This window comes from Plantactinospora sp. CNZ321, from assembly GCF_004217235.1.
The window spans coordinates 350,008-580,693 of sequence record NZ_SHKQ01000001.1 but is presented as its reverse complement, the minus strand read 5'-3'; the positions used below and the strand labels follow the sequence as shown (position 1 = coordinate 580,693).

At 72.1% G+C, this 230,686-nt stretch carries 200 protein-coding genes, 7 tRNA genes and 2 pseudogenes (2 of these 209 running past the window's edge); 117 read left to right on the top strand and 92 right to left on the bottom strand.

Annotation, left to right across the window (positions count from 1 at the left end; all coding sequences use genetic code 11):
* The 3 genes from EV371_RS02525 to EV371_RS02515 all read right to left on the bottom strand — a co-directional run.
* Positions 1–1,053, bottom strand: partial view of a glycoside hydrolase family 3 C-terminal domain-containing protein gene (locus EV371_RS02525; RefSeq protein WP_130460617.1) — the start only. Its footprint begins 1,122 nt before the window's first position; the window shows 1,053 of its 2,175 coding nt (coding positions 1–1,053); it begins with the start codon at positions 1,051–1,053; the stop codon falls past the left edge of the window.
* A gap of 72 nt (positions 1,054–1,125) precedes the next feature.
* On the bottom strand, positions 1,126–1,977 hold the full coding sequence (locus tag EV371_RS02520; RefSeq protein WP_130460616.1) for an MOSC N-terminal beta barrel domain-containing protein: 852 nt from the start codon (positions 1,975–1,977) through the stop codon (positions 1,126–1,128).
* Between the two features lie 55 nt (positions 1,978–2,032).
* Entirely contained in the window at positions 2,033–2,431 is a 399-nt protein-coding gene (locus tag EV371_RS02515; protein ID WP_130460615.1) for a DUF4267 domain-containing protein, read from the bottom strand.
* 107 nt (positions 2,432–2,538) lie between these two features.
* Between EV371_RS02515 and EV371_RS02510 the strand changes: the two genes are divergently transcribed.
* The 4 genes from EV371_RS02510 to EV371_RS02495 all read left to right on the top strand — a co-directional run bounded on the left by EV371_RS02510 (position 2,539) and on the right by EV371_RS02495 (position 6,480).
* Positions 2,539–3,117, top strand: coding sequence for a WHG domain-containing protein (locus EV371_RS02510; RefSeq protein ID WP_130460614.1), 579 nt, complete (start codon positions 2,539–2,541; stop codon positions 3,115–3,117).
* Positions 3,118–3,195: 78 nt separating this feature from the next.
* Positions 3,196–3,918, top strand: a complete 723-nt coding sequence (locus EV371_RS02505; protein ID WP_165436585.1) for a TetR family transcriptional regulator — start codon at positions 3,196–3,198, stop codon at positions 3,916–3,918.
* Positions 3,911–4,840 (top strand): ABC transporter ATP-binding protein, encoded by a 930-nt coding sequence (locus EV371_RS02500; protein ID WP_130460612.1) that lies wholly within the window; start codon positions 3,911–3,913, stop codon positions 4,838–4,840. Before EV371_RS02505 ends, EV371_RS02500 begins: the two co-directional genes overlap by 8 nt.
* A complete protein-coding gene (locus EV371_RS02495) occupies positions 4,837–6,480 on the top strand; it encodes an ABC-2 transporter permease (protein WP_130460611.1) in 1,644 nt (547 codons plus the stop codon). The genes EV371_RS02500 and EV371_RS02495 overlap by 4 nt, the downstream gene beginning before the upstream one ends.
* A 23-nt stretch (positions 6,481–6,503) precedes the next feature.
* On the opposite strand, the gene EV371_RS02490 is transcribed toward EV371_RS02495, so the two are convergent.
* Positions 6,504–8,219 (bottom strand): ABC transporter ATP-binding protein, encoded by a 1,716-nt coding sequence (locus EV371_RS02490; RefSeq protein WP_130460610.1) that lies wholly within the window; start codon positions 8,217–8,219, stop codon positions 6,504–6,506.
* A complete protein-coding gene (locus EV371_RS02485; protein ID WP_130460609.1) occupies positions 8,216–10,096 on the bottom strand; it encodes an ABC transporter ATP-binding protein in 1,881 nt (626 codons plus the stop codon). Before EV371_RS02485 ends, EV371_RS02490 begins: the two co-directional genes overlap by 4 nt.
* A gap of 106 nt (positions 10,097–10,202) precedes the next feature.
* Between EV371_RS02485 and EV371_RS02480 the strand changes: the two genes are divergently transcribed.
* From EV371_RS02480 to EV371_RS02460, 5 genes are all read left to right on the top strand, one after another.
* The gene (locus EV371_RS02480) at positions 10,203–10,757 is read left to right on the top strand and encodes a TetR family transcriptional regulator (RefSeq protein WP_130460608.1); all 555 of its coding nucleotides are present in this window, start codon (positions 10,203–10,205) and stop codon (positions 10,755–10,757) included.
* A 284-nt stretch (positions 10,758–11,041) separates the two neighbouring features.
* Positions 11,042–12,493 carry a pyruvate kinase gene (pyk, locus tag EV371_RS02475; RefSeq protein WP_130460607.1) on the top strand — a complete coding sequence of 484 codons (1,452 nt, stop codon included), beginning with the start codon at positions 11,042–11,044 and terminating at the stop codon, positions 12,491–12,493.
* Between the two features lie 62 nt (positions 12,494–12,555).
* Positions 12,556–13,425 carry an acyl-CoA thioesterase domain-containing protein gene (locus EV371_RS02470; RefSeq protein ID WP_130465600.1) on the top strand — a complete coding sequence of 290 codons (870 nt, stop codon included), beginning with the start codon at positions 12,556–12,558 and terminating at the stop codon, positions 13,423–13,425.
* 23 nt (positions 13,426–13,448) lie between these two features.
* Positions 13,449–13,994: an Rrf2 family transcriptional regulator gene (locus tag EV371_RS02465; RefSeq protein ID WP_130460606.1), complete on the top strand. Its 546-nt coding sequence runs from the start codon at positions 13,449–13,451 to the stop codon at positions 13,992–13,994.
* 93 nt (positions 13,995–14,087) lie between these two features.
* Positions 14,088–14,999 carry a MerR family transcriptional regulator gene (locus EV371_RS02460; RefSeq protein WP_130460605.1) on the top strand — a complete coding sequence of 304 codons (912 nt, stop codon included), beginning with the start codon at positions 14,088–14,090 and terminating at the stop codon, positions 14,997–14,999.
* Positions 15,000–15,051: 52 nt separating this feature from the next.
* Here the strand turns inward: EV371_RS02460 and EV371_RS02455 are convergent, their stop codons facing one another.
* The 4 genes from EV371_RS02455 to EV371_RS02440 all read right to left on the bottom strand — a co-directional run bounded on the left by EV371_RS02455 (position 15,052) and on the right by EV371_RS02440 (position 22,433).
* Positions 15,052–16,503, bottom strand: coding sequence for a PLP-dependent aminotransferase family protein (locus EV371_RS02455; protein ID WP_486484447.1), 1,452 nt, complete (start codon positions 16,501–16,503; stop codon positions 15,052–15,054).
* 147 nt (positions 16,504–16,650) lie between these two features.
* Positions 16,651–17,694, bottom strand: a complete 1,044-nt coding sequence (locus tag EV371_RS02450; RefSeq protein WP_130460604.1) for a substrate-binding domain-containing protein — start codon at positions 17,692–17,694, stop codon at positions 16,651–16,653.
* Between the two features lie 74 nt (positions 17,695–17,768).
* On the bottom strand, positions 17,769–20,681 hold the full coding sequence (locus EV371_RS02445; protein ID WP_130460603.1) for a glycoside hydrolase family 3 protein: 2,913 nt from the start codon (positions 20,679–20,681) through the stop codon (positions 17,769–17,771).
* A gap of 336 nt (positions 20,682–21,017) precedes the next feature.
* Complete coding sequence (locus tag EV371_RS02440) at positions 21,018–22,433, bottom strand: ROK family protein (protein ID WP_130460602.1); 1,416 nt, start codon at positions 22,431–22,433, stop codon at positions 21,018–21,020.
* 277 nt (positions 22,434–22,710) lie between these two features.
* Here EV371_RS02440 and EV371_RS02435 point away from each other — a divergent pair, with 277 nt between their 5' ends.
* The 3 genes from EV371_RS02435 to EV371_RS02425 all read left to right on the top strand — a co-directional run bounded on the left by EV371_RS02435 (position 22,711) and on the right by EV371_RS02425 (position 26,521).
* On the top strand, positions 22,711–24,390 hold the full coding sequence (locus EV371_RS02435; RefSeq protein WP_130460601.1) for an extracellular solute-binding protein: 1,680 nt from the start codon (positions 22,711–22,713) through the stop codon (positions 24,388–24,390).
* A 317-nt stretch (positions 24,391–24,707) separates the two neighbouring features.
* Entirely contained in the window at positions 24,708–25,589 is an 882-nt protein-coding gene (locus EV371_RS02430; RefSeq protein ID WP_130465598.1) for an ABC transporter permease subunit, read from the top strand.
* A complete protein-coding gene (locus EV371_RS02425) occupies positions 25,586–26,521 on the top strand; it encodes a carbohydrate ABC transporter permease (protein WP_130460600.1) in 936 nt (311 codons plus the stop codon). Before EV371_RS02430 ends, EV371_RS02425 begins: the two co-directional genes overlap by 4 nt.
* Before the next feature lie 86 nt (positions 26,522–26,607).
* Here EV371_RS02425 and EV371_RS02420 read toward each other — a convergent pair whose 3' ends face one another.
* Together EV371_RS02420 and EV371_RS02415 are read right to left on the bottom strand one after the other, a co-directional pair.
* Entirely contained in the window at positions 26,608–28,953 is a 2,346-nt protein-coding gene (locus tag EV371_RS02420; RefSeq protein WP_130460599.1) for a TIM-barrel domain-containing protein, read from the bottom strand.
* A gap of 100 nt (positions 28,954–29,053) precedes the next feature.
* Positions 29,054–31,396 carry a glycosyl hydrolase family 95 catalytic domain-containing protein gene (locus EV371_RS02415; protein WP_130460598.1) on the bottom strand — a complete coding sequence of 781 codons (2,343 nt, stop codon included), beginning with the start codon at positions 31,394–31,396 and terminating at the stop codon, positions 29,054–29,056.
* An 83-nt stretch (positions 31,397–31,479) separates the two neighbouring features.
* Between EV371_RS02415 and EV371_RS02410 the strand changes: the two genes are divergently transcribed.
* From EV371_RS02410 to EV371_RS02390, 6 genes are all read left to right on the top strand, one after another.
* On the top strand, positions 31,480–33,603 hold the full coding sequence (locus tag EV371_RS02410; protein WP_486484446.1) for a beta-galactosidase: 2,124 nt from the start codon (positions 31,480–31,482) through the stop codon (positions 33,601–33,603).
* Positions 33,604–33,751: 148 nt separating this feature from the next.
* The gene (locus EV371_RS02405; protein WP_130460597.1) at positions 33,752–34,432 is read left to right on the top strand and encodes a sporulation delaying protein family toxin; all 681 of its coding nucleotides are present in this window, start codon (positions 33,752–33,754) and stop codon (positions 34,430–34,432) included.
* A gap of 180 nt (positions 34,433–34,612) precedes the next feature.
* Entirely contained in the window at positions 34,613–34,780 is a 168-nt protein-coding gene (locus tag EV371_RS33240; RefSeq protein ID WP_165436584.1) for a hypothetical protein, read from the top strand.
* 1 nt (position 34,781) lies between these two features.
* Positions 34,782–35,357 carry an SdpA family antimicrobial peptide system protein gene (locus EV371_RS02400; RefSeq protein WP_130460596.1) on the top strand — a complete coding sequence of 192 codons (576 nt, stop codon included), beginning with the start codon at positions 34,782–34,784 and terminating at the stop codon, positions 35,355–35,357.
* Complete coding sequence (locus tag EV371_RS33235) at positions 35,351–36,799, top strand: sporulation-delaying protein SdpB family protein (RefSeq protein WP_165436583.1); 1,449 nt, start codon at positions 35,351–35,353, stop codon at positions 36,797–36,799. The genes EV371_RS02400 and EV371_RS33235 overlap by 7 nt, the downstream gene beginning before the upstream one ends.
* Positions 36,800–36,894: 95 nt before the next feature.
* Positions 36,895–37,350, top strand: coding sequence for a Calx-beta domain-containing protein (locus EV371_RS02390; RefSeq protein ID WP_130460595.1), 456 nt, complete (start codon positions 36,895–36,897; stop codon positions 37,348–37,350).
* On the opposite strand, the gene EV371_RS02385 is transcribed toward EV371_RS02390, so the two are convergent.
* On the bottom strand, positions 37,334–40,654 hold the full coding sequence (locus tag EV371_RS02385) for a BTAD domain-containing putative transcriptional regulator (RefSeq protein ID WP_207230382.1): 3,321 nt from the start codon (positions 40,652–40,654) through the stop codon (positions 37,334–37,336). The two genes, EV371_RS02390 and EV371_RS02385, sit on opposite strands and share 17 nt — an antisense overlap.
* A 250-nt stretch (positions 40,655–40,904) precedes the next feature.
* On the opposite strand from EV371_RS02385, the gene EV371_RS02380 reads away from it, so the two are divergent.
* From EV371_RS02380 to EV371_RS02370, 3 genes are all read left to right on the top strand, one after another.
* On the top strand, positions 40,905–41,348 hold the full coding sequence (locus EV371_RS02380; RefSeq protein WP_130460594.1) for a hypothetical protein: 444 nt from the start codon (positions 40,905–40,907) through the stop codon (positions 41,346–41,348).
* Between the two features lie 100 nt (positions 41,349–41,448).
* The gene (locus EV371_RS02375) at positions 41,449–41,628 is read left to right on the top strand and encodes a hypothetical protein (RefSeq protein ID WP_130460593.1); all 180 of its coding nucleotides are present in this window, start codon (positions 41,449–41,451) and stop codon (positions 41,626–41,628) included.
* 196 nt (positions 41,629–41,824) lie between these two features.
* A complete protein-coding gene (locus tag EV371_RS02370) occupies positions 41,825–44,101 on the top strand; it encodes a rhamnogalacturonan lyase family protein (RefSeq protein ID WP_130460592.1) in 2,277 nt (758 codons plus the stop codon).
* A 309-nt stretch (positions 44,102–44,410) separates the two neighbouring features.
* On the opposite strand, the gene EV371_RS02365 is transcribed toward EV371_RS02370, so the two are convergent.
* Both EV371_RS02365 and EV371_RS02360 read right to left on the bottom strand, forming a co-directional pair.
* Positions 44,411–45,421: an LLM class flavin-dependent oxidoreductase gene (locus tag EV371_RS02365; protein WP_130460591.1), complete on the bottom strand. Its 1,011-nt coding sequence runs from the start codon at positions 45,419–45,421 to the stop codon at positions 44,411–44,413.
* A 119-nt stretch (positions 45,422–45,540) separates the two neighbouring features.
* Complete coding sequence (locus tag EV371_RS02360) at positions 45,541–46,122, bottom strand: helix-turn-helix domain-containing protein (RefSeq protein ID WP_130460590.1); 582 nt, start codon at positions 46,120–46,122, stop codon at positions 45,541–45,543.
* 75 nt (positions 46,123–46,197) lie between these two features.
* Here EV371_RS02360 and EV371_RS02355 point away from each other — a divergent pair, with 75 nt between their 5' ends.
* Positions 46,198–47,811, top strand: coding sequence for a bifunctional NAD(P)/FAD-dependent oxidoreductase/class I SAM-dependent methyltransferase (locus EV371_RS02355; protein WP_130460589.1), 1,614 nt, complete (start codon positions 46,198–46,200; stop codon positions 47,809–47,811).
* Here EV371_RS02355 and EV371_RS02350 read toward each other — a convergent pair.
* The 3 genes from EV371_RS02350 to EV371_RS02340 are packed head-to-tail and all read right to left on the bottom strand — an operon-like array spanning position 47,784 to position 50,379.
* The gene (locus EV371_RS02350; RefSeq protein WP_130460588.1) at positions 47,784–48,356 is read right to left on the bottom strand and encodes a GerMN domain-containing protein; all 573 of its coding nucleotides are present in this window, start codon (positions 48,354–48,356) and stop codon (positions 47,784–47,786) included. The genes EV371_RS02355 and EV371_RS02350 overlap by 28 nt on opposite strands.
* Positions 48,353–49,708, bottom strand: a complete 1,356-nt coding sequence (locus EV371_RS02345) for a sensor histidine kinase (RefSeq protein ID WP_130460587.1) — start codon at positions 49,706–49,708, stop codon at positions 48,353–48,355. Before EV371_RS02345 ends, EV371_RS02350 begins: the two co-directional genes overlap by 4 nt.
* Positions 49,705–50,379: a response regulator gene (locus EV371_RS02340; RefSeq protein WP_130460586.1), complete on the bottom strand. Its 675-nt coding sequence runs from the start codon at positions 50,377–50,379 to the stop codon at positions 49,705–49,707. The genes EV371_RS02345 and EV371_RS02340 overlap by 4 nt, the downstream gene beginning before the upstream one ends.
* Positions 50,380–50,534: 155 nt before the next feature.
* Here EV371_RS02340 and EV371_RS02335 point away from each other — a divergent pair, with 155 nt between their 5' ends.
* Both EV371_RS02335 and EV371_RS02330 read left to right on the top strand, forming a co-directional pair.
* Entirely contained in the window at positions 50,535–50,945 is a 411-nt protein-coding gene (locus EV371_RS02335; RefSeq protein ID WP_165436582.1) for an STAS domain-containing protein, read from the top strand.
* A 126-nt stretch (positions 50,946–51,071) separates the two neighbouring features.
* Positions 51,072–51,794 carry an STAS domain-containing protein gene (locus tag EV371_RS02330; RefSeq protein WP_207230381.1) on the top strand — a complete coding sequence of 241 codons (723 nt, stop codon included), beginning with the start codon at positions 51,072–51,074 and terminating at the stop codon, positions 51,792–51,794.
* 30 nt (positions 51,795–51,824) lie between these two features.
* On the opposite strand, the gene EV371_RS02325 is transcribed toward EV371_RS02330, so the two are convergent.
* Positions 51,825–52,919: a pyridoxal-phosphate dependent enzyme gene (locus tag EV371_RS02325; RefSeq protein ID WP_165436581.1), complete on the bottom strand. Its 1,095-nt coding sequence runs from the start codon at positions 52,917–52,919 to the stop codon at positions 51,825–51,827.
* 128 nt (positions 52,920–53,047) lie between these two features.
* On the opposite strand from EV371_RS02325, the gene EV371_RS02320 reads away from it, so the two are divergent.
* From EV371_RS02320 to EV371_RS02295, 6 genes are all read left to right on the top strand, one after another.
* Entirely contained in the window at positions 53,048–54,577 is a 1,530-nt protein-coding gene (locus EV371_RS02320; protein ID WP_130460583.1) for a leucyl aminopeptidase, read from the top strand.
* 5 nt (positions 54,578–54,582) lie between these two features.
* Positions 54,583–56,085 carry a helix-turn-helix domain-containing protein gene (locus EV371_RS02315; protein WP_130460582.1) on the top strand — a complete coding sequence of 501 codons (1,503 nt, stop codon included), beginning with the start codon at positions 54,583–54,585 and terminating at the stop codon, positions 56,083–56,085.
* Between the two features lie 123 nt (positions 56,086–56,208).
* Positions 56,209–57,804: an ABC transporter substrate-binding protein gene (locus EV371_RS02310; RefSeq protein WP_130460581.1), complete on the top strand. Its 1,596-nt coding sequence runs from the start codon at positions 56,209–56,211 to the stop codon at positions 57,802–57,804.
* Between the two features lie 4 nt (positions 57,805–57,808).
* Positions 57,809–58,741: an ABC transporter permease gene (locus EV371_RS02305; RefSeq protein WP_130460580.1), complete on the top strand. Its 933-nt coding sequence runs from the start codon at positions 57,809–57,811 to the stop codon at positions 58,739–58,741.
* On the top strand, positions 58,741–60,639 hold the full coding sequence (locus EV371_RS02300) for a dipeptide/oligopeptide/nickel ABC transporter permease/ATP-binding protein (protein ID WP_130460579.1): 1,899 nt from the start codon (positions 58,741–58,743) through the stop codon (positions 60,637–60,639). Before EV371_RS02305 ends, EV371_RS02300 begins: the two co-directional genes overlap by 1 nt.
* A complete protein-coding gene (locus EV371_RS02295; RefSeq protein ID WP_130460578.1) occupies positions 60,636–61,364 on the top strand; it encodes an ATP-binding cassette domain-containing protein in 729 nt (242 codons plus the stop codon). Before EV371_RS02300 ends, EV371_RS02295 begins: the two co-directional genes overlap by 4 nt.
* A 169-nt stretch (positions 61,365–61,533) precedes the next feature.
* Here the strand turns inward: EV371_RS02295 and EV371_RS02290 are convergent, their stop codons facing one another.
* Together EV371_RS02290 and EV371_RS02285 are read right to left on the bottom strand one after the other, a co-directional pair.
* Entirely contained in the window at positions 61,534–62,643 is a 1,110-nt protein-coding gene (locus tag EV371_RS02290) for an alanine racemase (protein ID WP_486484445.1), read from the bottom strand.
* A gap of 177 nt (positions 62,644–62,820) precedes the next feature.
* Positions 62,821–64,419, bottom strand: coding sequence for an amidohydrolase family protein (locus EV371_RS02285; protein ID WP_130460577.1), 1,599 nt, complete (start codon positions 64,417–64,419; stop codon positions 62,821–62,823).
* A gap of 117 nt (positions 64,420–64,536) precedes the next feature.
* On the opposite strand from EV371_RS02285, the gene EV371_RS02280 reads away from it, so the two are divergent.
* The 3 genes from EV371_RS02280 to EV371_RS02270 all read left to right on the top strand — a co-directional run bounded on the left by EV371_RS02280 (position 64,537) and on the right by EV371_RS02270 (position 68,469).
* Positions 64,537–66,291, top strand: coding sequence for a serine hydrolase (locus EV371_RS02280; protein WP_165436580.1), 1,755 nt, complete (start codon positions 64,537–64,539; stop codon positions 66,289–66,291).
* Between the two features lie 34 nt (positions 66,292–66,325).
* Positions 66,326–67,561, top strand: coding sequence for an ArgE/DapE family deacylase (locus EV371_RS02275; RefSeq protein WP_207230379.1), 1,236 nt, complete (start codon positions 66,326–66,328; stop codon positions 67,559–67,561).
* A 200-nt stretch (positions 67,562–67,761) separates the two neighbouring features.
* The gene (locus EV371_RS02270) at positions 67,762–68,469 is read left to right on the top strand and encodes an alpha/beta hydrolase (protein ID WP_130460575.1); all 708 of its coding nucleotides are present in this window, start codon (positions 67,762–67,764) and stop codon (positions 68,467–68,469) included.
* 60 nt (positions 68,470–68,529) lie between these two features.
* On the opposite strand, the gene EV371_RS02265 is transcribed toward EV371_RS02270, so the two are convergent.
* A tRNA-Leu gene (locus EV371_RS02265) sits at positions 68,530–68,603 on the bottom strand.
* A gap of 86 nt (positions 68,604–68,689) precedes the next feature.
* Here EV371_RS02265 and EV371_RS02260 point away from each other — a divergent pair.
* The 8 genes from EV371_RS02260 to polA all read left to right on the top strand — a co-directional run bounded on the left by EV371_RS02260 (position 68,690) and on the right by polA (position 78,659).
* The gene (locus EV371_RS02260; RefSeq protein WP_130460574.1) at positions 68,690–69,310 is read left to right on the top strand and encodes a response regulator; all 621 of its coding nucleotides are present in this window, start codon (positions 68,690–68,692) and stop codon (positions 69,308–69,310) included.
* A 41-nt stretch (positions 69,311–69,351) separates the two neighbouring features.
* The gene (locus EV371_RS02255) at positions 69,352–70,665 is read left to right on the top strand and encodes a hypothetical protein (protein WP_130460573.1); all 1,314 of its coding nucleotides are present in this window, start codon (positions 69,352–69,354) and stop codon (positions 70,663–70,665) included.
* Positions 70,666–70,889: 224 nt separating this feature from the next.
* Positions 70,890–72,047 carry an ABC transporter substrate-binding protein gene (locus EV371_RS02250; RefSeq protein ID WP_130460572.1) on the top strand — a complete coding sequence of 386 codons (1,158 nt, stop codon included), beginning with the start codon at positions 70,890–70,892 and terminating at the stop codon, positions 72,045–72,047.
* Positions 72,048–72,110: 63 nt separating this feature from the next.
* Positions 72,111–73,052: an ABC transporter permease subunit gene (locus EV371_RS02245; protein ID WP_130460571.1), complete on the top strand. Its 942-nt coding sequence runs from the start codon at positions 72,111–72,113 to the stop codon at positions 73,050–73,052.
* Complete coding sequence (locus EV371_RS02240) at positions 73,049–74,194, top strand: ABC transporter permease subunit (RefSeq protein ID WP_130460570.1); 1,146 nt, start codon at positions 73,049–73,051, stop codon at positions 74,192–74,194. Before EV371_RS02245 ends, EV371_RS02240 begins: the two co-directional genes overlap by 4 nt.
* On the top strand, positions 74,187–75,113 hold the full coding sequence (locus EV371_RS02235) for an ATP-binding cassette domain-containing protein (RefSeq protein ID WP_130460569.1): 927 nt from the start codon (positions 74,187–74,189) through the stop codon (positions 75,111–75,113). Before EV371_RS02240 ends, EV371_RS02235 begins: the two co-directional genes overlap by 8 nt.
* A complete protein-coding gene (locus EV371_RS02230; protein WP_130460568.1) occupies positions 75,103–75,813 on the top strand; it encodes an ATP-binding cassette domain-containing protein in 711 nt (236 codons plus the stop codon). The genes EV371_RS02235 and EV371_RS02230 overlap by 11 nt, the downstream gene beginning before the upstream one ends.
* Positions 75,814–75,971: 158 nt before the next feature.
* The gene (gene polA / locus EV371_RS02225) at positions 75,972–78,659 is read left to right on the top strand and encodes a DNA polymerase I (RefSeq protein ID WP_130460567.1); all 2,688 of its coding nucleotides are present in this window, start codon (positions 75,972–75,974) and stop codon (positions 78,657–78,659) included.
* Positions 78,660–78,761: 102 nt separating this feature from the next.
* Here polA and EV371_RS02220 read toward each other — a convergent pair whose 3' ends face one another.
* Genes EV371_RS02220 through EV371_RS02205 form a run of 4 tightly spaced genes read right to left on the bottom strand, consistent with a single transcriptional unit; the run spans position 78,762 to position 80,940 of the window.
* Positions 78,762–79,196 (bottom strand): DUF3140 domain-containing protein, encoded by a 435-nt coding sequence (locus tag EV371_RS02220; RefSeq protein WP_130460566.1) that lies wholly within the window; start codon positions 79,194–79,196, stop codon positions 78,762–78,764.
* On the bottom strand, positions 79,189–79,401 hold the full coding sequence (locus EV371_RS02215; RefSeq protein ID WP_130460565.1) for an HVA1 family protein: 213 nt from the start codon (positions 79,399–79,401) through the stop codon (positions 79,189–79,191). The genes EV371_RS02220 and EV371_RS02215 overlap by 8 nt, the downstream gene beginning before the upstream one ends.
* A 59-nt stretch (positions 79,402–79,460) precedes the next feature.
* Positions 79,461–80,063 carry a Uma2 family endonuclease gene (locus tag EV371_RS02210; protein ID WP_486484444.1) on the bottom strand — a complete coding sequence of 201 codons (603 nt, stop codon included), beginning with the start codon at positions 80,061–80,063 and terminating at the stop codon, positions 79,461–79,463.
* 28 nt (positions 80,064–80,091) lie between these two features.
* A complete protein-coding gene (locus EV371_RS02205) occupies positions 80,092–80,940 on the bottom strand; it encodes a methyltransferase domain-containing protein (protein ID WP_130460564.1) in 849 nt (282 codons plus the stop codon).
* A 330-nt stretch (positions 80,941–81,270) separates the two neighbouring features.
* Here EV371_RS02205 and rpsA point away from each other — a divergent pair, with 330 nt between their 5' ends.
* From rpsA to uvrB, 3 genes are all read left to right on the top strand, one after another.
* Positions 81,271–82,779: a 30S ribosomal protein S1 gene (gene rpsA / locus EV371_RS02200; RefSeq protein ID WP_130460563.1), complete on the top strand. Its 1,509-nt coding sequence runs from the start codon at positions 81,271–81,273 to the stop codon at positions 82,777–82,779.
* A 211-nt stretch (positions 82,780–82,990) separates the two neighbouring features.
* On the top strand, positions 82,991–84,190 hold the full coding sequence (coaE, locus tag EV371_RS02195) for a dephospho-CoA kinase (protein WP_130460562.1): 1,200 nt from the start codon (positions 82,991–82,993) through the stop codon (positions 84,188–84,190).
* 301 nt (positions 84,191–84,491) lie between these two features.
* On the top strand, positions 84,492–86,603 hold the full coding sequence (gene uvrB / locus EV371_RS02190; RefSeq protein ID WP_130460561.1) for an excinuclease ABC subunit UvrB: 2,112 nt from the start codon (positions 84,492–84,494) through the stop codon (positions 86,601–86,603).
* A gap of 64 nt (positions 86,604–86,667) precedes the next feature.
* Here the strand turns inward: uvrB and EV371_RS02185 are convergent, their stop codons facing one another.
* Positions 86,668–87,447: an SDR family oxidoreductase gene (locus tag EV371_RS02185; RefSeq protein WP_130460560.1), complete on the bottom strand. Its 780-nt coding sequence runs from the start codon at positions 87,445–87,447 to the stop codon at positions 86,668–86,670.
* A 344-nt stretch (positions 87,448–87,791) separates the two neighbouring features.
* On the opposite strand from EV371_RS02185, the gene EV371_RS02180 reads away from it, so the two are divergent.
* Genes EV371_RS02180 through EV371_RS02155 form a run of 6 tightly spaced genes read left to right on the top strand, consistent with a single transcriptional unit; the run spans position 87,792 to position 94,376 of the window.
* A complete protein-coding gene (locus tag EV371_RS02180; protein WP_130460559.1) occupies positions 87,792–88,721 on the top strand; it encodes an STM4015 family protein in 930 nt (309 codons plus the stop codon).
* Positions 88,718–89,719 (top strand): STM4015 family protein, encoded by a 1,002-nt coding sequence (locus EV371_RS02175; protein WP_130460558.1) that lies wholly within the window; start codon positions 88,718–88,720, stop codon positions 89,717–89,719. Before EV371_RS02180 ends, EV371_RS02175 begins: the two co-directional genes overlap by 4 nt.
* A 16-nt stretch (positions 89,720–89,735) precedes the next feature.
* The gene (locus EV371_RS02170; RefSeq protein ID WP_486484443.1) at positions 89,736–91,286 is read left to right on the top strand and encodes an STM4014 family protein; all 1,551 of its coding nucleotides are present in this window, start codon (positions 89,736–89,738) and stop codon (positions 91,284–91,286) included.
* Positions 91,283–92,125: an STM4013/SEN3800 family hydrolase gene (locus EV371_RS02165; protein ID WP_130460557.1), complete on the top strand. Its 843-nt coding sequence runs from the start codon at positions 91,283–91,285 to the stop codon at positions 92,123–92,125. Before EV371_RS02170 ends, EV371_RS02165 begins: the two co-directional genes overlap by 4 nt.
* The gene (locus EV371_RS02160; protein ID WP_207230378.1) at positions 92,122–93,507 is read left to right on the top strand and encodes an STM4012 family radical SAM protein; all 1,386 of its coding nucleotides are present in this window, start codon (positions 92,122–92,124) and stop codon (positions 93,505–93,507) included. The genes EV371_RS02165 and EV371_RS02160 overlap by 4 nt, the downstream gene beginning before the upstream one ends.
* Positions 93,504–94,376, top strand: coding sequence for an STM4011 family radical SAM protein (locus EV371_RS02155; protein WP_130460556.1), 873 nt, complete (start codon positions 93,504–93,506; stop codon positions 94,374–94,376). The genes EV371_RS02160 and EV371_RS02155 overlap by 4 nt, the downstream gene beginning before the upstream one ends.
* Positions 94,377–94,737: 361 nt before the next feature.
* Here EV371_RS02155 and EV371_RS02150 read toward each other — a convergent pair whose 3' ends face one another.
* Positions 94,738–95,025, bottom strand: coding sequence for an antibiotic biosynthesis monooxygenase family protein (locus tag EV371_RS02150; RefSeq protein ID WP_130460555.1), 288 nt, complete (start codon positions 95,023–95,025; stop codon positions 94,738–94,740).
* Positions 95,026–95,131: 106 nt separating this feature from the next.
* On the opposite strand from EV371_RS02150, the gene pnuC reads away from it, so the two are divergent.
* The 3 genes from pnuC to EV371_RS02135 all read left to right on the top strand — a co-directional run bounded on the left by pnuC (position 95,132) and on the right by EV371_RS02135 (position 98,189).
* Positions 95,132–95,791: a nicotinamide riboside transporter PnuC gene (gene pnuC / locus EV371_RS02145; protein WP_130460554.1), complete on the top strand. Its 660-nt coding sequence runs from the start codon at positions 95,132–95,134 to the stop codon at positions 95,789–95,791.
* A 2-nt stretch (positions 95,792–95,793) separates the two neighbouring features.
* A complete protein-coding gene (locus EV371_RS02140; protein ID WP_165436579.1) occupies positions 95,794–96,894 on the top strand; it encodes an AAA family ATPase in 1,101 nt (366 codons plus the stop codon).
* 296 nt (positions 96,895–97,190) lie between these two features.
* Positions 97,191–98,189: a TerC/Alx family metal homeostasis membrane protein gene (locus EV371_RS02135; protein ID WP_130460553.1), complete on the top strand. Its 999-nt coding sequence runs from the start codon at positions 97,191–97,193 to the stop codon at positions 98,187–98,189.
* 121 nt (positions 98,190–98,310) lie between these two features.
* Here EV371_RS02135 and EV371_RS02130 read toward each other — a convergent pair whose 3' ends face one another.
* From EV371_RS02130 to typA, 4 genes are all read right to left on the bottom strand, one after another.
* On the bottom strand, positions 98,311–99,243 hold the full coding sequence (locus EV371_RS02130; RefSeq protein WP_130460552.1) for an NlpC/P60 family protein: 933 nt from the start codon (positions 99,241–99,243) through the stop codon (positions 98,311–98,313).
* 234 nt (positions 99,244–99,477) lie between these two features.
* Positions 99,478–100,572 (bottom strand): dipeptide epimerase, encoded by a 1,095-nt coding sequence (locus tag EV371_RS02125; RefSeq protein WP_130460551.1) that lies wholly within the window; start codon positions 100,570–100,572, stop codon positions 99,478–99,480.
* Positions 100,573–100,596: 24 nt separating this feature from the next.
* Positions 100,597–101,454 carry a serine hydrolase gene (locus EV371_RS02120; RefSeq protein ID WP_130460550.1) on the bottom strand — a complete coding sequence of 286 codons (858 nt, stop codon included), beginning with the start codon at positions 101,452–101,454 and terminating at the stop codon, positions 100,597–100,599.
* A 21-nt stretch (positions 101,455–101,475) separates the two neighbouring features.
* Positions 101,476–103,344 carry a translational GTPase TypA gene (gene typA / locus EV371_RS02115; RefSeq protein WP_130460549.1) on the bottom strand — a complete coding sequence of 623 codons (1,869 nt, stop codon included), beginning with the start codon at positions 103,342–103,344 and terminating at the stop codon, positions 101,476–101,478.
* Positions 103,345–103,478: 134 nt separating this feature from the next.
* Between typA and EV371_RS02110 the strand changes: the two genes are divergently transcribed.
* From EV371_RS02110 to EV371_RS02085, 5 genes are all read left to right on the top strand, one after another.
* Entirely contained in the window at positions 103,479–104,960 is a 1,482-nt protein-coding gene (locus EV371_RS02110; RefSeq protein ID WP_130460548.1) for a VTT domain-containing protein, read from the top strand.
* A gap of 152 nt (positions 104,961–105,112) precedes the next feature.
* Positions 105,113–105,970, top strand: a complete 858-nt coding sequence (locus EV371_RS02105) for a transglycosylase SLT domain-containing protein (RefSeq protein ID WP_130460547.1) — start codon at positions 105,113–105,115, stop codon at positions 105,968–105,970.
* A gap of 150 nt (positions 105,971–106,120) precedes the next feature.
* Positions 106,121–106,990: an N-acetylmuramoyl-L-alanine amidase gene (locus EV371_RS02100; RefSeq protein ID WP_130460546.1), complete on the top strand. Its 870-nt coding sequence runs from the start codon at positions 106,121–106,123 to the stop codon at positions 106,988–106,990.
* Positions 106,991–107,394: 404 nt separating this feature from the next.
* Positions 107,395–107,967 carry a helix-turn-helix domain-containing protein gene (locus EV371_RS02090; RefSeq protein ID WP_130460545.1) on the top strand — a complete coding sequence of 191 codons (573 nt, stop codon included), beginning with the start codon at positions 107,395–107,397 and terminating at the stop codon, positions 107,965–107,967.
* Between the two features lie 78 nt (positions 107,968–108,045).
* Positions 108,046–109,371: an MFS transporter gene (locus EV371_RS02085; protein WP_130460544.1), complete on the top strand. Its 1,326-nt coding sequence runs from the start codon at positions 108,046–108,048 to the stop codon at positions 109,369–109,371.
* Here EV371_RS02085 and EV371_RS02080 read toward each other — a convergent pair.
* The gene (locus tag EV371_RS02080) at positions 109,352–109,555 is read right to left on the bottom strand and encodes a cold shock domain-containing protein (RefSeq protein WP_130460543.1); all 204 of its coding nucleotides are present in this window, start codon (positions 109,553–109,555) and stop codon (positions 109,352–109,354) included. The two genes, EV371_RS02085 and EV371_RS02080, sit on opposite strands and share 20 nt — an antisense overlap.
* Positions 109,556–109,775: 220 nt before the next feature.
* Here EV371_RS02080 and EV371_RS02075 point away from each other — a divergent pair, with 220 nt between their 5' ends.
* Both EV371_RS02075 and EV371_RS02070 read left to right on the top strand, forming a co-directional pair.
* The gene (locus EV371_RS02075) at positions 109,776–110,384 is read left to right on the top strand and encodes a VTT domain-containing protein (protein WP_207230377.1); all 609 of its coding nucleotides are present in this window, start codon (positions 109,776–109,778) and stop codon (positions 110,382–110,384) included.
* Between the two features lie 281 nt (positions 110,385–110,665).
* The gene (locus EV371_RS02070; RefSeq protein ID WP_130460541.1) at positions 110,666–110,917 is read left to right on the top strand and encodes an SCO4848 family membrane protein; all 252 of its coding nucleotides are present in this window, start codon (positions 110,666–110,668) and stop codon (positions 110,915–110,917) included.
* Positions 110,918–111,524: 607 nt separating this feature from the next.
* On the opposite strand, the gene EV371_RS02065 is transcribed toward EV371_RS02070, so the two are convergent.
* The 9 genes from EV371_RS02065 to EV371_RS02025 all read right to left on the bottom strand — a co-directional run bounded on the left by EV371_RS02065 (position 111,525) and on the right by EV371_RS02025 (position 116,192).
* Positions 111,525–112,271, bottom strand: a complete 747-nt coding sequence (locus EV371_RS02065) for a DUF7873 family protein (RefSeq protein WP_130460540.1) — start codon at positions 112,269–112,271, stop codon at positions 111,525–111,527.
* A gap of 241 nt (positions 112,272–112,512) precedes the next feature.
* Entirely contained in the window at positions 112,513–113,703 is a 1,191-nt protein-coding gene (locus EV371_RS02060; RefSeq protein ID WP_130460539.1) for a winged helix DNA-binding domain-containing protein, read from the bottom strand.
* A 300-nt stretch (positions 113,704–114,003) separates the two neighbouring features.
* Positions 114,004–114,076: transfer RNA gene (locus EV371_RS02055), tRNA-Leu, on the bottom strand.
* Between the two features lie 78 nt (positions 114,077–114,154).
* Positions 114,155–114,230: transfer RNA gene (locus EV371_RS02050), tRNA-Leu, on the bottom strand.
* A 6-nt stretch (positions 114,231–114,236) separates the two neighbouring features.
* A tRNA-Gln gene (locus tag EV371_RS02045) sits at positions 114,237–114,308 on the bottom strand.
* 229 nt (positions 114,309–114,537) lie between these two features.
* Positions 114,538–114,610, bottom strand: a tRNA-Gly gene (locus tag EV371_RS02040).
* Between the two features lie 6 nt (positions 114,611–114,616).
* Positions 114,617–114,690 (bottom strand) — tRNA-Leu (locus EV371_RS02035).
* A 223-nt stretch (positions 114,691–114,913) separates the two neighbouring features.
* Positions 114,914–114,986: transfer RNA gene (locus tag EV371_RS02030), tRNA-Trp, on the bottom strand.
* A 402-nt stretch (positions 114,987–115,388) separates the two neighbouring features.
* Positions 115,389–116,192 (bottom strand): alpha/beta fold hydrolase, encoded by an 804-nt coding sequence (locus EV371_RS02025; RefSeq protein WP_130460538.1) that lies wholly within the window; start codon positions 116,190–116,192, stop codon positions 115,389–115,391.
* Between the two features lie 302 nt (positions 116,193–116,494).
* Between EV371_RS02025 and EV371_RS02020 the strand changes: the two genes are divergently transcribed.
* Both EV371_RS02020 and EV371_RS02015 read left to right on the top strand, forming a co-directional pair.
* Positions 116,495–116,926 carry a phage holin family protein gene (locus EV371_RS02020; RefSeq protein ID WP_130460537.1) on the top strand — a complete coding sequence of 144 codons (432 nt, stop codon included), beginning with the start codon at positions 116,495–116,497 and terminating at the stop codon, positions 116,924–116,926.
* Positions 116,923–117,480, top strand: a complete 558-nt coding sequence (locus tag EV371_RS02015; protein WP_349339825.1) for a DUF3618 domain-containing protein — start codon at positions 116,923–116,925, stop codon at positions 117,478–117,480. The genes EV371_RS02020 and EV371_RS02015 overlap by 4 nt, the downstream gene beginning before the upstream one ends.
* Positions 117,481–117,589: 109 nt before the next feature.
* Here the strand turns inward: EV371_RS02015 and EV371_RS02010 are convergent, their stop codons facing one another.
* Together EV371_RS02010 and EV371_RS02005 are read right to left on the bottom strand one after the other, a co-directional pair.
* Positions 117,590–118,240 carry an MBL fold metallo-hydrolase gene (locus EV371_RS02010; RefSeq protein ID WP_130460536.1) on the bottom strand — a complete coding sequence of 217 codons (651 nt, stop codon included), beginning with the start codon at positions 118,238–118,240 and terminating at the stop codon, positions 117,590–117,592.
* Between the two features lie 108 nt (positions 118,241–118,348).
* A complete protein-coding gene (locus tag EV371_RS02005; RefSeq protein WP_130460535.1) occupies positions 118,349–119,104 on the bottom strand; it encodes a maleylpyruvate isomerase family mycothiol-dependent enzyme in 756 nt (251 codons plus the stop codon).
* A 232-nt stretch (positions 119,105–119,336) separates the two neighbouring features.
* Between EV371_RS02005 and rsgA the strand changes: the two genes are divergently transcribed.
* The 4 genes and pseudogenes from rsgA (at position 119,337) to uvrC (ending at position 126,293) form a co-directional block, all read left to right on the top strand.
* A complete protein-coding gene (gene rsgA / locus EV371_RS02000) occupies positions 119,337–120,407 on the top strand; it encodes a ribosome small subunit-dependent GTPase A (protein WP_130460534.1) in 1,071 nt (356 codons plus the stop codon).
* 166 nt (positions 120,408–120,573) lie between these two features.
* Positions 120,574–123,546, top strand: a pseudogene (uvrA, locus tag EV371_RS01995) (excinuclease ABC subunit UvrA); the annotation flags it as partial.
* A gap of 232 nt (positions 123,547–123,778) precedes the next feature.
* Positions 123,779–124,267, top strand: coding sequence for a Rieske 2Fe-2S domain-containing protein (locus tag EV371_RS01990; RefSeq protein ID WP_130460532.1), 489 nt, complete (start codon positions 123,779–123,781; stop codon positions 124,265–124,267).
* 76 nt (positions 124,268–124,343) lie between these two features.
* Positions 124,344–126,293 (top strand): excinuclease ABC subunit UvrC, encoded by a 1,950-nt coding sequence (gene uvrC / locus EV371_RS01985; protein ID WP_130460531.1) that lies wholly within the window; start codon positions 124,344–124,346, stop codon positions 126,291–126,293.
* Between the two features lie 43 nt (positions 126,294–126,336).
* Here the strand turns inward: uvrC and EV371_RS01980 are convergent, their stop codons facing one another.
* Positions 126,337–126,594, bottom strand: a complete 258-nt coding sequence (locus EV371_RS01980; protein WP_130460530.1) for a hypothetical protein — start codon at positions 126,592–126,594, stop codon at positions 126,337–126,339.
* Between the two features lie 409 nt (positions 126,595–127,003).
* Between EV371_RS01980 and EV371_RS01975 the strand changes: the two genes are divergently transcribed.
* Positions 127,004–127,711 (top strand): hypothetical protein, encoded by a 708-nt coding sequence (locus tag EV371_RS01975; RefSeq protein WP_486484442.1) that lies wholly within the window; start codon positions 127,004–127,006, stop codon positions 127,709–127,711.
* Between the two features lie 83 nt (positions 127,712–127,794).
* Here EV371_RS01975 and EV371_RS01970 read toward each other — a convergent pair whose 3' ends face one another.
* Complete coding sequence (locus EV371_RS01970; protein WP_130460529.1) at positions 127,795–129,096, bottom strand: MFS transporter; 1,302 nt, start codon at positions 129,094–129,096, stop codon at positions 127,795–127,797.
* Positions 129,093–129,689, bottom strand: a complete 597-nt coding sequence (locus EV371_RS01965; protein WP_130460528.1) for a helix-turn-helix domain-containing protein — start codon at positions 129,687–129,689, stop codon at positions 129,093–129,095. The genes EV371_RS01970 and EV371_RS01965 overlap by 4 nt, the downstream gene beginning before the upstream one ends.
* A gap of 191 nt (positions 129,690–129,880) precedes the next feature.
* On the opposite strand from EV371_RS01965, the gene rapZ reads away from it, so the two are divergent.
* From rapZ to EV371_RS01925, 8 genes are all read left to right on the top strand, one after another.
* On the top strand, positions 129,881–130,882 hold the full coding sequence (rapZ, locus tag EV371_RS01960) for an RNase adapter RapZ (RefSeq protein WP_130460527.1): 1,002 nt from the start codon (positions 129,881–129,883) through the stop codon (positions 130,880–130,882).
* Positions 130,879–131,865, top strand: a complete 987-nt coding sequence (locus EV371_RS01955; RefSeq protein ID WP_130460526.1) for a uridine diphosphate-N-acetylglucosamine-binding protein YvcK — start codon at positions 130,879–130,881, stop codon at positions 131,863–131,865. Before rapZ ends, EV371_RS01955 begins: the two co-directional genes overlap by 4 nt.
* Before the next feature lie 75 nt (positions 131,866–131,940).
* Positions 131,941–132,921, top strand: a complete 981-nt coding sequence (whiA, locus tag EV371_RS01950; RefSeq protein ID WP_107263068.1) for a DNA-binding protein WhiA — start codon at positions 131,941–131,943, stop codon at positions 132,919–132,921.
* 268 nt (positions 132,922–133,189) lie between these two features.
* Positions 133,190–134,194 (top strand): type I glyceraldehyde-3-phosphate dehydrogenase, encoded by a 1,005-nt coding sequence (gap, locus tag EV371_RS01945; RefSeq protein WP_130460525.1) that lies wholly within the window; start codon positions 133,190–133,192, stop codon positions 134,192–134,194.
* Positions 134,191–135,390 carry a phosphoglycerate kinase gene (locus EV371_RS01940; protein ID WP_130460524.1) on the top strand — a complete coding sequence of 400 codons (1,200 nt, stop codon included), beginning with the start codon at positions 134,191–134,193 and terminating at the stop codon, positions 135,388–135,390. Before gap ends, EV371_RS01940 begins: the two co-directional genes overlap by 4 nt.
* A gap of 32 nt (positions 135,391–135,422) precedes the next feature.
* Positions 135,423–136,187, top strand: coding sequence for a triose-phosphate isomerase (gene tpiA / locus EV371_RS01935; RefSeq protein WP_130465587.1), 765 nt, complete (start codon positions 135,423–135,425; stop codon positions 136,185–136,187).
* Positions 136,188–136,238: 51 nt separating this feature from the next.
* Positions 136,239–136,493 carry a preprotein translocase subunit SecG gene (gene secG / locus EV371_RS01930; protein ID WP_130460523.1) on the top strand — a complete coding sequence of 85 codons (255 nt, stop codon included), beginning with the start codon at positions 136,239–136,241 and terminating at the stop codon, positions 136,491–136,493.
* Between the two features lie 100 nt (positions 136,494–136,593).
* Positions 136,594–136,938, top strand: a complete 345-nt coding sequence (locus tag EV371_RS01925; RefSeq protein WP_130460522.1) for an RNA polymerase-binding protein RbpA — start codon at positions 136,594–136,596, stop codon at positions 136,936–136,938.
* 94 nt (positions 136,939–137,032) lie between these two features.
* Here EV371_RS01925 and pgl read toward each other — a convergent pair whose 3' ends face one another.
* From pgl to tkt, 6 genes are all read right to left on the bottom strand, one after another.
* Positions 137,033–137,797, bottom strand: coding sequence for a 6-phosphogluconolactonase (gene pgl / locus EV371_RS01920; RefSeq protein WP_130460521.1), 765 nt, complete (start codon positions 137,795–137,797; stop codon positions 137,033–137,035).
* Entirely contained in the window at positions 137,794–138,777 is a 984-nt protein-coding gene (locus EV371_RS01915) for a glucose-6-phosphate dehydrogenase assembly protein OpcA (RefSeq protein WP_130460520.1), read from the bottom strand. The genes pgl and EV371_RS01915 overlap by 4 nt, the downstream gene beginning before the upstream one ends.
* Before the next feature lie 39 nt (positions 138,778–138,816).
* The gene (gene zwf, locus EV371_RS01910) at positions 138,817–140,331 is read right to left on the bottom strand and encodes a glucose-6-phosphate dehydrogenase (protein ID WP_130460519.1); all 1,515 of its coding nucleotides are present in this window, start codon (positions 140,329–140,331) and stop codon (positions 138,817–138,819) included.
* A 49-nt stretch (positions 140,332–140,380) separates the two neighbouring features.
* Positions 140,381–142,054, bottom strand: a complete 1,674-nt coding sequence (locus EV371_RS01905) for a glucose-6-phosphate isomerase (RefSeq protein WP_130460518.1) — start codon at positions 142,052–142,054, stop codon at positions 140,381–140,383.
* 64 nt (positions 142,055–142,118) lie between these two features.
* Complete coding sequence (gene tal / locus EV371_RS01900; RefSeq protein ID WP_130460517.1) at positions 142,119–143,297, bottom strand: transaldolase; 1,179 nt, start codon at positions 143,295–143,297, stop codon at positions 142,119–142,121.
* Between the two features lie 15 nt (positions 143,298–143,312).
* On the bottom strand, positions 143,313–145,451 hold the full coding sequence (tkt, locus tag EV371_RS01895; RefSeq protein ID WP_130460516.1) for a transketolase: 2,139 nt from the start codon (positions 145,449–145,451) through the stop codon (positions 143,313–143,315).
* A 262-nt stretch (positions 145,452–145,713) separates the two neighbouring features.
* On the opposite strand from tkt, the gene EV371_RS01890 reads away from it, so the two are divergent.
* From EV371_RS01890 to EV371_RS01880, 3 genes are all read left to right on the top strand, one after another.
* The gene (locus tag EV371_RS01890; protein WP_130460515.1) at positions 145,714–146,661 is read left to right on the top strand and encodes a heme o synthase; all 948 of its coding nucleotides are present in this window, start codon (positions 145,714–145,716) and stop codon (positions 146,659–146,661) included.
* Positions 146,662–146,856: 195 nt separating this feature from the next.
* Positions 146,857–147,192, top strand: coding sequence for a hypothetical protein (locus EV371_RS01885; RefSeq protein ID WP_130460514.1), 336 nt, complete (start codon positions 146,857–146,859; stop codon positions 147,190–147,192).
* A 5-nt stretch (positions 147,193–147,197) separates the two neighbouring features.
* Positions 147,198–148,112, top strand: coding sequence for a hypothetical protein (locus tag EV371_RS01880; RefSeq protein ID WP_130460513.1), 915 nt, complete (start codon positions 147,198–147,200; stop codon positions 148,110–148,112).
* A 54-nt stretch (positions 148,113–148,166) separates the two neighbouring features.
* On the opposite strand, the gene EV371_RS01875 is transcribed toward EV371_RS01880, so the two are convergent.
* Positions 148,167–149,117 (bottom strand): COX15/CtaA family protein, encoded by a 951-nt coding sequence (locus tag EV371_RS01875; RefSeq protein WP_130460512.1) that lies wholly within the window; start codon positions 149,115–149,117, stop codon positions 148,167–148,169.
* A gap of 107 nt (positions 149,118–149,224) precedes the next feature.
* On the opposite strand from EV371_RS01875, the gene EV371_RS01870 reads away from it, so the two are divergent.
* The 10 genes from EV371_RS01870 (at position 149,225) to EV371_RS01825 (ending at position 158,337) form a co-directional block, all read left to right on the top strand.
* On the top strand, positions 149,225–149,989 hold the full coding sequence (locus EV371_RS01870; protein WP_486484441.1) for a helix-turn-helix transcriptional regulator: 765 nt from the start codon (positions 149,225–149,227) through the stop codon (positions 149,987–149,989).
* Positions 149,986–151,416: a Fe-S cluster assembly protein SufB gene (gene sufB / locus EV371_RS01865; RefSeq protein ID WP_130460511.1), complete on the top strand. Its 1,431-nt coding sequence runs from the start codon at positions 149,986–149,988 to the stop codon at positions 151,414–151,416. The genes EV371_RS01870 and sufB overlap by 4 nt, the downstream gene beginning before the upstream one ends.
* Before the next feature lie 58 nt (positions 151,417–151,474).
* Positions 151,475–152,641: a Fe-S cluster assembly protein SufD gene (sufD, locus tag EV371_RS01860; protein ID WP_130460510.1), complete on the top strand. Its 1,167-nt coding sequence runs from the start codon at positions 151,475–151,477 to the stop codon at positions 152,639–152,641.
* Positions 152,641–152,970, top strand: coding sequence for a Rieske 2Fe-2S domain-containing protein (locus tag EV371_RS01855; protein WP_130465585.1), 330 nt, complete (start codon positions 152,641–152,643; stop codon positions 152,968–152,970). Before sufD ends, EV371_RS01855 begins: the two co-directional genes overlap by 1 nt.
* Positions 152,967–153,740: a Fe-S cluster assembly ATPase SufC gene (sufC, locus tag EV371_RS01850; RefSeq protein WP_130460509.1), complete on the top strand. Its 774-nt coding sequence runs from the start codon at positions 152,967–152,969 to the stop codon at positions 153,738–153,740. Before EV371_RS01855 ends, sufC begins: the two co-directional genes overlap by 4 nt.
* A gap of 22 nt (positions 153,741–153,762) precedes the next feature.
* Positions 153,763–155,070: a cysteine desulfurase gene (locus EV371_RS01845; protein WP_130460508.1), complete on the top strand. Its 1,308-nt coding sequence runs from the start codon at positions 153,763–153,765 to the stop codon at positions 155,068–155,070.
* Complete coding sequence (gene sufU / locus EV371_RS01840) at positions 155,070–155,561, top strand: Fe-S cluster assembly sulfur transfer protein SufU (RefSeq protein ID WP_130460507.1); 492 nt, start codon at positions 155,070–155,072, stop codon at positions 155,559–155,561. Before EV371_RS01845 ends, sufU begins: the two co-directional genes overlap by 1 nt.
* Positions 155,558–155,935, top strand: a complete 378-nt coding sequence (locus EV371_RS01835; RefSeq protein ID WP_130460506.1) for an iron-sulfur cluster assembly protein — start codon at positions 155,558–155,560, stop codon at positions 155,933–155,935. Before sufU ends, EV371_RS01835 begins: the two co-directional genes overlap by 4 nt.
* Positions 155,936–156,116: 181 nt before the next feature.
* The gene (locus EV371_RS01830; protein ID WP_130460505.1) at positions 156,117–157,559 is read left to right on the top strand and encodes a CBM96 family carbohydrate-binding protein; all 1,443 of its coding nucleotides are present in this window, start codon (positions 156,117–156,119) and stop codon (positions 157,557–157,559) included.
* 130 nt (positions 157,560–157,689) lie between these two features.
* Positions 157,690–158,337, top strand: coding sequence for an acVLRF1 family peptidyl-tRNA hydrolase (locus EV371_RS01825; protein ID WP_130460504.1), 648 nt, complete (start codon positions 157,690–157,692; stop codon positions 158,335–158,337).
* A gap of 57 nt (positions 158,338–158,394) precedes the next feature.
* On the opposite strand, the gene ypfJ is transcribed toward EV371_RS01825, so the two are convergent.
* Positions 158,395–159,300 (bottom strand): KPN_02809 family neutral zinc metallopeptidase, encoded by a 906-nt coding sequence (gene ypfJ / locus EV371_RS01820; RefSeq protein WP_130460503.1) that lies wholly within the window; start codon positions 159,298–159,300, stop codon positions 158,395–158,397.
* 282 nt (positions 159,301–159,582) lie between these two features.
* On the opposite strand from ypfJ, the gene EV371_RS01815 reads away from it, so the two are divergent.
* The 4 genes from EV371_RS01815 (at position 159,583) to EV371_RS01800 (ending at position 164,906) form a co-directional block, all read left to right on the top strand.
* Positions 159,583–161,190 carry an ABC-F family ATP-binding cassette domain-containing protein gene (locus EV371_RS01815; protein WP_130460502.1) on the top strand — a complete coding sequence of 536 codons (1,608 nt, stop codon included), beginning with the start codon at positions 159,583–159,585 and terminating at the stop codon, positions 161,188–161,190.
* A gap of 553 nt (positions 161,191–161,743) precedes the next feature.
* Positions 161,744–161,971, top strand: a complete 228-nt coding sequence (locus EV371_RS01810) for a helix-turn-helix domain-containing protein (RefSeq protein WP_007462679.1) — start codon at positions 161,744–161,746, stop codon at positions 161,969–161,971.
* A 46-nt stretch (positions 161,972–162,017) separates the two neighbouring features.
* Entirely contained in the window at positions 162,018–162,782 is a 765-nt protein-coding gene (locus EV371_RS01805) for an enoyl-CoA hydratase/isomerase family protein (RefSeq protein ID WP_130465584.1), read from the top strand.
* A gap of 168 nt (positions 162,783–162,950) precedes the next feature.
* Positions 162,951–164,906, top strand: a complete 1,956-nt coding sequence (locus tag EV371_RS01800; RefSeq protein WP_207230684.1) for an ABC transporter ATP-binding protein — start codon at positions 162,951–162,953, stop codon at positions 164,904–164,906.
* Here EV371_RS01800 and mug read toward each other — a convergent pair.
* From mug to EV371_RS01770, 7 genes and pseudogenes are all read right to left on the bottom strand, one after another.
* Positions 164,891–165,478, bottom strand: a complete 588-nt coding sequence (mug, locus tag EV371_RS01795; protein WP_130460500.1) for a G/U mismatch-specific DNA glycosylase — start codon at positions 165,476–165,478, stop codon at positions 164,891–164,893. The two genes, EV371_RS01800 and mug, sit on opposite strands and share 16 nt — an antisense overlap.
* Positions 165,475–165,600, bottom strand: coding sequence for a hypothetical protein (locus EV371_RS34035; RefSeq protein ID WP_486484440.1), 126 nt, complete (start codon positions 165,598–165,600; stop codon positions 165,475–165,477). Before EV371_RS34035 ends, mug begins: the two co-directional genes overlap by 4 nt.
* Before the next feature lie 98 nt (positions 165,601–165,698).
* A complete protein-coding gene (locus tag EV371_RS01790) occupies positions 165,699–166,460 on the bottom strand; it encodes an SDR family oxidoreductase (protein ID WP_130460499.1) in 762 nt (253 codons plus the stop codon).
* 41 nt (positions 166,461–166,501) lie between these two features.
* A pseudogene (locus EV371_RS01785) lies at positions 166,502–166,983 on the bottom strand (SCO6045 C-terminal-like domain-containing protein); the annotation flags it as partial.
* Between the two features lie 80 nt (positions 166,984–167,063).
* Positions 167,064–167,918, bottom strand: a complete 855-nt coding sequence (locus tag EV371_RS01780; protein WP_486484439.1) for an MbnB/TglH/ChrH family RiPP precursor modification enzyme — start codon at positions 167,916–167,918, stop codon at positions 167,064–167,066.
* The gene (locus EV371_RS01775; RefSeq protein WP_130460496.1) at positions 167,906–168,832 is read right to left on the bottom strand and encodes a TIGR04222 domain-containing membrane protein; all 927 of its coding nucleotides are present in this window, start codon (positions 168,830–168,832) and stop codon (positions 167,906–167,908) included. The genes EV371_RS01780 and EV371_RS01775 overlap by 13 nt, the downstream gene beginning before the upstream one ends.
* A 247-nt stretch (positions 168,833–169,079) precedes the next feature.
* Complete coding sequence (locus EV371_RS01770) at positions 169,080–169,658, bottom strand: TetR family transcriptional regulator (protein ID WP_130460495.1); 579 nt, start codon at positions 169,656–169,658, stop codon at positions 169,080–169,082.
* Positions 169,659–169,764: 106 nt separating this feature from the next.
* On the opposite strand from EV371_RS01770, the gene EV371_RS01765 reads away from it, so the two are divergent.
* The 3 genes from EV371_RS01765 (at position 169,765) to EV371_RS01755 (ending at position 172,606) form a co-directional block, all read left to right on the top strand.
* Entirely contained in the window at positions 169,765–170,631 is an 867-nt protein-coding gene (locus tag EV371_RS01765) for a carbon-nitrogen hydrolase family protein (protein WP_486484438.1), read from the top strand.
* 82 nt (positions 170,632–170,713) lie between these two features.
* A complete protein-coding gene (locus EV371_RS01760) occupies positions 170,714–171,358 on the top strand; it encodes an HAD-IA family hydrolase (RefSeq protein ID WP_130460494.1) in 645 nt (214 codons plus the stop codon).
* Between the two features lie 297 nt (positions 171,359–171,655).
* Positions 171,656–172,606 (top strand): serine protein kinase RIO, encoded by a 951-nt coding sequence (locus EV371_RS01755; RefSeq protein WP_486484437.1) that lies wholly within the window; start codon positions 171,656–171,658, stop codon positions 172,604–172,606.
* Between the two features lie 4 nt (positions 172,607–172,610).
* Here the strand turns inward: EV371_RS01755 and EV371_RS01750 are convergent, their stop codons facing one another.
* Positions 172,611–172,856, bottom strand: coding sequence for a DUF2630 family protein (locus tag EV371_RS01750; RefSeq protein WP_130460493.1), 246 nt, complete (start codon positions 172,854–172,856; stop codon positions 172,611–172,613).
* A gap of 271 nt (positions 172,857–173,127) precedes the next feature.
* Between EV371_RS01750 and EV371_RS01745 the strand changes: the two genes are divergently transcribed.
* On the top strand, positions 173,128–173,772 hold the full coding sequence (locus EV371_RS01745) for a hypothetical protein (RefSeq protein WP_130460492.1): 645 nt from the start codon (positions 173,128–173,130) through the stop codon (positions 173,770–173,772).
* A gap of 6 nt (positions 173,773–173,778) precedes the next feature.
* Positions 173,779–174,735 (top strand): nucleoside-diphosphate kinase, encoded by a 957-nt coding sequence (locus tag EV371_RS01740; RefSeq protein WP_130460491.1) that lies wholly within the window; start codon positions 173,779–173,781, stop codon positions 174,733–174,735.
* A gap of 15 nt (positions 174,736–174,750) precedes the next feature.
* Here the strand turns inward: EV371_RS01740 and EV371_RS01735 are convergent, their stop codons facing one another.
* The 5 genes from EV371_RS01735 to EV371_RS01715 form a co-directional block, all read right to left on the bottom strand.
* Positions 174,751–175,533, bottom strand: a complete 783-nt coding sequence (locus EV371_RS01735; protein ID WP_486484436.1) for a TIGR03089 family protein — start codon at positions 175,531–175,533, stop codon at positions 174,751–174,753.
* 196 nt (positions 175,534–175,729) lie between these two features.
* Positions 175,730–178,576 carry an aconitate hydratase gene (locus EV371_RS01730; protein WP_130460490.1) on the bottom strand — a complete coding sequence of 949 codons (2,847 nt, stop codon included), beginning with the start codon at positions 178,574–178,576 and terminating at the stop codon, positions 175,730–175,732.
* Between the two features lie 200 nt (positions 178,577–178,776).
* Positions 178,777–180,318, bottom strand: a complete 1,542-nt coding sequence (locus EV371_RS01725) for a PfkB family carbohydrate kinase (protein WP_207230376.1) — start codon at positions 180,316–180,318, stop codon at positions 178,777–178,779.
* Between the two features lie 43 nt (positions 180,319–180,361).
* Complete coding sequence (locus tag EV371_RS01720) at positions 180,362–181,975, bottom strand: PfkB family carbohydrate kinase (RefSeq protein ID WP_130460488.1); 1,614 nt, start codon at positions 181,973–181,975, stop codon at positions 180,362–180,364.
* Between the two features lie 56 nt (positions 181,976–182,031).
* A complete protein-coding gene (locus EV371_RS01715) occupies positions 182,032–182,244 on the bottom strand; it encodes a hypothetical protein (RefSeq protein ID WP_130460487.1) in 213 nt (70 codons plus the stop codon).
* Positions 182,245–182,299: 55 nt separating this feature from the next.
* Between EV371_RS01715 and EV371_RS01710 the strand changes: the two genes are divergently transcribed.
* On the top strand, positions 182,300–182,944 hold the full coding sequence (locus tag EV371_RS01710) for a hypothetical protein (RefSeq protein ID WP_130460486.1): 645 nt from the start codon (positions 182,300–182,302) through the stop codon (positions 182,942–182,944).
* Entirely contained in the window at positions 182,938–183,621 is a 684-nt protein-coding gene (locus tag EV371_RS33230; RefSeq protein ID WP_165436578.1) for a cellulose-binding protein, read from the top strand. The genes EV371_RS01710 and EV371_RS33230 overlap by 7 nt, the downstream gene beginning before the upstream one ends.
* On the opposite strand, the gene EV371_RS01700 is transcribed toward EV371_RS33230, so the two are convergent.
* From EV371_RS01700 to EV371_RS01690, 3 genes are all read right to left on the bottom strand, one after another.
* Positions 183,581–184,045, bottom strand: a complete 465-nt coding sequence (locus EV371_RS01700) for an ankyrin repeat domain-containing protein (protein ID WP_130460484.1) — start codon at positions 184,043–184,045, stop codon at positions 183,581–183,583. The genes EV371_RS33230 and EV371_RS01700 overlap by 41 nt on opposite strands.
* Positions 184,046–184,180: 135 nt before the next feature.
* Positions 184,181–185,194, bottom strand: a complete 1,014-nt coding sequence (locus EV371_RS01695) for a phosphotransferase (protein ID WP_165436577.1) — start codon at positions 185,192–185,194, stop codon at positions 184,181–184,183.
* 176 nt (positions 185,195–185,370) lie between these two features.
* Complete coding sequence (locus tag EV371_RS01690; RefSeq protein ID WP_130460482.1) at positions 185,371–187,005, bottom strand: ABC transporter substrate-binding protein; 1,635 nt, start codon at positions 187,003–187,005, stop codon at positions 185,371–185,373.
* Between the two features lie 261 nt (positions 187,006–187,266).
* On the opposite strand from EV371_RS01690, the gene EV371_RS01685 reads away from it, so the two are divergent.
* Complete coding sequence (locus EV371_RS01685; protein ID WP_130460481.1) at positions 187,267–188,277, top strand: winged helix-turn-helix domain-containing protein; 1,011 nt, start codon at positions 187,267–187,269, stop codon at positions 188,275–188,277.
* Between the two features lie 62 nt (positions 188,278–188,339).
* On the opposite strand, the gene EV371_RS01680 is transcribed toward EV371_RS01685, so the two are convergent.
* From EV371_RS01680 to EV371_RS01670, 3 genes are all read right to left on the bottom strand, one after another.
* A complete protein-coding gene (locus tag EV371_RS01680) occupies positions 188,340–188,822 on the bottom strand; it encodes a hypothetical protein (protein ID WP_130460480.1) in 483 nt (160 codons plus the stop codon).
* Positions 188,823–188,842: 20 nt separating this feature from the next.
* Complete coding sequence (locus tag EV371_RS01675) at positions 188,843–190,576, bottom strand: RyR domain-containing protein (protein ID WP_165436576.1); 1,734 nt, start codon at positions 190,574–190,576, stop codon at positions 188,843–188,845.
* A gap of 142 nt (positions 190,577–190,718) precedes the next feature.
* Complete coding sequence (locus EV371_RS01670; RefSeq protein WP_130460478.1) at positions 190,719–192,233, bottom strand: aminopeptidase P family protein; 1,515 nt, start codon at positions 192,231–192,233, stop codon at positions 190,719–190,721.
* Between the two features lie 213 nt (positions 192,234–192,446).
* Between EV371_RS01670 and asnB the strand changes: the two genes are divergently transcribed.
* Positions 192,447–194,405 (top strand): asparagine synthase (glutamine-hydrolyzing), encoded by a 1,959-nt coding sequence (gene asnB / locus EV371_RS01665; protein ID WP_130465580.1) that lies wholly within the window; start codon positions 192,447–192,449, stop codon positions 194,403–194,405.
* Between the two features lie 78 nt (positions 194,406–194,483).
* Here asnB and EV371_RS01660 read toward each other — a convergent pair whose 3' ends face one another.
* A complete protein-coding gene (locus EV371_RS01660; RefSeq protein WP_486484435.1) occupies positions 194,484–195,581 on the bottom strand; it encodes a lytic polysaccharide monooxygenase auxiliary activity family 9 protein in 1,098 nt (365 codons plus the stop codon).
* A 420-nt stretch (positions 195,582–196,001) separates the two neighbouring features.
* On the opposite strand from EV371_RS01660, the gene EV371_RS01655 reads away from it, so the two are divergent.
* Positions 196,002–196,940 carry a PfkB family carbohydrate kinase gene (locus EV371_RS01655; protein ID WP_130460477.1) on the top strand — a complete coding sequence of 313 codons (939 nt, stop codon included), beginning with the start codon at positions 196,002–196,004 and terminating at the stop codon, positions 196,938–196,940.
* 172 nt (positions 196,941–197,112) lie between these two features.
* On the opposite strand, the gene EV371_RS01650 is transcribed toward EV371_RS01655, so the two are convergent.
* The 5 genes from EV371_RS01650 to EV371_RS01630 form a co-directional block, all read right to left on the bottom strand.
* Positions 197,113–197,955, bottom strand: coding sequence for an MBL fold metallo-hydrolase (locus EV371_RS01650; RefSeq protein ID WP_130460476.1), 843 nt, complete (start codon positions 197,953–197,955; stop codon positions 197,113–197,115).
* Positions 197,952–198,443, bottom strand: coding sequence for a thioesterase family protein (locus tag EV371_RS01645; protein WP_349340827.1), 492 nt, complete (start codon positions 198,441–198,443; stop codon positions 197,952–197,954). The genes EV371_RS01650 and EV371_RS01645 overlap by 4 nt, the downstream gene beginning before the upstream one ends.
* Positions 198,444–199,031: 588 nt before the next feature.
* Positions 199,032–201,320: an FtsX-like permease family protein gene (locus tag EV371_RS01640; RefSeq protein ID WP_130460475.1), complete on the bottom strand. Its 2,289-nt coding sequence runs from the start codon at positions 201,318–201,320 to the stop codon at positions 199,032–199,034.
* A 178-nt stretch (positions 201,321–201,498) separates the two neighbouring features.
* On the bottom strand, positions 201,499–202,155 hold the full coding sequence (locus EV371_RS01635; RefSeq protein ID WP_130460474.1) for an ATP-binding cassette domain-containing protein: 657 nt from the start codon (positions 202,153–202,155) through the stop codon (positions 201,499–201,501).
* On the bottom strand, positions 202,152–202,706 hold the full coding sequence (locus EV371_RS01630; RefSeq protein WP_130460473.1) for a helix-turn-helix transcriptional regulator: 555 nt from the start codon (positions 202,704–202,706) through the stop codon (positions 202,152–202,154). The genes EV371_RS01635 and EV371_RS01630 overlap by 4 nt, the downstream gene beginning before the upstream one ends.
* Positions 202,707–202,859: 153 nt before the next feature.
* Between EV371_RS01630 and EV371_RS01625 the strand changes: the two genes are divergently transcribed.
* The gene (locus EV371_RS01625) at positions 202,860–204,017 is read left to right on the top strand and encodes a phosphatase PAP2 family protein (RefSeq protein ID WP_130460472.1); all 1,158 of its coding nucleotides are present in this window, start codon (positions 202,860–202,862) and stop codon (positions 204,015–204,017) included.
* Here EV371_RS01625 and EV371_RS01620 read toward each other — a convergent pair.
* The 3 genes from EV371_RS01620 to EV371_RS01610 all read right to left on the bottom strand — a co-directional run bounded on the left by EV371_RS01620 (position 204,001) and on the right by EV371_RS01610 (position 206,299).
* Positions 204,001–205,386, bottom strand: a complete 1,386-nt coding sequence (locus EV371_RS01620) for a PH domain-containing protein (RefSeq protein WP_130460471.1) — start codon at positions 205,384–205,386, stop codon at positions 204,001–204,003. The genes EV371_RS01625 and EV371_RS01620 overlap by 17 nt on opposite strands.
* Positions 205,383–205,862, bottom strand: coding sequence for a PH domain-containing protein (locus tag EV371_RS01615; RefSeq protein ID WP_349340832.1), 480 nt, complete (start codon positions 205,860–205,862; stop codon positions 205,383–205,385). The genes EV371_RS01620 and EV371_RS01615 overlap by 4 nt, the downstream gene beginning before the upstream one ends.
* Before the next feature lie 179 nt (positions 205,863–206,041).
* The gene (locus EV371_RS01610) at positions 206,042–206,299 is read right to left on the bottom strand and encodes a hypothetical protein (RefSeq protein WP_130460469.1); all 258 of its coding nucleotides are present in this window, start codon (positions 206,297–206,299) and stop codon (positions 206,042–206,044) included.
* A gap of 322 nt (positions 206,300–206,621) precedes the next feature.
* On the opposite strand from EV371_RS01610, the gene EV371_RS01605 reads away from it, so the two are divergent.
* The 3 genes from EV371_RS01605 to EV371_RS01595 are packed head-to-tail and all read left to right on the top strand — an operon-like array spanning position 206,622 to position 209,667.
* The gene (locus EV371_RS01605; RefSeq protein ID WP_486484434.1) at positions 206,622–207,767 is read left to right on the top strand and encodes an AAA family ATPase; all 1,146 of its coding nucleotides are present in this window, start codon (positions 206,622–206,624) and stop codon (positions 207,765–207,767) included.
* Positions 207,767–208,720: a DUF58 domain-containing protein gene (locus tag EV371_RS01600; protein ID WP_130460468.1), complete on the top strand. Its 954-nt coding sequence runs from the start codon at positions 207,767–207,769 to the stop codon at positions 208,718–208,720. The genes EV371_RS01605 and EV371_RS01600 overlap by 1 nt, the downstream gene beginning before the upstream one ends.
* Positions 208,717–209,667 carry a VWA domain-containing protein gene (locus EV371_RS01595; RefSeq protein ID WP_130460467.1) on the top strand — a complete coding sequence of 317 codons (951 nt, stop codon included), beginning with the start codon at positions 208,717–208,719 and terminating at the stop codon, positions 209,665–209,667. Before EV371_RS01600 ends, EV371_RS01595 begins: the two co-directional genes overlap by 4 nt.
* Positions 209,668–210,368: 701 nt before the next feature.
* Here the strand turns inward: EV371_RS01595 and EV371_RS01585 are convergent.
* The 4 genes from EV371_RS01585 to EV371_RS01570 all read right to left on the bottom strand — a co-directional run bounded on the left by EV371_RS01585 (position 210,369) and on the right by EV371_RS01570 (position 214,841).
* A complete protein-coding gene (locus tag EV371_RS01585; RefSeq protein ID WP_130460465.1) occupies positions 210,369–211,739 on the bottom strand; it encodes an acyltransferase family protein in 1,371 nt (456 codons plus the stop codon).
* Positions 211,736–212,662 (bottom strand): alpha/beta hydrolase, encoded by a 927-nt coding sequence (locus tag EV371_RS01580; RefSeq protein WP_130460464.1) that lies wholly within the window; start codon positions 212,660–212,662, stop codon positions 211,736–211,738. Before EV371_RS01580 ends, EV371_RS01585 begins: the two co-directional genes overlap by 4 nt.
* Before the next feature lie 119 nt (positions 212,663–212,781).
* Positions 212,782–213,447 (bottom strand): response regulator, encoded by a 666-nt coding sequence (locus EV371_RS01575; protein ID WP_130460463.1) that lies wholly within the window; start codon positions 213,445–213,447, stop codon positions 212,782–212,784.
* Positions 213,444–214,841 carry a sensor histidine kinase gene (locus EV371_RS01570; protein WP_486484433.1) on the bottom strand — a complete coding sequence of 466 codons (1,398 nt, stop codon included), beginning with the start codon at positions 214,839–214,841 and terminating at the stop codon, positions 213,444–213,446. Before EV371_RS01570 ends, EV371_RS01575 begins: the two co-directional genes overlap by 4 nt.
* A 157-nt stretch (positions 214,842–214,998) precedes the next feature.
* Here EV371_RS01570 and EV371_RS01565 point away from each other — a divergent pair, with 157 nt between their 5' ends.
* From EV371_RS01565 to EV371_RS01550, 4 genes are all read left to right on the top strand, one after another.
* Positions 214,999–215,703 (top strand): 3-oxoacyl-ACP reductase FabG, encoded by a 705-nt coding sequence (locus EV371_RS01565; RefSeq protein WP_130460462.1) that lies wholly within the window; start codon positions 214,999–215,001, stop codon positions 215,701–215,703.
* Positions 215,704–215,819: 116 nt separating this feature from the next.
* The gene (gene fabI / locus EV371_RS01560; protein WP_130460461.1) at positions 215,820–216,593 is read left to right on the top strand and encodes an enoyl-ACP reductase FabI; all 774 of its coding nucleotides are present in this window, start codon (positions 215,820–215,822) and stop codon (positions 216,591–216,593) included.
* A 61-nt stretch (positions 216,594–216,654) separates the two neighbouring features.
* Entirely contained in the window at positions 216,655–217,683 is a 1,029-nt protein-coding gene (locus EV371_RS01555) for a ferrochelatase (RefSeq protein ID WP_130460460.1), read from the top strand.
* Positions 217,684–217,753: 70 nt separating this feature from the next.
* Entirely contained in the window at positions 217,754–218,533 is a 780-nt protein-coding gene (locus EV371_RS01550; RefSeq protein ID WP_130460459.1) for an HAD-IIA family hydrolase, read from the top strand.
* Between the two features lie 91 nt (positions 218,534–218,624).
* Here the strand turns inward: EV371_RS01550 and EV371_RS01545 are convergent, their stop codons facing one another.
* Entirely contained in the window at positions 218,625–219,416 is a 792-nt protein-coding gene (locus EV371_RS01545) for a hypothetical protein (protein WP_130460458.1), read from the bottom strand.
* Positions 219,417–219,515: 99 nt separating this feature from the next.
* Here EV371_RS01545 and EV371_RS01540 point away from each other — a divergent pair, with 99 nt between their 5' ends.
* Positions 219,516–220,334: a DUF3097 domain-containing protein gene (locus EV371_RS01540; protein ID WP_130460457.1), complete on the top strand. Its 819-nt coding sequence runs from the start codon at positions 219,516–219,518 to the stop codon at positions 220,332–220,334.
* A gap of 93 nt (positions 220,335–220,427) precedes the next feature.
* Here EV371_RS01540 and EV371_RS01535 read toward each other — a convergent pair whose 3' ends face one another.
* On the bottom strand, positions 220,428–221,801 hold the full coding sequence (locus EV371_RS01535; RefSeq protein WP_130460456.1) for a serine hydrolase domain-containing protein: 1,374 nt from the start codon (positions 221,799–221,801) through the stop codon (positions 220,428–220,430).
* A 240-nt stretch (positions 221,802–222,041) separates the two neighbouring features.
* On the opposite strand from EV371_RS01535, the gene EV371_RS01530 reads away from it, so the two are divergent.
* The 3 genes from EV371_RS01530 to EV371_RS01520 all read left to right on the top strand — a co-directional run bounded on the left by EV371_RS01530 (position 222,042) and on the right by EV371_RS01520 (position 224,678).
* Complete coding sequence (locus EV371_RS01530) at positions 222,042–222,512, top strand: NfeD family protein (RefSeq protein ID WP_130460455.1); 471 nt, start codon at positions 222,042–222,044, stop codon at positions 222,510–222,512.
* Positions 222,513–222,519: 7 nt separating this feature from the next.
* Complete coding sequence (locus tag EV371_RS01525) at positions 222,520–223,632, top strand: SPFH domain-containing protein (RefSeq protein ID WP_130460454.1); 1,113 nt, start codon at positions 222,520–222,522, stop codon at positions 223,630–223,632.
* Positions 223,633–223,859: 227 nt separating this feature from the next.
* Positions 223,860–224,678, top strand: a complete 819-nt coding sequence (locus EV371_RS01520; RefSeq protein WP_130460453.1) for a hypothetical protein — start codon at positions 223,860–223,862, stop codon at positions 224,676–224,678.
* Between the two features lie 51 nt (positions 224,679–224,729).
* On the opposite strand, the gene EV371_RS01515 is transcribed toward EV371_RS01520, so the two are convergent.
* Genes EV371_RS01515 through EV371_RS01505 form a run of 3 tightly spaced genes read right to left on the bottom strand, consistent with a single transcriptional unit; the run spans position 224,730 to position 225,986 of the window.
* Positions 224,730–225,191, bottom strand: coding sequence for an SRPBCC family protein (locus tag EV371_RS01515; RefSeq protein WP_130460452.1), 462 nt, complete (start codon positions 225,189–225,191; stop codon positions 224,730–224,732).
* Positions 225,188–225,616: a metalloregulator ArsR/SmtB family transcription factor gene (locus EV371_RS01510; protein WP_130460451.1), complete on the bottom strand. Its 429-nt coding sequence runs from the start codon at positions 225,614–225,616 to the stop codon at positions 225,188–225,190. Before EV371_RS01510 ends, EV371_RS01515 begins: the two co-directional genes overlap by 4 nt.
* Complete coding sequence (locus tag EV371_RS01505; RefSeq protein ID WP_130460450.1) at positions 225,609–225,986, bottom strand: VOC family protein; 378 nt, start codon at positions 225,984–225,986, stop codon at positions 225,609–225,611. Before EV371_RS01505 ends, EV371_RS01510 begins: the two co-directional genes overlap by 8 nt.
* A gap of 125 nt (positions 225,987–226,111) precedes the next feature.
* On the opposite strand from EV371_RS01505, the gene EV371_RS01500 reads away from it, so the two are divergent.
* The 3 genes from EV371_RS01500 (at position 226,112) to EV371_RS01490 (ending at position 230,253) form a co-directional block, all read left to right on the top strand.
* On the top strand, positions 226,112–226,945 hold the full coding sequence (locus EV371_RS01500) for a TrmH family RNA methyltransferase (protein WP_130465576.1): 834 nt from the start codon (positions 226,112–226,114) through the stop codon (positions 226,943–226,945).
* A 28-nt stretch (positions 226,946–226,973) separates the two neighbouring features.
* Positions 226,974–228,425, top strand: coding sequence for an argininosuccinate synthase (gene argG, locus EV371_RS01495; RefSeq protein WP_130460449.1), 1,452 nt, complete (start codon positions 226,974–226,976; stop codon positions 228,423–228,425).
* 154 nt (positions 228,426–228,579) lie between these two features.
* The gene (locus EV371_RS01490) at positions 228,580–230,253 is read left to right on the top strand and encodes a PucR family transcriptional regulator ligand-binding domain-containing protein (RefSeq protein WP_130460448.1); all 1,674 of its coding nucleotides are present in this window, start codon (positions 228,580–228,582) and stop codon (positions 230,251–230,253) included.
* Between the two features lie 71 nt (positions 230,254–230,324).
* Here the strand turns inward: EV371_RS01490 and EV371_RS01485 are convergent, their stop codons facing one another.
* Positions 230,325–230,686, bottom strand: the 3' end of a protein-coding gene (locus EV371_RS01485) for a MurL-like N-terminal domain-containing (RefSeq protein ID WP_130460447.1). Its footprint extends 988 nt past the window's final position; the window shows 362 of its 1,350 coding nt (coding positions 989–1,350); its start codon lies beyond the right edge, outside the window — the gene reads right to left on this strand; its stop codon occupies positions 230,325–230,327.

Genomic DNA, 230,686 nt, shown 5'->3' with positions numbered 1-230,686 from the left:
CGCCTCCGGGATGGTGTTGGCGTAGCTCCACTCGTCGTGGTGGCCCTGCTGGCAGTTCAGGTCCTCGCCGGCCGCGTTGGCCCAGGCGTGCCGCTCGACGTGGTCGAGCGGGGCCGAATGGCCGGGCGGCTGCCAGCGGTGACCGTGCTGGATCTCGCGGATCGAGTCGCAGTCGGAGGTGAGGAAGCCGTCGAACCCGAAGGTCTGCCGGGCCAGCTCGTCCATCAGGTAGCCGCTGGCCGAGGTCGGTACCCCGTTGACCCGGTTGTACGAGGTCATGATGGACGCCGGTGAGCTGCGCTCGACCACCTGGCGGAACTGCGCGGTGTAGTACTCGCGCAGCGTCCGGTCGTCCATGTCCGCGGTGCCGCGCAGCCGGTCGAACTCGCTGTTGTTCGCGGCGTAGTGCTTGAGCGTGGTGCTGGTCTTCAGATATCCGCCGCCCTCCGGCAGCAGCCGGCCGTTCCGGTCCTTGCCCTCCATCCCGTTCACGAACTGCGCGGCGAGGGCGGCGGTGAGCAGCGGGTCCTCGCTGAACGCCTCGTCGTTGCGGCCCCAGCGGGGATCGCGGGCCAGGTTGATGGTCGGGGAGTAGAAGTTCAGGTCCAGCCGGTTGTCCCGGACCACCTCGCGGGCCTCGTCCGAGATCAGGGTGGCCTCCCGGTGCACCAGGTCGGGGTTCCAGGTGGCGCCGAGCGACAGGTCGACCGGATAGGAGGTGGTGTTGACCAGGATCGGCGGGTTCGCGTTGTGCAGGGTGCCCTCCCGGGCGACGCCGTGCGCGGCCTCGTTCCACCAGCCGTAGGCGGCGATGCCGAGCCGGGGCAGCGCCGCCGACTGGCTGCTGATCATCTGGGCGGCCTTCTCCGGCAGCGTCATCCGGGAGACCAGGTCGACGGCCCGTTCCTCCGGCGAGTACGACCGGTCCAGGTAGATCGGCCGGCTGTCGCCGCTGGTCCCGGTGGGGACCGCCGCCTCCGGCGCCTCCGTGCATCCGCTGCCGCTGAGCAGTACGACGGTGACCACCGTCGCCGTGAAGGCCCGCGCCCGCATCCCGCCATCCCCTCCGCCGGTCCGCTGGAACTACTGGCACCTCGTACGCTGCCAGCCGAGGCCGGGCCTGCGCTACCGCCAGTCCAGAACCTCCACGGCGTCACCGACGCTGACCGTGGGAGCTTCGCCGGCAGGTCCGCCCGGTTCGGTCCGTACGGTCAACTGGAGACCGAAGAGGAGCTTCCGGCCGATGTTGCGCCGTGTGGCGAGCATCCGTAGCGGCTCCCGTCCCCGTTCTCCGGTCTCCTGGTCGATCGTCGAGATCAGACAGCGGCCACACTCGGCGGCGCCCTGGAACACCGCCCCGCCGATCCTGATCCACCGGCCGACCCACTCGCCCTCGGCCCACGGCGCGGCCCCGCTGACCACGACGTTGGGACGGAACTGGATCATCGGCAGCGGCCCTTCGGTGCTGCCCGACTCCAGCAGCCAGTCGTTGAACGAGTCCAGCGACGCGGTGTTGGCCAGCAGCAGCGGGGTGCCGTCGGCGAAGCTCAGCTCGGCGCCGACCTCGGCCGGAACCGCCCAGGGAACGAGGTTTCGGGTGGGGTCACCGAGCCAGACCAGCCGGGCGTCGCGCCCCAACAGACGGTGGAGCCAGTCGTCCGCCTCGGGGCCGGCGGCGCGGACCGGTGCGGGCGGCCGTCCCCGGTACACCCGGACCTGGATCGTCTCGCCGCCGGTCGGCTCGGCCACGTCGAGCGGGGTCAGCCCCGGTGCGTCCAGGGTCAGCCCGCCCGGCCGGGAAACCGCCCGCATCGTCACCAGCTCCCGGTGCTGGCGCTGGGTCAGACCGAGCCCGTGTTCGTCCACGATCAGCCAGCGTCGGTCGCCGTCCAGGCCCCACGGCTCGACCCGCGCCGTGTCGCGGTCCATCCGGCGGCACCCCTTCACCGGATACGTATGTATCGATGCGACTCGCATGCGGTCAGGATGGCACGACGCGGCGGGATGCCGGTACCCGTTCCGGCGGGCCGCGTTACCCGACGAGGAGAAGCACGCTGATCGTCAGCATCGCCACCGCGGTGGCGCCGTGGATGCCGTAGACGGCCGCCCTGGGTCCGTTGCTGCGCCGCACGATCAACGCGTCGCCCACGGGTATGCCGGTGGCGGCCAGCATGAAGCAGCCCAGCAGCTGGGGTGACGCGCCGAGCACCAGGATGAGGATGAAGAGCCCGCAGGCTGTGTCGCGTACGGCCTTGACGGTCAGCCACGCCCGGAAGCTGGGGTTCTCGGTTGGCGTGTCCGGGATGCCGAAACCGACCGCGGCCTGTGGAGCCCAGAAGGCCCGTGCGCCCATCAGGATGACGCCCACGCCGATCAGGCCGGCGAACACGGTGGCGACGGTGGTGAGCACGGTTGCTTCCTCGGTGAGCATGGGTGGTTTCCTCTCGGCGGCGACGGCCGTGGTGCTAGCAGTGCTAGATGTCATGCCGACGATAGGTGTACCTCCGGCAGAATGTCTAGCGTTGCTAGGATCACATCATGTCCGTCATCAGAGAGCGCCGTGAACGTGAACGCGCCCAGCGCCATCGGTTGATCATTACGGCGGCCCGTGAACTCGCCGAAGCCGAAGGCTGGGAGGCGGTGACGACGCGAAGGCTCGCCGAGCGCGTCGAGTACAGCCAGCCCGTGCTCTACAGCCACTTCGACGGCAAGGACGCCATCGTCCGCGCCGTCGCGATCGACGGCTTCGGCGAACTCGGCGCCCACCTGCGCCGGGCGCGACTGGCCAATCCCGAGCCGCCGCAGGCACTGCGCGCCGTCTGTCGCGCCTACCTGGAGTTCGCTACCGAGCGGCCGGCCCTCTACCAGGCCATGTTCGTCATGCCGACCGACGTGAAGTTCGCGCACGAGGAGACGCCAGCGCCGCTGCGCGCCGGCTTCGACGAATTCGTCAGCTGTCTCCGCCCGGACAACGCCCGGCGCGAACTGCTCGCCGAGCTGATCTGGAGCGCGTTGCACGGCATAGCCACCCTGTCGGGCAGCGGCCGCGTCCCCCGGGAGACTCAGGATGAGCGGCTCGAGCTTCTCGTCGCCCAGCTCGGCGACACCCCAAGCTGACCGCGCTGGCGATTGACTGAATGTTCGGTCAGCGCTACAGTACTGACTGAACATTCAGTTAGTGAGCGGAGGTCGTCTGTGGGGAGCGAGTCGGCAGATTCCCGTGGTGGGGCGGAGCGCATCCTGGACGCCGCGGTCAATCTCTTCGGCCGCGACGGGGTGAAGGGCACCAGCCTGAAGGCCATCGCCGCCGAGGCGGGCGTCTCCCAGGCGCTGGTGGTGCACCACTTCGGCTCCAAGGACGGCCTGCGGCGGGCGTGCGACCACCACGTGGCCAGCGTGACCCGGGCCAACAAGGAGGCGACCGTGGCGGAGGGTCCGCAGCTGGACCCGTTCCTCTCGCTCCGTCGGCTGGAGAAGAGCCGTCCGATACTGCGCTACCTGGCCCGCGCCCTGACCGAGGGCGGCGACCAGGCGCGCGAACTGATCGACGAGTTCGTCGCGGACGCCGAGGAGTACATGAGGAAGGCCGAGGAAGCCGGGTACGTCAAGCCGAGCCGGACCCCGCGGGAGCGGACCGTTGTCCTGGTGCTCTGGTCGATGGGCGCGCTGGCGATGCACGAGCACGTGTACCGGCTGCTGGGGGTGGACTTCCTCGCCGAGGACGCACCGCCGCAGAGCCTGGCCCCCTACGCGCGACCGATGGTCGAGCTCTTCACCCAGGGACTGATGGTGGAAGGGGCGTTCGACCGGATGGCCGACATGTTCGACCTGCCCGAGTCGATCCCCGCCGACATCGCCCGCGGCGATCATCCGACACCATCCACAGGTGAGCGAAGGAGTGACGATTCAGATGCGTGATGCGCCAGTGATCTCCGCCCAGGGCCTGGTCAAGACCTTCGGCAGCACCCGCGCCCTGGACGGCCTCGATCTGCAGGTGACCCAGGGCGAGGTACACGGCTTCCTCGGTCCCAACGGCGCCGGGAAGTCGACGACCATGCGCGTGCTGCTGGGCCTGCTGCGGGCGGACGGCGGCACCGTCCGGATGTTGGGCGGCGACCCGTGGCGCGACGCGGTGGAGCTGCACCGGCGGCTGGCCTACGTGCCCGGCGACGTCGAGCTGTGGCCGAACATGACCGGCGGTGAGGCCATCGACCTGTTCGCCCGGCTCCGCGGGACGCTGGACCGGAAGCGACGCGCCGAGCTCTGCGAGCGGTTCGATCTGGACCCGACCAAGAAGGCCCGCACCTACTCCAAGGGCAACCGGCAGAAGGTCGCGCTGATCTCGGCGTTGATCTCCGACGTCGACCTGCTCCTGCTCGACGAGCCGACGGCGGGCCTGGACCCGCTGATGGAAGTCGTCTTCCAGCAAGCGATCGCCGAGGCGAAGGAGGCCGGCCGGACGGTGCTGCTCTCCAGCCACATCCTGGCCCAGGTCGAGGTGTTGGCCGACCGCATCTCGATCATCCGAGCGGGCCGGATCGTGGAGACCGGCAGCCTGTCGGAGCTACGGCACATGACCCGGACCACGGTGGTCGCCGAGACCGACCAGCCAGCGGACGAGCTCGCCCGGGTCGACGGCGTACACCACCTGGTTGTCGAGGACGGCCAGGTCCGGTTCCTGGTCGACGGCGACCGCGTCGACGAGGTCGTGCGGGCCCTGGCTCCGCTGGGCGTTCGGTCCCTGGTCGCGCACCCGCCGACGCTGGAACAGCTGCTGATGCGGCACTACGGCGACGACCTCCACCAGGCGGCCGCGAACGGTCGGGAGGTGCTGCGGTGACCACGATCGCCACCACTGTTCCGCGACGCGGGTCCGGCGGCCCGGAGTCCCTGGCGGGCGTCGGCACGCTGGTCAGGTTCCTGCTGCGGCGGGACCGGATCAAGCTCCCGGCCTGGGTCGCGGGCCTGGGTCTGTACGTCGTTTACATCGGTGCCGCGCTGCCCCAGCTCGCGCCGACCGAGGACGACCTCGCCTCGATGGTGACGCTGTTCACCGAACCGGTCGGCCGGATGTTCACCGGGCCCGCCTTCGGCATGGACAACCCGACCTACGACCGGTTCTTCGCCGCCGGCTACGCGCCCTACCTGTTCCTGCTGGCCGCCTTGATGAACATCATGCTGGTCACCCGGCACACCCGGGTCGAGGAGCAGACCGGGCGGGCCGAGCTGGTGCGCGCCAACGTCACCGGCCGGCACGCCGCGCTCACGGCCTGCCTGATCGTCGCCGCGATCACCAATGTGCTGGCCGGCGTGGTCGTGGCGGGCCTGGCGATCGGTGCCGGCTTCGCTCCGGCCGGATCGGCGCTGATCGGGTTGGGTACCGGCCTGACCGGGATGGCCTTCGCCGGGATCACCGCGGTGGCCGTACAGCTCAGCGAGTACTCCCGCACCGCCGCCGGGATGGCCGGCGCCGTCCTGGGCGCGAGCTTCGTGGCCCGGGCCCTCGGCGACATGGCCGCGGTGGGCGGCAGCGCGCTCTCCTGGGCCTCACCGCTCGGCTGGGCGTCCCAGACCGCTCCCTACGTCCACGACCGCTGGTGGCCCCTGCTGCCGCCGGTCGCACTCGCGGTGCTGGCGACCGCTGCGGCGTACCTCCTGCAGGGCAGGCGTGACTTCGGCGCCAGCCTGATCGCCGCCCGTCCCGGCCCCGCCGAGGCGCGGCCGTCGCTCGGCACACCCTGGGGGCTCGCCGTCCGGCTGCAGCGTGGCGGGTTCCTCGGCTGGGGCGCCGGCATCCTCCTGCTGGGAGTCGTCGACGGTGCCTTCACCCAGGCGCTGCTGGACGCCGGCGACGAGATGCCGGACGCGATGTGGGACCTGCTCGGCACCGAGGGCCTGCTCGACGGGTACGCCGCCTTCCTCGGCTCCTTCGTCAGCGTCCTGATCGCTGCCTACGCGGTCTTCGCGATGCAGACGCTGCGCACCGAGGAGAATCGCGGGCGCACCGACGCCGTGCTCGCCACCCCCCTCGGCCGGACCGCCTGGCTCGGCTCCCACACCGCAACCGTGGCGATCGGTGCCACGCTGATCTGCCTGGTCACCGGGCTCGGCACCGGCATCGCCGCGGCCGGGGTCACCGGCGACTGGGCCCTCGTCGGTGACGTGCTCGCCGCGCACCTGGGCTTCCTGCCCGCGATCCTCCTGGTGCTCGCGGTCTGCGCCGCCCTGTACGGCTGGGCCCCGCGGCTCCTGGCCCCCCTGGGCTGGACCCTGGTGGTCCTGGCCGCCGTCGTCACCTTCTTCGGCGACCTGCTCGACCTGCCCGACTGGCTCGCCTCGCTGTCGCCCTTCAACCACCTGGCCCGGCTTCCCCTGGAGGAGTTCGCCATCACGCCCGTCCTGCTCCTCACCGCCGTGGCGGCGGCAGCGACCGCCCTGGGCCTGGTCGGTTTCCGACGACGCCAGGTCCACGTGGTATGACCTGGCTCCCGCGCGAACCGGGTTCATCCACTCGCCGCCGCCGTCAGCGAGATGTTCCAGAAGTCGGCGTAGCGGCCGCCGCGGCGCAGCAGTTCGTCGTGGCTGCCCTCCGCCACGATCCGGCCTCCGTCGAGGAAGACGACCCGGTCGGCGCGCCGGACCGTGCGCATCCGATGCGCCACCATCACCACCGTCCGGCCCGCCATCAGGCGCTCGATACCCTCGTGGACCGCCGCCTCGTTCATCGGGTCCAGTGCGGAGGTCACCTCGTCCAACAGCACGATGGGCGCATCCTTCAGCAGCGCTCGCGCGATCGAGACACGCTGGCGCTCGCCGCCCGACAGCAGTGCGCCGCCCTCGCCGACATTCGTCGCCCATCCGCCGGGCAGCCGCTCGATCACGTCGTCCAGCTGCGCCGCGGCCGCCGCCGAGCGCACCTCGGCATCGGTCGCGTCGGGCCGGCCCAGACGCACGTTCTCCTCGATCGTGCCGTCGAAGAGGTAGACGTCCTGGAACACGATGGCGAACTGCGCCATCAACGCCTCGGTGTCGATCGCGCGCACGTCCACACCCCCCACCCGCACCGCGCCCGCGTCCACGTCGTGGAACCGCGCGAGCAACCGGAGCAGGGTGCTCTTACCGGCACCCGACGGTCCGACGACGGCGAGCCGTTGCCCCTCTGGCACGCGCAACGACACGTCGTCGATCACCGTGCGGTCGCCGTGCCGGAAGGCGACGGAGTCGAACTCCAGGTCATGACGTTCCGGCTGGATCGGCTCGCGCGGTTCGGGCAGCGGCTCGGTGCGCAACACCGTGTCGAGTCTCGCCAACTCGGCGCGTGCGCCGCGGAGTTTGCCACCGAACTCCGCCAGCGACAGCAGCGGATCCGCGCAGCGGGCGGCCAGCACCAGGATCGTCAGGACCTCCGCCGCGCTGATCCTTCCGCCGAGCGTGAGGTAGGCGCCCAGGACCAGCAACGCGGTGAACATCGCCTGCACGGTGAGCGTCAGGCCCACCGCGCCGGGCAGCGCCGCCAGGGTGGAACGGCGGGAGGCGCGGTGGACCTCCCGCAACGAGTCGTCGAGCAACCGGAAGCGTTCGACGGTCCGGCCACCGGCGCGCAGCACGGGCTGGGCCTGGAGATAGTCGATGACCCGCGCGGCGGCCCGCTGGTCGCGTTCGGCGCTTCGCGCGTTGCTGGCGGCCATCGCCCGTCCGGCCCACACCTGGATCGTCGCGACGATCGGTGCGACCACCAACGCCGCCAGCCCCAGCTGCCAGTTGAAGGCGAGCATCACCACGACGATCGTCAGGGGAGTCACGCAGGCGGAGATGAACGGTGCCAGCAGGTGTGCCGCCACGCCCATCGCCTGGAGGAGGCCGCGGCTGGCCATCACCGACACCTCCCCGACCCGCCCGGCGCTGTACCAACCGATGGGCAGTCGGGCCAGATGGTCGCCGAGCCGGTGGTACATGGCCCGCAACATCGCGGTTCCGACGCGCATACCGGACAGGTCGCTGCAATAGCGCAGCACCGCGTAGACCGCGACCGCGGCCCCGAACGCGATCAACCAGGGCCAGGCATCGGCGGGATCGTTTCCGAACAGGGCCCGTAGCACGGGAACCAGCAGCGCGTAGGAGAGTCCCTCGACGATCGCGGTCGTCGTCATCAGCGCTACCGTGCGGCGCATCGGCTTCGCGTACTCGTGTCCCAACACGCGCAGCAGCATTCGGATCATCGGGGCTCGCCTCCTTGCCGTACGCCACCGTGGACCTCGGCCTGGTCGGCGATCGCCGACCGGTGGGATCGCCAGAGGGCGGCGAATTTCCCATCCTGGGCCAGCAGGTCGGCGGGCCTGCCGCGTTCGACGATCGACCCGTTCTCCAGCACCGCGACGACGTCGGCGTCGGCGATCGTCTCCAGTCGATGGGCGATGACCAGGATCGTCCGATCACCCGCCAGCGTCGCCAGGGCCCGGCGTACCGCCTGTTCGGTCTGCGGGTCGGCGAAGGAGGTCGCCTCGTCGAGCACCAGGACGGGCGTGTCGGCAAGCAGCGCGCGGGCGAGCGAGATCCGCTGCGCCTCGCCGCCCGACAGTCCGACGCCGTCTCCGATGACCGTCTCGTAGCCGTGCGGCAGTTCGAGGATGCGGTCGTGGATGTTCGCCAGGCGGGCGGCGCGAACCACGTCGTCGCGGTCGGCGTGCGGTGCGGCCAGGGCGATGTTGTCCGCGACCGACGCGTGCAGCAGGCGTACGTCCTGAAAGACGAAGGAGACCAACCGGTGGAGCTGCCGGCTGCCGAGTTCCCGCAGATCGACGCCGCCGAGCAGGACCGATCCGTGGGTCGGGTCGAAGAACCGGGGCAACAGCTGGACCAGCGTGGACTTTCCGCTTCCCGACGGTCCGACGACGGCGGTGACCGTACCCGGCTCGAGCACCAGGTCGATCCCGCGCAGCACCTCGTGATCAGTTTCCTGATCGGTGCCCTGGTCGGCGCCGTAGCCGAATCGGACGGCACGCAGCTCCACCCGGTGACCCCGCGGTGCGACCGGATGCGCGGGCTCCGGTAGCGACGGCACCTCGAGGATGTCCCGGATCCGGCCGATCGCCCGTCGGGCGGCCTGGATGTCGTCGAAGCCGTGTCCGAGGGCCGCCACCGGGGCGGTCAGGCCCAGGCCGAGCAGCAGGAAGGGCAGCAGGTCGGCCGGGGCCAGGGCGGCATCCTCGCCGCCGGTGGTGATCAGAGTGGTGCCGCCGATCAGCACGACCAGCAGCACGAACGGCGGTGACAGCGCCAGCTGCATGCCGGCGGCGATCCACGAGATGCCGCGTACCCACCGGACGAAGACGTCGACGAAATCGTCCGCGGCCGTCCGGAACCTGCGGTGGGCGCGCCCGGAGCCGCCGAACGCCTTGACCACCGAGATGCCCTGCACGAACTCGACCACGGAGCTCGCGATCCGTCCCATGGCCCCGTCGAACTCCTGCTGCTCGCGCAGCCGGGTCGGGGTCATCATCGCCGGTACCAGCGCCACCGCCAGGACCACCGGGATCAGGGTGATCAGCGTGAGCCGCCAGTCGACGGTGCAGAGGTAGCTCAGCGACACCAGTGGCACCACGAACGCGGAGACGAGTTCGCCGGGGGCGTGGGCGATGACCGGGTGTACGGCACTCACGTCCTCGCCCACCACCTTCGCCAGCTCGCCGGTCCGGCGCCGGGAGAACCAGCCGATCGGCACGCGCCCCAGCCGCGCGGCCAGCTGCCGGCGGAACGTCAGCTGCACCCGGCCGTCGAGAAGATGCCCGAGCGCGGACGACGCTGCGGTGCACAGCAGCCGCACGAACAGGCCGACCGCGCCCGCGATGACGACGGTCCAGACATGGCCGTGATCGGTCGGGCCGGGCGACAGCAGGGTACGACCCAGTTCCACGACCGCCAGCAGCGGCGCCAGGCCCGCGACGGCGCCGACGACCTGGAGGACGACCACGGCCGCGAAACCCCGAAGATGCGGGCGCAGCAGTCGTACCAGGCTCCCTCCCGCCGCGACCTCGGCATCCGGTGGTGGCGGTGGCGTGGACTGTTTCCTCGTTCCGACGGCGACTGTGGTGGTCATCGCTCTGCTGCCCCCGTTCAGATCAGCGACTCGGTGACGGCGTCGGACTCGCCGCAGGTTGATTACGCTACCGGTAGTAGCGTAATCGGCAGGATAGCCTATCCAGGTGCGGGCATCCACCTCCTCGGCGGCCGGGCGTCCCCGCTCGGACCTGAACGCGACGGTCTTCGCCGCCACGTTGCGCTCGGTGCACGAGCTGGGTTACGCGGGCGCGACGATGGACCGGATCGCGGTGGCGGCGGGGGTCGCGAAGACGACGCTCTACCGCCGATGGCCCTCGAAGGGTGCGTTGATCATCGACTGCCTCATCGACGCGTTCGGCCGGATACCGTTCGAGGGCGTCGATCGTGACGAGGTGCTGTCCTCGGGCATCCGGTGGCTCGCTGACAAGATCGGGGAACCCGGGGTGGGTGCGGCGCTCGCGGGCGTGTTCAGCGACGCCGTGAACGATCCGGCCCTGCGTGCGATCCTCGCCTCCCGGCTGCAGGCGCCGTACCGGCTCGCGCTCCAGGCCGAGTTGGGTGAGCCGCCGCACCGGATCCGGCTCCTCATGGACGTCGTCACCGGAACGCTCATCCACCGGATGGGCATGACCGGCGAGCCGATGGCCGACGCCGACGTCGCCGCACTGATCGAGATGGTTTTGCGCACATTTCGCTGACTGTCCCCATCCGGCCCGGATCTGCCGTCGCGGCCGACCCGCGGTCACCGACGTAGACTTTCTGTTCGGGCGTCGTTGACCGTCCGCACGGGCACCCGGACGCTCACCGGGCGGGAGCACAGCGGTGGCGCGGCGGGGGTAGGCTCGGCGCCGCGCGGTCGCTGACGCCCGCCAACGACGTCCCGGTGTGACGACCCGCCGGTCACCCACCAGCCGCGTGACGTTGGTCAAGACTTCGGCATCCCGAGGGTCCGGCGGGCCGATCCGAGAGAGAGACTAGCCTGATGGCCGTGACACGCCGCGCGAAGATCGTCTGCACCCTTGGTCCCGCGACCTCCTCACCGGAGCGCATCCGCGGACTCGTCGAGGCGGGCATGGACGTAGCCCGGCTCAACTTCAGCCACGGCAGCCATGCCGACCACGAGCAGGTCTACCACCTGGTCCGCGAGGCTGCCCGGACCACGGGGCGGGCCGTTGCCGTCCTCGCCGACCTGCAGGGTCCGAAGATCCGGCTCGGCCGGTTCGCCGACGGCCCGCACGAGTGGCGCACCGGCGACTCCGTGGTGATCACCGGGGACGCCGTCCTCGGCACCCGGGAGCGGGTCTCCTGCACCTACGACAAGCTGCCGGCCGAGGTGAAGCCCGGCGACCGGCTGCTGATCGACGACGGCCGGGTCGCCGTCGAGGTCAGCGACGTGCAGGGCAACGACATCCGGGTGCTGGTCACCGAGGGTGGTGTCGTCTCCAACAACAAGGGCGTCTCGCTGCCGAACGTCGCGGTCAGCGTGCCGGCGATGTCGGACAAGGACACCGAGGACCTGCGCTTCGCGCTCCGGCTCGGCGTCGACATGGTGGCGATGTCCTTCGTCCGCTCGCCCGACGACATCAAGCTGGCGCACAACATCATGCACGAGGTCGGGGTGCACCGGCCGGTGATGGCGAAGGTGGAGAAGCCCGAGGCGGTCACCCACCTGGAGGCGATCGTCAACGCCTTCGACGGCATCATGGTGGCCCGGGGCGACCTCGGTGTGGAGCTGCCGCTCGACCAGGTGCCGCTGGTGCAGAAGCGGGCGGTGCAGCTCTGCCGCGAGAACGCCAAGCCGGTCATCGTGGCCACCCAGATGCTCGACTCCATGATCGAGAATTCCCGGCCGACCCGCGCCGAGGCGTCCGACGTCGCCAACGCGGTGCTGGACGGCGCGGACGCGGTGATGCTCTCCGGCGAGACCAGCGTCGGGAAGTACCCGGTGCTCACGGTCAGCACGATGGCCAAGATCGTGACGACCACCGAGTCCGGATCGATCGGCGTGCCCCGGCTCCAGCACGACCCGCGTACCCACGGTGGGGCGCTGACCGTCGCCGCCTCGCAGATCGCCAAGGCGATCGGGGCGAAGGCGCTGGTCGCGTTCTCGCAGACCGGTGACACCGTACGGCGGCTCTCCCGGCTGCACTGCGACCTGCCGCTGCTCGCCTTCACCCCGGTGCCCGAGGTCCGCGACCTGCTCGCACTCTCCTGGGGCGTGCAGACCTTCCTGATGCCGTTCGTGCAGCACACCGACGACATGTTCCGGCAGGTCGACCAGGCGCTGATCGGGCTCAGCCACGCCAACCCGGGCGACTACGTGGTGATCGTCGCCGGTACCCCGTCCGGCACCCCGGGCTCCACCAACACGCTGCGGGTGCACCAGCTCGGCTCGCTGGTGGACCCGACGACGGTGGCGCGGACCGGGCAGTGAGTTCGGAGAGGCCCGGCGACGGTGGGCCGGACCGGGCGGTGGGTTCGGACGGCCCCGGCGAGGTGGTTGTCGGGCAGGCGGCGGTCGACCAGCTGCTGGACGTACTCGATCTCCGGCAGCTCGACGAGATGACCTTCCGGGGGATGAGCCCTCCGGTCGGCCCGCAACGGGTCTACGGCGGCCAGGTCGCCGGCCAGGCCCTGGTCGCGGCCGGCCGGACGGTCGACCCGGCCCGGTTCGTGCACTCCCTGCACGGCTACTTCGTCCGGCCCGGCGACCCGGTCGAACCGATCGAGTACCAGGTGGAGAACGTCCGGGACGGCCGTTCCTTCTCGGTACGCCGTTCGGTCGCGCTCCAGCACGACAAGCCGATCTTCTTCATGTCGGCCTCCTTCCACCACGCCGAGGAGGGGCTCGACCACCACGCCCCGGCGCCGGTCGACGTGCCGGCACCGGAGACGTTGCCGACCATGGCCGACCGGCTGGCCCGCTATCCGGAACGGCTCGGCATCTGGGCGATGATCCCGCGCCCGATCGACGTCCGGTACGTCGGCGAGCCCGGCTGGGTACGCCCCGGCGACCGTCCCGCCGACCCGCACCAGCGGGTCTGGATGCGGATCGACGGCAAGCTGCCGGACGATCCGCTGCTGCACGCCTGCGCGCTCACCTACGCCTCCGACCTGACCCTGCTCGACTCGGTCCTCTCGGTGCACGGCGAGGTGTGGGGGCCCGGCGGCCTGGTCGGGGCCAGCCTCGACCACGCGCTCTGGTTCCACCGCCGGTTCCGGGCCGACGAATGGTTCCTCTACGACTGCTGGAGCCCGTCCGCCTCCGGTGGCCGGGGGCTCGCCACCGGCCGGATGTTCACCGTCGACGGCCGGCAGATCGCCAGCGCGGTACAGGAGGGGCTGCTCCGCCGGGTCGGCGCCTGACCCGGCCGGCTAACCTTTCCGGCATGCGTCTCTCCGCCCGGGTCGACTACGCGCTGCGTGCCGTTGCCGAGATCGCCGCACGCGCGGAGGAGAGTGGGCCGGACCCGCGCCCGGCAGCCGCTGCCCGGTCCCGCCCCGCCGGCCGGGTCGCCGGCGATGCCGAGGTCGGGTCGGGCCGGCGTCCGGCGCCGTTGACCGCCGAGCAGATCGCCCGGGTGCAGAACATTCCGCCGAAGTTCCTGGAGAGCATCCTGCTGCAACTGCGCCGGGGTGGCATCGTGCACGCCCAGCGTGGCCCCGAGGGCGGCTACTGGCTGGCCCGTCCGGCGGCGGAGATCTCGCTCGCCGCGATCATCCGGGTGATCGACGGCCCGCTGGCCAACGTCCGGGGACAGCGCCCGGAGGAACTCGGCTACTCGGGCGCGGCGCGGGCCCTCCAGGAGGTCTGGATCGCACTGCGGGCCAGCGAGCGGCAGATCCTGGAACTGGTGACCATCGCCGACGTGGCCAACGGCAAGCTGCCGGAGCGGGTCCGCGACCTCGCCGCAGACCCGGCCGCCTGGGTCTGACCGCTCCCCGGGACGCCTCGCCGGCCGCCGTCGATGCCGGCGCGCGAGATAATGGCTTGAGTCTCCAGTCGCTGGAAGGTTGATGCTCTGGCTGTGAACGACCGCACCGAGCTGTTCACGATCGGACAGCTCGCCCGACGTACCGGACTGCCGGTGCGGACCATCCGCTTCTGGTCGGACATCGACGTCATCCCGCCGACCGGCCGGTCCGCGAGTGGCTACCGGTTGTACGACACCGAGGCGGTGGCCCGGCTGGAACTGGTCCGGACCCTGCGCGAACTCGGGCTCGACCTCGGGACGGTGCAGCGGATCCTGGCCCGGCAGAGCGCGCTGGCCGACGTGGCCCGGGCGCACGTACGCGCCCTGGACACCGAGATCCGTTCGCTCCAGTTGCGCCGGGCGGTGCTGCGGTCGGTCGCCCGACGGAACAGCACGACCGAGGAGATGAGAGTGATGAACAGACTGGCCCGGCTCTCCGCGCAGGAGCGGCAGCGGATGATCGACGAATTCGTGGACCGTACCTTCGCCGGCGTCGACCCGTACGAGCCAGGGGCGAGGATCGCCGAGGCGATGCGGCAGATGCCGGCCGAGCTGCCCGACGATCCGACCCCGGAGCAGGTGGACGCCTGGCTCGAACTCGCCGAACTCGTCACGGATCCGGAGTTCGCGCAGCGGGTCCGGCAGATGGCGGTGGCCGGCGGCCAGCCGACCGCCGACCGGGGCGGGCCGCCGCCGTACGACCACGCGGTGGTGATCGAGCAGGCCGGCCGGGCGCTGGCGGACGGGATCGCCCCGGACTCCGCCGAGGGTCGGGCGATCCTGGATCAGATCATCGGTCCGGGCGTCGCCGCCGACGAGCGGGTGCGGCTCGCCGACGAGGTGGCGACCTTCACCGACCGACGTGTCGAGCGGTACTGGGAGTTGCTGGGCGTGCTCAACGACCGGCCGCCGTTCCCGCCCCGGGTACCGATGTTCGAGTGGTTCATCGCCGCGCTGCGCGGCTGAGTGGTGAGCAGGGGCCCTCGCTCATCGCTTTCTGCTGTTGCGGGGGCCCTTCCTAACGCCGCAGGGCGGTGGCGGTGCGGGTGATCAACTGCCAGGTCTGCGCCACGTGCTCCTCCCGGGTGTACGGCGAACCGGGCACCAGCCGCAGCGTGTAGCGCCCGGCCACCCGGGTGTGCGTCAGGTACGCCCGGCCGGTCGCGTTGACCCGGGCCAGCAGTTCGGCGTTCGCCGCGTCGTCGGCATCGTCGTTCCCGGTGGACAGTAACCGGAAGCAGACCAGCGCGAACGGACCCGGCGCGACCAGTTCGAAGCGCCGGTCGGCCCGGACCCGGTCGGCGAACCAGTTGCCGAGCCCGATCGTGGCCCGGATGTGTGCGCGCAGCCCCTCGGCGCCGTACCAGCGGAGCACGAACCAGAGCTTCAGGGCCCGGAACCGCCGCCCCAGCGGTACCTGCCAGTCGCGGTAGTCGAGCACCTCGCCGGACTCGGTCGCCGCATTGCGCAGGTACTCCGGCAGCACGGTCAGCGCCTCGACCAGCTCCGCCCGGTCCGCCACCCAGAACGCGTCGCAGTCGAAGCCGGTGAGCAGCCACTTGTGCGGGTCGAAGCAGTACGAGTCGGCGTACTCCAGTCCGGCGTGCGTGTGCCGAAGTTCCGGGCAGACCGCGGCGGCTCCGGCGTACGCGGCGTCGACGTGCAGCCACAGGCCGTACTCCCGGCACAGCTCGCCGATCGCCGGGATCGGGTCGACCGCGTTGGTGGAGGTGGTGCCGATCGTCGCCACCACCGCCGCCGGGACCAGTCCGGCGGCCAGGTCCGCCTCGACGGCGGTACGCAGCGCCGCCGGATCCATCGCCAGGGTCTCCGGATCGACCGCGACGGTACGCAGTCCCGCGTCGCCGAGGCCCGCGATCCGGACCGCCTTCTCGATCGCCGAGTGCCCCTGGGTCGAGGTGTAGATCCGGTACGCCCGCTCCACCCCGTGTCCCCGCCACCGCCCGGCGGCGGCCCGGTGCAGTGCGGCCAGCACGGCGATCAGGATCGCCGAGGAGGCCGAGTCCTGGATCACCCCACCGCCGGAGCCGCTGGACCGGAACCTCGCCGGCAGGTCGAGCAGTTCGGCCAGCCAGTCCAGCACCACCGTCTCGACCTCGGTGCAGGCCGGGCCGGTGGACCAGAGCATGCCCTGCACGCCGAGGCCGGCGCAGACCAGGTCGCCCAGCACACTGGGCCCGGAGGTGTTCGCCGGGAAGTAGCCGAAGAACCGGGGATGCTGCCAGTGGGTGAGACCGGGGGTGATCACGGTCTCCAGGTCGGCGAGCAGCCGGTCGAACGGCTCACCCCGCTCGGGCGGGCCGGCCGGCAGCCGGGCGGCGACGCTGCCGGGCGGATCGGCGGAGGTCACCGGCCGCCGGTCCAGGGTGCTCCAGTAGTCGGCGATCCAGTCGACGACCTGGTGCCCGTGTCGCCGGAACTCGTCCGGGGTCATGTGGTGGTTGGCCATGGCCCCGAGTCGACCAGTCCGGCCGTCGCCGATCAAGAACCGGCCGTCGGTCGATCAACCGATGGAGACGATCGACCCGGCGACCGCAACCCGGCCGTCGGCCGATCAAGCAGCCGAGTCGACCAGCCCGGAGCCGGCGGTGTGCGGTCAGGAGGCGGGCGAGCCGGCGCGTACCCACCGGGGCTTGGCGGGTGCGGTCGCGGTGCTGGCCCGTACGGTCAGCCGGGGTGGCAGCAGGGTGCTCTGCGGGACCGGCTTCTCCGCCAGCTTGCACATCAGCAGCGACACCGCCTGCCGGCCCACCTCCTCGGCCGGGATCAGCACCGAGGTCAACGCCGGGCTCGCCCGTTCGGCGACCTCGTCCGGGCAGATCGCCACCACCGAGACGTCCTGCGGCACCCGCCGGCCGAGCGCCGGCAGCGCGGCGAGCACCTGGCCGACCGCCGCCTCGTTGTGCACCACCAGCGCCGACAGGTCCGGCCGGCGGGCCAGCAGCCCGGCCAGCTCCCGGACGACCGCCTCGAAGTTCTCCTCACACGACTGGGCGGTCGCCGCGATCCCGAGCCGCTGTGCCGTTTCGGTGAATCCGGCCCGGGTGCGGTGGGCGAAACCGGTGTCCCGGTCGTAGACCACCGCCGGGGCGCCGAGCAGCGCGACCGTGCGGTGGCCGAGCCCGGCCAGGTGCTCCACACACGCCGCCCCGGCCCGGTAGAAGTCCAGGTCCACGCAGGTGAGTCCGGACGGGTCGGCCGGAAAGCCGATCAGCACGCTGGGGCGTTCAAGGTCGCGCAGCACCGGCACCCGGGCGTCGTGCATCTCGACGTCCATCAGCACGATGCCGTCGACCATCGCGCTGGCGGCGATCCGGCGCAGTCCGGCCGGACCCTCGTCGGCGGTCATCAGCAGTACGTCGTGGTCGAACTGCCGGGCGGTGGTGACCACGGCGGTGGCGAACTGCATCAGTACCGGCAGGTGCATGCCGGAGCGCAGCGGCAGCACCAGGGCGATCACGTTGGCCCGCTTGCTGGCCAGCGCCCGGGCCCCGGCGTTCGGGTGGTAGCCGAGGCTGCGCACGCTGGCCAGTACCCGGGCCCGGGTCGACGCCGAGATGGCGCGCTTGCCGCTGAGCACGTACGACACGGTGCTGACCGCGACACCGGCGTGCCGGGCCACGTCGGCGATGGTCACCATGTCCGCCCGCTTGCCGAGGCCTGCCGGGGACGGTTGGGGCGTCGGTCGCGAGGTGGGACGCGACGATTCGGCCACTAGACGCCTCCAGTTCCCGTCCCGGCACGGTCGCCGTCCGGGCTGGCCAGGAAGGTCAACCAGCTCACCGTGGCGCCGGGGGTGTCGAAGATCAGGTAGAGGTCCCGTAGCCCGGTCGCCTCGCCGTGCCAGTGGCCGGTCACCTCGCGGGCGGTGGCGGCCGGCGGGATGGTGAGCGTGCCGGCGACCGGGCCCCGGACCGGGTCGTCCAGCCGGAGCACCAGCCGGGCACCGTCCGGCAGCGGCCGCTGCCCGCCGACCCGGGCGGCGACGCCGCGTATCCCGGTGCCGAAGTCGACCCGGGAGAACCGGACCCAGCCGCCGGCCTCCCGGGCGACCACGGCGGCACCGTCCGGGCCGTCGGGCAGCGGCTCGGTGCCGGCGTACTCGTCGTGGTCGACCCCCCGGAGTGGACCGGCCAGCGGGTCCCGGGGGCGTACCGGCTCGCCGCGCACGGCCAGGGTGGCGGTCAGTACCAGGTCGGCACTGGACCGGCCGACCGCGATGGTGTGCCGGGCCTCCTCCACCACGTACCGGCCCCGGGTCACGTCCCAGTGTGCCAACTCGGCGGCGCGCAGTCGGAGCCGTACCGTGGTCCGCTCGCCCGGCGCCAGGCTCACCCGGGCGAAGCCGCGAAGCTGGCGCAGCGGTTGCTTCACCCGGGACCGCCGCTGCCGGGTGTAGAGCTGGACCACCTCGTCGCCCGGTCGCGAACCGACGTTGGCCACCCGCACGCTGACCTCGATCTCTCCGGCCGCGTCCACCTCGTCCGCGCTCAGCCGCAGGTCAGAGTAGGCGAACTCGGCGTAGCTCAGCCCGTGGCCGAACGGGTAGAGCGGATTGCCCCGATGGTAGAGGTACGTGGTGTCGGTGGCTATCACGTCGTAGTCGAACAGGTCGGGCAGCTCGGCCGCGTCGCGGTACCAGGTCTGGGTCAACCGGCCACCGGGGTCGGCGTCCCCGGCGAGTACGGCCGCCAGCGCGGCGCCGTACTCCTGGCCGCCGTGCGCGGACCAGAGGATCGCCGGCAGGTGCCGGTCGGCCCAGCCCAGCGCGTACGGATAGCTGCTGCTGACCACCAGCACGGTACGCGGGTTGGCCGCGTACACCGCCCGGAGCAGTGCTTCCTGTGCGCTCGGCAGCGCCAGGTCGGCCCGGTCCTCGGTCTCCCGGCCGCAGACCATCGGGTGGTTGCCGAGTACCACCACGGCGACGTCGGCGTCCCGGGCCAGCGCCGCCGCCTCGGCCGTACCGTCGGCGACCAGCTCGACGGTGAAGCCGGTGCCGTCGGCGGGGTCGGCCGCGTCGGCCCGGAGCACGCCGTCCGGGGCGACGGTGACGTATCGGTCGCTGGCGAGGTGGTGCAGCACGCGGTCACCGGTCGGACGGTCGACGAACCGGAACGTCTCCCGGACCACCCAGCCACCCGGGCCGGGCCGGTCGTTGACCAGCAGGCCGTCCTCGTCCGCACCGATGTGCCGGCCGTTGGCCAGGCACCGCAAGGCGATGACGTCCTGACCCCAGTCGAAGACCTCCAACCAGCCGTCCGGCGGAACCGCCGTGGTCGCCGCCGGCAGGGTGTCGAGGCGCAGCGCCGCGCCGTCCGGGGTGTCGGCGGCCCGGAGATAGCGGTCGCCGGTACGCAGCGCGATCCGGTCCGCCCCGCAGTGGTGCAGCGTGGTCGCGTGGGCGAACCGGGCCGTCAGGCCGTCCCGGGCGGTGATCGCGTACGGCAGGGTGCCGCTGTACCAGTCCTCGTAGAGCGTGTCGGCCAACGGGCCGAGTACGGCCAGCCGGCCGGTGCTGGCCGGATCCAGCGGGAGCAGCGCCCCGCTGCCGGGCCGGGCCGGGTTGCGCAGCAGCACGATCGACTGCCGGGCGGCCTCCCGGGCCAGTTCCTGGTGTGCCGGACAGTTGATCACGTCGGCCGTGATCGCGTCGTACGGGTTCCGCCCCGGCGGGTCGAGGTCACCGAGCCGGAACCGGACGGTGAGGATCCGCCGGACGGCGTTGTCCAGGTCGGACTCGTCGAGCAGTCCCCGGCGCAGCGCCTCGGTGATCCGTTCGATGGTCGGCCCGGTGTTCTCACCGTCCTCGGTGAAGCTGTCGATGCCGGCCCGCAGGGCGGCGGCGTAACCGCTCGGGTGGTCGGGGTGGTAGCCCTGCGCCCCGGCGATGTTGGAGATCGCACCGGCGTCGCTGACCACCATGATCTCGTCGCTGGTCCACCGGCGCAGCTCCGCGTCGATCAGTGGACTGAGGTGCGCCGGCCGCCCGTTGACCAGGTTGTACGACGCCATCACCGCCACCGCCGCCCCGGTGGCGATCGGGGCCCGGAAGGCGGGCAGCTCGTACTCGTACAGCACCCGGGGCGGGAGGTTGCTGGAGGTGGTGCACCGGTCGGTCTCGTTGTTGTAGCCGAGGAAGTGCTTCAGCGTCGGTGCGGTCTTCAGGTAGTCGGGGTGGTCGCCGCGCAGTCCTCGGGCGTACGCCGTGCCGAGCCAACTGGTCAGCCAGGGGTCCTCGGCGTAGCCCTCCTCGTTGCGTCCCCATCGGGGATCCCGGAGCGGGTTGACCACCGGCGCCCACACGTTCAGCCCGACCCGGGTCGGGTCCTTCTGGTGCAGGCCCCGCACCTCGTCACCGACGGCCGCGCCGACGGCCCGGATCAGCTCGGGGTTCCAGGTGCTGCCCAGCCCGAGCGCCTGTGGGAAGACGGTGGCCGGGCCGAGCCAGGCCAGCCCGTGCAGCGCCTCGGTGCCGGTTCGGAAGGCCGGCAGCCCGAGCCGGGGCAGCGCGGCCTGGTGCTGGGGGAGCAGCGCGATCTTCTCTGCCCGGGTGAGCCGGCCGAGCAGGTCGGCGACCCGTACGTCGAGCGGCTGGTCAGGATCGCGGAATCTCGTGTCGCTCATGGTCGATCGCCCTCCGTGATCTTCGACTGGCGCCGCGGCGGTGCCGACCGGTGGGCCGCAGTCGGGCCAGCACCGGATGTGGCGGATCGTCGAAGCGCTTCGAGTCGGGTTGGGGGTGCACGGGACGGTGGGGGTGTCCGGCCGCCAGCCCGGGAAGCTCGAAGCGCTTCGACGACCAGGGAAGAGACGCTCCACCGAGGGAAGCGGTTTCCCGCTGGTTACGGGGGAGCACTCCGAGGTTTTCACCAGCCGGCGTACCGGGTCAAGAGGTTGGCTGGAAATGGATCGGCCACGATCGCTCACCGCCCGGGTGGCCCCGGCGGTGCGGCGGTCGCGTCAGTGCTGGCCGGCCGGCTGCCGGCTCGGGCCGGTCGGCTGCGGTCCTGCCGTGGCCGGTGCCTCCGGTCCGGCCGAGGTCGGCCCGGAGGTCGGCTCCGGCTCGGCTCCGGGGGGCGCCGTGCTGGACCGGGTGGGCGACTTCCGCGAGGCCTTCGCGGCCGACCCCGCCTCCTGCCTGGCAGCCCAGCCCGGGCCGGGTGGCGGTAGCCGACCCGCGTCGACCGTCTCCAGCGTCCGGGCCGCCCCGCCGGCCGCCGCCGCGCCGGTGCCGAGGGCCGAGGCGAGCAGCCGGGCACCGCCGGCCTCCGGGGCCAGCGTGCCGGCCAGCAGTTCCGTCTCGGCGGCGGGCAGCAGCCACGGTGCCAGCGTGGCGAAGTAGCCACCCAGCAGCACCACCTCGGGGTTGACCAGGTTGGCCAGCAGCGCCACGCCCCGGCCGAGGTAGCGGCCGGTGTCGGCGAGCGCGTCCAGGGTGGGCCGGTCACCCCGGCGGGCCTTCGTCCGGATCCGCTCGACCTCGGGGGCGAAGTCGCTGATCGGGCCGTCCTCGGCCGCGTCCGGCAGCGCCCGGCGGATCAGTGCGGGGATGCCGGCAACCGCCTCCAGGCAGCCGTGCCGGCCGCAGGGGCAGTGCGGACCGCCCGGTTCGACCGGCACGTGTCCCAGTTCGCCGGCGAACCCGCGCCCGCCGCGCAGCAGCCGGCCGTCGGCGATCACGCCCGCGCCGAGCCCGGCGCCGCCGGTCAGGTGGACCAGGTTGGCGGTGCCGGCGTACGGGCCGTGCCGGTATTCGGCGAGGGCGGCGAGGTTGGCGTCGTTCTCCACCGCCACCTCGAAGGCGGGATCGCGCAGCGCGCGTCGCAGGTCGGTGCCGAGCGGGAGATCGCGCCAGCCGAGCGTGGTGGCGAGCCGCACGGTGCCGTCGGCGTCCACCAGCCCGGGGACCGCCACGGTGAGGCCGAGCACCTCGCGTGCCTGGTTGCCGACCCGGTTGACGGCGCGGTTGGCGAGCGCGGCTATCGCGCTGACCGCCCGGCCGGGTGAGCCGGACGACCCGTCGAAGGCGCGTCGCCAGGAGAGCAGCTCGGTGCCGGCGAGGTCGACCGCGACCACGGTCAGCTCGTCGATGCTCACCTCGATGCCGATCGCCGCGTACGGGGCGCCGTCGACCACCAGTATGGTCGCGGGGCGGCCGATCCGGTTCTCGGCCAGGCCGGTCTCCCGGACCAGTCGCCGGTCGAGCAACTCGGCGACCAGGCTGGAGACGGTCGCCTTGTTCAGCCCGGTCGAGGCGGCGATGTCCGCCCGGGAGCAGGGCGCGTGCGCCCGGACGAAGCGCAGGACGACGGCGAGGTTCGTGGCCCGTACGTCGGCGAGATCGGCCGGCTGCGGACCGGTCTGCGTCGTGAACAAGTTCAGCCCCGCTCCCCGCGTGTCGGTCTCCGGGCCCGGTGTCGAGCCGGGTTGCCGACGGCGCGGCCATCATGCCGCACCGCCACGCGCCGGCCCACGCTCACCCGCCGCGCCATGATTGTTCGATGTCTTGTGGCACCGGTCACCGTCGATTACTTTTGTTTAGTCAACCGACTAACTCACTCTACCCCATACCCACCCAGCAACCGAACGGGTTCGGCTCCCGCGTGGCACGCGGGTCGGCGGCCCGGACGGCGATATCGAAGGGAGCGCCCCCGTGGAAGCATCCGGCCCGGGCAGCGCCACCAACCGTAGGAACTTCCTGAGCCTGGTGGGCCTCGGTGCCGCGGCGACCGTCGGCAGTGGCCTGCTCGCCGGCTGCGGTGGCGAGGTGGCCTCCACCAGCAGCGCCCAGGACCTGGACAAGCTCGCCGGCCTGCTGCCCCACCAGAAGGACCTGCCGCCCGGCATCCCCAAGCCGAGCATCATCGGCACCCGTCCGGTGCCGGACGGCTACACCGAGTTTCCGAGCACCCTGGTCGACGCCATCGCCGACAAGCCGGGCAGCAGCGGCCAGCGGATCAACGCGATGACCCCGGCCTGGGGCCCGGCACCGCCCGGACTCGGCCAGAGCCAGTACCTGGCGGCGGTCAACGCGGAACTGGGCATCGAGGTCAACTTCAGCGTCCAGGACGGCAACACGTACGCGGACAAGCTCAACGCCATGCTCGGCGCCCGCGACGTGCCGGACCTGCTCTGCGTACCGGAGTGGGAGGTCTCCAAGCTGCCCCGGTTCGCCGACGCGACCGCCGCGCTCTTCGAGGACCTCACCGACCACCTCAAGGGCGCCGGGATCGACCCGTACCCGATGCTGGCCACCTTCCCGGCCGGAGCCTGGCGCAACGCGTTCTGGAACGAGCGGCTGATGGCGGTGCCCTGTCCGAAGGACGGGCCCTTCCCGTGGGCGCTCTTCTACCGCAAGGACCTGCTCGACGCGGCCGGCCACGGCTATCCGAAGACGATCGACGAACTCTTCGAGGTCGGCAAGTCGGTGACCGACCCGGCCAAGGGGGTCTGGGCCTTCAACGACATCTTCGCGATGGTCCAGATGTTCCACAAGGTGCCGGGCACCGACGACGGCTGGCGGCTGAAGCCGGACGGCACGCCGGAGTTCAAGTACGAGACGCCGGAATACAAGCAGTCCGTCGAGTTCATGGCCAAGGTCTACCAGGCCGGCCTGGTCCACCCGAGCCTGGTGGCCAGCAAGGGCGCCGACTCCAAGCAGTTGATCCAGAGCGGAAAGATCCTCTTCTTCCAGGACGGTCCGGGCGCCTGGCAGCCGATGCAGGCCGAGCAGCAGCGGATCACCCCGGGCTTCAACATCCAGCCGGTGCCGATCTTCTCGGCCACCGGCGGCGACCCGCTGGTCTGGGGCGACGACAACCCGATCTCGTACACCTTCATCAGGAAGGGGCTGGGCAAGGCCCGGGTCGAGGAGCTGCTGCGGGTGATCAACTGGTGCTCGGCGCCGTTCGGCACCAAGGAGTTCGACCTGCGCGAGTACGGAGTGGAGGGCAAGCACCACAACCGGACCGCCACCGGCCCGGTCAAGACCGACCTCGGCTTCAAGGAGATCCAGAACCAGTACTTCTTCATCAGCGGGCGCAGCCCGGTGGTGCAGCCCTCCCCGCAGACCCCGAACTACGTCCGGGACATGCTGACCTACTCCAACGAGATGGTGAAGTACCTGGAGAAGGACCCCTGGGCGGGCCTGAAGCTGGAGATGCCGGCCCGGTTCAAGGCGAGCCTCGTCCCGACCGACGACAAGGTGACCGACCTGCTGCGCGGCCGACGGCCGATCGGTGACCTCGACACGATCATCACGGAGTGGCGTAACGGCGGCGGCGACGAGGGTCGCGAGTTCCGCGCCAAGGCGTTGGCCGACGCCGGACGATGAGTACCCGCGAAACGGCCCGGGCGGGCGGCGCCGGTGCGGACCGGCGCCGCCCGCCCGGCGGCCACGCCCGGGTGACCTCGCGGCCCGGTGACCGGGCCGGCGAACCCGGCGCTCCGGTCGACGTCACCGTCGCCCCGCCCCGGCCCGGTGCCGTGCCGGCCGGCGACGGGGGCGGCCCCGCACCGGTCGGGCCCGCCGCCGGTGGTCCCGGCCGGCCGGACCGCCGTCCCGAGCCGGTACGCCACGGCCGTGGGCGCCGCAGGGGCGCCCGGGCACCGCTGCGGGCCCGGCTGCGCCGGGACTGGCCGCTGCTGGTGATGGTGGCCCCGGCCGCGCTGCTGCTGCTGGTCTTCCACTACCTGCCGACGCTCGGCAACGTCGTCGCCTTCCAGGACTACAACCCGTACGCCGGGGACACCCCGCTGCAGGCGTTCCTGCACAGCCCCTGGATCGGGACGACCCACTTCGAGACGCTCTTCGGCGACCCGGCGTTCTGGGACGCGCTGCGCAACACCCTGGCGATCACCACCTTCCAACTGGTCTTCTACTTCCCGCTGCCGATCATGCTGGCGATCATGCTGCACAACATCCTCTCGCCGAGGCTGCGGGGCTTCGTGCAGACCGTCGTCTATCTGCCGCACTTCTTCAGCTGGGTACTGGTGGTCACCTTCTTCGTGCAGATGTTCGGCGGGGCCGGGCTGCTCGCCCAGGAGATGCGCGACGTCGGGCTCGAACCGTGGAACATCATGTCCAACCCGGACACCTTCATCCTGCTGGTCACCGCCGAGACGGTGTGGAAGGACGTCGGTTGGGGCACGATCGTCTTCCTCGCCGCGCTCTCCACCATCGACCCGCACCTGTACGAGGCGTCCGCGGTCGACGGGGCGGGCCGGTGGAAGCGACTGTGGCACGTGACGCTGCCCGGGCTGCGGCCGGTGATCGTACTCCTGCTGATCCTGCGGCTCGGCGACGCGCTCTCGGTCGGCTTCGAGCAGTTCATGCTGCAACGCGACGCGGTGGGGCGGCAGGCGGCCGAGGTGCTGGACACCTTCGTCTACTACAACTCCATCGCCACCGGCAACTACGGCTACGGCGCGGCCGCCGGGCTCTTCAAGGCCGTGGTCGGGCTGGTGCTGATCCTGGCGGCCAACCGGTTCGCCCACGCCCTCGGCGAGCGGGGAGTGTACTCGCGATCATGACTGTGACGGATCCTCTGCGGACGGCCCCGGCGCAGCGGCGTCGGGGGCGGAACCGGCGACCGGCCTGGGAGGAGGAGCCGTCCGCGGCCGGCCAGGTCTTCCGGGGCGGCGTACTCACCGGCGTGGTGCTGGCGGTGCTGATCCCGCTCTGGGTGGTGCTGGTGACGAGTCTGGCGTCCCGGCAGACCATCAACGCCGCGGGTGGGCTGGTCGTGGTGCCGAGGGAGATCGACTTCTCGGCGTACCGGGCGATCTTCGCCGGTGGGCTGGTCACCCAGGCGCTCTGGACCAGCACCCTGGTCACCCTGGTCGGTACGGCGGTGAGCCTGGTGCTGACCGTGCTGGCCGCGTACGGGTTGTCCCGGCCCGGGACGGTCGGGCACCGGGGGCTGCTCTTCTTCTTCCTGCTGACGTTCCTGATCTATCCCGGCATGGTGCCGAGCTATCTGGTGGTCACCGGGCTCGGGTTGAAGGACCAGATCTGGGCACTGATCCTGCCGACCGCGGTCAGCGTCTTCAACCTGGTGGTGGTGCGGGCGTTCTTCCAGAACATCCCGGCCGAGCTGCTGGACAGCGCCCGGATCGACGGTGCCGGCGAGTTCCGGATCCTGGCCCGGATCGTGCTGCCGCTCTCCCGGGCGGTGATCGCGGTGGTCGGGCTCTTCTACGCGGTGGGCTACTGGAACATCTGGTTCAACGCCCTGCTCTACATCGACGACAACTCGAAGTTCCCGATCCAGCGGGTGTTGCAGAGCTTCATCCTGGCCGGCCAGTCGCCGAACAACGCCGGCACGCTCGGGGTCTCGATGCCGCCGACGCTGGCGATCAAGATGGCGGTGGTGGTGGTCACGGTCTCGCCGATCGTCCTGGTCTACCCGTTCGTGCAGCGGCACTTCGTCAAGGGCGTGATCATCGGCGCGGTGAAGGGCTGAGCGCCGGGTCGGGTCCGTACTCCGCACGTCGGCGGTCACCTGAAGGGGGACGGGGCGCCCCCCACCTGGGCACCCCGCCCCGACCTTCAACCCCGCACGGTGGGTAGTCCATCCAGCGGCACCGCCCTGGTCGCGGTGCCGCCCAGCAGCAGCCGCCCGGGCAGCCGGGCACCCTCGACCGGGGCGAGGGCGACGCCGGTGACCCGGAGCGGTCCGTCGACCTCGACCCGGAACTCGTCGCCCGACCGGCCGGCCCGGATCGTGGTGTCGCCGTCGACGTCGTGCACCACCGCGCTGCCGTCGGTGGCGCCGAAGCTGAGCACGGTGACGTCGGAGAACGCGCCGTCGCCGACCCGGTCGGCCGGTGGCATCACCGGGATCAGCGCGCCGTACCGGACGAAGAGCGGGATCTGGGCCAGCGGCCGGTGCACCCGCAGGTGCCGGCCACCGGCGTGCACCTGTCCGGTCCAGAAGTCCACCCAGTCGCCGGCCGGCAGGTAGAGGTGCCGCCGGTTCTCCGGGTTGGTCATCGGCGCCACCAGCAGGTCCTCGCCGAGCCGGTACTCCAGCTCCGCCGTCCACGCGGCAGGATCGTCGGGGGAGTCCACCAGCAGGGCCCGCAGCATCGGCGCACCGGTCCGGGCCGAGGTCACCGCCGCCGAGTAGAGGTACGGCATCAGCCGGTAGCGCAACCGCAGCGCCTCGACGGCGAGCCGCTCGGCCTCGGCCGGGAAGTCCCAGGGCAGCCGGCTGGTGGTGCCGTGGAACCGGACCAGCGGGGAGAACGCCCCGAACTGCGCCCAGCGTACGTAGAGATCCGGCGTCGGGGTGCCGTGGAATCCGCCGCTGTCGTGGCTCCAGAACGGCACCCCGGACAGCCCGTGGCTCAGCCCGCCGCGCAGCGTACTGGCCAGGGCCGGGTACGTCGCGTTCACGTCGCCGCTCCACTGTGCTGAGTGCCGCTGCCCACCCAGGTACGACGACCGGGCCCACACCGTGGAGTGCCCGGCCACCTCCCGGGTCACCTTCACCACCACGTCGTTGAAGAGCAGCGAGTAGACGTTGTGCAGCTCGACTCCGGTCATCCCGTTGTGCGCCACCGCGTCCGCCGGTACCCCCTCGGCGAAGTCGGTCTTGAAGACGCTGGCGCCCTGCTCCAGCAGCGGCCGGAGCAGCCCGGTGAACCAGTCGACCGCGGCCGGGTTGGTGAAGTCGACGATCCCGCCGGCCGGGTGGCTGCCGTGCCAGGTGTCCGCCACGTAGACCGTCCCGTCGGCCCGGCGCAGGAAGTAGCCGGCCTCGGCCGCCTCGGCGTAGCGCGGGCTGCCGGTCATCACGTACGGGTTCATCCAGAGGCTGACCCTGAAGCCCGCCTCGGCCAGCTCCGCCAGCATGCCGGCCGGATCGGGGAACTGCTCGGCGTCCCAGCGCAGGTCCGACCAGGCGCCGGCGACCTGCCAGTAGCAGTCCAGGTGCAGCACGTCGCAGGGAATCCCGCGTTGGCGGATCCGCCGCGCCCGTTCCAGCACCCGCTGCTGGCTGTCCCGGTAGAAGCCCGACGAGATCCAGGCGCCGAACGCCCACTTGGGCGGCAGCGCCGGCCGGCAGGTCAGCCGGTCGTACCGCTCCAGGATCTGGGCCGGGGCGGGGCCGGCGATCACGTAGTAGTCGATCAGGTCGTCCGGCACCAGGATCTGCACGCAGCTGTGCGTGGACTGGCAGATGTCGAACTCGACCGGCATGCCGCTGTCGACCAGTACCCCGTAGCCCCGGTCGGAGAGGTAGAGCGGGATGTTCTTGTGCGAGCGGTCCGACTCGCTGCCGAAGGCGTCGAAGTTCCACATCAGAGCGCGCTGGCCGCGCTTGTCCAGCGGGGTGAACTTCTCGCCGAGCCCCACGAACCGCTCGTCGCCGGGGGCCACGAAGCTCTCGTGGTAGGCGGCGACCGCGCCGTCGACGAGTGACCGGCCGAACGGCAGGGTGCGCAGTCGACCGCTGATGTCCTGCTCGCCCCGGCTCTGGCTGACCAGCACCGCGCCGGTCGGGTCGACGAAGCGCAGGTGCCACGGGTCGAGGGCCAGTTCGGCGACGACCGCTCCGGCGTCGACCCGGACCCGGTCGCCGTCGACGCGTACCTCGGCGCGGTGCGGCTGGGGGTGGACCAGGCGCAGGGCGCGGCTGGCCCGGCCCCGGGCGAGCGGGTCCTCGCTGAGGCGTACCCGGATGACGCCCTCGGCGGCGGCGGTGATCCGGACCGCGAGCGAGCCGCCGTCCGAGGTTGTCGCCTTGAGGGTCACGCCCTGGCCGTCCGTGCTCAGCACCTCGGCCCGGTGCAGTGCGGAGAGCCCGTGCTCGCCCGGGGCTCGGACCGGTAGGTCGGGCGGGTCGGCGACGAACGTCTCGTGCGGCACCAGGGGCGGGCGGTACGGCATGCGGCCTCCTCGGCTCCCGGGACGCGGGTCGCGCGCACCGCCGACGGATGCCGGCCGGCACATGGACTCCCCATAGTTTCTTTGGTTACCCAACAAACTGTCAACGCCGCGATCGGAGTCGATGCGTCCGGCCGGCCGCCAGTTCGACCCGGACCGGATCGCGGCCGGGCAGTCCGACGGCGACCTCCCGGTCGACCGGGGAGGTCAGCGACGTCTCGACCTCCGTCGGCGTCCAGGCCAGCCGGGTCACCGTGACCGGACCCCGGGCGAGCAGCCCGCAGACGCTGCCGCGCGGCCAGGCCGGCGGCAGCGCCGGCAACAGGTCGAGCCGGACCGACGGCGCTCCCGGCCCGGGGCCGGGAGCGAGGCTGTGGCCGGGAGCGAGGCTGCTGCGCAGCAGCATGGCGGCGATCACGGCCGGGAACCCACCGCAGAGGTCGAGGTTGAAGATCGCGTCCCGGTTGTGCGTGGAGACCAGGTTCGGCCGCCAGTACCGGCCGGCCATCAGCAGCACCGTCCGGTACGCCTCCTCGGCCAGCCCGAGCCGCGCCGCCGCCAGGCCGAGCTGGGCCAGCCCGTAACCCATCTCGTCCGACTCCGCCCCCTGCCACCAGGCCAGCCGGTGCCGGATCGCCAGCGTCGCGGCCCGGCGCAGCGCGGGGTCGGCGGCGAAGGCCGGATCGATCTCGTACCAGAGCGGATAGAGCTGCGAGGCGTGCCGGTGCGCGTGGTTGTCGTGCAGCTCCGGGGCGATCCACTCGGCGAGTTCCCCGGTCGGGGCGATCCGGTACGGCGGCAGCGCCGCCAGCAGGGCCCGCCAGCGCGGCTCGGCCGGGTCGGGCTCACCCAGCGCCGCCGTCGCGGTCAGCAGGTTCCGCAGCAGGTCGCCGACGGCCGCCACGTCCATGGTGGCGTCCAGGCTCGCCTGCGCGCCGGTGTTCGCCGGTGCGTTCTCCGGCGAGTACGACGGCGCGAACCGGGCGCGGCCGTCCGGTCCGACCGTCACGAAGTCCAGGTAGAACTCGGCGGCCCGACGCAGGAACGGCAGCGCCCGCTCCCGCAGGAACGTCCGGTCCCCGGTGTGGCACCAGTGGTCGTGGTAGAGCCGGCCGAGCCAGGCCGCCCCGGCGGTCCAGAACGTCTGGCACCAGACCGGACCGAAGTGGTTCTGCCGGCCGTGGCTGGTCAGGTGCGTCGGGGTGAGGATGCCGGCCGCCCCGTACAGCCGGCGGGCGTTGTCGGCCAGGTCGTCGGCGACCGAGTCGAGCAGGTCGAAGAGGGGTACGACCAGTTCGGGCGTGCCGGTGACGGCCAGCGCCGCCAGCGCGGCCGGCAGGTTGCCGTTCAGCGTGTAGCCGCCGCTCCAGGCCGGCCGGTAGCTGCCGCTCCACACCCCGAGCAGGGTCGGCGGCAGGTCGCCGCAGGCGGAGACGATCGCGTACCGGCCGGCCGCGAAGAGCCGCTCCAGCAGCGCGTTGCCGCCCGATGTGTCGGGCTCGGCGGTGCTGCCGGACTCGGCGGTGCCGCCAACGGTGTCCGGTCGCAACGGTGCCAGCAGCTCCTCGGTGGTGGCCGTCCGGGCGGCCGGCGAGCCGGCCAGGTCCAGCCGGACCCGGCCGACCAGTTCGCCGTGCACTGCGACGTGCGCGGCCAGCAGCGCGTCGAAGTCCGCCGGCAGCTCCGCCAGCTCCGGCCCCGGCGACGGTACGCCGTCCACGGTGGTACGCAGCAGCAGGAGCGTGCCGCCCCGCAGCGCCCGGCACCGTACGGTGTAGCCGGTGACCTGCCGTCCGGTGGCGGCGGGGAACTCCACCCGCAGTCCCAGCCCGTCCGGCGCGATCGTCGTCGCCATCGGCACCGGCGGGTCCTCGTCGAGGACGCCGAGCCCGCTGTGCCAGCCGGTCGGCCCGGTGAGCCGGACGACCAGCGCGTCGTGCGGGCGCGACACGAACGCGGCCACCTCGACCGTGCCCTCCGGCGACCGCCAGGACTGCCGGACCACCCCCGTGTCGAAGTCGGTGCTCCGCCGGTAGCCGGTGGCCGTCACCCCGCCGGCGCCCGGTCCGGCGCTCGGTCCGGCGCTCGGTCCGGCGGCCGCCACCGGGGTGCAGGTGAGGACGGCCGCGCCGACCAGCGGGTCGACCCAGCGGGTCGTGGCGTACCCGGGATCCTGTTCGGCGGCGAACTCGACCACCCGCTCGGCGGCGCGCCGGTGTTGGCCGGCGGCGAGTAGCGAACGCAGTTCGGGAAGGATCCGGACGGTCGGCGGCGGGTCCAGCGGCGGGGTCAGCGGCAGGAAGAGCCGTTCGTGCGACAGGGTGATCCGGACCGCCTCCGGGCCGCCGTGGCAGAGCGCACCCTGCCGGCCGTTGCCACTGATCAGCGCGGCCTCCCAGTCGTCGGTCCGGGTGGTCGAGACGAGCCCGTTGACAGGGGGATTCACCCCGCTTACTTTGGCTGGAACCCAAACAAAGGTCAACGGCGGCTTCGCGGGTTCGGGGTTCCGCCGGGAGAGGCGGGGCGGGTGTGCGCTGGCCGAAGGGGCTGACCGGGCTCTGCTACGGCGGTGACTACAACCCGGAGCAGTGGCCGGCGGAGGTCTGGCCGACCGACGTCGAGCTGATGCGGCGGGCCCGGGTCAACCTGGTCACCGTCGGGGTCTTCGCCTGGTCCCGACTTGAGCCGCAGCCCGGCCGGTACGACCTCGACTGGCTGGACCGGGTGCTCGACCTGCTGCACGACGGCGGCATCCGGGTGGCGCTGGCCACCCCGACCGCCTCCCCGCCGCCGTGGTTCTCGCTGCGGCACCCGGACGCGCTGCCGGTCACCGCCGACGGGGTACGGCTCAGCCACGGCAGCCGGGACACCTACTGCGCCAGCGCCCCGGCGTACCGGGCCGCGGCCCGGGAGATCGCCACCGCGCTCGCCGACCGCTACCGGGACCATCCGGCGCTGGCGCTGTGGCACGTGCACAACGAGTACGGCACCACCTGCCACTGCGAGCACGTCGCCGTCGCCTTCCGGACCTGGCTGCGGGCCCGGTACGGCGACCTCGACCGGCTCAACGAGGCGTGGACCGGCAGCTTCTGGAGCCAGCACCACACGGGCTGGGAGCAGATCCGGCCGCCCCGGGCCACCCAGTACCTCGGCAACCCGAGCCAGTTGCTCGACTTCCGCCGGTTCGTCTCCGACGAACTGCTCGCGGCCTACGTCGAGCAGCGGGACCTGCTCCGGGCCGCCACCCCGGATGTGCCGGTGACCACCAACTACGTCCTCGGCGGCTGGGTGCCGGTGGACCACGCCCGGTGGTCCGTCGAAGTGGACCTGGTGGCGATCGACCACTACCCGGCGGAGGCCGGGCCGGGCGCCGAGGAGCAGACCGCGTTCGCCGCCGACCTGGCCCGGTCCTGGGCCCGGCACGGCCAGCGGTCCGGTGCGAGGAAGGACCCCCTCTTATCGGATGTTGTGGAAGCGGGGGCCCTTCCTAGCGGGGCTGGCCGGAGCGCCGCCGCGGCGCCGAAGGGCGGGCACCCGCCCGGCGGCCCGGCCTGGCTGCTGATGGAGAGCGCACCGAACCTGATCCTCACCCCCGGCCGGATGCACGCCAAGGAACCGGGCCGGATGACCCGGCACAGCCTGGCGCACGTCGCCCGGGGTTCCCGGGGCGCGATGTTCTTCCAGTGGCGGGCCTCCCGGGGCGGCGCCGAGGTCTTCCACTCCGCACTCGTGCCGCATGCCGGCCCGGACAGCCGGGCCTTCCGCGAGGCGGTCTCGCTCGGCGTACTGCTCGACCGGCTGGCCGAGGTGGACGCCGGAGCGGTACCGGCCCGGGTGGCGATCGCCTGGGACGTCGCGAGCTGGTGGGCGTTGCAGGCCACCGTGCTGCCCTCGGCCCAGCTCGACTATTCCGCCGAGGTGTCGGCGGCACACCGGGCGCTGTACCGGGCGGGCCACGCCAGCGACTTCGTCACCGACGGTGACGACCTCTTCGGGTACGCCCTGCTGGTGCTCCCGGCCCGCTACCTGGTCTCCGACCGGTACGCGTCGCGGATCCGCGACTACGTGGCGGCCGGCGGCCACCTGCTGGTCAGCTACTTCAGCGGGATCGCCGACGAACACGCCCGGGTCCGGGTCGGCGGCTATCCCGGAGCACTCCGCGACCTGGTCGGGATCCGGGTCGAGGAGTTCCACCCGCTCGACCCGGCCACCCGGTTGCCACTCTCCGACGGCGGCACCGGTCGGCTCTGGGCCGAGACGGTACGCCTGACCGGCGCGACTCCGGCGGTCAGCTATGCCGGCGGGCTCCTCGACGGCCTGCCGGCGCTGACCCGGCACGGGTACGGCGACGGGGTGGCCTGGTACCTCTCCACCCGGCTCGACGACGAGGCGTACCGCGACCTGCTGGCCCGGGTCGCGGAGGCGGCCGGTGCGGAACCTACCTGCCCGGCCGCCCCGGCCGGGGTGGAGGCGGTCCGCCGGTCCACCGCCGACACGAGCTGGCTGTTCCTGCTCAACCACACCGACACGGCGCAGACCGTCCCGGTGTCCGGAATGGAGCTGCTCACCGGAGAGCACGTCGAGACCGTGCGGCTGCCGGCCGGCGGCTGCGCGGTGCTCCGGGAAGCCGGGCAGACCGCGGCATCGTCCTGACCATCCCCGGGGCGGTCGGCGTGCTCCGCCGCGCCGGGCCACCGCTGATTCCGGCGTCGCAAGGTCGCCACAACCCTGGACAACCTTGCGGCATCCGCCCTCGTCAAGCGTGGCTCTCACATCGGTCACACCGACGAGAGAGGGTGTCATGGCACGATTCAACGCACGATGGCGACGGATAACGATGGCCGCCCTGGCGGTCACGCTCGGCGTCACGTTCGCGGGTTGGCGGGCCGGCACGGCGAGCGCCGAGCCGGCACCGCAGCTGACCGCGGTCGAGATCGCCGACGGGGTGCTGTTCAACGACGGTCCCGCCGCCAAGTACCTCACCGAGCTGGACCGCCCGGAGACGCCGTGGACCGACGAGATGCGTCGGATCCAGGAGCTGATCCGGCGGTACCTCGACGCGGATCCGCAGCTGGCGAAGGCGCTCAGCACGTGGATGCAGTCCGGTGACCCGCTCAAGGTCGCCAAGGGCATGCACGAGCTGGGCGCCGTCGCCCGCAAGGTGCTCGACGAGCTGTACGGGTCCGAGGCGATCGACAAGTGGGTCGGCGAGATCGACAAGGCCTGGGGCGAGGAGCGGTTGTACCTGCAGTACACCCAGGTCCAGCTCACGCAACTGATCAACGAGACCATGCTGGACATGTACAAGGGCGCGGACACCGCGGTGGCGGTCGACGTGGCCGTGGTCGCGGTGGCCGTGGTCGCCGTGGTGGTCGCCGTCGTGGCGATCGACGCCACCCCGCGGGAGTTCTCCCAGCGGACCAGGCTCGCGCACGAGATGTTGGTCAAGACCATCGCCACCAGCCTGCGGGCGAAGTACTGAGACGGCGGCCGGCGGTGCGGTGACGGTCGCCGCCGCCCTGTCGCGAACGGCGTACGTCATGCACGCCGCACCGCCGGCCAGCCTCGCCGTCGCAAGCCGGTCGCAACCCGGGACAGCCTCTCGCCATCCGTCCCCGGGAAGCGTGGCCGCTGTCCAGTCAGATCGGGAGGAGAGGATGTCATGCCACGAGTCAACGCAGACGTGGTGGTGGCCGCCTACGCGGCGGTCACCCTGGTGGTGGTCCGGAGGGCGATCGACTTCACGCCCTTGAAGTACGACAGCCGGACCGGGTTCGCGCACGAGATGCCGGTCGCGGAGACCGCCGCCGGTCCGGAGACGGTGGTCTGAGATGGCGGCCGACAGTGCGGCGGTGCGCGCCGCAACGGATGAAGTCGATACCCGTACCGGTCGGCGGGTGGCGATCGTGGTCGCCGTTGCCCTCGTGGTCGTGGCGTACGTCATGAACGCCGCGCTGCCGGCCAGCCCGTTCACCCTGCCCGGTCCCAAGGCGGAGACCGTGCGGTCGCTGTTGCCGCAGGGCTGGGCGTTCTTCACCAAGAGCCCGCGAAGCCGGTCCGCCGAGGTGTACCAGCACGAGGCCGACGGTGGCTGGCGGAACATCACCGCCGGCCCACGGCACCGCGCCGGTGACCTGATGGGACTGGACCGGCTGGGCCGGTCGCAGGGCACCGAACTGGCCCTGCTGCTCGCGCTGGCGCCGAAGGGGGACTGGCGGGAGTGCGAGCGGGCCCCGACCGCCTGCCTGTCCCAGTCGACCGTCACGCGCACCCTGCCGAACCGGTCCACTCACCACAGCATCTGCGGTGAGGTCGGCGTGGTGCTCCAGGACGTTCTGCCCTGGGCCTGGCGGGACGCGCCGACCACGATGCCGTCGAAGGTGCTGAGAGTGAGGGTGACATGCTGACCCGCTTCGGCCGGTGGGCCCGGCCCCGATTCGCCGTACCCGTCTGGTCGTCCGGGGTGGGGCTGGCCCGTACGTTGCTGGCGTTGGGCACCCTGGGCACGCTGCTGGCCACGGATCCGAAGGTCCTGATGTCGCCGCTGGCCAACGGCGTCGTACCGCCGGTGTGTCAGGGGCTCGGCCAGGCCGGCATCTGGTGCGTCACCCCGGACCTGGCGGTGGGACGTTGGCTGTCGGTGGCCGCGCTGCTGCTGGTGATCAGCGGGTGGCGCCCCCGGTTCACCGCCATCCCGCACTGGTACGTGTCGTGGAGCCTGATGGTCAACAGCACCGTCCAGGACGGCGGCGACCAGATCACCGCCGTGCTCGCCATGCTGCTCCTGCCGATCTGCCTGACCGACCCGAGGCGCTGGCACTGGCGGGCGCTCGACGGCCCGGCACGCGACCCGGACGCGGCTGCGGCGACCGTGCCGAGCGCCGCCCGGATCGTGGCCGGGGTGACCCTGCTGCTCATCCAGATCCAGGTTGCCGGGCTCTACCTGCAGGCGTCGATGGCCAAGCTCGGCGTCGAGGAGTGGGCCGACGGCACCGCCATGTACTACTGGTCGCACCACCCGACGTTCGGCTCTCCGCCCTGGACGGCACCGATCACCGATCTGGTCACCGCCGCGCCGGCCGGGGTGGCGGCGATCACCTGGGGGTCGGTGGCGCTGGAGTTCGGGCTCGCGTTGGGGATCGTGCTCAACCCGAGGGCCCGGTGGGTGCTCCTCACCCTGGGCCTGCTGTTCCACGGCAGCATCGCGATCGAGATGGGACTGGTCAGCTTCTGCGCGGCGATGTCCGGGGCGCTCCTGCTGTACCTGCTGCCGATCGGTCACCACGTCCGCTGGCCGGAGCGGCTCGGCCGCCGGGTGGTCGCCCTGTCGCGGCGGCCGAGGCCCGCCGCCGTGCTGGGCCGGCCGGGGCCCGATGCGGTGACGGCGCCGGACCCGGTGCCATCCGGCCCGCCCCCCGAGGCGGCACCGGTCCCGGTGGCCCGGGAGGCGACGGTGGGGTACGCCCCGGACCGGCACCTGCTGGTCTACGACGGAGACTGCGGCTTCTGCACCGCCTCGGTGCACTTCGTCCGGCGGCGGTTGCGCCCGCAGGTCCCGGAGACCGTCGACATGGTGCCGTGGCGGTCGGTCGACCTGGCCCGGTACCGGCTGACCCCGCACGACGTGCACCGCGCCGCGTACCTGATCCGGCCGGACGGCGGCCGGCTGGCCGGGGCGGCGGCCTTCGCCGAGCTGGCCAGGCACGGCAGGGGTGGCTGGCCGCTGCTCGGCCACCTCCTCCGCCGGCCGCCGGTGAACTGGCTGGCCGCCGCGCTGTACCGGCTCGTGGCGGCGCAGCGGCACCGGCTGCCCGGCGGGACCGGCGCCTGCGCGGTCGTACCCGAGTGACATGGTCGTGTCCGGATGCGGTCGCCGTGCTGTCCGGCGTCCTCGCGGCGCCGGACACAACCTTTTCGCAACCCTCGGCCGGTTACATCGTCGTCATGTGGAAGCAGAGACTCGCCGCGGCCGCGACCGCTCTCGTGCTGGCCCCGGTTGCGCTGGTCGGCGCGATCGCCGGGCCGGCCGGCGCCGCGCCCGTCGATAAGAAGTGCCAGGAACCGCCGGGCTGTATCGAGGTGCAACCCGCCCTGCTCGGCGACTGCTGGGAGGTGAAGTGCGAGATCACCCTGTTGGTGACCACGTCGGCGCCACGGGACGTGGTGGTCCGCTACAAGACGGCCGAGGGGAGCGCGACCGACGGGAAGGACTTCAAGGGCGAGCCGGACGGTAAGGCGACCATCCCGGCCAAGGAGCAGTCGGTCCAGCTGCCGCCGCTGGTCATCCCCGACGAGGAGAAGGAGTCCGACGAGGACTTCTACCTCTACTTCGGCTCGTCCGACAAAGACGTGATCGTCAAGCCGGACATCCTCCGGGTGGTCATCAAGGATGGTCCCTGATTCTGGACCGGGGGGCGCCCGGGCCCGCCTCGGCGGGCCCGGGCGGCGCCGCCACGGCGGCGGCCAGCCGGTCCGCCTCGGCCCAGGCGTTCGTCTTCCGGTACAGTTCGGCCGCTCGGGCCCAGTGCTCGACGGCCGTCTGCGGGGCGCCGGCCCGCTGTGCCAGGTCGCCGAGGTTGCGCCGGACGTTCGCCTCCTCGTAGTGGTCGGGCACCCGGGTCCGCAGCGCCAGGGCCAGCTCCAGCCGCTCCCGCGCCCGGTCGAGCTGGCCCCCCTCCAGCCAGACCCGGCCGATGTGGTTGGCCGCGACCGCCTCCAGGTGCTGGTCGGCGATCTCCCGGCCGAGCGCCAGCGCCCGCTCCAGGTGCCGCAGTGCGGCCGGGTGGTCCCCGCCGAGCAGGAACACCAGACCGAGGTCGTTCAGGGTCTCCGCCTCGTGCCGCCGGTCGCCGATCCGGTGGCGCACCTCGATCGCCTCGGAAAGGTGCCGGCGGGCGAGGTCGGGTTCGCCCCGGCGCAGGTACGCCTGCCCCAGCCGGCTCAGCACGATGGCCTCCAGCCGCGGGTTGTCCAGGTTACGCACCAGTTCCAGCGCCCGGGGCAGGTGCTCGAGCGCCCGGTCGGGCTCGCCCATCTGGGTGTGGCAGTCCCCCCTGTTGCTCAGCGCCAGGACGATGCCGAGGACGTGCCCGTCGGCCGTGTGCGCGGCGACCGCGTGCTCCAGCGCCTCGATCGCACCGTCGAAGTTGCGCAGCCCGCAGTGCGCGACCGCGATGTTGTTGTACACATGCCCCTCACCGCGCAGGTCGTCGCAGCGGCGCATCAGCGGCAGTGCCCGGTGCAGGCTGGACAGCGCCTCGTCGAACCGTCGCGTGGTGATCAGGGCGACGCCGAGGGCGCTGTGCATCAGCCCCTCCGCCATCGGCCCGCCGTCCCGCTCGGCGCCGGTCAGCCCCCACCGGCACAGTCCGATCCGCTCCTGCCAGTGCCCCCGGGAGTCGAAGAATCCGGTCAGCAGGTAGGTGAGCTGCCACGCCGCGGCGGGCCGGGCGTGCTCGGCGGCGTACCGGACGATCGGCAGCATGTTCTCCCGCTCGCCGTCGAGGAAGGTCAGGGCGGCCTGCGCCTCGGCCGCGAACGGCGGCGTGGCCAGCCGGTGGCGCAGGGCCGGGCGTACCCGGTCCCGGCCGCGGTCGATGGCCCGGTTGGCCAGGTCGGCGATTGCCAGGTACCAGTCCACCAGCCGGTCGGTGACGTCGTCGCGCTCCGGCTGGCTGCACGCCGCCTGGCCGCATTCGAGGGCGTAGAGCCGGATCAGGTCGTGGCAGCGGTACCGGTCCCGGCCGATCGGGTTGATCAGGTGCGCGCCGGCCAGCTCGGCCAGGGCGGCCCGGGCCCGGTCGAGCGGGAGGGCGCCACCCGCGGCCACCAGCTGCGCCGAGAAGGAGGTGCCCGGGTGCAGCCCGATCAGCCGGAACGCCTGGCCGGCCGGCCCGCTGAGCCCGTGGTACGCGCTGGCGAAGACCGTCCGTACGCTGCGCGAGTCACCCTCCACCGACAGGGCGTCGAGCCGGTCCTCGGTGGTCAGCTCCGCCACCAGCTCGCCGATCGTGCGGCGCGGGTCGGCGGCCAGCTTGGCCGCGGCGATCCGCAACGCCAGCGGCATCCGGCCACAGAGCCGGACCAGGTCGGCGCTTGCCTCCGGCTCCCGGTCCACCCGGTCCGGTCCGGCGACCCGGCGGACCAGCGCCACCGCCTCCGCCGGGGTGAGCACGTCCAGCCCGACCGACCGGATCGCGTACCGGGTGGCGAGCCCGGTCAGCTGGGTCCGGCTGGTGACCACCACCAGGCTGGTCGGGGTCGCCGGCACCAGCGGGACCAGGTGGTCGACCGAGCCGGCGTTGTCGAGCACGACCAGCATCCGCCGGCCGGCGACCAGGGACCGGTACAGGCCGGCCTGCTCCACCGGCTCGACGGGCATCCGCGGGGCCGGTACGCCGAGGCTGCGCAGTACCTGGCAGAGCGCATCGCTGGCGGTCAGCATCGCCTCCCGGTCGTGTCCGCGCAGGTCCAGGAAGAGCTGGCCGTCGGGGAAGTACTCGCTGATCCGGTGGGCAAGCTGCACGGCCAGCGCGGTCTTGCCCATTCCGGCCGGCCCGGAGAGCACCACGAGGTGGCTCTCCCGGTCCCGGTCCCGGGCCAGTCGTTCCAGCGCGTCGAGTTCCTCCGCCCGCCCGGTGAAGTGCCCGACCGGTGCCGGTAGCTGGGCCGGTCGGGGCATCGCCACCGCCGCCGGGTCGGGCATCGCCACCGCGGGCGGCCCGGGCATCGGCACGGCGGCCGGCGGTCGGGGTGTGGCGGACGCCGGGCCCGGCGCCGGCCCGCCCCGCCCGGTCGGCAGGTCCAGGCGGGGCGAGCGGCGCAGGATGTCCGCGTGCAGCCGCTGCAGCGCGGCACCCGGATCGATGCCCAGCTCCTCGGCCAGTCCGGACCGCAGCCGGCGGTAGGACTCCAGCGCGTCGGCGTGCCGGGCACACCGGTACAGCGCCAGCATGTGCAGGCCGACCAGCCGCTCCCGGTACGGGTGCACGGCCACCAGCCGCTCCAGCTCGCTGACCGCCAGCCGGTGCCGGCCGAGTCGTAGCTCGGCGTCCCAGCGGTCCTCCAGCGCGGTCAGTCGCATCTCCTGCAACCTCGCCACCTCGGCGACCGCCCAGCCGGCCGGCGCGGCGTCGGCCAGCGCATCGCCGCGCCACAGCGCGAGTGCGGCACTCAGTCGCTGCACCGCCGGCACGATGGCCGCCTCGACGGACCTGTCGGCGGCTTCGTGGCTGGCGCCGGCCGGCCCGCCGGTCTGCCCGGTCAGTTCCCGGATGGCCTCGGTCAGCTCGTCGGTGGCCAGCCGGGCCTGCTCCTCGAACCGGCAGGCGTCGACCGCCGAGCGGGGCAGCGCCAGCAGGTAGCCGGAGCCCCGTCTGGTCAGCGTCTCCGGCAGGCCGCAGTCGGCCAGCGCCTGGCGGACCCGGGTGACATGGCTGTACAGCGTTTTCAGCGCGGTGCGCGGCGGGTTCTCGCCCCACAGCGCGTCGATCAGCCTGGACGGTGTCACCGCCCTGCCGGCGTGCAGCGCGAGCAGCCCGACCAGTGCGCGTTGCCGGGATCCGGAGAGTACCGCCGGACCGACCGGCCCGAGAACCTCGACCGGCCCGAGCACCCTGACCTCGGCGGCTGCCCCGGCACTTCCGGGCGGCGCGGAGCCGCCCGCCCGAGCCGGCCGCGTGATCGGATCGGGGCGTCCACGCATCGCCGTCACCCTCTCGAAGGTCTACTCGCGTCAACATCATCTCCTACGGCCGCGAATCGCCGGCTCGGCGAGCGGGCGGAGGCGGCCGACGCGGCGCCGACCGGGACGACGCCCGAAGTGGATCCGATCGGCCCGACTCACCAGCGGTGGACGATGGCGCACAAGCCCTTCGCCCGTACCCGGCGCGTGCGGCTCGGCGTGACCGGGTGGCTCGCGGCGGACGATTTTCCGGGTGTGTCAATATGCTGCGATGGCATACCCCTGGATCCCACCGCCAGGCATGGCGCTGGCAGCCTATCCGCATCCGGTACAACTGCCGCCGGGCTGGGGCGCGCTGATCGTCTCGGCCGACCGGGGACCCTACATCGTGCCCGTGCCGAGTACCGCCAAACTGAAGGTCGACGGCCGAGAGGTCTCCGGGATGGCGGAGGGCACCTTCCACGTCGCGGTGCCGGCCGGGGAGCACGAGGTCAAGTACACCGACCTGTTCGGCTTTCCGCTGGTCACCACGAGGGTCGTGGTGCAGCCGGGCGCCGGGCACGGGTTGTCGTTCCGGTTCGGCTGGTGGCGCAACCGGGTGCACGACGGACAGGGCACCGACGTCACGAAGTTCGGCATGTGGTCGAACTACAGCATCGCCCTGATCGTCTTCGGCGTCGTCGGCGTGCTCTGCTGCGGGCTGCTTTTCGTTTGATGTCGGCTTTCGTTTGATGTCGGCCGGCGGGAGTTGACCCCTCCGTCCGGGCCCGGACGGTGAGGCGGGACGCTCGGAAGTAGTCGAGCAGTTCGGCCCGGTGGCCGGCGCCGAGCGGGTCGAGCGCGCCCGGGTCGGTGCCGGCGGGGCAGCGCAGCAGGCCGGCCTCGGCGACCGCGTACCCATCGGCGGTGCCGGCGTAGAGCAGCGCGAAGCCGCGTACGGAGAGCTGGATCGGCGAACTGAAACCTTTAAACTGATCGACCTCGATGTTGTGTAGCGGAAAGCGGTTGCCCTAGCATTCAGGTGCGCAGGAAGCCGTATCCCCGTTGTCGGGTAGCCGTTGAACTGTTCCATTTCGGCCACCCTCCCGCGGTCTGGGTCCGGCCGACCCACACGGGCAGGGTCGGCACGACACCGCCACCCGGTCGGGCTGGCGAACCCGGGACCGCCCCCCGCCATCGACGGAGTTGATCATGCGTATCTCACGACATCGCCGTACCCTGCTCGCCGCGACCACGGCCGCGGCGCTCGCCGCGACCGGCACCTTCACGATGGTCGCCTCGGCCGCCGCCGCCGGCTGCCGGGTCGACTACCAGGTGACCAACCAGTGGCAGGGCGGCTTCGGCGCCAGCGTCAGCCTCACCAACCTCGGTGACCCGGTCACCGGTTGGAGCCTGACCTGGGCGTACGGCGCCGGACAACAGGTAACCCAGGTCTGGAACGCCACCGTCAGCCAGAGCGGCGGCCAGGTGACGGCCAGCAACGTCAGCTACAACGGCACGATCGGCACCAACGCCAGCGTCTCGTTCGGCTTCAACGGCTCCTGGAACGGCAGCAACCCGGCGCCGGCCAGCTTCGCGATGAACGGCACCACCTGCACCGGTGCGGTGACGCCGACCACGCCCGGAGAATCGCCGACCACCCCGCCGGCCAGCACCGCACCACCCACCACCGCACCACCCACCCCGCCGGTGACCACCGGGCCGCCGACCGAACCGCCGGCCGGCGCGAAGCAGGTCGAGGACCTCGACCGGGGGCTGGTCAGCGTCCGCTCCGGCAGCGCCAACCTGGTCTCCTGGCGGCTGCTCGGCACCGAGGTCTCCGGTGTGTCGTTCAACCTCTACCGGGGGTCGACCCGGGTCAACTCGTCCCCGATCACCGGCGCCACCAACTATCTCGACTCCGGCGCGGCGGCCGGTTCGACGTACACGGTACGGGCGGTGGTGAACGGGACGGAGCAGCCGGCCTCGGCACCGGCGCTCCAGTTCGGCAACGGCTACCTCGACGTACGACTCCAGGTGCCGCCCGGCGGCACCACCCCGTCGGGTGAGTCCTACAGCTACTCGGCGAACGACGCCTCCGTCGGCGACCTCGACGGCGACGGCCGGTACGAGATCGTGCTCAAGTGGGATCCCAGCAACGCCAAGGACAACTCCCAGTCCGGCTACACCGGGAACGTCTACGTCGACGCGTACACCCTGACCGGTACCCGGCTGTGGCGGATCGACCTCGGTCGCAACATCCGGGCCGGCGCGCACTACACGCAGTTCCAGGTCTACGACTACGACGGTGACGGCCGCGCCGAGGTGGCGATGAAGACCGCCGACGGCAGCCGTTCCGGCACCGGTCAGGTGATCGGCTCCGCCTCGGCGGACCACCGCAACTCCAGCGGCTACGTGCTGGCCGGGCCGGAGTACCTGACGATGTTCGACGGGCAGACCGGCGCGGTGCGCTCGACGGTGAACTACGAGCCGGCCCGGGGCAACGTCTCCTCCTGGGGCGACAACTACGGCAACCGGGTGGACCGGTTCCTCGCCGGCACGGCGTACCTGGACGGGCAGCGGCCGTCACTGATCATGGCGCGCGGCTACTACACCCGGAGCGTCATCGTGGCCTGGGACTTCCGCAACGGCTCGCTGACCCGGCGCTGGACCTTCGACTCCAACTCGGCCGGCTCGCAGTACGCCGGCCAGGGGAACCACGCGCTGACCATCGGCGACGTCGACGCCGACGGCCGGGACGAGATCCTGTACGGGGCGATGGCGATCAACGACAACGGCTCGCCGCTGTGGAACACCGGGTACGGGCACGGCGACGCGGCGCACCTCGGCGACCTCGACCCGAGCCGGTCCGGACTGGAGTACTTCAAGGTCAGCGAGGACTCCTCGAAGCCGTCGTCCTGGTTCGCCAACGCGCGTACCGGGCAGGTCTACTGGTCGACGTCGCCGGCCGGGGACAACGGCCGGGGCGTGGCCGGGGACATCTACGCCGGCAGCGCCGGGGCGGAGTCCTGGTCGTCGGCGGCCGACGGGTTGCGCAGCCCGAGCGGGTCGAACGTCGGCCGCAAGCCGTCGTCGGCGAACTTCCTGATCTGGTGGGACGGTGATCCGGTCCGGGAACTGCTGGACCAGACCCGGATCGACAAGTACGGCACCGGCTCGGACACCCGGCTGCTCACCGGCAGCGGGGTGGCGTCGAACAACGGCACCAAGGCGACGCCGGCGCTCTCGGCGGACATCCTCGGCGACTGGCGCGAGGAGGTGATCTGGCGGACCAGCGACAACGGCGCGCTGCGGATCTACAGCACGCCGACCCAGACCAGCACCCGGATTCACACCCTGATGCACGACCCGATGTACCGGGTGGCGATCGCCTGGCAGAACACCGCCTACAACCAGCCGCCGCATCCGAGCTTCTTCATCGGCAACGGCATGTCGACCCCGCCGGCACCCTCGATCTACCTGCGGTGACCCGGTCCGGGGCCGGCCGGCGGTCGGGTCCCCCGGGAAACGCGAAGCCGCACCGGCTCGCGGGGCCGCTCAACTCCCCGCGTGCCGGTGCGGCACACACCGCGACATCACGCGACCCGTCCCGATCGCGCTTGTCGAACCACCACCGGTAAGAACAATAGGCGGCTTCCGGTGCGCGGCGGTGACAGCACGGTGAAGAGTGTGTTTCGCGACATCCGGACGCCGTGACACCGCTCACACCCGAGGCCCGCCCGGTGTCGTCCGGGAGCCGCCCGGCGCGGCAGCGACCCCGGGTCCCGACCGGCGTCGTCAGCCCTGCCGGCGGAGCCCTCCGGCGACCTTCTCGGCGATCAGCTCGTACGAGCGCACCCGGTCGGCGATGTCGTAGACCATGGTGGTGAGCATCAGCTCGTCGGCCTCGGTCCGGGCCAGCAGGTCGGTGAGCTGCCGGCGTACCGTCTCCGGCGAACCGAGCGCCTGCCCCTCCCGCCGGTCCAGCACGAACCGCCGCTCCAACTCGGTGTACGGGTACGCCGCCGCCTCCTCCGGACTGGCCAGCGGGGCCGGTCGGCCAGTACGCAGCCGCAGGAACGACAGCGAGGCCGGGCCGGATAGCCACTCCGCCCGTTCGTCGTCGGAGGCGCAGACCGCGTTGACCGCCACCATCGCGTACGGCCGGTCCAGCCAGCGCGACGGCCGGAAGTTCTGCCGGTAGAGGGTCAGCGCCGGCAGGGTGTTCGCGGCGCTGAAGTGGTGCGCGAAGGAGAAGGGCAGGCCGAGCAGCCCGGCGAGTCGGGCGCTGAACCCGCTGGAGCCGAGCAGCCAGATCGCCGGCCGGTCGCCCCGGCCCGGGGTGGCGGTGATCGGGCCCGGCAGGTCCCCGGTGAAGTAGTTGACCAGGTCGTCCAGTTCCTCCGGGAAGTTCTCGGCGGAGAGCCCGGCCATGGTGCGGCGCAGGGCCAGCGCGGTCGCCTGGTCGGTGCCGGGCGCCCGGCCGATGCCCAGGTCGATCCGGCCCGGGTGCAGCGCCTCCAGCGTGCCGAACTGCTCGGCCACCACCAGCGGCGCGTGGTTGGGCAGCATCACCCCGCCGGACCCGACCCGGATGGTCGAGGTGCTCGCCGCCACGTGCGCGATCAACACGGCCGGCGCGGAGCTGGCGATCGCCGGCATGTTGTGGTGCTCGGCCACCCAGAACCGGTGGTAGCCGAGTTCCTCGGTGCGCCGGGCGAGTGCGGTGGTGTGCCGCAGGGCCGCGCCGGCGGTGGTGCCGGTGGCGACCGGGGCGAGATCGAGGACGGAGAGCGGTACGTTGATCACATCTGCGCCAACCGGCGACGAGCCGGTTTTCTTCCGGCGGCCTCCCACCCCCCGACCGCCGGGTGTGACGCCGGGCACCGTGGCCGGTCCGGATCAGCGGGTTGTCGGGCGGGCCCGGATCAGCGGGCTGTCGGGCGGGCCCGGACGTGCAGGCGTTCGCCCTGCGGCCCGAAGAGGGAGAGGACCTCGGCGACGCCCGGTCCGGGGTTGGAGACGTGGTGCGGAACCCGGGTGTCGAACTCGGCGACCTCGCCGGGGGTCAGGATCAGGTCGTGCTCGCCGAGCCGCAGGCGCAGCCGACCGGAAAGCACGTAGAGCCATTCGTAGCCCTCGTGGGTCTGCTGTTCGTTCTCGCCGCTCGGGGTGTTCGGCGGGAGGATCTGCTTGAACGCCTGCAAACCGCCGGGTCGGCGGGTCAGCGGAAGGAACGTGACGCCGTGCCGGACGATCGGTCGGGGATACACCCGGGGGTCGGCGGTGGCGGGCGCGTCGACCAGTTCGTCGAGGGAGACCTGGAAGGCCCGGGCGAGCGGCAGCAGCAGTTCCAGGGTCGGCCGGCGGCCACCGGACTCCAACCGGGAGAGGGTACTCACCGAGATGCCGGTCACCTCGGAGAGCTGGGTCAGCGTGGTGCCGCGCTGTTGGCGCAGCTCCCGCAGCCGGGGGCCGACCGAGGCCAGGGCGAACTCTTCATTTGCCATACCGGCAAGGATAGTTGCTGAAATCCCGATCCGCGCCGCACCGTGGGTGGGTACCTCCGACGAAGGGAAACATCCGTGGAGCAGACCTATGACGTGGTGGTGATCGGTGGCGGTGCCGCCGGACTGGCCGGAGCCCTGGCGCTGGCCCGGGCCCGGCGGTCGGTGCTGGTGGTGGACGACGGAACGCCCCGCAACGCGCCGGCCGACCGGGTGCACAACTACCTGGGCCGGGAGAGCACGCCGCCGGCGGAGCTGATCGCTGACGGGCGCGCCGAGGTGACCCGGTACGGCGGCGAGATCCACGCCGGCCGGGTCGAGACGGTCGCCCGGGACGGTGACGGTTTCCGGCTGAGCCTGGACGGTGGAGCCGAACTGCGGGCCCGCCGCCTGCTGGTCACGACCGGACTGGTCGACGAACTGCCCGAGCTGCCCGGCCTGGCCCAGCGGTGGGGCCGCGACGTACTGCACTGCCCGTACTGCCACGGCTGGGAGGTGCGCGACCGCCGGATCGGCGTACTCGTCAGCGGGCCGACCGCCGTGGCGATGCACCAGGTGAACCTGTGGCGGCAGTGGAGTCCACAGGTGATGCTGCTGACGCAGGACGGCCCGGCGCTGGAGCCGTCCGACGCCGAACAGCTCGCCGCCCGGGCCATCCCCGTGGTACCCGGCCGGGTCACCGGGCTGGAGATCGCCGACGACACGCTCACCGGGGTACGCCTGGCCTCCGGCGAGGTCGTCGCGCTGGACGCGGTCGTGGTCGCACCCCGGTTCACCGCCCGGGCCGGCGTACTCGAGTCGCTCGGGGTCAAGCCGGTCGACGTGGAGATGGGCGGGCACGTCGTCGGCAGCCAGATCCCGGCCGACCCGAGTGGGCTGGCGGTACCCGGGGTCTGGGTCGCCGGCAACGTGGCAGACGTACGGGCCCAGGTCATCTCGGCCGCCGCGTCCGGCCTGCTCGCCGGGGCGGCCATCAACGCCGACCTGGTCGCGGAGGAGACCCGCGACGCCGTCGAGTCCTACCGGCACCAGGTGCGCACGATGTTCGAGCGGGACGCCTGGGAGGAGCGCTACCGCGCCCGACCGGCGATCTGGAGCGGACGTCCCAACCCGCAGCTCGTGGCCGAGGCGGCCGACCTGGCCCCGGGCCGGGCCCTCGACGTCGGCAGCGGAGAGGGCGCCGACGCCATCTGGCTCGCCGAGCGGGGCTGGCGGGTGACCGGGGTGGACATCTCGACCACGGCACTCGGCCGGGCCGCCGCGCACGCCAGCGCGGCCGGTGCCGAGGTCGCCGGCCGGATCGAGTGGCTGCACGCGGACCTGCGCGAGCAGCCGCCCGCCGAGGGGCGGTACGACCTGGTCTCCGCGCAGTACATGCACCTGCCCGGCGAGGCGCGACGGGAGCTGTTCGCCCGGCTCGCCGCCGCGGTGGCCCCGGGCGGCACCCTGCTGATCGTCGGGCACCACCCATCCGACCTGCGGACCTCGGCACACCGGATGCACTTCCCGGAGATGATGTACACCGCCGAGGAGATCGCGTCCGGGCTCGACCCGAGCACCTGGACGGTGCTGACCGTCGACGCCCGGTCCCGGCCGGCGGCGGACCCGGAGGGACACCCGGGTGAGGTCTCCGACGCCGTGCTGGTCGCCCGCCGGCACGCCGGTCAGTCCGGCGCGGTCAGGTCCGAATAGTCCTCGGCGGTCAGCGGTGCCCGGGACAGCGCACCGTCGGCGCGGGGAATGCCCAGGTGCTCCCCGTCCTGCTCGAAGGTGACCCGGTCGACGTCGGGGCGTGCGGTCAGTGTCCGGACGATCTGGCCGAAGGCCAGGATCTGGTCGTTGCGGCCGGTGCCGGCGAGTCCGGCGCCGACCTCGACCGTCGCCTCGCCGGCCGCGACCCGCACCCCGAGGATCGTGTCCGGGCCGGTGACCGAGCTGGTCAGCCCGGAGTGCTGCTCGTCGTCGGTCGGGCCGGCGAGGAGCAGGTCCAGGTGCGCGGTGGCCGGCAGCGGGGCCGGCAGCCGGCGGACGACCGGCACGAGCTTGCCGTCGCGGACGTAGTACACCCGCTCGACCGCCAGTCCGGAGGGACCGGGAGACGGCGGGGGCCGGGTCACGGTCCCGGCGGTGCCGGGCGGCGACTCGATCGACCGAGGTGTCTCCTCGGTCGGCACCTGGCAGCCGGCCAGCAGGGCGAGCAGGACCAGCAGCGGCGGGACGCGGCGCCGGTGTCTCATCGCGGTTCCACCGGAAGTTCGACCCGGAAGCGGGCACCACCGCCCGGCCGGTCGAGTACGGCGACCCGCCCGCCGTGCGCGGCCGTGTGTTGCGCCACGATGGCGAGCCCGAGCCCGGTGCCCTCGCTGTCGCCACGGGTGCTGGCGGTCCGGCCACGGACGAACCGGTCGAAGATCACCTGCTTGTCGTCCGGGGCGACACCGGGTCCCTCGTCGTCGACCTCGACGTAGTAGAGGCCGGCGGACTGGCCCAGCCGGACCGCGCAGGCACCGCCGCCGTGCCGGCCCGCGTTGTCGATCAGGTTGACCAGCACCTGCTCCAGCCGCCGCCGGTCGACCACCCACACCTGGTCGTCGAGATCGCCCTGTTCGAGCAGTGTCTCCGGCAACCGCCGGGACCGGCACACCTGGCGGGCGAGGTTGACCACGTCGACCGGGCCGCGATCGGCCGGCCGGTCGGTGCGGGCCAGCTCCAGCAGGTCGTTGACGAGCCGCTGGAACCGGGTCACCTCGTCGGCGACGAGGCCGGCGGCGGTGGCGCTTGGGTCGTCGAGATGGTTCCGCCGCCGCCCGAGTACGCTCGCCGCCGCCGCGAGGGTCTGCAGCGGGGAACGCAGTTCGTGACTGACGTCGGCGGCGAACCTGCGATCCCGCTCGATCCGCCGGGCGAGCTGGTTGACCATCTCGTTGAAGGAGGTGGTCAGCTGCGCGAGGTCCGGCTCGGTGGCCGGGTCGAGCCGCGCGCCGAGGTCCCCCTTGGCGATCTCCTGCGCGGCGCTGGTGACCAGGGTGAGCGGCCGCATGGTGTACCGGGTGCTGTACCAGCCGATCCCGGCACCGGCGGCGGCCGTGACCATCGCCACCAGGGTCAGTACGAGGCCGAGCACCTGGAGGGTGTGTTCCAGTTCGTCCAGGTAGTCGACGTGGTAGAAGACGGTCGTTCCGGCCAGTGGCACGCCGATCACCAGGGCGGGCTGTCCCTGGGTCCGCACCCGCTGGATCGCCGGACGACCGGCGCGTGCGGCCCGCTGGAGCAGCTCCGGGATCGCCTCGGTGGTGCCGGCGTCGGCATTGCGGGCGTACCAGAGGCCGTCCCGCCACAACACGGCACGGCGGGTCTGGCCGGTGTCCAGCGACCGCAGGATCTCGACGATGTCCGGCCGTTCCGTACGCAGTCGGGCCCGTACGACCGTCGCCTCCAGGTAGGCGGCCCGCACGGCCGTACGTTCCCGTTCGTCGAGCAGCGCGTTCCGGGTGAGCTGGTACGACACCAGGGCCATCATGGCCGACAGGATCAACGCGCCGACGGTGAAGCCCGCGGTCACCCGGGCGCGCAGGCCGGCCCGCCTCATCGCTGCAGCCGGTAGCCCAGGCCGCGGACGGTGACGAGATGCCGGGGCGCGGCCGGATCCTCCTCGATCTTCTGCCGCAGCCGGCCCACGTGGACGTCGACCAGGCGCTCGTCACCCACGGTGTAGTCCCAGACACGCTCCAGGAGTTGCTGGCGGCTGAGTACCCGTCCGGCGTGGTAGGCCAACTCGCAGAGCAGCCGGAACTCGGTCCGGGTCACCGCGACCGGGTTGCCGCCGAGCCGTACCTCGCCGGCCTCGGGTACCACCTCCAGGTCGCCGAAGCTCAGCCCCGGCACCGGGGTGAGCGCGGTGCGGGACCGGCGCCGCAGGGCACGCAGCCGTGCCGTCAGTTCCTTGACCGCCACCGGCTTGACCAGGTAGTCGTCGGCACCGGCCTCCAGCGCGGCGACGATGTCGTGGGTGTCGTCCCGGGCGCTGACCACGACGATCGGTACCCCGTCGTTGCGCCGCAGTTCGCGGATGCACTCGTATCCGTCGATGCCGGGCAGCATCAGGTCGACCAGGACCGTCTCGGCGGGGCGTCGCCGCTGCTCGGCGATGCCCTCCTCGGCTGTCGCCGCGGCTCGGACGGTATAGCCCTCGTCCTGTAACGCGAGGGTCAGTGACAGCCTGATCCGGTCGTCGTCGTCGATCACGAGCACACCTGTCATCCAGTCATGATGCGCGCTGCCGGTGGCGTCGGGGAAATCGTGCGTGACATGCCAGCGGCCACGACGTCATGAAACTGTCATATGGCTGCGGAGATACCGAGACAACTCAGAACCATGCTGGGCATGCCGATCGTGCGGTCCCGAGGAGGTGTCGGATGAACGAGGACGACCACCAGGTGACCACGCCAGTTTCGGCTCGGGCCACCGCCGCCGTCCGGGTCGAGGTGGCCGTCACCGGCCGGCTGGACCGGGCCTCGGTGCCGGGACTCGACGCGGCTGTCGAGGCCGCCCTGCGACGCGGCTCGACCGACATCGTGGTGGACGTGGCGCAGTGCCACTACGCCGACGCCGCCGGGATCGCCCTCCTGCTCGACCTGCACCGCCGCAGCCGGCGGATCGGCGGAAGACTCGCCCTGCGCGCGCCCTCGGCGCGGCTGCGGCGGCTGTTGGAGATAGCCCGGGTGGACAAGGTGCTGGCGGTCGATCCGGTCGCGGTCGAGCGCCGGACCGCGGTCCAGATCCCGGGCCCGGCGGACGAGGCCGACGCCTCCCGGCCGGTGGGATAGTCGGCCGCTCGCCGTCACGAAATGACCTTCCTCCTCCCCCGGAAGAGTGCGTGGCAGGGCCGGCGTCGGTTCGAGCCGGTCCTGTCACGCACCGGGGGCTGCGCGTCCGTGGCCAGGAGGCCCGAGATGACCGTCGTACCCGATGTGGACAGCAACACCGTCAACCTGATCTGTGACCACTGTGGCGCCGTCACCGTCAGCGCCGACCAACGGATCCGAGTCGGCGAGGAGGTCTGGCGACTCACCGCCGAACACGGCTGGACGGGCTCGCCGTTCGCCGCCGGACCGCACCGCTGTCCCGCCTGCGCCACCAGCCGGCTCGTGGCCCGTCCGGAGATCGCCGGTCCACCGGCGACCCCGCGTGCCGTGCGGGGCCCACGGGTGGAGTACGAGCCGGCCGCCGCCGTGGTGTGGTTCGGCGGGGACATCGACCTGTTCGGCGCCGAGATGCTCCGCCAGGCGCTGATGGCGGCCGGTGCGGTACGCCGCGCCGTCGTGCTGGACCTCAGTGACGTGGAGATGCTCGACTCCGCCGGGCTGGGCGGCCTGGTGCGGGCACACCGGCACATCAAGCGGCGGGGCGGGGTGCTCTGCCTGGCCGCGCCGTCGCGGTACATCGTCACCGTCCTGCACACCATGCGCCTGGACGGGCTCTTCCCGACGTTCCCGGACCGGCGGCGGGCGGTCGACCACCTCGCGGCGTCGCCCGGCGAGGGCTGGGCCGGCCAGCCGGGGCCGGCGGTCGACTCCGGCGGACCGGACCGGGAGGGCGGCCGGGTCGGCTCGGCGGGCGGGGTCGGGCCGTCGCGTCGTGGCCGTGCCTCCGGGCGGCCCAGGGCGCGGTACTGAACCCTTCGCCGTGCCAGCAGAGCACCGGACTCAACCCCCGGACGACGAGGTGACAGCCGTCCCGATCAGTCGCCGGTACGCCACCGGATCGGTCGGCCCCTCCGTGCCCAGGCACACCACCCGGGTCCGCACGTCGACATCGAGCGCCGTGCGCAGCCGCGCGCAGTCGGGGTCGGAGACGAGCCGGCGTAGCCCGGCAAGCGTCGCCGCACCGCAGTCGCCGATGCGCATTCCCCAGCCGGCCAGGTCGCTCATCGCCACGGTCACCTCGGCGTCGGTGACGGTGAGTGTGCCGGCCAGACCGTCGCGCAGCGTCGGCCAGGCCACCGGCGAGGGGGTCGCGCAGTCCAGGCCGCTCATGGTGGTGCCCGGGGTCGGCACGGTGACCGGTCTGCCCACCCGCAGCGAGCAGGTGAGGCAGGCGGCGGTGGCCGGCTCGACTCCGACCACCCGGGTCGGCCGGCTCTCGTGCACCGCCCACCGGACGGCGGCGGCGGCCAGCGCACCGACGCCGATCGGCACCACCAGGAGATCGGGTGGGTCGTCGAGTTGCTCGGCGAGTTCCCGGAACAGGGTGCTGTAGCCGTCGACGACCCAGGCCGGCGAGTCGGGCTCGCCACTCGGCGCGAAGTCGGCGGCCAGGGCGTGGCCGGCTCTGTCCGCGTACCGGTGGGCGGTCTCGGCGGCCCCGTCATAGGTCCCGCCCTGAACCACCCGCGCCCCCTCCGCGACGATCGCGGCGGCACGTTCGGCGCTGGCCCCGGCCGGTAGGTAGATCCGGCAGGACAGGCCGCGATCGGCGGCGCACCGGGCCACCGCCCGGCCGTGGTTGCCAGCACTGGCGGCGACCAGCGTGTGCGTGTCGGGGCGCCGCCGCAGCACCCGCTCCACCGCCCAGGACGTCCCGAGGATCTTGAAAGCCGGCAGTCCGAACCGGTCCGACTCGTCCTTCAGCGCGACCTCGCCCAGCCCGAGTTCGGCGGCGACGGCCGGCAGGGAGCGCACCGGCGTGGCGGCATACCCGGGCAGGCCGCGGTGGAAGTGGTACACCTCGGCCCCGCCGGGTGGCGGCACCCGGCCGGGCCGGAACGCCGGGTTCGGCGTGGGCCCGGCATCGGGATGCATCGCTGCCATGGTGACCAAGTCTCGGCGAGCGCGGCCGGCGGCGCATTGTGCCGACCCACGAAGTCGGCCCCCGTGCTTCGTTCCAGGTGACGCCGTCACCGTCCATCGCGCCGGTTACCGTCGGCGCCGTGACCGTTCTCCAGGTAACCCCGGACCGGGACGTCGGCGCGCGGTGCGAGGCGGTGGTCGTCGCGGTGGTGTCCGGCCCGCGGGGAGCGGAGCCGGTCGGCACCGATCCGGACACCGACGTGGTACGGCGGGCGCTGCGGCGGCGCGGTGCCACCGGCCGGGCTGGCGAGGTCACCGTGCTCGGCGTGCTCGGTCCCGGCCCGGGACCGGTGATTGTCGCCGTCGGGCTGGGCCGACCGTCGGCGCCGGTAGCCGGGCGAGCCGGCGAGCCACCGTCGACTCCCCGCCACGACCACGAGACGCTGCGCCAGGCGGCCGGTGCGGCGGTGCGGGCGCTGGCCGGTACCGCCTCGGTGGCGCTGGCGCTGCCACTGCCCGACGCCGCCTCGGTCGGCGCGGCCGCCGAGGGCGCGCTGCTCGGCGGGTACGCGTTCACCCGGTACCGCACGGTGTCACCGGCCGGAGCCGCGCCACCGGTCGGTGAGGTCATGCTGCTCGCCCGGGACACCGGCCCGGCGGTGCGGGACGCCGTACACCGGGCCAGGATCGTCGCCTCGGCGGTGTCGCTGGCTCGCGACCTGGTGAACACGCCACCGTCGGACCTGCATCCGGCCGACTTCGCCGCGCTCGCCGCGGACACCGCCGGCTCCGTCGACGCCGACCTGCACGCCGACGTCCTCGACGAGGCAGCGCTCCGGGCCGGTGGCTTCGGCGGTATAGCCGGGGTAGGGCAGGGTGCCCACCATCCGCCGCGACTCGTCAGGTTGCGCTACCGCGGCGCTGGCACGCGTCGGGTGGCGCTGGTCGGCAAGGGCGTCACGTTCGACTCGGGCGGACTCTCGCTCAAGCGTCCGGCCGGAATGGCGCAGATGAAGATGGACATGGCCGGGGCCGGCGCGGTGCTGGCCGCGGTGCGGGCCGTCGCCGCGCTGCGGCTGCCGATCGGCGTCGATGCCTGGCTGCCGCTGGCCGAGAACCTGCCGGGCGGCGGGGCGATCCGCCCCTCGGACGTGCTGACCATGCGTAACGGCCGCCGGGTCGAGGTGGTGGACACCGACAACGAGGGACGGCTCATCCTGGCCGACGCGCTCGCCCGGGCCGCCGAGGAGCGCCCGCACGCGCTGGTCGACATCGCCACGCTGACCAGCGCCCAGATCATCGCACTCGGGCACCGGATCATCGGGGTGATGGGCAACGACGACCGGCTGCGTGCGGCGGTACTGGCGGCCGCGCGGCGGGCGGGCGAGCCGGCCTGGGCGATGCCGCTGCCGGAGCACCTGCGCCCCCGGCTGGACTCGACCATCGCCGACCTGGCGAACCGGGACCCGGGGGCGGGCGGGATGCTGGTGGCAGGCATGTTCCTGCGCGAATTCGTCCCGTTCGACCTGCCCTGGGCACACCTGGACATTGCCGGCCCTGCGTACCACGACGGGGAGCCGTACGGCTACACACCGACCGGTGGAACGGGCGCCGCAGTGCGTACTCTCGTACACCTGATCGACGGTCTGACCAGCGCGGATCTATCATGAGTAGCATGATCGAATCCTTCCGGGGGATCCCGGTGGATGAGCTGATCGCGGCGCTCGGGGGTGCGGCGCTGCACCCGGTGCGCCTGCCGGAGCCGGCGCCGGTGGTGCGGGGCGTGGTGATCCACGCGCCCGGCGACCCGGTGCCGGAGCCGGACCTGCTGGCGCTCTGCGCGGCGCCCGACGGGATGCCGCCGCCGGCCAGCATCGCCGTGGTGGTCCGCGCGGGTCAGATCGCCGCGGCGCTGGAACGGGTGCCGCCGACGACCGCGGTGTTCAGCGCGCCCGACGCGGCCCGGTGGAGCGACCTGTACGACCGGGTGCGCTGGGCCCTGCGGGACTCGCTCGGCCAGCTCGCCGTGCACGACGCCTTCCAGCTCGCCGACGCGCTGGCCACCGCGCTCGGCGGCGCGGTCAGCATCGAGGACGCCAACCGGCGGGTGGTGGCGTTCAGCACCATCCCCGGCCAGTCGATCGACGACGTGCGCCGGCAGGGCATCCTCGACCGCACCGTGCCCGACCACGTCGAGCGGGAGCAGTGGTACGCCCGGCTGTGGCGCGAGACCGGGGTGCTGGAGTTCACCGGCGGTACGGAGAGCACGTCCCGGACGGCGGTCGCCATCCGGTCCGGCGCCGAGCCGCTGGGCTCGATCTGGGTGGTCGGCGCCCGGGAGTCACTCAGCCCCGACGCCGACGAGATCCTGCGACGGGCGGTCGGGGTGGTGGCGATCTGCCTGGCCCACCAGGACCATTTCGCCTCGCGCGGGCGAGAGGCACGGGGGCAGATCCTGCGCCAGTTGCTCGGCGGTGTCCCCGGCGGCACCGTTCCCGGGTACGCGCTGCCCGGGGCGACCGTGCTGGTCGCGTTCGCCCGCGCCGAGCGGGCCGGCGACGACCGGGAACTGCTCGACACCCGGCTCTCCGACGTTTTCAGCCTGCATGCCCAGCGGTTCCAAGGGCTCGGGCTGGCCGCCGCGATCGACGGCCGGGTCTACGCGCTGCTGCCGGCCGCCACCCGAGCCCGGCTCGGCGCGCAGCTCTGGGCCATGATCGCCCGGATCGCTCCGGCCGGTGGGCTGCTCGCGGTCGGCCCGGCGCTGGACGAGGTCGCGGCGCTGCCCCAGGCCCGTCAGCAGGTCGACCGGCTGCTGGCGTTGCGGGCCCGCTCCGGAGCGGCGGCCGGCGATATCGCCTACGTCGAGGACGAGCGGGACGCGCTCCTGCTCGCCGAGGTGGCCGAGGCGGTACGCGAGGTCCCGGCGATGCGCTCCGGGGTGGCCTGCAAGATCGCGAGCTACGATCGCGAGCACGGCACCGCGTACGTCCCGACGCTGCGGGCCTGGTTCGAGGCGGGCGGGGACGTGGCCGCTGCCGCGGACCGGCTGCATGTGCACGCGAACACGTTCCGATACCGGATGACCCGGGCGGGCACCCTGTTCGGCCTGCGGCCGGACAGCGCCGACGAGCGCCTGCTGTTGCATCTGCAGCTACGCCTGGCCGATTTCGACTGAGCGCCCTTGGCGAAGCTCACAATGCCTCCGCTGCGGGTTGGTGCCGCCACGCCAAAGACACCCGGGACGAGGCAGAACATGCTGTCCGGAACCGATTCGAGGTCCTGCCGGTATGGGAGTGACATGAGAAGATCCGCGTTCATAGCCGTCCTCAGCTCCGGTGTGCTGGCCCTGACCGCGTGCTCCGGGGCGTCGAATCAGGCCACCGGCGACGACAGGTACGCCGACGGCGGCACCTTCACGATGGGCTTCGAGAGCGACCCGGGGGCACTCGACCCGGCCACGGCGGTGCAGGGCAGCACTAACCTGCTGCTCTCCTTCGCGTACGACACGCTGACATACATCGACCGGGACGGTGGCCTGGTCGGCGGGCTGGCCGAGAAGTGGACGGTCGAGCCGTCGGCCGTGCACTTCACCCTGCGCAAGAACGTGACCTGCTCCGACGGTTCCCCGGTCGGCCCGGCGGAGGTGGCCAACAGCATCAATCGGGTGGCCGACCCGAAGACCAAGTCCCCGCTGCTCGGGGTGCTGATCCCGACCGGGGTCAAGGCAGAGGCGGACGAGGCGGCCGGCACGGTGACGATGCGGACGCCGGAGCCGAACCAGTTCCTGCTGCACAGCACGGTGGCCATCTTCATCACCTGCGGCAAGGGACTGGCCGACCCGTCGACGCTGGCCAAGACCACCTCCGGTTCGGGGCCGTACGAGCTGGTCGAGTCGGTGGCGAACGACCACTACACGCTGAAGAAGCGCCAGGGCTACACCTGGGGACCGGGCGGTGCCAGCAGCGACGCCAAGGGCATGCCCGAGACGGTCGTGCTCAAGGTGGTCAGCAGCGAGTCGACGGCGGCGAACCTGCTGCTTGCCGGCGAGCTCAACGCCGCGCACTTCACGGGCGCGGACCGGACCCGGGTGACGGCGGCGCGCGGGATCACCCACGACGTGCTCCCCGCCGGGCCCGGCGAGTTCTTCTACAACCAGGACCCGGCCCGTCCCGGTGCCGACCCGGCGGTACGCCGAGCGCTGACCATGGCGCTGAACCTGGACGAGCTGGGCAAGGTGAGCACCCAGGGCACCGGGGTGAAGATGACCGGGATGACCACCCTGTCGCCGCGCCCGTGCCGGGTCGACAGCGTCACCGGCCATGTGCTCGCGCACGACGTGGAGGCGGCCAAGGCCGCGCTGGACGCGGCGGGCTGGCGGGCCGGTCCGGACGGCGTACGGGTCAAGGACGGCAAGAAGCTGGCGGTCACGATTCTCTACAACACCGACTTCGGCGCCGGTGAGCAGGCCGGGGCGGAGTACCAGGCCGACGCCTGGCGGAAGATCGGCGTTGCGGTCGAGCTGAAGGGCCAGGCCAGCGGCGCGTGGAGCGACGCGCTGTTCAAGACCGGTGACTGGGACGTCGCGGCGGTCGGCATCGGGGTGAGCCTGCCGTCGCAGCTGACCGGATACCTGTCCGGCAAGGCCGTACCGGACGGCTCGAACTTCGCCAACATCCAGAACACCCGGTACACCGAGCTGGTGGCCAAGGCGTCGGCGGTGCCGGACCTGGAGGGCGGCTGCAAGGTCTGGGCGGAGGCCGAGTCGGCGCTCTTCGACAACGTCGATGTGGTGCCGTTCATCGACAAGACCCAGGTCCTGGCGATGAAGAACGCCGAGATCTTCGTTCCGGGCGGGCTGGCCCAGCCGACGTCGATCCGGATGTTGAAGGACTGACCTGATGAAGGTGCTCGCCCGGGTGATGCGGTTCGCGGCATCGATGGTGCTCCTGCTGGTGGCGTCGTTCGCCATGATCCACCTCATCCCGGGCGACCCGGTCCGGGCCGCGCTCGGCCCGACCGCACCGGCCGAACTGGTCCAGCAGCGGCGCTCCGAACTTGGCCTGGACGATCCGATCGCGGTCCAGTTCGGGCGCTACCTGCGGGACATCTTCACCGGCGACCTGGGCACGTCCTTCGTGTCCCGGCAGCCGGTGGCGGAGATCATCGGGGCGCGCCTGCTGAGCACCCTCGAACTGGCCGCCCTGGCCACCCTGGTCGCGATGCTGATCGCGATCCCGATCGGCATGCTGCTCGCGACGCGTACCGAGAACGGCCGCAACCGCGGCAGTGAACTGGTCTTCACCTCGGTGACCGGCGTGCTCGCCACGATCCCGGACTTCCTGCTCGCGGTCGGCCTGGTGGTGGTCTTCGCGGTGAACCTGGCCTGGCTGCCGCCGGCCGGCAAGGGCGGGCCGGAGTCGTATCTGCTGCCGATCATCGCGCTGGCGGTCGGGCCGGCGGCGGTGCTGGCCCGGCTGGTCCGGGTGGAGGCGCTGCGCGAGCTCGGCACCGACTACGTACGGATGGCTCGGGCCAAGCGGCTGCCGGCGTGGCGGGTCCAGCTACGGCACCTGCTGCCGAACACCCTCACCGCCACCCTGACCGTCGGCGGCCTGCTGCTCAGCTCGCTGGTCACCGGCACGGTGATCGTCGAGTACGTCTTCGCCTGGCCCGGCCTCGGCTCACGGATCGTCGAGTCGATCACGGACAAGGACTACCCGGTCGCCCAGGCGGCGATCCTCGTCTACGGAGCGATCGTGCTCGTCGTCAATCTGGTGGTGGACCTGGCGCTGGCCGTCCTCGACCCGCGCTCTGAGATCAGGAACGGCTGATGGGCCGGCTGCTGCGCTCACCCGCCGGGCTGACCGGCCTGTTGCTGGTGCTGGCCTGTGTGGTGCTGGCGGTGATCGGCCCGCCGTTGTGGGACGACGAGGCGGCCCGGATCAACGCCGGGGAGATCCTCCAGGGCCGCGGCGACGCGCACCCGCTCGGCACCGACAGCCTCGGCCGGGATGTGCTGGCCCGGGTGCTGGTGGCCAGCCGGCTCTCCCTGGTGCTGGCCGCGCTCGCCGTGCTGATCGGGGTGGTCATCGGGGTGCCGCTGGGCGTGCTGCCCGCCGTGCTGCCCCGCCGGGCCGGCCGGTTCGTGGTCGGCCTGGTCAACTCGCTGGTGGCGTTCCCCGGCCTGCTGCTGGCGATGTTCACCACGATCGTGCTCGGGTTGGGGGCCCGGGGCGCGGTCTTCGGCATCGGGCTGGCGACGGCTCCGGCACTGGCCCGGCTGACGTACACGCTGACCGCCTCGGTCGCCGGCTCCGACTACGTCGCCGCGGCCCGGCTACTGCGGGTGCCGCGTCGCTGGATCATGGTCCGGCACATCCTGCCGAACGTGGCCGAGCCGATCATCCTGAACATCGCCATGTTCCTCGGCTCGGCGCTGCTCGGCCTGGCCGGGCTCTCCTTCCTCGGGCTCGGCGTGCAGGCACCCGACTACGACTGGGGCCGACTGCTGAACGAGGGCCTGGAGCGGGTGTACGTGCACCCGGAGGTGGCGGTCGGCCCGGCGGCGGCCATCATGGTCGCCGGTCTTGGCTTCCACCTGTTCGGCGAGAGCCTGGCCCGGATCGCGGCCCGGCAGGCCCCGCCCGGCGCACCCGACACCTCGTCGGCGTCCCCGGCCGGGCCGGACGTCTCATCGCCGGCCTCCCCGACACCGGCCGCCGCCGACCCGGTGCCGGACGGTCCGGGCGACGTGCTGGACCTGCGCGACCTGTGGGTGACCTTTCCCGGCGGGGCCGCCTGCGTGCGCGGCGTCTCCCTGACGGTGAACTCCCGCGAGATCGTCGGCATCGTCGGGGAATCCGGCAGCGGCAAGAGCCTGACCGCCATGGCCGTCGGCGGTCTGGTGCCGTACCCCGGTACCGTCCGCACCGCCCGGCTGACCCTGGACGGCAGCGACCTGACCCGGCTCGCCCCGGCCGCCCGGCGCCGGCTGCTCGGTACCTCGCTGGCGATGGTCTTCCAGGATCCGATGGCCGCGCTGAACCCGGCGCTGCGGGTCGGCTCGCAACTGGCCGAGGTGCCGATCGTGCACGAGCGGCTGTCCCGGCGGCCGGCCTGGCGGCGGGCCGTGGACCGGCTCGGCCAGGTCGGCATCGGTGAACCGGGCCGGCGGGCCCGGCAGCGCCCGCACGAGTTCTCGGGGGGCATGCGCCAGCGGGCGACCATCGCGATGGGCCTGATGGGTACGCCCCGACTGCTGATCGCCGACGAGCCGACCACCGCGCTGGACGTCACCGTGCAGCGGCAGATCCTGGAACTGCTCACCGAGGTCATCGACCGTACCGGCGCCGGTGCGCTCTTCATCTCGCACGACATGGCGGTGATCTCGCAGATCTGCCACCGGGTGGTGGTGATGTACGCCGGCCGGGTGGTGGAGGAACTGCCGGTGGCGGACCTGGTGAGCGAGGCCGCCCACCCGTACACCCGAGCGCTGGTGGCCTGCCTGCCGGACATGCGTACGGACCGGGACCAGGCGCTGGCCACCGTCCCGGGCCGCCCGCCGGCGCCGACCGAGCCGGACACCGGCTGCGCCTTCGCGCCGCGCTGCGATTACGCCACCGACCGGTGCCGGCAGCAGCGGCCGGTGCTGACCCCGGGCCCCGGAGGGCGACGACTGGCCTGCTGGAACCCGGTGTCGGGACCGGTCCGGGAAGGAGCCGACGCGTGAGGATCACCGACCTGACGGTGCGGTACGGCCCGTTCACCGCCGTGGACCGGGTGAGTCTGGAGATCCCGCCCGGCAGCATCGTCGGCCTGGTCGGCGAGTCCGGTTCCGGCAAGTCGACGATCGCCCGGGCGCTGGTCGGGCTGGCCCCGGTGACCGCCGGCACGATCATCGGGCCACCGCCACAGCGGCGGCAGATGGTGTTCCAGAACCCGTACGGCTCGCTGAACCCGCGGATGACGGTGGGCGCGAGCGTGGCCGAAGGGCTGCGGCTGCCACGTGCCGAGCGGGCCACCGAGGTGGCGCGGCTACTCGAGCTGGTCAGCCTCCCCCCGGCGGTCGCCGGCCGCTATCCCGCGCAGCTCTCCGGCGGGCAGCGCCAGCGAGTGGCGATCGCGCGCGCCCTGGGCGCCCGACCGGAGCTGCTGATCGCCGACGAGATCACCTCGGCGCTGGACGTCTCCGTGCAGGGCACGGTACTCAACCTGGTCCGCGACCTGCGCGCCCGGCTCGGGCTCTCGGTGCTGTTCATCTCGCACAACCTGGCCGTGGTCCGGTATGTCTGCGACCTGGTGGCGGTGCTGCGCGACGGCAGGCTGATCGAGGCCGGCCCGGTCGACGAGGTGGTCACCGCGCCGCGCGAGGAGTACACCAGGGCGCTGATGGCCGCGGTGCCGACGATCGGCGAGCGACTGACCGGGCACGGCCCGCCGGTCAGGCCGACCTAGCGGCCCGGCAGCGAGGCCGACGTAGCGCCCGCCTGCCAGGTCGAGTAGCCGCAAGCGGCGGGGTGGCGCCTCGGCGGGTGGCTGGCGCCACGGCTCGGCGGGTTTGGCTGGTGCCACGCCTCGGCGGGTTTGGCTGGTGCCACGGCTCAGCGGGTGGCTGCGCCACGGCTCAGCGGGCGGTGCGGGAGGCGATCGGCCAGGTGTCGACGAGCACGCCGGCGGAGACCACGAGGATCTCCCGGCCCAGGTTGACCGCCGAGCAGACGTGGTTCGGCACCACCCCGACCAGGTCGCCGACCGCGACCGGCCGCTCCAGCCCGCGTACCACGGCGTGCTCCTCGGTGATCGCGTCGATCGTCGCCCCGGGCGCCTGCGGCAGCAGACCGTACCCGGACAGCCACTCCGGACGATCACCGGAGAGCGCCTTCGAGCCGGCATCCAGCACCGCCTCCCCGGGGCGGGGCACGCTCACCACCCGGGCCGCGACGACCAGCGCGATCTGCTCCACCGGCAGCCCGGTCAGCACGGTCTGCTGCCGGTCGCCGAAGACGTAGGTGCCGGGGCGGATCTCGGTCAACGGTGCGTCGACCCCGTCGACCGTGGTCGGCGTGGAGCCGCCGCTGAGCACCGGCGGACGGCCCAGCAGCCGGGTGAGAGCGGCACCGGCCGTGGCCAGCGCATCCCGTTCGTCGGCCGCGGCGGCCGGGGTGGCGGCGGGATGGGCGTAGGCGTGCCCGGGGTGGGTGAACGCGCCCCGCACGTTCAGCCCGAGCCGCAGGCAGTACCCGGCCAGCTCACCGGCCGCCGCCGCGTCGATACCGGTCCGCCGCCCCCCACAGTCCAGTTCGACCAGCACGTCCAGCGGGTCCGGGGCACCCCGTACCGCCCGGGCCAACGCGTCGGCACCGGCCGTGCTGTCCACCCCGATCGCGAGCCGGATCCGCTCGTGCAGCGCGCGGACCCGGGCTGCGCGGCCGTGCCCCGCCCACATCGGATAGGCGATGAACAGGTCGTCGCAGCCGCCGGCGGCGAACGCCTCCGCCTCGGCAAGCGTCGCCACGGTGAGTCCGGCGGCGCCGTGCGCCACCTGTTGGCAGCCGATCGGCGGGGACTTGTGCGTCTTGGCGTGCGGCCGCAGCGCCACCCCGGCGTTCCGGGCGAGCGTTGCCATCCGTTCGACGTTGGCCGTCATCCGCTCGCGGTCCACCACCAGTGCCGGGGTGTCGATGTCCACCGGCAGCTCGATCGGCGCCATCCGCACCCGCATCCGCTGATCCACTCTGTGAGAATCCCCGCCCGGCGATCGGAGCGCATTGGCGCCCGCACCAAGATGCCTCGCGGCGGATTGGTCCCTCTTCCATCGGCCCGGCCCGTCCAGCCGATCCGGCACCCCGGCCGGCGAACGGTGGTGGGATCGAGGAGGAGGTCGGCCGATCGGCACCCCCCGGGGTCGGTGTCAGGCCACGCCGCGACGCAGGCGGCGGCCCGGCAGGGCCCCGGTCGGTTCACCGCTGCGCAGGGCCAGCACACCGTTGACCATCACATGCCGCACGCCGGTCGCGTACCGGTGCGGGTCGTCCCAGGTGGCGGCATCGAGGACGGTCGCCGGGTCGAGCACGGCGAGGTCGGCGTAGCCGCCGACGGCGATCCGGCCCCGGCCGGGCAGCCGCAGCGTCTCGGCGGGCAGCCCGGTCATCCGGTGGACCGCGGTGGCGAGGTCGAACAGCCTCCGCTCCCGGCAGTAGTACCCGAGGACCCGGGCGAACGTACCGTATGTTCGCGGATGGGTGGCCTGCTCCGACCACGGCGGCACCGCCGGGTGCGCCGAGGCGTCCGAGCCGATCGACACCCAGGGCTGGCGCAGCCCGAGCTCGATGTTCGCCGGGTCGACGAAGAACAGCACCGCCGGGATCCACGGGTCACGGGCGATGATCTCCAGCAGCGCCTCGGCGTCGCCGAGCCCGAACGTGGCGGCGACCTCGGACAACCGGCGGCCCTTCGCCGGCGTACCGTCGCAGAGGTCGCGCAGGATCAGCACGCCGGCACCGCCACCGGCGGCGAGGAAGAGGTTCTCGAAGTCCCTGGACGGCGCCCGCATCTCCGCCGCCATCTCCGCCCGCTGCCCGGGATCGGCCAGCCGCTCGGCGAGCGCGGCCGGTCCGCCCTCGTGGAACCGGGGCGGGATGCACGAGCCGAGCGGGTTGCCACCCGCCTCGTACGGGTACATGTTCGCGCTGACCCGCCGGCCGGCGTCCCGGGCCGCCTGGATCCGCTCGATCGCCGAACGCATCTTCGGCCAGTTCGCCCGGCCTGCGGCCTTGAGGTGGTACACCTCGGCGCGCACCCCGGTCCGTCCGGTCAGCGTCACCAACTCGTCGAGTGCCTCCAGCAGCCGGTCGCCCTCGCTGCGCAGGTGCGAGATGTACAGCCCGTCGTGGGCGGCGATCACCTCGCAGAGCGCGGCCAACTCGTCGGTGTCGGCGAACCGGCCGGGTGGGTAGATCAGCGCGGTGCCGACGCCGAGGGCACCGTCCTGCAACTCCTCGGCCAGCACCCCACGTACCCGGTCGAGCTCGGCGGCGGTCAGCGGGCGGTCCGCGAAGCCGGCACCGAGATAGCGCAGGTTGGCGCCGCCGACGAAGCTGGCGACGTTCGGCGCGACACCGCCGCGGACGATGGCGTCCAGCCCGTCACCGAGCCGGGGAAACTCCGCCGACAGGGTCGTCTCGTAGACGTCCCGCAGGTACTCGCCGTACCGGGCGTCGGCCGGGCCGGGCGAATCGGCCTCGCCGAACACCTCGGTCGTGACACCCTGCCGCAGCTCCGACTCGGCCCGCCCGTCGATCCGCATCGCCGCCCAGGCGTGGCTGAGCACGTTGATGAATCCCGGGACCACGGCCAGACCGGTCACGTCCAGCACCCGCCCGCCGTGCTCGGCGGGCGCCGACCCGACACCGACCACCTTGTCGTCGGCCACCAGCACGTCGGCGGGAATCCCCGGCGCGCCGGTGCCGTCGTAGACGGTCCCGCCGCGCACCACCCAGGAAAGACTCATCCGGTCAGCGTGGCGCCGGGGCCGGCCGGTCTCATCGTCGGGTCGGCCTAACCGGTCGCCGTACTCTCGTCGGCAACGACGATGCGCCGGGACCCACCGGTGGGTTGGGGTGAGACCATGAGCAGCGATCTGGGAGCGGAGCGGCGCGGGACGACCGGCGATCCGCGCGGCGCCGTCCGGGTGCCGCCGGGGCTGCCTGCCGAGCTGTCCGAGCTGGTCGAGGCCGAGCGGGCCCGGTTCGGGGTGCCGGGCTGCGCCGTACTGGTGGTGGCGGGCGGCCGGGTCGTACTCAACGCCGGCTTCGGCGTCCGCGACCTGGCGAGCCGCCGGCCGGTCACGCCGGACACCCTGTTCCCGATCGCCTCGGCGACGAAGACCTTCACCGCGGCGCTCTGCGCGCTGCTGGTCGACCGGGGCCTGCTCTCCTGGGACCAGCCGGTGCGCGACCACCTGCCCGACTTCCGGCTGCACGACCAGATCGCCACCGCCCAGGTCACCCTCGCCGACCTGCTCAGTCACCGGTCCGGCCTGCCCCGCCACGACATCCTCTGGTACGCCGCCCGGGAGGAGGCCGGCCGCGTCGACATGCTGGCCGCGCTACGTCACCTGGACCCGGCCGGCGGGCTGCGCCACGCGTGGCGGTACAACAACCTGCTCTACGCCGCCGCCGGGGAGGCGGCCGCGCGGGCGGCCGGCCGGTCCTACGAGGCGGCGGTACGCGAGTTGCTACTCGATCCGTTGGGCATGCACCGGAGCACGTTCGCCATCGACGACCTGGCCGCCGACGAGGACGCCGCCCAGCCGTACGCGACAGCCGGGCCGGACGGACCGCTCGGGCCGGTGCCGTACACCCGGCTGGACCTGATCGCTCCGGCCGGCGGCCTCAACTCCTGCCTGACCGACCTCGCCCGGTGGCTGCCGACCCTGCTCGGCACCCGCGTCGACGGACATGATCCGCTGCTGCCGCCGAGCGCGCTGGCCCGGATGCGCACCCCGGCGGTACCGCTGCCGGACCGCTCCTCGCTCGCGGTCGGCCGGCCCGTCGGCTACGGCCTGGGGCTGATCGTGGAGGACTACCGCGGCTACCGGCTGACCCACCACGGCGGCAACATCGACGGCTTCGCCAGCCAGGTCAGCACGATTCCGGAGGCCGGCTGCGGGGTCGTGGTGCTGACCAACCGGGACGGTTCGGCGCTGCGCGACGCGCTGCCGTGCCTGATCTACGACCGGCTGCTCGACCTGCCGCCCCGGCCGCACGGCGAAACGGCGCTGGCCCGGCAGACCGCGCTCGACCGGGGCCGGGTCCAGGCCCGGGAGCGCACCGCGGCGCCCCGGCCCGGCCTGCCACCGGTCCGGCCGCTGACCGACTACGTCGGCGACTACCGGCACCCCGGGTACGGGAAGCTGACCGTGACCGCCGACGGCAACGGCCTGGCCGCCACCTACCGGGGGCTGGCCGGCCCGCTGACGCACCGGCACCTGGAGGTGTTCAACCTGGTGCTGCACCTGGGCGGGGAGTGCACGCTGCTGCCGGTGCAGTTCCAGCACGACGTGCACGGCGACGTCAGTGCCGCCCTCCTCGCGGCGGAGCCGGCGGTCGAGGCGGTCCGGTTCACCCGGGTACCGGAGACCGCCCACCTGACCGACGCGGTGCTGGACGGCCTCACCGGTGACTACCGGCTCGGCCCGCTGGAGGCGGAGGTACGGCGCGGCGGCGACGGCCGGCTGACGCTGCTGCTCGTCGAGGGTGACGTCGTCGACCTGACCCCGGTGCACGGGTTGGTCTTCGCCATCGGCGGAGGCGGTGCCCGGGTCGAGTTCACCGAGGACGGCCGGCTGCTGACCCCGATCGGGGACCTCGCACGGCGGTAGGTTGGCCGCCTGGGGGCGGTGGTGAGGAGGCAGCGTGACCGGATGGGACGAACTGGACGCCGCGATCGACGACGACGGCGTGGTCGGCGACCTCGGCAGGCTGGTCGCCTGCCCGAGCCTCGGCGGGGCGGAGGACGCGGCACTGCGACTGGTGGCGGACCTGGCCGACCGGATGGGCCTGCGGGTGGACCTGCGCGCCGAGGACCTGGCCGAGTTGCGCCGCGCGCCCGGCTATCCGGGCGAGGAGGTGGAACGCGACAGCCTGCACACCCTGACCGTCACCGCGCCCGGTCGGCACCCGGACGCGCCCCGGCTGGTGTTCAACGGCCACGTCGACGTGGTGCCGCCGGGCACCGCGCCGTGGTCGCACCCGCCGTTTCGCCCGCGGGTCTCGGACGGCCGGCTGTACGGGCGGGGTGCCGCCGACATGAAGGGTGGCGTGGTGGCGGCGCTGCACGCGCTGGCCGCCGTTCACGCGCTCGGTGGCCCGCCCGGTGACGTGGTACTGCACGCGGTGGCCGGCGAGGAGGACGGCGGCGTCGGCGCGTTCGCCACGCTGCGCCGGGACGCCGGGTACGCCGGCTGTGTCATCCCGGAACCGACCGCCGGGGCGCTGGTCTGCACGACCGCGGGCGCGCTCACCTGGCGGATGCGGATCACCGGTCGGGCCGCGCACGCCTCCCACCGGCTGGAGGGGGTCAGCTCGGTGGACCGCTACCTGCCGGTGCACGCGGCGCTGGCGGAGCTGGAGGAACGGCTCAACCGGGACGTGACGCACCCGCTGATGGGCCGGGTGGCCCTGCCCTATCCGCTGAGCGTCGGCCGGATCCAGGCCGGCGACTGGTCGTCGACGGTGCCGGACGAACTGATCTGCGAAGGTCGGCTCGGCGTGCCGGTCGGCCGCACCGTCGCCGAGGCGCGCGCCGAATTCGAGCGGGTGGTACGGGCCGCGGCCGACGGTGACGGGCCGGCACCGGAGGTGACCTGGACCGGTGGGCAGTTCGCGCCGGCCGAGACGCCGATCGACGATCCACTCACGGCGATGGCGCAAGCGGCGATCAGCGCGGTGACCGGTGTCCCGGCCCGGCTGGCGGGGGTGCCGTACGGGACCGACATGCGCCAGTACACGGCCCGTGGTATCCCTACCGTCCTTTATGGACCGGGTTCGGTGGAGCACGCGCACGCGGTGGACGAGTTCGTGCCGCTGGCCGAGGTGAGCGTCGTCACCCGGGTGCTGGCCCGGCTGGCGAGCGGCTTCGCGGCGCGGTAGCGGTGCCTGGACGGCCGGGCGGTGGCGGGAGTGTCACATCTGCCTGGCCAGGTCGGCCGCGACGTCGATGGCGATCTCGATCGCTCGGGCTGCCAGGGGGAGTGGGTGCGCCCGACCTTGCGCTCCGACGGACCGCAAGGGGAGGTTGAAAAAGGTTCAATGAGTACCGAGTAGCGACGAGCACCCCCGAGGGGTGGGCGATGAGTACCTTCGTGTTGATCCACGGCGCGGGAGACGTCGGATGGTCGTGGCACCTGGTGAAGGCCGAGCTACGGGCGCGTGGGCACGGCGTGCTGGCTCCCGACCTTCCGGGCGACGACGAGTCGAAGACCCTGGTCGACTACGCCGACGCCGTAGTCGAGGCTGTTGGTGGGAAGCGGAACCTGGTCGTGGTAGGCCACTCCTTCGGTGCCTTCACCGCCACCCTGGTCGCCGACCGGCTTCCCGTCGACATGCTGGTCCTGCTGGCCGGCATGATCCCGTCGCCGGGCGAGCCGCCCGACGAATGGTGGGCCAACACCGGCTACCAGGCCGCGGTGCAGGAGCAGGCCAAGCGTGACGATGGTGTGACCGGCAACGCCGATCCTTACGTGAGCTTCTACCACGACGTACCGCGAGAACTCGCCGAGGAGGCGATGAGCAGGGAGCGCGACCATCCATCGCCGGCCGCGACGGCCGCACCGTGGCCGTTGGACGCGTGGCCGAACGTGCCGACCAGGTTCGTGCTCTGCAGGCAGGACCGCTTCTTCCCGCCCGACTTCTTCCGCCGACTGGTGCCCGAGCGTCTGGGTATCGTCCCCGACGAGATCGCGGGCAGCCACTGCGTGGCACTCAGCCGTCCCGGGGAGGTGGCCGACATGTTGGCGGCGTACGCGGCCACGGCGTCTCCGACGAGGATCGAGCAGTGAACGCCCGGCGCGTTCGGCAACGCTGGGTGGAACCTTCTGAGTGCCTCGGGTGGTTCTGAGTGCCCCCGGTGGGATTCGAACCCACACTGTCGATCTTTTGAGAATCGCGCCTCTGCCGGTTGGGCTACAGGGGCCTGGCGTCGATAAGACTACCCACTACGCTGAGGACGGCGACACCCGGCTGGGCAGGTGTCGGAAACGTAGTTGGGGGTAGGGGCTCGTGGCCGACATTCAGGCTGGTGCCGAGCGTAGGCGGGTGTTGATCGCCGAGGACGAGGCGCTCATCCGGCTGGACCTGGCCGAGATGCTGGTCGAGGAGGGCTACGACGTGGTGGGGGAGGCGGGCGACGGCGAGACCGCGGTGCGCCTCGCCGAGGAGTTGAAGCCCGACCTCGTCATCCTCGACATCAAGATGCCGATCATGGACGGGCTGGCCGCGGCGGAGCGGATCGCCGGCGGTCGGATCGCCCCGGTCGTCATCCTGACCGCTTTCAGTCAGCGTGACCTTGTCGAGCGGGCCAGGGCGGCCGGTGCGATGGCGTACCTGGTCAAGCCCTTCCAGAAGAGCGACCTGGTGCCGGCGATCGAGATCGCGCTGTCCCGCTACTCGGAGATCGCCGCCCTGGAGGCCGAGGTGGCCGGCCTGACCGACCGTCTGGAGATCCGCAAGACGGTGGAGCGGGCCAAGGGCGCCCTGATGACGACGTACGGGATGACCGAGCCGCAGGCGTTCAAGTGGATCCAGCGCACCGCGATGGACCACCGGATGACGATGCGCGAGGTCGCCGAGCGGATCCTGGCCGAGGGGACCGACGCCGAACAGCCGACCGAGGCCGGCTGACCGGGCCGGTCCGGCGGGCGCCCGGTGCCTAGGATCGGGCCATGTCGCGCTTGGGCCGGCTCGGCCCCCCGGGATGCCGTCGCCTCCTCGCCGGTCTGCTGGCGGTGCCACTGCTCGCCGGCTGTGACTCGCCGGAGCCCGACCGGACGGTCCGGCCGGAGTGGCAGCCGCTGAGCCTGCCGGCCCCGGCCGGCGCCACCGGACGGCTGGTGGTCCGCGACGTCGCGACCTGTGCCGGTCGCTGGTACGCGGTCGGCGCGTTCGCCACCCCGGCCGAGGGCGTCCGGGACGGCGACACCCGGCCGGCCGCCTGGACCAGCGTCGACGGCCTGTCCTGGACGCCGCTGCGGCTGACGCCCCGGACCTACTACGGGCAACGCGCTCTGCTCTACTCCGTCGCCTGCCGGGACGGCCGGGTCGCGGTGATCGGGGCGAAGCGGGGCGGCGCGCACGCGAACCCGAGGGTCGGCACGTGGCACCTGGCCTCCGACGGCTCCCTGGTCGAGGTGACCGCGCCGTTCGAGCTGTACGGCGGGCCGCAGGCGGTGGACGTGGCCCGGGTGTCGGCGGGTCCGGGCGGCTTCCTGATCGCCGGCAACCGGATGAGCGGCGCCGCCGTCTGGCGGTCCGCGGACGCCGGCCGCTTCGACATCGTCGAGGCGGCCCCGGGACTGGCCAGTGACGCCCGGGGCGAGACGTGGGCGTTCGACGGGGTTGCCACCCCGTCCGGATGGCTGCTGGTCGGCGGGATCGTCCGCGCCGGGCGTACCGACCGGGATCCGCTCGCCTGGACCTCGTCGGACGGGCTGGGCTGGCGGCGACTCGAACCGCCGGCCACCGCCGAGTACGAGGAACTCCAGCGGGTGGTGCTGCTGGACGGCACGCCGGTGGCGGTCGGGCTGCGCGGCGCCGGTTTCGGTGCCTGGCGCGGAGCCGGTGCGACCACTCCGACCGCTCCGACCACCGGGCCGGTTGGCCCGGGCGACCCGACCGCTCCGACCGCCGGGCCGGGTGGTCCGGGCGCCTCCTCGTCGGCCGGTGACGGCGGGTCCGCCGGTTGGGTCGCGGTGGGGCGGTTCGGCGCGGCCGACCGGAACGGCATTCCCCGGATCCGGTCGCTCACGGTGGCCGGTGGTCGCCTGCTGGTCGCCACCTCCGACGGGATCAAACACGCTCTGTGGTCATCTGATGACGGTGGGGTGACCTGGCGGGCCGTGTCGTCGCCGGTGGCGATGCCGGCCGGGGTCTATCAGGACGTGGTGCTGCGAGGGGACGAACGCCGTCTGGTGCTCGTGGTGGACGACGGGGAGCAGAGCCGGCTGTGGTGGTCGGAACCGGTGGTGACGATCGGATAAGGGGTGCTCGGGCCATTGGATGTTACGGCGCCCGGGCTGGTTGCACTCTTGTTCGTAACGGTTTGGCAAGCCCACCCTTTTGGTCTTCCGGGACGGATTATGCCTCCAGTACGCTGCGCCATCACGAGCCGTAGCGCAGGTGTGCGGTTGTTGTCGGGCGACGGCGGTGTGCGCGCATTGTCGTCACCGATGCCGCGTCCTGCATCTGGAGGAGGTCAAAAGCCGTGAGGCGAAAGAATGTACGGGCCGTCGGTACCGCCGCGGTGGCGGTGGTGGCGATGCTCGCCGCAGCGGGTTGCCAGGACAGCGGCGGCAGCACCGCGGGGGGCGACGACAAGCAGTGTGGCAAGATCGCCATCTTCGGCGCCTTCACCGGTCCGAACGCCGGCCTGGTGATCCCGTCGCTGAACGGCGCCAAGCTGGCCGTCAAGGAGCACAACGCGGCGAACCCCGACTGCCAGGTGACGCTTCAGGAGTTCGACACCCAGGGCAACGCCGACCAGGCGACCCCGATCGCCAGCCAGGTCGCCCAGGACTCGTCCTTCACCTCCGTGATCGGCGGCCACTTCTCGGCCGAGACCAAGGCGACGATGGGCACCTACGAGGCGGCCGGTCTGGTCATGGTCAGCCCCTCGGCCACCGCCGCCGAGCTGACCACGCTGGGCAACAAGAGCTTCTTCCGGGTCGTCGGCAACGACAGCACCCAGGGTGGCGCCGCCGTCACCTACATCCGTGACGTGCTTGCGGCCAAGAAGGTCTTCGCGATCGACGACGGCCAGACCTACGGCGCGGGCATCATCAACGAGGTGAAGAAGGGCCTCGGCCCGCTGGTCGTGGCCGAGGACCGGGTCCAGACGGACCAGCAGAACTTCGACGCCACCATCTCGAAGATCAAGTCGGCGAACCCGGACGTGATCGCGTACGCCGGCTACACCAACGAGGCCGCGCCGCTGCTCAAGCAGGCTCGGGCCGCGGGCGTGACCGCCAAGTTCCTCGGCTTCGACGGTCTCTACGACCCCCAGTTCCCGGCGGGTGCCGGCCAGTCCGCCGCCGAGGGCGCGATCGTGACCTGCCCCTGCCTCCCGGCCGACAAGGCCGGCGGCACCTTCTCCGCCGACTATGAGAAGGAGTACGGCATTCCCCCGGGCTCCTACGGTGCTGAGGGCTACGACGGCGCGAAGATCCTCCTCGACGGTTACGCGGCCGGCAAGCGCTCCCGCGCCGAAATGATCGAGTGGGTCCGCGGCTACGACAAGCAGGGCGTCTCGAAGTACCTCAAGTTCGACGCCAGCGGTGACGTGGACCGGTCGCGCGTGGTGATCTGGGCGTACGAGGTCAAGGGCGGTCAGATCGTGGCCCAGCAGGAGATCAAGCTCAGCTGAGCCAGCAACCGTGGTGCGGCCGGGGGGATCCCCCGGCCGCACTCGGTGTACAAGGGAGACTTCGTGAACTTCGATGAACTCTTCGGGCATCTTGGCCAGCACACCGTCGACGGTTTGGCAAAGGGCTCGATCTATGCGCTCGTGGCGCTCGGCTACACCCTCGTCTACGGCGTGCTTCGGCTGATCAACTTTGCCCACTCCGAGGTCTTCATGGTGGGCACCTTCGCGGTCCTCGGCGTCTGGGGCCTGCTCGGCGCCACCGACGGGCCGTCGCTCGGCATGATCCTCCTGCTGGTCCTCGCCGGCCTGGCGGCCGGAGCGTTGGCGTCCGGCGCCACCGCCGTCGCCGTGGAACTGGTGGCCTACCGCCGGCTCCGACGGATGAACGCCCCACCACTGATCTTCCTGATCACCGCGATCGGCCTGTCGCTGGTCATCTCCGAGGCGTTCGGCGTCTGGCAGGGCCGCATCGTCAAAGGCATGCCGACCGTCATCGTGCAGGAGGTCTGGCTGACGATCGGCAACACGCGGATCACCAACACCCAGGTGATCACCGTGGTCGCCGCGTTGCTGATGATGGCCGCGCTCGACCAGTTCATCAACCGCACCCGGTACGGTCGAGGCGTGCGTGCGGTCGCGCAGAACCCGGACACCGCCGCGCTGATGGGTGTCAACAAGGACCGGGTGATCCTGCTGATCTTCCTGGTCGGCGGCGTGCTGGCCGGCGCGGCGGCGCTGCTCTACAGCATCCGGTACGGCAACACCCGGTTCAACGTCGGCTTCCTGCTCGGCCTCAAGGCGTTCACCGCCGCGGTGCTCGGTGGCATCGGCAACCTGCGCGGCGCCCTGCTCGGCGGCCTGCTGCTGGGCGTGGTCGAGGTGTACGCGGCCACCCTCACCTCCTCCAACTGGGAGGACGTCGCCGCGTTCGTGATCCTGGTCGTCGTGCTGCTGTTCCGGCCGACCGGCCTGCTCGGAGAGTCGTTGGGGAGGGCACGGGCATGACCGACACCATCCGGAACCTGACGGGTCGGGTGAGCGGCGCGACCGGCCAGATCGGTGACCGGTTCCGCGCGATGCCCAAATGGCAGCGGGTCCTGGCCTTCCTGGCCTTCGTGGCCTTCCTCTACTACCTGCCGCTGCTCGGCATCCCCGGGCTCATCTGGCTGCGTACCGACTCGATCGAGAACGGCAACAACTGGGCCGGTGTGCTCTTCACCTGCGCCATCTACGTCCTCATCGCGATCGGACTGAACGTGGTGGTCGGCCTGGCCGGCCTGCTCGACCTCGGGTACGTCGGCTTCTACGCCATCGGCGCGTACTCCGTCGCATTGTTCGGCTCGAAGCAGTCGCCGGTGGTGAAGGCGCTGCAGAGCCAGTTCGGGCTCTCCGAGAACTGGTCGGTGGCCTGGGCGATCTGCATCCCGCTGGCGATCACGCTGACGATGATCTCCGGGGTGATCCTCGGCTGGCCGACGCTGCGACTGCGCGGCGACTACCTGGCCATCGTCACCCTCGGCTTCGGCGAGATCATCCGGATCATTGCCCGCAACGTCGACTGGACCGGCGGCCCGCAGGGTATCGCGGAGATTCCGGGTCCGCAGGGTGAGCCCTCCCCGGACAACAAGATCTTCGGCCTGATCGATGTCAAGCCGTGGTACTGGCTGGCGCTCACCGTGGTCATCGCGATGGTCTTCGTGGTGCGCGGGCTGGAGAACAGCCGGGTCGGCCGGGCCTGGGTGGCGATCCGCGAGGACGAGGACGCGGCCGCGGTGATGGGCGTCTACGGCTTCAAGTACAAGCTCTGGGCGTTCGCCATGGGCGCCGCGCTCGGCGGCATGTCCGGATTCCTGTACGCCAGCCGTAACGCGTTCATCGAACCCAACCAGTTCAACGCACTGCTCTCGATCCTCTTCGTCGCGATGGTGGTCGTCGGCGGTGCCGGCAACACAGCCGGGGTGGCGCTCGGCGCGTTCCTGGTGGCGTACCTGCCGGAGCGGTTCCGGGACTTCGCCGAGTACCGCTACCTGGTCTTCGGCGCGGCACTGGTGCTGATCATGCTGCTCCGGCCGCAGGGTCTGATCCCCAGCCGCCGGCGCAGCCGCGAGCTGCAGGACCGCAGGAAGGAGGCGTCCGTCAATGCCTGAGGACGAGCTCAGGGTCAAGGGCCCGATCCCGCGGCAGCGGGAGATACTGGTCGACGTCGACCATCTCACCCTGCGCTTCGGCGGTGTGGTGGCGCTCGACGACGTCAGCTTCCAGATCTACCGGGGTGAGATCCTCGGGCTGATCGGACCGAACGGGGCCGGCAAGACCACCTGCTTCAACGCGATGACCGGGGTCTACCGTCCCAGCTCCGGACAGGTGCTCTTCGACGGGCAGCGGGTCAGCGGTCGCAAGCCGCACCAGATCAACCGGCTCGGCATCGCCCGGACCTTCCAGAACATCCGGCTCTTCCCCGAGATGACCGCGCTGGAGAACGTGATGGTGGGCACGGACTCCCAGCACTTCACCAGCGTGCCCGGGGTGCTGTTCCGGCTCTACCGGATCCGGCCGAAGCCGGAGGAACTGCCGGTCGTCGATTCGGACAACGACCTCGTCCGGGCCTGGCAGCAGGTACGGCGTACCTGCGCCAAGATCTTCGGCATCTCCCGGCACACGCTGGAGGAGCGGGCCGGCGAGCGCAAGGCGCACGAGCTGCTCCGGTTCGTCGGCATCGAGGACCGGGCCAACGAGCTGGCCCGCAACCTGCCGTACGGCTACCAGCGGCGACTGGAGATCGCCCGGGCGCTCGCCACCGAGCCGAAGCTGCTCTGCCTGGACGAGCCGGCCGCCGGCTTCAACCCGGCGGAGAAGGAGGAGCTGCTCCAGCTCATCCAGCGCATCCGCGACCTCGGTTACACGGTGCTGCTGATCGAGCACGACATGCGGCTGGTGATGGGCGTCACCGACCGGATCGTCGTACTCGAGTTCGGCAAGAAGATCGCCGAAGGGTTGCCCGCCGAGGTGCGGGAGGACCCGAAGGTGATCGCGGCTTACCTGGGAGTGCCGGCAGATGCTGCTTGAGATCGAGAACCTGACCCTGCGGTACGGCCGGATCGAGGCGCTGCACGGCATCACCATGCACGTCGACGAGGGCGAGGTCGTGGCCCTGATCGGCGCCAACGGTGCCGGCAAGACCACCACGATGCGGGCCATCTCCGGCCTGCGGCCGGTGGCCGAGGGGCGCATCCGGTTCGCCGGCGAGGACGTCACCAACCTCCGGGCCGACCTGCGGGTCGGTCGGGGCATCTGCCAGTCGCCGGAGGGTCGGGGCATCTTCCCCGGCATGACGGTGCTGGACAACCTGGACATGGGGGCGTACACCCGGCGGGACAGCGCCGGCATCGCCGCCGACCTGGAGCGGGTCTTCGGCCTCTTCCCCCGGCTCGCCGAGCGGCGCAAGCAGCAGGGCGGCACCCTCTCCGGCGGTGAGCAGCAGATGCTGGCGGTGGGGCGGGCGCTGATGAGCCGGCCGAAGCTGCTGCTGCTGGACGAGCCGTCGATGGGTCTGGCACCGATGGTGATCCAGCAGATCTTCGACATCATCACCGAGATCAACCGGCAGGGCACCACCGTGCTGCTGGTGGAGCAGAACGCCCAGCAGGCGCTCTCCCGGGCGCACCGCGGCTACGTGCTGGAGACCGGGCGGATCGTCAAGGAGGGCAGCGGGCAGGAGCTGCTGCACGACCCGGCGGTCAAGGAGGCGTACCTGGGCGTCGCCTGACCGCTGGCGAACCAGCCACCCGGAGCCCCGGCCGCCCGGCGACCGGGGCTTCCTGGTGCGCGGGCCGGTTCCGGTCGGGGCGCGGGCCGGCCGTTCCAGGACGGCGTACGACCGGCGGATGCCCGGTCTGTCGGTGGCGCCGACTAGAGTCGCCTATCGTGACAGCCTCCACGCCGCGCCTGCTCCTGCTCGACGGTCACTCCCTGGCCTATCGGGCCTTCTTCGCCCTCCCGGTGGAGAACTTCTCCACCACCACCGGCCAGCCGACCAACGCGGTCTTCGGCTTCACCTCGATGCTGATCAACGTGCTCCGGGACGAGCGGCCGACCCACATCGTCGTCGCCTTCGACGTCTCCCGCCACTCCTTCCGGACCGACCGATACGCGGAATACAAGGCCGGTCGCAGCGAGACCCCAACCGACTTCAAGGGCCAGGTGAGCCTGGTCAAGGAGGTCCTCGCGGCGCTGCGCGTCCCGGTGGTGGAGAAGCCCGGCTACGAGGCGGACGACGTGATCGCCACCCTCGCCTGCCAGGCCCGCGACGCCGGGATGGAGGTGCTGATCTGCACCGGTGACCGGGACGCCTTCCAGCTCGTCGGTGACGGGATCACCGTGCTCTACCCCCGCAAGGGCGTCTCCGACCTGGCCCGGATGGACCCGCGGGCGGTCACCGACAAGTACGGCGTCGGCCCGGAGCGATACCGGGACCTGGCCGCCCTGGTCGGGGAGAGCAGTGACAACCTGCCGGGTGTGCCGGGGGTCGGCCCGAAGACCGCCGCCAAGTGGATCAACCTGTACGGCGGCGTCGAGGGCGTGGTGGCCCGGGCCGACGAGATCAAGGGCAAGGCCGGGGAGAGCCTGCGCGAGCGGCTCGCCGACGTGATCCGGAACTACGAGATCAACTGTTTGGTGTCCGATCTCGAGTTGCCGCTGCGGCCGGAGGACACCCGCTGGCCGGGTTGGGACCGCGAGGCGGTGCACCAGGTTTTCGACACCCTTGAGTTCAGCATCCTGCGCAACCGCCTCTACCAATACCTGGAAGCGGTGGAGCCGGAGGCGGAGGCGGGATTCGACCTGGCCGGACAGGTTCTCGGCACCGGTGAGGTCGCCGGCTGGCTCGCCGAGCACGCCGGGGCCGGCACGCCGGTCGGCGTCGCGGTGGCCGGCACCTTCGGCCGGGGCACCGGCGCGCTCACCGGGCTCGCCCTGGCGACCGGCAGCGGCACCGCCGGCTGGTTCGACCCGACCGGCCTGGAGCAGGCCGACGAGGCCGCGGTCGCGGCCTGGCTGGCCGATCCGGAACGGCCCAAGGTGCTGCACGACAGCAAGCCGGCCCTGCTGGCGTTCGCCGCGCACGGTTGGGCACTGCGCGGCGTCGTCCGGGACACCGCGCTCGCCGCTTACCTGGCCCGGCCGGACCAGCGTTCCTACGACCTGGCCGACCTGGCGCTGCGCTACCTGCACCGGGAGCTTCGGGCCGACGCCCCGGAGACCGGCCAGCTCACCCTCGACGGGCTCGGCGACGACGGTGAGGTGGAGCAGAACCTCATGCTCCGGGCCCGGGCCACCCTGGATCTCGCCGAGGCGATCGCCGTCGAACTCTCCCGGGACGGCGAGCAGTCGGCCCGGCTCCTCGCCGAGGTGGAGCTGCCGCTGGTCGACGTACTGGCCGGGATGGAGCGCACCGGCATCGCCGCCGACACCGACTACCTGTCCGAGCTGGAGGCGCACTTCGCCGGTGAGGTGAAGGCGGTGGCCCAGGCGGCGTACGGCGTGGTCGGGCGGGAGTTCAACCTCGGCTCGCCGAAGCAGCTACAGGAGATCCTCTTCACCGAACTCAACCTCCCGAAGACCAAGAAGATCAAGACGGGCTACACCACCGACGCCGACGCGCTGCAGTGGCTCTACGCCCAGCAGCCGCACCCGCTGCTGGAGCACCTGCTGCGGCACCGGGACGTCGCGCGGCTCAAGTCGACAGTCGACGGCCTGCTCAAGTCGGTCTCCGACGACGGCCGGATCCACACCACCTTCCACCAGACGGTGGCGGCGACCGGCCGGCTCTCCTCGACCGACCCCAACCTGCAGAACATCCCGATCCGCACCGAGGAGGGGCGGCGGATCCGCCGGGCGTTCGTGGTGGGGGAGGGCTACGACTGCCTGCTCACCGCCGACTACAGCCAGATCGAGATGCGGATCATGGCGCACCTCTCCGGCGACACGGCGCTGATCGAGGCCTTCAACTCCGGCGCCGACTTCCACGCCGCGACCGCGTCCTCGGTCTTCGGGGTGTCGCTGGCCGAGGTGACCCCGGATCAGCGACGCAAGATCAAGGCGATGAACTACGGCCTGGCGTACGGGCTGAGCGCGTTCGGTCTCGGCCAGCAGCTCGGCATCGCCGCCGACGAGGCCCGGGCCCTGATGGAGGAGTACTTCAGCCGCTTCGGCGGGGTCCGGGACTACCTGCAGACCGTGGTCAGGAAGGCGGTGCTGGACGGCTACACCGAGACCATCCTTGGCCGGCGGCGCTACCTGCCCGACCTGGTCAGCGACAACCGGCAGCGCCGGGAGATGGCCGAGCGGATGGCGCTGAACGCCCCGATCCAGGGCTCGGCCGCCGACATCATCAAGATCGCGATGCTGCACGTCGACACCGCGCTGCGCGCCGCCGACCTGCGCTCCCGGGTGCTGCTCCAGGTGCACGACGAGCTCGTCTTCGAGGTGGCCCCGGGCGAGCGGGCCGACCTCGAGGCGCTGGTCCGGCGCGAGATGGGCGGCGCCTACCCGCTGGCCGTACCGCTGGAGGTCTCCGTCGGCGTCGGCTCGGACTGGAACAGCGCCGACCACTGATCGCGCCGGCTGCTGGTCGCGCCGGCCGCTGATCTGCCGCCCGCTGGCGTCGGCTGCTGGTCGTGTTCGGCCGCTGGTCGCGCCGGTCGGTGTCGCGACGTCTCAGCGGCGCTGGTTCCGGCCCGAGGAGTGCTCGGCGTCCCGGTGCCGTTGCCTGGCCTTCCGGGACGGCCCGCCGACCGCCGGCAGCGGCGCCTTGAGCGGGTCGTGACCCCAGTTCATCAGCGAGTAGCGCCACCTGGTGTTGCGTACGTCGCCGGCCGGCCGCTGAGCCATGTGCCGCCGGACGTACCCGACGACCTTGCGCATGTGCGCGAAGTCGCGGTCGGTGAACTGGTTCGCCCGCTTGCGTAGCAGGTCGACGATCCGCCGCCCGGACTCGTGTCCGACGGACTCGCCGCCCCTGCCGCCCCTGCGCCAGCCCGCCGCCTTCGAGTCGTCGGTGGCCAGCCAGCGGTTCAACTCGCCAGGGTTCATGTTGACCGCGTCCCGGAACTCCCGGACCGTCTCGCGGCCGTCGTCCGGTCGGCTACTCATCGTGCAGCGCCTCCGGTTTGTGTACCGCGTCCCGACCTTCGTCGGTCCGGACCCGGTACTGCGGATTCTCCTTCGACGCGGCGACCGTACGCTTCGCGGCGTACGTCCGTTCGGTGATCTCCTCCTGGACCGTGCCGTGCGCGCTCGAACCGTGACTGCGCCAACTGACCCGGTCGCCCCTGCGTAGCTTCCTTCGCTCCGGCATACGACGGCCTACCCGATGCTTCTGCGCGATAACCGGTGAGCGGCCGGAGGGAAAGGGACTTACGGGGTGATGTCGCCGACCGCCAGCTTGATCGGGAACGGCTGGGCCAGTTCAAGCAGTTCGTCGGCCTCGGCGAGCAGTTCGTACTCCCGGTTGCCGCTGCGCCCGGGCCGGTCGGCCAGCCGGTAGGCGTGCACCCGGACCGGGTCCTGCTCCACCCGCCAGTAGCAGGCGATGCCGGCCGCCGCGTATTCCGCGGGCTTGCTGAACCGGTCGGTACGCCGGGTGCCGGGCGACACCACCTCGACCGCGAGCACCACCTCGTGCGGCAGCAGGAAGTGCCGGCTCGCCGGCACCTCGGCCAGGTGGACCAGGACGTCCGGTTCCCGGGTGAAGTCGGTGCCGAGCGCCACCCCCACCGCCTGGGCGGCCCGCAGGTGTGCCGGCACATGCGCGCGCAACCACGACCAGAGCAGGCCGGCGATGTTCTGATGGCCCAGGGTGGGGGAGGGGACCACGCGGATGACTCCGTCGACGAGTTCGACCCGGGGGGCGTCCGGCGGCAGGTGTAGCAGGTCTTCCAGCGTGTAGCCGGCCTGGCGCTGCCGGACCGGGTCCGGCTGCCATGGCCCGGGCATCTCGGCTACCGGCTCGGCGCTCACGGGGTCAGCATAGTGAGCCGGGCCGGCGTCAGGCGGACCTGCTGTCCGGTTTGTCGCAGACGAAGATGGCGGTGCCCGGGAAGAGCCGGCCCCGCAGCGGGCTCCACTGCCCCCAGACCTGCTCGTGCCCGTCCGGCCACTCCGGCTCCACCACGTCGCGCAGTACGAAGCCGGCGCCGACGATCTCGCGTACCCGGTCGCCGAGGGTCCGGTGCTGTTCGACGTAGGTCGGTGTGCCGGTGCGGTCCTGCTCCACGTAGGGGCGGCGGTCGAAGTAGGAGTGTATGGCGACCAGCCCGCCCTCACCCGGGTCGTCCAGGAAGATCCACCGCATCGGGTGGGTGACCGAGAACACCCACCGGCCGCCGGGACGGAGTACCCGGTACACCTCGCGCAGCGCCGCCGCCGAGTCCGTCACGAACGGGATCGCGCCGAAGGCGGTACAGACGATGTCGAAGCTGGCCGCCTGGAACGGCAGTGCGAGGGCGTCGGCCTGGACCAGCGGCACGCGTACCCCGGAGGTGGCGGCGGCGAGCGCGGCGTGCCGCAACATGCCGGCGGAGAGGTCGAGCCCGACCGGCCGGGCGCCCGCGGCGGCCAGCCAGCGGGCCGCCGCGGCGGCGCCGCAGCCGAGTTCGAGCACCCGCCGGCCGGCCAACTCGCCGAGCAGCCGGGCCTCGGCCTCGCGCAGTCCCTCCGGGCACCACACGAAGTCCACCTCGCCCAGGAAGGCGCCGTGTTCGGCCTGGTAGTCGTCGGCGTCCGCGTCCCACCAGCGGCGGTTGGCCCACCGGCTCTCCCCGTCGCTGACCGGACGTCGCAGCACTGCGGGCGGGTCGTCCTCGGCCGCCGCGTCGGTCAGGGTGTTCTCGGGCACTCCGCCACGCTAATGCCCGGCACCGGCGCCGCTACCGGCCGGGGCCCGGCCACGGAAATCTACGCCATCCGGGCGATCTTCCCGAGCAGTGGACAGCGGATCTCATCACGTGCGGGGAGGGCTTGCATGCTGTGGTAATGCGCACGGTAAGCTGTTCGATGCGCTCGCGGATCGTGTGCCTCGGCAGGGAGCAGGTCCGCGGTCGCCGGATACTTCCCAGCGGTCCGCGCAGCGACCGCCCGGAGTCTCCGGCGACGGATCCGCAGGCGTAAACGGGTCACCGCGACACAAACCTGCTGTGACATCCATCCGACCGGAGCAACCGCCCACATGACGAGCAGCATCGAGGCCCCCTCGAGCGCCACCAAGGTCACCGTCGACGACCTCGGTTCCGAGGAAGCTTTCCTCGCCGCGATCGACGAGACCATCAAGTACTTCAACGACGGCGACATTGTCGAAGGCACCGTCGTCAAGGTCGATCGGGACGAGGTCCTGCTCGACATCGGCTACAAGACCGAGGGCGTCATCCCCTCGCGCGAGTTGTCGATCAAGCACGACGTCGACCCCGCCGAGGTGGTGTCGGTCGGTGACCACATCGAGGCCCTCGTCCTCCAGAAGGAGGACAAGGAGGGGCGGCTGATCCTCTCGAAGAAGCGGGCCCAGTACGAGCGCGCCTGGGGCACGATCGAGAAGATCAAGGACGAGGACGGCGTCGTCCGCGGTTCCGTCATCGAGGTGGTCAAGGGCGGCCTCATCCTGGACATCGGGCTGCGTGGCTTCCTGCCCGCGTCCCTGGTCGAGATGCGTCGGGTGCGAGACCTCCAGCCGTACGTCGGTCGGGAGCTCGAAGCCAAGATCATTGAGCTGGACAAGAACCGCAACAACGTGGTGCTGTCCCGCCGGGCCTGGCTGGAGCAGACCCAGTCCGAGGTGCGTACCGAGTTCCTCAACAAGCTGCAGAAGGGCCAGGTCCGCAAGGGCGTCGTCTCCTCGATCGTCAACTTCGGCGCCTTCGTCGACCTCGGCGGCGTGGACGGCCTGGTGCACGTCTCCGAACTCTCCTGGAAGCACATCGACCACCCGTCCGAGGTCGTCGAGGTCGGCCAGGAGGTCGAGGTCGAGGTGCTGGACGTCGACCTCGACCGCGAGCGGGTCTCGCTGTCGCTGAAGGCGACCCAGGAGGACCCGTGGCGGCAGTTCGCCCGCACCCACGCGATCCAGCAGATCGTGCCGGGTAAGGTCACCAAGCTGGTGCCGTTCGGTGCGTTCGTCCGGGTCGACGACGGCATCGAGGGCCTGGTGCACATCTCCGAGCTGGCCGAGCGCCACGTGGAGATCCCGGAGCAGGTCGTCCAGGTCGGCTCGGACGTCATGGTCAAGGTCATCGACATCGACCTGGAGCGGCGGCGGATCTCGCTCTCGCTCAAGCAGGCCAACGAGGGCTTCGTCGAGGGCGAGGAGCACTTCGACCCCACCCTCTACGGCATGACGGCGACCTACGACAACGAGGGCAACTACATCTACCCGGAGGGCTTCGACCCGGAGACCGGGGAGTGGCTCGAGGGCTTCGACAAGCAGCGGGAGGCCTGGGAGCAGCAGTACGCCGAGGCCCGCAACCGCTGGGAGGCGCACACCAAGCAGGTGCAGAACTCCCGGGCGGCCGACGCCGAGGCAGCGGCCAACCCGGCGGCGGCGACCGCCGCCACCGGTGGCGGCGGCGGTGGCGGTACCTCGTCCACCAGCACCGCGCCGGCTCGCCAGGCGGAGGAGCCGGCCGGCACCCTCGCCACCGACGAGGCGCTCGCCGCACTGCGGGAGAAGCTCGCCGGCGGCAAGTAGTCGACACGAGGTAACACGAGGCGGAAGCCCGCTTCCAGGACCGGCGCGCCCGGCCCGGGGAAGCGGGCTTTCCCTTTTCCCGGCGGCCCCCTGCTCGCCGCGGCCTCCCTTGTCCCGGTGGTCGCGTCGCGTCGCCTCTCCTCTCCTCTCCGAACCGGTCGCGGAATCCAAAGATCTTGGCCGGTGGCCGTCGATCGGGTTGACTGGGCAGGTGCTGAAGGTTGGACTCACCGGTGGGATCGGATCGGGGAAGAGCGTCGTCGCGGCCCGGCTGGCCAGCCTCGGTGCGGTGGTGGTCGACTCCGACCGGATCGCCCGAGAGGTGGTGGAGCCCGGTACCGACGGGCTGCGCGAGGTGGTGGCCGCGTTCGGTGACCGGGTGCGTACGGAGGACGGCAGCCTGGACCGGGCGGTGCTCGGCGAGATCGTCTTTGCCGATCCGTCGGCGCGGGCCAGGCTGGAGGCGATCATCCACCCCCGGGTACGCCGGCGCAGCGCCGAACTGATCCATGGCGCCGCTCCGGACGCGATCGTGGCCAACGACGTACCGCTGCTGGTCGAGGTGGGGCTCGCCCCGACGTACCACCTGGTGCTGGTGGTACGGGCCGCCGAGGCGACCCGGGTCGAGCGGCTGGTCCGGGGCCGTGGCATGACGGCCGAGCAGGCGGAGCGGCGGATCCGGGCCCAGGCAGGCGACGAACTACGGGCGGCCGCCGCCGACGTACTGCTGGACAACGACGGTGAGCTGGCCGGGCTGCACGCCGAGGTGGACGCGCTGTGGCGGGACCGGCTGACGCCGTACGAACGGAACCTTCGGGAGCGTCGACCGGTACGGGCGAGCCGGGCCCACCTGGTCGAGCCCGATCCGAGCTGGCCGGCCCAGTACCGGCGGCTGGCAGCCCGGATCCGGCACGCCGTCGCCCCGGCCGAGGTACGTGTCGACCACGTCGGCTCGACCTCGGTGCCCGGGTTGGCGGCCAAGGACGTCGTCGACCTCCAGTTGGGCGTCGCGTCGCTGGCCGAGGCCGATGCCCTGGCCGACCGGCTCGCCGACGCCGGTTTCCCGCGCTGTCCCGGGCAGTGGTGGGACAACCCGCGCCATCCGGGCGGGGCCTCGCGGTGGGAGAAGCGCCTGCACGGCAGCGCCGACCCGGGCCGGCTGGTCAACCTGCACGTCCGGGAGATCGGCTCGCCCGGCTGGCGGTTTGCCCTGCTGATGCGTGACCACCTGCGGGTGGACCCGGAACGCCGGGCCGACTACCTGGCCGTGAAGCGGCGGCTGGCGGCGGCCGGCCCGGATCTCGCCGCCTACGCCGAGGCGAAGGAGCCCTGGTTCGATCTGGAGCACCGCCATGCCGAGGAGTGGGCGGCGGGCAGCGGTTGGCGGCCACCGCCGGAGGAGGGGTCGTGAGCGGGCGGAGGCGGGCAGCGGGTGACCGGGCAGAGACGCAAAGGGCGCTCGCGGCGGCCGGTCTGCGCTCTCGCGCGACCGCATCGGTGCGCTCGCCGGCCTGAGCCGGGGCTGCAACCCCTGCGCCGGATGCGACCCAGCCGGTGTGGCGGTTGGTGTCGCAGACCCGGTCGGCCGCCGCGAGCGGCCTACCCTAGAACGGTAGCGCGGTGATCTTTGCCACACAATGACCGTATCGAAGCCGATCGTGTACCCACCGTGGCCCGGCAGCCTGTCACACCATCGGCGTACGGTTGAGGTCATGGCGCTCGACATTCCGCGGCTCGACGGCCGCTTCCAGGTGGTCTCCGATTTCCAGCCGTCGGGTGACCAGCCGGCCGCCATCGACGACCTGGAGCGCAGGGTCCGCCGGGGCGAGCGGCACACGGTGCTGCTCGGCGCGACCGGCACCGGCAAGAGCGCGACCGCGGCCTGGCTGATCGAGCGGCTGCAGCGCCCCACCCTCGTGCTGGCGCCGAACAAGACACTCTGCGCCCAGCTCGCCAAGGAGTTCAGCGAGCTGCTGCCACGCAACGCGGTCGAATACTTCGTCTCGTACTACGACTACTACCAGCCCGAGGCGTACATCCCGCAGACCGACACCTACATCGAGAAGGACTCCTCGATCAACGAGGAGGTCGAGCGGCTGCGGCACGCGACCACGATGTCCCTGCTGACCCGCCGCGACGTGGTGGTGGTCGCCACCGTCTCGGCGATCTACGGCCTGGGCACCCCGCAGGAATATCTGGACCGGTCGGTGCGGATCCAGGTCGGCCAGGAGGTCGAGCGGGACAAGCTGCTGCGCCGGCTGGTCGACGTGCAGTACACCCGCAACGACATGGCGTTCAACCGGGGCACCTTCCGGGTCCGGGGCGACACGCTGGAGATCATTCCGGCGTACGAGGAGCTGGCGCTCCGGATCGAGTTCTTCGGCGACGAGGTGGAGAAGCTCTACTACCTGCACCCGCTGACCGGCGAGGTGGTCCGGGAGGTCGACCACCTGCTGATCTTCCCGGCCACCCACTACACCGCCGGCCCGGAGCGGATGGAGCGGGCGCTCGCCGGCATCGAGGCCGAGCTGGCCGAACGGCTGGCCGAGCTGGAGCGGCAGGGCAAGCTGCTGGAGGCGCAGCGGCTGCGGATGCGCACCAGCTACGACGTGGAGATGATGCGCCAGGTCGGCTTCTGCTCCGGCATCGAGAACTACTCGATGCACATCGACGGCCGGTCCCCGGGCAGCGCGCCGCACTGCCTGCTGGACTACTTCCCCGACGACTACCTGACGGTGGTCGACGAGTCGCACGTCACGATCCCGCAGATCGGCGGCATGTACGAGGGCGACGCCTCGCGTAAGCGGATGCTGATCGACCACGGCTTCCGGTTGCCCAGCGCCGCCGACAACCGACCGCTGCGCTTCGACGAGTTCCTGGACCGGGTCGGCCAGATGGTCTTCCTCTCCGCCACCCCCGGCCCATGGGAGCTGGAGCAGGCCCAGGGCGAGGTGGTCGAGCAGGTGATCCGGCCGACCGGTCTGGTCGACCCGGAGGTGGTGGTGAAGCCCACCAAGGGGCAGATCGACGACCTGATGCACGAGATCAAGCTGCGTACCGAGCGGGACGAGCGGGTGCTGGTCACCACGCTGACCAAGAAGATGGCCGAGGATCTCTCCGACTATCTGCTGGAGCACGGCATCCGGGTGCGCTACCTGCACTCCGAGGTCGACACGCTGCGCCGGGTGGAGCTGCTGCGCGAGCTGCGCAAGGGCGACTACGACGTACTTGTCGGGATCAACCTGCTGCGGGAGGGGCTGGACCTGCCCGAGGTGTCGCTGGTGGCGATCCTCGACGCCGACAAGGAGGGCTTCCTGCGCAGCGGTCGGTCCCTGATCCAGACCATCGGCCGGGCCGCCCGGAACGTCTCCGGCCAGGTGCACATGTACGCGGACAAGATGACCCCGTCCATGGCCGAGGCGATCGAGGAGACCAACCGGCGCCGGGCCAAGCAGGTGGCGCACAACGAGGCGCACGGGATCAGTCCGGAGCCGCTGCGCAAGAAGATCCACGACATCCTGGACGACATCTACCGGGAGGCCGAGGACACCGAGGGAGCCACCACCCGGGTCGGCGGCGCGGTGCGGCAGATGTCCCGGGGCAAGGCGCCGACCCCGGAGACCCGCAGTCGGGGCCGGGTCGGTGCCGCGCCGGCCCGGGAGGGGATGGCCCGGGCCGAGCTGGCTCAGCTCATCCAGGAACTCAACGACCAGATGCTTGCCGCCGCCCGGGAGTTGCAGTTCGAACTCGCGGCCCGGATCCGCGACGAGGTAGCCGAGTTGAAGAAGGAGCTGCGCGGCATGGACGCCGCCGGGGTGAACTGACCAGCGGTCGGGACAGGTCCGTCGGGCTGCCACCGGTGGCCGGCCCTACCGGGCGCTCCGCCGGTCAGGCGTACCGGTCGAAGCCGCCCTCGGAGTCGATCACCTGGCCGGTGATCCAGCGACCGTCCGGCGAGCAGAGCCACTCGACGAGCCGGGCGGCGTCGTCCGGCCGGCCCCACTCGCCGCCCGGGAAGAGGTACCCGCCCGCGGCCATCTCCTCGGGCGCGGCCCAGCCGGTGTCGGTCGGGCCGGGGTTGACACAGTTCACCGTGATGCCCCTCGGCATCAGCAGTGGGCTCAACTGCCGGGTCAGGTTCTCCACCCCGGCCTTGCTGGCCGCGTACGCGAGTTCGCCCGGCATCGGGCCGAGCCGTTGCCCGCTGGAGAAGAGCACCAGCCGGCCGCCGGAGCCGGCCCGGAACGCCGCCGCGAACGCCTCGGCCAGCAGCAGGGTCCCCCGCACGTTGACGACGAGGTGCCGGTCGACCTCGTCCGCGTCGAGCTTGCCCAGCGGGGTGTGGGTCGAGTAGGCGTGCGCCGCCACCAGTACGTCGAGCCGGCCGTGGGCGCGTACCGCCGTCTCGACGAGTTCGGCCGGAGCGGTCGGCGAGGCAAGGTCGGCGGCCAGGTACCGGGTCGTGTCGGGGTCGCCGGTCACCTGTTCCAGTTCGGTGAGCAGCCCGGGGACGCCGTCGGGATCGCCGCCGTAGGGCTGCGCCTCGTCGTACCCGGGCAGGCCGGTCAGCTGTAGCCGGTAGCCGGCGGCGGCGAACCGTCGGGCGACCGCGGCGGCGATGCCCGCCCGACGACTGACTCCGGTTATCAAGGCGACCCGTTCCCCCATGCCGCAGAGTCAACCCGATCCGCGCGATCCCGGCGAGCGGGAATCGTCGGTGCGGCGGCCGGCAGCGCCCGCCAACTGGCCGAACTGATCGCGGCGGGGGCGGCGGCACGGCATGCCGGGCGTTCCGTGTGCCGGGCGCTGTGTGCGCCGGGCGCTCCGGGTGCCAGGCGCTCCGGGTGCCGGGCGCGCTGTGTGCGCCGGGCGGGCGCGGCTACGACGACCGGGAGGTCGACCGGTCGGTAGGCGGCGTGCCGGAGGTCGCGGCTGTCGGTGCCGCGTCGGGCGACCGGTTGTCGGTTCGCCTTGTTAGGGTTCTGCCGCCCCCGAGCGCTACCGGAGCCCCAATGACGATCTATGCACACATCACGGAGTTCGCCGACCGGCCCGTGGTCGACTTCGATCCGGCCCGACTGCCGGACGTGGCGCCCGATGCGGTCGCCTGGCGGCTCAGTCTCACCGACTTCCCGACCCGCGACGGAGACTTCGCCGACCTGGTCGAGCGGTTCCTGGCCGCCGTCGACCCCGCCAAGGTCACCGCGCTGATCGTCGGCGACTGGGGCGAGGCGTACGAGGAAAGCGCCCCCGTCGAACTGGTGGCCGGATTGGCGCCGCGACTTGCCGGGCTGAAGGCACTGTTCATGGGTGAGATGGTGTCGGAGCAGTCGGAGATCTCTTGGATAACCCAGGCCGATCCCGCTCCGCTGCTGACGGCGTACCCGGGGCTGGAGATTCTGCGCATCCGCGGTGCGACCCAGGGGCTGACCCTCACCCCGACCCGGCACACCGCACTGCGCGAGCTGGCGATCGAGGCCGGTGGCCTGCCCGGGCACGTGGTCCGGGCGATCGGCGAATGCGACCTGCCGGCGTTGGCGCACCTGGAACTCTGGCTCGGCACCGACCAGTACGGTGGCGACACCACTGTGGAGGATCTGGCGCCGATCCTGGGTGGGGAGCGGTTGCCGTCGTTGCGGTCGTTGGGTTTGCGTAATGCGGAGATTGCCGATCGGGTGGCGGTGGCGGTGGCGGGTGCGCCGGTGGTGGCGCGGTTGCGGGAGTTGGACCTGTCGTTGGGGGTTCTTTCCGACGAGGGGGCGGCGGCGTTGTTGGCCGGGCAGCCGTTGACGCACCTGCGTCGGCTGGATCTGCATCATCATTACCTGAGTGCTGAGATGGCCGACCGGCTGGTGGCCGAGCTGCCGGGCGTCGAGCTGGACCTCTCCGACGTACAACCCTCCGACCAGGACGACGACCGGTACATCGCGGTGTCGGAGTGAGGACGAGCTTCACCGGTCACGCCACCGAGTTCGCCGGGCTGCCGGTCTTCGGGCTGAGCCAGAGCTGGACGGACGAGCCGCCGCGCCTGGTACCCGAGGCGGAGCTGCCGACCGAGCCCGGCGCGGTCGCCTGGCGAATCGAGGCGTGGGAGGACGACGACGGCTGGGACTACGGCCCCTCGTCGATGTTCCGGCACGCGTTCGAGCAGTTTCTGGAGCTGGTCGATCCGGCCGGGGTGCGCGCCCTGGTGATCGGCAGCTGGGGCTACGCGGCGATGAACGCGGCACCGATCGGTCAGCTCTGCGCCGCCGCCGACCGGCTGACCGGGTTGCGGGCGCTCTTTCTCGGCGACATCCCGGCGGAGGAGTGCGAGTTGTCCTGGATCTGCCAAGGTGACGTCGCGGCGCTGCTGGCGGCGTACCCCGGGCTGGAGATCCTGCGGATCCGCAGCGGCGACGCCGACGCCGCGGGCCGTAACGGGCTGGCCTTCGATGCCGTCCGGCACGGCGCGCTCCGGACGCTGGTGGTGGAGTCGGCGGGTCTGTCGGCCGGGGTCGTCCGGGGCATCGCCGACTCCGATTTCCCGGCCCTGGCGCACCTGGAGCTCTGGCTCGGCACGGACCGTTGGGGCGGGGACACCAGTGTGGAGGATCTGGCGCCGATCCTGGGTGGGGAGCGGTTGCCGTCGTTGCGGTCGTTGGGTTTGCGTAATGCGGAGATTGCCGATCGGGTGGCGGTGGCGGTGGCGGGTGCGCCGGTGGTGGCGCGGTTGCGGGAGTTGGACCTGTCGTTGGGGGTTCTTTCCGACGAGGGGGCGGCGGCGTTGTTGGCCGGGCAGCCGTTGACGCACCTGCGTCGGCTGGATCTGCATCATCATTACCTGAGTGCTGAGATGGCCGACCGGCTGGTGGCCGAGCTGCCGGGCGTCGAGGTGGATCTCACCGAGGTCATGCTGCCCGACGAGTACGACGACCGGTACGTGGCCGTCGACGAGTGACTGGCATGATCGACGGATGACTGGCAGGGCCCCGCTGGTGGTCGTCGGCAACCCGGAGAACCGCCGGGTGGCGCTGTTCCGGGCCGCCGCGACCGAGACAGCCGTACCGGTGGCGGTGCTGCCCTGGCGGCGGCTGGCGGCCGGTCCGGTCCGGCTGCCCCGGGCGGCGGTGGTCCGGATCGACTCGCCAGGGGAGGACGCCGAGGTCGACCGGCTGCTGCGCGGGGCGGACCGGCCCGCCGAGCACGGCGAGATCGTCGGCCTCGCCGCCTGGTACGCGGGATTCCGCGCCGCCCTGGGCCGGCTCGACCAGGCCGCCCGGTCCGCCGGAGCGACCCTGCTGAACGATCCCGCTGACGTGCTCGCGATGTTCGACAAGCGGGCCTGTCACGCCCGGCTGGCCGCAGCCCGGGTACCGGTGCCGCCGGCACTGCCCCCGGTGCTGTCCGTGCCGCATCCGCTGTCCGGGCCGTCCGTGCCGCATCCGCTGTCCGGGGTGCCGGTGCCGCAGCTGGCGTCCGTGCCGGCTGCGCCGCACGCGCCACCGGGGCCGCCTGCCTCGGCCGCGGCGTCCACATTGGCCGGTCCGGCCGGATCGGCTGCCTGGACGGGTGCCTCCGGCGGTTACCCGGAGCTGCGCGCGGCGATGCGCGCCGCCGGCTGGTCCCGGGTTTTCGTCAAGCCGGCGCACGGCTCGTCCGCCTCCGGAGTGCTCGCCCTCCAGGTGGCGCCGGGCCGGATCCGCGCTACCACCTCGGTCGAGTTGACCGCCGACGGCCGGCTCTACAACTCGTTGCGGGTCCGCGACTACACCGACGAACGGCAGGTCGCGGCGATCGTCGACCGGCTCGCCCCGGACGGGCTGCACGTCGAGCGCTGGTTTCCCAAGGCCGGGCTTAGCGACCGGACGATCGACCTGCGGGTGCTGGTGGTGGCCGGTCGACCGGAACATGTCGTGGTCCGGGCCAGCTCCGGTCCACTGACCAACCTGCACCTCGGCAACGCCCGGGCGGACCTGGCCGCGCTGCGGGCGGCGATGGGCGAACCCGCCTACGGCGCCGCGCTGCAGACCTGCGTCCGGGCCGCCGCCTGCTTTCCGGGCAGCCTGCACGTCGGGGTGGACCTGCTGATCGGCACGGGCTGGCGGCGGCACGCGGTGGCCGAGGTGAACGCCTTCGGCGACCTGCTGCCGGGGCTGGTCGACCCGGCAGGCCGGGACAGCTACGCGGCCGAACTGCACGCGCTGCGGACCGGTCGGTTCGCCCGGTGGCGAGCCAGCGCACCGACGCCGCCGGAGTCGGCAGGCGAGCCGGGGCCGACGCCGGGACCCGCGCCGGCATCGACGACACCGCCCGGGCCGACACCGGTGCCGGAAGCAGTGGCAGCGCCCGGGCCGACCGCGGGGGTAGCGCCCGGGTCGACAGCCGGGTGGGACGGGCGAGTCGGGTGGGACGGGCGAGCCGGGTGGGACGGGCGAGCCGGGCGGGGCCCCCGGCGAGCGGACGACGGTGGCACCGGGCAGCATGAGAACCCGGGACGTGACAGAAAGGTGGGGAGTGCGGCATGAAGGAGATGATCGGCAGCCACGACCTGTTGTTCGTCACCCTGGACACACTCCGCTACGACGTGGCCGAGGAACTGGCCGCCGCCGGGCGCACACCGAACCTGGCCCGTGCGTTGCCAGGCGGGGTCTGGGAGCGGCGGCACAGCCCGGCCAGCTTCACCTACGCGGCGCACCAGGCGTTCTTCGCCGGCTTCCTGCCCACCCCGACCACACCCGGGCCGCACCCCCGGCTCTTCGCGGCGGCCTTCCCCGGCAGCGAGACGACCGGAGAGCAGACCTGGACCTTCGACGCCCCCGACGTGGTCCGGGCACTCGCCGGGGCCGGCTACCACACCGTCTGCGTGGGCGGGGTCGGCTTCTTCAACGGCAGGTCCCCGCTGGGTGGCGTACTGCCCGCCCTCTTCGCGGAGGCGCACTGGGAGCCCGAGTTCGGCGTCTCCGCACCGCGCTGCTTCGAGGCACAGCTCGATCGGATCGCCACCGTCCTGCCGACGGCGCCGGAGGACCGGCCGCTCTTCCTCTTCGTCAACGTCGCGGCGATCCACCAGCCGAACCGGCACTACCTGCCCGGAGCGGACCGGGACACCAGGGAGAGCCACGCTGCCGCGCTGGAGTACGTCGACCGGCACATCGGGCGGCTCTTCGCCCTCGCCACCTCCCGAGACCGGCCCTGCCTGGTGCTGATCTGCTCCGACCACGGCACCGCGTACGGCGAGGAGGGGCACAGCGGTCACCGGCTCGGTCACGAGGTGGTGTGGACGGTGCCGTACGGGCAGTTCGTTCTCGAACCGGGTGACTGGGGCAAGCCCGGCGACTGGCCCGGGCCGGAACAGTCGGGGTGACCGGCGCACTGGACGGGTCGCCGTACCAGGGCTATCTGTACGCGTACCCGCACAAGACGGCGTACCGGCCGTTGCGGCCCCGCCCGGCGCTGCGTGAGGTCTGGGCGGGCCAGCGGCGGGAGGCCCTCTTCCTCTATCTGCACCTGCCGTTCTGCGAGATGCGCTGCGGCTTCTGCAACCTCTTCACCCGCTCGAACCCGCCCGCCGAGCAGGTGCGCGGCTATCTCGACCAGTTGGCCCGGCAGGCCGAGCGGGTCCGGGAGGCACTCGGCGACGGCGTCGGGTACGCCCGGGTCGCGGTCGGTGGCGGCACCCCGACCTATCTGGACGCTGCCGAGTTGACCGCGGTCTTCGACCTGCTCGCCGGCTTCGGCGCCCGGCTCGGCACGGTGCCGGTGGCGGTGGAGACCTCGCCGGCCACCGCCACCGCCGATCGGATCGCGGTTCTGGCCGAGCGTGGCACCACCCGGGTCAGCATCGGGGTGCAGAGCTTCCTGGACAGCGAGGCGCGGGCGGCCGGGCGACCGCAGCGCCGGGTGGAGGTCGAACGGGCCCTGGACACCATCCGGGCGCACGACATCCCGGAGCTGAACGTCGACCTGATCTACGGGATTCCCGGGCAGACCGCGACGACCTGGACCGAGTCGATCTCCGCTGCGCTGTGCTGGTCTCCGGAGGAGGTGTTTCTCTATCCGCTCTACGTCCGCCCGCTCACCGGCCTCGGCCGGATCACCGGCGCGGCGGGCGGTGCCGACCCGGCCTGGGACGCGCAGCGGCTGGCGCTGTACCGGCAGGGCCGGGACGCGCTGCGGGCCGCCGGCTACCAGCAGTTGTCGCTACGACACTTCCGCCGTGCCGAGCGCGTCTCCGACGGTCCGGGGCTCAGCGCCGACGGGCCCGGGCCGATGTCCGGCCCGACGGAGCAGAGTGGGCCGGACTACTGTTGCCAGGACGACGGCATGGTGGGGCTGGGCTGCGGGGCCCGGTCCTACACGACCGACCTGCACTACTCGTTCGACTACGCGGTCGGGGTCCGGCACGTCCGAAGCATCATCGAGGACTACCTGTGCCGGCCCGCCACCGATTTCGAGGTCGCCGAGGTCGGCTTCCGGCTCGACCCGGTGGAACAGCGCCGCCGCTGGCTGGTCAAGTCGCTGCTCCGGGCGGAGGGGTTCGATCCGGCCGGCTATCTCGACCGCTTCGGCAGCCGGGTCGACGACGACTTTCCGCAGCTCGACCGCCTCGCCGAGCGCGGCTGGCTGACCTCGGGGCCGGCCCGGATCGGGTTGACCGAGTCCGGACTGGAACGCTCCGACGCGATCGGGCCGTGGCTGGTCTCCGGCCAGGTCCGCCGGGCGATGGCCGAGTACCCGCTCCGATGAACCTCTCGGTGCTCTACCGCGGTCCGCTGGCGAGTTGCAACTACGACTGTCCCTACTGCCCGTTCGCGAAGCGCCGGGACAGCCGGGCCGAACTCGCCGCCGACCGGGCCGCGCTTGGCCGCTTCGTCGACTGGGCGACCCGCAATCCCGACGGCGACCGGCTGTCGGTGCTCTTCACGCCCTGGGGCGAGGGACTGGCCCGGTCCTGGTACCGGGACGCGCTGGTGGCGCTCTCCCGGCTGCCGCACCTGGAGCGGGTGGCGATCCAGACGAACCTGGCCTGCCGGCTGGACTGGCTGGCCGCCGCCGACCGGCGTACGGTCGCGCTCTGGGCCACCTACCACCCCGGCCAGGTACGCCGGGAGACCTTCCTGCGGCGCTGTGCCCGGCTGACCGAGCTGCGGGTGCGGTACTCGGTCGGCGTGGTCGGGCTACCGGAGCACCGAGCCGAGGCGGCGGCGGTCCGGGCGGCGCTGCCGGCCGACGTCTATCTGTGGGTGAACGCGGCCGAGGGGCATTCCTACACGGCTGCCGAGGAGGCGGCCTGGACCGCCCTCGACCCGCTGTTCGGCTACAGCGTGCGGCCGCATCCGTCGGCCGGTGCGCCGTGTCGGGCCGGCGAGACGGTGATTTCGGTGCGTGGCGACGGCTCCGTGCGGCGCTGCCACTTCGTGGAGACACCGCTGGGCAATCTCTACGACGGGTCGTACCGCGCCGCGTTGCGTCCCCGGCCGTGTCCGAACGCCGCCTGCGACTGCCACATCGGGTACGTCCACCTGCGAACCCTGCCACTGTACGAGGTCTTCGCCGAAGGAGTGCTGGAACGGATTCCGGCCCGGTGGGGCGTGCCGGCCGGCGCGCTGGCTTAACCGAGGGCTGCCGGGCTCGACGTCCGATGATCCGACCGGGATCCGCATCCGACCCGACCCGATCCCGACCCGGACCCGATCCACCCCGGCCCGGACCCGATCCGGACCCGCAGAACCCGATCCGAACCCGCCGGACCCGGCGGCCCCGAACCCGCCGGGGCCGGCGGTGCCGGTGTTCGGATCGGTCGACGTCGCCGCGCCGAACACATCCGCCGCCTCCGAGAACCGCCGCCTCAGAGAACTGCCGTCTCCGAGAACCGGCGCCTCAGAGAACCGCCGCCCCCGAGAACTGCCGCTCAGAGAGACCCCTGTCTCGCGGCAGGCTAGCCGCGGCGTACGACAGTTTTCGTCGGGTCGGCGGTCAGGCCGGCGTTGGCACGTCGGTGAAGTGCTCGACCACCGGCGGGGCGGCGAAGTACGGGCCGATCAGCGAGCGCCACGTGGTGAACCGCTCGGTGGCCCGGAAGTTCTCCAGGTGGGCCTCGACCGAGTCCCATTCGACCAGCAGCACGAACCGGGACGGCGACTCGATGCCCCGGGTCATCCGGATCGACCGGCATCCAGGGGTGCCGGCCAGCGTCTGATGACCCTCGGCGAACGCCTCCTCCTGACCGGCCAGCACCTCGATCAGCGCAACCTCCAGCACCATCAGCGCAGGATGGCACGGATGGGCCCGGTCCGGTCGATCGGGGTATACCCGTCCCGAGCGCCGGTACCTACGGTGGGAACTCCGAAGGATCTTTGGGGGGCGCGCCATGCTCGACTGGCTCACCGGTACCGCGTTCACCGTGGCGGGCACGCCGACCAGCCGGGCCGAACTGCTCGGCTTCGCGACCGGCGTACTCACCGTCTGGCTGCTGACCCGACAGAAGATCTGGAACTGGCCGGTCGGCATTGCCAACGTGCTGCTGCTGATGCTGCTCTTCTGGACCGCCGGCCTGTACGCCGACGCCGGTCTCCAGATCGTCTACGTCGGACTCGGCCTGTACGGCTGGTGGGCGTGGCTGTTCGGCGGCGCCGAGCGGAGCCGGCTGGTGGTCGGCCGGACGGGTCGGCGGGAGTGGCTGCTGCTGGTCGGCGCCGGCGCGGTACTGACGCTGCTGCTCTGGCTGCTGCTGGACCGGGCGACCGACTCGACCGTGCCGCTGCCGGACGCGGTGACCACCTCGCTCTCCCTGATGGCGACGTACGGCCAGTGCCGCAAGCGGGTGGAGAGCTGGTGGATCTGGATCACCGCCGATCTCGTCTACATCCCGCTCTACGTCTACAAGGAACTCCATCTCACCGCCGGGCTGTACGTCGTCTTCCTCGGGCTCTGCGTGATCGGGCTGCGGAACTGGCGGGCCGACCTGCGCCGGCTCGCGGCCGTCGGCGTCCGGCCGGTAGCGCCCGGTCCGGCCCCGGCCACCCCGTGACCGTGCGGGACGGTCGGGACCTTTTCGCCGGTGGCCGGCCGGAGTTCGGGCACGGCCTGGTGGTGGGGAAGTTCTATCCGCCGCACGCCGGGCACCACGCGCTGATCGCCGAGGCGGCCCGCCGGTGTGCCGCGGTCACCGTGGTGGTGGCGCCGTCCCGGCGGGAGTCGGTGCCGTTGGAGTTGCGGCTGGACTGGTTGCGTGAGGTGCACGCCGCCGACCGGCACGTCCGGTTCGTCGGCCGGTACGACGACCATCCGGTTGACTACGCCGACCCGGCCGCCTGGGACGCGCACTGCGCGGTGTTCCGGGCGGCGGTCGGGCCGGCCCGGGTCGACGCGGTCTTCTCCTCCGAGGCGTACGGCGCGGAGTTGGCCCGCCGGTTCGACGCGGTGGACGTACCCGTCGATCCGGCCCGGGTCGCCGTACCGGTCTCGGGCACGGCGGTGCGGGCCGATCCGGTAGCGCACTGGGCGATGCTCAGCCCGCCGGTCCGGGCCTGGTTCGTCCGCCGGATTGTCGTGGTGGGCGCCGAGTCCACCGGTACCACCACCGTCGCCAGGGCGCTGGCCGGGCACTACCGCACCTGCTGGGTACCGGAGTACGGCCGGGAACTCACCGCCGCCAAGCTGGCCCGGCTGCGCCGTACCGAGCCCGAGGCGACGATCTTCGACGTTGGTTGGGACCGGGCGGACTTCGAGACGGTGGTGCGGGAGCAGCAGGCCGCCGAGGACGCCGCCGCGCGGCGCAGTGGGCCGCTGCTCTTCTGTGACACCGACGCCCGGGCCACCGCGGTGTGGGAGGAGCGGTATCTCGGCTCGACCTCACCCCGGGTCCGGGCCGCCGCCCGTCGGCCCGATCTCTATCTGCTGACCGACCATCGCGGGGTGCCGTTCGCCGACGACGGCCTGCGGGACGGGGCGCACCTGCGCGGCTGGATGACCGAGCGGTTTCGTGCGGTGCTGGCCGAATCCGGCGTACCCGTGATCGAACTCACCGGTCCGCTTCCGGACCGGCTGCGGACGGCGATCCTGGCCTGCGACCGGATCCTGGCGGTCGGTTGGCCGCTCGCCGACCCGCTGCTGCCCCGACATAGCACCTAGGTTCCTAGGATGGCTTAGGGTCAGTGATCCAGATAGCCCGACCGGGGAGATGCGCGCGGGGCAGGGAATGGTGAACAATGGCCCCTGTAGGAGGGGAGTATTCCTTCGCGACGGTGTCGTCAACACGGTCGTCGGCCGGCAGACCGGTTACGAGGACCCGGCACCGTAGGTTGTCGTCGCGGCGTCTCCGCGTGGCGATGGCGGAAGAGACCTCCGACAGTCACCATCGTCTGCATCGCCTGATGCGCGTCTTTCGCGTGCTGACGGCGGTGCCGTGTGCCTGCCGGAGGAGTGTCTTGAACGTGTCCACCTGGGTGTGGGTCGTCTCGCTGGTCGTGCTGACCGCGGTCCTACTACTTGATTTAGTGATCGTCGGTCGGCGACCGCACGAGCCGAGTCTGCGGGAGTCCGGCCTCTGGGTCGCCTTCTACGTCGGCCTCGCGATCGTCTTCGGGGTCGGCCTGGCCCTGACCACCAATCTCACCGTGGCCGGGGAGTTCTACACCGGATGGCTCACCGAGTACAGCCTCTCGGTGGACAACCTCTTCGTGTTCGTGATCATCATGTCGCGATTCGGCGTACCCCGGCAGTACCAGCAGAAGGTGCTGCTGATCGGTATCGTGCTGGCGCTGGTGCTGCGCGGTGGCTTCATCGCGGCCGGAGCGGCCCTGATCAACCAGTTCTCCTGGGTCTTCTACATCTTCGGCGCCTTCCTCATCTACACGGCGATCAACTTTTTGCGGCAGGGTGAGCCGGACGAGGAGGACTTCAAGGAGAACGTGCTGATCCGCTGGAGCCGGCGGGCGCTGCCGGTCTCCCGGGACTTCTCCGGCGCCCGGCTCAGCGTGCGGGAGAACGGCCGGCGGCTCTTCACCCCGATGCTGATCGTGCTGATCGCGATCGGCACCACCGACCTGGTCTTCGCGCTCGACTCCATCCCGGCGATCTTCGGGATCACCCAGGAGCCGTACCTGGTCTTCACCGCCAACGTCTTCGCGCTGATGGGGCTGCGGCAGCTCTACTTCCTGCTCGGCGGACTGCTCGACCGGCTGGTCTACCTCAACATCGGGCTCGCCGTCGTGCTCGGCTTCATCGGCGTCAAACTGGTGCTGGAGGCGCTGGCCGGCAACAACCTGCCGTTCGTCAACGGTGGCGAGCCGGTCGGCTGGGCGCCGCACATCCCGATCTGGCTCTCCCTCACCGTCATCCTGGGCACCCTGGCGATCGCGACGGTGGCCAGCCTGATCAAGTCCAGCCGGGACGGCCGGACCACGCAGAAGCTGCCGGTCGGCTGAGGTGGGCGCGGTCGGCTGAGGTAGGGCGCCGGAGCGGCAACTCAGAGGAGTGCGGCCTTCCCCCTTCCCCCTGCGGTCCGTCTGGACCGCGGGGGAAGGGCACGGCCGCGGGGCCAGCGGCTCAGGCCGGGAGTGAGTCGGTGACCCGGTGCGCGCCGACCAGGGTGGCGGTCCGGTCAGCGGGCATCGGTTCCTCCAGCACCCGCCGCTTGGTGTAGCAGGCGTGCAGCATCCGTCGGTCGCCGTCCGGGCCGGGACGGGCGGTGACGATGCCGATGTGGTGGACCCGCCGGCCCGGCCGGGCGAAGAAGTAGAGGTCGCCGGGGCGTTCCGCACCGAGCGGCACCGGAACCGTCGCCGCCGCCTGGTCGTCGGCGTCCCTGGGCAGGCGTACGCCGAAGCGCCGCCAGGCCAGATGCACCAGGCCCGAGCAGTCGATGCCGTACGCCGAGACGCCGCCCCAGAGATAGACCACGTCCCGCAGTTGGCTGGCCACCGTGAGCACCTCGGTCGCGCTCGGTGGCTGGTTCGGCGCCGGGGCGAGGTGGGTGTCGGGCGCCCAGAGGGGCTGCTCCTGGTCGGGGACCCGGACCGGCCGCCAGCCGGCGCGGACCGGTCCCGCGCAGGTCAGCCGGGTACCCAGGATCACGTCGGGCAGCACCACCGCACCGAACGGTGCGTCGTGCAGCCGGGTGACCGTCGCCGAGACGACCAGGTCCGCCGGTGCCGGATCGGCCGGCGCGACGAGCTGGTCCAGCGGCAGCCAGCCCGGATAACCCCGAGGGTCGAGCCTGGCCGCCGGCTGCTCCACCGCGACGACCCGGACCCAACCGTCCGGCCGGACCTGCTCGACCAGCACCCGCTCGCCGAGCAGGAGCTGACTGAGCACGCAGTCGCCGACCCGCTGGTCGGCGCTCATCCCGGAGATCCAGCCGGCGATGTCGGTCCGGCGGGACAGGGCCGGTGCGTCCACCGGACGAACAGTCTCCGGGCCCGCCCACAGGGTGGCGACGGCGACCCGGACAACGGCCTCGTCCCCCGAGCGCACCGCCATGTCAGTACCACCCGTCCTCGCCCGCTCCCGCCCGAAACCCTATGAAAATAAGCGCCGCCCTGCAACAAGCCTCTGAATGTTGCCTTCATGACCGGTGGGCGCGCGGCGGTCGGGCGCGAGAAGGGAGACGTGACCGACGGCTGACGCGTGACGGGCGACGGGTGCGGATGACACGTGACGGGCGACGCGGGACGGGTGCGGGTGAGGCGTGACGGGTGCGGGTGACGGGCGGCGTCAGGGGGTGGGTGGTGGTGTCCCGTGCAGGCCGACGACGCCGAGACCGGGAGCGTCCGGCAGCACCACGGTGGCGTTCTCGTACCGGATACCGCCCTGCACCGGCGTCCAGGCCAGCCACCAGGCCGCGTCCAGGTCCGACACGGCGCTGGTGCCGTACGCGGCCACCAGGCTGGCCGCCGCGCCGATCCCGATCTGACTCTCCATCATCGAGCCGACCAGCGTGCCGAGGCCGTGCGCGGCGGCCAGCTCCAGCAGCGCCCGGGCCGTCCCCAGTCCACCGCACTTGGCCAGCTTCACGTTCACCAGGTCGGCGGCCCGGCGCTGGATCACCTCGACCAGGTCGCGCAGCCCGTAGACCGACTCGTCGGCCAGGATCGGCACGTCCACCCGGTCGGCCACCCAGGCCAGCCCGGCGATGTCCCGGGCGTGCACCGGCTGCTCCACCAGCTCCACGTCGAGCCCGGCGTCGGAGACACCGCGGATCACCCGGACCGCCTCCCGGGGCGTCCAGCCCTGGTTGGCGTCGAGCCGGATCCGGGCCTGCGGACCGGCGGCGGCGCGTACCGCCCGGACCCGGGCCAGGTCACCCGCGGGGTCCGTGCCGACCTTCACCTTCAGCACCTCGAAGCCGTCGGCGATCCGCTGCTTCGCGGTGCCGGCCAACTCGACCGCGTCCCCGGCGGAGAGGGTGACGTCGGTGGCGACCCGGCGGGACGTCCCGCCGAGCAGCCGCACCAGCGGTACGCCGAGCCGCCGCGCCGCCAGGTCGTGCAGTGCGACGTCCACCGCAGCCTTCGCCGCCTCGTTGCCGACCACCGCAGCCCGTACCTCCGCGCACCGGGCCACCAGGTCGTCCGGGTTCCGCCGGGTCAGCAGCGGGGCGAACACCTCCTCGACGCAGGCCCGGGCACCGCCGATCGACGCCCCGGTCACCTGCCACACCTGCGGTGCCTCGCCGAACCCGGACCGCCCGTCGGCATCGACCACCTCCACCACCAGGGTCTCTACAGTGGAGGTACGGCGCAGTGCGGTCACGAACGGCGTGTGCAGCGGAGCGGAGAGCCGGTGGGTGCGTACCGAGGCGATCGACATGCAGGCACCATATCGACCGTCGGATCAGCGGACGGTCCCCAGACCGTGCCGGGCCGCCCAGACCAGGGCAGACACCCGGGCGACGAGGCGGCGTGCCCGTTCGTCCCGGTCGTCGGACGGCCCGGCGGCACCGTCCGGCGGCGCACTGGTGCAGACCACCACGGCGTACGGGGGCGCGTCGTCCGGGAAGACCACTCCGGCGCCGTGCCGGACGCCGCGTACCCAGCCGTTCTTGTGCGCGATCCGGGTCCCCGGCGGCAGCCCGGCGGCCAGGTCCTCGCCGCGCTCCTGGCCGAGCAGCACGTCCAGCATCGCCGCGCAGGTGTCGGGGGAGGCCAGCCGGGACCGGACGATCCCGCCGAACAGCCCGGTCAGGTCGGCGGCGGTGACCTGGTTGTCGAGGCCGGCGTCCCGGGCGGCGAAGTCCTCGATGCCCCGCTCGGTGCGGCTGTGCCGGGCACCGCTGTCCGCCCAGACCTTGGCGACGGCGGGCAGCCCGACCTGCCCCAGCACCAGGTTGGTGGCGAGGTTGCTGGACCGGACGATCATGCGTTCGGCGAGCCAGCCCAGCGGCGCGGTGCCGCCGAGCCGGGCCCAGACCGCCTCGTCGTTGTCGTACTCCGCGGCGCAGGAGAACCGGCCCGCACCCGGTCGGGCCGAGTCGAATTCGTTGACCACCGGTACCGCCGCGTTCAGGTCCACCGCGCCGGCCTCGGCGGCCCGGTACAGCGCGGCGAGTACCGCCACCTTCATGGTGCTGGCCGCGTAGTGCGGAACGTCCGGCAGCCGGGTGTACGCGGGCGGGCGGCCGAGCCGCCCCGCGTAGACCGAGACGGTACCGGCGACGGCGGCGAGTTCGGTGTCGAGTGCTTCCCAGGGCATCTGGGCAGCGTACGACCTGACTCAGCCGGCGTGCTTGCGGCGTGCGGCGGCCCGGGCCCGGGACGGCGCGTCCAGTACGACCTTGCGCAGCCGGATCGCCACCGGGGTCACCTCGACGCACTCGTCCTCGCGGCAGAACTCCAGCGCCTGCTCCAGGGAGAGCTTGCGCGGCGGGATCAGCTTCTCGGTCTCCTCGCTGGTCGAGGAGCGCATGTTGGTGAGCTTCTTCTCCTTGGTGATGTTGACGTCCATGTCGTCGGAGCGGGAGTTCTCGCCGACCAGCATGCCCTCGTACACCTCGGTGGACGGCTCGACGAAGAGGGTGCCGCGCTCCTGGAGGTTGAGCATCGCGAACGCGGTGGCCACCCCGGGCCGGTCGGCGACCAGCGAACCGGTGTTCCGGGTGCGCAACTCGCCGAACCAGGGTTCGTACGACTCGAAGACGTGGTGCAGGATGCCGGTGCCCCGGGTGTCGGTGAGGAACTCGGTGCGGAAGCCGATCAGCCCGCGGGCCGGGACCAGCCACTCCATCCGGACCCAGCCGGTGCCGTGGTTGACCAGTTGCTCCATCCGGCCCCTCCGGGTGGCCAGCAGCTGGGTGATGGCGCCGAGGTAATCCTCCGGGGCGTCGATGGTGAGCCGTTCCACCGGCTCGCAGGTCTTCCCGTCGATCTCCCGGGTCACCACCTGCGGCTTGCCGACGGTCAGCTCGTAGGACTCGCGGCGCATCTGCTCGACCAGGATGGCCAGGGCCAGCTCTCCCCGGCCCTGCACCTCCCAGGCGTCGGGCCGGTCGGTCGGGAGCACCCGCAGCGAGACGTTGCCGATCAGCTCCCGGTCCAGCCGGTCCTTGACCATCCGGGCGGTGACCTTGGCGCCCTTGACCCGCCCGACCAGCGGCGAGGTGTTGGTCCCGATGGTCATCGAGATCGCCGGCTCGTCGACGGTGATCAACGGCAGCGGCCGGGAGTCCTCCAGGTCGGTCAGGGTCTCGCCGATCATGATCTCGGGGATGCCGGCGACCGCGATGATGTCGCCGGGCCCGGCGGAGTTGGCCGGCTTGCGCTCCAGCCCCTCGGTCATCAGCAGTTCGGAGACCCGGACCCGCTCCACCGTGCCGTCGGTGCGGCACCAGGCCACGGTCTCGCCCTTGGTGATGGTGCCCTGGCGGACCCGGCACAGCGCCAGCCGGCCGAGGAACGGCGAGGCGTCCAGGTTGGTCACGTGCGCCTGCAACGGCGCGTCCTCGGCGTAGGCCGGTGGCGGGATGGTGTCGAGCAGGCTGCGGAACAGCGGCTCCAGCGAGCTGCTGTCGGCCGGCAGGGTGCCGTCGGCGGGCTGGGTCAGCGAGGCGATCCCGTCCCGGGCGCAGGCGTAGACGATCGGGAAGTCGATCTGCTCGGCGTCCGCGTCCAGGTCCAGGAAGAGCTCGTACGTGTCGTCGACCACCTCCTTGATCCGGGCGTCCGGCCGGTCCACCTTGTTGATCACGAGGATTATCGGCATCCGGGCCTGGAGCGCCTTGCGGAGCACGAACCGGGTCTGCGGCAGCGGGCCCTCGCTGGCGTCCACCAGCAGCAGCACCCCGTCGACCATGGTCAGCCCGCGTTCCACCTCGCCGCCGAAGTCGGCGTGCCCGGGGGTGTCGATGATGTTGATGGTGACCGGGTCCGAACCGTCCGCCGGCAGGTAGCGCACGGCGGTGTTCTTGGCCAGGATGGTGATGCCCTTCTCCCGCTCCAGGTCCATGGAGTCCATCACCCGGTCGGCCGGCTCGGCCCGGGCCGAGAACGCGCCGGACTGCCGCAGCATGGCGTCGACCAGCGTGGTCTTGCCGTGGTCGACGTGGGCGATGATTGCGACGTTACGAAGGTCCCCGCGGGTCTGCATGCGCTCCATCCTCCCGCCCGCGTGATCCGGGCCGACGTCCGGGTTCCCCCTGAGTCGACCCCCGTCTCCGCGGGAATCCCTGTGCCGGCCGACCGCGTGGCTGGCATGCTGGCCGTGGTGTTCGGGGGGCGGGCGTGCATGACGTGTTGACGGTGGTGCGGGAGTTGCCACCGGTGCTGGTCTACCTGGCCGCCGCGCTGCTGGTGGCCGCCGAGACGGCCGTGATCGTCGGCCTGGTGATGCCGGCCGAGGCGACCCTGCTGCTGGTCGGCTTCCTCGCGTACACCGGACTGCTGCGGCTCGGCCCGGCGCTGGTGGTGATGGTTGTCGCAGCGGCCCTCGGCGACACGCTGGCGTTCCGCAGCGGCCGGCGGCACGGCCCCCGGTTGCGGGCGGGCCGCTGGGGGAGCCGGATCGGGGCACGGCGCTGGGTGAGGGCCGACGCGATGCTGGCCCGGTTGGGTGGGCGCGGTGTCTTCGCGGCCCGCTGGGTCGCCTTCGCCCGGACCCTGGTGCCCCGGCTGGCCGGCAGCGCCGGGATGCCGTACCGGCGGTTCGGGCCGTGGAACCTGGCCGGGGTGGTGACCTGGGTCGGCAGCTCGGTGCTGGCCGGCTATCTGGCCGGGGAGTCCTACGAGACGGTCTCCCAGCGCCTCGGCAGGGCGACCGGCGCCGTACTGCTGCTGATCGTCTTCATCGTGGCCATCGTGCTGGTCGGCCGCTGGCTCGGCCGCAACCCGGATCCGGTCCGCTCGCTGCTGTCCCGGGCCGTCGCCCGGCCGCCGCTGCGCTGGCTGGCCCGGCGGTACGGGGTGCTGTTCTTCGTGCTGTCGATGCACATCGGGCCGGGCTGGACGCTGCTGGCGAACCTGGCCGCCGGGTTGGCGCTGCTCTTCGTCACCGGGCTGGCCCTGGCCTGGCTGCTCGACCTGGTGATCACGCACAGCGGGCTGTCGGTGGTCGACAGCGCGATAGCGGAGTGGTTCGCGTCCCGGCGTACCGACGGGGTGGCCGAGCTGGCGCACGCGGCGATCGGCGCGCTGCGCGGGCCGGTGCTGATCCTGGTGGTGGCGCTGGCCGCCGCGGTGGTCGGCTGGCGTACCCGACCGTGGCGGGTCGACCTGCTCAGCGTGCTCGGTACGGTCGGCGCCTTCGTACCGCTGCTGGTGCTGGTCCTGGTCACCGACGTGACCGGGCCGACCAGCAGCGCACCCGTCCGGCTGCTGCCGGCCCAGAACGCGGTGGTCGCGGCGAGCTTCTGTACGCTCGCCTGGCTGCTGGCCCGGCAGAGCCGCTGGCCGATGGCGGTGGCGGCCTGGACGGTGGCGGCGGTCGGGGTGGTGACCATCGGCGCGGCCCGGCTCTACGTCGGCTGGAGTTCGGCGAGCGAGACGGTCACCTCGGTGCTGCTCGGGGTGCTCTGGACCGCGGTCTTCATCGTCGCCTGGGCGAGCCGGGACCGCGCGGTGCGGGCCGCCGGGACCTCGGCCGGGCCGCTGAAGGAAGACCGGGTCCAGCCGTCGAAGGGCGAGCCCCGGACGCCCACGGGCGAGCCCCGGACACCGATGGGCGAGGCAGAGCCGCCGATGGGCGAGGCCCGGTCACCGGTGGGCTAGGTCCGCCACCGTGGGCCAGGTCCGCCACCGTGGGCCAGGTCCACCCACCGTGGGCCAGATCCGCCACCAGTGGACGAGCCACCGTGGTGGTCGATGTCCCCTGAGCGGCCGGCGTGCCTGTTATGGTGCGGCCGGGAAACTGGGGGGACTGGATGACTGACTGGCTACGCAGGACGGGACTGCTGTCCGGGGTGGTGGTCCTGACGCTGGCCGCCGTGGGTGCCTGTGCCAACGGCGAGCCGGGCGGCGACGGCACCACCGTCGTCGCGGAGGTGGACCCGTCCGCCGTCGCGCAGCCGGGTGCGGCCGACGAGCCGACGACCGAGCCGGAGCCGCCGGCCGTGGCGGGGCTCGGCGTCCGGCCGACCCCTTCGGCGACGCCGAAACGCACCCCCAGCAAGAAGCCGGGGCCGCGCAAGGTCCCGAAGCCGCCGACCGAGACGAAGCTGCCCCCGCCGCCGCCGAAGCCCGAGGCCGGCTGCACCAAGCCGCGCTACGAGGGCAGCCAGGCCAGCCGGGCCCAGGTCAAGCAGGCACTGACCGAGGCGGCCGGCCGAATCTACTGGCCGAACTCGGCTCCGGACATCCGGGTGCCGGTCGACCTGGTCAAGGCGACCGCCTGGCAGGAGAGCGGCTGGCAGTCGAACATCATCGCCTGCGACGGCGGGGTGGGGCTGATGCAGGTCATGCCGGACACCGCGGCCTTCGTCAACCAGCGTTTCGACCAGTCGTACGACATCGACGCCTATCGGGACAACGCCACGCTCGGCGCGAACTACCTGGCCTGGCTGATCAAGTACATCGGCGACGCCTTCTTCGAGAGCGACTACGGGGTCTCCGCCGAGGACTGCGGCAGCGCACTCAACTCCTGCCTGCTCAACGCGGTGATCTCGGCGTACAACTTCGGGCCGGGTGCGGTGGTGACCGACGACGGGTTGAAGATCCCCAACCCGCAGTACGTCCGGAACGTTCGCGCGTTGATGACGGAGTGTGAGTGTCTGGCCTTCTGAGGTCGTCGGCCGGCTAGCCGTCCCTTCCCAACCTCGGATGGGTTGACCATTGCTTTTGGTCAGATTGGCAGCTTGGACGACTGGACTCCGATCGATGTCGCGGATACGGTCAGTAGTGAACACCTGCCTCCGAGTAGGGGGGACTGATCGATGCGATTGCTGTGGCTCGCCGACGTGCTCCGGTCCGCCGGTCTGACGGTCCACGAGGTCGGCGGTTGGCGAAGTCGAGGTTCCACGTCCTTCGATCCACACGGGATCATGTGCCACGAGACCCGCGGCTCCCTGCACTCCACCGACGCCGGTGAGATCTACGTCCTGCTCAACGGCTCCGCGACGGCACCGCCGCCGATCGCCCAGCTCTATCTCTCCCGTACCGGGCACTGGCACGTGATCGCCTCCGGCCGGTGCAACCACGTCCGGGTCGGCTGGGCCGGGCCGTTCAAGGGGGTCGGCAACTCCGGCCTGGTCGGCATCGAGGCGCAGCACGCGCTCGGCGAGCCGTGGACCGCCCGGCAGTACGACTCCTACGTGCGCGGCGTCGCGGCGCTGCGCGACCGTACCGGTTGGGGGATCGCCGGCCACAAGGAACACCAACCGGGTGGCTACGGCCACTCCAGCGTCAAGACGGACCCGAGCTTCAACATGAACCAGTTCCGGCGCGACGTCGCCGCATCGTCCGGAGGGGAGAACATCATGCCGGCACTGTCCGACAGGGAGCAGGAGCAACTCTTCAAGTACGCGAAGGACGTCAACTACATCCTCTGGCAGGGCGCGCAGAAACCGGACGGCAGCGGCCGTACCGACATCCGGCAGCACTTCTACAACATCGAGGGGATGCTGACCGAGGTCAAGGCGAACCAGATGACCATGCTCGGCAAGGACTGGGTCAACGAGCAGGAGATCATCGACGGGGTGCTCGCCGGGCTGGGCTCCAAGGACCTCGACGACGCGGCGGCCGCGCTGCGGGCGGTGTTCGGCGACCGGGTCGAGGAACTGGCCGCCAAGCTCACGGCGACCTGAGGGTCTGTCCACCCCGGCGGCGCGGTCGGTAGCTGCCCGGCGCCCCGGTCAGCCGATGGTGCGGCGGCGCAACCAGGCGCCCTCGGCGGGCAGTCGAAGTAGTCGGTGCGGTGGTTCTGCGCGAGGTCGGGCAGGAAGTCCCGGTCCCGATCGTGCGCGGCACGCGTACCGGCCGGTTGTCCAGGGCACGTTTCACGAAGTGTCACTCGCGGGGTGCACGGTGTGCGGCCCGTGGATCGCACCGGCCCGCAGCAGGGTGGTCGGCAGGACCGCCCCGGCGGCGAGCAGATCCCGCTCCATGGCCGCCTTGCCGGCGGTCGGGCGAACGACCGGCGTAGCTATCCGCAACGGCGATTGCGCAACATGTCTTGCGCAATTGCTGTTGCATATGACAGCGTGGGCGCATGAGCAGAGAAATCCGTCAGGTCACCGACTCCCGAGTGCTGGCCGCCATGTCCCATCCGCTCCGCCGCCGCCTGATGGACGTGTTCAAGGTTTACGGCCCGGCCACGGCCAGCGCGCTGGCCGAGCGCACCGGGCAGGCGGTCGCGAACGTCAGCCATCACCTGAAGGTGCTCGCCGCCGCCAACCTGGTCGAGGAGGCACCGGAACTAGCCCGGGACCGCCGGGAGCGGTGGTGGCGGCTCGTCTCGGCCGGGCTGCGTTGGTCCAGCGCCGACTTCGCCGACGACCCGTCCCGGGAGGCCGTACAGCAGGCCGCCGTGTCGCTGAACCTGGACCGTCAGGTCGGGCTGGTCCGGGACTGGCACGCCGCCGGCGACGACCAGCGGGCCATCTGGGGAGACGCGGCGTTCTCCACCGACCGCTGGCTGCGGTTCACCCCCGCCGAACTGGCGGAGTTCGAAACCGAACTGCTCGCACTGCTCTCCCGGTGGGGCGACCGCGAGCTCCCCGACGACGGGCAGCCCCGCGAGCCGGTCTTCTTCTTCGCCCACAGCATCCCGGCCCAGCCCTGAACGAGCCCAGCCCTGAACCAGCCCAGCCCTGAGCCAGCCCAGCCGGCCCGGTACGGGCGAGCGAGACGCGGAGAAGAGATGAGTTTGCTCCGGCAACGAGACTTCCGGCTGCTCTGGATCGGACAGGCCGGCAGCACCTTCGGCGCCAGCGTCACCAGTGTCGCGCTGCCCCTGGTGGCGGTCGCCACACTCGGAGCCAGCACCTTACAGGTGGCGCTGCTGACCGCCGCCGCGTGGCTGCCCTGGCTGCTGGTCGGTCTGCCGGCAGGCGCCTGGGTGGACCGGTTGCGCTGCCGGCCGGTGATGGTGACCTGCGACCTGGCCGCCGCGCTGCTCTTCGCCAGCGTGCCGGTCGCCGGCTGGCTCGGCGTACTCAGCATCGGGCACCTGCTGGCCGTCGCGCTGGCCGGCGGCACGGTGAGCGTCTTCTTCAAGACCGCGTACCTGGTCTACCTGCCCACCCTGCTGGACCGGACCGACCTGGCCGAGGGTAACGCGAAGCTCCAGGGCACCGAGGCGGTGGCCCAGGTGGCCGGTCCGGGCATGGCCGGCCTGCTGGCCAACCTGGTCGGCGCGGCGACCGCGCTGCTGGTGGACGTGATCGGCTTCCTCGGCTCGGCCGCCTGCCTGCTGTCGATCCGCCGCCGTGAGCCGCGCCGCCGCGCCGATCCGGCGGCGGGCCTCGGCCGGCAGATCGCCGAGGGGGTACGGTTCACCGCCCGCGATCCCTACCTGCGGGTGCTCACCGTCTGGGGTGCGGTCAGCAATCTCGGCCTGATCGGCTATCAGGCGCTGCTGGTCGTCTTCCTGGTCCGCGAGGTCGGGGTGGGTCCGGGCACCGTCGGCGGCCTGGTCGCCGTGATGAGCCTCGGCGGAGTCGTCGGCGCCGCGATCGCCACCGCGCTGTCCCGCCGCCTCGGCAGTGCCCGCGCGCTGCTGCTCTGCGCCCTCGGCGCGGAACCGTTCGGGCTGCTGATCCCGATGACCGCCCCCGGGGCTCGGCTCGGGCTGCTGGTGCTGGCCGGAGTGGTGATCGGCGCCGGCGTGGTCGCCGGCAACGTGATCAAGACCGGCTTCCGCCAGGCGTACGTGCCACACCGGCTGCTCGGCCGGGTCAGCGTGACCATGCAGGTGGTCAACCTCGGCACCATCCCGCTCGGTGCCGTGCTCGGCGGCGCGCTCGGTACGACGCTCGGCCTCCGCCCGGCGATGTGGGTGATCACCGCCGGGCTGGCGCTGAGCGGGCTGATCCTGCTGATCGGCCCGCTGCGCCAGCGCCGCGACCTGCCCGATCGGGAACACACCGAAGATGTGCCGGCGTGCGTTGCGGAGCTGCCGAAGCACACCGCGGAGCTGCCGGCCCGGCCGGCGCGTCGCGAGCTGCTCAGTGCGGCTGAACGTTAGCCGCCTGCGGGCCCTTCTCGCCCTGGGTGACGTCGAAGTCGACCTTCTGCCCCTCGTTGAGCTCCCGGTAGCCGGACGTCGCGATCGCGGAGTAGTGGACGAACACGTCCGGCCCTCCGCCGTCCTGCTCGATGAAGCCGAAGCCCTTTTCCGAGTTGAACCACTTGACGGTTCCGCTTGCCATGGGTGTCTCCTTAGCGGCGCGCCTGGTGCGTGGCGTGCCCTGCACGTCACCGACAGTAGCTTCCCTCGGTACTCCGCGCGGGCGGAAGCCAGGAGTCGTGCAAACCTCCGGCCTACGCCGGACGACGGACCCACCCCTAGTACCAGTCAGGGTTGCCCGTGCCACTTACCAGGGCTCGACCCGGATGTCCGGGGAGGGTTCCGGCCGTAACGTTCCTGACGTGGCGGACTGGCTGGTTCAGGTGGGGGAGCTGCCGTCAGGAGTCTTCCTGGCGGTACTCGGCGGGGTCATGATGCTGGACGCGATTCCGCTGCTCGGCGTACTCGTGCCCGGTGACGTCGCGGTGTTGGCCGCGGTGGGAGTCGGTCGACCGGCCAGCCTGGGGGCGTTCCTGGCGGTGATCGCCGGCTGTCTCGGTGGCTGGTCGCTCACCTTCCTCGCCGGCCGGCGGTTCGGCGCCCGACTGCGGCGCAGCCGTACCGGGGCGTGGATCGGGCAGGAGCGCTGGGCAGCCGCCGAGCGGATGCTCGGCAGTGGCGGGGGCCGGATGGTGATGGTGGCGCCGTTCCTGCCGGTGCTCAACGCGCTACTGCCGCTGGCCGCCGGCGGGCTGCGGATGTCGTACCGGCGGTTCCTGGGTTTCGCTGCGGTCGGCGCGGTGCTCTGGGCCGGGCTCTACATGGTGCTCGGCCTCCTGGCCCGGTCGGTCGGCGGGCTGCTGCCCGGCGAGTCGTTCGCGCTGCTCGGCACGGTGGGCTTCGGGATGCTCTTCGGCGGCCTCGTCCTGCTGGGCGTACGCCGCCGACTCGCCTCGACGGTCGAGGGCTGACCGGGCGGTTCTCGGCGGTCGGGGGATGCGGGTGGCGCCGGGCGGCTGGGCGACCGGCCGGCGCCACCCGGGGGGAACGCGGATCACGCGCACGGGGGCCGACGGGGTCGGGGGCAGTAGCCGGTCGGGGGCGTGATCACGCAACCGGGGCCGGACCGGCGGCCGGTCGGGGGGGGTGACCGGCCGCCGGGACCGGCCCGGGCGAGGCCGCCGGCCCGGGCCGGTCCCGGTGAGGTTGGCGGCTCGGGCCGGCCGGGGCCTGGCTGGCATACTGGGCTGCCATGGTGTTGTCGCGGCGCTGGGCCGGCTTCCTGATCCTGGTCGGCGTCTGGACCTGGGCGATCTGGCCGCGGTTCGCCGTCGCGATCTGGAACGACGCCCGGGCCTGGTCGACCGGGGAGATCGGGCAGGGCAGCCCGACCAGTTTCCTGTGGGTGCACGCCCTGCTGATCGGGGCGTCCCTGGCCATCGGTACCACGGTCGGCGTACTCGGCGTGCGCGCCTGGTGGACCGCACGGACTCCCCGCTCCTGAACAAGGGCCGGCGCCGGAAAGCGGTGTGGCGCCGGCCGGCGTTCCCCCGTCATCATCACCGCCGGCCGGCGAGTCATGGACCCCGGTGTCGAACCGGGCACACCGCCACCATCCGGTGGCGGCCGAGCAGCCAACGCCCGCGTCCATGGTGTCCACGGTGGATGGCATCGAGGCTGACCGACTCCGCCGCCGGGCGGCGCCTTCGGAGAATTTGGCGGACCCCCGGGGTATGCCCGACCCCGGGGGTCCTGAGGTTCCACCCGTTCGCACGCCAGCGACATTTAAGATCCACGATCAGTCTACAGTCGACGCGCTTTGCCATTAAGCGACCGCCGCAGGTAGAGCGGCAGACTGGACTCGAACCAGCATCTCGTCGAGATGGTCGTGGTCGGTAGATCTGGCGATCGGTGGGGGTGCTGAGCCTGGAGCGATAGTCTCAGCCTGCTCGGTGTCGGTCTGCCTCTACCGGTTGGGCTACCTCGGCTCGGAGTGCCGAGGGGAGGACTCGAACCTCCACTGGAACCGCCACCTCTGATGAGTCTGACGAGTCAGTCTCAGTCTCGGCGCAGTTCGCGCCACCCCCCGCTCCACGGGGGTGTCTGGGAGGCTACCCGAAGAGGTAGCCGAACACCTCGTCGCCGACGGTGCGGTCCTGCACCGTGGTGCTGTTCGCCTCCTCGCGGGCCACCTTCACCGCCTCCAACAGCTTGTCGACGCGTCCGCGGAGCACCTTGACCCGTTCGGCCGGGAGGGCGCCGGAGAGCTTCACCGTGGTCCAGGTCCCCACCGGTACGTCCTCGGTGTAGACCTCGACCTGCGCCGGGTGCTTCTCCGTCGCCTCGGCCTTGACGTGGTTGCGGTGCACCTTGCGCATCTTCTGCGTCTGGCTCGGGGTACTCGCGTAGCAGCCGCGATCCGGATCGAACTCCCAGCGCTCCGCCGCGTCCAGGGTGGCCAGCCCGTCGACGAAGGTACGCAGGTCGACGAGCTGCTTCTCCAGGAAGAGCAGATAGGTGACCGGTGCCTGGCGGATCAGGGTCCGCCCGTCGACCACCACGTCGGCCTTGGCGGTGGCGTTGCCGGTGTCCTGGAGGAACTGGAGGTCGAAGAGTCGGCCCATGGTCGTGGCGACGTCGTCCAGGACCTCCTGGACGGTGTACTGCACCCGGGTCGACTCCGGCGGCAACTGCTCCCGGATGTCGTCGGCGAACGGCTGGTAGGTCCGGGAGATGCCGGAGAGCGGCGGTGCCTTCTGGGTACGCCGGTGGGCGTCGGTGAGCTCCCGCTTGGCCTGCGGCTTGAAGCCCTGCACCAGCGCGTTGACCTTGTGCAGTTCGGTGGGATTCGGCACCATGATCCTTTCGGTCTCGTCGGGCAGACGGTAGTCGTCGCCGCCGCGTCCGGCGACCCTGTCGTCGGGTGTGCCCGTTAGAGCGTGTTTGAGAAACCTCGGCGTGGCTGCGTGATCACGACGCCAGAACGGTCCAGCGTGGATCGACGGCATGACGTAAGGCACCGCGCTAGGGATGCCCGTGCGATCTCATCGACCAGCATTGGGAGCTGGTTGACCGCTTTTGCCGCTGGCGCTGCATCGGTCAATAGGAGTCGAACTCGACGTCGACGGACGAGGCACCCCGCAGTGTTGCGACCTGCTCGGCCTCTGCTTGTAGCGGTTTTTTGTTCCGAGCCGGCAAGGTGCCGAAGGATTTCAGAGTGAGGGTCAGCTTCCGCCCGCTCTTACGCGGACGCCAAACACCGGCGATCTCGCCATCAACGAGCACCGTGCCCGGGTCGCCTACGGCCTTCCACACGTCCCGGTGATACTGCTTGTCAATGGCTGTCTCGCGGTCACGCAGCTGCGTGTAGGGGTCGCGAGGTGGAAGAAGACGCACCCCCTTGGGCGTCGGAGCCGACTGCAACGCATCAAGGTCCTCCGTAAGTATCCACGTCTTGCGGCCGAAATCGACCTCCGTCATCTCGTCCTCGACCAGGCTCCACCAGGTGCCGGCGTCGCCGGCACGGACGCCCAGCCAAGCGGCGAAGTCCGCTCGGGTCGACGGACCGTAGCAGCGGAGGTATCGGCGGAGCAGCTCGGCGCGCGTGGTCTTCGGGTCGGTGTCCGGGATCGGATCACCCAGCCACTCATCGACCAGGACGAACGGTGCCTTGTTCCCGTCGCGTGGCGCGAAGCAAACCACTTTCTGCAAGGTGAGGATGCGGATGCAGAAGTGCACGACGGCCTCGCCGAGCGGTTGGCCGGCGGCATGGGGACCTTCTTGTTCCCAGATGTCGCGCTGCTTCTTCGACAGCTTGCGGGCGATCCGCTCGGCGAGTTCTGCGCCGAGTTCGTCGATGGCGAGTCGACGTCCGGTCAGGACATCACTGATCTCGGTACCGGTCAGCTCAACGGTCTCGGTGAGGCTGAGGCCGAGCTTGTCCACCGATTGCCCTGCCCCGAGGATGAACTGGCGCATCGCCTCCTCGGTCGGCGGGAGCACTCCGGTGGTGAAGACCGGTGCATCAGCGGTCGGGAAGTAGAACGGCGAGCCGCGCATGCACCAGCTCTGCAGGAGGCTCTTGTCCTCGGCTACTGCTTCGTCGACCCGATCCTGCGAGAGGTTGCGCACCCGGGCGTGCAGGGCTAGCAGCGCCGACCCGGGCGGGCTGTTCTGGACGCCGCACAACCCGGCCGCGTCGAGCAGCCTCTGCTCGCCCAAGCGTTCGGTGAGGTGCTGGGCGTGGAGCCGAAATGCGATGACGTCGGCTCTGGAAACCTTCACAGCCATCAACGCAGGCTACCTCGGGAGCCATGACGGGCTGCGGAGGCAGCGTCGGAGGTGCGGCGAAGTTGGCGCTGGGCCGGTTTTCCGCTGGTGATCCGGCGGAGCATGCCATTGATGCCTGCCCAGCGAATGAGTGCTTCGGAAACTTCCGGCTGGCGTTCGTAGGCGCGGGCCAGCCCACCCGGACCGCGGCGGCCATCCCGCCACACCGTCCAAACAAGAACTTCTCCACACGCACTTAGCAGGGCGGCGCCATGGACCTCTCGGCCGTCCTTCCGAACCGCGCAGACAATGACGCGTACGTACCCGGAGCAGGAGTCGAACCTGCAACGCACCGGTTCTGAGCCGGCGGCCTCTTCCGTTGGGCTACCCGGGCATGGGTGGAGTGACGCGGGATCGAACCGCGCACGCGAAGCTTGCAAGGCAACGCTGTGCACCAGCACTCACCCCAAAGTGCCCTCGGCGCGACTCGAACGCGCACGATGACCAGGCTCTCGACCTGGCGCCTCTACCAATTGGGCCACGAGGGCATCGCGCTCCCGGACAAGGATTTGAACCTCGATTGCCTGATCCAGAATCAGGAGTCCTGCCAGTTGGACGATCCGGGAATGGGCGGCCGGCGGGGGAGAATCCGCCGGCCGCCGTCAGCGCCGGGTCAGCGCGGCCCAGGTGGGTACCGTCGCTGCCGATCGCAGCACCATGCCGGCGTCGGTGGAGACTGACCCGGTGGAGCGGGCCGAGGTCGGCGTTGATGACCAGGACGTCCACCGGACACCTCCTCTTCTCGTGAATGTCGCGAAGCTCTCGCCGATGTGCTGGGCTCTCGTGGGTGTTCGGAGCGGCTGCCGGGATTCGAACCCGGGACCTCCACCATGGCAAGGTGGCGCGCTGCCAACTGCGCTACAACCGCGTGAGATGCTCCGGGTGCGATTCGAACGCACACTGTGCGCGTTTTGAGCGCGCTGCCTCCTGCCCTTGGGCTACCGGAGCGGCTGGCCTTTGCCAGTTACACCATTCCCGACGGGGTGCGGTCCGGGGCCCGAGAATCGAACTCGGTTTCTCCTGTACCCAAAACAGGCGGGTCAGCCGTCTCCCTCGCCCCGGATCTGCCCGGCCGGCGCGGTGGTACGGCGCCGGCCGGGCATCAACAATGCCATCCACTGTGGATTTTTCAACGTGGTACCGGTCCCGCCGGCCGAGGCCGGGGGAGAAGCAGGGGCGACAGGACTCGAACCTGCAACCTTCGGATTTGGAGGCCGCTGCGCTGCCAGTTGCGCCACACCCCTGTGTGCTGGAATCAGTGCGGGCAAGAGAAACGCCGCCCGGTCCCGGGGCGGGGAGGGCGGCGTGGACGCGAGTGGAGTCGCGTTACGTCCGCCAGCCGCCCAGGTCGGCACATGCGCCGGAGCCTAGGTGGACGGGGCGCCCGAGCATGGCGAGGCTCGTCGAGGCGTCCGGCAGCTGCCGCCACGCTCGCGAAGAGGTCTGCCACAACATCGGTTGCTCCTGTCGATTTGACGCGCCAATTTCGTTGATCGCTGTGCCCACCACGGTAGGGGCCGCCTCCGAGCGCGGCAACATCTTTTTCGGCTTCATCTTCCGTACCGTCGGATCACCTGCCGGAAACGCCTGCGCGGCGGCGTTTCCGGTGCCGGTGGGCGACCGGTGCGGCGTTGTCGGGATCGGATTCAGGAGCCCTCTTCGACCAGTCGAGTGACGGCCGCGGCGACCACATCGGGTGCCTGGGTCTGCGGAAAGTGTCCCACTCCGGGGACCATCACGACCTCGGCGCCGAGCTGTTCGCCGATCCAGTGGGCCTCGGCCGCCGGGTCCTTCCAGTCCACGTCGGCGGCGCCCATCACCACGACGGCGGGGGCGGACACCTCGGGCAGCCGCCGCCGGGCCGGCTCGTGCGAGGTGCGGGTGGTCCGCACGAACGCCCGCCAGTGGCCGGGCCGGCGCAGGTTGTCCCGCACCAGGGCGAGGTGTTGTTGGTAGCCGTCGGGCTTGGCGCCGGGCACCCACTTCGGGTAGTAGCCGAGGAAGGCAGCCGGGCCCCAGGGCCGGACGAGCATGATCCGGAAGAGCAGGTTCAGCACGGCCGCGCCGGCGGGTTGCCGGACGAACGGGCCGAGCAGGGCGAGGCCGCGTACCTTCGCCGGGGCGTCGGCGGCGGCGATCACGGCGGCACCGGCGCCCATGGAGTTGCCGACCAGGTGGGCGGGTCCGCCGAGCTCGTCGACGAGCGCGAGCAGATCGCTGGCGAGCGCCAGGTCGTCGTAGCCGGAGAAGCTGGCGTCGCTGTCACCGTGCCCCCGGATGTCCATCACGGCCACCCGGTAGCCCGCCTCGACCAGCTTCGGCGCGAGCAGCCGGTACGACTGGCGCAACTCGCCCATCCCCGGCGTGCAGATCACCAGCGGCCCGGCACCCTCCCACAGGTCGTACGCGATGCGTCCCTCAGGGCGGCGAAGGTAGCGGGGGTTAGCCATAGCTTTAAAGCTACACCCATTAGCCTAACGTGCCAAGCCGAAGCCGCGGTTTCGTCCCGGCCCGGCGATGGCCGGTGGCACCATGGAAGAGCAGTAGGTCCTTGGCGAGTCGACCGAACCTTCGGGACGGACCCAGCCGGGGCATCGGCCGGTGTGGGCGGACGTGCGACGCCCTCAACACGCCCGTGGCGGCCGCCCGACAGCAGGGATGGTGCCGCTGCCGCAGGGCCCGACTCCGACGGCTTGCCGGGCTCGCGTCGGTCGCGGGAGCCCGGTCCGACAGTCGTACGGGAGGAGAAGCCATGGGGGATGTCTCGGCCAGCACAAGTACGAGCGGCGACGGAGCCACCACACCCGAGCTGGTGCAGCGGGCCGCCGACCAGATATCCGGGCTGCTCCGCGAGGAGCTCGCACTGGCGCGGCTGGAGGTGTCGGAGAAGGGCAAGCGCGCGGGCGTAGGCGTCGGGCTCTTCGGCGGTGGCGGTGCGCTGGCCCTCTACGCCGGTGGTGCGCTGGTCGCCGCGGCCGTGGTGGCGTTGAGCTATGTCATCCCGGCCGCCCTGGCCGCCCTGGTCGTCGCCGCCGTCCTTGCGGGTATGGCGGGCCTGCTCGCGCGATCCGGTCGGGAGCGGGTCCGTGGTGCGGCACCTCCGATGCCGAAATCGACGGCGGGAAGCCTGCGCGCCGATGCCGAGACGGTGCGGAACGCGGCCCGGGATCGGGGACGGTCATGATGCCGGGGGACGGCGTCGGCGACGTGGACCGGACTCGTGCGGAGATCGACCGGCGGCGCACCGAACTCGGCGAGACGGTTCAGGCGTTGGCCGCCAAGACGGACGTGCGGGCCCGTGGCCGCGAGAAGGCCGAACAGACCACGAACCGGCTTCGGGAACGATCGACGCAGGTCACCGGGACAGTCCGCGAGAAGGCCGCGCAACTACCGGAAGCGGCCGGCCAGAAGGTGGGACAGGCGCAGCGGAGGGTGGGCCGGATTGCCGCGGATGCCGGCCAGCAGGCCGTACGCGGTGCTCAGGTGATGGGGGCCTCGGTCAACCGGGCAGGCGGATTCGTCCGCCACAACCCGGTGCCCATCGCCCTCGGTGCCGTCGCGGTGATCGTCGGCGTGGTGACGGCGCGGAAGCGCACGGACGCGGCCCGAGGCAGGCGTCGGAGCGACCGCTGGAACGCCGACCGGCTGCTGCGGATGGCCCAGCCGATGGCTCCGTGGTGGTCGGTGGCGGCCCGGTCCGTGAAACGCGCCTCCCGGTCCCGGCTCGTCCGACGCTGAGCAGCGGGCCGGCCACCCCGAGGGCGAGTCCCCGAGCAGGGGCGTCCGGCACGCGAGGGCGCATCCGGCGCCGAGTGGGGACATCCGGCACCGGCGAGGTCCGCTCCGACTACCAGCCCCGGGCCCGCCACCCCGGGATCGACGGACGCTCGGCGCCGAGGGTCGAGTCCTTGCCGTGGCCGGGGTAGAACCAGGTGTCGTCCGGCAGGACACCGAACACCTTGGTCTCGAGGTCGTCCATGATCTGCGCGAACTCGTTCGGATTGGTCGTCCTTCCGGGACCTCCCGGGAACAGCGAGTCCCCGGTGAACAGGTGTGTCCCGTCGACGTCGTCCCGATAGAGCAGCGCGACGGAACCCGGAGTGTGCCCGACGATGTGGATCACCTCGAGTTCGCGGTCGCCGACCCGGACCCGGTCACCGTCGGCGAGCGGCTCGGAGGGGATCGGCAGCCCGTCCGCGTCGGCCGCGTGCACCAGGGATCGGGCCCCGGTGCTGGCCAGAACCTCCTCCAGGGCGACCCAGTGGTCCATGTGTGCGTGCGTGGTGACCACGGCGGCCAGCCCGCCCTCGCCGATCAGTTCCAGCAGCCGGGGCGCTTCGTTGGCCGCGTCGATCAGCACCTGCTCGCCGGTGGAGGCACAGCGCAGCAGGTACGCGTTGTTGTCCATCGGGCCGACCGAGAGCTTGCTGACGGTGAGGCCGGTCAACTGGCGTACGTCGGGCGGGCCGTCGGCGACGACGTCTCCGGTGTAGCTCATGGTCGGGTGCCTCCGAGTGGATCAGCGGATCAGCGGGTCAGAGTGGATCAGCGGGTCAGAGTCGAGCCGGATCGAGGGCGGGTCGGCTGGATCGAGGCGGTCGGCGGATCAGATCCAGGGCGGGGGTGCCGGCAGCGGCCCGGCGGGCGTGACGACCAGGCCGGCACCGGTGCTCCGGCCGGTCAGCCACCCCGCCAGTTCGTGCGCCGGGCCGGCGACGGTACGCAGCTCCGGGCCGCTCTCGGCGGCGGGGATGCCGACCGGCCGGCCCCGGCCGCTGCCAATGGTCAGCGGCTGCCCGGTCTCCGCGGGCACCAGCACCAGGGCGAGTGGATCGTCCCGCTGGGCCAGGTCGTGCACCACCTCGTGCAGCAGCCGCTGACCGAACGCCTCCGGCCAGTCGGCTGTCCGGTAGCCGGCGGCGAGGTCGACGTGGTGCACCTCCACCTCGCGCAGCCGTCCCCAGGCCAGGGTGGCGGCGGGCCGGAGCCCTCGGGCGGACCGGACCTGGGCGGCCCAGGCCTCCGCCGGGAGCGCCCGGGCGGCCTCGGCGAACCGCTCCGCGCTGGCCCGCAGGTCGGCGAGCTGGGCGGCGGCCGGCCGGGCCGAGCCGGCCGCGATGTCCGCGTTCCGGACCGCCGGGGTCGGGTACTGCGGGATGTCCTCGCCGGTACGCGCCGAGGTCAGCAGGTTGACGTAGCTGTCGGCGTTCCGGGCCAGGTGGCTGAGCACGTGCCCCCGGGTCCAGCCGGGGAGCAGGGACGGCTCGCCGATCGCGGCGTCGTCGAGCCCGTCGACGGTCCGCAACAGCCGATCCGTCGCCCGGTCCACCTCGGGCAGCAGCGCGAGTGGGTCGAGTGTCACGACTCACGACCATAGCGCCCGACGACCGGTCCGGCCCGCACACCTCGGGCGGGAGTGGCGGGAGTGGCGGGCCGGAATTGGCTTTCGGTCCGGTCGTATCAGCACCTACCGTCGAGGAGGAGTACCCGCAGGGCGTGAGGGGGTGGGATGCATGCCGGTCGCAGTGCGCGGGGCAACCGTTTCCACTTCTGAATTCGACCGTTGAATTCCACTCCTGACGACAAGGGTAGACATGACCATCGATCTCGTGTCCCTCGGTTGGGACGCGTCCACGGCCGCGGCGTATCCCGAGCGCGGCGACGAACTACGCCCCGGGCGGGTGGCCCGGGCGGACCGGGGAATCTGCACGGTCCTCGGCGCAGGGGGACCGGTCCGGGCCAGTCTCGGCGGCGGGGTGCTGGTGGCGGCCGCCCGGGACGCGGTCAACCTGCCGTGCGCCGGGGACTGGGTGCTGCTCCGGGACTGGCCGGACCGGCGACTGACCGTGGAGGCGGTGCTGCCCCGGCGCACCGCGATCGTGCGGCGGACCGCCGACAAGGACTCGACCGGCCAGGTGCTGGCGGCCAACGCGGACGCGGCGGCGGTGATCGAGCCGCTGCATCCGTCACCGGACGTGGCCCGGATCGAGCGGCTGCTCGCGCTGGCCTGGGAGTCCGGCGCCACCCCGCTGCTGGTACTCACCAAGTGTGACCTGGTCGCCGATCCGGCGGCGGTGGCCGAGCAGCTCGGCCAGGTGGCGCCGGGCGTCGAGGTGCTGGCGGTCAGCGCCCAGCACGGCACCGGGCTGACCGGGCTGCGCCGGTGGGTCGCCGCCGGCCGGACCCTGGCGTTGCTCGGGCCGTCCGGCGCCGGCAAGTCGACGCTGGTGAACGCGTTGGCCGGGGCGACGGTGATGACCACCCAGGGGGTACGCGGGGTGGACGGCAAGGGCCGGCACACCACCACGCACCGGCAACTGATCCCGATTCCGGGCGGGGGTGCGGTGCTGGACACCCCGGGCGTGCGGGCGGTGGGCCTGCTCGACGCGGCGGTCGGGCTGGACCGGGCCTTCGCCGACGTGGCCGCGCTCGTCGCGGAGTGCCGCTTCACCGACTGCGGGCACCGGGGCGAGCCGGACTGCGCGATCCGGGGCGCGCTGGAGACCGGCGAGCTGAGCCCGCGGCGCTGGGCGAGCTGGCTGAAGCTCCAGCGCGAGGTGGCGTTCGAGACACGCCGCCGGGACGCGCGCCTGGCGGCCGAGGAGCGGTACCGAGGGAAGCGGGTTCGCAAGGAGCAGCGGAGTCGGGGCGGCCCGGGACGGTGAGTGTCCGGGGATCGTGACGTTGAACTGCGGGAATCTGTCGGTGCGGAAAACTGTCGTACCCCGGGGCTAGAGTTGCCGAGGCGCTCTTCTGCGTCAACGAAACCGGCGCTTCGCGCGCCAGCGAATCGGACAGAACATATCTTTTCTTCCCGGGAGTGCGCGGACAGTGGCCGACCGACTGATCATCCGTGGCGCGCGTGAACACAACCTGCGCGACGTCAACCTCGACCTGCCACGCGACGCCATGATCGTCTTCACCGGGCTCTCGGGTTCCGGCAAGTCCAGCCTGGCCTTCGACACGATCTTCGCCGAGGGGCAGCGCCGGTACGTCGAGTCGCTGTCGTCGTACGCCCGACAGTTCCTGGGCCAGATGGACAAGCCGGACGTCGACTTCATCGAAGGGCTCAGCCCGGCCGTCTCGATCGACCAGAAGTCCACCTCGCGCAACCCGCGCTCCACCGTCGGCACCATCACCGAGGTCTACGACTACCTCAGGTTGCTCTTCGCCCGGGTCGGCGAGCCGCACTGCCCGATCTGCGGTCAGCGGATCTCCCGGCAGAGCCCGCAGCAGATCGTCGACCGCGTGCTGGCGATGGAGGAGGGCACCCGGTTCATGGTGCTGGCCCCGGTGGTGCGCGGCCGCAAGGGCGAATACGTCGACCTCTTCGCCGAGCTCCAGGCCAAGGGGTACGCCCGGGCCCGGGTCGACGGGGTGGTCCATCCGCTCACCGAGCCGCCCAAGCTGAAGAAGCAGGAGAAGCACACCATCGAGGTGGTGGTGGACCGGCTCACCGTCAAGGCGAGCGCCAAGCAGCGGCTCACCGACTCGGTCGAGTCCGCGCTCGGCCTCTCCGGCGGGCTGGTGCTGCTCGACTTCGTCGACCTGCCCGAGGACGACCCGCAGCGGGAGCGCCGCTACTCCGAGCACCTGGCCTGCCCCAACGACCACCCACTGGCGATCGAGGACCTCGAACCCCGGGTCTTCTCCTTCAACGCCCCGTACGGCGCCTGCCCGGAGTGCACGGGGCTGGGCACCAAGAAGGAGGTCGACTCCGAACTCGTCGTGCCGGACGTGGAGCGGACACTGCGCGAGGGCGCGATCCAGCCGTGGTCCGGCGGGCAGACCCAGGAATACTTCCTCCGCCTCTTGCAGGCGCTGGCCGAGGCCGAGCACTTCGACCTCGACACCCCGTGGCGGGCGCTTCCGTCCCGGGCGCAGAAGACCATCCTGCACGGCTCCGGCGACCAGGTGCACGTGCGCTACCGCAACAAGTACGGCCGTGAGCGCTCCTACTACACCGGCTTCGAGGGCGTGGTGCAGTGGATCGAGCGGCGGCACAACGACACCGAGTCGGACTGGTCCCGGGACAAGTACGAGGGATACATGCGGGACGTGCCCTGCCCGGTCTGCCGGGGCAGCCGGCTCAAGCCGGAGGTGCTGGCGGTCACCCTGGGCGGGCGGAACATCGCCGAGGTCTGCGCGCTCTCGGTCGGCGAGTGCGCGGAGCTGCTCGGCGGGATGACCCTGACCGACCGGCAGAAGATGATTGCCGAGCGGGTGCTCAAGGAGATCAACGCCCGGCTGCGCTTCCTGGTCGACGTCGGCCTCGACTACCTGTCGCTGGACCGGCCGGCCGGCACGCTCTCCGGCGGCGAGGCGCAGCGGATCCGGCTGGCCACCCAGATCGGCTCCGGGCTGGTCGGAGTGCTCTACGTGCTGGACGAGCCGTCGATCGGGTTGCATCAGCGGGACAACCACCGGCTGATCGAGACCCTGGTCCGGCTCAAGGGACTCGGCAACACGCTGATCGTGGTGGAGCACGACGAGGACACCATCCGGACGGCGGACTGGATCGTCGACATCGGGCCCGGGGCCGGCGAGCACGGCGGCAGGATCGTGCACAGCGGTTCCGTGCCGGACCTGCTGACCAACTCCGAGTCGGTGACCGGGGCGTACCTCTCCGGGCGCCGATCGATCCCGACCCCGAAGGGGCGCCGGCCACAGACGCCGGGCCGGGAGCTGGTGGTGCAGGGTGCGCGCGAGCACAACCTGCGGAACCTCACCGTGTCGTTCCCGCTCGGCCAGTTCATCGCGGTCACCGGCGTCAGCGGTTCGGGCAAGTCGACCCTGGTCAACGACATCCTCTACACGGTGCTGGCGAACCAGATCAACGGGGCGCGGCTGGTGCCCGGCCGGCACACCCGGATCACCGGGCTGGAGAACGTCGACAAGGTGGTCGGGGTCGACCAGTCGCCGATCGGGCGTACCCCGAGGTCCAATCCGGCGACGTACACCGGGGTCTGGGACCACGTCCGCAAGCTCTTCGCCGAGACCACCGAGGCGAAGGTCCGGGGGTACGGGCCGGGTCGGTTCTCGTTCAACGTCAAGGGCGGCCGGTGCGAGGCGTGCAGCGGCGACGGCACTATCAAGATCGAGATGAACTTCCTGCCGGACGTCTACGTGCCGTGCGAGGTCTGCAAGGGCGCCCGCTACAACCGGGAGACCCTGGAGGTGCACTACAAGGGGCGGACGGTCTCCGACATCCTGGAGATGCCGATCGAGGAGGCGGCCGAGTTCTTCTCGGCGATCCCGGCCATCCACCGGCACCTGAAGACCCTGGTCGACGTCGGCCTCGGCTACGTCCGGCTCGGCCAGCCGGCGCCCACCCTCTCCGGCGGCGAGGCGCAGCGGGTCAAGCTCGCCTCCGAGTTGCAGAAGCGTTCGACCGGCCGGACGGTGTACGTGCTCGACGAGCCGACCACCGGGCTGCACTTCGAGGACATCCGCAAGCTGCTCGGGGTGCTGGACAGCCTGGTCGACAAGGGCAACACCGTGATCGTCATCGAGCACAACCTCGACGTGATCAAGACCGCCGACTGGCTGGTCGACATGGGGCCGGAGGGCGGGCACCGGGGCGGCATGGTGCTGGCCGCCGGTACGCCGGAGGAGTTGGCGGAGGTGCCGGAGAGTCACACCGGGCAGTTCCTCCGGCCGGTACTCGGGCTGACCGGCCCGGCCCGGGGGGCGAGCGCGGCCACCACCCGGGCGGCCCGGGCCAACGGCACCGCGAAGGCCAACGGCACCGCGAAGGCCAACGGCACCGCGACCAGGGCGAACGGCGCTACGGCCAAGGCCGGTGACGGTGCCGTGAAGTCCGGTAACGGCCGGGCCGGCGACGGTACGGTGAAGGACGGCGCCGCCCGGGTGGGCACGACCGCGAAGGCCGCGACCGCGAAGACCGGCACGGCGAAGAGCCGACGTACCGGCAAGTCCTGACAGCGGTCCGGTTGAACCAGTTGGTGGATATATCCGTGTCTTCGGGCGTGGCCGCGGACGACCAGGAGCGCGGCGCCGAAGAGGAAGGCTAGGTATGAGTGACGAACTGACCGGGCCGGGCACGCAGACCCGACGGGCGCTGTTGGCGGGTGCGGGTGCGGTGGGAGTGTCCGTGGTGCTGGCCGCCTGCGGCACCGGTGACGACGACGCGCTCGACGGCACCGGAAACAGCCCGTCGGCCGGCGGTGCTCCGTCCCCCACCGGTTCGCCGAGCGCTCCGGCCAAGGGTGGCAGCGCCGCCGCGCTGGCCAAGAAAAGCGAGATTCCGGTTGGCGGCGGCAAGATCCTCGCCGACCAGCAGGTCGTGGTCACCCAGCCGACCGAGGGCGAGTTCAAGGCTTTCAGTTCGATCTGCACCCACCAGCAGTGCCCGGTGACCGGCGTCGACGGGGGCACGATCAACTGTAGTTGCCACTTCAGCAAGTTCTCCGTGGCGGACGGCTCGGTGAAGGGTGGCCCGGCGACGAAGCCGCTGGCCGAGAAGAAGATCAACGTCGACGGCGACGACATCGTCCTGGCCTGAACCCGGGGCGCCTGGCACGGCCGACCATCCGTCGCCGTGCCAGGCGGTGTCCCAGGCGGGGTCTAGGCTTGTCGGCGTGCCCGACCCCGCTACCTATCGCCCGGCACCGGGCACGATTCCCGACCTGCCCGGGGTTTACCGGTTCCGCGATCCCACCGGCCGGGTGATCTACGTCGGCAAGGCCAAGAGCCTGCGCAGCCGACTCAATTCCTACTTCGGCGACCTGTGGAACCTGCACCAGCGCACCCAGCAGATGGTCACCAGCGCCGGCAGCGTGGACTGGGTCACCGTCGGCACGGAGGTCGAGGCGCTCCAGCTCGAATACAACTGGATCAAGCAGTACGACCCCCGGTTCAACGTGCGCTACCGGGACGACAAGTCGTACCCCTATCTCGCGGTCACTCTCGACGAGGAGTTCCCCCGGCTCCAGGTGATGCGGGGCGCCAAGCGCAGGGGGGTGCGCTACTTCGGGCCGTACTCGCACGCCTGGGCGATCCGCGAGACGCTGGACCTGCTGCTCCGGGTCTTCCCGGCCCGGACCTGCTCGGCCGGGGTGTTCCGGCGGCAGGCCCAGATCGGCCGGCCGTGCCTGCTCGGCGACATCGACAAGTGCTCCGCGCCCTGCGTCGGGCGGACCTCGGCCGAGGAGCACCGCCGGATCGTCGACGAGTTCTGCGACTTCATGGGCGGCCGTACCGACCAGATGGTCCGCCGGCTCGAACGTGAGATGGGCGAGGCCAGCGAGGCGCTGGAGTTCGAACGGGCCGCCCGGCTGCGTGACGACATCGTGGCGCTGCGCCGGGCGATGGAGAAGCAGACCGTGGTCTTCGGCGACGGTACCGACGCCGACGTGGTGGCGTTCGCCGAGGATCCGCTGGAGGCGGCGGTCCAGGTCTTCCACGTCCGGGACGGGCGGGTACGCGGCCAGCGCGGCTGGGTGGTGGAGAAGGTTGAGGACCTGAGCACCGGAGACCTGGTGCACCACTTCTGCTCCCAGGTCTACGGCGAGGCCGAGGGGGAGGGGGACATGCCCCGCGAGCTGCTGGTGCCCGCGCTGCCGGCCGACGTCGACGCGCTGGCCGAGTGGCTGTCGGCGCGGCGGGGCGGAAAGGTCGCCCTGCGGGTGCCGCAGCGCGGCGACAAGAAGGCGCTGCTGGAGACGGTGGCGCGGAACGCGGCCGAGGCGCTGACCCGGCACAAGCTGCGCCGGGCCGGTGACCTGACCACCCGCAGCGAGGCGCTGGACGAGATCACCGAGGCGCTCGGGCTGCGTACCGCACCACTGCGCATCGAGTGCTACGACGTGTCGCAGATCCAGGGCACCGACGTGGTGGCCAGCATGGTCGTCTTCGAGGACGGACTGGCCCGCAAGAGCGAGTACCGGCGGTTCGTGGTGCGCGGGGCCACCGACGATCTTTCGGCGCTCTCCGAGGTGCTGCGTCGCCGGTTCGCCCGCTATCTCCAGGTGCGGGGTGAGATCGGGGAGATCGGTGACGAGATGGCCTCCGACCCGGACCGGCCGGGCATCGACCCGACCACCGGACGTCCGCGCAAGTTCGCGTACCCACCGCAGTTGGTGGTGGTGGACGGCGGGCAGCCCCAGGTCGCCGTCGCCGCGGAGGTCCTCGCCGAACTGGGCATCGACGACATCGGACTCTGCGGGCTGGCCAAACGGCTGGAGGAGGTCTGGTTGCCCGGCGACGAGTTCCCGGTGATCCTGCCGCGCACCTCGGAGGGGCTCTACCTGCTGCAACGCGTCCGGGACGAGGCGCACCGATTCGCCATCACGTTCCACCGGCAACGCCGCTCCAAGCGGATGACCATCTCCGGCCTCGACCAGATCGCCGGCCTCGGCGAGGTACGCCGCAAGGCACTGCTGCGGCACTTCGGGTCGGTGAAGCGGCTGTCGGCGGCCACGGTGGACGAGATCGCCGAGGTGCCCGGGGTGGGCCGGCGTACCGCCGAGGCGATCGTCGCGGCGCTGCACCCGGCGGAACCGCCGGAAATCGCCGACAAGCGGGTATAGCCGGCCGTCCCGTGGTCGCACCACCTGGCCGAGGTACAGGCGGTCAGCGGGTGCACTCCAGCAGCACCCACGCGCTGTACCCGCCGGGCCAGATGTAGCTGTCGATCACTTCGCAATCGGTGAAGCCGGCGTCCCGGGCCCTGCCCAGGGCCTGGCCGTAGGCCCACTCATAGGCAAACCCGAAGCTGCTGGAGCCCTCACCACGGAACTGCCTGGTCTCGTCGGCGTGCGCCGCCCCGCCGGTGCCGAGCACGGCGAAAGATGCGGTCAGTAGTGCGGAGATCACTATTCGGACAAACATTCGATCAGGATAAGTGGATGTCGATGTGATCGCATGCGGAAGTGTCGATGCTGGTTCTGTCGTCTGCCTGCGGCAGTCTGGGTGGTTGTGAGCGCGATGTCCGGATCCGATCCATGATCCACTTCGGCCGCGGGTGGTCGGTGGAATGTCGGCAGGCCGGCAGTCGTTACATCACCCGTGCGACCGAGTACCACCAGTCGTGACCTGCACTGGTGGTCAGGCGCCGGGGAATGATCCGGGGCGCCCGGTCGTTACATACTGTGTTCGCCCGAGTACCGGCACCCCCCGGGCAGGTGTTCGGGCGTTCCTCGCTTGTCCCTGGAGACCTGTGGCGTCTCGGGACAGGTTTCTCCAATGACACCCCATCCCCCCGGTGGGGTGTTCATCCCCGATTGGAAGGAAGACCATCATGAACACGACCATGTTCAGCCGATGGCTCCCGGCCATCGAGCAGACCTCCCTGATCCGTAGGACCGCCCTGGGTGTGGCTGGTCTGGCCTTCGTCGGCGGTACCGTCGCCGGCCCGGCCGTCGCCGCGCAGGCCGCTGCCGAGCATGTCGGCTCCCCGGTGTCGCAGTCGGTCCTGGCCGACAAGGACGACAAGGGTGGCAAGGACATCCTCAAGCACGACAAGCGGGACAAGGACCGCAAGAGTAAGGATCGTAAGCCGTCGCGGGACAAGCTGGTACCGCACGGTGTGCAGGGCAAGCAGTCGAGGATCCCGCTGTCGGGTGAGCAGTCCGACAACGTCAGGGCGATCGTGAAGGCCACCAAGAAGGCCGGCCTGGACGAACGGGCCGCGGTGATCGCGGTCGGTACCAGCCTGCAGGAGTCGAAGCTGGAGAACCTGGGTCACCTGGGTGCCCGTAACGACCACGACTCGCAGGGCCTGTTCCAGCAGCGCCCGTCCTCGGGCTGGGGCTCGGTGGAGCAGATCACCGATCCGGAGTACTCCACCACCGCGTTCCTCAAGGCACTGAAGCAGGTCGACGGCTGGCAGAACCTGCCGCTGACCGTGGCCGCGCAGAAGGTACAGGTCTCCGCGTACCCCGACGCGTACGCACAGTGGGAGGACCAGGCCGCCGACCTCGTCGCCGACGCCTGGACCAACAGCTGACACACCACCCAACACCAACCCGCTGGCCGGGTCCCCACCACCGGGGACCCGGCCAGCGGCGTCTCCGGGGCGGATCGCACCCGTCATCCCACGACAGCGTGGTCCGGCTCAGGCAGGTCGCGCAGCCTCGGAATGGCGGTGGGCAGCACCCAGAGCAGCCCGGCGACCGCCCCGACGGTGGCGATCCAGAGCGTCGGGCGTACCCCGAGGGCGGCACCCAGGCTGCCACCCAGCACGGCGCCGACCGGCCTGATGCCGAAGTTGACGGTCCGCTTCGCCCCGGTGACCCGGGCGAGCAGCCGTTCCGGGGTGACCGCGACCTGTAGTGACCCGACGGTGATGTCCAGCATCATCACGCCGAGTCCGGAGAGGAACTCCGCGACGACGAGCGCGCCCAGCACCGCCGGGGTCGGCCCGCCGGCCAGCGGCACCAGCACCAGCGGGGCCGGGAAGAGCGCGAAGCTGGCCAGCACGGTCCGGCCGATGCCGAACCGGCGCACGAGTCGACCGGTGAGCACCGCGCCGAGCAGCGCACCGACCGAACCGACCCCGATCACCAGCCCCAGCAGGCCGGGGGAGAGTCCCAGTTCGGTGCTGACGTAGAGCACGAACAGCGCGCTGAACATGTAGTTGAAGAGGTTCAGCGTGGTCGTGCCGAGCAGCAGCGAGCGGAGGATCGGGGAGCGGACGACGAACCGCAGCCCCTGCCCGATGCCAAGCCCGGTGCCGTCGTCGGCCGGGGCCGGCTCCGTGGGCCGGGTCGGCCCGATCCGGGCCAGGAAGAGCGCCGAGACCAGGTACGACACCGCGTCGGCGAGCAGCGCCACGGGAGCGGAGAGGGTCTGCACCAGAACTCCACCCGCGCTCGGCCCGGCGACGTACGACATCGCCCGGCTGCCGTTGGTCAGCGCGTTCGCGTCGACGTAGTCCCTGCGGGGCACCAGCGAGACGAAGAGGGCGCTGTGCGCGACCTCGAAGAGCACCGCCAGGGTGCCGGTCAGGAAGGCCACCGCGTAGAGCTGGTTGAGGGAGAGCGCCCCGAACAGGTACGCCACCGGCACGGCAGCGAGCAGCACCGCCCGGCCGAGGTCGGCGAGGACCATCACCCGGCGCTTGTGCGGGTAGCGGTCGATCCAGGCGCCGAGGAGCAGCGAGAAGAGCAGGTTCGGGATCAGCGCGGCGGCGGTCAGGTAGCCCATCTCGGCAGGTCCGGCGTCGGTGCCGAGCACCGCCAGCAGGGGCAGGGCGAGCGCGGAGATCTGGTCGCCGAAGAGTGACACGGTCTGGGCCGACCAGTACCGCCGGAACGGTGCCTGGCGGAGCAGGTGCGGCACCCGGTGCCGGCGGCGGTGCGCCGCCACCGGTGGGGTGAGGGTGCCGGTCATCGTCCCGGCTCGCCGGCCGGCTTCGGTGGCGGATCGCTGGGCACGACCAGTTGGATGAGGCCGATCGCCCGGGAGCCCTCGGGCCGGGTCGACGGGTCGGTCAGCCGTTCGTCGTACTCGGCGAGCAGGGCTTCGATCCGTCGGGTCAGTTCGGCCAGTTCCGCCGCGGTGACGTGCACGAGCGCGTCGCCGAAGCCGAGCACCGCACGCCAGTCCGCCGGTTCGTAGGCCCGTCGGGCCAGGTGCGCCCGGGCCCGGGCGACGTAGTGGTCCAGGATCATCGCGTTGAGGTGGTTGGCCGCTGCCCGGGTCTCCGGATCGTCGGAGAGGTCGTCCCAGGAGGTGCTGAGCGCGGTCGCCTGCCAGGGTCGCTCCCGGGCGTCTGCGCCCTCGGACCGTTCGGCGAGACCGTACTTGGCGAGCTGGCGCAGGTGGTAGGAGCAGTTCGGCACGCTCTCGTCGAGCCGGTCGGCGGCCTGGGTCGCGGTCAGTGGGCCCTCCCGGCGGAGCAGCCCGAGCAGGGCTATCCGGAGCGGGTGCGCGTACCCCCGCAGGGCTCGGGGGTCGGTGAGTTGGATCTCCGGCCTCGACATACCCTAAAGATATCTCTAGAAAGACTTCTCTAGCAAATGTCGGCGTTCACTCGCCCGGGCCCGGTGGCCGGGGAGATCCCGACGGCCGGGTAGATTACGTCTCCTACCTCGCCGGGTGGTCGACCCTCGCCGGACCCGCCCCCGGGCGGCGTACCGTCGATCCGGCAGGCGGGTATGGCTGGGGGTGGAACATGAGTGAGACTCGGCTGGTAGCCGACGAGTCGCCGACGGGCGCGGAAGACCAGAACAGGGAGTTCGGGGGAGAACCGGCATCGGACCTCGGGCGGCCGACGCGGGCCCGGTCCGCGGCGGAGGCGGCGGAACCGACCCGCTCGGACACCACCCTGGTGGTGGTTACCGGGGTCTCCGGCGGCGGCCGCAGCACCGTCGCCCGGGCACTGGAGAACGTCGGCTTCTACGTGGTGGATAACCTGCCCCAGGCGTTGATGATCGACATGGCCGAGTTGGCGTTCCGGGCCGGTGGTGCGGCCCGGAAGACCGCCATGGTGCTCGACGTACGCAGCCGGGCGTTCTCCACCGACCTCGCCGGGGCGATCCGGGCGCTCAAGGACCGCGGCTTCCAGCCCCGGGTGGTCTTCGTGGACGCCGACGACGAGGTGCTGATCCGGCGCTTCGAGAGCGTTCGGCGCTCGCACCCGCTCCAGGCCGACGGCCGGCTGGCCGACGGCATCGCGATAGAGCGTGGCCTGCTGGAGGAGGCTCGCGACCAGGCCGATGTGATCATCGACACCTCGCACCTGAACGTGAACCAGCTCCGCCGCCGGGTCGAGGAGCTGTTCGGCGGCGAGGACGCCCGCCGGCTCCGGGTGACCGTGCTCTCCTTCGGCTTCAAGTACGGCCTTCCCCCGGACGCCGACTTCGTGCTCGACGCCCGCTTCCTGCCCAACCCGTACTGGGTACCGGAGTTGCGCGAGCACACCGGCCGGGAGGAGGACGTCAGCCGGTACGTGCTCGGCCAGCGCGGCGCGGTGACCTTCGTCGAGACGTACGCCCGGTTGATCAACGCGACCGCGCCCGGCTTCGAGCGGGAGGGGAAGCGCTACCTGACCGTGGCGGTCGGCTGCACCGGCGGCAAGCACCGCAGCGTGGCGATCGCCGAGGAACTGGCCGCCCGGCTGCGCCAGGCCCGGATCTCGGCCACGGCGCACCACCGTGATCTGGGGCGCGAGTGAACCTTTCCCGACCTGATCGGCGACAGCGGGTGGTCGCCTTCGGCGGCGGCCACGGCCTGGCGGCGTCGCTGCGGGCGCTGCGCCGCTGCGCTCCCGAGTTGGACCTCGACATCACCGCGGTGGTGACCGTCGGCGACGACGGCGGTTCCAGCGGGCGACTGCGGCTCGAACGCGGCGCGCTGCCCCCCGGTGACCTGCGGCAGGCGCTGGTCGCGCTGGCCGCCGAGGAACCCGGCACCCGGCGCAGCGCCGCGCTGTTCCAGCACCGGTTCGTCGGCAGCGGCCCGCGTCCCGACCCGCTGGCCGGGCACGCCGTCGGCAACCTGGTGCTCTGTGGGCTGATGGAGCTGCTCGGCGACCCGGTGGCCGCCCTCGACCACGCCGCCGCCATGCTCGGCGCGATCGGTCGGGTGCTGCCGATGGCCTGCCAGCCGGTCGGCATCGAGGCCCGGGTCCGCGGCGCCGACCCGCGCCGGCCCAGCGCGGTGCAGACGGTACGCGGACAGCACGCGGTGGCGGTGACCGACGGCCGGGTCGAGTCGGTCCGGCTCACCCCGGAGGGGCCGATCGCCTGCCCGCAGGCGGTGGCGGCGGTTCGCGAGGCCGACTGGCTGATCTTCGGCCCGGGAAGCTGGTACACCAGCGTCATCCCGCACCTGCTGGTGCCGGAGCTGGCCGCGGCGATGGTGGCCAGCCCGGCCCGCCGGCTGGTGACGCTCAACCTCGCCAACGAGGCGGAGACGCTCGGCCTCTCCCTCGCCGACCACCTGGCGGCGCTCGGCTGGTACCTGCCCGGGCTCACCGTCGACGTGGTACTGGCGGACGGAAAGGCGGTGGGTGACCCCGAACCGGTACATCGTGCGGCAGAATCCCTGGGTGCGCGGCTCGTGCTCGCCCCGGTGGCCGTACCGGACGGCGGGCCCCAGCACGATCCGGCAGCGCTGGGCGCCGCGCTGGTGCCTCTCCTGGGCGCCGATCGTTAAGCACCTACGAATCAACAACCAAGCACCTACGAATCACCGGCACCCGCCGGGACCGGCCCACGAGGTGACGACAAGATGGCGATGACGGCTGCGGTCAAGGACGAGCTGAGCCGGGTGGACGTACCCAAGCCCTGCTGTCGGCGGGCGGAGATGGCCGCCCTGCTGCGCTTCGCGGGCGGACTGCACATCGTCTCCGGACGGGTGGTGGTCGAGGCGGAGCTCGACACCGGCGCGGTGGCCCGCCGGCTGCGTCGGGAGATCGCCGAGGTCTACGGATATCCGAGCGAGATCCACGTACTCGCCTCCGGTGGGCTGCGCAAGGGCAGCCACTACATCGTCCGGGTGGTCAAGGACGGCGAGGCGCTGGCCCGGCAGACCGGCCTGCTCGACGTACGCGGCCGGCCGGTACGCGGGCTGCCCCCGCACGTGGTGGCGGCGAACGTCTGCTGCGCGGTCTCGGCCTGGCGGGGTGCCTTCATGGCGCACGGCTCGCTGACCGAACCGGGCCGCTCCTGCGCGCTGGAGATCACCTGTCCCGGTCCGGAGACCGCGCTCGCCCTGGTCGGGGCGGCCCGGCGGATCGGCATCACCGCGAAGTACCGCGAGGTGCGCGGGGTGGACCGGGTGGTGGTCAAGGACGGCGACGCGATCGCCGCGCTGCTGACCAGGATCGGCGCGCACTCCAGCGTGCTCTCCTGGGAGGAGCGCCGGGTACGCCGCGAGGTGCGGGCCACCGCCAACCGGCTGGCCAACTTCGACGACGCCAACCTGCGCCGCTCGGCCCGGGCCGCGGTCGCCGCCGCCGCCCGGGTGACCCGGGCCCTGGAGATCCTCGCCGAGGACGCCCCGAACCACCTCACCTCGGCCGGCCGGTTGCGGCTGGAACACCGGCAGGCGTCCCTTGAGGAGTTGGGCGCCCTGGCCGACCCCCCACTGACCAAGGACGCGATCGCCGGGCGCATCCGCCGGCTGCTGGCCCTGGCCGACAAGCGCGCCCGTGACCTGGGAATCCCGGACACCGAGGCGGCGGTCACCCCGGACATGCTGGCGGTCTGACGCTCTCCGGCGCGGTACCGTACCGCCGTCGGTGGAGTCGATTGGCCGGATTGTGCCCCGACGCAACGCGCAGCGGCGCGCTCGGATAAGGTCGCAGCGTACGGCGACGGGGCCGGTACCGGCCTTCTCCGCCGTGCTGACCGCCCAGAGGTCGCGGTGAGACGGCCGGGGTGACATCCAGCGGCCGGCTCCAACGGTCGGCGCGCCCACCTTCGCCGCCGCGCGCTCTCACCGGCGGTGAACCGAAACACACGAGGAGATGGACCCAGTGACCATCCGGGTTGGCATCAACGGATTCGGCCGGATCGGCCGCAACTTCTTCCGCGCGGTGCTCGCGTCGGGCGCCGACGTCGAGGTGGTCGGCGCCAACGACCTGACCGACAACGCCACGCTGGCGCACCTGGTCAAGTACGACAGCATCCTCGGCCGGCTGCCGCAGGAGGTCAAGGCGAGCGCCGACGAGATCAGCGTCGGCGGGCACACCATGAAGGTCTTCGCCGAGAAGGACCCGGGCAAGCTGCCCTGGGGCGACCTCGGCGCCGACGTGGTGATCGAGTCGACCGGCTTCTTCACCGACGCCACCAAGGCGAAGGCGCACATCGACGGCGGCGCCAAGAAGGTGATCATCTCGGCGCCGGCCAAGAACGAGGACGTCACGGTCGTGATGGGGGTCAACCACCAGAAGTACGACCCGGCCAAGCACAACATCATCTCCAACGCCTCCTGCACCACCAACTGCCTCGCGCCGATGGCGAAGGTGCTGCAGGACACGGTGGGCATCGAGAAGGGGCTGATGACCACCATCCACGCGTACACCCAGGACCAGAACCTCCAGGACGGCCCGCACAAGGACCTCCGCCGGGCCCGGGCCGCCGCGCTGAACATCGTGCCGACCTCGACCGGTGCCGCCAAGGCGATCGGCCTGGTGCTGCCGGACCTCAAGGGCAGGCTGGACGGCTTCGCGCTGCGGGTGCCGATCCCGACCGGCTCGGCTACCGACCTGACGATCGAGGCCGGCCGGGACACCTCGGTCGAGGAGATCAACGCCGCGATGAAGGCCGCCGCCGAGGGTCAGCTGAAGGGCATCCTCACCTACACCGAGGACGAGATCGTCTCCGCCGACATCGTCACCGACCCGGCCTCGTGCATCTTCGACTCCGGGCTGACCAAGGTGATCGGCAACCAGGTCAAGGTCGTCGGCTGGTACGACAACGAGTGGGGCTACTCCAACCGCCTCGTCGACCTGGTCAAACTGGTGGGTACTGGGCTGTGAGCATCCGCAACCTCGACGATCTGCTCGCCGAGGGGGTCTCGGGTCGGCGCGTGCTGGTGCGCGCCGACCTGAACGTGCCCCTCGACAAGCAGACCGGGCAGATCACCGACGACGGCCGGATCCGGGCCGTGCTGCCGACGCTGACCGCGCTGCGGGACGCCGGGGCCGCCGTCGTCGTCTGTTCCCACCTGGGCCGCCCCAAGGGGGCGCCCGACCCGAAGTACAGCCTCGCCCCGGTCGCGGCCCGGCTCGGCGAGCTGCTCGGCACCGAGGTCGCGTTCGCCACCGACACGGTCGGCGAGTCGGCCCGCAAGGCGGTCGAGGGGCTCGGCGACGGCCAGGTCGCGCTGCTGGAGAACCTGCGCTTCAACGCCGGCGAGACCAGCAAGGACGCCGACGAGCGGGGCGCCTTCGCCGACCAGCTCGCCGCGTTCGCCTCGGCGTACGTCGACGACGCGTTCGGCGCCGTGCACCGCAGGCACGCCAGCGTCTACGACGTACCGGCCCGGCTGCCGCACTTCGCCGGCCGGCTGGTGCTGCGCGAGGTCGAGGTGCTGGCCCGGCTGCGGCACGAGCCGGACCGCCCCTACGTGGTGGTGCTCGGCGGCTCCAAGGTCTCCGACAAGCTCGCCGTGATCGAGGCGCTGCTGCCCACCGTCGACCGGCTGCTGATCGGCGGCGGCATGTGCTTCACCTTCCTGCGTGCCCAGGGGCACGAGGTGGGGAAGTCGCTGCTCGAGGAGGAGATGCTCGACACCTGCCGGGACCTGCTGGAGCGGGGCGCCGACCGGATCGTGCTCCCGGTCGACGTGGTGGCGGCGAGCGAGTTCAGCGCCGACGCCGACCACGACACCGTGCCGGTGAACGCGATCCCGGCCGACCGGCTCGGCCTGGACATCGGCCCCCGGACCGTCGCGGAGTTCGCCGACATCGCCGGTACGGCCCGGATGGTCTTCTGGAACGGCCCGATGGGCGTCTTCGAACTGGCCCCGTTCGCCGCCGGTACCCGTGGGGTCGCCGAGGCGATCATCTCGGTCAAGGGCTTCACGGTGGTCGGTGGCGGTGACTCCGCCGCGGCCGTCCGCGCGCTCGGTCTGGACGAGTCGTCGTTCGGGCACATCTCGACCGGCGGGGGAGCCTCGCTGGAGTACCTGGAGGGCAAGGCCCTCCCCGGCATCGTCGCTCTGGAGCAGTAGTGGCCACCCCCGCACCCACCCGCCGCCCCCTGATGGCCGGCAACTGGAAGATGAACCTCAACCACCGGGAAGCCAACCTGCTGATCCAGAAGCTCGCCGCGAGCCTCAACGAGAAGCAGCTGACCGACGTGGAGACGGTGGTGCTGCCGCCGTACACCGACCTGCGGACGGTGCAGACCCTGGTCGACGGCGACAAGCTGCTGATCGGGTACGGCGCGCAGGACATCTCGCCGCACAAGGGCGGGGCGTACACCGGGGAGATCTCGGGTGCGCTGCTGGCCGCGCTGGGCTGCACGTACGTGGTGGTCGGGCACTCGGAGCGGCGGACGTACCACCACGAGGACGACGCGCTGGTCAACGCCAAGGTGAAGGCCGCACTGGCCAGCGAGCTGACCCCGATCGTCTGCGTCGGTGAGGGCCTGGACATCCGCGAGCAGGACGGGCAGGTGGCGTACGTGCGCGGCCAGCTCGACGGTTCGCTGGCCGGGTTGACCGCCGAGCAGGTGAGCAAGCTGGTCGTCGCGTACGAGCCGGTCTGGGCGATCGGCACCGGCAAGACCGCCACTCCGGAGAACGCCCAGGAGGTGTGCGGCGCGATCCGGCAGCGGATCGCCGAGGTGCACGGTCAGCAGACCGCCGACCAGGTCCGGGTGCTCTACGGCGGGTCGGTGAAGGCGGCCAACATCGCCGCGATCATGGCGCAGCCGGACGTGGACGGCGCACTGGTCGGTGGGGCGAGCCTGGACGCCGAGGAGTTCGCACAGATCTGCCGGTTCCCGGAGCACATCGCGCGCTGACGGTCGCTATCCTTGACGAGCCCCGCGTAGCTGAGAGGACTGACCCCTACCATGCCGATCTGGTTCGCATACACGTTGGTCGTGTTGCTGGTGATCACGAGCGTGCTGCTCACCTTGCTGATCCTGCTGCACCGGGGCAAGGGTGGCGGGATGTCGAGCATGTTCGGCGGAGGGGTCAGCTCCAGCCTGGCCGGCTCCTCGGTGGCCGAGAAGAACCTCGACCGATACACCGTTCTGGTGGGCCTTGTCTGGTTCGCCTGCATCGTCGGACTGGGTCTCTGGCTGCGTCTCGCCGAGACGACCTGACGACCCGGGCGTACAAACTGCGCGCGGTCCGCTAACGTGGGCCGCGCGCAGTTTGTCATACCCCGCAGGGGACCCCCTCTGACGAACGGAGCGAGCAGTCGTGCCCAGTGGCAGTGCCATCCGTGGCAGCCGAGTCGGTGCCGGCCCAGCCCGGCCGACCGAGCGATGCGAACCGGCCCCCCGCCGTGCGGTCACCTACTGGTGCGGCAGCGGACACATCCTGGAGATCCTGTTGGCGGCCGAGGCCGAGACGCCGGAGACCTGGGACTGTCCGCACTGCGGGCAGCCGGCCGGACAGGACGTGCAGAATCCACCTGGGCGGCAGCGGGCGGAGCCGTACAAGTCGCACCTGGCGTACGTGAAGGAGCGGCGCAGCGAGGCGGACGCCGAGGCGCTCCTCGCCGAGGCGTTGGCGGCGCTGCGGGCCCGGCGCGGCGAAGCCTGACCGGACCCGGGGCTGCCTGGCCTGACCGGGCCCGCAGGGTCGCGAGCCGTCCGCTCGCTCGCGGTGGCTGCTGCGCTCGCGGTGGCTGCCGCGGTCAGCGAAGGCTGCGGAAGCTCGGTCTCACCTCGGCCGCCGCCGCCCGGTCCAGCAGCCAGCGGGTCCGCTGCACCCCGGCGACCCCGGCCGCCGGCACCTGCACCGGCCCGGCGCCGTGCAGCGCCATCCCGACCGCGCGGGCCTTGCCGCCGCCGCTGGCGATCAGCCACACGTCCTCGGCGGTGTTGATGGCGCTCCGGGTCAGCGTGATCCGCACCGGCGGCGGCTTCGGGCTGCCCCGTACCGCGCTCACCGGCCGGCTCTCGTAGCCGACCGGGTGCTCCGGGAAGATCGAGGCGACGTGGCCGTCCTCGCCCACCCCGAGCATCAGTACGTCGAAGTAGGGCAGGGCGGCCGTACCCGGGCCGGCGGCCGCAGCGAGCTCGGCCGCGTACCGGGCCGCCGCCGCCTCCGGATCGGCACCGTCCGGGCCGTCCGAGGCGGGCATCGGGTGCACCCGGGCCTGCGGCAGCGCGTCGAGCAGCGCCTCCCGGGCCTGGGTCTCGTTGCGCTCCGGGTGCCCGGCCGGCAGGAAGCGTTCGTCACCCCACCAGACGTCGACCCGGGACCAGTCGACCGCGTCCCTGGCCGGCAGGTCGCGTACCGCCCGGTGCACCGCCGCCGCGATCCGCCCGCCGGTCAGCACGACGCTCGCCTCGCCCCGTTCCGCCTGGGCGTCGATGATCCTGACCAGCAGCCGGGCCGCGACCGCCTGGGCGAGCAGTTCGGGGTCGGCGTGCACCACCACCGTGGTCTCGGTCATGCCACCCCCTGCGGCTGCTTCGTCGGGTCCTTCCAGACGTGCACCCGCTGGGCCGGCCGGCGATCCAGCCCGGCGATCCCGGCGGCGGCACCCAACGCCTCGGCGTAGATCTGGTCCGGGTCGAGCCGGCGCAGTTCCTCGGCGAGTTCGTCGCCGAGCGGGCGGCGTACCAGCGGCAGATGCCGGTCGGCCTGCCCGCTACGCCGGAACGTCGCCTGGTTGTCGTCCCGGGTCAGCACCAGTTCGTCACCGTTGGCGCAGCGCAGCTCCACCGAGCGCATCCGGGGGAACTCGCTGGTGTGCTCCCAGTGTGGGTGCAGCCCCAGCCGGGCCTTCAGCCAGCCGATCATCAGGGCCGCGGTCGGGTCGGTGTGCGGCGCGACCACGGTGGCCGAGGTGATCCGGTTGCCCTCGGTGGTGTCGAACGCCCCGGCGACCAGGGTGCGCCACGGGGTGATCCGGGTCCAGGCGAGGTCGGTGTCGCCGGGTGCGTAGTCCCGGGCTCGCTGGCGCAGCGCCTCCACCGGATCGGCCGCCTGCGCCGAGTCGGTGATCCGGCGGTCCGCCACCACACCGAGGAAGTCGTTGGCGATCTCGGCCGGCGGTTCGCCGTGCCACCAGGTCACTACCGGTACGTCCGGAACCAGCAGCGGCATCACCACCGACTCGGCGTGCAGGGCGAGCCGGCCGTACATCCGGGTCACCACCGCCTCGCCCGGGCCGAGCCGGCCACCGACCACGATCTCGGCGTCCAGCCGGTTGCGGTCGCGTTCGATGTCGGAGCGGACGACCACCACCATCCGGCACGGGTGCGCGGCCGAGGCGATCGTCACCGCCGCCTCGGCCTCCCGGACCCGCGGCTCGTCGACGACGACGATCAGGGTCAGCGCCATCCCGCTGGCCACGCCGCCCGCGCTGCGCCGTTCGGCGGCCAGGGCCTTCACCACCTCGTTACCGGTGGTGTCCCACAAGCCGATCAACGGTGCCTCCTGGTTGTTGTCGTTGCGATCCTCGGCGGGTCACGCTCGCCGCCACGCCCGGCCCTCCCGGGCCAGCAGCTCGTCCGCGGCGCGGGGACCCCACTCGCCGGCCCGGTACGGCTCCGGCTTGCCGCCCTCCCATGCCTCCTCCAGCGGGTCGATGACCTGCCAGCTCTGCTCGACCTCGGCGGCGTCCGGGAAGAGCGTCCGGTCACCGATCAGCACGTCGAGCACCAGCCGCTCGTACGCCTCGGGACTGGCCTCGGTGAACGCCTCGCCGTACTGGAAGTCCATCGCGATGTCCCGGACCTCCATGGTGGTACCGGGAACCTTGGAGCCGAACTTGAGCACCACGCCCTCGTCGGGCTGGACCCGGATCACGAGCTGGTTGTTGCCGAGCATCTCCATGTCGGCGGGGTTGAAGGGCAGGTGCGGCGCCTTCTTGAACATGATGGCGACCTCGGTCACCCGGCGCGGCAACCGCTTGCCGGCCCGGATGTAGAACGGCACCCCGGCCCAGCGCCGGTTCTGGATGCCGAGCCGGACCGCCACGTACGTCTCGGTGGTCGACTCCGGCGGCACACCCTCCTCGTCGAGGTAGCCGACCGCCCGCTTGCCGGCCACCCAGCCGGGCAGGTACTGCCCGCGTACCGTGCCGGTGTGCACGTCCTCGGGCAGGGTGATCGCGCGCAGCACCTTCAGCTTCTCGGCCCGGATCTCGCTGGCGTCGAAGCTGGTCGGCTCCTCCATCGCCACCAGGGCGAGCAGTTGCAGGAGGTGGTTCTGCAGCACGTCCCGGGCGGTGCCGGTGGCGTCGTAGAAGCCGGCCCGGGTGCCGATCCCGACATCCTCGGCCATGGTGATCTGCACCGAGTCGACGTACTTCGAGTTCCACAGCGGCTCGAAGAGGCTGTTGGCGAAGCGCAGCGCGAGGATGTTCTGGACGGTCTCCTTGCCCAGGTAGTGGTCGATCCGGAACACGTCGTCCCGGGTGAAGACGTCGTCGACGAGGTCGTTGAGCGCCTTCGCCGAGGGCAGGTCGTGCCCGAACGGCTTCTCCACCACCACCCGCCGCCAGCCGCCGCACTTCTCGTTGTCGGCCATGCCGGTCCGGGCGAGCTGCTTGAGCACGGTCGGGAAGGCGGCCGGCGGGATGGAGAAGTAGAAGGCGGCGTTGCCGGCGATGCCGTGGCTGTCCCGCAGCTCGTCCAGGCAGTTCGCCACCTTGTCGAAGGCGTCGTCGTCGTCGAACGCGCCGCCGACGAACTTCATGTTGCCGGCGAGCCGGCCCCAGACCTCCTCGCGCCAGGGTGTCCGGGAGTGCGCCTGTGCGGCCTCCCGGGCCATCGTCTCGAAGTCGCCGTCGCCCCAGTCTCGCCGGGCGAACCCGAGCACCACGAAGCCCGGCGGCAGCAGTCCCCGGTTGGCCAGGTCGTAGACCGCCGGTAGCAGCTTCTTGCGGGCCAGGTCCCCGGTGACGCCGAAGATCACCAGTGCGCACGGCTCCGGGATCCGTGGCAACCGCCGGTCCTGCGGGTCGCGCAGCGGATTCACGTATCCCCCTCCTCGCTCAGTCGGTCAGTGTCAGCATGCCCGGTCCTCGTCAACTCCGCAGGCCCCGTACCGCGTCGAGCAGGTGTGGGAGTCCGGCGCCCCGGTCGGTCAGGTGCAGCCGGAGCACCGGCCGGCCCCGCTGGGCGAGAGCCTCGCGGTCACCCGCGGCCTGCGCGGCCTGCAACTGCCCGAACGAGTACGGCTTGCCGGGCACCGCCAGGTCGTCGGCGACATCCCCGGTGATCTGGAGGTACGACCCGAGCTGCGGACCACCCTTGTGGTACTGCCCGGTCGAGTGCAGGAACCGGGGTCCCCAGCCGAAGGTGACCGGCCGACCGGAGGCGGCGGCGAGTCCGGGGCGGACCTGCGCGGTCTTGGCATCGGCGAACCGGTCCAGGTACGCCATCACGGCCAGGTAGCCGCCCTCGCCGAGCCCGTCCAGCAGCAGCCGCAGCGCCCCGGTCAGGTCGCCGGGGAGCGGGTCGGTCCCCTGCGGCTCGCCCGGGAACCAGTACCCCTCGATCCCGCCGTCGACGAAGGTCGGCGTCTCGATCGGCAGCCCGGTGTCGAGCAGCCGGTTGGTGTTCTCCTTGGACTCGGTCACGTTCGGCTGGTTGAACGGGTCGATCCCGAGTACCACCCCGGCGACGGCGGTGGCGTACTCCCAGGCCAGGAACTGTGCGCCCAGCGGGCCGTTCACCGCCAGGTCGGGCCGGAGCCCGCCGCCGGGCACCGCACCGGCGGCGAGTCCGCCGCCGTAGGTGACGGTGAGTACGTCCGGCCCGGTCGCACCGGGGCTGCTCGGGTCCTCGACCACCACCGGCAGGATCCCGACGCCGTTCTTACCGGTCGACTCGGCGATCAACTGCTCGGCCCAGTCCCCGAGGCCGTCGATGCCGGTGCCGTCCGAGACCAGCGCGACCTTGTCCCGGCCAGTGGTGGCGGCGGCACCGAGCGCGGCGCCGAGCGCCAGCCCGGGGTTGTCCCGCGGCCCGCCGAGTGACCCGGCCAGCTCTTCGGCCTGGTCCAGCAGCTCGGCCACCTCGACCCCGGCCAGCGCCGACGGGACCAGTCCGAACGCGGTCAGCGCAGAGTAGCGCCCGCCGACGTCCGGATCGGCGAGCACCACGAAGGCGCCCATCTCGGCGGCGGTGTCGGCCAGCGGCGAGCCGGGGTCGGTGACAATCACGAAGCGCCGGCCGGCCTCCGCCTCGGTCAGCCCGGCGTCGAGGAACGCCTGCCAGTACGCCCGGCGGTGGCTGTCGGTCTCCACGGTCGAGCCGGACTTGCTGGCCACCACGACGACGGTCCGGTCCAGCCGGTCGGCGATCGCCGCCCGCACCTGCCCGGGGTCGGTGGTGTCCAGCACGGTCAGCGACCTGCCGAGGGTACGGGTGATCACCTCGGGGGCCAGCGACGAGCCGCCCATCCCGGCCAGTACCACGTGGTCGAGGTCGGCCAGCTCGGACTTCAGCTCGGCGAGTTGGGGAAGCAGTTCCCGGCTGCGCCGGAAGGTGTCCACCCAGCCGAGCCGGATCGCCGCCTCGGCCCGCGCGTCCGGTCCCCACAGCGTGGGGTCCTTGCCGACCAACCGGGCCGGTACGTCCGCGGCGAGCAGGGCGGCCCGGGCCGAGGCCGGGGCGGCGGCGTCGACCGCCTCCGCACCGTAGACGGCGAGTCCGGCCGCCCCTTCGCACCCGCCGTCGAGCAGATCCTCACTCATGACAGCACTCCGCTTCGCTCCGTGCCGTCATGAGGCACATCGGCACCGTGCTGGCTTCGTCCGCTCACGCGTTGCCTCCTGCCCTGGCGGCCGCCTCGGCGTTCTCCCCGGCGGCGTGGTTCGGCTCCCCGGCGCCCTCCGCGGCGGCCTGCAGCGACTTGCGCATGCCGTCCAGCAGCTCCAGCCAGCTCGTCTCGAACTTCTCCACGCCCTCCCGCTCCAGGGTGGCGATCACGTCGTCGAAGTCGACGCCGGCCTCGGCCAGTCCGGTGAGGACCTCCCGGGCCTGCGAGTAGGCGCCGGTGACGGTGTCCGGGCGTACCTCGCCGTGCTCGGCGAAGGCGTCGATGACCGGCTCCGGCATGGTGTTGACGGTGCCGGGGGCGATCAGCTCCTCGACGTAGATCACATCGCGGTACTCCGGGTTCTTCGTGGAGGTGGAGGCCCAGAGCGGGCGCTGCGGGTGGGCGCCGGCGTCGGCCAGCGCCCGCCAGCGGTCCGAGGAGAAGACCTCGGAGTACCGCTCGTAGGCGAGCTGCGCGTTGGCGACCGCCGCCCTGCCCTTCAGCGCGGCCAGGTCCGGCCGGCCGAGCTTGTCGAGTCGCTTGTCCACCTCTGTGTCGACCCGGGAGACGAAGAACGAGGCCACCGAGGCGATCTTGCTCAGGTCGTGCCCGTTCGCCTTCGCCTGCTCCAGTCCGGCCAGGAACGCCTCCATCACCTGCGAGTAGCGCTCCAACCCGAAGATCAGCGTGACGTTCACGCTGATCCCGGCGGCCAGGGTCGCGGTGATGGCCGGCAGCCCGGCCTCGGTCGCCGGGATCTTGATGAACAGGTTCGGCCGGTCGATCAGCCACCACAGGGCCTTCGCCTCGGCCACCGTCGGCTCGGTCCGGTACGCCAGCCGCGGGTCCACCTCGATCGAGACCCGACCGTCCACCGCGGCGCTGCTGTCGTACGCCGGACGCATCACGTCACAGGCCCACCGCACGTCGTACGTGGTCAGCGCGCGAACCGCCTCCTCGACGCTGACCCCGCGCACCGCCAGGTCGCGCAGCTGCCAGTTGTACTCGTCCGCGTCACTGAGCGCCTTGGCGAAGATGGTCGGGTTGGTGGTCACCCCGACCAGATGCTTCTCCCGGCGCAGCTGGTCCAGGTTGCCAGAACTCAACCGAACCCTTGAAAGATCGTCGAGCCAGACCGCCACTCCCGCGGCGCTGAGCTCACCCAACCGGTCAGTCATGTCTGCAACGCTCCCTCAGTTGCCGGTGGTCTCACCGGTGATCTGGCCGACCCGGGTCAGCGACGCGTGTGCGGCCGCGACGATCCGGTCGGCGGTGAATCCGAACTGTTCGAAGAGCACGCTGTGCGGTGCGCTCGCGCCGTAGTGCTCCAGGCTGACCGCCTCGCCGGCGTCGCCGATCACGTCCCGCCAGGACATCGCGATGCCGGCCTCGACGCTGACCCGGGCCCGCACGTCGCGGGGGAGTACGGCGTCCTGGTAGGCCGAGTCCTGCTCCCGGAACCACTCCTGGCAGGGCATCGAGACCACCCGGGTCGGGGTGCCCTCGGCCTCCAGCCGTTCCCGGGCGGTCAGGCAGAGCTGCACCTCGGAGCCGGTGCCGATCAGGATCACCGCCGGCTGCGCGTTCGACGCCTCGGCCAGCACGTAGCCGCCCTTGACGGTCTGGTCGGCGCCGGCCAGCTCGGCGCGGTCCAGGGTCGGCAGCGGTTGCCGGCTCAGCGCCAGCGCGGACGGCCGGTCGGTGTTCTCCAGCGCCCGCCGCCAGGCCCAGGCGGTCTCGTTGGCGTCGGCCGGCCGGATCACGTCCAGGCCGGGGATGGCACGCAGCGCGGTCAGGTGCTCGACCGGCTGGTGGGTCGGGCCGTCCTCGCCGAGACCGATCGAGTCGTGCGTCCAGACGTAGACCACCGGCAGTTTCATCAGCGCGGCGAGCCGGACCGCCGGGCGCATGTAGTCGCTGAACACCAGGAAGGTGCCGCCGTACGGGCGGGTGCCTCCGTGCAGCGCGATGCCGTTCAGGATCGCGCCCATCGCGTGCTCACGGATGCCGAAGTGCAGCGTGCGGCCGTACTCGTTGCCGGGGAACGCCTTGGTGGCGTACTCGCTGGGAACGAAGGACGGCTCGCCCTCCATGGTGGTGTTGTTGCTCTCGGCCAGGTCGGCCGAGCCGCCCCAGAGCTCCGGCAGCACCGGGGCCAGGGCGTTCAGGACCTTGCCGGAGGCGGCCCGGGTGGCGATCCCCTTCGCGTCCGCCGGGAACTCCGGCAGCGCGTCGGTCCAGCCCGCCGGCAGCGTACGGGTGGCGAGCCGGTCGTGCAGCGCCTTGCGCTCCGGGTTGGCGTCCGCCCACGCCTGGTACGCGGTCTCCCACTCGGCGTGCGCGGTTCGTCCCCGCTCCAGCACCTGCCGGGCGTGCGCCAGTACCGCGTCGTCGACCTCGAAGTGCCGTCCCGGGTCGAAACCGAGCAGCTTCTTGGTCTCGGCCACCTCCTCGGCGCCGAGCGCCGAGCCGTGGATCTTGCCGGTGTTCTGCTTGGTCGGCGCCGGCCAGCCGATGATGGTGCGCAGCGCGATGAACGACGGCCGGCCGGTCTCGGCCCTGGCGGCCAGCAGCGCGGCGTGCAGCGCCTCGACGTCCTCGTGGTAGTGGCCCTGGTCCGCGTCGCCGCTGCGCCAGTCGACGGTCTGCACGTGCCAGCCGTACGCCTCGTAGCGGGCGGACACGTCCTCGCTCTTGGCGATCCGGGTGTCGTCCTCGATCGAGATCTCGTTGTCGTCGTAGATCAGGATCAGGTTGCCCAGCCGCTGGTGCCCGGCGAGCGCGCTGGCCTCGTGGCTGATCCCCTCCTCGATGTCGCCGTCCGAGGCGATGCACCAGATGTGGTGGTCGAAGGGGGAGGCGCCGGGCGCGGCGTCCGGGTCCAGCAGGCCACGCTCGCGCCGCGCGGCCATCGCCATCCCGACCGCGTTGCCGAGCCCCTGCCCGAGCGGGCCGGTGGTGGTCTCCACGCCCCGGGTGTGCCCGTGCTCGGGGTGGCCGGGGGTGAGTGAACCCCATTGCCGCAGCGCCTTGAGGTCGCCCAGGCCGAGGCCGTAGCCGCTCAGGTAGAGCTGGATGTAGAGGGTGAGGCTGCTGTGCCCCGCCGACAGTACGAACCGGTCCCGACCGGTCCAGTCGGGGTGCGTCGGGTCGTGCCGCATGACCCGGTTGAACAGCAGGTAGGCGGCGGGCGCAAGGCTCATCGCCGTACCCGGATGGCCGTTGCCGGATTTCTCCACGGCGTCCATGGCCAGCACGCGGACGGTGTCGACGGCACGCTGGTCGAGATCGGACCAGGTCAGCGAGGTTTGCTCGGGTCGATTGTCAGCCACGATCGTGTGTGCTCCTCGGCGTGATGGGCGGAACCCTCCCTCATGACCCTAGCGACCGCTTCCGCGCGCCAACCCCCGGATCTCGTCCAGCGGCCACGCGGTTCGCCGGAAGTGTGATCGTTCGCACCGGGGAAGGGTCGCCCGGGCAGCGAAAACGACGACGCGTAGGCTGTCGGTCGGCGTGCAGGCCCGGTCGGCCGCCCGCCAACCGCGCTGCCTCCGCAGCCAATCACCGTGTGTCGACGCCGGAAGGTGGCAATCCGTGAGCATGATCACCGAGCGCCCCGTGACCGGCGATGCCCCGGCCGCGGGGGCCCAGGGCGAGGTCACCCGGCGACCGGACGTGCGCGCCCGGATCCGGGCCTACGTCGCGCTGACCAAGCCACGGATCGTCGAGCTACTGCTGATCTCCACGGTGCCGACGATGATGCTGGCCGCGGACGGGATTCCGTCGCTCTGGCTGGTCGGCGTGGTGCTGGTCGGCGGATCGCTGGCTGCGGGCGCGGCCAACGCGCTCAACTGCTACATCGACCGGGACATCGACCAGGTGATGAAGCGGACCAAGCGCCGCCCGCTGCCGACGCACATCGTGGCGCCCCGCAGTGCGCTGGTCTTCGGCCTGGTGCTGGCGGCGGTCTCGGTGACCCTGATGGCGGTCTTCACCAACTGGCTGGCCACCGCGCTGACCCTCGGTGCGATCGCCTACTACGACCTCGTCTACACCCTGTGGTTGAAGCGGACCACCTGGCAGAACACCTTCTGGGGCGGCATCTGCGGCTCGGCTCCGGTGCTGATCGGCTGGGCGGCGGTGACGGGCTCGCTCTCGCCGCAGGCCTGGGGGCTGTTCGCGGTGGTGTTCTTCTGGCAGCTACCGCACTTCTACGCCCTGGCCATCAAGTTCAAGGACGACTATGCCCGGGCCGGCATCCCCATGCTGCCGGTGGTGGCCTCGGTCCGCCGGGTCACGACCGAGATCGTGGTCTACACCTGGTTGACCGTGGCGGCGTCGGTGCTGGTCTGGCCGCTCGGCATGGGCCCGGTCTACGGGGTCACCGCGCTGGCGGCGGGCGGGATGTTCGTCGTCGAGGCGCACCGGTTGAGCCAGCGGGCCGCCCGGGGCGAGTCGGTCAAGCCGATGCGGTTGTTCCACTGGTCGATCACGTACCTGACGGTCCTCTTCGCCGCGGTCGCGGTCGACGCACTGCTGTAGCCTTTCGCGGCTTTTGCCCCTGTTCGTCCTGTTCACCCGTCATTGAACGTGAATAATGGTTTTGAATTAATCGCGTATACGCGGAAAAATCGCCCAAAGCTGGTGAGTGGTTCCGGTAAACGTCGTCGTAATTGGGATCACAAATTATCGGTAGCTGCCCCGCGCGGCCGGCGAAGTCTGCTTAGGCTTCGCGTTATGGCAGAAGGTTCCGATACGACGCCGACGGGCGAGCAGACCGTCGCGGGCCAGACACCCAACGGTCTGGTCGCCGGCATCCAGTCGTTCGCGGCTGGGCACGGTGGCGCGAAGGCGGTCATCGAGTACGTCGGCAAGCGGGGCGCACGCATTGTCCTGGTGGGGGAGGACGGCGTGTGGGCTGACCAGTTCGCGGAGAGTACCGACGTCGCGCGACTGGCCTGCGCCAAGGCGGGGGTCGCCGTGGAGAACGAATGGGAGCGGGAACTGATGGACCAGATGCGTCCGAGTAACGACCTATGGCGGTCGATGGCTCGACGTGCCCTGGCTCGTTGATAGTTTTGTCCGATAACATCCGCGCGACCCGGGGCCAGCGGCCCCGGGTCGCTCTCGTTACCTGTGCCGAACTTCCTGGACTCGACCCCGATGACCGGCTCCTGCTGGAGCCGCTCGCCGAACGCGGCATCCGGGTCGAGCCGGCGGTATGGGACGACCCGGGCGTGGACTGGGCCGGCTACGCCCTGGCGGTGCTCCGCTCGCCGTGGGACTATCCGACCCGGCGCGCCGAGTTCGTCGCCTGGGCCGAGACCGTGCCCCGGCTGGCCAATCCGGCCGACCTGGTGCGCTGGAACACCGACAAGCGCTACCTGCGGGAACTCACCGAGGCCGACCTGCCGACCGTGCCGACGACCTGGCTCGGCCCGGACACCGCCTGGACCCTCCCGTCAGCGCCCGGCGAATACGTCGTCAAGCCCGTCGTCGGCGCCGGAAGCCTGGACACCGGCCGGTACGACCTGGCCGACGCGGAGCAGCGCGACCTTGCCGCCGCACACGTGCAGCGACTCCAGGCGGCGGGTCGGTGGGTGATGGTGCAGCCGTACCTGGCCGCCGTGGACACCGCCGGGGAGACCGCGCTGCTCTACGTCGCCGGCCCGGACGGGCTCCGGTTCAGTCACGCGGTCCGGAAGGGGGCGATCCTGGTCGGCCCGGACCACGGCGTCGAGGGGCTGTTCCGGCCGGAGGAGATCACCCCGCGTACCCCGGCCGAGCCGGAACTCGCGGTCGCCGAGCGGGTACTGGCGGCGTTGCCCGGCGGGCCGGAGCGGCCGCTCTACGCCCGGGTGGACCTGATTCCGGGCCCGGACGGCGCACCGGTGCTGGTCGAGCTGGAACTGACCGAGCCGTCGCTCTTCCTGGCCCACGAGCCGGGCGCGGCCGACCGGCTGGCCGACGCCATCGCCGCCCGCCTCGGCTGAGGGTGTGACGAAGGGCCCCCGCTACAACGGAAGACGACAGGAGGGGGCCCTTCCTCACACCCGTTCGAGTAGCCGGGGGTCGGTGGTGGGGGGTGGGGCGGCGGCCGGGGCGGTGCGTTGCCGGGTCGACCAGAGCACCGCGAGGGCGGCGAGCCAGACCAGGCAGGAGCCGAGCATGTGCGCGCCGACCAGCGTCACCGGCAGGCCGGTGAAGTACTGCACGAAGCCGATCAGGCCCTGGCCGAGTTCGGCGAGGACCAGCAGGCCGGCCGCCCGGACCGCGCCGGCCGGTGCGCCGACCGCGCGGAACGCGAACCAGATGGCGATGGAGAGACCGAGCAGCAGGAAGACCGAGTCGGCGTGCACCTGGGAGATGGACTCCGGATCCAGGCCGTTACGGGCCGCCCCGGAGTCGCCGGAGTGCGGGCCGCTGCCGGTCACCCAGGTGCCGACCACGAGTACCGCGGCGGCCACCCCGGCGGTCAGCCAGGCGAGTGCCCGCAGCGGTGCCGGTACGACGAGCCGGGCCGGTCCGTCCGGTTCGAGGGTCCGGCGCCAGAACGCGTACGCGGCCGCGATCACCGCCATCGAGGCGAGGAAGTGCAGCCCGACCACCCACGGGTTCAGGTCGGTGAGCACGGTGATCCCGCCGATCACCGCCTGCGCCGGGATCCCGAACGCGGCGCCGACGCTGAGCAGCCGGAGTTGCCGGCGGGCGGGGCGCTGCCGCCAGGCGGCGACGACTCCGGCGATGACCACGGCGGCGAGCACGAAGGTGAGCAGCCGGTTGCCGAACTCGATCACCCCGTGCACGCCCATCTCGGCGGTGGTCACGTACGAGGAGTCGGTGCAGCGGGGCCAGGTGGGGCAGCCGAGTCCGGACTTGGTCAACCGGACCGCACCGCCGGTCACGACGATCAGCACGTTCCCCACCACGGAGGCGAGGGCCAGCCGCGACAGGGTGGGTTTGCCAGAAAATTCGCCGAATCGGCTCACGGCGGCCATGGTACGTGCAAATGTGATCATGCTGGGCGGCGCGTCCGTCGTCCGGTGGTCTGGATCACCGGACCCCGGATTTGCAGACCAAGGACGAAATACGTAACGTTGGCGTAGTGAAAAACCTGGCGGCGTTCTCGGAGCAGGAGCGGGTGACCCATCCGGTCACCGGTTCCGCCGTGGCCGCCGCCGGTGGGGGCGCCGGTCCGGACGGCCGCCCCACCCGGGACCGGGTGACCCAGCTGCTGCTGGAGCACGGCGCGGCCACCGCCGCGCAGCTCGGCGCGGAGCTGGGGCTCAGTCCGGCGGCGATCCGCCGGCACCTGGACGCGATGCTCGCCGACGGCGACGTGATCGCCCGCGACCAGGTCGTGCGTGGCCAGCGCGGTCGGGGGCGTCCCGCCCGGATCTTCCGGCTCACCGATTCCGGTCGGCGTCGCTGCGGCACCCACACCTACGACGGGATGGCCACCGCCGCGCTGCGCTGGATCTCCCGGCACGGTGGGCCGGACGCGGTCGAGGCCTTCGCCGCCGAGCAGGTCGCGGCGCTGGAGGCGCGTTGCCGGGCCGCCATGGAGGGCGCCGGGGACGACCCGCTGGCCAGGGCCGAGGCACTCGCCGGGGCGCTGACCGCGGAGGGCTACGCTGCCAACGCGTCCACGATCGCCTCCGGCGGGCAGCTGTGCCAGCACCACTGCCCGGTGGCCCACGTGGCCGTCGAGTTTCCCCAGCTGTGCGAGGCCGAGACGGCGGTCATCTCCCGCCTGGTCGGCAGCCACGTGCAGCGCCTCGCCACCATCGCCCACGGCGACGAGGTGTGCACCACGCACATCCCGGCCCAGCCCAAACCTTCCGCCAGCAGTGTGAGGACAGATAGATGACCGAGCAGATCGTCCAGCCCATGACGCAGGAGGAGCAGCTCGCCGCTCTGGGTCGCTACGAGTACGGCTGGGCCGACTCCGACATCGCCGGTGCCGCCGCCCAGCGGGGCCTGAACGAGGCCGTGGTCCGGGACATCTCCGCCAAGAAGGACGAGCCCGCCTGGATGCTCGACCTGCGGCTGAAGGGGCTGCGGCTGTTCGGCCGCAAGCCGATGCCGAACTGGGGCGCCGACCTGGGCGGGATCGACTTCGACAACATCAAGTATTTCGTACGGTCCACCGAGAAGCAGGCCGCGAGCTGGGAGGACCTGCCCGAGGACATCAAGAACACCTACGACAGGCTTGGCATCCCGGAGGCCGAGAAGCAGCGGCTGGTCGCCGGTGTCGCCGCGCAGTACGAGTCCGAGGTGGTCTACCACAAGATCCGTGAGGACCTGGAGGAGCAGGGTGTCGTCTTCCTGGACACCGACACCGCGCTCAAGGAGCACGAGGACCTCTTCAAGGAGTACTTCGGCACGGTGATCCCGGTCGGCGACAACAAGTTCGCCGCGCTGAACACCTCGGTCTGGTCCGGCGGCTCCTTCATCTACGTGCCGAAGGGCGTGCACGTGGAGATCCCGCTCCAGGCGTACTTCCGGATCAACACCGAGAACATGGGGCAGTTCGAGCGGACCCTGATCATCGTCGACGAGGGCGCGTACGTGCACTACGTCGAGGGCTGCACCGCGCCGATCTACTCCTCCGACTCGCTGCACAGCGCGGTCGTCGAGATCATCGTCAAGAAGAACGCGCGCTGCCGCTACACGACCATCCAGAACTGGTCGAACAACGTCTACAACCTGGTCACCAAGCGGGCGGTCTGCCACGAGGGCGCGACCATGGAGTGGGTCGACGGGAACATCGGCTCCAAGGTGACCATGAAGTACCCGGCGGTCTTCATGACCGGCGAGCACGCCAAGGGCGAGGTGCTCTCGGTGGCGATGGCCGGTGAGGGCCAGCACCAGGACGCCGGTGCCAAGATGGTGCACGCCGCGCCGCACACCTCCAGCACGATCGTCTCCAAGTCGATCGCCCGGGGTGGTGGCCGGACCTCCTACCGGGGCCTGGTGCAGGTGCTGGAGGGCTCGCACCACAGCAAGAGCACCGTCAAGTGCGACGCGCTGCTGGTCGACACCATCTCCCGGTCGGACACCTACCCGTACGTCGACATCCGCGAGGACGACGTGGCGATGGGGCACGAGGCGACCGTCTCCAAGGTCAGCGAGGACCAGCTCTTCTACCTGATGAGCCGGGGCCTGAGCGAGGACGAGGCGATGGCGATGATCGTGCGCGGCTTCATCGAGCCGATCGCCAAGGAACTCCCGATGGAGTACGCACTGGAGCTCAACCGGCTGATCGAGCTGCAGATGGAGGGTGCGGTCGGCTGACGCCCGCACCGCCCGTCGATCCGCCTTGCGACCTCGTCGAGACAAGACCAAGGAAGAGATGACTACCGAAGCATTCGCGCCCGCCGCGCCGGTCGCGCAGACCAAGGCGCAGACACTCCGCTCGTACGACGTCCGCGACTTCCCGGCCCTGACCGGCCTGGAGGAGGAGTGGCGGTTCACCCCGCTGAAGCGGCTGCGTGGTCTGGCCGACGACACCTTCACCCCGGTCGACGGCCGGCTGCGCTACGAGGTCACCGCGCTGCCGGACGGGGTGACGTTCGGCGGCGTGCCCCAGGGTGACGCCCGGATCGGCAGCGTGCTGACCCCGTTCGACCGGATCAGCGCGCTGGCGCACGGCCGGGCCGGCGAGGCGGTGGTCGTCGCGGTGGCCCCGGAGACCCGGCCGGCCGAGCCGGTGACCGTGCGGCTGGTCGGGCAGGGCGCCGACGGTGCCTCCTTCGGGCACACCTTCCTCGACGTCGGCCGGTTCGCCGAGGTCACCCTGGTGCTGGAGCAGACCGGTTCGGTGACCCTGGCCGACAACGTCGAGGTCGCGGTCGGCGAGGGCGCGAAACTGACCCTGGTCACCGTCGCCGACTGGGCGCCGGACGCGGTGCAGGCCCAGCACCTCAAGGTCCGGCTCGGCCGCGACGCCGAGGTGACGCACATCCAGGTGAGCCTGGGCGGGGACCTGGTCCGGCAGTACACCAGCGTGGAGTACACCGGCCGGGGCGGCGAGGCCGAACTCTACGGCCTCTACTTCGCCGACGCCGGTCAGCACCTGGAGCACCGCCAGATGGTCGACCACAGCGTGCCGGACTGCCGCAGCTACGTCGGCTACCGGGGCGCGTTGCAGGGCGCGGACGCGCACACCGTCTGGGTCGGCGACGTGCTGATCCGGGCCGCCGCCACCGGCACCGACACGTACGAGATCAACCGCAACCTGGTGCTGACCGACGGCGCCCGCGCCGACTCGGTACCCAACCTGGAGATCGAGACCGGTGAGGTGGCCGGCGCCGGGCACGCCAGCGCGACCGGGCGTTTCGACGACGAGCAGCTCTTCTACCTGATGTCCCGGGGCATTCCCGAGGACGAGGCACGCAAGCTGGTGGTCCGGGGCTTCTTCGGCGAACTGCTGAACAAGATCCCGGCCGAGGAACTGCGCGACCGGCTGGGCGAGCAGATCGAGACCAGGCTGATGAAGGCCGGGGCCGGCGGTTCATGATGATCCGGATCTGTTCGACCGAGGACGTGCCGAAGGGCAGCGTCATCTCCGCGGACGTGGACGGGACGGAGATCGCCGTCGTGCACGCCGAGGACGGCAACTTCTACGCCATCTACGACGAGTGCTCGCACGCCGCCGTCCCGCTCTCCGAGGGCGAGGTCGACGGCTGCACCCTGGAGTGCTGGCTGCACGGCTCCCGCTTCGACCTGCGTACCGGCGAGCCGACCGGACTGCCGGCGACCGAACCCGTACCCGTATACCCCGTCGAGATCCGCGACGGCGACATCTACCTGAGTCTCACACCGAGCAATGGAGTTACCGCACCATGAGCGTTCTGGAGATCCGTGACCTGCAGGTGTCGGTCCGGCTGCCCGAGGGCGAGCTGAAGCCGATCCTGGCCGGGGTCGACCTCACCGTGCGGGCGGGGGAGACCCACGCGATCATGGGCCCTAACGGGTCCGGCAAGTCGACGCTGGCGTACTCGATCGCCGGCCACCCGAAGTACGAGATCACCGGCGGCGAGGTGCTGCTGGACGGCCAGGACGTGCTGTCGATGGCCGTGGACGAGCGGGCCCGGGCCGGCCTCTTCCTGGCCATGCAGTACCCGGTCGAGGTGCCCGGGGTGTCGGTGGCGAACTTCCTGCGTACCGCGAAGACCGCGATCGACGGCGAGGCGCCGAAGCTGCGTACCTGGGCCGGCGAGCTGCGCGGCGCGATGGAGCGGCTCCAGATGGACCCGGCGTTCGGCCAGCGCAACGTGAACGAGGGCTTCTCCGGCGGTGAGAAGAAGCGGCACGAGATCGTCCAGCTCGAACTGCTCAGGCCGAAGGTGGCGATTCTCGACGAGACCGACTCCGGCCTCGACATCGACGCCCTGCGGGTGGTCAGCGAGGGAGTCAACCGGGTCCGGGAGACCGGCGAGACGGGCCTGCTGCTGATCACCCACTACACCCGGATCCTCCGCTACATCAGGCCGGACTTCGTGCACGTCTTCGTCGCCGGCCGGATCGTCGAGGAGGGCGGCCCGGAACTGGCCGAGAAGCTCGAGGCCGAGGGCTACGAGCGGTACGCCACCGGCGCCGGCACGGCCCGGGTCTGAGGGCCGGAAGGGCGCCGTCGAGATGACCACGATCGCGATCCCGCCGGGGATGCCACAGTACGACGACGCGCCGCGCTACGACGTCGAGGCGGTACGCGCCGACTTCCCGATCCTGCGGCGCGAGGTCAACGGCCACCCGATGGTCTACCTCGACAGCGCGAACACCTCGCAGAAGCCCCGGCAGGTGCTGGACGTGCTGCGCGAGCACTACGAGCGGCACAACGGCAACGTCTCCCGCTCGGTGCACACGGTCGGGACGGAGGCGACCGAGGCGTACGAGGCGGCCCGGGCGAAGGTGGCGACCTTCGTCAACGCGCCGAGTCCGGAGGAGGTGGTCTTCACCAAGAACTCCACCGAGGCGATCAACCTGGTCGCGTACGCCTTCTCCAACGCCTCGCTCGGCGGCGCGGCCGGCGACCCGAGGTTCCGGCTCGGGCCGGGCGACGAGATCGTGATCTCCGAGATGGAGCACCACTCGAACATCGTGCCGTGGCAACTGCTCTGCGAGCGGACCGGCGCCACGCTGCGCTGGTTCCCGGTCACCGACGGCGGCCGACTCGACGAGTCGGGGCTGGCGGAGCTGGTCAACGAGCGGACCAGGCTGGTCTCGATCGTCCACATGTCGAACATCCTCGGCACGATCAACGCCACCGCCCGGATCGCCGAGCGGGTCCGCCAGGTCGGCGCGCTGCTGCTGCTCGACTGCTCGCAGTCGGTGCCGCACCTGCCGGTGGACGTGGTCGACCTGGATGCCGACTTCATCGCGTTCACCGGGCACAAGATGTGCGCGCCGAGCGGGATCGGGGTGCTCTGGGGCCGGGGCGAGCTGCTGGCCGCGATGCCGCCGGTCTTCGGCGGCGGTTCGATGATCGAGACGGTGAGCATGTCCGGCTCGACGTACGCGCCGCCGCCGGCCCGGTTCGAGGCGGGTACGCCGCCGATCGCCGAGGCGGTGGCGCTGGGTGCGGCGGTGGACTACCTGACCGGGATCGGCATGGAGGCGATCCAGTGGCACGAGAAGGAGCTGACGGCGTACGCGCTGGACGCCCTGGCGACGGTGCCCGGACTGCGGATCTTCGGCCCGGCGGTACCCGTCGGCCGGGGCGGGACGATCTCGTTCGCGCTGGACGGCATCCACCCGCACGACGTGGGTCAGGTGCTGGACGCCGAGGGCATCGAGGTGCGGGTCGGTCATCACTGTGCGCGACCGATCTGCGTCCGGTTCGGCGTACCGGCGACGACCCGCGCCTCGTTCTACCTGTACACCACGACCAGCGAGGTCGACGCCCTGGTGCGCGGTCTGGAACAGGTACGGAAGGTGTTCGGGTAATGCAGGTGGACCAGCTCTACCAGGAGATCATCCTGGATCACTACAAGCATCCGCACGGGCGTGGGCTGCGCGAGCCGTACGCTGCCGAGGCGCACCACGTCAACCCCACCTGCGGGGACGAGGTGACCGTCCGGGTCGCGGTGGACGACGACACGCTCAGTGACGTCTCCTACGACGGTCTGGGCTGCTCGATCAGCCAGGCGTCGGCGAGCGTGCTGCACGAGCTGCTCAGCGGTAGGGACACCGGGGCGGCGTTGGCGGTGCACTCCGCGTTCGTCGAGCTGATGTCCGGGCGCGGGCAGGTGACCCCGGACGAGGAACTGCTCGGCGACGCGGTGGCGTTCGCCGGGGTGGCCCGCTATCCGGCGCGGGTGAAGTGCGCGCTGCTGCCCTGGATGGCGTTCAAGGACGCCGCGGCCCGGGCCGGCGTGGACGTCGAGGTGGCCGGCGACGAGAACGGTATCGAGCGGAGCGAGGTGAAGACGGCATGACTGATCAGGACACGACGACCGGGTCGGCCGCGTCGACGGGGTCGACCGGCAGGGCCGCGGTCGCCGACATCGAAGAGGCGATGAAGGACGTCGTCGACCCCGAGCTGGGCATCAACGTGGTCGACCTCGGTCTGGTCTACGGCGTACACGTCGACGACGAGAACGTCGCGACCCTGGACATGACGCTGACCTCGGCGGCCTGCCCGCTGACCGACGTGATCGAGGACCAGGCCCGGCAGGCGCTGACCACCGGCCCCGGCGGTGGCCTGGTCGACGACATCCGGATCAACTGGGTATGGCTCCCCCCGTGGGGGCCCGACAAGATCACCGACGAGGGCCGCGACCAGCTGCGGGCGCTCGGCTTCAACGTCTGAGGTACGGGGAGGGGCTCCTCCGCTCCCATCGCGGGCCGGCACCGGCCAGCCCACCCGGGTCGCCACGACCCGCGCCGACAGTTCGTGTGCGGGATCTGTGCGTCCGGGCGGCAGGCTGACCGATCGAGAAATGCCATCGATCGAGAAATGCCGTTGCCCGTTTCCGCGTGAGGAGCCTGGATTGGAACCGTTCGAACCCCGGTTGGTCCGACGACCGAGGTACCTGGCGTGGCTGCCGGTCGTCACGGTGGCGTCCGTGCTGGTCGGCGGCGCCCCGGCAGCCGGCGACACCGCCCGCCGCGCGCCGGCCGAGCTGCCGACCGGCGCCGTCTCCGCGTCGACCGACGTACGTGTGCCGGCCACCGTCGACACGTACGTGGTGCAGGAGGCGCCGACCACGGTGTACGGCTCCGCCACGAAACTGGCGGCGTCCAACTGGTCCACCCCCTGGCACTCCCAGATCTACCTTCGGTTCTCCCTGCCCGCCCCGCCGGCCGGTCAGCGCCTCTCCGCGGCCCGGTTGGAGCTGACCTTCCAGAAGCTGACCCAGCAGCCGTCCGCGCTGGAACTGCGGCAGGTGAGCAACTCGACCTGGTCCGAGGCGATCACCTACGCCACCCGGCCGGCCACCGGCGCCGTCCTGACGACGACGGCCATTCCCGGGTCGGGAGTGACCCAGCTCTCCGTGAACGTCCCGACCGCGGCCGCGACCACCGGTCCGGTGTCGTTCGCGTTGACCAACCCGACCGCCCAGTCCGCAGCCGTCTTCCACTCCCGTGAACACGGCGCCGACGGACCGGCCGTCGTGCTCTCGTACACCTCCGTCTCGGGAACGACGCTCTGCGGCGCGTCCTTCGCCCGGGAGAACGGCGAGAGCTGGGCGGGGGCACTCGCCCGGGAGGATTCCCTGTTCAACGGGTTGGAGGCGGTCCGGTTCTTCCACGGCAGCGTGCCGCCGGCCTGGCCGGGACCGCTCGACGTCGGTGACCGCACCTTCGTGGTGTCGTTCAAGGGCAACGCCCGCGACCACGCGGCCGGCGTGCACGACGCACACATGCGGCAGTGGTTCGCCAGCGCGCCACGGGACCGCGACATCTACTGGATCTACTACCACGAGCCGGAGGACAACATCCGGGACGGCGAGTTCACCGCGGCGGAGTACCGCGCGGCGTGGCGGCACATCAAGGCCCTCGCCGACGAGGCCGGCAACCCGCGACTGCACGCCACCCAGGTGCTGATGCAGTGGACGCTGGTAGCCGAGTCCGGGCGGAACTGGCGGGACTACTACCCCGGCGACGGCGTGCTCGACGTACTGGCCTGGGACGTCTACAACTACGACAGCACCGCCGCGAAGGGCCGCTATCTCGCCCCGGCGACCCTGCTCGACCCGGTGCTGGCGGCGAATGCCTCGGTGGGTCTGCCGTTCGGCGTCGCCGAGATGGGCAGCCACATCGCGGCCGGTGACAACGGCAGCGGACGGGCGGCCTGGGTGACCGCGATGAACGACTATCTGGCGGCGAACGGCTCGCTGTGGAATCTCTGGTTCGACCTCGACTGGTCGACCGGGGACTACCGGCTGCGTGACTCGGCCGGTGCGGCGGTCTGGCGCCAGTTCTGCTCCTAGCCGACCGGCAGCACCGCGCCGACAGGCGCCGGTCAGCGCGGTGGGCGTCGGCGGGATCCCCCGCCGGCGCCCACCGGCCGGTCCGGACCCGGCGGCCGGGTTCCGGTGGCCGACGTCGTACCGTTCGGGGATGAACAGCCGACCCGCCGCCGGCGGTGGCCGCTGGGTGGACGTGCCCCCGGCCCGGCTGGCCCGCTGGCTCGACGGTTTCGCCGAACGGCACGGCGGGCCGCCCGAGGTCGCCACCGGGCCGGACGGGCCGCGGCTGACCGCCCCGGACGGCACCCTCGCGGTGCTGCACCCGCCGCCGGGGGTGCCCGGCGACGGCGACCTGCCCGTCTTCCTGGCAGCCGTCACGGCGCCCCGGCGGCTGGGGCTGCTGCTGGCCCGCAAGGGAGCGGTGGCGGTCGGCGTCGCCCAGGGCGACCGCCTCGTCGTCTCGAAGGTGGACAGCCGGTACGTGCAGGGCCGCACGGCCGCCGGCGGCTGGTCCCAGCAGCGGTTCGCCCGGCGGCGGGACAACCAGGCGAGGGCCGCCGCCGCGGACGGCGCGGAGCTGGCCGTCCGGCTGTTGCTGCCCGAGGTCCGCCGGCTCGCCGCGGTGGTGGCCGGCGGTGACCGCCGGGCGGTGGAGATGATCCTGGCCGACCGCCGGCTGGCCCCGCTGGCGGCGCTGCGGGCCGAACGCCTGCTCGACATACCCGAACCCCGGCACGCCGTCCTGGTCGAGGCGATCCCCGCCGCCCGGGCGGTACGGGTGCTGGTCCGCGACCCGTAGCCGGGGCGGGCCGGCTCGGCTGGTCCGCGATCCGTAGCCCGGGCGGGCCGGAGTGGCTCAGCGGGCGGTGCCGAAGGTGTCGCAGGAGGTCGGGTCGCCGCTGGCGTAGCCGGTGCCGAACCACTTCTGCCGGTCGGCCGAGCTGCCGTGGGTGAACTGCGACTCGTCGATCCGGCCGCCGGACCTGCGCTGGATCGCGTCGTCGCCGATCGCCGCCGCCGTGTCCAGGCCCTCCTGGATGTCCCGCTCGGTGAGGCTGGTGAAGATCTTCACACCCCGGTCGTCGGCGGTGCCGGTGGCGTTGCGGGCCCAGGCCCCGGCGTAGCAGTCCGCCTGAAGCTCCAGCAGCACCGAGAGGCGGTTGGCCTCGTCGGGGTTGGCCTGCCGCCGGTCGCGTACCCGTTGCTCGGTGCCGAGCAGGTCCTGCACGTGGTGCCCGTACTCGTGCGCCAGCACGTACGGCTGGGCGAACTCGCCGGGGGCGCCGAGCTGCTCGGCGAGTACCCGGTAGAAGCTCAGGTCGATGTAGACCAGGTCGTCGAGCGGGCAGTAGAACGGCCCCACCCCCGAGTCGGCCCGGCCGCACGCACTGTTCACCGCCTGCTCGAAGAAGACCGTGTCGGATTCCTGGTACGGCTGGTCGAAGTGTTGCGGCATCGCCCGCTGCCAGTACGCCTGAATCGAGTTGACGTAGAGGGTGTTGCGGCAGTCCAGTTGGCGCAGCGCGTCGGTGGCGTCGCAGCGCTGTTCGAGCGCGGTGTTGTCGCCCTGCTCGGCGCCGCCGCCGCCGGTGAGCTGGCTGATGCCGAAGCCGCCGCCGACCAGGGTGACCAGGACGGCGATGATCAGGCCCACCACCCCGCCCCGGCCACCGCCGATCGGGATGGGGATCCCCCCGCCGCCGGACCCGCGCCGGTCCTCCACCTGACTGGTATCGATCCGTGCGTCCTCGTTGAGTTCCATCGCGTACCCCGATCGCCCGATCGTCGATGTTCGCTCGATGTCGCGTGTTCGCCGGCTGTCGCCCGACCCGCCGATGTCGCGGATGTGACCGCCGGATGTCGCGGACTGTCGATACCCGGTGATCTTGATCCGTAATCCGGCCCCGGTGCCAGCCAGCCGCCCGGTACAATCGCACCGTGCTGCTCTGCGAAGGCTGAACGCCCCGCGCCGACGGATCTGTGGTCCGCCGGCCCGTCCGTGTGCCCTGAGTCAGCCTTCGACCCCGAGAGCGAGTCCTCCGAAATGATCACTGCGAGCGGCCTGGAACTCCGTGCCGGCGCCCGGATCCTGCTGTCCGACACCACGCTGCGGGTCCAGCCCGGCGACCGGATCGGCCTGGTCGGCCGCAACGGCGCCGGCAAGACCACCACCCTCAAGGTGCTGGCCGGCGAGGGCCAGCCCTACGCCGGGCAGATCGACCGGCGTAGCCAGGTCGGCTACCTGCCGCAGGACCCGCGTACCGGCGACCTCGGGGTCACCGCCCGGGACCGGGTGCTCTCCGCCCGGGGCCTGGACGTGCTGATGGCCCAGATGAAGGAGATCGAGGAGCGTCTGGCCGACACCGCCGGCGACGACCGGCTGGTCCGCCGGTACGGCGCGCTGGAGGACCAGTTCGCCTCCCTCGGCGGCTATGCCGCCGAGGCGGAGGCGGCGCGGATCTGCGCCAACCTCGGCCTGCCGGACCGGGTTCTCGCGCAGACCATCGGCACCCTCTCCGGCGGCCAACGCCGCCGGGTCGAGCTGGCCCGGATCCTGTTCCGGGACGCGGCCGAGAACGGCGGCGGCATCCTGCTGCTCGACGAGCCGACCAACCACCTGGACGCCGACTCGATCACCTGGCTGCGCGGCTTCCTCGCCGCGCACAAGGGCGGCCTGATCGTGATCAGCCACGACGCCTCGCTGCTGGAGGCCGTGGTCAACAAGGTCTGGTTCCTGGACGCCACCCGCTCGGTGGTCGACGTCTACAACGTCGGCTGGCGGAAGTACCTGGAGCAGCGGGAGACCGACGAGCGGCGGCGCCGCCGGGAGCGGGCCAACGCCGAGAAGAAGGCCGGCGCGCTGATGGCCCAGGCCGACAAGATGCGGGCCAAGGCGACGAAGACGGTGGCGGCGCAGAACATGGCCCGGCGGGCCGAGAAGCTGCTCTCCGGGCTGGAGGAGGCCCGGGTCGCCGACAAGGTGGCCAAGGTGCGGTTCCCCAGCCCGGCGCCGTGCGGCAAGACGCCGCTGACCGCCAGCGGGCTGTCGAAGTCGTACGGTTCGTTGGAGATCTTCGCCGACGTCGACGTCGCCGTCGACCGGGGTTCCCGGGTCGCGATCCTCGGGCTCAACGGTGCCGGCAAGACCACCCTGCTGCGGATCCTCGGCGGGCTGCTGGAGCCGGACACCGGCGAGGTGCGGCCGGGCCACGGGCTGCGGCTGGGCTACTACGCGCAGGAGCACGAGACGCTCGACGTGGACCGCAGCGTGCTGGACCACATGCGCAGCGCCGCCAACGAGCAGTCCGACACCGACCTGCGGAAGATCCTCGGTGCGTTCCTCTTCTCCGGCGAGGACGTGGACAAGCCCGCGGGGGTGCTCTCCGGCGGTGAGAAGACCCGGCTGGCCCTGGCCACCCTGGTCTGCTCGGGCGCGAACGTGCTGCTCCTGGACGAGCCGACAAACAACCTCGACCCGGTGAGCCGGGAGCAGGTGCTCGACGCGATCGCCCGCTATCCCGGGGCGATCGTGCTGGTCACCCACGACCCGGGGGCGGTGTTGGCGCTCAAGCCGGACCGGGCGATCCTGCTGCCCGACGGTGACGAGGACGCCTGGAGCGACGACCTGCTCGAGTTGGTCGAGCTGGCCTAGCGGTGGTCCGGCCGCCGAGCGGGCCGGGGAATCCGCGTACTGACCGTCGACGATCTGCCGGATCGGCAACTTCCCGCCCCCGAAGAGCGGACGATGAGGACGGTCAGTACGACAATGTCTCGCGCTTGCCGGTGGCCGGCACAGACGAGACCGTGCGGACCGGAACTCCCATTTTGCGGATTCCCTCCCCGGGAATCCGAGCCGGGAACGGAACTCTCCGGTAGGCGAGCCGAAACTTGACGTCGGCGGAACGAAACTCGCCGGATGATGAGGCGAAGCTCCCGTGACGTGGAAGGAAACCCGACCAGGCGGCCGGAAACCATGTGAGTCAGCCTCACCTTTGGTGGGCTGCCACTCGAAATCCCTGCTGACGTGCGGTGCCGGTCCGGCAGGTGGGTGTGGACGGTGGCAGCGGCGCAATCACTGAATCGGGAAACTGACACTGCTGTGCGTGTCGGTTGGCGAAGAGTTGATATCTAGCGCATGATCGTTCGAGGCGGTCTAATAGGTGGGACCGTATCGAACCGCACAGTCTGGGACGTGAGGAATCAACATGGCAGCCACTGGCACAGCCACCAGCACTGAGAAGGGTCGCCGGATCGTCGGAGCCGAGCGCCAGACGCTCGCCAAGGACCTGGTCAAGCGGTATACCTCCGGCGAAAGCATCCGCGCCCTGGCGGCCTCGACCGGCCGTTCCTACGGGTTCATCCACCGGGTGCTCACCGAGTCTGGTGTACAGCTTCGTCAGCGTGGCGGAGCGCGTCGTCGGAAGAAGGCGTGATCCGTTCAGCAGCCTGGTCCGGACCCGTACGCCTGCGGACTTCTGCGTGACCGTCGGCGTACGACTCAACTGCGACGGGCCGGTCGCGACAGTGACGTTGTGCCGGCCCGACGTACTCAACGCACAGACCCCACAGATGTGGCGGGCGATGCGGGACTTCTCCCGGGATCTCCCGGGTGACGTACGCGTCGTGGTGGTACGGGGCGAGGGTCGAGCCTTCTCCGCCGGGCTCGACCTCTCAATGGCGACAGATCGGTCGGGGGCGGAGAACTCGCTGGCCGAGATGGCCACGTTGCCGCCCGAGGAGTGTGCCGAGCGGATCGCCGGCTTCCAGGCCGCTTTCACCTGGCTGCACCGACCCGACCTGGTCTCGGTCGCGGCGGTGCAGGGTCACGCCATCGGGGCCGGCTTCCAACTCGGGCTCGCCTGCGACCTGCGGGTGCTGGCCTCCGACGCCACCTTCGCGATGGCCGAGGTCACCCTCGGCCTGGTCCCCGATCTCGCCGGCACCAAGCGGCTGGTGGACCTGGTCGGTTACGCCCGGGCCCTGGAGATCTGCGTGACCGGCCGGCGGATCGACGCGGCCGAGGCCGCACGGCTCGGCCTGGCCACCGTGGTCGTGCCGCCGGAGGACCTCGACGCGGCGGTCGGGGACCTGACCGCGGCGATCCTGAGTGGCAACCGGGACGCGGTGGTGGAGATCAAGGCGTTGCTGGCCGGCGCATCCGGGCGCTCCCCGGCGGAGCAGCAGCGGGCCGAGCGCGAGGCACAGGTCCGGCGCATCCGTGATCTTGTCGGAGCCGGCGAATAGGCTGACCCGTCGACGGCGTGCTTGATCATCCGGCGCGGTGTGATCAACGGGCGATTCGGGAAGAATCGCGTCACCGCTCCGGTTGTCGTAGTCGTCGAGGACGGTCGTGGTCGTCTTCGACGGCGGTGGTCGTCGAGGACGACGGGGAGGTCGCGCGTGGTGAACCCGATGGGTGCCGGTGCCAGCATGGGCGGTTGGAACATGCTGCGCTCGTTGCGCAACCGCGACGAGGTGACCGCACACCGGGTGAGTCGGCGCAGCGTCCGGCGGGTGGTCGAGTTCGCCCGACCCTACCGGCGCGACATCGTGGTGTTCCTGGTCACGGTGATCTTCGCCGCGGTCATCGGGGTGGCGACCCCGGTCCTCGCCGGTGACGTGATCAACGCGATCTCGGGGGGCGGCGCCGACGCGGGCGGCGTGGTCGTCCGGCTGGCCCTGGTGATCGCCGGCCTGGCGGTGCTGGACGCACTGCTCTCGCTGGCCCAGCGCTGGTACTCGGCGCGGATCGGCGAGGGGATCATCCTCGACCTGCGGACCCGGGTCTACGACCACGTCCAGCGGATGCCGTTGCAGTTCTTCACCCGTACCCAGACCGGTGCGCTGGTCAGCCGGATCAACAACGACGTGACCGGCGCGCAGCGGGCCTTCACCAGCACCCTCTCCGGGGTGGTCAGCAACATCATCCAGCTCGTGCTGACCGCCGCGGTGATGTTCACGCTCTCCTGGCAGATCACCGCGCTCTCCCTGGTGCTGCTGCCGATCTTCATCATCCCGGCCCGCCGGGTCGGCCGCCGGCTGGCGGAGATCACCCGGGAGTCGTACGACCTCGACGCCAAGATGAACGCCACCATGACCGAGCGGTTCGGGGTGGCCGGCGCGCTGCTGGTCAAGCTCTTCGCCCGGCCGGAGGTCGAGGCACGGCGCTTCGGCGACCGGGCCGAGCGGGTCCGTGACATCGGCATCCAGTCCGCGATGTACTCCCGCACCTTCTTCGTGGCGATGCTGCTGGTGGCCGCGCTGGCCCAGGCCCTGACCTACGGGCTCGGCGGCTGGCTCGCCGTCCGGGGCGAGGTCAGCGCCGGCACGGTGGTGACGCTCGCGCTGCTGCTCACCCGCCTCTACGGACCGCTGACCGCACTGTCGAACGTCCGGGTGGACGTGATGAGCGCGCTGGTCTCCTTCGACCGGGTCTTCGAGGTGCTCGACCTGGCCCCGTCGATCGCCGAGAAGCCGGGCGCGGTCGAGATCCCGCGCGGCACCGGGCGGCTGGAGTTCTCCGACGTACGGTTCCGCTATCCGACCGCCGCCGAGGTGTCGCTCGCCTCGCTGGAGGAGGTCGCCACGCTGGACCGGACGGTCAACGAGCCCGTGCTGCGCGGCGTCTCGTTCACCGTCGAGCCGGGCCAGATGGTGGCGCTGGTCGGCCCCTCCGGTGCCGGCAAGTCCACCACCTCGATGCTGGTCTCCCGGATCTACGACGTGACCGACGGCGCGGTCCGGGTCGGCGGCATCGACGTCCGGGACGCCACCCTCGACTCGCTGCGCGACACCATCGGGGTGGTGACCCAGGACTCGCACCTGTTCCACGAGACGATCGCCGAGAACCTGCGCTACGCCAAGCCCGACGCGACCGACGAGGAACTCTGGGCGGCCCTGCGCGGCGCCCAGGTGGAGGAGTTGGTCCGCTCGCTGCCGGACGGGCTCGACACGATGGTCGGCGAGCGCGGCTACCGGTTCTCCGGCGGCGAGAAGCAGCGGATCGCCATCGCCCGTCTGCTGCTCAAGGCCCCGTCGATCGTGATCCTCGACGAGGCCACCGCACACCTCGACTCCGAGTCCGAGGCGGCGGTGCAGCGGGCGCTGTCGGTGGCGCTGAGCGGGCGTACGGCGCTGGTCATCGCGCACCGGCTCTCGACAGTTCGGGAGGCCGACCAGATCCTGGTACTCGACCGCGGACGGATCGTCGAACGGGGCCGGCACGACGAACTGGTCGCCGTCGGCGGCCTCTACGCCGAGTTGTACCGGACCCAGTTCGCCGTCGCCGACTCCCCGGCCCCGTACGCCGACGCGGTCGGCCCGGAGCCGGTGGTCGCGATGCCGCGCCCCGACTACGACCCGGTCTGACCCACCTCCTGGCGGACCGCCGCCCGCAGCGCCGCGAACTCGGCGGCCAGCGCCGCACCGGTGAAGTGTGCGTTCAGCCCGCTCGGGTTCGGCAGCACCCACAGGTGTGCCCCGCCGAGCGTCTCCGGCTGCCGTCCGATCTTCGCCGTACGCCGTCCGAGTGCCGTCCGGTACGCCGTCACCCCCAGCAGAGCCACCCAGCGCGGCCGGTACCGCCGGACCTTGCCGACCAGCAGCCGTCCGCCCTCGACCAGTTCGTCCCGGGTCAGCTCGTCGGCCCGGGCGCTGGCCCGGGCCGCCAGATTGGTGAGGCCCAGCCCGTAGCCGAGCAGTTCGGCCTGGTCGACCGGATCGACCAGGCGTGACGTGAACCCGCCCCGGTACAGCGCGGGCCAGAACCGGTTGCCGGGTCGGGCGAAGTGCCAGCCGGTCGCGGCCGAGTAGAGACCCGGGTTGATGCCGCAGAAGAGTACGTCCAGGCCCGGGGCGATCAGGTCGGGGAGCAACCGGTCGGCCGCCGCAGCGACCTCGGCCGGGGTCGGCCGGGGCCTGGACCGCGGCGCCGCCGTCACGGCCGGCCGTTGTTCCGGGTCGCCAGGAGCACCACCACCAGCACGGCGACCAGCACCAGGCAGCAGAGCCCGCCGACGGCGAGCACGATCATGCTGATGAGTCCGATGGCCCCCACCTCCATGACAACGGATGGCAACTCTATCCGGGCCAGCGCCCGAGCCGGGACGCCGGGAGCGGCCGAACAGCGTGCGCGGCCCGGCCCGGGACGCCGAGACCGGCTCAGAGGCTGCGCAGCGCGCCGCCGTCGACCGGCAGGGTGACCCCGGTCAGGTAGCTGGCGGCGGGGGAGAGCACGAAGGCGGCGACCCGGCCGAACTCGTCCGGGTCGCCGAGCCGGCGCAGCGGTATCGCCTCCTCCGCCTCGGCCCGGGCCCGCTCCGGGTCGCCACTGGCCGCGAAGAGGGCCCGGTTTCGGTCGGTGAGGATCCGGCCCGGCAGCAGGCTCAGCACCCGTACGCCGCGCGGGCCGTACTCGTCGGCCATGTCCTTGGCCACCCCGGCCAATCCCGGCCGGAGCCCGTTCGAGATGCCGAGCCCGGGGATCGGCGCCCGCACCGAGCTGGAGAGCACCAGGCCGAGCGCGCCACCGGCGGGCAGTGCCGCCGCGATCGTCCGGGCCACCCGGACCGTGCCGAGGAAGACGGTCTCGAAGGAATCCCGCCACTGCGCGTCGGTGGCCTGGGCGGCGCTGCCCGGTGGCGGTCCGCCGACCGAGACGAGCCCGCCGTCGAGCCGACCGAACCGCTGCACGGCGGTGTCGACCAGGCGGGTCGCGGTGTCCGGGGCGGCCAGGTCGGCGGCGAGCCCGACCACCCGGTCCTCCGGGCCGAGCAGTCCTGCCGCCTCGGCCACCTGGTCGCGATTCCGGGCCGAGATCACCACCCGGGCGCCGTCGGCCACCAGGGCGCGCGCGGTGGCGAGGCCGAGTCCCTTCGATGCGCCGGTGAGCACGTACACCCGATCGGCGAGTCCGAGGTCCATGGCCGAGATCCTATGACCCGGGCGGCGGCGAGCCGATCTTCGGGTTGGCGACGCCGGGGACGTTCCACATCCGTACCCGGCCGGCGACCTGTACCACCAGTACGGTCCCGGTCCGGCGTAGCGCCGGGAGCCGGCGCCGGCGCGGGGGCGTGCGGCCGTCGTACCGCCAGCCGGCCTCCCGGGCGGCGAGTTCCTCGGCGGCCCGCCACGGCAGCGCCCCGTCGGCGGCCAGGTGCCGGGCCAGATCCCAGCCGTCCCGGATCGAGCCGGAGGTCGGACGACCGGCCGCCCAGGCGGCGAAGACGGCCGGCCAGCGCCGGCCGTGCCCGGCGGCGAGCAGCGGCCAGTGCCGGGCGACCTCGCCGGCCCGCTTGTGCAGCAGCGCCGAGCGGGCCACCGCGACCAGCCGGGCGTCGAACCCCGGGGGCAGCGGTCCCCCGGCCACCAGGGCGGCCACCAGCGCGGCCTGCCGGTCAGCCAGCGTCCGGGCCGGGCCCGCCCCGGTCCGGATCTCGTCGGTCATCTCAGCTCACCGCCGTCCATCTCAGCTCACCGCCGGTCAGCCGGCGTCCCGGCCGGGCCCGGTCCGGATCGGTGTCCATCTCAGGTCACCGTCGGGTAGCCGGCGGCGGCGGCGATGGCGTCGAGTTCGGCGCGGAGCACGGCGGCCGGTGGGAAGTGCCCGTCGCGCTCCAGCAGCAGTGCCGGCGGCCGGTGCCGGGCACAGAGCTCGGCGACCAGGTCGAGTACCTCCGGCGGCACCGGGTCGGTGTGCGTGTCGTGGTAGATCCCGTCGTTGGCCGCTCCGCCGGCGACGTGCACGTAGCCGACCCGCTCCAGCGGCAGCCGGTCGAGCAGGTCGAGCGGGTCCGCGCCACGGTTGCGGGCGTTGGCGTAGACGTTGGCGACGTCCAGCAGCAGCAGTGCGCCGGTGCGGTCGAGGATCTCGGTGAGGAAGTCAGCCTCGTCCAGCTCATCGTCCGGCCAGTCGAAGATGGCGGCGATCGGCTCCAGGGCCAGCGGTACGGAGAGTTCGGCGCGTACCCGGGCGACGTTGCCGACCACCGCGTCGACCGCCTCCCGGGTCCGCGGCAACGGGAGCAGGTGCCCCGCCTCGATCCCGCCAGCCCGGACGAAGGCGATGTGCTCACTGGCCAGCGGCGCGTCCAGCAACTCGGCGGCCCGGGCGAACTGGCGTACCCGGGCCGGCTCGACCGGATCGGCACCGCCGAGGGAGAGCCGTACCCCGTGCGGTATCACCGCCACGCCCCGGCGGCGCAACTCGGCGAGGCCCGGCGGCAGCCCGGCGGCCGGTATCGACTCGGCGATCACCTCGACGAAGCGCAGGCCGGGCAGCTCCGCGACGAAGCCGGCGATCTCGGGTCGCCAGCCGATCCCGACGCCGTATCCGCCGTGCTCCGGCCCTGGCACAGCGTCCGCGCTCGTCATCCGCCGCATCCGCCCCCGCATCCACCGCCGCATCCGCCCCCGGATCCGCCGCCGCAGCCCGAGCTGTCCGCGCCGCCGGAGCCGCCGCCGGACGACCAGCCGCTGCCGCCCACCGCCGATCCGCTCATCGCGCGCTGCACCTCCGCCTCGGCCGCGAACGCCGGGTCGAAGGCGACCAGCGCGGCCGTGCCGAACAGCGCGATCCCCAACGCGGCGCCGGCGGCGCCGTAGGTGGCGTAGGCCGGCGACTGCCGCGGTGCGAGGTGCTGGTGCTGCCGGCGCAGGTCGCGCAGCAGCGCGTTCGCGGCCCGGGTCCGGCGGGGGACCGCGCCCAGCAGCACCACGGTGGTAGGGCCGAGCACCAGCAGGCTCAGCCCCAGGTAGCCCACCGGCTGGCCGCCGGCCACTCCGGCGAAGAGCCGGACCAGGCCGACCGCCACCAGGGCCAGCAGCAGTACCGGGCCGAGCCGGGCGATCGACCGGGCCGACGGTGGCGGCGCCAGACCGCTCCGGACCAGGCCGTCCCGGAGGCCGGCGAGCGCCACGAGGACCTGCGGGTCGTTGCCGAGGCTCCGTCCGGGTACACCCTGTGCGGCCGCCTGGTGCACGGCGGCCTCCATCGGTGTGGCCGGCACCGGCAGCGGCCCGGTCCGATCCAGCCGGCGTTGTGGTGTCGCGCCGACGGCCCCGGCGGCGCGCAGCCCGCCGAGCGTGGCGTGCACGGCCAGCCGGTCACCGCCGGCCAACCAGGCGAGCGGGATGGGATGCGGCGGCTCGGCCCCGGGCGGGCGGCGCCCGGCGAACCCGACCAGCCGGTGGAGCAGGGTGCCGAGCAGGACCAGCCCGGCGGTCGTGAGGTAGAGGGTGAGGAAGATCGGCCCGGGTACGCCCCAGGTCGCGGCCTGCGTCGTCAGCACATCCATCGGGGGTGACTCCTGGGGTACGGGAGTGGGACTGCCACCATTGTGGATCGGTTGCGCCAACCGGCTTCGTCGCGGTTCGGCAAACCTCCCACGGGCGACCCGCGACCGCACGGGCGCGACCGTTGGCCGTGCTCAGGCCGCCCGGCTGGCCGGGCTCAGGCCGCTTGGCTGGCCGGGCTCAGGCCGCTTGGCTGGCCGCGCTCAGCCCGCTTGGCTGGCCGCGCTCAGCCCGCTTGGCTGGCCGCGCTCAGCCGCCCGGGCGGCGGACCGCCTCCTCGACCAGGTCCAACACCGGGCCGAGGTCGTCGGCGGGCCGGGCCATCGCCAGCTGCACCACCAGACCGTCGTAGGCCAACTCCAGGAACCGGGCCAGCGTCTCGATCGGTACGTCGTCGCGCAGCACCCCGGCGTCCCGCTGCCGGGCCAGCCGCCCCCGGGTGGCCTCGGCGAGGCTGGCCGAACGCTCCGCCCAGCGTTTCGCGAACTCCGGGTCGGTGCGCAGTCGCCGGGACACCTCGAGCTGGCTGCCGAGCCAGCCGGTGGTGTCCGGTGAGGTGGCGTTGGCCAGCAGGTCGCGCATGACCTGCACCAGACCGTTGCGGGCCACCGTGGCGACCATGGCGGCGGCGTCGTCCTCGGCGACCGCCAGGAAGAGCGAGTCCTTGTCCCGGAAGTGGTGGAAGATCGCTCCCCGGGAGAGGCCGGTCGCCTCTTCGAGCCGGCGCACGGTGGCGCCCTCGTAGCCGTGCCGGGCGAAGCAGGCCCGTGCCGCGCCGAGAATCTCCTGTCGGCGGGCGTCGAGCTGGTCCTGACTTACCCTGGGCACCATCCGATGGTGCCAGGCGGCGACCCGGTATGCAATCCGTACGTACGTCTTGGGTCGCCACTCCGAGCCGGCGTGCCCGGGGCGGTCGGCGGCTATCATCGCGGCCGTGACGCAGACCATCGCCGGACCGCCGGCCGCTGCACTGCCGGTCGCCGCGATCCAGGCCGAACCGGAACCCGGGGACGTGGCCGGGAACGCGGCTTCGGCCGCCCGGCTGGTGGCGCGGGCCGCCGACGACGGTGCCCGGGTCGTCGTACTCCCGGAGCTGTTCCTGCCCGCGTACCATCCACCGACCCTGGCCGGCGACCCCGCCGGCACCGACGTGGCCGCCGACGACGGGGGACTGGTCGCGGACTCCCGGCTGGACCCGCTGCGTACGGTCGCCCGGGACCGCCGGGTGGTGATCGTGGTCGGCGCGGCGGTCCGGCACCCGGACGGCCGGCGAACCTGTTCGGCGCTGGTGGTCGACGGCGAGGGTCGGATCGACGCCGGATACGCCAAGCAGCACCTGTGGGGCCCGGACGAGAACGCGCTGTTCACGCCCGGAGGCTGCGGCGCGACCCTGCTGGTCGACGGTTGGCGGCTCGGTCTCGGGGTCTGCTACGACGGCTGCTTTCCCGAGCACGGTCGGGCGGCGGCGGCCGACGGGGCGCACGGCTACCTCTGCCCGAGCGCTTACCTGGTCGGCTCCGAACACCGCCGTGACCTCTACTACCGGGCCCGCGCCCTGGACAACACCATGTACGTGGTCTTCGCCAACGCGGTCGACGGCGCGGCGCCGTGGCGGTTCAACGGCGGCGCGGCGATCTACGACCCCGAGGGCGCGGTACTGCGCCGGGCCGGGGACCGCGGTGCGGCCGTCGTCGTCGCCCGGCTCGACCCGACCGAACTGCACCGGGTACGCGACGCGCACCGGATGCTCGCCGACCGGCTGCCCGGGCCGGGTGGGGTACGGGCCAGGTTGACCGGTTGAACGCCTGTCGTCAGCTCCGGCAACCGGGTTGTTTGCATGCTGGGACTGTTGTCCGACCGGGTGCGTCCCGTACTGTGCGCAAGTGCCGCTGTTGCTCCTCGATCTGGACAACACTCTGCTCGACCGGGCGGGTCCGTTCCGGACGTGGGCGCAGGGGTTCCTGGCCGAAATCGGAGCGCCCGAGAGCGACATCGACTGGCTCCTCTCGGTGGACGCCGACGGCCTGACGAACCGCTGGGACGTGGCCGACGCGATCCGTGACCGGTACCGCCTCCGGATCCCCTCCATCGACCTGGTCGAGGCGCTGCACGAGGGAGTGGTGGAATACACCAGGCTCGATCCGCTGATCGCCTGTGCGCTGCGTATCGCCGACGACGCCGGCTGGGTGCCGGTGGCGGTCACCAACGGCACCGAGCGGCTACAGGAGATGAAGATCAGGCGTACCGGCCTGGACCGCTACCTGGCCGACTGGGTGATCTCCGAGGAGGTCGGGGTGAGCAAGCCGAATCCCCGGATCTTCGCGCTCGCCGCCGAACGGGTCCGGATGCGGCTGCGTGGTGCCTGGATGATCGGGGACAGCCCGGAGGCCGACATCGGCGGCGCCGCCGCGGTCGGGCTGCCCAGCGTCTGGCTGCACCGGGGCCGCCGCTGGATGGAGCGCCGGTACGCCCCGACGAAAACCGTTGACGGGCTGATCGCCGCCGTCGCGGCGGTGCTCGCCTCCTGACCGGCGGCTGGGGCGCCGATCCTGACCGGCGGCACATTTGGCAAACCCGACCGGCGGCACGGTTGGCAAACCTGACCGGGGCACGACGGGCAAACCTGACCGGCGGCCCGGTCGGTAATTCGGTTGACCGCCGCTCCCCGGCCGGCGAGCATTGCGCGACGGAGGACCCTGCCTGGTCTCTCCGGGTCATATCGCATTCCGGGCGGTGCCCGGCCGAGTGGAAGGAGGGGTGACCGTGGCTGTCGTTGTGCTGCGTTTCCTGCCGTCTTCTTCCGACTCGATCAGAGGATTCCTCCAGTGCCACGCGATTATGACGACCACCCCGGTGCGGCCCGCTCCCGTGGCGGTCGCGCCACCCGCCGGTTCGACGACGACGAACCGCGCTTCCTGAAACGGAACCGGCACGCCACGGCGGCCGCGTTCGACACCAACGCCGACACCGACACCCCGGAGGTCGGTGACCGCTGGTCGACCTGGGACCAGGCGGTGCACGGACCGGAGCCGCACCCCGACTGGCTGGTCACCGAACTGGCCGCCGTCGACACCGAGCTGGGCGTGCTGAAGACCGGCAAGGAGGCGGACGTGCACCTGGTCCGCCGGGCCGTGCCGGGCGGTGACCGGAGCTGCCTGCTCGCCGCCAAGCGCTACCGTGATCCCGAGCATCGACTCTTCCACCGGGACGCCGGCTATCTGGAGGGGCGGCGGGTACGCCGGTCCCGGGAGAACCGGGCGATGGAGGGACGCACCGCGTTCGGCCGGCAGATGATCGCCGGTCAGTGGGCCGCCGCCGAGTTCGCCGCGCTGACCCGGCTCTGGCAGGTGGGGCGGGAACTGGGCAACATCGCCGTGCCGTACCCGGTGCAGTTGATCGGGACGGAGCTGATGCTCGAGTTCGTCGGCGACCAGGCGCAGGGGCAGGCGGCGCCGCGGTTGGCCCAGCTCCGACCCGATCCGGTGCTGCTGCGCCGGCTCTGGGAGCAACTCGTCGACGCGCTGGTCGGGTTGGCCCGGGCCGGGCTGGCACACGGTGACCTCTCGCCGTACAACCTGCTGGTGCAGGCCGACCGGCTGGTGCTGATCGACCTGCCGCAGGTCGTGGACGTGGTGGCCAACCCGAGCGGACGGGAATTCCTGGCCCGGGACGTACGGGTGGTGGCCGCCTGGTTCGCGGCGCGGGGACTCCCCGGTGAGCTGGTCGACCCGGGCGTACTGACCGAGCAACTGCTCCGGGAGGCGGGGGTGCGTTAGAGCCTCACTGCAGGTACTTCTCGACCTCGTTCACGCTGCGGGTTCCGGCGGTGTCCGGGTCGCTGCCGGCCTGCCGGGCGGCCCGGCGCCGACGTAGCAGGTCCCAGCACTGGTCGAGCGACTCCTCCAACTCCCGGAGCCGGTCCCGGTCCTCATCGGTCGAGTTCTCCACCTGCTGGGCGTGGTCGCGGAGCCGGCGCTCCTCGTCGACCAGCTCGGTGATCCGGCTCAGAATCGTCCTGTCGTCCATGACCAGGATCCTGACACAGCGTCGAAGGTGCCGCCCGGCATCCGGGTGGGTGAGCGGAGGGCTGCGGTGTCCGCACGGTGCGGCAGGGAGCACCGTGCGTCGTCGACCGGTGACGGCCGCTGCTATTTGGTCATTCGGCTCCGGCCGGGGTGTCCGTTTGATATGAACTACCAGACCCGGCGCCGGGATGCCCGCAGATCGGGGATCCTCGATGCCGGAAAGGTAGTCCTGTCCTCAGGGGACCAGACCCGGAACGGAAAGAGCCCGCATCATGGACCAAGCTACGTTGCCGACACCGCTTCGCGAGGCCGTCACGGTCACCACGGCCGGGGCCACCGGAGTTGCCCGGCTGGTGATCCAGGGTCTGCTCGACCTGGTCGACGATCCCGTCGCGGCGGCCGAGGCGACGGCGTTCCTGACCACCCGGCTGCCCGGCTACGCACCGATGTGGCACATCGCCAACGCCGTACGGTCGGCAGAGCCGGCCGAGGAGCTCCGCCGGATCCGGGCCGAACTGGACCACGCGGTGGAGAACACCGTCAAGGCGGCGGTCGCCTGGGTCGGCGAGCAGGGGGTGCCGGTCACCTACGCGCCGAGCAGTTCGATCGTGAAGGAGATCCTGGCCCAGCTGCCGGACTCGCTGCGTACCGGCGAGCCGGCGGTCGCGCTGGCCGGCGCCGACGCGATCGGGCCGGACACCGTGCTCAACATCCGGGGCACCCGGGAACTGGCGGCGCAGTTTCCCACCCTGATCGTCACCACCGCGCTGAAGCTGGTTCCCGCGCCGGTCTTCGCCCGCCTCGGCGCGCCGGTCTTCGAGCACATCCCGCTGGACGGCTTCGTCGGCGTGGTCCTCGACGGTGAGTTGCTCAGCCCGGGAGAGGTCGGCAGGCGAGCCGCGGAACTGCGTGAGTGACCGGCGATGGCCACCCCCGGCGCCCAGGAGATCCCCGCCTTCCTGTCGACGCTCCCCCGGAAGCGATCCCTCTACGCGGTCGACACGTACTTCCGGGAGAGCTTCGAAGATCTGCTCGCCGTCGGCGGTGGCCGGATCGAGGAGTTCTGTCACGACCACGCACTGCTGCTGCTGAAGCCGGACGCCGTGGTCAGCCGCCGGCTCGGCCCGGTGCTGCACTGGGTGCTGGCGTACGGCTTCCGCATCGTCTGGGCGGCGACGGTGACCATCGACCGGCACGGCGTACGGGCGCTGTGGCAGTACGGTCTGAACGCCGCCAGTCGGGACCGGCGAGACGCCGCCGACCTCTACGTCACGGCGTGCGAGTGCCTGCTCCTGCTGCTGGCGCTGCCCGGCCGTTCCGAGCCGGCCTCGCTGGTGCTGAGCACCGCCAAGGGGCCGGCCGACCCGGTCCGCTGCCGCCCCGGTCAGCTCCGCTACGACGTCGGCAGCGTCAACTACCAGCTCAACCTGGTGCACGCAGCCGACGAGCCGGCCGACCTGCTCCGGGAACTGGCCGTGCTCTGCAACCACGACGTTCGGGCCGGCCTCTACCGGCACACCCTGGGCGGGTCGGCGGGCCGGGCCCCGGACGGTCGGTCGGAGGCGTTCGCCCTGGCCGACCGGCTGGAGGCGGCCACCCCGGAGGTGCACCTCGAACTGGACCGGACCCTTGCCGAGCTGGCCGACGGCGCCGAGGCACGCCGGCGGGCCGGCACGGGTACGGCGGCCGCGGAGCTACTGTCGCTGCTCGGCCGGGTCCGGGCCCGCTGCTCCCGGGACTGGCGGGCGGTGGTGCGGCTGGCCGAGGCGAGCGGCGTACCGGTCAGCCGGTGGCAGCGGATCGTGCTCGCCACCCATCTGCTCGACCCCTACGTGCCCGGTGCGACCAGCCTGCTGCCGGACACCTCCACCACAGGCTGAACCGGAGGCGGGCGCTCACAGCACCCGGGTGACCCGTTCCGCCCGGCTGCGCCGCTCGATCGTGCCGGGGTCGAGATTGGCGCAGAGCACCACCGTGGCACCGGCGGCCAGCGGTGCCAGCAGCCACTTCGCCGGGTGCTCGTGCGCGGCCGCGTCGACCATTACCCGGTCACCGGGGCGCAGGTCGAAGGTCTCCGTCGCCAGCGCCCAGGCCAGCCGGCCCCACTCGGCGTAGCTGGTCCCGTCGACGCTGGCCGCGTCGTCGGCCCGGAGCGGCACGTACGGCCGCGGGTCGGCGTCGTGCCGGCGCACCTCGGTGAGGTAGTCCCGGTAGCCGGTCGGCGGCTCGGTCAGCGGGGCGGCGTCGGGCGCGAACCCGAGCACGAACCGGTGCTCCGCCTCGGGCACGTGGTCGAGCCAGTCGTCGATCCGGCCCAGCGCGGCGTACGTGACGTCGAACGGCTCCTCGACGCCCGGGCCGAGCCGGGGCAGCCCGGCGGTGGCGGCGCCGTGGAAGCTCACCGCCACCCCGGCCGACCAGGTGCCGAGCAGTACGGCGGCGGTCTGCCAGTGCGGCGGAAGCAGCACCGCGGCCCGGGCTCCGATGCCCAGCCCGCACCCGTGGACCAGCAGGTTCGCCGTCCGGGCCACCCACTCGGTCAGCTCCTCGGCGGAGAGTTCGGCGCGTTCCCCGGTCGCGTCGTCGTAGTAGGTGAGCAGCGGCCGGGCCGGATCCGCCGCCAGTGCGGCGGCGAGCGGAGCCGGCACACTGCTCGGCCGGGTCGACATCTTCGGCATGGCGGGACCTCCAGTCGGGTGTCCGGTGGCGGCACGGACCGGAGCCGTCCCGCGCCGCACCGACGATACCGGTGACCGACCGACGGGACCGCCCGCCCGACCGTCACCGGAGCCGGGCCGGCCACCCCTCGCCGGTGACCGGCCCGGCCTCGCGGAGCTGAGCGCAGCGGTGTGCCGTGGCGTGCCGCGCCTGTTGTCAGGCGGCCAGCATCTTGCGCAGCACGTACTGCAGGATGCCACCGTGCCGGTAGTAGTCGGCCTCGCCGGGGGTGTCGATCCGGAGCACCGCGTCGAACTCGACCCCGGTGTCGGTGGTCACCCGGACGGTGCGCGGGATCTGGCCCTCGTTCAGCCCGGTCACCCCGCTGATCGAGAACGTCTCGGTGCCGGTCAGCCCCAGCGACTCCGCGTCGGTGCCGGCCGGGTACTGCAACGGCAGCACGCCCATCCCGATCAGGTTCGACCGGTGGATCCGCTCGAACGACTCGGCGAGTACCGCCCGTACCCCGAGCAACATGGTGCCCTTGGCCGCCCAGTCCCGGGACGAGCCGGAGCCGTACTCGGTGCCGGCCAGGATCACCAGCGGGATGCCCGCCTCCTGGTACGCCATCGAGGCGTCGTAGATCGAGGTCTGCTCGCCGGTCAGGTGGTTGACGGTGAAGCCGCCTTCGGGGAGCGCAGCCCCGCCCTCGCCCGGCAGACGCAGTTGATTGCGCAGCCGGATGTTGGCGAAGGTGCCCCGGATCATCACCTCGTGGTTGCCGCGCCGCGACCCGTACGAGTTGAACTCGTGCCGGGCCACGCCGTGCTCCGCCAGGTACCTGCCGGCGGGGGAGTCGGGCTTGATCGAGCCGGCCGGCGAGATGTGGTCGGTGGTGACCGAGTCGCCGAGCTTGGCCAGCACCCGGGCGCCGGAGATGTCCTGCACCGGCGCCGGTTCCCGGTCCATCCCCTCGAAGTACGGGGGCTTGCGCACGTACGTCGACTCTTCGTCCCAGGCGAAGGTGTCGCCCTCCGGGGTGGGGAGCGAGCGCCACTGCTCGTCCCCGGCGAAGACGTCGGCGTAGTCCTTGGTGAACATCTCGCTGCGCAGCGCGCTCGCGATGACCTCGTCGATCTCGGCGGCGCTCGGCCAGATGTCCCGCAGGTAGACCGGTGTTCCGTCGGCGCCGGTGTCGATCGGCTCGTTGGCCAGGTCGATGTCCATCGTGCCAGCGAGCGCGTACGCCACCACCAGCGGCGGGGACGCCAGGTAGTTCATCTTGACGTCCGGGTTGATCCGGCCCTCGAAGTTCCGGTTGCCGCTCAGCACCGAGACGACCGACAGGTCGTGCTCGTTCACCGCCGCGGAGACCTCGTCGGGCAGCGGGCCGGAGTTGCCGATGCAGGTGGTGCAGCCGTAGCCCACCAGGTGGAAGCCGAGCTTCTCCAGGTAGGGCGTGAGGCCGGCCCGCTCGTAGTAGTCCATCACCACCTTGGAGCCCGGGGCCAGGGTGGTCTTCACCCACGGCTTGCGGGACAGCCCCCGGTCGACGGCGTTCCGGGCCAGCAGCGCGGCGCCGATCATCACCTGCGGGTTGGAGGTGTTGGTGCAGGAGGTGATCGCGGCGATCACCACCGCGCCGTGGTCCAGCTCGTATTCGACGCCGTCGTCGCCGGTGATCTGGACCGGGTTGCTGGCCCGACCATTCGCCCCGGTGGCGGCGGAGACCAGGTCGCGGGGTGCGTCGGCGGGGTCGTTGACGTCGTTGGCCGGCGGGTCGCTGGCCGGGAAGGACTCCTCGCTCGCCTCGTCGGCCGGGCCGCGCTGGCCGTTACCGCCGTCGCCGACGTAGTCGACCAGCGCCGACCGGAACAGCGTCTTGGCGTTGCCCAGCGGCACCCGGTCCTGCGGGCGCTTCGGGCCGGCCAGTGACGGCTCGATGGTGGCGAGGTCGAGTTCGAGTCGCTCGCTGTAGTCGGGTTCGGCGGCCGGGTCGTGCCACAGGCCCTGTTCCTTGGCGTACGCCTCGACGAGTCCGACCTGCTGCTCGGAGCGGCCGGTGAGCCGCAGGTAGTGGATGGTCTCTTCGTCGATCGGGAAGATCGCGACCGTGGAGCCGTACTCCGGGGACATGTTGCCGATGGTGGCCCGGTTGGCCAGCGGCACGGCGCTGACGCCCGGACCGTAGAACTCGACGAACTTGCCGACCACGCCGTGCTGGCGCAGCATCTCGGTGATGGTCAGCACCAGGTCGGTGGCGGTGGTGCCGGCCGGCATCTCGCCGTGCAGCTTGAAGCCGACGACCCGGGGGATGAGCATGCTGACCGGCTGGCCGAGCATCGCGGCCTCGGCCTCGATGCCGCCGACGCCCCAGCCGAGTACGCCGAGCCCGTTGACCATGGTGGTGTGCGAGTCGGTGCCGACCACGGTGTCCGGGTACGCCTGGCCGTTGCGCTCCATGATCGTCCGGGCCAGGTACTCGATGTTGACCTGGTGCACGATGCCGGTGCCGGGCGGGACGACCCTGAACTCGTTGAACGCGGTCTGGCCCCAGCGGAGGAACTGGTAGCGCTCCCGGTTGCGGCCGTACTCCAGGTCGACGTTGCGGGCGAAGGCGTCCGGCCGGCCGAAGAGGTCGGCGATCACCGAGTGGTCGATCACCAGCTCGGCCGGGGCCAGCGGGTTGACCTTGGTCGGGTCGCCGCCCAGCTCGCGGATCGCCTCCCGCATGGTGGCCAGGTCGACCACGCAGGGCACGCCGGTGAAGTCCTGCATCAGCACCCGGGCCGGGGTGAACTGGATCTCCACGCTCGGATCGGCGCCGGGATCCCAGTCGCCGAGCTGCCGGATGTGTTCGGCGGTGATGTTCGCGCCGTCCTCGGTGCGGAGCAGGTTCTCCAGTAGGATCCGCAGGCTGTACGGCAGTCGCTCGTGCCCGGGTACCGTGTTGATCCTGAAAATCTCGTAGCTCGCGTCTGCGACGCGTAGCTGGCTCTTCGCACCGAAGGTGTCGAGGCTCGCCACGTCGTACTCCTTCACGCTGTCTTCGTCCCGGCCCATGCGGTCGGCGTCCGGGGGCGGGTCGGTCGGCCTCCCGGCCGGCGGGCGACCGGACGCAGTACCCAGCAGTCTTTCCTACCCAATACCTGCCGATCGGGCTCAGGTAACCCTTACCAAGGTTCTTTTCACCTAACAAAACCGTACGTCCGTCTTGTTATTTACGCAAGCCCGTCCGGATGGCGGGACGCCGGACTCCCTGGTCAGGGCCCGACCGCGCCGAAACCCTGGGCTCGGATCATCTCGTCGAGCTGGTAGAACGTCCGGCTGATGCCGTTGCGCGGAAAAGAGATCGTGTACGGCTGCGCCGCCTGGGGCACGAAGTCGCAACCCTCCTCGGCCAGCACCATCACCCGGTCGAAGCCGTGCCGCCCCTGGAAGAGCCCCACCTCGTGCACCACGTTCTGTCGGGCCAACCGTCGGCCGTCCCCGGTGAAATCCTCGGCGGTCAGGACACAGATCGCGAACCCGCACCGTTCGAGGTAGTCGGCGAGCGCCTCGGTCACCTGGCGCCCGCCCCACGACCCGCTCTCGAAGGAGTACACCGGCAGCTCGAACCGCTCCTCGATGAAGCGCTGCACCGCGAGCCACTCCGGATGCGCGCCGTGCGCGATGAAGACGCCGTTGGGCAGCCCCGCGGTGCGCCGCTCGCTGGCCAGCGAGCGGATGAACTCCTTGGTCACCTCGGCGAACTGCGCGTGACCGGCGCTGCCCACGTGCCGCAGCTTGTGCCGGGCCAGCCGCATGCCGAGCAGCGAACCGAGCTCGACCTGCAACCTGTCGCTGGTCAGCACGGTGAGCAGCCCCGCCGCGAAGACGTCGCCGGCACCCGTCGCGTCCTTGATGTCCACCGGCGCGACCTGCGTCTGGGCGTAGAAGTCGCTGACCAGCTTGCCGTCCTCCCGCTGGTACGACCAGATGCCGGTGGGCAGCTTGACCACCACCACGCCCTGCCCACCGGCGGTCCGGGCGACCAACCGGGCGGCGACCGTCTCGTCGGACTCGCCCTCGACGTGCCGGCCGAGCTCCCGGAACTCGCGGTAGTTGACCAGCAGATAGTCGCTCAGCCCCAGCAGCGCCTCGGTCTCCGCGCTCGCCGCCGCGCTCCAGACGTGCCCCGGGTCGAAGCAGATCGCGGTGCCGGAACCGGCCTTTTTGACCGCGCGTAGCACCCGGAGCAGCCGGGCCGGGGTCCGGTCGTCCAGGAACGAGGTGAGGTGCACCACCCGGGCCCCGGCCAGGTACGCGACCACCCGGTCGAACTCCCGGTCCAGATGGTCCGCGAGGTACTCGTTCGCGCCGGAGTGGGTGAGCAGGGTCCGGTCGCCCTCCTCGGCCAGCGACAGGCAGATCCCGCAGAGGTGCTCGCTGTCCTGGAAGACGAACCGGTGGTCGATGCCGAGCGCCTCGAACTGCGCCATCGTGGAGAGCCCGATCACCGGTACCCTGCCGGCCACCCCGACGTAGCCGAGTCGGAGACCGACCTGGGTCTGCGCGATCGCGAAGATCGCGTTGAAGGCCGATCCGCCGAGACTGAACGAGGTACCCCCGAGCAGGGTCTCCGGCCGGGCGAAGCCGGCGGCCTCGATCGCGGCGTGGATCGTCTCGGCGTCGACCGCTCGCTCGGTACCCGGTTCCATCGGTGGGCCGTTCCGTTCGACCAGCCGGGAGAGCCGTTCCGTCAGCGGCCGGGACGAGCCGGAGGCCGAAGCGGTGACGAGGTAGTCGAGATTCAGGGCACCCACCCCGACCACATCAAGGGCAAAACCGTCCAGGCTGGCACGATCGTCAATCCGAATTGGAGAATCTGTCACGTCTGCCATCCCATCGCCGCATCAGGCCCTCGCGCCGCAACATGCGTTCCAGTTCCAGGAACGTGCTGGTGATCCGGCCGGGAGGGAAGTCCATCCGGATCAGGCCCGCGATGTTCGAAAACGTATCGCAGCCCTCTTCGGCCAGTATCGCGACTCGCCCGAACCCGTAGCGACCCTGGAAGATGCCGGCCTGGTGAACGATGTTCTGGTCCGCCCGGCTCCGGCCGCCGGAACCGCCCTCCTTGGCACTGAGCAGACATACCGCGAAGCTGCACCGGGCCAGGGTCTGCCGCATGAGGTCGGCCAGGTTGTGTTCGTCGAGGTCGGAGGAGCTCAACTCGTACGTGGGCAGGCCACAGTTCTGTTCGATGAAACGTCGTACCACTCTCCACTGCGGATGTTCGTCGTGCGCGATGAAGACGCCCGGCGGCCCCGGTCCGCCCCCGCCGAGCCGCTCGGTCTTCTGCAGGAAGCCCTTGCTGAGGTCGGGCAGCCCGAGGTGGTCGCTGATCGTTCCCCGGTGGCGTTCCTTGTGTCGGGCGAGACTCAGCCCGACGAACGCACCGAGCTCGATCTGTAACCGGCGGGACGCCAGGGCGGAGAGCACACCCGCCGCGAAGACGTCGCCGGCCCCGGTGGCGTCCTCGAGCTCGGTCTCCCGCACCGGCCGCTGCAACTGGAACCGGGAGGCGAGCACGCCGGCGGGCACCGCACGGAACACCTCGATCACGTCATAGCGCTTGGTGACGAAGGCGGTGCAGCCCGGGCCACAGCGGGCCAGCGCCTTCCCGGCGATCAGGTCGTCCGGCTCGCCGTGGACGTAGCGGCCCAGTGCCTTGAATTCCCGGTAATTCACGAAGAGGAGGTTGGTGAGGCGCAGCACTCCCTCGACCGCCGAGCTGGGATGTTCGGCCCAGTCGAATCCGGGATCGAAGCTCAGGCAGAGTTTCGGATTCATTCGTTTGGCCTGGGTCAGCACCTCGAGGACCCGCGCCGGGGTCTTCTCGTCCAGAAATGACGTGACGTGCACGTATCGGGCGCTGGCCAAATAGCCGGCCAAGGCGTCGAGATTTTCCCGGATGAATTCGCACATCTCGAAGTTGGCGCCGGGATGGGTGAGCATGACCCGGTCGGTGTCGTCGATATAGGACAGGCAGAGCCCGCTGAGCCGGTCCGGCCGTTGGCTGACCCAGCGGCGGTCGATCTTCAACTCGTCCATCTGCCTGATGAACGAGAGTCCGGGGGCCTCCACCCGGCCTACCACGCCCACGTAGCCGAGCCGGAGGCTGACCCCCATCTGGGCCAGGGCGAAGATGGTGAGCCAGGCCGATCCACCCAGCGAATACCCGAGGGACGCGACCCCGAGGTGCGCGATCGCCTCGTTGATGACCTCCTCGTCGACCGGCCCCTCGCGGTTCCACTCGAACCGGGCGACGGATTCGGTGATCCGTTCCGCCATCCGTTGGGAGAGCCGCGACGCGCTTGCGATGTAGTCGACGTTCAGCGCGCCGAAGCCGACGATTTCGGGTGGGTCCGACGCGGGCGGGTGCCCGCCCGCCTGTTCCGCCCCGGGGCGCGGTCCCGCCATCTATCGATAATGTTGATTCGCTTTGCTCCCCGCAACCAGCCTGGCGGTGGGCGTACCTACTGTGCGGTTTGGGATTTGTTCGGGTCGGCGGTCGGGCCACTGCCGGTGGAAGTTGCACCATCGAGCGCCGCCACGTGCCGCTCCCGCAGCCGGTCGCGGATCTGTTCCGGCGTGTACGCCCGGCGGCGCCGCTCGGCCCGAGCCAGCACCACCCCGGTGGCGGCCACCCCGACGACACTCGCCACGCCGATTACCTTCCACCAACGCATCCGCCTAGGGTAGTCGGCATTGCCCGGGGCGGACGGGCGGACCGAGGTGGGAGCGATGGCCGAGGAGCGCAGCGAACTCAGCCTCGACGAGGCGGTCGAGCTGACCCGTACCGGCGACGTCTGGGTCTTCCGGGGGCGGAGCGTGCCGGATCGGGCGATCCAGTTCACCACGAACAGTCCGGTGAACCATGTCGGAATGTCCGTGGTCATCGAGGACCTGCCGCCGTTAATGTGGCACGCCGAACTCGGCCGGTCGCTGCCTGACATGTGGTCGGGCAACCACCACCGGGGCGTGCAGTTGCACGACCTGCGCGACGCCGTCCGGGTCTGGGGAATCCGGTACGGTCAGCGCGGCTGGCTGCGGCAACTCGAACCGGCGGCCGACGACGAGATGGAGAACGGGGTGCTGCGTACCATCGCCCGCCTGGACGGAACGCCTTTCCCGTCCACCGCCCAGCTCGCCTGGCGGTGGTTGCGCGGTCGGGCGCCCGCCGTGCGTCGCCGACCGAGTGACAGCACGCTGGAGACGGCGTACTGCGCCGAGGTGGTCGCGGCGACCTACCAGGCGATGGGGCTGCTCCCGGCCGGCCGCCGACCGAGCTGGTACGACCCCGGACGGTTCTGGAGCGGCGACGATCTCGAACTCTCCGCCGGCCGACGGCTCGGCGACGAGATCGCGGTGCGGGTCCCGACTTGCTGAACGTGCCCGAACCGACCCGGCCGCGGTTCCTCGCGGCGGCGCCGTGGATCGTCGTGCTGGCCGGCGTCCTGGTCATGACCGTGCTCTTCGTCTTCGCCACCGGATACCTCACCGGCGACCGGCGCACCGCCGGCGCACCCGAGCCGGCCTGGCCGTTCGCGCCGGGCTCGACCCCGGCACCGGAGGCCTCCGCTACCGACCCGGCGGGCGGTCCGTCGGCCGGTTCCCGCACCCCGACGCCGACCCCGGCGCGGCCGAACGGCGGCGGCAAGCCGGGGACGTCCCGGGCGGTGCCGACGCGTACCACCCCACCGCCTCCCCGGCCGACCGGCGCCGCACCGAAGTCGCCCGAGCCGCTGACCGGCCGCTATCGGGTACTCGCCGAGCACCGCGGCTCGTTCATCGCCGAGGTGCTGGTCCGCAACGAGTCCGGCTCGGCGCAGTCCTGGACCGTGGAGCTGCGGTTCGACAACCAGGTGAACGACCTGCGGTGGTTCTGGGTCGAGGGTGCACCCCGGCCGTCGGTGGACCGTGCCGACGGGCGATGGATCTTCCGGAGCGGGGCACCGCTGGCCGCCGGGCGCTCCGATCCGCTGCGGTTCCAGTTCGAACGCTGGGGTGACGACGAGCGGCCGATCAGCTGCACGGTGAACGGTCGGGCCTGCCAGCTCCGGTAGCCGCCCGGAGGACTTCGGCGGTCTCCCGGTGACCACCGCGTACCGCCCAGTCCAGGGCGGTGGCACCGGTACCGGAATCCTCCCGACGGCCCGGATCGGCGCCGTACGCCAGCAGGACACGCACCACCTCGGTGTGACCCCAGGCCGCCGCACCGGTCAACGGGAGGCCCTCGTCGCCCTGCCCGCTCTCGGTGTCCGGCGCCGCCCCGGCGGCCAGCAGCAGCCGGACGATGGGGGTCAGGCCCTGCACGGACGCCCGGTACAGCGGAGTGCTGCCGGCCGGGGTCGCCGCGTCCGGGTCGGCACCGGCGCCCAGCAGCGCGACCACCAGGGGCACGTCCTCCCCGAGCACCGCGTCGGCGAGCCGCTTGCCGAGCTTCTTGCGCCGCCGAGCCCCGAGCCTCGTCCGCCGTCGTGTCCGCACCGGCCCAGCCTAGGAACAACAGCCGCCGGGTGCCGCCGGATATTCGGCGCCACGGTCGGCCCGGGACCAGCGTGGCGTGGGGGAGCAGTGGCGCAGTAGCGCGGCGGCAGGCTTCGGTCGGGCCGTCTTCGCGGTTCAGACCCGGGTGGCCGGCAGGGTGCCGATGTGCTCCAGCACGGAGCGGAGGATCGCGAACGACTCGTCGTCGTCCTCGGTCCCGGTGTGCGGGGCCCGGAACCGGCTCGTCTCCTCGGCCACGTCGGCAAGGTGCCACCAGCTGCGATACAGCTCCAGCATCTCCGGCAGCGGCGTCACGCCGGTCGCCTCGGCATAGGCGGCGAGCACCGACCCGTCACCGGGCTCCATCAGCCAGAGGTCGCGCTCGGGCGGGGCGATCCGGACGGTGTCCCAGTCGATCAGCAGCCAGCCGCCCTCGCGGATCCGCATGGTGTTGCCGGGATGCGGCTCACCGTGGGTGAGCACCATCCGGGCCGGCCGGGCCCGGGCCGCCCGCACGAGTTCGCCGTGCCGGGCGAGCAGCCGGCGTACCGGTGCCGCGTACTCGACGAGCAGCCGGGCGGCGAGGCGGGCGTACGGGCCGGTGTCGGGGACCTTTCCGGTGCCAGCCAGGCCGAGCTCCAACTCGTCCCGGTGCGGGACGGTGAAGTCGTCGACCGGGGCACGGTCGCGGGCCGCCACCGGCGCCGCGTGCACCGCGATCACCCGATCGAGTACGCCCCGACGGTGCGCGGGGGAGGCCCACTCGCCCCACCGGAAGCTCTCCCCGGCGACGTACGGGTAGATCGCGACGGCGAACCGGTCCCCCGTCCGGACCACCGGCTCACCGTCGCGGGTCGGGATCGGCGCCACCACGAACCCGCAGCCCTGCTCCCGCAGTCGCCCGGCGGTGCCGAGCGCGGCCCGCAGCCGGGCGTACGCCGCGTCGAGCGGATCGTCCAGGCTGAGCCGCCTGGTGCCGAGGTCGTCGACGGAGACGAACCGCCGGCCGCCCTCGGGGAGGCTGACCTCCCAGTGGTGGCTGCCCCGCCCCACCGGGCGGTACTCCAGCGAGCCGATCCCCAGCCCCCACTCCCGAACCAGCACGGATCGGAGCACGTCCTCGGGAAGGTCGTCGGGCGGAGTCAGCATCCGCCCAGCCTGGAACCCCACGGGATCACCGGCAACCGGGTTTCGTCCCGGCCCCCCGCGTCGAGTGCAGGCGACGTCCCGGTCGGCCGGCAACGGGTGGCCCGCGGGCGCACTCCTGGGCGGCGGGTCGGCTCGCCGCATTCGAGCCGACCCGCCACGTCCGTGCCGTCGGCAGGTCAGCCGGTCACCTCGATCTTCAGCAGGTCGACCTGGCCGAACGCGTCCATCTCGACGTTGCCGACCCGGGTGGAGTGCCCGAAGTTGTTCTGCCCGAACCGGAGCGGGATCACCGGCATCTCCCGAGCCAGGATCTGCTCCGCCTCCTGGTACTTCTTGATCGCCTCCTCCTGGTTCGGCGCCCGCTCGCCCTCGGCGACCAGCCGGTCGAACTCGGCGTTGCTGAAGCCGTAGTAGTTCGACGACCCGTCGGTGGTGTAGAGCGGCCCGAGGTAGCTCTGCATCGACGGGTAGTCCATCGACCAGCCCATCCGGAACATCCCGACCGGGGTCTTCGCCTCCACCTTGTTCAGCAGGTCGGCGAAGCGGGCCTCCGCCGTACTGGTGCAGTCCACGCCGAGGTTGCTGGAGAGCTGGTTGCAGGTGGCCTCCACCCACGTCTGGTGGCCGCCGTCGCCGTTGAAGGAGATCTGCAACCTCGCCGGCCCCCCGGCCGCCTGGTACGCGGCCCTGGCCTTCACCGGATCGAACTGGCACGCCTCGCCGCAGGTGTCCGGTCGGGCACCGGCGACCAGCGGGGAGACGAAGGACCGGGCGGAGGTCTGCGAGTCCTTGAAGACCGCCTTCACGATCTCGTCCCGGTCGATCGCCATCGAGATCGCCTTGCGTACCTCCGCCTTGGCGAACTCCGGCTGGAAGGTGGGGAAGGCGAGGAACTGGAACGACGACAGCGGGCTCTTCCTGAACCGGTCGCCCAGGTCACCCGGCGCGCTGCCCAGCGCCTCGGTCGGCACCTGGCGGGTCACGTCGTTGTTCCCGGCGAGCAGGTCGGCGTAGTCGGCGGCCAACGCCTGGTAGATCTGGAAGACCACGCCGCCGATCTTCGGCTTCGGCCCGGGGTGTGCGTCGTACCGCTCGACCTCGATCCGGCTGTCGTGCTGCCAGCTCCCCTTCATCTTGAACGGGCCGTTGCCGATCGGCGCCTCCTCGAAGCCCTCCTTCAACACCCCGTCCGAGGCCCACGCGGCGTTCGGCAGCGGCGCGAAGACGTGGTAGCCGAGCACCGACTCGAACTCGGCGAACGGCGCGGTGAGGGTGATGGTGACGGTGAGGTCGTCGACCTTCTTCAGACCGGTCAGCTTCTTCGCCTTCGGCTCCGGTGCCTTCTGCGGGCCCTCGCCGTCCGGATCGGTCGACTGGAGGTCGTCGTACCCCTCGATCTGACCGAAGAAGTACGCCCCGCCGTTGCCGTTCGGCCCGTACGCCGCGTGGTTCCAGGCGTTGATGTAGCTGTCGGCGGTGACCGCCTCGCCGTTGTGGAAGGTGTATCCGCGCTTGAGCTTCACCGTCCACAGTCTGTTGTCGGTCGACTCGATCGACTCGGCCGCCACCTCGAACGGCTTTTTGTGCTCGTCGAAATCGACCAGCGGGGTGTAGAGGGCGGCCAGCACCTGCGCCCCGGCGCTCTCGGTGGTGTTCGACGGGATCATGTGCTGCGGCTCGGCGATCCCGATCCGCACCACGGCGTCGGCGTCCGGGGTGCTCGGGTCCGCACCGTCGCCACTGCACCCCGTCGCGGCGAGTACGGCGGCCAGCACCGCCGCGCTCCAGATGATCCGTCTGGACACCGACATGGAGACTCCTTCGCATCGGCGCCGCACCGCGAGCCACCGGGCGGCGTGACCTCGCCGGGCGCGACGGTCGTCCGTCCGGCCGGACCGCGCCGTCTACGGCCGGCTCCTGCCTCCCAGTTACGAGCCGATCAGCCTGTCCCGGCAATGCTTTTGACTGGGTCCAAACCGTCCGGAGAGCCGACAACTCGGCGCCGGGGCGAGCGCGTCTGGTGAGCAGACAACCGCCGTGCGGTGCGGCCGGCCTCAGGCGTGGAGGTGGTGATGATCCGGATCTGGTTGGGCCCCGAGGACATCGCCCGGACCCGGATCGCACCCGCGCCCCTTCCGCTGTACGAGGTGGTGGTCAGCCTCGCCGGAACCGGAACCGGAACCGGAACCGGGGCCGGGGCCGGAACCGGGGCCGGAACCGGGGCCGGGGCCGACGGCGTGGCGGATCGGGTGGCCGTACTGGACCTCGCCGACTGGCTGCGCGAGCTGGTCGAGTCGACCGGGGCAGGCCCGGGGGGCCGGGGCAGGTCGGAGCCCGCCCCGACCGGTCGCGCCGGTTCGGTCAACCTGCTCGCCCCGCTCTCGCCGGACCGGACCCTGGAGGGCGCGCTCGCCTGGCTGCTCACCACCTCGGTGGGCCGGGCCCGGAGCCTGGCCGCCGCGGTGCGCGGCTACTACGACCGTCGGATCGCCGCCGACCTGGCCCACTGGGAGTCGGTGGTCCGGCTCGACGTCAACGAGCGCAGCCGTGCCCTGGCCACCGGCGGGGTGGAGGCGCTGCTGGCGATGCTCGACCCGTGGGCGGCCTGGCGCAACCCGATACTCTCGGTGACCTCCGCCGTCGACCTGGACCTCCGCCCGAACGGTGCCGGCCTGCTGCTGGTCCCGTCGGTCTTCGCCCGGAAGCTCTGGGTCGGTGGCCAACCGGACTCGGTGGTGCTGGCCTATCCGGTACGCCGGCCCCGGACCCCCGGCGGTCGTGCCCCGGGGCACCGGCCGGTCCCGGCGTACGCACTCGGCGCCGCGGCGACCACCGGTGATCCGCTGACCGCGCTACTCGGACGATCCCGGGCGGCGGTGCTCCGGGCCGCCCTGGTCGGCGCGAACACCACCGACCTGGCCCGGCGGGCCGGCATCAGTACCCCGTCCGCGTCGCAGCACGCCAGCGTGCTCCGCGACGCCGGACTGCTGCGGACCACCCGGCACGGCAAGGCCGCCCACCACACGCTCACCCCGCTGGCCCGAGCCCTGCTCACCGGTAACGACGCCATCAGCCGCCGCTGACGAGAAGCAAGGAAGGCCCCCGCCTATCATTTCCTGTTGTAGAGGGGGCCCTTCCCAACAGGTCAGCGGCGGCGGGCGCCGGCCGGCCAGAGCACGGTCACCGGCAGGTCCCGGGACTGCGCCGCCCGGACCACGTCCGCGGTGTCCCCGACGTCCGCCGACGGGTTGCCGTCCCAGACCGCGAAGAGCCGCTCGCAGCGGCGCAGCATCTCCAGGCTCGCCGCCAGGTACGCCTCCCGTCCCGAGCGCGCGTACGGCATGTACGACACCGAGCTGGCCCGGCACAGCAGCTCGTCGAAGGCGGGCAGGTTGTGTGCCCGTACCGCCCGCCGTCGGTAGTCCCGGGCCGGGATCACCGCCTCGAAGCTCCCGCCGCTGGCCAGTACCGCCCGGGCGAAGAGCTGGTCGGCGCCGTCGGCGAGACAGGTGATCCCGTGCAGCTCCGGCCCGGCGTACCGGCGCAGTTCCTCGGTGAGCCGGGCGTAGACCAGCTCCGCCGTGCCGTCGGCGAGTACTACGTGCCCGGTGACACCGATGCGGGCCATCCAGCACCGTCCGTTCGTGGTTACGCGTGCCCGACGCGGACGATCCGAAAGCCCGCGTCGGCCAGGATGACCGGGAGTTCCCGGACCGCCTCGTGGTTACGCTCCCGGAGATCTTCCCGTAGATCCTCCCAGGGGCTCAACGCCGGATGCAGCCGCCGCTCGTCGTCACGGTGTGGCGCGTACCGCCACCCGCTCGCCACCTGCTCCGTCAGCCAGCGCTGGTGCTCCAGGATGGCCAGTCGCTCGATCTCCGGTTCCTCCAGGGCGTGCTCGTCGCCCGGCCCGACCCGGGGTGACAGGGCGCAGCCCAACTCGCGCAGCTTCCGGCCGATGTCCTTGGCCTGGGCCCGGTTGGCCCGGCGCAGCGACTCCGGCAGCTCCTCCCAGGGCACCAGCGCCGGATTGCTGTCCAGTCGTTCGCCGTGCCGGCGGCGGGCCACCACGTAACTCTCGTGGATCACCCGGGCCAGCCGTTCCACCAGGTCGTCCCCGATCAGCGCGGGGTCGCAGGCGGCGTGCACCACGCCGTAGAGCCGGAGCGCGCCGGAGAGATCGTCGAGGACGCCGAGGCCGTGCCCGGAGCCGAACGCCTCCCGCAGGTTGGCCAGCCGGTCCAGTCGGACCACCATCGAGCCGGGCCCGCCGTGCCAGAGCTGCTCGGCGGTGAGCGCCGTCTTCAGTGCCCGCTCCTCGTCGTCGTAGCAGATGAAGACCCGATCCGGCGGGAGCGGGAAGCCGGCCCGGGGGAGCTGGCCGAGCAGTTCGCCGAGCCCGCCGTCGAGCGGGATGATCCGGCAGACCCGGGACAGGAACGGATAGCGGTGGGTCAGCTGGGCCGCCGCCTGGGTCGCCGCCTCGTCGACCAGGACCAGCGGTACCAGCCGGGCGCCGTGCGGGTCACGTACCCGCCACCTGCGGGCCAGCTCGACCAGGACCGCCCGGCCGAACGCGGTGGCGCCGAGCACCACCACCCGGGGCGGCCGGCCGTCCACCGCGGTCAGCGGGTCCTCGGCGAAGAGCTTCCGGGCGGCCAGGTCGTCGATGTTGAAGAAGTCCAGCCGGGCGCCGGGGTGCCGGGCCAGCCCCAGGTGCCGGGCCTGCAACGCGAGGCAGAGTTCAGGGTCGCCGACCTGGGCGTAGACGGCCAGCGGGGACCGGCCGTGCCGGGCCGCCGCCAGGCCGATCGCGGCATTGGTCGCGCTGTCCTCGGTACACGCGTAGACCGCCTTCGCCCGACCGATGCCGGCGCCGCGCAGCACGTTCGGGTCGCGGGCGGCCCGGGCCACCCGGCCGGGGCCGGACGGCGCCGTGTCGTCGGAACGAACCGCCACCACCCGGTGGCCGGCGGCCCGGAGCCGGCGGGCCAGGGTGTCCGCCACCAGGCCGTCGCCGCAGACGATGACGTGTCCCCGGGCGTTGCGGTCGCGCAGCCGGCGCAGCTCGGTGGCGAAGAGCAGCCGGCAGGCCTCCACCACGGCGTACGCGGTGACGGCCGGTGCCGCGAACCGGGCGAAGTCGAGCAGCGGCGGAAACGGGCCGCCCTCGTCCAGCGGCGGTGCACCGAGCACGAAGAGCTGGAGGTCGTAGTAGATCAGGTCGAACGGGTTGTCGCCGTAGCCGCCGGTGCCTTCGAGGTGCTGCGCGAGCCCGACGTAGCCGCAGACGAAGGCGACCACCCCGGCGAGCGCGAACACCAGTCTGAGCACACTCTTGGTCGGTGCGCGGGGCGGCTCGCCGAGGCTGTATCCGGGCACCACACCTCTCCTGCTGTCCGGTGCGACGACGCAGCGCCATCGTACCGTCGCGGGGTGTCGGCAGCGAACGTGAAACGATCATCCCTTCGTGCCGGCCCGGTCGCCGGCCGGGGTGCCCGGCCGGCGACCCGAGCCGGGCGGTTCAGCCCGGCAGCCGGAAGCCGGCGGCGCGTTGGGCGGCGAGCCACTCCTCCACCTCGTCGGCCCGGCTGGGCAACCCGGCCGAGAGGTTCACCGCACCGTCCGCGGTCACCAGTACGTCGTCCTCGATCCGGATGCCGATCCCACGCAGCTCGGCCGGGACCAGGTCGTCCTCGGGCTGGAAGTAGAGCCCCGGCTCGACGGTCAGCACGTACCCTTCGCCGAGGGTGCCGTCCCGGTAGTTCTCCTTGCGCGCGTTGGCGCAGTCGTGCACGTCGAGGCCGAGCATGTGCCCGAAGCCGTGCAGCGTCCAGCGACGGTAGACCATCGACGTCTCGTCCATGGCCTCGTCCACGCTGACCGGCAGCAGACCCAGCTCGGCGAGCCCCTCGGCGAGCACCCGCATGCAGGTGCGGTGCACGTCCTTGAAGGTCACCCCGGGCCGGATGACGTCGATGCCGGCCCGCTGGGCCGCGTACACGATGTCGTAGACCTGGCGTTGCAGCGGGGAGAAGGTGCCGGAGACCGGCAGTACCCGGGTCACGTCGGCGGTGTAGAGGTGCCGCCCCTCCACTCCCATGTCCATCAGCAGCAGCTCGCCCGGGCGGGTGATGCCGGTGTTGTGGATCCAGTGCAGGATCGTGGCGTGCTCGCCGGAGCCGACGATCGAGTTGTAGCCGACGTCGTAGCCGTCGTGCCGGGCCCGCAGCCCGAAGACCCCTTCCAGCAGCCGTTCACTGACCGGACGGTCGGCCGGCAGCACCCGGGCGACGTCTTCGAAGCCGCGTACGGTGGCGTCGATCGCCTCCTGGAGCTGGGCGATCTCCCACTCGTCCTTGACCAGCTTCTGCTCCGACAGCAGCGCCGCCAGTTCGCGGTCCCGGCCCAGCCGGGGGTCGGAGTCCTCCGCCTCGCTCTGCGGCGGATCGTACGGCCGCACCGCGCCGTCCACCGACGGGTCCAGCCCGCGCAGCACCCGGGTCCGGCCAGGAGCGCAGTCGGCCAGCGCCGCCGGCAGGTCGGACAGGGATGCCGTCTCGATGCCCAACTCGGTCGACTTCTCCGCCAGGGTGTGCCGGCGGCCGACCCAGAGTTCGCCGTTGCGGCTGCGGAAGAACTCGTCGGACTCCCGGGATGCCCGGGGGCGCATGTAGAGCACCGCGTCGTGGCCGGAGCCGTTCGGGCGCATCACCAGCACGCTGTCCGGGTCGTGGTCGCCGGTCAGGTAGACGAAGTCACTGCCGGGGCGGAACCGGTAGGCGGTGTCGTTGGCGCGTACCTTCTCCGGACCGGTCGGGATCACCAGGGTCTCGCCGGGGAGGGCGGCGGAGAGCGCCGCGCGCCGCTTGGCGTGGTTCGGCACCTCGGGTCGGGGACCGACCGGCAGGGTGGAGTCCCGCCAGCCCTGCCGCATGAACTCAAGGAACTTCTCCGGAAAGTCCGGGTCGTGTGACTCCGTCCGGGCCGTCTCCACCTGTGCCGGCTCCGCCGTGATGTCGGTGCGCTCGTCTGACATCGCCGCTCCTCCCTCGTCCGGCCCGGTCCTCGCGAGGCGTGGTCGGCGTCCGGCCGGGGATCGGTCCGATTCCCCGCCGACTGGCGACCCGGTCCCTCGTCCGGCTGACCTGATCTGCGCTTATGACGTGCTCCGACGGTACCGTGCGCGGACCGTTCGGTCTTGGTGGCGGTGCCGGCACCACGGACGGGTCCGCGTGGAAAGATGACCGCCATGTGCGGACTCCTGGCCTTCTTCAGCGCGCACGGCAACGCCGGCGCACACCGAGACGCCCTGGCCGGTGCGTTGGAATGCCTGCACCACCGGGGACCGGACGAGACCGGGGTAGAGGTGATTTCCACCCCGGACGGGTACACCGACGCCGTCTTCGCGCACAAACGGCTCTCGATCATCGACGTGGCGTCCAGCCACGAGCCGCTGCCGTACGCGGGCGGGCGCTACTTGCTGACCTTCAACGGCGAGATCTACAACTACATCGAGTTGCGCGAGGAGTTGGCCCGGGACTACGGCGCCCAGTTCGCCACCGCCGGTGACGGCGAGGTGATCGTCGCGGGCTTCCACTACTGGGGTGAGCAGGTGCTCACCCGGCTGCGCGGGATGTTCGCGTTCGTGATCTGGGACCGGCAGCAGCGCCGCGCCTTCGGCGCCCGGGACTACTTCGGGATCAAGCCGCTGCACTACCTCCAGACCCGGGACGGGGTCTATCTCGCCTCCGAGAAGAAGGCGCTGCTGCCGTTCGCGCCGTCGGCGCACGCCGGTGACGCCGGGGTGGACACCGCCAACCTGTCGCACTACCTGACGTTGCAGTACGTTCCCGAGCCCGGCACCCTGCACCAGGGGATCAACCGGATCGGCTCGGGGGAGTACCTGACCTGGAGCCCGGGCCGGCAGATCGAGGTGCGCCGCTGGTACCGGCCGGTGTTCCGGCCGGCCCCGGTGCAGGAGCCGCAGAAGCTCTACGACCGGATCCGGGAGACGTTGCGGGAGAGCGTCCGGATGCACATGCGGGCCGACGTGCCGGTGGGCTGCTTCCTCTCCAGCGGCATCGACTCGACCGCGGTGGTGGCGCTGGCCCGGGAGTTCAACCCCAACATCCTCACCTTCACGGTCGGCTACGACGTGCCCGGCTACTCCGAGATCGAGGTGGCCCAGGACTCGGCCCGGCATCTCGGGGTCACCACCATCCCGACCAAGATCGGGCCCCGGGAGATGATGGAGGCGCTGCCCAAGATCGTCTGGCATCTGGACGACCCGGTCGCCGACCCGGCCCTGGTGCCGCTCTACTTCGTCGCCAAGAAGGCCGCCGAGCACGTCACGGTGGTGCTCTCCGGCGAGGGCGCGGACGAGTTCTTCGGCGGGTACACGATCTACCGGGAGCCGCTCTCGCTCGGCGCGGTCAACGGGCTGCCCGGCGGGGTGCAGAAGGGACTGCGGGCGGTCTCCAAGGCGATCCCGCAGGGGGTCAAGGGGAAGAGCTTCCTGGAGCGTGGCACCACCCCGATCGAGGAGCGCTACTACGGCAACGCCCGGATGTTCACCGAGGAGGAGAAGCAGCAACTGCTCCGCCGCTACGACCCGGCGGTCCGCTACACCGACGTGACCGCGCCGATCTACGCCGAGTGCACCGAGCTGGACGACGTGACCAAGATGCAGTACGTCGACCTATACACCTGGCTGCGCGGCGACATCCTGGTCAAGGCCGACCGGATCTCGATGGCGCACTCGCTGGAGGTGCGGGTGCCGTTCCTCGACCGGGAGGTCTTCGAGGTCGCCGCCGGCATTCCGGTGGACCTGAAGCTGCCGCCCCGCTCCGACGCCACCAAGTACGCGATGCGGCAGGCCCTGCAGGGCGTGGTGCCGCCGGCCATCGTCAACCGGCGCAAGCTGGGCTTCCCGACCCCGACCCGGGTCTGGTTGGCCGGCGAGATGTACGACTGGGCCCGGCACATCTTCTCGATCTCCGGCGCCGGTGAGCTGCTCGATCTCTCGTACGCGATGCGGCTGCTCGACGAGCACCGGCGGGGAGAGGCCGACCACTCCCGCAAGATCTGGACCGTGCTGATCTTCTGTGTCTGGCATGCCATCTTCGTGGCCCGCACCCTGGACCCGGGCATCCAGCGCAACCAGTCGGCGCTGCTCACCAAGCCGGTGGTCGGGTCGATGGTGCGGTGACCTGCGGGGGAGTCCCCCGACGCGGCGAACGGGCCCGGCGCCGTCGGCGCCGGGCCCGTTCGTGATGTGCGGTGGTGGTTACGAGCTGGTGCAGCTCAGCGTCGGGGCGGAGCTGTTGGTGCCGCTGCCCACGAAGCCGAAGCTGGCACTGGCACCCGGAGCGAGGCTGCCGTTGTGCGCGGCGTTGCGGACGGTCACCGTACTGCCGCTCTGGCTGTGCGTGCCGTTCCACAGGCTGCCGATGCTCTCGCCGTTCGCCCAGGTCCACGACGCGGTCCAGCCGCCGATCGCCGCGGTGCCGCTGTTCCGGACGGTCACCTCGGCCTGGAAGCCGCCGCTCCAGCTACCGGTCGAGCGGAAGGTCGCGGTGCAGGCGCCGCTGCCCGGGTTGTTGGTCGGCGGGTTGGTCGGGTTGCTGGTCGGCGGGTTGGTGGGCGGGTAGGTGGGCGGGTTGGTCGGGTTGCTGGTGCCCGGGCCGAGGCCGGTGACCTCGCCGTTGCCGCCGTCGAAGACCACGTCGGAGCAGCCGAAGAAGTTCTCCTGGCTGTCCGAGCGGACCCAGCGGGAGTAGATGATGTGCCGGCCGCTCTTACCGCTGGGCAGCCGCCCGCTGAAGTAGTAGTGGCCGTCGTTGCTGCCGACCGCGCCCTGCTGCGGCGGGTTGGTCACGGTCAGGAACGGCGAGGACTCCAGGTCACTCCAGTTCAGCGCCCGGGTCGGGCTGAAGCCGTCCCGGGTCACGTAGAAGTAGAACGTCCCTGGGTGGTGGGCCCAGTTGCTGTACTTGAAGTTGAAGTTGCCACCGGAGGTCAGGTGGGTCAGCGGCCAGTCGTTACGGGCCAGGTTGTAGCCGCTGAAGCTGCTGTTGCCACCGCTGCAGAGCTGCCCGTCCGGGATGAAGCCGGTGGTCCGGCCGCCCGCGTCCGAGCGCAGCACGCTGAACCAGTTGTAGAGCGAGTTGGCTCCGCTCTGCGCGACCGCGGCCGAGCAGGCCGGGTTCTGCGGGATGATCTGGCCGGTCTGGCTCAGACCGTCCCGCCAACAGAGATAGGTACGGCTGCCGGGTGCCATGGCGGCACCGTGCGCGGCGGCCGGGGTGGGGTTGACCACCGTGATGACACCGGCGCTGAGCGCGGCCACGGCGCCGAGCACCGCGATCCTGCGAAGACGTTTCACCGAGTTCTCCTTCTGGGGGGCACTGCCGCAGCCGGTAACCGACGCTGCGGACGAACTGCGGGGGACCCGTGGGACGACGGGCGCCCGCTTCCGACACTGGTTGCGATATCGCCGGTCCGCCCCGCCAGAGGTGGTGGGCTGGAATCTGCCGGACGGCAGACGGGCGACACGGCGCACAGTCCGATCACGGATGTGTGCCCTTCGCGTGGCCCCTTGCCGGCACCCGGCACAGCGCGTCAGCCCCCGCACTGGCTCGGTACCGGCAATCGCATCACGGAACCCCGTTCGCTGGCAATAGGAATCCCTCGATGAAATGTTTCCGGCCGAGACCGGCCCGACGGTCGGGGCGGATCGCGGATGTGTCAGGGTCAGGGGAACCGCCACCGGGACCCGGCCGGCGCGGCGGTGCGGGAGGCTCGGATGGGGTACGCGGTGGTGCTGGGCGAGGCCCTCGTCGACCTGCTCGACAGCGAGTACGACGGGCAGCCGGTCTACCGGCAGGCGGTCGGCGGGGCGCCGCTGAACGTGGCCGTCGGGGCGGCCCGGCTCGGCGCGGAGGTGGAGTTCGCCGGCTCGCTCGGCGACGACGTACTCGCCGGGCGGATCGCCGACCTCCTGGCCGTCGCCGGGGTCGGCCGGCGCGGCGTGGTGGTCCGTCCCGTGCCCACCGCGCTGGCGGTGGCCACCTTCGCCGGGGCGGAACCCGACTTCCGGTTCTACGGCGAACCGCTCTCCTACGGGCTGCTCGGGCCGGAGGATCTCGACGTACCCCTGGTCCGGGGCGCCTCGCTGCTCTACGCCGGCTCGGTCGTGCTGCTCTGCCCGCCGGTGCTGGCCGCTGCCCGGCGGGCCTGGGCGCTCACCACCGGCCTGCGGGTCTTCGACCCGAACGTGCGGCCCCGGCTCCTGCCGGACCGTGCCGCGGTGGCCGGGCTCCGGGAGGTGGTGGCCGAGTTCGTCGCCTCCGCCGACCTGGTCAAGCTGAGCGCGGCCGACGCCGAGGTGCTCTACGGCGACACCTCCGCCGAGGCCACCGCCGGGCGGCTGCACGACCTCGGCGCCGGCACCGTCGTGGTCACCCTCGGCTCGCGCGGGGCGCTGGTCTCGACCGCCGCCGACACCGCCGCGGTACGCCTGCCGGCGCCGGTCGTCGACGCCGTGGACGCGACCGGGGCGGGCGACTCGGTGATGGCGGCCCTGATCGCCGACCTGCTCGCCGAGGGACTCCCGGCGGACCCGGCCGGCTGGTCCGATCGGGTCGGCTACGCGCTCAAGGTCGCCGGGCTGGTCTGCGAGTCACCCGGCGGTGCGGTCTCGATGCCGACCCGGGCGCAGGTCGCCCGCCGCTTTCCCGGCTGAGTCGACCCCGGGGCAGGTCGCGCCGCTTCCCGGCTGAGTCGACCCCGGGGCAGGTCGCGCCGCTTCCCGGCTGAGTCGACCCCGGGGCAGGTCGCGCCGCTTCCCGGCTGACCGGACTCCCGGGACGCCCGGCCGCTGTCCCGGCTGACCGGGCCCGTGGGATGGCGGCGGCTCAGGCGTCGCCGCGCAGTTCGGCGTACCCACGCTGGACGGCGGCGAGGCCGGCCTCCGGGCCGAACGGCGTGCGCTGGGCCACCCGGTCGGCGGGAGCCCGGTCGGCGTCCCCGTTGCGGATCAGCCAGCTCATCGTGGCCAGGTCGTCGTGCTGGACCCGGACGAACTCGGTGTCGACCACCGTGCCGTGCCCGGGTACGACGACCGTGCCCGGGGTGAGGCAGCCGAGTAGCGCGGCGACGGTCTCCACCCACTCCAGCGGAAACGCGTCATCGAAGGCCGGTGGACCGCTCTGCTCGATCAGGTCACCGGCCACCAGTACGTCGGCGTCCGGCACCTGCACCACCAGGTCACCCTCGGTGTGTCCTCGGCCCAGGTGGCGAAGCAGCACCGCCCGACCGCCGACATCGACGGTGGCCTCCCGGCGCACCGAATGGGTGGGGGCGAGCACCGTGGTCCGGGCGAGTTCGGCGGCGAGCCCGGGATCGGCCGGCAGCACCTCGTCGTACGCCTGCCGGCGCACCAGCGCGGGCTGTTCGCGGAGCAGCCGGACGGTCTCCTCGTGGGCGTAGATCGGCACCGGACCGTCGGCGGCCAGCGCGGCGTTGCCGAAGCAGTGGTCGAAGTGGTGGTGCGTGTTGACCACGACCAGCGGGTCGGCGGTGAGTGCCCGGACCGCGCGGAGCAGTTCGGCGGCCTGACCGGCGGTGGAGAGGGTGTCCACCACCAGCGCCCCGCCGTCGCCGACCACCAGGGTCACGTTGACGTCGAGCACCGGCTGGCGCAGCACGTACACCCGGTCGGCGATCTCGGTGAAGGCGATGCCGGTGGTCGTCGTCATGGCGTGCCCTGGGCCCGCGCGAGGAACCGCTGCCGGTCCACCAGCATCCGTTCCACCCGACCCTCGGCAACCGTGGTCGCGCCCTCGGTGACGGCCACCTCGAAGAGCAGCCGCCGCCCGTCGACCTTGGCCAGCCGGGCCTGTGCCACAGCGGTCCGGCCGACCGGGGTCGGCATCCGATGGTCGAGTTCCACCCGCATTCCGACGGTGGTCATTCCGGCCGGCAGCCGGCTCGCGGTGGCGGCGACGGTGGCCGCCTCGGCCAGCGCCAGCACCTGGGGGGTACCCAGCACCGGCACGTCGCCGGAGCCGACCGCCTGCGCGGTGTCGACGTCGGTGACGGTCAGCTCGACCCGGGCGGTCAGGCCCGGCGGAAAAACGCTCTGCGACTCGCTCTCTGACGCGGGTGTGGCTCCGCTGACCTGCGGTTGCGTCGCACCGCCCGACGCCGACTCCGGCACCTGTCCGGCCGGGTGTTCCTGATCCATCAGCAAAGCGTAGATGTTCGGCCGACCGCTGACGCCGACACGCGACGACACGCCGGACCGCTATCCGACAATCCACGGCCAGCCGCTCCCCGAACTGGGGAAACCGTACGCGAGCAGGTGGTTTCCGTGCCGTGACGGCCCCGCCGCCCGCGGGCTCCGTCGGTATCGATCGGAGGCGTAGGTGCCGCTGCGTGCGGAGGCAAGGACAGGGTTCGGCCTGAGCCGACGGGAGAAACGGACGTGGCACGGTCGACACACTGGTCCCAGCGATCCCGAACCGGACTCGCCGCCGACCATGGTCCAGCGAACCAACTGCCGGCGCCCGGTCACCTGGACACCAGGTGCGCTACGACCGGTCGATTCCGCCTCCAGCGTCCAGGTGAGCGCGGCCGGTCGGAGGGGCAGCCGTGGTGGGCGAACAGGCGGGGCAACTCGGGTAACTCGACGGTCTCCGAGCCGGGGCACCCGTCGCCGGCCAAGCTGGCGGAGGAGGCGCGGTGTCGACGGGCCGCCGGTAAGAGCGGACCAGCCGGAGACCCGGGGGCGGACCACCCCAGGCACCGGCTGCCCCCGATCTCCTCACCCGGGTCAGGGCCGGCGGAGCTGTTCCGCGGTGATCCGCTGGGTCAACCAGGCCGGTACGGCCATCAGCACCACCCCGACCAGCAGCGCCGCGCCGGCCAGCCAGAGCGTCGGGGCGACCCGGTCGAGGACCCGATCCGGGTCGAGGTGGAGCAGGCCGGCGAGGACGACCGCGATGGTGACCGTGGCCAGGCTGGCCAGGCCGAGCCCGATCACCAGCGGTACGGTGCCGAACCCGACCTCGCCGGCGGTGATGGTGCGCGGGCTGGTGCCCACCACGGCCAGCGTGGCGTTGTCCCGGCGCCGCTCGACGCCGCGGTCGATCGCGGCGACGGTGAACGCGCCGATGCCGAGCCCGAAGCTCATGACGAGCCCGGTGACCAGCAGCGTCATCAGCATTTCCGGATCGATGCCGCGCCGGGTGCCGAGGTCGCCCGACAGGTACCGGGTCGGTACCCGGGCGGCCAGCACCTGGGCGGCCCGGTCGGCGGCGGCCCGGTCGGTCGCCACCAATTGAAGTCTGGCGGGGGGCGGCACCTCCAGTGCGGCGGCTACCGGCGCCTGCCGGGTGACCAGCAACGTGCCGGACATGCCCATGTCGAACCGCATCCGCGGGCGCAGGATCTGCTCCGGTACCGGGACCCGGGTGCCGCCCTGCGCGACCACCTCCTCGCCCGGTTTCGGCAGCGGCATCCCGAAGTGGAACTGGTGCGCCAGCCGATAGGTCCGGCCGTCCACGCAGGACTCGCCGGGGCCGAGCGTGTACATGCCGGTGAGGTCCGCGCAGTCGCCGACGAGCAGATTGCCCCGCTCGCCGGAGATGGTCGCCGGGACGCTTGCCAGGTGGACCACCTGTACGCCGGGGACCTGCCGCAGGTCGGTGGCGGGCAACGGGCCCGGGCCGGAGACGGTGTACATCCGGTGTCCGCCCGAACCGTCGACCGAGCTGAGGTAGCGCTGGTCGATGACCAGGCCGACGGCGAGCGGACCCATCCCGGCCACGTAGACCATCACGGTGAAGGCCGCGATCAGCCGGGGTGCCACCCCGGGGGCGTGCCGCAGCCTGGCCGTGGCCAACTCCAGCCAGACCGGGGTACCCGGAAGCCGGGCCAGCAGCGTGGCGACCGCGTACCCGAGAGTGGGCAGGGCGAGCGGTAGCGCGAACCCGACGAGCAGCATCGAGACGAGGAAGAGCAGCGCATCGCCCTGGCTGGCTTCGCCGCGACCGGACCAGCCGGCCAGTACCGCCCCGCCGAGCCCGGCCAGCAGCGGCAGCACCCGCCAGGCGCCGGGGCGGCGGTGTGGGGCGTCACGGCGTACGGCCAGCGGGTCGACCCGGGCCGGCCGGGTCGCGAGTACGCCGATGACGACCGCGTACGCCACGGTCAGCGCGACCATCCCGACGACCGCCGGCACCGGTACGGCGAGGTCGGCGGCGTACCAGTGCAGCCGGCCGATCCGCCAGCCCTCCGAGACCGGGGCGAGGAGCGCGAAGCCGGCCAGCCCGAGCAGCGCCCCGCCGAGGGTGACCACCCCGGTCTCCACGGCGTTGACCAGGGTCGCCTGCCGGGCCGAGACGCCGAGCAGCCGCAGGGCGGCGATCCGGCGGTCCCGGGTGGAGGCGGAGAGCCGGGCGCAGGTGGCCAGGAAGACGCCGAACGGGACCAGCACGAAGAACCCGAAGGCGCCGGCCAGGATCCGGGCCGGGCTGAAGACGTCCGGCCCGGCCCCCTCGCCCAGGGCGTATTCCAGCGGATGCCCGAAGCCGGTGACCGGCCAGTGTTGGTCGAGCAGCCGATCCTCTTCCGGCACCACGACCGGTGCGGCGCCGACGTAGGCCAGCAGTTCGTCCGGGGCGAGCAGCCCGGCCGGACCGACCGTGCCGATCACCCGCTGCGGGAACCGTGCCGCCGCCCTCGGGTCGGTGGTGATCAGTTCCCGCAGGGCCGGCGAGACCACGATCTCCCCGGGTGCGGGCAGCGCGGCCACCCCGGGTGGGCGCGGGCTGGTCGCGGTGGCACCGATCACGGCGGTACGCCGGAGCAGCCGGCCGTCCACCGCGTCCTCGATGTCGTAGATCCGCAGCGTCGAGGGGCTGGCCGGGTTCTCCTCGCGGACCGGGGTGCGGGCCTCGGCCCGGTCGTGCTGGGCACCGGCCACCGAGACCGAGGCCAGTGAACCCAGTACCAGCAGTACGCCGAGCGCCGCCCCGGACGACATCAGCGCGGCACGAAGTAGCCCGCCCCGTCCGGAGCCGATCGAGAGCCGCAGCCCGAGCCAGAGCCACCGCCTCACGCCGTCGCACCTTTCGTTCGTGGCTGTGGGGCTCGCAGGCCCGGCTCACTCCTCGCACTCACGGTGCCGTCTTTCGTTCGTGGCTGCGGGGCTCGCAAGCCCGGCTCACTCCTCGCACTCACGGTGCCGTCTTTCGTTCGTGGCTGCGGGGCTCGCAAGCCCGGCTCACTCCTCGCACTCACGGTGCCACCCGCCCGTCGCGCAGGAAGACGGTCCGATCCGCGTAGGCCGCCACCCGGGCCTCGTGGGTGACCATCACGACCGCGCTGCCCTCCTGGCGGGCCAGTCCGGTCAGCGCGTCCAGCACCACCTCGCCGGCGGCGCTGTCCAGCGCCCCGGTCGGCTCGTCGGCGAAGATCACCGACGGCCGGTGCGCCAGTGCCCGGGCGACGGCGGCGCGCTGTGCCTCGCCGCCGGAGACCTGGCCCGGGCGCCGGTCGGCCAGTTCGACCACGGCCAGCTGGCCGAGCAGTTCGACGCTCCGGCGTCGGGCCTTCGCCCGGGACGTGCCGAGCAGTCGCAGCGGCAGTTCGACGTTTTCCCGCAGGGACAGCTCCGGCACCAGGTCACCGAATTGGAGCACGAAGCCGAACGACCGGAGCCGGAGCTTGCTGCGCCGGCTGTCGGAGAGGTTGTCGATGCGCTGCGCGTCGAGGCGCACCTCGCCGTGCTCCGGACGGAGGATGCCGGCGAGCACGTGCAGCAGGCTCGACTTGCCGGAGCCGGACGGCCCCATGATGGCGAGGATCTCGCCAGGGGCGACGGTCACGTCGGCGCCGTCGAGCGCGACGGTCTGGCCGAACCGGAGGGCCAGGTTGCTGCCCTGGAGGGTCATCGTTGCTCCTTCTTCGCGTCGTCGATCCGGGACACCAGCGCGGCCAGCCGGGCGAGCCGGGCAACGGCGCCGTCGATCCACTTGAGGTCGGCGTCGAGGTGGTACATCTCGAAGTCGGCGTCGAGCTGGGCGAGCAGGTCGCCGGCCTGCCGCTGGGCGCGCATCTCGCGCATCCGGGCCAGGTGTGCCTGGCGTTGCCGGTCGAGCATCGGTTCGGCGGGCCGGCCGCTGGAGAGCGCGATCAGCACCTTGGCGAAGAGCACCCGCCGGCTGCCTGTCACCTCGGGCACCTCCGGCTCGTCGAGCCAGCGGTCGAGTTCGCCGACGCCGGTCTCGGTGATGGCGTAGACCCGGCGGTCCGGCCCGACCCCGCTGGCCACCCCGGTGAGGTTGATCAGCCCGTCCCGATCCAGTCGGCCCAGGGTGGCGTAGACCTGCGCCGACTTGAGCGGTCGGCTGTTGCCGAACCACTCGTCGTAGCGGCGCCGCAGCACGTAGCCGTGTTGGGACCTCGGTTCGAGGAGGCCGAGCAGGATCCGGGAGACCGACATGGCGGGGAACACTAGCAACTGAGTTGCTAAGCTAGCAAGCGGGTTGCTAGTCGCGTTCGGGGCGCGTCGTCGTACCGCCCGCGCGTGCCTCCGTACCGCTCGCCGTCGTCCCTCAGCGAGCCCGTCGTGCCGGCGCCGTTAACCTGGACGGCGATGCCCGTCACCGTCACCGATTCCCCGCCCGCGCCGCCGCCCGGTCCGGCGGCCCCGGACGACCGGCGCCGTCGCCGGTTCGTCGCCATGTCGATCTGGGCGGTGGCCTTCGTCGCCGCCTGGCTGCTGATCGGCCTGCCCACCGATCCGCTCTACGCCTTCGCCTGGCTCTGGGCCGCCACCATCGCCTGGCGCAGTGAGCGGCCCTGGCGCACGCACCTGGGCTTCGCCCGGGACTGGCTGCCGGTGGTGGTGCTGCTGGCCCTGTACAACCTCTCCCGAGGGTTCGCCGACAACGGCGCGACGCCGCACGCCTACGAGCTGATCGTCGCCGACCGGTGGATGTTCGGCTGGGCGATGGACGGCCAGGTCCCGACGGTCTGGCTGCAACAGCACCTCTACGACCCGGACGGCATCCACTGGTGGGACGTCGGGGTGAGCTGGGTCTACTTCTCGCACTTCGTGGTCACCCTGGCCGCCGCGGTGGTGCTCTGGCTGCGCTCCCGCCCCCGGTGGGCGGCGTTCATGCGCCGGTGGGGCTTCCTCTGCGCCGCCGGCCTGGTCACCTACTTCATCTACCCCGCCGCGCCGCCCTGGTGGGCCGCCCAATACGGGATGCTCTCCGATGTCGCCCGGATTTCCACCCGGGGCTGGCGGGAGTTCGGCATGCACGGCGCCGGCAACCTGCTCAACGCCGGCCAGTTCGCCTCCAACCCGGTCGCCGCGATGCCGTCGCTGCACACCGCCTGGGCGCTCTTCGTGGTGGTCTTCTTCCTCGGCGCGACCCGGCGACGCTGGTGGCCGCTGTTGCTCTGCTACCCGCTGGCGATGACCTTCACCCTGGTCTACGCGGGCGAGCACTACGTGATCGACGTACTGGTCGGCTGGGCGTACGTCGGACTGACCTTCCTGGTCGTCGGGCTCGCCGAGCGCTGGTGGGCGGCACGCAGGGCCCGCCGCCAGCCGGTGCAGGCCGAGCCGGCGCATGCGGTGACGGCCGGATCCACCGGAGACGGGTCGGCCGGTGACGGAGCGGCCCGTGACGGGGCGGCCGGGGACGGGGCGGCCATCGACAGTGGCGTGGCGGCCGGAACGAAGACCGACACCGGGCCGGAGTCGGGCCCGGCGCCGGAGCGGACCGTCAGCGCGGGTCGGTGAGCCGGGCGGCCCGGGCCCGGGCGGTCAGCTCCGCGGCCAGCGCCCAGGCCTCGTACAGGTCCCGGTCCCGGGCCGCCGCCGCAGGCCCACCGGCGGTGTCCGCGTAGACGGTGGCGAGCCGCAGCCGCCGCTGGAGCGGACCCTGCACCACCCGCACGCTCTGGATCCGGGCGTACGGCACGACGAGGAGTTCCCGGGTCAGCAGTCCGGAGCGGACCGCGAAGACCCGGGCGGAGAGCCCGGCGCCGAGTGCGGTGCGGGCCAGCGGGTGCACCCAGCGGGCCCGGGCCGGCGGCGGCGTGAGGGTGCCGGCGATCCCCACCCCGGGCAGGATCTCCGACATGATCATCTGTGCGGTGGCCAGGTCACCGACCGGCAGCAGCCGATCCGGGTGGCTCCGGTCGTCGAGCTCACCGGTGGAGATTCCGGCGATCGACAGCCGCATCCGCAGCCACCCCTTCGGCCGCCAGAGCAGCGGCCAGGTCACCCCGATCGCCTGGAGCCGGTCCAGCGGTACGGTCTGGGCCCGGGTCTCCAGCAGGCCGTGCCGGACCCGCAGCGCGGCGTCGTCGCGGGCCAGCCGGAAGCTCCAGTCGTCGAGGACCCGCCGGATCGGCTGGAGCACCACCCCGGCCATCGCGGTGAGGGTGCTGGCGACCGCGATGAACGACCAGGAGCCCTCGGTGAAGAACTGGGTGAGCACGAAGGCGACGCCGAACGGCAGGAAGAAGGCCTGCGGGGTGAGGAGCTGACTGACCAGCAGGTCGCGGTTGGACACCGCGTGCAGGTGTCGGCCGACGGGTGGCTCGGCGCCGGCCAGCCCGGCCAGGCCCGGCACGCCGGGCTGACCCGGTGCCCCGACACCGGGCCGCTCGGGCGGTACGACGCCGGGGGCGGTCGCGGTCGGGCCGGACGGCGCCCGGCCGGCCAGCACCAGCAGGCGCTCCCGCAGGACCACCGCGTCGGCCACCGTGACGTACGCCAGCGGCGCCTCCGTCTTGCCGCCGCCGACGACCTCCAGCCGCAACTCGGCGAGCCCGCTGAGCTGGGCCAGCAACGGTCGGACCACCTCCACGGACTGCAGCCGCTCCAGCGGGATCGCCCGGGTACGCCGCCACAGCAGACCCTCGTGGATCCGCAGTTCCCGCCCGACCACGTGATAGCCGGTGTTGTACCAGCTGACCACCGAGAGGACGAGCGCGCCGATCAGCAGTACCGCCACCAGCAGGGCGAAGAAGCCGGGGCCGACCCGGGACAGCGTCGACCAGGAGAGCGCGGCGACGATCACCACCAGTGACTTCGCCCCGTGCAGCAGCGGACTCAACGGGTGCAGTCGCTGCCGGGGCTCGGCGAACTCCTGCGGAGTCACAGACCCTCCGCCCGGTCCTCGCCGAGGGCGGTGAGCCGGTCGCGCAGCCGGGAGGCCTCGGCCGGACGCAGGCCGGGCACCCGGGCGTCGCTCGCGGCGGCGGCGGTGTGCAGTTGCACGGTGGCCAGGTCGAAGGCCCGCTCCAGCGGCCCGGCGGTGACATCGACGAACTGCATCCGGGCGTATGGCACGATCGACAGCCGCCGGACCAGCAGGCCGTGCCGGACCAGCAGGTCGTGGTCGCGTTCGGCGTAGCCCCAGGCCCGGACGGCCCGGACGATCACGGCCAGCCGCCACAGGGTCAGTACGGCCACCGCGCCGAGCGCGAGGCCGAACAGCCAGTGCCCGGTGAGCGCGAGGCCGATTCCGGCGCCGGCGGCCAGGGTCAGCATGCCGATCCCGAGCCGCAGTGCCTCCACCTTGATCAGGTCCATGGAAACGGGCTGCCAGCGTACGGTCTCCGGCCACGGCTCCAGCGGGTCGGTCGGCCCGGTCGGGTACCGCCCGGCCGGAGGCTCCTCGACGGCGGGCCCGCCGCCGGCAACAGGCTCGCCGCCAACAGGCTCCTCGCCCGCAGGCTCGCCGACCGTAGGCTCCGCGCCGTGCTCGCTCCGGTTGTCCTCGCCGTGCCCGCCTCGCTCGTCGCCTCGCTCGCTCACGTGTCGAGCGTAGGCGATCCCCCGGCGGGTGTTACCTCCCGAAGGAACCCCCGCGCGCCGAGGAAGTCGCCGAGCGACCGCCGGTGGTCGGCACAGGCAAGCCAGGTCTTCCGCCGATCGGCGGTGTGCAGCCGAGGGTTGTTCCAGTGCAGTGCCCAGACCGCCACCGCCCGACAGCCCTTGGCGGAGCAGATCAGGGGCGGGTCGTCGGCGGACGGGGAATCCTTGCCGGCGCCTGCGGACGAGTCACTCACGGCGGCGAGTCTACGGCGCACGGCGGCGCTACCGGGAAAGAGATCGCCGGGCGGCCACGGGGGGAGCCGCCCGGCGATTCGCTGCATCGTACACAGAGAAAACCCCGCTATGTCTACCCACCACCGACCGTTTTCCGGATTGCGCGCCCGGTGTGGCGCGATCGGGCCGGATCGAACCGCAAATCCGGTTCTCCCTTCACAGTCTCCGCGCCGGACGTGCGACGCTTGGGGGCGTCGGCGCGCGCCGACCCTTGAGCCCGTGACCCTGCTGTTCGATCCTGTGACCCTGCTGTTCGCTCTGTGACCCTGCTGTGGAGGACCGGTGGCCCAGCCGACCACGCCCGACATCCCGACCACGCCCGACGTGGGCGGTACCGCCCACGCCGGCGACAGCACCCCGGCCGAGGACGCCACCCTGCTGGAACGAGCCCTCTTCGAGGTCAAGCGGGTCATCGTCGGGCAGGACCGGATGGTGGAGCGGATGTTCGTCGCCCTGCTGGCCCGCGGGCACTGCCTGCTGGAAGGGGTGCCGGGGGTCGCCAAGACGCTCGCGGTGGAGACCCTGGCCCGGGTCGTCGGCGGTACCTTCGCCCGGGTGCAGTTCACTCCGGACCTGGTCCCGGCCGACATCGTCGGCACCCGGATCTACCGCCAGTCGAGCGAGAAGTTCGATGTCGAACTCGGGCCGGTCTTCGTGAACTTCCTCCTCGCCGACGAGGTCAACCGGGCGCCGGCCAAGGTGCAGTCGGCGCTGCTCGAGGTGATGTCCGAGCAGCAGGTGTCGATCGGCGGGCAGACCCACCGGGTGCCGAACCCGTTCCTGGTGATGGCGACCCAGAACCCGATCGAGCAGGAGGGCGTCTATCCGCTGCCCGAGGCGCAGCGGGACCGCTTCCTGATGAAGATCCTCGTCGGGTACCCCACCGACGCCGAGGAGCGCGAGATCGTCTACCGGATGGGGGTCAACGCCCCCGAGCCGGCGTCGGTCTTCACCCCGCTCGAACTCGTCGGGCTGCAACAGAAGGCGGACCAGGTCTTCGTGCACAACGCCCTGGTCGACTACACCGTACGCCTGGTGCTGGCCACCCGTGCCCCGGCCGAGCACGGGATGCCGGACGTGGCCCAGCTCATCCAGTACGGTGCCAGCCCGCGGGCCTCGCTCGGCATCGTCCGGGCCACCCGGGCACTCGCCCTGATGCGCGGCCGCGACTACGCACTGCCGCAGGATGTCCAGGACATCGCCCCGGACATCCTCCGACACCGGCTGGTGCTCAGCTACGACGCGCTGGCGGACAACATCCCCGCCGACCACATCGTCGACCGGGTGATGTCCACCATCCCGCTCCCCTCGGTCGCGCCCCGGCAGCACGCCACCCCCGCCCCGCCGCCCGGCTCCGGACCCGCCCTCGGGCCCGCGTCCGGGGTGCCGGCGGCCGGTCCGGCGTGGCCCGGGCGTCCGCCGGCGTGATGTCGGCGACCGACAGCGGCCCGGCCCGGGCCGACGCCGTACTCTCCCGGTTGCAGTTGCTGGTCACCCGCAAACTCGACGGGCTGCTCCAGGGCGACTACCTCGGCCTGCTGCCGGGGCCGGGCACCGAGGCGGGGGAGTCCCGGGAGTACCGCCCCGGCGACGACGTACGCCGGATGGACTGGCCGGTGACGGCCCGGACGACGGTGCCGCACGTCCGGCGTACGGTCGCCGACCGGGAACTGGAGACCTGGCTGGCGGTGGACCTCTCGGCCAGCCTCGACTTCGGCACCGGCCGCTGGCTCAAGCGCGAGCTGGTGATCGCGGCGGCGGCGGCGATCACCCACCTGACCGTGCGCGGCGGCAACCGGATCGGTGCGGTGATCGGCACCGGCCCGTCCCGGGACGGCGGGGCCGGACCGCCCCCGGTGCGGTCGGGGGTGCTGCGGCTGCCGGCCCGACCAGGGCGCAAGGAGGCGCAGGGGCTACTCCGGACCATCGCCGGCACGCCGACCCGACCGGGGCGTACCGACCTGGGGCTGCTGGTCGACGCGCTCAACCGCCCGCCCCGGCGCCGGGGGATGGCCGTGGTGATCTCCGACTTCCTGGCCCCGCCCGAGCAGTGGGGACGGCCGGTACGCAAGCTCGGGGTCCGACACGAGGTGCTCGCCGTCGAGGTGGTCGACCCGCGTGAACTGGAACTGCCGGACGTCGGGGTGCTGCCCGTCGTCGACCCGGAAACCGGTGAGCTGCACGAGGTGCAGACCGCCGACCCGCGGCTGCGGCGCCGTTACGCCGAAGCCGCGGCGGCCCAGCGGGCCGCGATCGCCCATCAGCTGCGGGCCGCCGGAGCGGCACACCTGCGGCTGCGTACCGACTCCGACTGGCTGCTGGACATGGTGCGTTTCGTCGCGGCACAGCGGCACGCCCGTACCGGGGGGACGACTCGATGATCCGTTTTCTGCAACCGTGGTGGCTGCTGGCCGTACTGCCGGTGCTGCTGCTCGCCGGGGCGTACGTCTGGCGGCAACTGCACCGCCGTACGTACGCGATGCGGTTCACCAACGTCGAACTCCTGCGCAGCCTCGCACCGAAGGGGATCGGCTGGCGCCGGCACGCCGCGGCCGGGGTCCTGCTGCTCAGCCTGCTGGTCCTGGCCACCGGGATGGCCCGGCCGGCGGTGGACACCAAGGAGCCGCTGGAGCGGGCCACCATCATGCTCGCGATCGACGTGTCGCTGTCGATGGAGGCCGACGACGTGACGCCGAGCCGGCTGGAGGCGGCCCAGGAGGCGGCGAAGCAGTTCGTCGCGGAACTGCCGCCGACCTACAACCTCGGGCTGGTCGCCTTCGCCAAGTCCGCCAACGTGCTGGTGCCGCCGACAAAGGACCGCCCGGCGGTCACCCAGGCGATCGACGGCCTGGTGCTGGCCGAGGCGACAGCGACCGGCGAGGCGGTCTTCACCTGCCTGGAGGCGATCCGGTCGGTGCCGGCGGACGGTGCCCAGGGCATCCCGCCGGCCCGGATCGTGCTGCTCTCCGACGGCTACCGCACCGCGGGACGCTCGATCGAGGAGGCCGGTGCGACGGCGCAGGCGGCGAACGTACCGGTCTCGACCATCGCGTTCGGCACCGACTCGGGACAGGTCGACATCGGTGGCCAGGTGCAGCGGGTACCGGTCGACCGGCTGGCCCTGGCCGAACTCGCCGAGACCACGCAGGGCTTTTTCTACGAGGCGGCCTCGGTCAGCGAGCTGAAGCAGGTCTACCAGGACATGGGCAGCTCGATCGGGTTCCGTACCGAGGCCCGGGAGATCACCCACTGGTACGCCGGGATCGCGTTGCTCTTCGCGCTCTGCGCGGCGGGGCTGAGTCTGCTCTGGACGTCCCGCCTGGTGTGAGCGGCGGCCCCTGCGAAAGTGCGACCCTCGTCGCCAACGGCGCTCCGGCCAGGTCCACCGGTCCACCTGTCCGGTCCACCGGTCCACCGGCCCGGTCCACCGGGCGGCCCGGTGCACCGGGCGGCCGGGCGCCGGGCCGGAGCCGGTCAGGGGGTCGCGCTGACCAGGATGAAGACCAGCACGACCCAGGCGGCGGCGAGGGTGAAGCCCAGCGGGGCGACGTAACGCTGCATGACTCTGCTCTCCGGGTGGCGACTGGAGACTTCCCGGTCCGACGCAGGGCCGGGCGAGGTGTCTCGGGGATCAGTGGGCGCACACGAAGTCGTGACCGGGCGGCTGCACACCCTCGGCTCGACAGGCTCCGCATCCTCGGCTCGCCGACGGACACCCTCGGCTCGCCGGCAGCCGTCGGACGGGCACGGCTGGATCGGCACGCCGACGGATGCCGGAGTGTCCCGGAGGATGCGATGTGAAGCGGAACTGGGTCAGTCGGCGGGAGACGTCACGACTCAGGCGGACTGACCGAGGACCCGGCCACGACTGGGAGGATCGCTATTTCGCACAGCGATCACCTCCATCTGTCGGCCGGACCTGGAACGTGAGTCATGGTACACCCGGAGGACCCGGTGGCCGCAGTCGGCCTCCGGGTCCTCCGGTGTCGGCTCCGCGACCCCGCCGTGGCGCGGAAGAGGCTCCGATTCTCACCGGACCTGCCGGTCCCCGCCGGCCCGTCCGACCAGCACATACAGGACCAGGACCAGCAGCGGTAACCAGACCAGCCGAGCCGCCACCCAGCCGGACCCGGCCGGCGCCGTGTGCAGTCCGGGTACCGGCCCGGCGTCGGCCAGCCGGACCGCGAGCGCGGCCAGCGCGGTCACCCCGAGCAGGGTGCTCTGGTGCCACAGGTAGACGCTCATCGCGACCGTGTTGAGCCGGTGCACCGGGGCCCACCGGCCCGGCCGGGCCAGCGCGCCGGCCAGGGCGGGCCGGAGCAGCAGCGCCGCGCCGATCTGGGCCAGCGCCAGGCAGACCGCGAACAGCGACGGCGGGTCCAGGTTGGACACCCCGTCCCCGGGCACCCCGACCGCGCTGAGCGGATAGCCCGCCCAACCCAGCCCGGCCATCCCGGCCGCACCGGCCAGCAGCAGCCCGACGGCGGTCCGTCGGCCGCCGAGTCGGCCGTCGGCGAGGGCCATCCCGAGCAGGTACGGCAACAGCCACCCGGCCAGCACCGCGACCGGTACCCGCCAGGCCCCGTCCCCGGGCAGCGGCACCGGCCAGCCCGACAGGTCGGCGCTCCGCCCGGCCAGGTCGCTCAGCGTGACCAACGCCACGGCCGGCACGGCCAGCCGGACCGGCCCGTACCGGTCCAGTAGCCGGGCCAGCGGTGCGGTCGACGCGATCAGCAGCACCAGCGGCAGCAAAAACCACAGTGGACTGATCACCAGTGTGGCGGCGGTCCGCAGGGTTGCCGCCGGAGCCCCGAGCAGGGCGGCCACGGCCAGCACCGTCAGCCAACCGCCGAGCAACAGCAGCACCGGCCGGCCCAACCGACCGAGCCGGCGGCGCAACCAGCGGGCCGGGTCGAGCCCTCGGGCGGTGGCCGAGCGCAGCGACCGGGCCGAGGCGTACCCGCTGACGAAGAAGAACAGCCCGAGCGTCTGGAACAGCCAGGTCAGCGGCGCCAGCGCCGGCATCGCGGCCAGCGGGCTGGCGGTACGCAGCGCGCCGTCCGGGCCGAGGACCAGGGCGGTTACCAGCCAGTGCCCGAACACCACCCCACCGATCGCGTACGCCCGCAGCCCGTCGATGCCCCGGTCCCGGCCGTCGCCGTCCGACCCGGCCCGCCAGCGCCGTGGCGCCTCGGCCAGCCCTCGTCGGCCAGCCCCACCCGCGCTGCCGCCCCGCCACGGCCCGAGAACGCTCGCCGATCGCCGTTCGTGGGTGCCCGCCGGTGCCCGTTCGACGGTGCCCGCCGGTGGCCGTTCGACGGTGCTGGTCGGTGGCCGTTCGACGGTGCTGGTCGGTGGCCGTTCGACGGTGCTGGTCGGTGGCCGTTCGACGGTGCTCATCGGGCCGTCACCGCCGCCGGGGCGACCGGTCCGGGCGCGCCGAGCGTGACCAGGGCGGTCGCGTGCAGCGTGGCGCTGCCCGGCACCAGGTAGCCGTCGTGCCCGCTCACTCCCGTCACCGGCAGCGGGCGGGCCCCGAAGTCGGGGCTGGCCGGCCGACTCCCGTGCCCGAAGCCGAACAACCGCACCGGGGGGAGCCGGCGGATCCAGTCGTCCGGTGCCTCGGCAGCCCAGACCCGGGCGTCGGTACCCAGCTCGCCCACCCGGTCCACGCCCATCCCGACCCCGGCCAGCGTCACCAGGTCGGTCACCTGCGACGGCACGTCGGGTGCGGCCAATCCGAGCACCAGCGCGCCATAGCTGTGCCCGACCAGCGTCACCGTCGCGCCGGGGCGGTGCCGGGCCAGCGTCCGGGTCAGCTCGACCAGCGCGTCCGCCCCGGCCCGCGCGTGCTCGGAGCGCGCCGCCGCCCGACCGAGCCCGTTCGGCGGGTCGTAGCCGAGCCAGGCGAGCACCGCCACCCGGGCATCGGGGCGGACCGCGCGGATCTCGTCGTAGATCGCCCGGGCATGGACGGCCGGGGCGCGTCGGCGCACCCCGCCCAGGCCGCGGTCGAAGTCTCGCAGGCTGCTGTCCACCCCCGGCACCAGCACCACGATCCGGTCGGCGGTGCCGAGGTCGCCGAGTACCTCCACGGCCAGCCCGTCGCCCTGCGGATCGAACGCCAGGAAGGAGCGGCCGGCGGCCACCCAGCCGGCGTACGGTGCACCGGCGGCCCGCATCGTCGCCGCCACCGCCGGGTACGCCTCGACGTACCCGGCCCGCGCCACCGCCACCTCGCTCGCCCCCGCCGGCGGCGGCACCGTCAGCCCCAGCGCGAGCAGCCCGGCCACCGCGCCCCGTACCGTCGGACGCCACTCCATCCCGCTCTCCCTCCGATCGCTTCGGATCCGAGAATGCGTGCTCGGAGGGGGCGGCCGCGTCACGCCACGGGACGGCTTCCGGCGGCCTACCCGGGGACTACCGGCGGGCTACCGGGGTACTAGTCACCGGCCGCCACCAGCCCGGACTCGTACGCGACGACGACCGCCTGAGCCCGGTCGCGCAGGTCGAGCTTGCTCAGGATCCGCCCGACGTGGGTCTTCACGGTCTGCTCGGCGACGACCAGCTCGGCGGCGATCTCGCCGTTGGACCGGCCCCTGGCGATCAGCCGCAGCACCTCGGTCTCCCGGGGGGTGAGCCCGGCGAGGCTGGTCGGCCGGGGCCGGTCCCGACCGGGTCGGGCGGCGAACTCGGCGATCAGCCGGCGGGTCACCGCCGGGGCGAGCAGCGCGTCCCCGGCCGCGATCACCCGGACCGCGTGCACCAGGTCGGCGGCGGGGGCGTCCTTGAGCAGGAAGCCGCTGGCACCGGCTCGCAGCGCCTCGTAGACGTAGTCGTCGAGGTCGAACGTGGTCAGAATGAGCACCCGGGGCCGGGCCGGGTCCGGCCGGTCGCCGAGGAGCTGCCGGGTCGCGGCGAGGCCGTCCAGTACCGGCATCCGGACGTCCATCAACACCACGTCCGGGTCGAGCCGCCGGGCGGCGGTGACCGCCTCCGCGCCGTTCGCCGCGTCCCCGACCACCAGCAGGTCGGGCTGGGCCGCCAGCAGCGCCCCGAAGCCCTGCCGGACCATCGCCTGGTCGTCGACGATCAGCACCCGGATCATCGGGTCGTCCTTCCGTTCGGCTCCGGGTCCGGCGGCTCCGGGGCGGGCGACTCCGAGTCCGGCGGCTCCGGGGCGGGCGACTCCGAGTCCGGCGACTCCGGGGCGGGCGGCTCCGGGGGCGTCGGCTCCGGGTGGTAGGGCAGGTGCGCGGTGACCGCGTACCCCTGGTCGTCGGTCGGGCCGGCCCGCAGCCGGCCGCCGAGCAGCCGGACCCGCTCCCGCATCCCGGTCAGGCCGTGCCCGACCGGGCCGGCGGAGTCGGCCGGCCCGCCGGCGCCGGGCGTACCGACCGGGTCGTTCCAGACCCCGACGGTCAGCGCCCGGTCATCCGCGTCGAGCAGGACCCGCACCGCCGTCCCGGGCGCGTGCCGGGCCGCGTTCGCCAGGGCCTCCTGGATGATCCGGTACGCGGCCAGTCCGACCGCCTCCGGCACCGGTCGGCCCTCCGCCGGGGCCGGGCCGGCGGCGACCGTCACCGCCATTCCGGCCCGGCGGGCCGCCTCGACCAGCTCGGGTACGTCGGCCAGCCCCGGCTGCGGCGCGGTCTGCGGTGCCGCCGACTCGCTGCGCAGTACGCCGAGCAGTCGGCGCATGTCGGTCAGCGCCTCCCGGGCCGACCCGGCGATCGCGGTGAACTCGGCCCGGGCCGGCTCGGGCAGCCCGGCCAGCCGGTACGGCGCGGTCTCCGCCTGCACCGCGATCATCGACATGTGGTGCGCGACCACGTCGTGCATCTCCCGGGCGATCCGGGTCCGTTCCTCCAGCACCGCCCGGCGGGCCTGCTCCAGCTCGCTGCGTTCGGCCTGCTCGGCCAGGGCCTGCTGGCTCTGCCGGCGTCGCCGCACCTGGTCGCCGACGATCAGGATCGCCAGGAAGAGCAGCGCGACCCCGTGCGCGTTCGCCTGGGTCCGCACGAACAGGTACGCCGGCAGCACGCTGAGCAGCCCCGCCCAGGTCGCGATCCCCAGGCTGGTCCGGGCGGCCAGCACCAGCAGGACGAAGAGGAAGGCGATGATCTGCACCGGGCTCCACGGCCAGGCCTCGTCGGACTGCGCGTCGAGCACGCCGAGGTAGAGCAGCGGGTAGCCGATCCGCCAGGCGAGCAGCGGACGGGACAGGGCCAGCACCGCCGGCAGGGTGCCACCGACGGCGAGCGGGACCGCTATCGTCTCGGGCATGTCCCGGGTGTCGGTCAGGTACTGGACCCCGGCGATGGTGAGGCCGACCAGGGCGAAGACCAGCGCCGGGAGCAGGACCGGCCGGACGCGGTCCCACCCGCGTCGCAACCTGCCCGGCGGACCGGCGGGCGGTGACGGCGGATAGTCCGCTCCGACCAGGAGCCGGCGCAGGTCGTGGCGACCGGCGCGCATCGCCGTGGCGGTGCTCTTTCCCATCAGGGGCAGGGTACGCAGACCGGACCCCTCCGTCGTCACTCCCTGGCGCGATCCCGCCGGTAGTACCCCGGTAGTACGCCACCCGGGTTACGGATTACCTGCCGGTAGCGCCTAGTCTCCAACCCGCACGTCCGTACCGTCCGTGAGGAGGACACCCGTGGCCCGAACCGTGCTGGTGACCGGAGGCAACCGGGGGATCGGCCTCGCCATCGCGCAGGCCTTCGCCAAGCAGGGCGACCGGGTCGCGGTCACCCACCGGGGCAGCAACCCGCCGGCCGACCTGTTCGGGGTCCGGTGCGACATCACCGACAGCGACGAGGTCGACGGGGCGTTCTCGGCCGTCGAGGCGGAGCTGGGCCCGGTCGAGGTGCTGGTCTGCAACGCCGGGATCACCGACGACACGCTGCTGCTGCGGATGTCGGAGGAGCAGTTCACCCGGGTCCTCGACGCGAACCTGACCGGCGCGTTCCGGTGTGCCAAGCGGGCCTCCGGCAAGATGCTCCGGGCCCGGTGGGGCCGCATGATCTTCGTCTCGTCCGTGGTCGGCCTCTCCGGCGGCGCCGGCCAGGTGAACTACGCGGCCAGCAAGGCCGGCCTGGTCGGGGTGGCCCGGTCGATCACCCGGGAGCTGGGCAGCCGGAACATCACCGCCAACGTCGTCGCGCCGGGGTTCATCGACACCGACATGACGGCGGTACTCAGCGAGGAGCGCAAGGCGGAGATCCGCAAGTCCATCCCGGCCGGCCGGATGGCCAGCCCGGACGAGGTGGCCGGGGTGGTGGCCTGGCTCGCCTCCGACGCGGCCGGCTACGTCTCCGGGGCGGTCATCCCGGTCGACGGCGGCCTCGGTATGGGGCACTGACCTGCCCGGAACCCGGGGCACCGACTGACACAATCGCCCAGGCGCCGTTATCGGCCGGGACGGACCCGGACCGGTCACGGGACTCGGGGGACCACGAGGGTATGGAGGATCTTCACGTGTCTGGACTGCTGGCCGGCAAGCGGCTGCTCGTCACCGGGGTCATCACGGACCAGTCGATCGCGTTCTCGGTGGCGAGGCTCGCCCAGGAGAACGGGGCGACGGTGATACTCACCGGCTTCGGCCGGATGTCGCTGGTCGAGCGGATCGCCAAGCGGCTGCCCGAGCCCGCGCCGGTCATCGAGCTGGACGTTACCGACGCCGGGCAGTTGGACAGCCTGGCGGGGCGGGTCCGCGAGCACGTCGACGGGCTGGACGGGGTGGTGCACTCGATCGGCTTCGCGCCGCAGAGCTGCCTGGGCGGTGGCTTCCTGGACGCGCCGTGGGAGGACGTGGCGACCGCGGTGCACGTCTCGACGTACTCCTACAAGGCGCTCGCGGTGGCCGCGCTGCCGCTGATGAGCGCCGGCGGCGCGGTGGTCGGGCTCACCTTCGACGCCACCAAGGCCTGGCCGGTGTACGACTGGATGGGTGTGGCCAAGGCCGGGCTGGAGTCCGCCTCCCGCTACCTGGCGCTGCACCTGGGCCCGAAGGGGATCCGCAGCAACCTGGTCTCGGCAGGGCCGCTGCGTACCATGGCGGCGAAGTCGATCCCGGGTTTCGAGCAGTTCGAGGAGGCCTGGGCCGACCGGGCCCCGCTGGGCTGGGCGCTGACCGACCAGGAGCCGGCCGCCCGGGCGTGCCTGGCGTTGCTCTCCGACTGGTTCCCGGCCACCACCGGTGAGATCGTGCACGTCGACGGCGGCTACCACGCGCTCGGCGCTCCGATGTGAGGCAGGTCCCGCCCGGTGGACGGGGGAACTGCCGAACCGGCCGGGCGGGAACAATGGCGGTATGTCGTACGACGCAGTTGTGCTGATCTCGTTCGGCGGCCCGGAACGGCCGGAGGATGTCCTGCCGTTCCTGGCCAACGTCACCCGGGGCCGGAACGTGCCGCCGGACCGGCTGGCCGAGGTCGCCGAGCACTATCGGCACTTCGGCGGCGTGTCGCCGATCAACCAGCAGTGCCGGGACCTGCTCGCCGCGATCCGCGCCGACTTCGCCGCGCACGGGCTCGACCTGCCGGTCTACTGGGGCAACCGCAACTGGCACCCGATGCTCGCCGACACCGTGGCCCAGCTGCGCGACGACGGGATCACCTCCGCCCTCGGCTTCGTGACAAGCGCCTACAGCGGCTACTCCTCCTGCCGGCAGTACCTGGACGACATCGCGTCCGCCCGGGCGGCGGTGGGCCCGGACGCGCCGAGGATCGACAAGCTGCGGCAGTACTGGGACCATCCCGGATTCGTCGAGCCGCACGCCGACGCGGTGGCGGCCGCGCTGGACACCCTCGACCCGGCCCGGCGGGACAGCACCCGGCTGGTCTTCACCGCCCACTCGATCCCGGTCTCGATGGCCGCGTCCGCCGGCCCGCAGGGCGGCCGGTACGAGGCGCAGCTCCGCGAGACCGCCGCGCTGGTGGCCGAGCGGGCCGCCCCCGACCTCCGCTACGACCTGGTCTGGCAGAGCCGTTCCGGCCCGCCCCAGGTGCCGTGGCTGGAGCCGGACGTCAACGACCACCTGCGGGCGCTGGCGGCCGACGGTGTCACCTCGGTGGCGGTCAGCCCGATCGGATTCGTCTCCGACCACCTGGAGGTGGTGTGGGACCTGGACACCGAGGCGGCGACGACCGCCAAGGAGCTCGGCCTCGACTTCGCCCGGGCCGGCACCCCGGGCACCGACCCGAGGTTCGTGGCGATGGTCCGGGAACTGGTGACCGAGCGGCTCGACCCGGCCGATCCGGCGGCGCGGCGCCGGCTGGGTACGCTGCCGGCCTGGGACACCTGCTCGGCCGGTTGCTGCCAGCCAGTCCGGCGCCCCTGACGCCAGTCCCTGACGCTAGGAGGGCCATGAACGAGACCAGCCCGTACGCCGCCCGCGGCGGAGGCTCGGCGTGACCGATCGCAAGCCGGTGGAAAGCTGGCTCACCGACATGGACGGGGTACTGGTGCACGAGGGGCAGCCGGTGCCCGGCGCGCCCGAGTTCGTCCGGGCACTGGGTGCCTCGGGCAAGCCGTTCCTGATCCTCACCAACAACTCGATCTACACCGCCCGGGACCTCCAGGCCCGGCTGAACCGGATGGGGTTCGACGTCCCCGAGCGCGCCATCTGGACCGCCGCACTGGCCACCGCGCAGTTCCTGGCCGACCAGCGGCCCGGCGGTACCGCGTACGTGATCGGGGAGGCCGGGCTGACCACCGCGATGCACGCCGTCGGGTACGTGCTGACCGACTTCGCCCCCGACTACGTGGTGTTGGGCGAGACCCGGACGTACAGCTTCGAGGCGATCACCAAGGCGGTCCGGCTGATCGACGGTGGAGCCCGGTTCATCTGCACCAATCCGGACCCGACCGGCCCGTCCGCCGAGGGCGCCCTGCCGGCCGCCGGCTCGGTGGCGGCGATGATCTCGAAGGCGACCGGGGTGGCGCCGTACTTCGTCGGGAAGCCGAATCCGATGATGATGCGGTCGGCGCTGAACACCATCGACGCGCACTCGGAGACGACCGCGATGATCGGTGACCGGATGGACACCGACATCCTCTGCGGGCTGGAGGCGGGGTTGCAGACCGTGCTGGTGCTGACCGGGATCAGCACCCGGGCCGAGGCCGAGCGCTATCCGTACCTGCCGTCCCGGATCGTCGACTCGGTGGCCGACCTGATCGACGAGATCTGAGTCGTCCCGGCCGGAGCTGAGTCGTCCGGGCAGGATTCTGAGTCGTCCGGGCCGGAGCTGAGTCGTCCCGGCCGGGCGGTAGCGACCGGGGTCAGGCCGAGAGCGGGGCGTTGCAGGCGGCCACGACCGCCCGGCGGCAGGCGGCGGTGAGCGGGCGCAGTGCGGCGTCGCGCTGCTGTGCCTCGTGGCCGTTGACCGAACCGCCGGGTGCGGCGTGCTCGGCCAGCGCGAGCACCTGGTCCAGCACGCTGGCCCGGGCGAACAGCCGGCGCGAGCGCGGGTCGAAGCCGGGCGGCAGGTCCATTCCGCTGTCCGGGCGGCGCAGGGCGGCGAGCGCGCCGGCCAGCTCGGGACGCCACTGCGCGACGTCGAGCCGGGTCAGCGCGGCGGTCGCCTCGGCCAGGGTCACCGCCAGCTCGGCCTCGGCCTCGGCGGCACCGGGACTGCCGAGCGAGGCGGCCGGAGCGGTCTCCGGCAGCGGATGGACCCGCCAGAGCACCGTCTCGAACGTCACGCCGGACCCGCTGGTGTGCGTGCGTACCTCGGGGATCACGCCCAGGCCGCGGGCCACCACGGCCTCGCCGGCCAGCAGGGCCGCCGAGGCGAACGGACCGGGGCCGGGCAGGCCGCGCGGATCGCCGGGGGCGGGCAGCACCAGCCGGATCTCGTCGGGCGAGAGTTTGGAGAAGGCGGAGAGCGCGTCGCGCAGCGGTATGTCGGTCCAGGCACCGGGTGCGTCGGCGACGAGGTGCTCCTCGCCGCCGGCGATCTCGTCGGCGATCTCGTCGTACGGCACCAGCCCGGCGCGCCATGCGCGTACCCAGGCCACAAAACGGCTGGACCGGCGCGCCACGAGAGTCGCCGCGCCCGTTGCGGGGGACATGCGGCTAGGGTACGTGCTTCCCGTGTCGGCTGTCTCGGGTGCGGGCAGGGCGGCGCGTCAACTCCGGCCGGTGGCCGACGGCGGTTACCGTCGCCTCCCATGGGGAGGATGTACGGCGACGACGTGCTCGCCGGGGACTGGCGGCGACGCCGGGTGGTGCCCGAGGTGCCGGCCGAGGCCGATCTGGTGGTCGAGGACGCCGATTCGGGGTTTTGCGGCGCGGTGGTGGGTTTCGAGTCCGGTGCGGTGGTGCTGGAGGACCGGCACGGCCGGCGGCGGAACTTTCCGTTGCTGCCGGCGGCGTTCCTGCTCGACGGGAAGCCGGTGACGCTGCGCCGGCCGGCACCGTCGGGGGCACCGGCGCCGCGCCGACGGACCGCCTCCGGATCGGTCGCGGTGGCCGGGGTACCCGCCCGGGTGGCCCAGGCCAGCCGGATCTGGGTGGAGGGTGTGCACGACGCGGCGCTGGTGGAGCGGATCTGGGGCGACGACCTGCGGATCGAGGGCGTGGTGGTGGAGCCGCTGGACGGCATCGACGCGCTCGCGTCCCGGGTCCGGGAGTTCGGCCCGGGTCCGGGGCGGCGGCTCGGGGTCCTCGTCGACCACCTGGTGCCCGGTTCGAAGGAGAGCCGGATCGTCGCGGCGGTCACCTCGCCGGACGTCCTGGTCACCGGCCACCCGTACGTCGACGTGTGGCAGGCGGTGAAGCCGTCGGCGCTCGGCATCCGGGCGTGGCCGGTGGTGCCGCCGGGACGGCCGTGGAAGGAGGGCGTCTGTGCCGCCCTCGGGGTTGCCGAGCCGGCCGAGATGTGGCGGCGGATCCTCGCCCGGGTCGACAGCTTCCACGACGTCGAGACACCGTTGATCAACGCGATGGAACGGCTCATCGACTTCGTCACGGTCCCGTCCGGGCCCTGACCGGCGCGGTTCGGCCTCGACGACCACCACGCGGTCGGCGTCGACCCGGTACGAATGCTCCGGCGACGCCGTTGTCGCGGGCGGGTCGTCGTCTCAGCCGAGCCTTTCGGGGTCGCGGGTGAAGACGAAGGTGGCGATGTCCAGGGCGGTGACCGCACCGGTACGGTCGCGCCGGACGGCGAGGATCTCACCGTTGTTCATGCCGGAGCGGCCCCGCCAGCGGCCGGCGGCGTCCCGGCCGAACCGCCAGGGCGGGACGGTGCCGGCCAGCAGTTGGCGCACGACCAGTTCCTCGGCGGTCGGCTCCCAGGAGACCTCGAACTCCCGGCCCATCCACCACCAGCGGCCGGTCAGCTCGGCGACCTCCGCGTCCGGCGGCGCGGTCGCCGGGCGCCAGGGCTGGACCGGCGTGGGTTCGGCGTCGAGCACCGTGGAGAGCACCTGCCGGCCGAGCGCCGGCAGCGACGCGGCGCGCAGCCCGTATGCGTTGGCGAAGCCGACCACGCCGGTGCCGGAGGGCCGGTGCACCGAGAACGTGGCCACGTAGCCGGGCATCGAACCGCCGTGCCCGACGTACACCCGGTCGCCGACCCGGTGCAGTTCCACGCCGAGTCCGTAGCCGGCGGTCCACACGTCCGGGTCGGCCATCGCCACCGGGACGCACATTTCCGCCGCGCTGTCCGGACCGAGCACCTGCGGATCCGGGGCGGCGAGGAAACCCGCCCAGCGGGCGAGATCGGTCAGGCTGGCCCAGAGCTGCCCGGCCGGCGCCATCGCCCCGGTGTCGGTACGCGGCTCCTCGCGCAGCGTCCCGTGCCAGGGATGTACGACGTAGCCGCGGGCGTACGGTTCGGTGGCCTGGTAGGAGGTGCGGGTCATCCCCAGTGGATCGAGCAGCCGGGACCGGACGAGCTTCCACCAGGACTCCCCGGTGACCCGCTCCAGCACCGTCCCGAGCAGCCCGTACGCCAGGTTGGAGTAGTGGAAGGCGCGGTGCGGCGGAAATGCCAGTTTGTCGCCGGTGAGACCGGCGAGCAGGGTGTCCGGGTCGACACCGGTGGAGCGTTCCCACCACTCGCCGTCCGGTTCGCGTTGCAGCCCGGCGACGTGGCCGAGGAGTTGACGCAGCCGGACGGCGCCGAGCGGGTTGCCGGGCAGGTGCCGGTGCAGCGGATCGTCGAGATCGAGCAGCCCCTCGTCGCGCTGCCGCAGCAGCAGTACCGCGGTCATCGTCTTGGTGATCGAGCCGATCCGGTACTGGAGGTCCGGATCCGGCGGCGGCGTCTCGCCGGCCGTGGCGACGTGCACGAGCCCGCCGTCCTGCCCGGGCGCGGCGGCGGACGGGGTCCGGAGCACCCCGAGGATCAGCGACGGCGCCCGGCCGGATGCCTGGGCCTGGGCGACGAGCGTGTCGATCCGGCTGGTGGTCTGCGGCGATAGGCCGGACTCCGGCGGCTGGGGGACCACGGGCTGCCTCCTCGGGCTCGAGTGCCGGAACCGGACTGGCTTGTCTGAACGGGCTGGATCATCCTAGCCAGGACCGGACACCGGAAAACCGGACCGATCATCCGAACCGGACCGTCCGGGGTGTAAACAGGATCGAATCGGGTGGCCGGACGACGCCCGGCCGGCGGATCTCGACAGGAGATCTTACGTAGGTCGATCGTGAGTTCGCCGGTAGCCGCCCGGACGTGCCAGGATCGATGTGTGGAGTCGCTCCTGTGGATCGTATTGGGCGTCGTGCTGGTCGTTGCGGAGATCTTCACGACGACTCTCTTCCTCGTCATGTTCGGAGTCGGGGCGTTCGCCGCGGCCGGCGCTGCCGCCCTCGGCGCCCCGCTGGAGCTCCAGGCGGTGGTCTTCGCCGGCGTCTCGGCGCTGACCGTGGCCGTCGCCCGACCCGTGATGAGGCGGCATCGCGCGGCCGAACTGTCCGGGGAGGAGCAGCCGTTCGGGGTCCGGGCGATCACCGGGAGCAGCGCGCTGGTGCTGGAGCAGGTGGACGCCGACAGTGGCGTGGTCAAGATCGACGGGGAGATCTGGACCGCCCGCTCGTACGACGCCAGCCAGGTGATCGAGCCCGGCACCCGGGTACGGGTGATCGAGGTCAAGGGCGTGACCGCACTGGTCTGGCGGGATGAGTTCACAATTGATGAGCAACCCGAAATAAAGAGGTGAGCGCGACGTGGATACGGTGATCGGTCTGCTGTTGGCCGCCGTGGCCCTGATCACGGTGGTGACCCTGGTGCGTGCGGTACGGATCGTGCCGCAGCAGCGGGAGGACGTTGTCGAGCGGCTGGGCCGGTACAAGCGCACCCTCAACCCGGGCCTCAACCTGTTGGTGCCGTTCGTCGACGCGGTACGCACCAAGGTCGACATGCGGGAGCAGGTGGTCAGCTTCCCGCCGCAGCCCGTGATCACCTCGGACAACCTGGTCGTCTCGATCGACACGGTGCTCTACTTCAAGGTCGTCGACTCGGTGAAGGCGACCTACGAGATCTCGAACTTCCTCCAGGCCATCGAGCAGTTGACGGTCACCACCCTGCGGAACGTCATCGGCTCGCTCGACCTGGAGCGGGCGCTGACCAGCCGCGAGGAGATCAACCGGCACCTCTCCGGGGTACTCGACGAGACGACCGGACGGTGGGGCATCAAGGTGACCCGGGTGGAGATCAAGGCGATCGAGCCGCCGCCGAGCATCCGGGACTCGATGGAGAAGCAGATGCGCGCCGAGCGGGACCGCCGGGCCGCGATCCTCAACGCCGAGGGACACAAGCAGTCGCAGATCCTCTCCGCCGAGGGTGAGAAGCAGGCCGCGGTGCTCCGCGCCGATGGTGACCGGCAGGCCCGGATCCTCCAGGCGGAGGGGCAGGCCAAGGCGATCCGCACCGTCTTCGACGCGATCCACCAGGCGAACCCGAGCCAGAAGGTGCTGGCGTACCAGTACCTCCAGGCGCTGCCGCAGATCGCCAACGGGACCGCCAACAAGGTCTGGATCGTGCCGGCCGAGTTGAACAAGGCGCTCGAAGGGCTGGGCGGCGCGCTGGGCGGACTCGGCCAGATGGTCGGCGACGAGCCCCGGGCGAGCGTCGACGCGAGCGCCGTCGAGCGCGAGGCGGCGGAGGCGGCTCAGGCCGCGGCCGAGGCGGCCCAGGAGGTCGACGCCGAGGTACGCGCCGCCGAGGCGCAGGTGTCGTCCCGACCGGCCGGTCCGCAGCAGTTGCCCGCGCCGGAGCCGGTCCCGCCGGCCGACCTGCTCGACAACTCCACTGTGGACAAGCAGCCCGAGCGGGGCTGACCGGCCCGCCCGGCCCATTCCGGCAAAGCGTCCGCGCGGCGCCCCGGCACCTGACACGATCGGTCTAGCGACGGGTGGTGTGAAGGAGCGGGGCGTCGAAGCGGATCGCGCCCGCGCCCGCCCGCGCAGTACGTTGAGCGAGGTGACGGCGCGTGATCCACCCCTCGAATCCGGAAAATTACCCCTCGAACCCCCAGCGTGATCCCGCGCGCCCCAGGTCGGTGACGGTGCCGAAGAGGACATCCGGCACCGCACCGGGCAGCGGCGGGGTGGATCCGCTCTCCGGGCGCTGGCCCTACGGGGGCTTCGGATTCCTGCCGTTCGTGGTGGAGCGCGGCGCCAGCGAACCGGCCAGTGACGCGAGCTGGGCCTGGTCGCTACGCCGGCTCGCCCGGCTCGCCGTCTGGTCACTGCCCGGCTATGCCATTGTGTACGGTTCGGTGACCCTGGTCGGCGCCGGGAACGCGCCCTTCCTCACCCAGCAGCGTCCGGCCCACCTGCTCGGCTGGATCGGTGCGCTCTGGCTCGGCCTGCTCGCCCTGATGGCGCTGGCCAGCCTGCTGGTGACAACCCGGACCCGGGGCGTCGGCACCGCCGGTCTGCTGGTCGCGGTCGCCGGGACGATGCTGGTACTCCCGTTCGGCGGACTGCCGGACTCCACGGCGGCGTTCGGCCGGGCTGGCCAGGTCATCGCGGTCAGCGGCGGGGTGCTCTACTCCCTCGGCTGGTGGCTGACGGGTCTGGCGCTGTACCGCTCCGGAGTCTTCAGCCAGTCCGACGGCGTACTGCTGATGATCGCGGCTCCGCTGCTCGGCGTCGGCGGGATGCTGGCCTCGGCCCTGCACGCCCTCGGTGCGATGTTCGTGCTCGCCGCCGGCATCGGGATCGCCTGGCGGGCCCGGCTGCTGGTGCCGCCGGTCGGCCGGGCCGCGCTGACCCGTCCCGGCACGGCCGGGGCGGTGGCGGCGAGCGTCTCCGGCGGTCTCGGCGTCGCTCCGGCAGGTGGTGGGCTGGGCCCCGCCACGACCGGCCCAGCCCCCTCCTGATCGTCCCCGTTCCGTCCGGTCCCGGTCGGACCGTCCGCCCGCCGGAGGGCGCTACCGCCCCGGGTCGCCCTCCGGCTGGCCGTCCTGTTCGACCAGTACCTCCGCGATGCGGCGGAAGACCATGCTTCGCCAACCACCGCTCATGATGGTGAAGGCGCGCTGCTGGACCGGGTCGTCGGGGTCGAAACCGGCGTGTTCGACGAAGAGCCGGGTGCCCCGCCCCTCGGCGGCCAGCGTCCAGGTGACGGTGGTCTCCAGGCGGCCACCGCTCCAGGAGAGCCGCAGCCGGTGCTCCGGCTCGACCTCCAGGACCTCGCAGTGCACCACGCCGTCGAAGTCCTCGTCGGGCCGGGCCGTGGTCTGGAAGGTGAACCGGTGTCCCGGTACCGGCTTGAAGTCGTTCGGCATCAACCACCGGGCCAGCAGCTCGGGCTCGGTGAGGGCCCGCCAGACCCGTTCGGGTGGATGCGCGAGAAACTGGTCGGCCCGGATCACGCCGCGTTCGGTCGTCATCGTTGTCCCTCCTGTCCGCCGGAATCCCGGCGCTGTTCGGCTGTTGCGGCCACGGCGTCCGACCGGCCGGCGCGACCGGCGGCATGGCGTGGGCGGTCGGTGTCCTCGTCGGCGTCGATCGCGTCGAGTAGGTCGCGGAGCCCGGCGAGCTTCTCCCGCCAGAACCGCTCGTACGGGGTGAGCCACTCGGCGACGTCGCGCAGTGGCTCCGGACGCAGCGAGTAGAGCCGCTGCCGGCCGGCCCGGTGCTCGACCACCAGGCCGGCGTCCTTGAGTACCCGCAGGTGTTCGGAGAGGCTCGGCCGGCGCATGTCGAAGTGGTCGGCCAACTCCTGCACCGGCCGCTCGCCCCGGTCCAGCAGCAGGCCGAGCAGTTGCCGCCGGGTCGGGTTGGCGACCGCGGTGAAGACGTCGACGTCAGCCACGGCCGGCCGTCGCCTGGAGCACGATGCCGTTGCCGTCCGGGTCGTCGAAGGTGACGAACCGGCCCCAGGGCGCTTCCTGGACGCCGCCGGACATCGGCACGCCGCGGCGGGTCAGCTCGGCGACGTCGCCGTCGAGGTCGTCGGTCTCCAGCACCAGTCCCTTGACCGAGCCGGGCGGCATGGTGTCGAACCAGGTGACCAGGGTGATCGAGGTCGCGGCACCCTTCGGGCCGACCTGCACCCAGCGCTGGTCCGGCCCCGTCCGGTTGTCGCCGAGCAACTCGAAGCCGAGGGTGTCGACGTAGAAGTCCCGGGCCCGGTCCTGGTCGGTCACCGGCACTGAGAGCAACTGGATCTGCGTGATAGCCATGCGGACGACAATAGGTAGGCAATGTCCTACCAGTCAAGCGTAGGAAATCTCCTACCTGTCGAGCCCGATCGGGTGGCGGAGCGGGGGACCGGGAGAATCGGCACGTGTCCGACGCGCCCACCATCGTGCCTGCCGAAGTGATCACCGACCCGGAAGATCCCCGGATCGCCGACTATCGGGCCCTCACCGACGTCGAGCTGCGTACCCGGTGGGAGCCGCCGAACGGACTCTTCATCGCCGAGGGCGAACTCGTGCTGCGCCGGGCGGTCCGGGCCGGCTACCGGCCGCGCTCCTTCCTGGTCGACGCGAAACGGGTCGACCAGCTCGGTGACCTGGCCACCGGCAACGGTGCCGGCGGGACGCCCGCACCCGTCTACGCCGCCAGCCCGGCCGTGCTGGAGCGGGTCACCGGCTTCCACGTGCACCGGGGCGTACTCGGCTCGTTCCACCGACGCGCGCTGCCGACCGTGCTGGAGGTGCTCCGGGAGGCCCGCCGGGTGGTGGTGTTGGAGGACGTCAACAACCACACCAACCTCGGGGCGATCTTCAGGGGCGCCGCCGCGCTCGGGGTGGACGCCGTCCTGCTCTCGCCCACCTGCGCCGACCCGCTCTACCGGCGCAGCGTCCGGGTCAGTATGGGCGAGGTCTTCGCGGTGCCGTACGCGAGGTTCGACAGCTGGCCCGCAGGTCTGGACCGGGTCCGGAAGGCCGGCTTCGCCGTGCTCGCCATGACGCCGGCGCCGGACGCCGTACCGATCCAGCGGTTGACTCCGGCCCAGCGCGAGCGGGCGGCACTGCTGCTGGGGGCCGAGGGTCCCGGCCTCACCGCTGGAGCCCAGTCGGCCAGCGACGTCCGGGTGGTCGTCCCGATGCGGCGCGGAGTGGACTCGTTGAACGTCGCCGCCGCTGCGGCGGTGGCGTTCTGGGAGCTGGGACGTGACGATCCGCCGTTTGCATGATGATGCGACCTAATGCATAATCTTCCCTGTGTCCAAGGTTCTCACCTCCCTGCCCATCGGCGAACGTGTCGGCATCGCCTTCTCCGGCGGCCTCGACACCTCGGTCGCGGTCGCGTGGATGCGCGACAAGGGCGCCGTCCCCTGCGCCTACACGGCCGACATCGGCCAGTACGACGAGCCCGACATCGCCTCGGTGCCCGGTCGCGCCCTGAGCTACGGCGCCGAGCTCGGTCGCCTGGTCGACTGCCGTGCCGCCCTGGTGGAGGAGGGACTGGCGGCGTTGACCTGCGGCGCCTTCCACATCCGCTCGGGCGGGCGGATGTACTTCAACACCACCCCGCTGGGCCGGGCCGTGACCGGGACCCTGCTGGTGCGGGCGATGATCTCCGACGACGTCCAGATCTGGGGCGACGGCTCGACCTTCAAGGGCAACGACATCGAGCGCTTCTACCGGTACGGGCTGCTGGCCAACCCGCAGCTGCGCATCTACAAGCCCTGGCTCGACACCGACTTCGTCACCGAACTGGGCGGGCGTAGGGAGATGTCGGAGTGGCTTTCCGAGCGCGGCCTGCCGTACCGGGACAGCACCGAGAAGGCGTACTCCACCGACGCCAACATCTGGGGCGCCACGCACGAGGCGAAGACCCTCGAGCACCTCGACAACGGTATCGAGACCGTCAACCCGATCATGGGAGTCCGGTTCTGGGACCTGTCGGTGGAGATCCCGACCGAGGACGTCACGATCGGCTTCGACCAGGGCCGCCCGGTGACGATCAACGGCAAGGAGTTCGGCAGCCCCGTCGAACTGGTGCTGGAGGCGAACGCCATCGGCGGCCGGCACGGCCTGGGCATGTCGGACCAGATCGAGAACCGGATCATCGAGGCCAAGAGCCGGGGCATCTACGAGGCACCCGGGATGGCGCTGCTGCACGCCGCGTACGAACGGCTGGTCAACGCGATCCACAACGAGGACACCCTGGCGAACTACCACAACGAGGGCCGCCGCCTCGGCCGGCTGATGTACGAGGGGCGCTGGCTGGACCCGCAGGCCCTGATGCTGCGCGAGTCGCTGCAGCGCTGGGTCGGCACCGCGATCACCGGCGAGGTGACGTTGCGGCTGCGCCGGGGCGAGGACTACTCCATCCTGGACACCACCGGCCCGGCGTTCAGCTATCACCCGGACAAGCTGTCGATGGAGCGTACCGAGGACTCGGCGTTCGGCCCGGCGGACCGGATCGGCCAACTCACCATGCGCAACCTGGACATCGCCGACTCGCGGGCGAAGCTGGAGCAGTACGCCACTCTCGGCATGGTCGGCGGCGCGACCCCGCAGCGGGTGGTCGGTGCCGCGCAGGCGGCGTCGACCGGGCTGATCGGTGCGATGCCGGCAGGTGGTGCGGAAGCCATCGCCTCGCGGGGGGTCTCCTCCGCCGACGACGAGGCACTCGACCGCGCCGCGATGGAGTTCGGCGTCGACTGATCTCCTGTCGGGGATCAACCGGCACTGATCCTCCAGGGGATCGGCCACGACCTGGCGAACTGCGCCGGAGGGTTCGGCGCAGCCGTGCGGTCGCCGGCCCAGCGGTGCCGGTGGCGGCGCGGGTGGTCGCGGGTCGGGCGGTACCGTCGAGCCCGTGTTTCCCACCGTGCGCGAGGTGCTGGCCCTCAATCCGGTCCGGCACGGCGGCCCCCGGGTGGTCGCCGGCGCGGCCGGGCTGGACCGGCGCGTACGGTGGGTGCACGCCGCCGAGGTGCCGGACATCGCGGCCCTGCTCAGCGGCGGTGAACTGGTGCTCACCACCGGCATCGGCCTGCCCGGCGACGACGCCGGGCTGCGCGCCTTCATCGACGAGCTGGCCGATGTCGGGGTCTCCGGACTCCTGGTCGAACTCGGCCGGCGCTATCCGGCCGCGGTACCCCGGGCGATGGTCACCGCGGCCGAGCGCCGGAACCTGCCGCTGGTCGAACTCTGCCGGGTGACGCCGTTCGTCCCGATCACCGAGGCGGTGCACGGGCTGATTCTCGACGCCCAACTCGCCGAGTTGCGGGCGACCGAGGAGATCCACCAGCGGTTCACCGAACTCTCCGTCGAGGGCGCCGAGCCGGCCGAGGTGGTCCGGCAGGCCGCCGTACTGGCCGGCTGCCCCGTGATCCTGGAGAACCTCTCCCGGCAGGTGCTGGCGTACGACCCGGCGGGGGAGAGCGCCGAGCTGCTGCTCCGCGGCTGGGAGCAGCACTCCCGGCGAATCCGCCCGACCGGCCGGACCGGCTACGACCCGGACGCCGGCTGGCTCTGCACCACGGTCGGCGCCCGGGGGCAGGACTGGGGGCGGCTGCTGCTGCGCTGGCCGAGCGGGGAGCCGCCGGTCGCCACCTCGGCCGGCCCGCCGACCCGGTTGACGATCCTGATCGAGCGGGCCGCCTCCACGCTGGCGCTGGGCCGGCTGATCCGGCGGGACGCCGAGGGGCTGGAGCGGCAGATCCACCGCACCCTGCTGACCGCGCTGCTCGACCACACCCGGCCGGTCGACGAGGTGGCGCTGCGGGCCCGCGCCCTCGGGGTACCCCTGGACCGCCGGCACCTGGTCGGGGTGGTGGTCCGGTACCGCGCCGACGAGGCCGCCGCGGCGCCGGGCGGGCAGGCCCGGCTGCGGGATCTGGCCGAGGCGGTCAGCCAGGCGCTGCGGGAGGTCGAACTGAGCGGACTGGCCAGCACCCTGGACGACCAGGCGGTCGGTGCCGTGCTGGCCCTGCGGGACCCCGGGGACGAGGAGCGCGCGCTTGTCGCGTTCGCGGCGGCCCTGGACCGGGTACGCCTGGACGCCGGCCCGGCCACGGTCCGGCCGTACGGCGTGCCGGGCGCGGTGATCGTGGCGGCCGGCTCCGGCGTGGGCACCGTACGGGAGGTCCGGCGCTCGCTGATCGAGGCCCGCCAGGTCGCCGACGCCGCCCGCCGGGGGCGACGGGACCTGCCGGTGTACCGGTTGCCCCAGGTTGGCCTGGTCGGGCTGCTGCACCTGCTCCGGGACGAGCCGAGGTTGCAGACCTTCGTCGAACGCGAACTCGGGCCGCTGCTGACCCACGACGCCGAGCATCCCCGGGAGCAGTTGCTCGGCACGTTGCGCGGCTACCTGGCCAGCGGCCGGAACAAGTCGGCCGCCGCCTCGGCGGCGCACCTGTCCCGACCGGCCTACTACGAGCGGCTGGCCCGGATCTCCCGGATTCTCCGGGTCGACCTGGACTCGGTGGACGACTGCCTGTCGCTGCACGTCGCCCTGCTCGCCCTGGACGCCGTCCGGGACGGCTGATCCATCCGGTCCGGCGCCCGGTGGCCGGACCGCCGCCCGTCCAGCGCCGTTTCGACAGGACCGGGCCGGGCTCAGGAGATCGCGGTCAGCGCCTTGGCGTACGCCGGGGGGACGAAGTGCGGTCCGGCCGGGGTGAAGACGTCGGTGGCGTTGGCCGCCGTCCAGGCCTGCGCAGGGACGGCGTCGAGCAGCGTGCGGACCACGGCCGCGTCCCGCCAGTCCGGATGCTCGGCGACCAGGCCGAGCGCCACCACCGACTCCTCGACCTCGCCGACGCACTCGAACGGCTTGTGTGCGTCGACGCCGAGCAGTTCCAGGTAGCCGGGGGACTGGGTCGGGTCGGCCAGCAGGTCGGCGCCGAAGATCTGCACCAGCCGGGCCCGGGGCATGAACGGGGCCAGGGCCAGGAAGATGAACCGGCACTTCGGGCAGT

Bases quoted from the DNA above. Each gene is read 5' to 3' on its own strand.
- EV371_RS02520 (WP_130460616.1), bottom strand. From the start codon at position 1,977: ATGCGAGTCGCATCGATACATACGTATCCGGTGAAGGGGTGCCGCCGG.
- EV371_RS02515 (WP_130460615.1), bottom strand. From the start codon at position 2,431: ATGCTCACCGAGGAAGCAACCGTGCTCACCACCGTCGCCACCGTGTTC.
- EV371_RS02510 (WP_130460614.1), top strand. From the start codon at position 2,539: ATGTCCGTCATCAGAGAGCGCCGTGAACGTGAACGCGCCCAGCGCCAT.
- EV371_RS02500 (WP_130460612.1), top strand. From the start codon at position 3,911: ATGCGTGATGCGCCAGTGATCTCCGCCCAGGGCCTGGTCAAGACCTTC.
- EV371_RS02490 (WP_130460610.1), bottom strand. From the start codon at position 8,219: ATGATCCGAATGCTGCTGCGCGTGTTGGGACACGAGTACGCGAAGCCG.
- EV371_RS02485 (WP_130460609.1), bottom strand. From the start codon at position 10,096: ATGACCACCACAGTCGCCGTCGGAACGAGGAAACAGTCCACGCCACCG.
- pyk (WP_130460607.1), top strand. From the start codon at position 11,042: ATGGCCGTGACACGCCGCGCGAAGATCGTCTGCACCCTTGGTCCCGCG.
- EV371_RS02465 (WP_130460606.1), top strand. From the start codon at position 13,449: ATGCGTCTCTCCGCCCGGGTCGACTACGCGCTGCGTGCCGTTGCCGAG.
- EV371_RS02455 (WP_486484447.1), bottom strand. From the start codon at position 16,503: ATGGCCAACCACCACATGACCCCGGACGAGTTCCGGCGACACGGGCAC.
- EV371_RS02450 (WP_130460604.1), bottom strand. From the start codon at position 17,694: ATGGTGACCATCGCCGACGTGGCCCGGCACGCCGGTGTCGCGGTCAGC.
- EV371_RS02445 (WP_130460603.1), bottom strand. From the start codon at position 20,681: ATGAGCGACACGAGATTCCGCGATCCTGACCAGCCGCTCGACGTACGG.
- EV371_RS02430 (WP_130465598.1), top strand. From the start codon at position 24,708: ATGGTGGCCCCGGCCGCGCTGCTGCTGCTGGTCTTCCACTACCTGCCG.
- EV371_RS02425 (WP_130460600.1), top strand. From the start codon at position 25,586: ATGACTGTGACGGATCCTCTGCGGACGGCCCCGGCGCAGCGGCGTCGG.
- EV371_RS02420 (WP_130460599.1), bottom strand. From the start codon at position 28,953: ATGCCGTACCGCCCGCCCCTGGTGCCGCACGAGACGTTCGTCGCCGAC.
- EV371_RS02405 (WP_130460597.1), top strand. From the start codon at position 33,752: ATGGCACGATTCAACGCACGATGGCGACGGATAACGATGGCCGCCCTG.
- EV371_RS33240 (WP_165436584.1), top strand. From the start codon at position 34,613: ATGCCACGAGTCAACGCAGACGTGGTGGTGGCCGCCTACGCGGCGGTC.
- EV371_RS02400 (WP_130460596.1), top strand. From the start codon at position 34,782: ATGGCGGCCGACAGTGCGGCGGTGCGCGCCGCAACGGATGAAGTCGAT.
- EV371_RS33235 (WP_165436583.1), top strand. From the start codon at position 35,351: ATGCTGACCCGCTTCGGCCGGTGGGCCCGGCCCCGATTCGCCGTACCC.
- EV371_RS02390 (WP_130460595.1), top strand. From the start codon at position 36,895: ATGTGGAAGCAGAGACTCGCCGCGGCCGCGACCGCTCTCGTGCTGGCC.
- EV371_RS02385 (WP_207230382.1), bottom strand. From the start codon at position 40,654: ATGCGTGGACGCCCCGATCCGATCACGCGGCCGGCTCGGGCGGGCGGC.
- EV371_RS02380 (WP_130460594.1), top strand. From the start codon at position 40,905: ATGGCATACCCCTGGATCCCACCGCCAGGCATGGCGCTGGCAGCCTAT.
- EV371_RS02370 (WP_130460592.1), top strand. From the start codon at position 41,825: ATGCGTATCTCACGACATCGCCGTACCCTGCTCGCCGCGACCACGGCC.
- EV371_RS02360 (WP_130460590.1), bottom strand. From the start codon at position 46,122: ATGGCAAATGAAGAGTTCGCCCTGGCCTCGGTCGGCCCCCGGCTGCGG.
- EV371_RS02350 (WP_130460588.1), bottom strand. From the start codon at position 48,356: ATGAGACACCGGCGCCGCGTCCCGCCGCTGCTGGTCCTGCTCGCCCTG.
- EV371_RS02345 (WP_130460587.1), bottom strand. From the start codon at position 49,708: ATGAGGCGGGCCGGCCTGCGCGCCCGGGTGACCGCGGGCTTCACCGTC.
- EV371_RS02340 (WP_130460586.1), bottom strand. From the start codon at position 50,379: ATGACAGGTGTGCTCGTGATCGACGACGACGACCGGATCAGGCTGTCA.
- EV371_RS02335 (WP_165436582.1), top strand. From the start codon at position 50,535: ATGAACGAGGACGACCACCAGGTGACCACGCCAGTTTCGGCTCGGGCC.
- EV371_RS02330 (WP_207230381.1), top strand. From the start codon at position 51,072: ATGACCGTCGTACCCGATGTGGACAGCAACACCGTCAACCTGATCTGT.
- EV371_RS02325 (WP_165436581.1), bottom strand. From the start codon at position 52,919: ATGCATCCCGATGCCGGGCCCACGCCGAACCCGGCGTTCCGGCCCGGC.
- EV371_RS02315 (WP_130460582.1), top strand. From the start codon at position 54,583: ATGATCGAATCCTTCCGGGGGATCCCGGTGGATGAGCTGATCGCGGCG.
- EV371_RS02310 (WP_130460581.1), top strand. From the start codon at position 56,209: ATGAGAAGATCCGCGTTCATAGCCGTCCTCAGCTCCGGTGTGCTGGCC.
- EV371_RS02305 (WP_130460580.1), top strand. From the start codon at position 57,809: ATGAAGGTGCTCGCCCGGGTGATGCGGTTCGCGGCATCGATGGTGCTC.
- EV371_RS02300 (WP_130460579.1), top strand. From the start codon at position 58,741: ATGGGCCGGCTGCTGCGCTCACCCGCCGGGCTGACCGGCCTGTTGCTG.
- EV371_RS02285 (WP_130460577.1), bottom strand. From the start codon at position 64,419: ATGAGTCTTTCCTGGGTGGTGCGCGGCGGGACCGTCTACGACGGCACC.
- EV371_RS02280 (WP_165436580.1), top strand. From the start codon at position 64,537: ATGAGCAGCGATCTGGGAGCGGAGCGGCGCGGGACGACCGGCGATCCG.
- EV371_RS02270 (WP_130460575.1), top strand. From the start codon at position 67,762: ATGAGTACCTTCGTGTTGATCCACGGCGCGGGAGACGTCGGATGGTCG.
- EV371_RS02255 (WP_130460573.1), top strand. From the start codon at position 69,352: ATGTCGCGCTTGGGCCGGCTCGGCCCCCCGGGATGCCGTCGCCTCCTC.
- EV371_RS02240 (WP_130460570.1), top strand. From the start codon at position 73,049: ATGACCGACACCATCCGGAACCTGACGGGTCGGGTGAGCGGCGCGACC.
- EV371_RS02235 (WP_130460569.1), top strand. From the start codon at position 74,187: ATGCCTGAGGACGAGCTCAGGGTCAAGGGCCCGATCCCGCGGCAGCGG.
- EV371_RS02230 (WP_130460568.1), top strand. From the start codon at position 75,103: ATGCTGCTTGAGATCGAGAACCTGACCCTGCGGTACGGCCGGATCGAG.
- EV371_RS02220 (WP_130460566.1), bottom strand. From the start codon at position 79,196: ATGAGTAGCCGACCGGACGACGGCCGCGAGACGGTCCGGGAGTTCCGG.
- EV371_RS02215 (WP_130460565.1), bottom strand. From the start codon at position 79,401: ATGCCGGAGCGAAGGAAGCTACGCAGGGGCGACCGGGTCAGTTGGCGC.
- rpsA (WP_130460563.1), top strand. From the start codon at position 81,271: ATGACGAGCAGCATCGAGGCCCCCTCGAGCGCCACCAAGGTCACCGTC.
- uvrB (WP_130460561.1), top strand. From the start codon at position 84,492: ATGGCGCTCGACATTCCGCGGCTCGACGGCCGCTTCCAGGTGGTCTCC.
- EV371_RS02185 (WP_130460560.1), bottom strand. From the start codon at position 87,447: ATGGGGGAACGGGTCGCCTTGATAACCGGAGTCAGTCGTCGGGCGGGC.
- EV371_RS02180 (WP_130460559.1), top strand. From the start codon at position 87,792: ATGACGATCTATGCACACATCACGGAGTTCGCCGACCGGCCCGTGGTC.
- EV371_RS02170 (WP_486484443.1), top strand. From the start codon at position 89,736: ATGACTGGCAGGGCCCCGCTGGTGGTCGTCGGCAACCCGGAGAACCGC.
- EV371_RS02165 (WP_130460557.1), top strand. From the start codon at position 91,283: ATGAAGGAGATGATCGGCAGCCACGACCTGTTGTTCGTCACCCTGGAC.
- EV371_RS02155 (WP_130460556.1), top strand. From the start codon at position 93,504: ATGAACCTCTCGGTGCTCTACCGCGGTCCGCTGGCGAGTTGCAACTAC.
- EV371_RS02150 (WP_130460555.1), bottom strand. From the start codon at position 95,025: ATGGTGCTGGAGGTTGCGCTGATCGAGGTGCTGGCCGGTCAGGAGGAG.
- pnuC (WP_130460554.1), top strand. From the start codon at position 95,132: ATGCTCGACTGGCTCACCGGTACCGCGTTCACCGTGGCGGGCACGCCG.
- EV371_RS02130 (WP_130460552.1), bottom strand. From the start codon at position 99,243: ATGGCGGTGCGCTCGGGGGACGAGGCCGTTGTCCGGGTCGCCGTCGCC.
- EV371_RS02125 (WP_130460551.1), bottom strand. From the start codon at position 100,572: ATGTCGATCGCCTCGGTACGCACCCACCGGCTCTCCGCTCCGCTGCAC.
- EV371_RS02120 (WP_130460550.1), bottom strand. From the start codon at position 101,454: ATGCCCTGGGAAGCACTCGACACCGAACTCGCCGCCGTCGCCGGTACC.
- typA (WP_130460549.1), bottom strand. From the start codon at position 103,344: ATGCAGACCCGCGGGGACCTTCGTAACGTCGCAATCATCGCCCACGTC.
- EV371_RS02105 (WP_130460547.1), top strand. From the start codon at position 105,113: ATGACTGACTGGCTACGCAGGACGGGACTGCTGTCCGGGGTGGTGGTC.
- EV371_RS02100 (WP_130460546.1), top strand. From the start codon at position 106,121: ATGCGATTGCTGTGGCTCGCCGACGTGCTCCGGTCCGCCGGTCTGACG.
- EV371_RS02090 (WP_130460545.1), top strand. From the start codon at position 107,395: ATGAGCAGAGAAATCCGTCAGGTCACCGACTCCCGAGTGCTGGCCGCC.
- EV371_RS02085 (WP_130460544.1), top strand. From the start codon at position 108,046: ATGAGTTTGCTCCGGCAACGAGACTTCCGGCTGCTCTGGATCGGACAG.
- EV371_RS02080 (WP_130460543.1), bottom strand. From the start codon at position 109,555: ATGGCAAGCGGAACCGTCAAGTGGTTCAACTCGGAAAAGGGCTTCGGC.
- EV371_RS02070 (WP_130460541.1), top strand. From the start codon at position 110,666: ATGGTGTTGTCGCGGCGCTGGGCCGGCTTCCTGATCCTGGTCGGCGTC.
- EV371_RS02065 (WP_130460540.1), bottom strand. From the start codon at position 112,271: ATGGTGCCGAATCCCACCGAACTGCACAAGGTCAACGCGCTGGTGCAG.
- EV371_RS02060 (WP_130460539.1), bottom strand. From the start codon at position 113,703: ATGGCTGTGAAGGTTTCCAGAGCCGACGTCATCGCATTTCGGCTCCAC.
- EV371_RS02025 (WP_130460538.1), bottom strand. From the start codon at position 116,192: ATGGCTAACCCCCGCTACCTTCGCCGCCCTGAGGGACGCATCGCGTAC.
- EV371_RS02020 (WP_130460537.1), top strand. From the start codon at position 116,495: ATGGGGGATGTCTCGGCCAGCACAAGTACGAGCGGCGACGGAGCCACC.
- EV371_RS02015 (WP_349339825.1), top strand. From the start codon at position 116,923: ATGATGCCGGGGGACGGCGTCGGCGACGTGGACCGGACTCGTGCGGAG.
- EV371_RS02010 (WP_130460536.1), bottom strand. From the start codon at position 118,240: ATGAGCTACACCGGAGACGTCGTCGCCGACGGCCCGCCCGACGTACGC.
- rsgA (WP_130460534.1), top strand. From the start codon at position 119,337: ATGACCATCGATCTCGTGTCCCTCGGTTGGGACGCGTCCACGGCCGCG.
- EV371_RS01990 (WP_130460532.1), top strand. From the start codon at position 123,779: ATGAGTGACGAACTGACCGGGCCGGGCACGCAGACCCGACGGGCGCTG.
- EV371_RS01980 (WP_130460530.1), bottom strand. From the start codon at position 126,594: ATGTTTGTCCGAATAGTGATCTCCGCACTACTGACCGCATCTTTCGCC.
- EV371_RS01975 (WP_486484442.1), top strand. From the start codon at position 127,004: ATGAACACGACCATGTTCAGCCGATGGCTCCCGGCCATCGAGCAGACC.
- EV371_RS01970 (WP_130460529.1), bottom strand. From the start codon at position 129,096: ATGACCGGCACCCTCACCCCACCGGTGGCGGCGCACCGCCGCCGGCAC.
- EV371_RS01965 (WP_130460528.1), bottom strand. From the start codon at position 129,689: ATGTCGAGGCCGGAGATCCAACTCACCGACCCCCGAGCCCTGCGGGGG.
- rapZ (WP_130460527.1), top strand. From the start codon at position 129,881: ATGAGTGAGACTCGGCTGGTAGCCGACGAGTCGCCGACGGGCGCGGAA.
- whiA (WP_107263068.1), top strand. From the start codon at position 131,941: ATGGCGATGACGGCTGCGGTCAAGGACGAGCTGAGCCGGGTGGACGTA.
- tpiA (WP_130465587.1), top strand. From the start codon at position 135,423: ATGGCCGGCAACTGGAAGATGAACCTCAACCACCGGGAAGCCAACCTG.
- secG (WP_130460523.1), top strand. From the start codon at position 136,239: ATGCCGATCTGGTTCGCATACACGTTGGTCGTGTTGCTGGTGATCACG.
- pgl (WP_130460521.1), bottom strand. From the start codon at position 137,797: ATGACCGAGACCACGGTGGTGGTGCACGCCGACCCCGAACTGCTCGCC.
- EV371_RS01905 (WP_130460518.1), bottom strand. From the start codon at position 142,054: ATGAGTGAGGATCTGCTCGACGGCGGGTGCGAAGGGGCGGCCGGACTC.
- tal (WP_130460517.1), bottom strand. From the start codon at position 143,297: ATGACTGACCGGTTGGGTGAGCTCAGCGCCGCGGGAGTGGCGGTCTGG.
- EV371_RS01885 (WP_130460514.1), top strand. From the start codon at position 146,857: ATGGCAGAAGGTTCCGATACGACGCCGACGGGCGAGCAGACCGTCGCG.
- EV371_RS01875 (WP_130460512.1), bottom strand. From the start codon at position 149,117: ATGGCCGCCGTGAGCCGATTCGGCGAATTTTCTGGCAAACCCACCCTG.
- sufB (WP_130460511.1), top strand. From the start codon at position 149,986: ATGACCGAGCAGATCGTCCAGCCCATGACGCAGGAGGAGCAGCTCGCC.
- sufD (WP_130460510.1), top strand. From the start codon at position 151,475: ATGACTACCGAAGCATTCGCGCCCGCCGCGCCGGTCGCGCAGACCAAG.
- EV371_RS01855 (WP_130465585.1), top strand. From the start codon at position 152,641: ATGATCCGGATCTGTTCGACCGAGGACGTGCCGAAGGGCAGCGTCATC.
- sufC (WP_130460509.1), top strand. From the start codon at position 152,967: ATGAGCGTTCTGGAGATCCGTGACCTGCAGGTGTCGGTCCGGCTGCCC.
- EV371_RS01845 (WP_130460508.1), top strand. From the start codon at position 153,763: ATGACCACGATCGCGATCCCGCCGGGGATGCCACAGTACGACGACGCG.
- sufU (WP_130460507.1), top strand. From the start codon at position 155,070: ATGCAGGTGGACCAGCTCTACCAGGAGATCATCCTGGATCACTACAAG.
- EV371_RS01835 (WP_130460506.1), top strand. From the start codon at position 155,558: ATGACTGATCAGGACACGACGACCGGGTCGGCCGCGTCGACGGGGTCG.
- EV371_RS01825 (WP_130460504.1), top strand. From the start codon at position 157,690: ATGAACAGCCGACCCGCCGCCGGCGGTGGCCGCTGGGTGGACGTGCCC.
- ypfJ (WP_130460503.1), bottom strand. From the start codon at position 159,300: ATGGAACTCAACGAGGACGCACGGATCGATACCAGTCAGGTGGAGGAC.
- EV371_RS01815 (WP_130460502.1), top strand. From the start codon at position 159,583: ATGATCACTGCGAGCGGCCTGGAACTCCGTGCCGGCGCCCGGATCCTG.
- EV371_RS01810 (WP_007462679.1), top strand. From the start codon at position 161,744: ATGGCAGCCACTGGCACAGCCACCAGCACTGAGAAGGGTCGCCGGATC.
- EV371_RS01800 (WP_207230684.1), top strand. From the start codon at position 162,951: ATGGGTGCCGGTGCCAGCATGGGCGGTTGGAACATGCTGCGCTCGTTG.
- EV371_RS34035 (WP_486484440.1), bottom strand. From the start codon at position 165,600: ATGGAGGTGGGGGCCATCGGACTCATCAGCATGATCGTGCTCGCCGTC.
- EV371_RS01790 (WP_130460499.1), bottom strand. From the start codon at position 166,460: ATGGACCTCGGACTCGCCGATCGGGTGTACGTGCTCACCGGCGCATCG.
- EV371_RS01780 (WP_486484439.1), bottom strand. From the start codon at position 167,918: ATGCGGCGGATGACGAGCGCGGACGCTGTGCCAGGGCCGGAGCACGGC.
- EV371_RS01775 (WP_130460496.1), bottom strand. From the start codon at position 168,832: ATGGATGTGCTGACGACGCAGGCCGCGACCTGGGGCGTACCCGGGCCG.
- EV371_RS01750 (WP_130460493.1), bottom strand. From the start codon at position 172,856: ATGGACGACAGGACGATTCTGAGCCGGATCACCGAGCTGGTCGACGAG.
- EV371_RS01745 (WP_130460492.1), top strand. From the start codon at position 173,128: ATGGACCAAGCTACGTTGCCGACACCGCTTCGCGAGGCCGTCACGGTC.
- EV371_RS01740 (WP_130460491.1), top strand. From the start codon at position 173,779: ATGGCCACCCCCGGCGCCCAGGAGATCCCCGCCTTCCTGTCGACGCTC.
- EV371_RS01735 (WP_486484436.1), bottom strand. From the start codon at position 175,533: ATGCCGAAGATGTCGACCCGGCCGAGCAGTGTGCCGGCTCCGCTCGCC.
- EV371_RS01730 (WP_130460490.1), bottom strand. From the start codon at position 178,576: ATGGGCCGGGACGAAGACAGCGTGAAGGAGTACGACGTGGCGAGCCTC.
- EV371_RS01720 (WP_130460488.1), bottom strand. From the start codon at position 181,975: ATGGCGGGACCGCGCCCCGGGGCGGAACAGGCGGGCGGGCACCCGCCC.
- EV371_RS01715 (WP_130460487.1), bottom strand. From the start codon at position 182,244: ATGCGTTGGTGGAAGGTAATCGGCGTGGCGAGTGTCGTCGGGGTGGCC.
- EV371_RS01710 (WP_130460486.1), top strand. From the start codon at position 182,300: ATGGCCGAGGAGCGCAGCGAACTCAGCCTCGACGAGGCGGTCGAGCTG.
- EV371_RS01695 (WP_165436577.1), bottom strand. From the start codon at position 185,194: ATGCTGACTCCGCCCGACGACCTTCCCGAGGACGTGCTCCGATCCGTG.
- EV371_RS01690 (WP_130460482.1), bottom strand. From the start codon at position 187,005: ATGTCGGTGTCCAGACGGATCATCTGGAGCGCGGCGGTGCTGGCCGCC.
- EV371_RS01685 (WP_130460481.1), top strand. From the start codon at position 187,267: ATGATCCGGATCTGGTTGGGCCCCGAGGACATCGCCCGGACCCGGATC.
- EV371_RS01680 (WP_130460480.1), bottom strand. From the start codon at position 188,822: ATGGCCCGCATCGGTGTCACCGGGCACGTAGTACTCGCCGACGGCACG.
- EV371_RS01670 (WP_130460478.1), bottom strand. From the start codon at position 192,233: ATGTCAGACGAGCGCACCGACATCACGGCGGAGCCGGCACAGGTGGAG.
- asnB (WP_130465580.1), top strand. From the start codon at position 192,447: ATGTGCGGACTCCTGGCCTTCTTCAGCGCGCACGGCAACGCCGGCGCA.
- EV371_RS01655 (WP_130460477.1), top strand. From the start codon at position 196,002: ATGGGGTACGCGGTGGTGCTGGGCGAGGCCCTCGTCGACCTGCTCGAC.
- EV371_RS01650 (WP_130460476.1), bottom strand. From the start codon at position 197,955: ATGACGACGACCACCGGCATCGCCTTCACCGAGATCGCCGACCGGGTG.
- EV371_RS01645 (WP_349340827.1), bottom strand. From the start codon at position 198,443: ATGGATCAGGAACACCCGGCCGGACAGGTGCCGGAGTCGGCGTCGGGC.
- EV371_RS01635 (WP_130460474.1), bottom strand. From the start codon at position 202,155: ATGACCCTCCAGGGCAGCAACCTGGCCCTCCGGTTCGGCCAGACCGTC.
- EV371_RS01630 (WP_130460473.1), bottom strand. From the start codon at position 202,706: ATGTCGGTCTCCCGGATCCTGCTCGGCCTCCTCGAACCGAGGTCCCAA.
- EV371_RS01625 (WP_130460472.1), top strand. From the start codon at position 202,860: ATGCCCGTCACCGTCACCGATTCCCCGCCCGCGCCGCCGCCCGGTCCG.
- EV371_RS01600 (WP_130460468.1), top strand. From the start codon at position 207,767: ATGTCGGCGACCGACAGCGGCCCGGCCCGGGCCGACGCCGTACTCTCC.
- EV371_RS01595 (WP_130460467.1), top strand. From the start codon at position 208,717: ATGATCCGTTTTCTGCAACCGTGGTGGCTGCTGGCCGTACTGCCGGTG.
- EV371_RS01585 (WP_130460465.1), bottom strand. From the start codon at position 211,739: ATGAGCACCGTCGAACGGCCACCGACCAGCACCGTCGAACGGCCACCG.
- EV371_RS01580 (WP_130460464.1), bottom strand. From the start codon at position 212,662: ATGGAGTGGCGTCCGACGGTACGGGGCGCGGTGGCCGGGCTGCTCGCG.
- EV371_RS01575 (WP_130460463.1), bottom strand. From the start codon at position 213,447: ATGATCCGGGTGCTGATCGTCGACGACCAGGCGATGGTCCGGCAGGGC.
- EV371_RS01570 (WP_486484433.1), bottom strand. From the start codon at position 214,841: ATGGGAAAGAGCACCGCCACGGCGATGCGCGCCGGTCGCCACGACCTG.
- EV371_RS01555 (WP_130460460.1), top strand. From the start codon at position 216,655: ATGTCGTACGACGCAGTTGTGCTGATCTCGTTCGGCGGCCCGGAACGG.
- EV371_RS01545 (WP_130460458.1), bottom strand. From the start codon at position 219,416: ATGTCCCCCGCAACGGGCGCGGCGACTCTCGTGGCGCGCCGGTCCAGC.
- EV371_RS01540 (WP_130460457.1), top strand. From the start codon at position 219,516: ATGGGGAGGATGTACGGCGACGACGTGCTCGCCGGGGACTGGCGGCGA.
- EV371_RS01515 (WP_130460452.1), bottom strand. From the start codon at position 225,191: ATGACGACCGAACGCGGCGTGATCCGGGCCGACCAGTTTCTCGCGCAT.
- EV371_RS01505 (WP_130460450.1), bottom strand. From the start codon at position 225,986: ATGGCTATCACGCAGATCCAGTTGCTCTCAGTGCCGGTGACCGACCAG.